This is a genomic window from Streptomyces sp. NPDC086549, from assembly GCF_044746205.1.
Lineage (GTDB): Bacteria > Actinomycetota > Actinomycetes > Streptomycetales > Streptomycetaceae > Streptomyces.
In genome coordinates this window covers 112,011-342,696 of record NZ_JBIVBS010000010.1, presented here as the reverse complement: position 1 = coordinate 342,696, position 230,686 = coordinate 112,011, and the positions used below count along the sequence as shown (strand labels likewise).

176 protein-coding genes and 16 pseudogenes (2 of these 192 only partly in view) are annotated in these 230,686 nt (G+C 70.4%); 85 read left to right on the top strand and 107 right to left on the bottom strand.

The annotated features are described in order from the left end of the window. The 14 genes from ACIPSA_RS29740 to ACIPSA_RS29675 form a co-directional block, all read right to left on the bottom strand. Positions 1-80, bottom strand: the beginning of a protein-coding gene (locus ACIPSA_RS29740; RefSeq protein WP_402639804.1) for an MBL fold metallo-hydrolase. 484 nt of this gene lie to the left of the window's left edge; the window shows 80 of its 564 coding nt (coding positions 1-80); it begins with the start codon at positions 78-80; its stop codon lies off the left edge, out of view. A 274-nt stretch (positions 81-354) separates the two neighbouring features. After that, complete coding sequence (locus tag ACIPSA_RS29735) at positions 355-1,245, bottom strand: amidohydrolase family protein (protein WP_402639802.1); 891 nt, start codon at positions 1,243-1,245, stop codon at positions 355-357. Between the two features lie 193 nt (positions 1,246-1,438). Continuing rightward, positions 1,439-1,666 carry a fumarylacetoacetate hydrolase family protein gene (locus ACIPSA_RS29730; RefSeq protein ID WP_402639891.1) on the bottom strand — a complete coding sequence of 76 codons (228 nt, stop codon included), beginning with the start codon at positions 1,664-1,666 and terminating at the stop codon, positions 1,439-1,441. A gap of 194 nt (positions 1,667-1,860) precedes the next feature. Continuing rightward, a complete protein-coding gene (locus ACIPSA_RS29725; protein WP_402639801.1) occupies positions 1,861-2,580 on the bottom strand; it encodes a FadR/GntR family transcriptional regulator in 720 nt (239 codons plus the stop codon). Then, positions 2,571-3,584: an aldo/keto reductase gene (locus ACIPSA_RS29720; RefSeq protein WP_402639799.1), complete on the bottom strand. Its 1,014-nt coding sequence runs from the start codon at positions 3,582-3,584 to the stop codon at positions 2,571-2,573. The genes ACIPSA_RS29725 and ACIPSA_RS29720 overlap by 10 nt, the downstream gene beginning before the upstream one ends. A gap of 35 nt (positions 3,585-3,619) precedes the next feature. Further along, a complete protein-coding gene (locus ACIPSA_RS29715; RefSeq protein WP_402639797.1) occupies positions 3,620-4,657 on the bottom strand; it encodes a PfkB family carbohydrate kinase in 1,038 nt (345 codons plus the stop codon). Next, complete coding sequence (locus ACIPSA_RS29710) at positions 4,654-5,286, bottom strand: bifunctional 4-hydroxy-2-oxoglutarate aldolase/2-dehydro-3-deoxy-phosphogluconate aldolase (RefSeq protein ID WP_402639794.1); 633 nt, start codon at positions 5,284-5,286, stop codon at positions 4,654-4,656. Before ACIPSA_RS29710 ends, ACIPSA_RS29715 begins: the two co-directional genes overlap by 4 nt. After that, complete coding sequence (locus tag ACIPSA_RS29705; RefSeq protein WP_402639792.1) at positions 5,283-6,044, bottom strand: SDR family NAD(P)-dependent oxidoreductase; 762 nt, start codon at positions 6,042-6,044, stop codon at positions 5,283-5,285. Before ACIPSA_RS29705 ends, ACIPSA_RS29710 begins: the two co-directional genes overlap by 4 nt. Beyond that, positions 6,041-7,093, bottom strand: a complete 1,053-nt coding sequence (locus tag ACIPSA_RS29700) for a zinc-binding dehydrogenase (protein ID WP_402639790.1) — start codon at positions 7,091-7,093, stop codon at positions 6,041-6,043. Before ACIPSA_RS29700 ends, ACIPSA_RS29705 begins: the two co-directional genes overlap by 4 nt. Continuing rightward, positions 7,090-7,527, bottom strand: coding sequence for an RbsD/FucU domain-containing protein (locus ACIPSA_RS29695; RefSeq protein ID WP_402639788.1), 438 nt, complete (start codon positions 7,525-7,527; stop codon positions 7,090-7,092). The genes ACIPSA_RS29700 and ACIPSA_RS29695 overlap by 4 nt, the downstream gene beginning before the upstream one ends. Positions 7,528-7,564: 37 nt before the next feature. After that, a complete protein-coding gene (locus ACIPSA_RS29690; protein ID WP_402639786.1) occupies positions 7,565-8,899 on the bottom strand; it encodes an L-fuconate dehydratase in 1,335 nt (444 codons plus the stop codon). A 97-nt stretch (positions 8,900-8,996) separates the two neighbouring features. After that, positions 8,997-10,040, bottom strand: coding sequence for an ABC transporter permease (locus ACIPSA_RS29685; protein ID WP_402639889.1), 1,044 nt, complete (start codon positions 10,038-10,040; stop codon positions 8,997-8,999). A 4-nt stretch (positions 10,041-10,044) separates the two neighbouring features. Then, the gene (locus ACIPSA_RS29680; RefSeq protein ID WP_402639784.1) at positions 10,045-11,607 is read right to left on the bottom strand and encodes a sugar ABC transporter ATP-binding protein; all 1,563 of its coding nucleotides are present in this window, start codon (positions 11,605-11,607) and stop codon (positions 10,045-10,047) included. A gap of 45 nt (positions 11,608-11,652) precedes the next feature. Next, on the bottom strand, positions 11,653-12,717 hold the full coding sequence (locus ACIPSA_RS29675) for a sugar ABC transporter substrate-binding protein (protein ID WP_402639782.1): 1,065 nt from the start codon (positions 12,715-12,717) through the stop codon (positions 11,653-11,655). A 462-nt stretch (positions 12,718-13,179) separates the two neighbouring features. Between ACIPSA_RS29675 and ACIPSA_RS29670 the strand changes: the two genes are divergently transcribed. From ACIPSA_RS29670 to ACIPSA_RS29640, 7 genes and pseudogenes are all read left to right on the top strand, one after another. Next, complete coding sequence (locus tag ACIPSA_RS29670) at positions 13,180-15,411, top strand: alpha-L-fucosidase (protein WP_402639779.1); 2,232 nt, start codon at positions 13,180-13,182, stop codon at positions 15,409-15,411. A gap of 431 nt (positions 15,412-15,842) precedes the next feature. Next, on the top strand, positions 15,843-17,261 hold the full coding sequence (locus ACIPSA_RS29665; protein WP_402639888.1) for an RICIN domain-containing protein: 1,419 nt from the start codon (positions 15,843-15,845) through the stop codon (positions 17,259-17,261). A gap of 251 nt (positions 17,262-17,512) precedes the next feature. Then, positions 17,513-18,406: pseudogene (locus tag ACIPSA_RS29660) on the top strand (GDSL-type esterase/lipase family protein); the annotation flags it as partial. 1,242 nt (positions 18,407-19,648) lie between these two features. Next, a complete protein-coding gene (locus ACIPSA_RS29655) occupies positions 19,649-20,050 on the top strand; it encodes a beta-galactosidase (RefSeq protein ID WP_402639776.1) in 402 nt (133 codons plus the stop codon). 16 nt (positions 20,051-20,066) lie between these two features. Next, entirely contained in the window at positions 20,067-22,202 is a 2,136-nt protein-coding gene (locus ACIPSA_RS29650; protein ID WP_402639775.1) for an alpha-galactosidase, read from the top strand. A 44-nt stretch (positions 22,203-22,246) separates the two neighbouring features. Continuing rightward, positions 22,247-23,758: a glycoside hydrolase family 43 protein gene (locus ACIPSA_RS29645; RefSeq protein WP_402639773.1), complete on the top strand. Its 1,512-nt coding sequence runs from the start codon at positions 22,247-22,249 to the stop codon at positions 23,756-23,758. Between the two features lie 232 nt (positions 23,759-23,990). Beyond that, positions 23,991-25,760: a cellulase family glycosylhydrolase gene (locus ACIPSA_RS29640; RefSeq protein ID WP_402639771.1), complete on the top strand. Its 1,770-nt coding sequence runs from the start codon at positions 23,991-23,993 to the stop codon at positions 25,758-25,760. A 71-nt stretch (positions 25,761-25,831) separates the two neighbouring features. Here ACIPSA_RS29640 and ACIPSA_RS29635 read toward each other — a convergent pair whose 3' ends face one another. The 4 genes from ACIPSA_RS29635 to ACIPSA_RS29620 form a co-directional block, all read right to left on the bottom strand. Beyond that, a complete protein-coding gene (locus ACIPSA_RS29635) occupies positions 25,832-26,020 on the bottom strand; it encodes a substrate-binding domain-containing protein (protein WP_402639886.1) in 189 nt (62 codons plus the stop codon). A gap of 63 nt (positions 26,021-26,083) precedes the next feature. After that, positions 26,084-26,284 carry a hypothetical protein gene (locus tag ACIPSA_RS29630; protein WP_402639769.1) on the bottom strand — a complete coding sequence of 67 codons (201 nt, stop codon included), beginning with the start codon at positions 26,282-26,284 and terminating at the stop codon, positions 26,084-26,086. Positions 26,285-26,356: 72 nt separating this feature from the next. Continuing rightward, on the bottom strand, positions 26,357-27,646 hold the full coding sequence (locus ACIPSA_RS29625; protein ID WP_402639767.1) for a cellulose binding domain-containing protein: 1,290 nt from the start codon (positions 27,644-27,646) through the stop codon (positions 26,357-26,359). Positions 27,647-27,891: 245 nt separating this feature from the next. Further along, the gene (locus ACIPSA_RS29620; RefSeq protein ID WP_402639765.1) at positions 27,892-29,538 is read right to left on the bottom strand and encodes a glycoside hydrolase family 27 protein; all 1,647 of its coding nucleotides are present in this window, start codon (positions 29,536-29,538) and stop codon (positions 27,892-27,894) included. A 492-nt stretch (positions 29,539-30,030) separates the two neighbouring features. Between ACIPSA_RS29620 and ACIPSA_RS29615 the strand changes: the two genes are divergently transcribed. Genes ACIPSA_RS29615 through ACIPSA_RS29605 form a run of 3 tightly spaced genes read left to right on the top strand, consistent with a single transcriptional unit; the run spans position 30,031 to position 34,019 of the window. Beyond that, on the top strand, positions 30,031-31,674 hold the full coding sequence (locus tag ACIPSA_RS29615; protein ID WP_402639884.1) for a glycoside hydrolase 43 family protein: 1,644 nt from the start codon (positions 30,031-30,033) through the stop codon (positions 31,672-31,674). 53 nt (positions 31,675-31,727) lie between these two features. Next, the gene (locus tag ACIPSA_RS29610) at positions 31,728-33,749 is read left to right on the top strand and encodes a non-reducing end alpha-L-arabinofuranosidase family hydrolase (protein WP_402639763.1); all 2,022 of its coding nucleotides are present in this window, start codon (positions 31,728-31,730) and stop codon (positions 33,747-33,749) included. 36 nt (positions 33,750-33,785) lie between these two features. Continuing rightward, positions 33,786-34,019 (top strand): hypothetical protein, encoded by a 234-nt coding sequence (locus ACIPSA_RS29605; protein WP_402639761.1) that lies wholly within the window; start codon positions 33,786-33,788, stop codon positions 34,017-34,019. 146 nt (positions 34,020-34,165) lie between these two features. On the opposite strand, the gene ACIPSA_RS29600 is transcribed toward ACIPSA_RS29605, so the two are convergent. Next, complete coding sequence (locus tag ACIPSA_RS29600) at positions 34,166-34,843, bottom strand: hypothetical protein (protein WP_402639759.1); 678 nt, start codon at positions 34,841-34,843, stop codon at positions 34,166-34,168. A gap of 126 nt (positions 34,844-34,969) precedes the next feature. Here ACIPSA_RS29600 and ACIPSA_RS29595 point away from each other — a divergent pair, with 126 nt between their 5' ends. The 4 genes from ACIPSA_RS29595 to ACIPSA_RS29580 all read left to right on the top strand — a co-directional run bounded on the left by ACIPSA_RS29595 (position 34,970) and on the right by ACIPSA_RS29580 (position 39,131). Continuing rightward, the gene (locus ACIPSA_RS29595; RefSeq protein ID WP_402639757.1) at positions 34,970-35,293 is read left to right on the top strand and encodes a hypothetical protein; all 324 of its coding nucleotides are present in this window, start codon (positions 34,970-34,972) and stop codon (positions 35,291-35,293) included. A gap of 88 nt (positions 35,294-35,381) precedes the next feature. Beyond that, positions 35,382-36,221: an FtsX-like permease family protein gene (locus tag ACIPSA_RS29590; RefSeq protein WP_402639756.1), complete on the top strand. Its 840-nt coding sequence runs from the start codon at positions 35,382-35,384 to the stop codon at positions 36,219-36,221. Positions 36,222-37,326: 1,105 nt separating this feature from the next. Then, positions 37,327-37,812, top strand: coding sequence for a MarR family winged helix-turn-helix transcriptional regulator (locus ACIPSA_RS29585; RefSeq protein ID WP_402639754.1), 486 nt, complete (start codon positions 37,327-37,329; stop codon positions 37,810-37,812). Between the two features lie 650 nt (positions 37,813-38,462). Next, positions 38,463-39,131, top strand: coding sequence for a nitroreductase (locus tag ACIPSA_RS29580; RefSeq protein WP_402639752.1), 669 nt, complete (start codon positions 38,463-38,465; stop codon positions 39,129-39,131). Positions 39,132-39,324: 193 nt separating this feature from the next. Here the strand turns inward: ACIPSA_RS29580 and ACIPSA_RS29575 are convergent, their stop codons facing one another. After that, entirely contained in the window at positions 39,325-39,468 is a 144-nt protein-coding gene (locus ACIPSA_RS29575) for a hypothetical protein (protein WP_402639750.1), read from the bottom strand. Between the two features lie 100 nt (positions 39,469-39,568). Here ACIPSA_RS29575 and ACIPSA_RS29570 point away from each other — a divergent pair, with 100 nt between their 5' ends. After that, the gene (locus tag ACIPSA_RS29570) at positions 39,569-40,297 is read left to right on the top strand and encodes an SDR family oxidoreductase (protein WP_402639748.1); all 729 of its coding nucleotides are present in this window, start codon (positions 39,569-39,571) and stop codon (positions 40,295-40,297) included. 643 nt (positions 40,298-40,940) lie between these two features. On the opposite strand, the gene ACIPSA_RS29565 is transcribed toward ACIPSA_RS29570, so the two are convergent. From ACIPSA_RS29565 to ACIPSA_RS29545, 5 genes and pseudogenes are all read right to left on the bottom strand, one after another. Continuing rightward, positions 40,941-41,564: a DUF5134 domain-containing protein gene (locus ACIPSA_RS29565; protein WP_402639746.1), complete on the bottom strand. Its 624-nt coding sequence runs from the start codon at positions 41,562-41,564 to the stop codon at positions 40,941-40,943. A 68-nt stretch (positions 41,565-41,632) separates the two neighbouring features. Next, positions 41,633-42,052 (bottom strand): cupin domain-containing protein, encoded by a 420-nt coding sequence (locus tag ACIPSA_RS29560; RefSeq protein WP_402639745.1) that lies wholly within the window; start codon positions 42,050-42,052, stop codon positions 41,633-41,635. Between the two features lie 458 nt (positions 42,053-42,510). Further along, positions 42,511-42,984: a carboxymuconolactone decarboxylase family protein gene (locus ACIPSA_RS29555; protein ID WP_402639743.1), complete on the bottom strand. Its 474-nt coding sequence runs from the start codon at positions 42,982-42,984 to the stop codon at positions 42,511-42,513. A 651-nt stretch (positions 42,985-43,635) separates the two neighbouring features. Next, positions 43,636-43,839, bottom strand: a pseudogene (locus ACIPSA_RS29550) (cupin domain-containing protein); the annotation flags it as partial. 201 nt (positions 43,840-44,040) lie between these two features. Next, positions 44,041-44,832 (bottom strand): annotated as a pseudogene (locus tag ACIPSA_RS29545) (PP2C family protein-serine/threonine phosphatase); the annotation flags it as partial. Between the two features lie 329 nt (positions 44,833-45,161). Here ACIPSA_RS29545 and ACIPSA_RS29540 point away from each other — a divergent pair. Continuing rightward, a pseudogene (locus ACIPSA_RS29540) lies at positions 45,162-45,917 on the top strand (sigma-70 family RNA polymerase sigma factor); the annotation flags it as partial. A 279-nt stretch (positions 45,918-46,196) separates the two neighbouring features. Here the strand turns inward: ACIPSA_RS29540 and ACIPSA_RS29535 are convergent. From ACIPSA_RS29535 to ACIPSA_RS29525, 3 genes are all read right to left on the bottom strand, one after another. Continuing rightward, entirely contained in the window at positions 46,197-46,598 is a 402-nt protein-coding gene (locus ACIPSA_RS29535; RefSeq protein ID WP_402639741.1) for a winged helix-turn-helix transcriptional regulator, read from the bottom strand. Positions 46,599-46,757: 159 nt separating this feature from the next. After that, the gene (locus ACIPSA_RS29530) at positions 46,758-46,907 is read right to left on the bottom strand and encodes a hypothetical protein (RefSeq protein WP_402639740.1); all 150 of its coding nucleotides are present in this window, start codon (positions 46,905-46,907) and stop codon (positions 46,758-46,760) included. A 54-nt stretch (positions 46,908-46,961) separates the two neighbouring features. Then, positions 46,962-48,218: an ABC transporter permease gene (locus ACIPSA_RS29525; RefSeq protein WP_402639738.1), complete on the bottom strand. Its 1,257-nt coding sequence runs from the start codon at positions 48,216-48,218 to the stop codon at positions 46,962-46,964. Positions 48,219-48,327: 109 nt separating this feature from the next. Here ACIPSA_RS29525 and ACIPSA_RS29520 point away from each other — a divergent pair, with 109 nt between their 5' ends. Further along, positions 48,328-48,933, top strand: a complete 606-nt coding sequence (locus ACIPSA_RS29520) for a TetR/AcrR family transcriptional regulator (RefSeq protein WP_402639736.1) — start codon at positions 48,328-48,330, stop codon at positions 48,931-48,933. 990 nt (positions 48,934-49,923) lie between these two features. Then, positions 49,924-50,421 (top strand): Ohr family peroxiredoxin, encoded by a 498-nt coding sequence (locus ACIPSA_RS29515; RefSeq protein ID WP_402639734.1) that lies wholly within the window; start codon positions 49,924-49,926, stop codon positions 50,419-50,421. 280 nt (positions 50,422-50,701) lie between these two features. On the opposite strand, the gene ACIPSA_RS29510 is transcribed toward ACIPSA_RS29515, so the two are convergent. Then, positions 50,702-51,232: a DUF1003 domain-containing protein gene (locus tag ACIPSA_RS29510; protein ID WP_402639732.1), complete on the bottom strand. Its 531-nt coding sequence runs from the start codon at positions 51,230-51,232 to the stop codon at positions 50,702-50,704. Between the two features lie 243 nt (positions 51,233-51,475). Here ACIPSA_RS29510 and ACIPSA_RS29505 point away from each other — a divergent pair, with 243 nt between their 5' ends. The 5 genes and pseudogenes from ACIPSA_RS29505 to ACIPSA_RS29485 all read left to right on the top strand — a co-directional run. Further along, a complete protein-coding gene (locus tag ACIPSA_RS29505; protein ID WP_402639882.1) occupies positions 51,476-53,176 on the top strand; it encodes an L-aspartate oxidase in 1,701 nt (566 codons plus the stop codon). 294 nt (positions 53,177-53,470) lie between these two features. Then, on the top strand, positions 53,471-54,217 hold the full coding sequence (locus ACIPSA_RS29500) for an SDR family oxidoreductase (protein ID WP_402639730.1): 747 nt from the start codon (positions 53,471-53,473) through the stop codon (positions 54,215-54,217). 9 nt (positions 54,218-54,226) lie between these two features. Next, positions 54,227-54,478 carry a hypothetical protein gene (locus tag ACIPSA_RS29495; RefSeq protein ID WP_402639728.1) on the top strand — a complete coding sequence of 84 codons (252 nt, stop codon included), beginning with the start codon at positions 54,227-54,229 and terminating at the stop codon, positions 54,476-54,478. Further along, positions 54,475-54,645 (top strand): hypothetical protein, encoded by a 171-nt coding sequence (locus ACIPSA_RS29490; RefSeq protein WP_402639726.1) that lies wholly within the window; start codon positions 54,475-54,477, stop codon positions 54,643-54,645. Before ACIPSA_RS29495 ends, ACIPSA_RS29490 begins: the two co-directional genes overlap by 4 nt. Positions 54,646-54,992: 347 nt before the next feature. Continuing rightward, positions 54,993-55,179: pseudogene (locus ACIPSA_RS29485) on the top strand (IS5/IS1182 family transposase); the annotation flags it as partial. Here ACIPSA_RS29485 and ACIPSA_RS29480 read toward each other — a convergent pair. From ACIPSA_RS29480 to ACIPSA_RS29470, 3 genes and pseudogenes are all read right to left on the bottom strand, one after another. Beyond that, positions 55,169-55,709 (bottom strand): annotated as a pseudogene (locus ACIPSA_RS29480) (transposase family protein). The pseudogenes ACIPSA_RS29485 and ACIPSA_RS29480 overlap by 11 nt on opposite strands. An 84-nt stretch (positions 55,710-55,793) precedes the next feature. Further along, positions 55,794-56,030, bottom strand: a complete 237-nt coding sequence (locus ACIPSA_RS29475) for a VOC family protein (protein WP_402639880.1) — start codon at positions 56,028-56,030, stop codon at positions 55,794-55,796. Between the two features lie 439 nt (positions 56,031-56,469). Further along, entirely contained in the window at positions 56,470-58,089 is a 1,620-nt protein-coding gene (locus ACIPSA_RS29470; RefSeq protein WP_402639724.1) for a cytochrome bc complex cytochrome b subunit, read from the bottom strand. Positions 58,090-58,549: 460 nt separating this feature from the next. Here ACIPSA_RS29470 and ACIPSA_RS29465 point away from each other — a divergent pair. Next, positions 58,550-59,630, top strand: a pseudogene (locus ACIPSA_RS29465) (low temperature requirement protein A). 143 nt (positions 59,631-59,773) lie between these two features. On the opposite strand, the gene ACIPSA_RS29460 reads toward ACIPSA_RS29465, so the two are convergent. Next, positions 59,774-60,037 carry a WhiB family transcriptional regulator gene (locus tag ACIPSA_RS29460; RefSeq protein WP_402639723.1) on the bottom strand — a complete coding sequence of 88 codons (264 nt, stop codon included), beginning with the start codon at positions 60,035-60,037 and terminating at the stop codon, positions 59,774-59,776. A gap of 795 nt (positions 60,038-60,832) precedes the next feature. On the opposite strand from ACIPSA_RS29460, the gene ACIPSA_RS29455 reads away from it, so the two are divergent. Then, positions 60,833-61,756, top strand: coding sequence for an RNA polymerase subunit sigma (locus tag ACIPSA_RS29455; RefSeq protein WP_402639721.1), 924 nt, complete (start codon positions 60,833-60,835; stop codon positions 61,754-61,756). A gap of 463 nt (positions 61,757-62,219) precedes the next feature. On the opposite strand, the gene ACIPSA_RS29450 is transcribed toward ACIPSA_RS29455, so the two are convergent. Together ACIPSA_RS29450 and ACIPSA_RS29445 are read right to left on the bottom strand one after the other, a co-directional pair. Then, entirely contained in the window at positions 62,220-63,164 is a 945-nt protein-coding gene (locus tag ACIPSA_RS29450) for an RNA polymerase sigma-70 factor (RefSeq protein WP_402639719.1), read from the bottom strand. Positions 63,165-63,668: 504 nt separating this feature from the next. Continuing rightward, positions 63,669-64,319 (bottom strand): FMN-dependent NADH-azoreductase, encoded by a 651-nt coding sequence (locus ACIPSA_RS29445; protein WP_402639717.1) that lies wholly within the window; start codon positions 64,317-64,319, stop codon positions 63,669-63,671. Between the two features lie 862 nt (positions 64,320-65,181). Here ACIPSA_RS29445 and istA point away from each other — a divergent pair. Then, on the top strand, positions 65,182-66,447 hold the full coding sequence (istA, locus tag ACIPSA_RS29440) for an IS21 family transposase (RefSeq protein ID WP_402639715.1): 1,266 nt from the start codon (positions 65,182-65,184) through the stop codon (positions 66,445-66,447). 60 nt (positions 66,448-66,507) lie between these two features. Continuing rightward, positions 66,508-67,662: a LuxR C-terminal-related transcriptional regulator gene (locus ACIPSA_RS29435; RefSeq protein WP_402639713.1), complete on the top strand. Its 1,155-nt coding sequence runs from the start codon at positions 66,508-66,510 to the stop codon at positions 67,660-67,662. A gap of 168 nt (positions 67,663-67,830) precedes the next feature. Here ACIPSA_RS29435 and ACIPSA_RS29430 read toward each other — a convergent pair whose 3' ends face one another. Continuing rightward, the gene (locus tag ACIPSA_RS29430) at positions 67,831-68,091 is read right to left on the bottom strand and encodes a DUF5133 domain-containing protein (protein WP_402639711.1); all 261 of its coding nucleotides are present in this window, start codon (positions 68,089-68,091) and stop codon (positions 67,831-67,833) included. 222 nt (positions 68,092-68,313) lie between these two features. Between ACIPSA_RS29430 and ACIPSA_RS29425 the strand changes: the two genes are divergently transcribed. Both ACIPSA_RS29425 and ACIPSA_RS29420 read left to right on the top strand, forming a co-directional pair. After that, entirely contained in the window at positions 68,314-69,669 is a 1,356-nt protein-coding gene (locus ACIPSA_RS29425; RefSeq protein ID WP_402639709.1) for an NAD(P)/FAD-dependent oxidoreductase, read from the top strand. A 485-nt stretch (positions 69,670-70,154) separates the two neighbouring features. Then, positions 70,155-70,493: a hypothetical protein gene (locus ACIPSA_RS29420; RefSeq protein ID WP_402639707.1), complete on the top strand. Its 339-nt coding sequence runs from the start codon at positions 70,155-70,157 to the stop codon at positions 70,491-70,493. A 497-nt stretch (positions 70,494-70,990) separates the two neighbouring features. On the opposite strand, the gene ACIPSA_RS29415 is transcribed toward ACIPSA_RS29420, so the two are convergent. Next, entirely contained in the window at positions 70,991-71,581 is a 591-nt protein-coding gene (locus ACIPSA_RS29415; protein ID WP_402639705.1) for a hypothetical protein, read from the bottom strand. A 549-nt stretch (positions 71,582-72,130) separates the two neighbouring features. Beyond that, positions 72,131-72,610, bottom strand: coding sequence for a MarR family winged helix-turn-helix transcriptional regulator (locus tag ACIPSA_RS29410; protein ID WP_402639703.1), 480 nt, complete (start codon positions 72,608-72,610; stop codon positions 72,131-72,133). A gap of 218 nt (positions 72,611-72,828) precedes the next feature. Between ACIPSA_RS29410 and ACIPSA_RS29405 the strand changes: the two genes are divergently transcribed. After that, a complete protein-coding gene (locus ACIPSA_RS29405; protein WP_402639701.1) occupies positions 72,829-73,842 on the top strand; it encodes a PAS domain-containing protein in 1,014 nt (337 codons plus the stop codon). Between the two features lie 5 nt (positions 73,843-73,847). On the opposite strand, the gene ACIPSA_RS29400 is transcribed toward ACIPSA_RS29405, so the two are convergent. Next, on the bottom strand, positions 73,848-74,216 hold the full coding sequence (locus ACIPSA_RS29400; RefSeq protein WP_402639878.1) for a hypothetical protein: 369 nt from the start codon (positions 74,214-74,216) through the stop codon (positions 73,848-73,850). Between the two features lie 206 nt (positions 74,217-74,422). Here ACIPSA_RS29400 and ACIPSA_RS29395 point away from each other — a divergent pair. The 4 genes and pseudogenes from ACIPSA_RS29395 (at position 74,423) to ACIPSA_RS29380 (ending at position 77,359) form a co-directional block, all read left to right on the top strand. Continuing rightward, positions 74,423-75,159, top strand: a pseudogene (locus ACIPSA_RS29395) (ferritin-like domain-containing protein). Between the two features lie 16 nt (positions 75,160-75,175). Then, a pseudogene (locus ACIPSA_RS29390) lies at positions 75,176-75,262 on the top strand (alpha-ketoglutarate-dependent dioxygenase AlkB); the annotation flags it as partial. 84 nt (positions 75,263-75,346) lie between these two features. Continuing rightward, on the top strand, positions 75,347-76,093 hold the full coding sequence (locus ACIPSA_RS29385; protein WP_402639700.1) for an MBL fold metallo-hydrolase: 747 nt from the start codon (positions 75,347-75,349) through the stop codon (positions 76,091-76,093). Positions 76,094-76,123: 30 nt separating this feature from the next. After that, complete coding sequence (locus tag ACIPSA_RS29380; protein WP_402639698.1) at positions 76,124-77,359, top strand: DUF4032 domain-containing protein; 1,236 nt, start codon at positions 76,124-76,126, stop codon at positions 77,357-77,359. Position 77,360: 1 nt separating this feature from the next. On the opposite strand, the gene ACIPSA_RS29375 is transcribed toward ACIPSA_RS29380, so the two are convergent. Continuing rightward, the gene (locus ACIPSA_RS29375) at positions 77,361-78,233 is read right to left on the bottom strand and encodes a universal stress protein (RefSeq protein ID WP_402639696.1); all 873 of its coding nucleotides are present in this window, start codon (positions 78,231-78,233) and stop codon (positions 77,361-77,363) included. A gap of 57 nt (positions 78,234-78,290) precedes the next feature. On the opposite strand from ACIPSA_RS29375, the gene ACIPSA_RS29370 reads away from it, so the two are divergent. The 4 genes from ACIPSA_RS29370 to ACIPSA_RS29355 all read left to right on the top strand — a co-directional run bounded on the left by ACIPSA_RS29370 (position 78,291) and on the right by ACIPSA_RS29355 (position 82,252). Next, on the top strand, positions 78,291-78,644 hold the full coding sequence (locus ACIPSA_RS29370; RefSeq protein WP_402639694.1) for a VOC family protein: 354 nt from the start codon (positions 78,291-78,293) through the stop codon (positions 78,642-78,644). A gap of 130 nt (positions 78,645-78,774) precedes the next feature. Then, positions 78,775-80,451, top strand: a complete 1,677-nt coding sequence (locus tag ACIPSA_RS29365; protein WP_402639692.1) for an FAD-dependent oxidoreductase — start codon at positions 78,775-78,777, stop codon at positions 80,449-80,451. After that, positions 80,448-81,905, top strand: coding sequence for an ATP-binding protein (locus ACIPSA_RS29360; RefSeq protein WP_402639690.1), 1,458 nt, complete (start codon positions 80,448-80,450; stop codon positions 81,903-81,905). Before ACIPSA_RS29365 ends, ACIPSA_RS29360 begins: the two co-directional genes overlap by 4 nt. Beyond that, a complete protein-coding gene (locus ACIPSA_RS29355) occupies positions 81,902-82,252 on the top strand; it encodes a UBP-type zinc finger domain-containing protein (RefSeq protein ID WP_402639688.1) in 351 nt (116 codons plus the stop codon). Before ACIPSA_RS29360 ends, ACIPSA_RS29355 begins: the two co-directional genes overlap by 4 nt. 4 nt (positions 82,253-82,256) lie before the next feature. On the opposite strand, the gene ACIPSA_RS29350 is transcribed toward ACIPSA_RS29355, so the two are convergent. From ACIPSA_RS29350 to ACIPSA_RS29335, 4 genes and pseudogenes are all read right to left on the bottom strand, one after another. Next, complete coding sequence (locus ACIPSA_RS29350; RefSeq protein WP_402639686.1) at positions 82,257-83,492, bottom strand: SGNH/GDSL hydrolase family protein; 1,236 nt, start codon at positions 83,490-83,492, stop codon at positions 82,257-82,259. Continuing rightward, positions 83,489-83,692: pseudogene (locus ACIPSA_RS29345) on the bottom strand (glycoside hydrolase family 95-like protein); the annotation flags it as partial. The pseudogene ACIPSA_RS29345 and the gene ACIPSA_RS29350, both read right to left, overlap by 4 nt. Positions 83,693-83,904: 212 nt before the next feature. Then, positions 83,905-84,627 (bottom strand): transposase family protein, encoded by a 723-nt coding sequence (locus ACIPSA_RS29340; protein ID WP_402639876.1) that lies wholly within the window; start codon positions 84,625-84,627, stop codon positions 83,905-83,907. A 154-nt stretch (positions 84,628-84,781) separates the two neighbouring features. Beyond that, positions 84,782-85,363 (bottom strand): annotated as a pseudogene (locus ACIPSA_RS29335) (transposase); the annotation flags it as partial. A 113-nt stretch (positions 85,364-85,476) separates the two neighbouring features. Between ACIPSA_RS29335 and ACIPSA_RS29330 the strand changes: the two are divergent. Then, a complete protein-coding gene (locus tag ACIPSA_RS29330) occupies positions 85,477-86,982 on the top strand; it encodes an ISL3 family transposase (protein ID WP_402639874.1) in 1,506 nt (501 codons plus the stop codon). Positions 86,983-87,338: 356 nt separating this feature from the next. Then, positions 87,339-87,980, top strand: a complete 642-nt coding sequence (locus tag ACIPSA_RS29325; protein WP_402639684.1) for a TniQ family protein — start codon at positions 87,339-87,341, stop codon at positions 87,978-87,980. A 705-nt stretch (positions 87,981-88,685) separates the two neighbouring features. Here ACIPSA_RS29325 and ACIPSA_RS29320 read toward each other — a convergent pair. Then, positions 88,686-89,168: a hypothetical protein gene (locus tag ACIPSA_RS29320; protein ID WP_402639682.1), complete on the bottom strand. Its 483-nt coding sequence runs from the start codon at positions 89,166-89,168 to the stop codon at positions 88,686-88,688. A 4-nt stretch (positions 89,169-89,172) separates the two neighbouring features. Continuing rightward, positions 89,173-92,982, bottom strand: coding sequence for a polymorphic toxin-type HINT domain-containing protein (locus tag ACIPSA_RS29315; RefSeq protein ID WP_402639681.1), 3,810 nt, complete (start codon positions 92,980-92,982; stop codon positions 89,173-89,175). Positions 92,983-93,410: 428 nt separating this feature from the next. Here ACIPSA_RS29315 and ACIPSA_RS29310 point away from each other — a divergent pair. Next, a pseudogene (locus ACIPSA_RS29310) lies at positions 93,411-94,135 on the top strand (class I SAM-dependent methyltransferase). A gap of 250 nt (positions 94,136-94,385) precedes the next feature. Here ACIPSA_RS29310 and ACIPSA_RS29305 read toward each other — a convergent pair. After that, positions 94,386-95,957: an FG-GAP-like repeat-containing protein gene (locus ACIPSA_RS29305; protein WP_402639679.1), complete on the bottom strand. Its 1,572-nt coding sequence runs from the start codon at positions 95,955-95,957 to the stop codon at positions 94,386-94,388. Between the two features lie 91 nt (positions 95,958-96,048). Next, on the bottom strand, positions 96,049-96,516 hold the full coding sequence (locus tag ACIPSA_RS29300) for a hypothetical protein (RefSeq protein ID WP_402639677.1): 468 nt from the start codon (positions 96,514-96,516) through the stop codon (positions 96,049-96,051). 426 nt (positions 96,517-96,942) lie between these two features. Between ACIPSA_RS29300 and ACIPSA_RS29295 the strand changes: the two genes are divergently transcribed. Then, positions 96,943-97,275, top strand: coding sequence for a hypothetical protein (locus ACIPSA_RS29295; RefSeq protein ID WP_402639675.1), 333 nt, complete (start codon positions 96,943-96,945; stop codon positions 97,273-97,275). A 13-nt stretch (positions 97,276-97,288) separates the two neighbouring features. After that, positions 97,289-97,537, top strand: a pseudogene (locus ACIPSA_RS29290) (transposase domain-containing protein); the annotation flags it as partial. A 263-nt stretch (positions 97,538-97,800) separates the two neighbouring features. Here ACIPSA_RS29290 and ACIPSA_RS29285 read toward each other — a convergent pair. Together ACIPSA_RS29285 and ACIPSA_RS29280 are read right to left on the bottom strand one after the other, a co-directional pair. Next, complete coding sequence (locus ACIPSA_RS29285; protein ID WP_402639673.1) at positions 97,801-98,991, bottom strand: ROK family protein; 1,191 nt, start codon at positions 98,989-98,991, stop codon at positions 97,801-97,803. A 138-nt stretch (positions 98,992-99,129) separates the two neighbouring features. After that, a complete protein-coding gene (locus ACIPSA_RS29280) occupies positions 99,130-100,923 on the bottom strand; it encodes a M4 family metallopeptidase (RefSeq protein WP_402639672.1) in 1,794 nt (597 codons plus the stop codon). A 333-nt stretch (positions 100,924-101,256) separates the two neighbouring features. Between ACIPSA_RS29280 and ACIPSA_RS29275 the strand changes: the two genes are divergently transcribed. The 8 genes from ACIPSA_RS29275 (at position 101,257) to ACIPSA_RS29240 (ending at position 110,157) form a co-directional block, all read left to right on the top strand. Beyond that, a complete protein-coding gene (locus ACIPSA_RS29275; protein ID WP_402639670.1) occupies positions 101,257-102,501 on the top strand; it encodes a serine hydrolase domain-containing protein in 1,245 nt (414 codons plus the stop codon). 45 nt (positions 102,502-102,546) lie between these two features. Next, positions 102,547-103,827: a CAP domain-containing protein gene (locus ACIPSA_RS29270; protein ID WP_402639668.1), complete on the top strand. Its 1,281-nt coding sequence runs from the start codon at positions 102,547-102,549 to the stop codon at positions 103,825-103,827. Between the two features lie 55 nt (positions 103,828-103,882). Continuing rightward, positions 103,883-104,560, top strand: coding sequence for an AIM24 family protein (locus ACIPSA_RS29265; protein WP_402639666.1), 678 nt, complete (start codon positions 103,883-103,885; stop codon positions 104,558-104,560). A gap of 204 nt (positions 104,561-104,764) precedes the next feature. Continuing rightward, positions 104,765-105,808, top strand: coding sequence for a tetratricopeptide repeat protein (locus ACIPSA_RS29260; RefSeq protein ID WP_402639664.1), 1,044 nt, complete (start codon positions 104,765-104,767; stop codon positions 105,806-105,808). Next, a complete protein-coding gene (locus ACIPSA_RS29255) occupies positions 105,805-106,833 on the top strand; it encodes a polyprenyl synthetase family protein (protein ID WP_402639663.1) in 1,029 nt (342 codons plus the stop codon). Before ACIPSA_RS29260 ends, ACIPSA_RS29255 begins: the two co-directional genes overlap by 4 nt. A 205-nt stretch (positions 106,834-107,038) precedes the next feature. Further along, positions 107,039-108,670, top strand: coding sequence for a serine/threonine protein kinase (locus ACIPSA_RS29250; RefSeq protein ID WP_402639661.1), 1,632 nt, complete (start codon positions 107,039-107,041; stop codon positions 108,668-108,670). Positions 108,671-109,007: 337 nt separating this feature from the next. Next, on the top strand, positions 109,008-109,433 hold the full coding sequence (locus tag ACIPSA_RS29245; protein ID WP_402639660.1) for an SsgA family sporulation/cell division regulator: 426 nt from the start codon (positions 109,008-109,010) through the stop codon (positions 109,431-109,433). Between the two features lie 67 nt (positions 109,434-109,500). Continuing rightward, entirely contained in the window at positions 109,501-110,157 is a 657-nt protein-coding gene (locus ACIPSA_RS29240) for a DUF2238 domain-containing protein (protein WP_402639658.1), read from the top strand. On the opposite strand, the gene ACIPSA_RS29235 is transcribed toward ACIPSA_RS29240, so the two are convergent. From ACIPSA_RS29235 to ACIPSA_RS29220, 4 genes are all read right to left on the bottom strand, one after another. Continuing rightward, positions 110,142-110,627: a DUF6328 family protein gene (locus ACIPSA_RS29235; protein ID WP_402639656.1), complete on the bottom strand. Its 486-nt coding sequence runs from the start codon at positions 110,625-110,627 to the stop codon at positions 110,142-110,144. The genes ACIPSA_RS29240 and ACIPSA_RS29235 overlap by 16 nt on opposite strands. A gap of 85 nt (positions 110,628-110,712) precedes the next feature. Beyond that, complete coding sequence (locus ACIPSA_RS29230; protein WP_402639654.1) at positions 110,713-111,696, bottom strand: aldo/keto reductase; 984 nt, start codon at positions 111,694-111,696, stop codon at positions 110,713-110,715. An 87-nt stretch (positions 111,697-111,783) separates the two neighbouring features. After that, entirely contained in the window at positions 111,784-112,374 is a 591-nt protein-coding gene (locus ACIPSA_RS29225; protein ID WP_402639652.1) for a TetR family transcriptional regulator, read from the bottom strand. Further along, the gene (locus tag ACIPSA_RS29220) at positions 112,371-113,840 is read right to left on the bottom strand and encodes an MFS transporter (protein ID WP_402639650.1); all 1,470 of its coding nucleotides are present in this window, start codon (positions 113,838-113,840) and stop codon (positions 112,371-112,373) included. Before ACIPSA_RS29220 ends, ACIPSA_RS29225 begins: the two co-directional genes overlap by 4 nt. A 415-nt stretch (positions 113,841-114,255) precedes the next feature. Here ACIPSA_RS29220 and ACIPSA_RS29215 point away from each other — a divergent pair, with 415 nt between their 5' ends. Both ACIPSA_RS29215 and ACIPSA_RS29210 read left to right on the top strand, forming a co-directional pair. After that, a complete protein-coding gene (locus ACIPSA_RS29215) occupies positions 114,256-114,636 on the top strand; it encodes a tyrosinase cofactor (protein WP_402639648.1) in 381 nt (126 codons plus the stop codon). Between the two features lie 34 nt (positions 114,637-114,670). After that, entirely contained in the window at positions 114,671-115,492 is an 822-nt protein-coding gene (locus ACIPSA_RS29210; RefSeq protein WP_402639646.1) for a tyrosinase family protein, read from the top strand. A gap of 39 nt (positions 115,493-115,531) precedes the next feature. On the opposite strand, the gene ACIPSA_RS29205 is transcribed toward ACIPSA_RS29210, so the two are convergent. Together ACIPSA_RS29205 and ACIPSA_RS29200 are read right to left on the bottom strand one after the other, a co-directional pair. Then, positions 115,532-116,227, bottom strand: coding sequence for a ribonuclease H (locus ACIPSA_RS29205; protein WP_402639644.1), 696 nt, complete (start codon positions 116,225-116,227; stop codon positions 115,532-115,534). A 36-nt stretch (positions 116,228-116,263) separates the two neighbouring features. Then, positions 116,264-117,058 (bottom strand): VOC family protein, encoded by a 795-nt coding sequence (locus ACIPSA_RS29200; RefSeq protein ID WP_402639642.1) that lies wholly within the window; start codon positions 117,056-117,058, stop codon positions 116,264-116,266. A 174-nt stretch (positions 117,059-117,232) separates the two neighbouring features. Here ACIPSA_RS29200 and ACIPSA_RS29195 point away from each other — a divergent pair, with 174 nt between their 5' ends. From ACIPSA_RS29195 to ACIPSA_RS29175, 5 genes and pseudogenes are all read left to right on the top strand, one after another. Then, positions 117,233-118,240, top strand: a complete 1,008-nt coding sequence (locus ACIPSA_RS29195; protein ID WP_402639872.1) for a zinc-binding alcohol dehydrogenase family protein — start codon at positions 117,233-117,235, stop codon at positions 118,238-118,240. A 237-nt stretch (positions 118,241-118,477) separates the two neighbouring features. Continuing rightward, entirely contained in the window at positions 118,478-119,920 is a 1,443-nt protein-coding gene (locus tag ACIPSA_RS29190) for a family 2B encapsulin nanocompartment shell protein (RefSeq protein WP_402639640.1), read from the top strand. A gap of 4 nt (positions 119,921-119,924) precedes the next feature. Beyond that, positions 119,925-120,989, top strand: a complete 1,065-nt coding sequence (locus tag ACIPSA_RS29185; protein WP_402639870.1) for a family 2 encapsulin nanocompartment cargo protein terpene cyclase — start codon at positions 119,925-119,927, stop codon at positions 120,987-120,989. A 58-nt stretch (positions 120,990-121,047) separates the two neighbouring features. Beyond that, on the top strand, positions 121,048-121,926 hold the full coding sequence (locus ACIPSA_RS29180) for a geranyl diphosphate 2-C-methyltransferase (protein ID WP_402639638.1): 879 nt from the start codon (positions 121,048-121,050) through the stop codon (positions 121,924-121,926). A gap of 72 nt (positions 121,927-121,998) precedes the next feature. After that, positions 121,999-122,334, top strand: a pseudogene (locus ACIPSA_RS29175) (phosphotransferase); the annotation flags it as partial. Between the two features lie 50 nt (positions 122,335-122,384). Here ACIPSA_RS29175 and ACIPSA_RS29170 read toward each other — a convergent pair. Further along, positions 122,385-122,867 carry a VOC family protein gene (locus tag ACIPSA_RS29170; RefSeq protein WP_402639636.1) on the bottom strand — a complete coding sequence of 161 codons (483 nt, stop codon included), beginning with the start codon at positions 122,865-122,867 and terminating at the stop codon, positions 122,385-122,387. Positions 122,868-123,044: 177 nt separating this feature from the next. Here ACIPSA_RS29170 and ACIPSA_RS29165 point away from each other — a divergent pair, with 177 nt between their 5' ends. Further along, on the top strand, positions 123,045-123,602 hold the full coding sequence (locus ACIPSA_RS29165) for a GNAT family N-acetyltransferase (protein ID WP_402639634.1): 558 nt from the start codon (positions 123,045-123,047) through the stop codon (positions 123,600-123,602). Positions 123,603-123,622: 20 nt separating this feature from the next. On the opposite strand, the gene ACIPSA_RS29160 is transcribed toward ACIPSA_RS29165, so the two are convergent. Beyond that, a complete protein-coding gene (locus ACIPSA_RS29160) occupies positions 123,623-124,924 on the bottom strand; it encodes a cytochrome P450 (protein ID WP_402639632.1) in 1,302 nt (433 codons plus the stop codon). 354 nt (positions 124,925-125,278) lie between these two features. Here ACIPSA_RS29160 and ACIPSA_RS29155 point away from each other — a divergent pair, with 354 nt between their 5' ends. Then, the gene (locus ACIPSA_RS29155; RefSeq protein ID WP_402639630.1) at positions 125,279-126,484 is read left to right on the top strand and encodes an epoxide hydrolase family protein; all 1,206 of its coding nucleotides are present in this window, start codon (positions 125,279-125,281) and stop codon (positions 126,482-126,484) included. Positions 126,485-126,503: 19 nt separating this feature from the next. On the opposite strand, the gene ACIPSA_RS29150 is transcribed toward ACIPSA_RS29155, so the two are convergent. Further along, positions 126,504-126,896: a helix-turn-helix domain-containing protein gene (locus ACIPSA_RS29150; RefSeq protein WP_402639628.1), complete on the bottom strand. Its 393-nt coding sequence runs from the start codon at positions 126,894-126,896 to the stop codon at positions 126,504-126,506. A gap of 219 nt (positions 126,897-127,115) precedes the next feature. On the opposite strand from ACIPSA_RS29150, the gene ACIPSA_RS29145 reads away from it, so the two are divergent. After that, positions 127,116-128,003, top strand: a complete 888-nt coding sequence (locus ACIPSA_RS29145; protein WP_402639626.1) for an RNA polymerase sigma factor SigF — start codon at positions 127,116-127,118, stop codon at positions 128,001-128,003. A gap of 40 nt (positions 128,004-128,043) precedes the next feature. Here ACIPSA_RS29145 and ACIPSA_RS29140 read toward each other — a convergent pair whose 3' ends face one another. Both ACIPSA_RS29140 and ACIPSA_RS29135 read right to left on the bottom strand, forming a co-directional pair. Beyond that, positions 128,044-128,496 carry an ATP-binding protein gene (locus ACIPSA_RS29140; RefSeq protein WP_402639624.1) on the bottom strand — a complete coding sequence of 151 codons (453 nt, stop codon included), beginning with the start codon at positions 128,494-128,496 and terminating at the stop codon, positions 128,044-128,046. 383 nt (positions 128,497-128,879) lie between these two features. Beyond that, positions 128,880-130,076 (bottom strand): annotated as a pseudogene (locus ACIPSA_RS29135) (DUF6777 domain-containing protein); the annotation flags it as partial. 167 nt (positions 130,077-130,243) lie between these two features. On the opposite strand from ACIPSA_RS29135, the gene ACIPSA_RS29130 reads away from it, so the two are divergent. Beyond that, positions 130,244-131,518 (top strand): streptophobe family protein, encoded by a 1,275-nt coding sequence (locus tag ACIPSA_RS29130; RefSeq protein WP_402639622.1) that lies wholly within the window; start codon positions 130,244-130,246, stop codon positions 131,516-131,518. 82 nt (positions 131,519-131,600) lie between these two features. On the opposite strand, the gene ACIPSA_RS29125 is transcribed toward ACIPSA_RS29130, so the two are convergent. From ACIPSA_RS29125 to ACIPSA_RS29110, 4 genes are all read right to left on the bottom strand, one after another. Further along, positions 131,601-132,593: a serine/threonine-protein kinase gene (locus tag ACIPSA_RS29125; RefSeq protein ID WP_402639620.1), complete on the bottom strand. Its 993-nt coding sequence runs from the start codon at positions 132,591-132,593 to the stop codon at positions 131,601-131,603. Further along, complete coding sequence (locus ACIPSA_RS29120) at positions 132,593-133,141, bottom strand: hypothetical protein (RefSeq protein WP_402639618.1); 549 nt, start codon at positions 133,139-133,141, stop codon at positions 132,593-132,595. The genes ACIPSA_RS29125 and ACIPSA_RS29120 overlap by 1 nt, the downstream gene beginning before the upstream one ends. Before the next feature lie 8 nt (positions 133,142-133,149). Beyond that, positions 133,150-135,489 (bottom strand): FHA domain-containing protein, encoded by a 2,340-nt coding sequence (locus tag ACIPSA_RS29115; protein ID WP_402639616.1) that lies wholly within the window; start codon positions 135,487-135,489, stop codon positions 133,150-133,152. 80 nt (positions 135,490-135,569) lie between these two features. Continuing rightward, positions 135,570-135,980: a hypothetical protein gene (locus tag ACIPSA_RS29110; protein ID WP_402639614.1), complete on the bottom strand. Its 411-nt coding sequence runs from the start codon at positions 135,978-135,980 to the stop codon at positions 135,570-135,572. A gap of 312 nt (positions 135,981-136,292) precedes the next feature. On the opposite strand from ACIPSA_RS29110, the gene ACIPSA_RS29105 reads away from it, so the two are divergent. Together ACIPSA_RS29105 and ACIPSA_RS29100 are read left to right on the top strand one after the other, a co-directional pair. Then, positions 136,293-136,676, top strand: a complete 384-nt coding sequence (locus ACIPSA_RS29105) for a nuclear transport factor 2 family protein (protein WP_402639612.1) — start codon at positions 136,293-136,295, stop codon at positions 136,674-136,676. A gap of 86 nt (positions 136,677-136,762) precedes the next feature. Continuing rightward, a pseudogene (locus ACIPSA_RS29100) lies at positions 136,763-137,049 on the top strand (DUF1905 domain-containing protein). On the opposite strand, the gene ACIPSA_RS29095 reads toward ACIPSA_RS29100, so the two are convergent. Further along, positions 137,039-137,956, bottom strand: coding sequence for an AraC family transcriptional regulator (locus tag ACIPSA_RS29095; protein ID WP_402639610.1), 918 nt, complete (start codon positions 137,954-137,956; stop codon positions 137,039-137,041). The pseudogene ACIPSA_RS29100 and the gene ACIPSA_RS29095 sit on opposite strands and share 11 nt — an antisense overlap. 100 nt (positions 137,957-138,056) lie before the next feature. Between ACIPSA_RS29095 and ACIPSA_RS29090 the strand changes: the two genes are divergently transcribed. Continuing rightward, positions 138,057-139,040, top strand: coding sequence for an oxidoreductase (locus ACIPSA_RS29090; protein WP_402639609.1), 984 nt, complete (start codon positions 138,057-138,059; stop codon positions 139,038-139,040). A 43-nt stretch (positions 139,041-139,083) separates the two neighbouring features. Here the strand turns inward: ACIPSA_RS29090 and mgrA are convergent, their stop codons facing one another. Further along, on the bottom strand, positions 139,084-140,076 hold the full coding sequence (mgrA, locus tag ACIPSA_RS29085; RefSeq protein ID WP_402639607.1) for an L-glyceraldehyde 3-phosphate reductase: 993 nt from the start codon (positions 140,074-140,076) through the stop codon (positions 139,084-139,086). 111 nt (positions 140,077-140,187) lie between these two features. Here mgrA and ACIPSA_RS29080 point away from each other — a divergent pair, with 111 nt between their 5' ends. Together ACIPSA_RS29080 and ACIPSA_RS29075 are read left to right on the top strand one after the other, a co-directional pair. Beyond that, positions 140,188-141,102: a LysR family transcriptional regulator gene (locus tag ACIPSA_RS29080; RefSeq protein WP_402639604.1), complete on the top strand. Its 915-nt coding sequence runs from the start codon at positions 140,188-140,190 to the stop codon at positions 141,100-141,102. A gap of 45 nt (positions 141,103-141,147) precedes the next feature. Beyond that, on the top strand, positions 141,148-141,663 hold the full coding sequence (locus ACIPSA_RS29075) for a DUF664 domain-containing protein (RefSeq protein ID WP_402639602.1): 516 nt from the start codon (positions 141,148-141,150) through the stop codon (positions 141,661-141,663). On the opposite strand, the gene ACIPSA_RS29070 is transcribed toward ACIPSA_RS29075, so the two are convergent. The 4 genes from ACIPSA_RS29070 to ACIPSA_RS29055 form a co-directional block, all read right to left on the bottom strand. After that, the gene (locus tag ACIPSA_RS29070) at positions 141,645-142,715 is read right to left on the bottom strand and encodes an adenosine deaminase (protein ID WP_402639600.1); all 1,071 of its coding nucleotides are present in this window, start codon (positions 142,713-142,715) and stop codon (positions 141,645-141,647) included. The genes ACIPSA_RS29075 and ACIPSA_RS29070 overlap by 19 nt on opposite strands. 78 nt (positions 142,716-142,793) lie before the next feature. Beyond that, positions 142,794-143,189: a VOC family protein gene (locus ACIPSA_RS29065; protein WP_402639599.1), complete on the bottom strand. Its 396-nt coding sequence runs from the start codon at positions 143,187-143,189 to the stop codon at positions 142,794-142,796. Positions 143,190-143,316: 127 nt separating this feature from the next. Continuing rightward, the gene (locus ACIPSA_RS29060; protein ID WP_402639597.1) at positions 143,317-144,246 is read right to left on the bottom strand and encodes a M56 family metallopeptidase; all 930 of its coding nucleotides are present in this window, start codon (positions 144,244-144,246) and stop codon (positions 143,317-143,319) included. After that, positions 144,243-144,614, bottom strand: coding sequence for a BlaI/MecI/CopY family transcriptional regulator (locus ACIPSA_RS29055; protein ID WP_402639595.1), 372 nt, complete (start codon positions 144,612-144,614; stop codon positions 144,243-144,245). The genes ACIPSA_RS29060 and ACIPSA_RS29055 overlap by 4 nt, the downstream gene beginning before the upstream one ends. 243 nt (positions 144,615-144,857) lie before the next feature. Between ACIPSA_RS29055 and ACIPSA_RS29050 the strand changes: the two genes are divergently transcribed. Further along, complete coding sequence (locus tag ACIPSA_RS29050) at positions 144,858-145,316, top strand: pyridoxamine 5'-phosphate oxidase family protein (protein WP_402639594.1); 459 nt, start codon at positions 144,858-144,860, stop codon at positions 145,314-145,316. A 10-nt stretch (positions 145,317-145,326) separates the two neighbouring features. On the opposite strand, the gene ACIPSA_RS29045 is transcribed toward ACIPSA_RS29050, so the two are convergent. The 5 genes from ACIPSA_RS29045 to ACIPSA_RS29025 all read right to left on the bottom strand — a co-directional run bounded on the left by ACIPSA_RS29045 (position 145,327) and on the right by ACIPSA_RS29025 (position 150,791). Further along, entirely contained in the window at positions 145,327-146,235 is a 909-nt protein-coding gene (locus tag ACIPSA_RS29045) for an aldo/keto reductase (protein ID WP_402639592.1), read from the bottom strand. Positions 146,236-146,275: 40 nt separating this feature from the next. Next, positions 146,276-147,640, bottom strand: coding sequence for an RICIN domain-containing protein (locus ACIPSA_RS29040; protein ID WP_402639590.1), 1,365 nt, complete (start codon positions 147,638-147,640; stop codon positions 146,276-146,278). Positions 147,641-147,758: 118 nt separating this feature from the next. Further along, positions 147,759-149,168: an aldehyde dehydrogenase family protein gene (locus tag ACIPSA_RS29035; protein ID WP_402639588.1), complete on the bottom strand. Its 1,410-nt coding sequence runs from the start codon at positions 149,166-149,168 to the stop codon at positions 147,759-147,761. Between the two features lie 53 nt (positions 149,169-149,221). Beyond that, a complete protein-coding gene (locus ACIPSA_RS29030) occupies positions 149,222-150,424 on the bottom strand; it encodes an RNA polymerase sigma factor (RefSeq protein ID WP_402639586.1) in 1,203 nt (400 codons plus the stop codon). Between the two features lie 16 nt (positions 150,425-150,440). Further along, entirely contained in the window at positions 150,441-150,791 is a 351-nt protein-coding gene (locus tag ACIPSA_RS29025; RefSeq protein ID WP_402639584.1) for a YciI family protein, read from the bottom strand. Between the two features lie 99 nt (positions 150,792-150,890). Here ACIPSA_RS29025 and ACIPSA_RS29020 point away from each other — a divergent pair, with 99 nt between their 5' ends. After that, entirely contained in the window at positions 150,891-151,946 is a 1,056-nt protein-coding gene (locus tag ACIPSA_RS29020; protein ID WP_402639582.1) for an acyl-CoA dehydrogenase family protein, read from the top strand. Between the two features lie 130 nt (positions 151,947-152,076). Further along, on the top strand, positions 152,077-153,450 hold the full coding sequence (locus ACIPSA_RS29015; protein WP_402639580.1) for a cryptochrome/photolyase family protein: 1,374 nt from the start codon (positions 152,077-152,079) through the stop codon (positions 153,448-153,450). A gap of 35 nt (positions 153,451-153,485) precedes the next feature. Here ACIPSA_RS29015 and ACIPSA_RS29010 read toward each other — a convergent pair whose 3' ends face one another. Further along, the gene (locus ACIPSA_RS29010; protein WP_402639578.1) at positions 153,486-154,529 is read right to left on the bottom strand and encodes a MerR family transcriptional regulator; all 1,044 of its coding nucleotides are present in this window, start codon (positions 154,527-154,529) and stop codon (positions 153,486-153,488) included. Between the two features lie 94 nt (positions 154,530-154,623). Between ACIPSA_RS29010 and ACIPSA_RS29005 the strand changes: the two genes are divergently transcribed. After that, positions 154,624-155,202: a sigma-70 family RNA polymerase sigma factor gene (locus ACIPSA_RS29005; protein WP_402639576.1), complete on the top strand. Its 579-nt coding sequence runs from the start codon at positions 154,624-154,626 to the stop codon at positions 155,200-155,202. Positions 155,203-155,388: 186 nt separating this feature from the next. Continuing rightward, positions 155,389-155,826 carry an SPW repeat protein gene (locus ACIPSA_RS29000; protein WP_402639574.1) on the top strand — a complete coding sequence of 146 codons (438 nt, stop codon included), beginning with the start codon at positions 155,389-155,391 and terminating at the stop codon, positions 155,824-155,826. Between the two features lie 72 nt (positions 155,827-155,898). Here the strand turns inward: ACIPSA_RS29000 and ACIPSA_RS28995 are convergent, their stop codons facing one another. The 6 genes from ACIPSA_RS28995 to ACIPSA_RS28970 all read right to left on the bottom strand — a co-directional run bounded on the left by ACIPSA_RS28995 (position 155,899) and on the right by ACIPSA_RS28970 (position 167,660). Next, positions 155,899-156,666, bottom strand: coding sequence for an ArsR/SmtB family transcription factor (locus ACIPSA_RS28995; RefSeq protein WP_402639868.1), 768 nt, complete (start codon positions 156,664-156,666; stop codon positions 155,899-155,901). A gap of 88 nt (positions 156,667-156,754) precedes the next feature. Further along, on the bottom strand, positions 156,755-162,004 hold the full coding sequence (locus tag ACIPSA_RS28990) for an SAV_2336 N-terminal domain-related protein (protein ID WP_402639572.1): 5,250 nt from the start codon (positions 162,002-162,004) through the stop codon (positions 156,755-156,757). Beyond that, positions 161,997-162,953 carry an AAA family ATPase gene (locus ACIPSA_RS28985; RefSeq protein WP_402639570.1) on the bottom strand — a complete coding sequence of 319 codons (957 nt, stop codon included), beginning with the start codon at positions 162,951-162,953 and terminating at the stop codon, positions 161,997-161,999. Before ACIPSA_RS28985 ends, ACIPSA_RS28990 begins: the two co-directional genes overlap by 8 nt. After that, positions 162,950-165,013: a hypothetical protein gene (locus ACIPSA_RS28980; protein ID WP_402639568.1), complete on the bottom strand. Its 2,064-nt coding sequence runs from the start codon at positions 165,011-165,013 to the stop codon at positions 162,950-162,952. The genes ACIPSA_RS28985 and ACIPSA_RS28980 overlap by 4 nt, the downstream gene beginning before the upstream one ends. Then, positions 165,010-165,963, bottom strand: a complete 954-nt coding sequence (locus tag ACIPSA_RS28975) for an alpha/beta hydrolase (RefSeq protein ID WP_402639566.1) — start codon at positions 165,961-165,963, stop codon at positions 165,010-165,012. The genes ACIPSA_RS28980 and ACIPSA_RS28975 overlap by 4 nt, the downstream gene beginning before the upstream one ends. Positions 165,964-166,205: 242 nt before the next feature. Beyond that, positions 166,206-167,660 carry an APC family permease gene (locus ACIPSA_RS28970; RefSeq protein ID WP_402639564.1) on the bottom strand — a complete coding sequence of 485 codons (1,455 nt, stop codon included), beginning with the start codon at positions 167,658-167,660 and terminating at the stop codon, positions 166,206-166,208. A 138-nt stretch (positions 167,661-167,798) separates the two neighbouring features. On the opposite strand from ACIPSA_RS28970, the gene ACIPSA_RS28965 reads away from it, so the two are divergent. Then, a complete protein-coding gene (locus tag ACIPSA_RS28965) occupies positions 167,799-168,980 on the top strand; it encodes an ROK family protein (RefSeq protein ID WP_402639866.1) in 1,182 nt (393 codons plus the stop codon). Positions 168,981-169,107: 127 nt separating this feature from the next. Next, complete coding sequence (locus ACIPSA_RS28960; protein ID WP_402639562.1) at positions 169,108-171,837, top strand: glycosyl hydrolase 2 galactose-binding domain-containing protein; 2,730 nt, start codon at positions 169,108-169,110, stop codon at positions 171,835-171,837. 43 nt (positions 171,838-171,880) lie between these two features. On the opposite strand, the gene ACIPSA_RS28955 is transcribed toward ACIPSA_RS28960, so the two are convergent. Continuing rightward, the gene (locus ACIPSA_RS28955) at positions 171,881-173,332 is read right to left on the bottom strand and encodes a hydrolase (RefSeq protein WP_402639560.1); all 1,452 of its coding nucleotides are present in this window, start codon (positions 173,330-173,332) and stop codon (positions 171,881-171,883) included. Between the two features lie 227 nt (positions 173,333-173,559). Here ACIPSA_RS28955 and ACIPSA_RS28950 point away from each other — a divergent pair, with 227 nt between their 5' ends. After that, positions 173,560-173,823, top strand: coding sequence for a GlsB/YeaQ/YmgE family stress response membrane protein (locus ACIPSA_RS28950; protein ID WP_402639558.1), 264 nt, complete (start codon positions 173,560-173,562; stop codon positions 173,821-173,823). 141 nt (positions 173,824-173,964) lie between these two features. Continuing rightward, positions 173,965-174,411, top strand: a complete 447-nt coding sequence (locus ACIPSA_RS28945) for a hypothetical protein (RefSeq protein ID WP_402639556.1) — start codon at positions 173,965-173,967, stop codon at positions 174,409-174,411. A gap of 18 nt (positions 174,412-174,429) precedes the next feature. Here the strand turns inward: ACIPSA_RS28945 and ACIPSA_RS28940 are convergent, their stop codons facing one another. From ACIPSA_RS28940 to ACIPSA_RS28930, 3 genes are all read right to left on the bottom strand, one after another. After that, on the bottom strand, positions 174,430-175,230 hold the full coding sequence (locus tag ACIPSA_RS28940) for a GNAT family N-acetyltransferase (RefSeq protein ID WP_402639554.1): 801 nt from the start codon (positions 175,228-175,230) through the stop codon (positions 174,430-174,432). A gap of 112 nt (positions 175,231-175,342) precedes the next feature. Beyond that, positions 175,343-176,197: a GNAT family N-acetyltransferase gene (locus ACIPSA_RS28935; protein WP_402639552.1), complete on the bottom strand. Its 855-nt coding sequence runs from the start codon at positions 176,195-176,197 to the stop codon at positions 175,343-175,345. Positions 176,198-176,354: 157 nt separating this feature from the next. Then, positions 176,355-177,110 (bottom strand): chaplin, encoded by a 756-nt coding sequence (locus tag ACIPSA_RS28930; protein WP_402639550.1) that lies wholly within the window; start codon positions 177,108-177,110, stop codon positions 176,355-176,357. Positions 177,111-177,381: 271 nt separating this feature from the next. On the opposite strand from ACIPSA_RS28930, the gene ACIPSA_RS28925 reads away from it, so the two are divergent. Beyond that, positions 177,382-178,989: an alpha/beta hydrolase gene (locus ACIPSA_RS28925; RefSeq protein ID WP_402639548.1), complete on the top strand. Its 1,608-nt coding sequence runs from the start codon at positions 177,382-177,384 to the stop codon at positions 178,987-178,989. A 38-nt stretch (positions 178,990-179,027) separates the two neighbouring features. Here ACIPSA_RS28925 and asnB read toward each other — a convergent pair whose 3' ends face one another. The 7 genes from asnB to ACIPSA_RS28890 form a co-directional block, all read right to left on the bottom strand. After that, on the bottom strand, positions 179,028-180,869 hold the full coding sequence (asnB, locus tag ACIPSA_RS28920) for an asparagine synthase (glutamine-hydrolyzing) (RefSeq protein ID WP_402639547.1): 1,842 nt from the start codon (positions 180,867-180,869) through the stop codon (positions 179,028-179,030). A gap of 279 nt (positions 180,870-181,148) precedes the next feature. Continuing rightward, positions 181,149-181,928 carry an alpha/beta fold hydrolase gene (locus ACIPSA_RS28915; protein WP_402639545.1) on the bottom strand — a complete coding sequence of 260 codons (780 nt, stop codon included), beginning with the start codon at positions 181,926-181,928 and terminating at the stop codon, positions 181,149-181,151. Positions 181,929-181,990: 62 nt separating this feature from the next. After that, positions 181,991-183,127, bottom strand: coding sequence for an alpha/beta hydrolase (locus tag ACIPSA_RS28910; RefSeq protein ID WP_402639543.1), 1,137 nt, complete (start codon positions 183,125-183,127; stop codon positions 181,991-181,993). Further along, positions 183,124-185,631, bottom strand: coding sequence for a thioester reductase domain-containing protein (locus ACIPSA_RS28905; RefSeq protein WP_402639542.1), 2,508 nt, complete (start codon positions 185,629-185,631; stop codon positions 183,124-183,126). The genes ACIPSA_RS28910 and ACIPSA_RS28905 overlap by 4 nt, the downstream gene beginning before the upstream one ends. A gap of 62 nt (positions 185,632-185,693) precedes the next feature. Beyond that, positions 185,694-199,793 carry an SDR family NAD(P)-dependent oxidoreductase gene (locus tag ACIPSA_RS28900; RefSeq protein ID WP_402639540.1) on the bottom strand — a complete coding sequence of 4,700 codons (14,100 nt, stop codon included), beginning with the start codon at positions 199,791-199,793 and terminating at the stop codon, positions 185,694-185,696. 210 nt (positions 199,794-200,003) lie between these two features. Beyond that, entirely contained in the window at positions 200,004-201,728 is a 1,725-nt protein-coding gene (locus tag ACIPSA_RS28895) for a fatty acyl-AMP ligase (RefSeq protein WP_402639538.1), read from the bottom strand. A 308-nt stretch (positions 201,729-202,036) separates the two neighbouring features. Further along, positions 202,037-202,402 (bottom strand): hypothetical protein, encoded by a 366-nt coding sequence (locus ACIPSA_RS28890; protein ID WP_402639536.1) that lies wholly within the window; start codon positions 202,400-202,402, stop codon positions 202,037-202,039. Positions 202,403-202,497: 95 nt separating this feature from the next. Here ACIPSA_RS28890 and ACIPSA_RS28885 point away from each other — a divergent pair, with 95 nt between their 5' ends. After that, entirely contained in the window at positions 202,498-203,592 is a 1,095-nt protein-coding gene (locus tag ACIPSA_RS28885) for a chemotaxis protein (RefSeq protein ID WP_402639535.1), read from the top strand. Positions 203,593-203,680: 88 nt separating this feature from the next. Next, positions 203,681-204,706 carry a Gfo/Idh/MocA family protein gene (locus tag ACIPSA_RS28880; protein WP_402639533.1) on the top strand — a complete coding sequence of 342 codons (1,026 nt, stop codon included), beginning with the start codon at positions 203,681-203,683 and terminating at the stop codon, positions 204,704-204,706. On the opposite strand, the gene ACIPSA_RS28875 is transcribed toward ACIPSA_RS28880, so the two are convergent. Both ACIPSA_RS28875 and ACIPSA_RS28870 read right to left on the bottom strand, forming a co-directional pair. Continuing rightward, positions 204,696-206,771 (bottom strand): phosphocholine-specific phospholipase C, encoded by a 2,076-nt coding sequence (locus ACIPSA_RS28875; RefSeq protein ID WP_402639531.1) that lies wholly within the window; start codon positions 206,769-206,771, stop codon positions 204,696-204,698. The two genes, ACIPSA_RS28880 and ACIPSA_RS28875, sit on opposite strands and share 11 nt — an antisense overlap. Positions 206,772-206,912: 141 nt before the next feature. Further along, entirely contained in the window at positions 206,913-207,326 is a 414-nt protein-coding gene (locus ACIPSA_RS28870) for an SsgA family sporulation/cell division regulator (RefSeq protein ID WP_402639529.1), read from the bottom strand. 360 nt (positions 207,327-207,686) lie between these two features. Between ACIPSA_RS28870 and ACIPSA_RS28865 the strand changes: the two genes are divergently transcribed. Beyond that, the gene (locus ACIPSA_RS28865; RefSeq protein WP_402639527.1) at positions 207,687-209,102 is read left to right on the top strand and encodes a PP2C family protein-serine/threonine phosphatase; all 1,416 of its coding nucleotides are present in this window, start codon (positions 207,687-207,689) and stop codon (positions 209,100-209,102) included. A gap of 70 nt (positions 209,103-209,172) precedes the next feature. Here ACIPSA_RS28865 and ACIPSA_RS28860 read toward each other — a convergent pair whose 3' ends face one another. Beyond that, positions 209,173-210,666: a hypothetical protein gene (locus ACIPSA_RS28860; protein ID WP_402639525.1), complete on the bottom strand. Its 1,494-nt coding sequence runs from the start codon at positions 210,664-210,666 to the stop codon at positions 209,173-209,175. A gap of 258 nt (positions 210,667-210,924) precedes the next feature. Here ACIPSA_RS28860 and ACIPSA_RS28855 point away from each other — a divergent pair, with 258 nt between their 5' ends. After that, complete coding sequence (locus ACIPSA_RS28855) at positions 210,925-212,067, top strand: aminoglycoside phosphotransferase family protein (RefSeq protein ID WP_402639523.1); 1,143 nt, start codon at positions 210,925-210,927, stop codon at positions 212,065-212,067. Between the two features lie 319 nt (positions 212,068-212,386). Then, the gene (locus ACIPSA_RS28850; RefSeq protein WP_402639521.1) at positions 212,387-214,360 is read left to right on the top strand and encodes an N-acetylmuramoyl-L-alanine amidase; all 1,974 of its coding nucleotides are present in this window, start codon (positions 212,387-212,389) and stop codon (positions 214,358-214,360) included. A gap of 9 nt (positions 214,361-214,369) precedes the next feature. On the opposite strand, the gene ACIPSA_RS28845 is transcribed toward ACIPSA_RS28850, so the two are convergent. The 7 genes from ACIPSA_RS28845 to ACIPSA_RS28815 all read right to left on the bottom strand — a co-directional run bounded on the left by ACIPSA_RS28845 (position 214,370) and on the right by ACIPSA_RS28815 (position 222,474). Beyond that, positions 214,370-214,867, bottom strand: a complete 498-nt coding sequence (locus ACIPSA_RS28845; RefSeq protein ID WP_402639519.1) for a hypothetical protein — start codon at positions 214,865-214,867, stop codon at positions 214,370-214,372. Positions 214,868-214,916: 49 nt separating this feature from the next. Beyond that, positions 214,917-217,823, bottom strand: a complete 2,907-nt coding sequence (locus tag ACIPSA_RS28840) for an ATP-binding protein (RefSeq protein ID WP_402639517.1) — start codon at positions 217,821-217,823, stop codon at positions 214,917-214,919. Between the two features lie 333 nt (positions 217,824-218,156). Further along, on the bottom strand, positions 218,157-218,399 hold the full coding sequence (locus tag ACIPSA_RS28835) for a DUF397 domain-containing protein (RefSeq protein ID WP_402639516.1): 243 nt from the start codon (positions 218,397-218,399) through the stop codon (positions 218,157-218,159). A gap of 82 nt (positions 218,400-218,481) precedes the next feature. Then, positions 218,482-219,648, bottom strand: a complete 1,167-nt coding sequence (locus tag ACIPSA_RS28830; protein ID WP_402639514.1) for a thiolase domain-containing protein — start codon at positions 219,646-219,648, stop codon at positions 218,482-218,484. Further along, positions 219,645-220,715 (bottom strand): thiolase domain-containing protein, encoded by a 1,071-nt coding sequence (locus ACIPSA_RS28825; protein WP_402639512.1) that lies wholly within the window; start codon positions 220,713-220,715, stop codon positions 219,645-219,647. Before ACIPSA_RS28825 ends, ACIPSA_RS28830 begins: the two co-directional genes overlap by 4 nt. Beyond that, positions 220,712-221,653, bottom strand: coding sequence for a Zn-ribbon domain-containing OB-fold protein (locus ACIPSA_RS28820; protein WP_402639510.1), 942 nt, complete (start codon positions 221,651-221,653; stop codon positions 220,712-220,714). The genes ACIPSA_RS28825 and ACIPSA_RS28820 overlap by 4 nt, the downstream gene beginning before the upstream one ends. A 20-nt stretch (positions 221,654-221,673) precedes the next feature. Then, positions 221,674-222,474, bottom strand: a complete 801-nt coding sequence (locus tag ACIPSA_RS28815) for a crotonase/enoyl-CoA hydratase family protein (RefSeq protein WP_402639508.1) — start codon at positions 222,472-222,474, stop codon at positions 221,674-221,676. Positions 222,475-222,652: 178 nt separating this feature from the next. Between ACIPSA_RS28815 and ACIPSA_RS28810 the strand changes: the two genes are divergently transcribed. Beyond that, positions 222,653-224,272, top strand: coding sequence for an acyl-CoA synthetase (locus ACIPSA_RS28810; protein ID WP_402639506.1), 1,620 nt, complete (start codon positions 222,653-222,655; stop codon positions 224,270-224,272). Between the two features lie 155 nt (positions 224,273-224,427). Further along, a complete protein-coding gene (locus tag ACIPSA_RS28805; RefSeq protein ID WP_402639504.1) occupies positions 224,428-226,458 on the top strand; it encodes a sulfatase in 2,031 nt (676 codons plus the stop codon). Between the two features lie 6 nt (positions 226,459-226,464). Here ACIPSA_RS28805 and ACIPSA_RS28800 read toward each other — a convergent pair whose 3' ends face one another. Continuing rightward, the gene (locus ACIPSA_RS28800) at positions 226,465-227,301 is read right to left on the bottom strand and encodes an alpha/beta fold hydrolase (protein ID WP_402639502.1); all 837 of its coding nucleotides are present in this window, start codon (positions 227,299-227,301) and stop codon (positions 226,465-226,467) included. Between the two features lie 210 nt (positions 227,302-227,511). Here ACIPSA_RS28800 and paaK point away from each other — a divergent pair, with 210 nt between their 5' ends. Continuing rightward, positions 227,512-228,807, top strand: coding sequence for a phenylacetate--CoA ligase PaaK (gene paaK / locus ACIPSA_RS28795; RefSeq protein ID WP_402639500.1), 1,296 nt, complete (start codon positions 227,512-227,514; stop codon positions 228,805-228,807). An 11-nt stretch (positions 228,808-228,818) separates the two neighbouring features. On the opposite strand, the gene ACIPSA_RS28790 is transcribed toward paaK, so the two are convergent. Both ACIPSA_RS28790 and ACIPSA_RS28785 read right to left on the bottom strand, forming a co-directional pair. Continuing rightward, a complete protein-coding gene (locus ACIPSA_RS28790) occupies positions 228,819-229,157 on the bottom strand; it encodes a hypothetical protein (protein ID WP_402639498.1) in 339 nt (112 codons plus the stop codon). A gap of 313 nt (positions 229,158-229,470) precedes the next feature. Further along, positions 229,471-230,686, bottom strand: partial view of an acyl-CoA synthetase gene (locus ACIPSA_RS28785; RefSeq protein WP_402639496.1) — the 3' portion only. 287 nt of this gene lie beyond the right edge of the window; 1,216 of the gene's 1,503 nt are visible here — the last part of the coding sequence; the start codon falls outside the window, past its right edge; it ends in the stop codon at positions 229,471-229,473.

Genomic DNA, 230,686 nt, shown 5'->3' with positions numbered 1-230,686 from the left:
CCATCGACGAGCAGGGTGACGGTGCCGGCCACCCGCGTATCGGCGTAACCGGTGGTCAGGACGTGGAAGGCGGCGGTCATCAGGGACTCCTCGGGTGAAGGGTGTGTGGGGTGTGCGAACCGGTCACCGGGGAAGGAGCGCCGGGAAGCCGGTGAGCAGGGCACGAAGACCGGTCCTTCTGTCCGGATCGTACGCGTTCGCGCAGCGGTGGACCGGCGACGGGTGCGCGCGGCGCCGAGCGCAGTACGGCGTTGTGGTCGGGGGCGGCTTCGTGGTGAACGGGAAGGACGACTGTCGTCGCGCGCGGGTCCACGTCGATGTCGAGCCCTGACTGCCCGTAGGCCAAACGGACTCTCACAGGTCCTTCCTCAGTCGGTAGGCACGGGCCGCCGTACCGCCGAAGACCTCGGAGCGCTCGGCTTCGGTGAGGCCCGCGGTCAGGTCTTCGGCTACGGCGACGACCTCCTCGTACGGGGCGGCCAGCAGGCACACCGGCCAGTCCGAGCCGAACATCATCCGCTCCGGGCCGAAGGCATCCAGCGCCACGTCGGCGTACGGGCGCAGGGCGGCCATGCTCACGTGGTCCCGCTCGGCCTCGGTGACCATGCCTGACAGCTTGCAGAACACGTTGGGCTGCGCCGCCAGTTGGCGGATCAGTGATGCCCACGGCTGGAGTTCGCCCCGGGCGATGGGGGGTTTGGACAGGTGATCGAGGACGAATGTCAGCTCGGGTAGCGCTCTTACGGTGGCGATGGCGGCGGGCAGTTGGTGCGGGAGGGTGAGCAGGTCGTAGGCGAGGCCCGCGGCGGCGACCGTGTGCAGGCCCCGGTGTACGTCGGGCCGGTTCAGCCAGTCGGGGTCCGGCTCGCTCTGCACCAAGTGACGTATGCTCACCAGGAGTTCACCACCGGGCGCTGACCGTAGGGCGGCCAGGGTGTCGGAGAGGCTGTTCGAGGTGAGGTCGGCCCAGCCGACGACGCCTGCCACCAGGTCGGTCCGCACGGCCAGGGCCAGGAACTCCGCGGTCTCGTCCGTCTCGGGCAGGACCTGGACCAGGATCGTGCGGTCGATGCCCGCCGCCGCGGTCTCCCGTGCCAAGTCCGCCAGGGTGAAGTCCCGCCGCACGGAAGCCATTTCCGGCGCGTCGAGCCAGCTGTGTGCGCGGCGGCGGGGGCCGGAGCCCGTCGTCGGGTGGGGGGCGGACATCGGCCGCCAGATGTGATGGTGTGCGTCGATCCTGGTCATGGTCTTTCCGGTCCGAGGGGGTGCGGTAGAAGGTCGTGCGGTGTGAGGAACTCCTGTTCTGCCCCCAGCGATCGGCGCTGGTCGGCGAGGCAGCGTTCCAGGATCTCGATCATCGAGCGGTAGACGCCGTCGGCGCCGTCGTGCGGAGCGGTGTCGACGTACGGGATGCTCCGGCCGGGGTGCCGGCATTGATCTAATCGCCGGCATCCAGCTCTGCGATCTGTCTCAGGTACCGGACGATGTGGCGCACCGGGCAGATCATGTTCCCGGTGTGGCCGTCCTGGCGGAGTTCTCCGTCGCCCCACAGCCGTATGCCCAGATCCTGCGGGTCGCCGATGTCATCGGGTGTGACCAGCCAGGCGCCGAGCGGGTGGACATCTCGCAGGACGCGCCCTTGTCCGACTGCCCGCCCTCGGTCGATGTCGGTGGTCGGAGGGATCAGGTCATGGGCCGTGCCGTCGGGGTCACGCCAAATTCACTGTAGCCGCAGATGACGCGATTCAGATCCGCCTCTACGACCCAAACGCGAACCACGCCTCCGTCGACGCCCCGCACATCCATCCCATGCATGGTCGGTGTCAGCCCAAGAGAACGTAAGCGGGCTTCGCTCGCCCGTCACCCCGTCGTCGTACCGAACGGGAGGGCCTCGCCCGAGCGCAGGTGCTCCCTCAGCCACTGCTCGGTGTTGCTCACGTGCAGCAGCGCGGCGGCCTGGCTGAGGGCGGCATCACGGGTGGACAGGGCATTGAAGATCGCCTCGTGCTCGGCGAGGGTGCGGCCCGCGGCCTTGTCGTCGACCAGACCACGCCAGATGCGGGCGCGCAGTGTGCGGCCGGAGATGCCTTCCAGGAGCGTGAGGAGGGTCTCGTTGCCCGTGGCCGAGATGACGGCGCGGTGGAAGGCCGCGTCGTGGGCGTTCAGCTCTTCCACCTCGTCGCGGGCGTCGCGCATGGCATCCAAGTGTCGCTTCACTTCGGCCAGTTGGTCGTCGGAGATCCGAGTGGCGGCAAGGGCCGTGGCGACCGGTTCGAGGAGCCGCCGTACCTCCATGAGGTCCTGCAGAGCGACCGAGTCGCCCTGCAGCAGCTCCACCGCACCGCCGACCCCCGCCAGGAGCAGGCTCGGCTGCAGGCTGGTCACGTACGTGCCGTCACCCCGCCGGACCTCCAGGACCCGCGCGACGGCCAACGCCTTGACCGCTTCACGGGCGAGGTTGCGGGAGAGCCCCAGCTGGGCGGCCAGGTCCGGCTCCGGTGGGAGCTTCGAGCCCGGGGGCAGGACGCCCGTCCGAATCAGCTCACGGATCTGCTCGATGGCTTTGTCCGTCAGAAGCAACGCGACTCCCTCCCCCGGCCGTGCTCCGCGGGCACGTCCGACCTGATCAGCCCCTGAGCGCGGAGATCGGCCCAGAGCCCGTCGGGGATGTGCTGACGATGGAGTTCCACGTTTTGTACGACCTGTTCCGGATTCCGCATGCCGAGGGTGACGTTGATGATACTGGGATGCGTGTGCGGGAAGGCGATCGCGGCCGCGGGCAGCGTGGTCCCGTGTGCCTCGCAGACCGCGGCGATCGCCCGAGCACGGGCGACGAGAGCCGGTGGGGCGTCCCGGTAGTCGTACTTCATGCCCTCGGTGGGCCGGTCTCGGGACAGCAGTCCTGAGTTGAAGACACCCACCGCCACCACACTCTTGCCCAGTACCTGCGCGGCGGGCAGCACGTCGTCCAGCGCCGACTGGTCCACGAGGGTGTAGCGCCCGGCCAGCATCACCACGTCGGCGGCGGTCTCGCGCAGGAAGCGTGCGAGCATCGCCGACTGGTTCATGCCGGCGCCGATCGCGCCGATCATGCCCTGGTCGCGCAACTCCGCGAGCGTGGGCATGGCCTCCTCGGCCGCCTGCCTCCAGTGGTCGTCCGGATCGTGCAGGTAGACGATGTCCAGCCGGTCCAGGCCGGTGCGCTCCAGGGTGTCCTCGACGGACCGGAGCACGCCGTCCCGGCTGAAGTCCCACCGGCGGCGCAGGTCGTCCCGTACGACGAAGCCCTCGGTGTCGACGCCGCGTGGCTCCCCATTGGGCACCAGCAGCCTGCCCACCTTGGAGGAGATGACGTATTCGTCACGCGGGCGCCCTCGCAGGGCAGCGCCCAGACGGCGCTCGGAGAGGCCGAGGCCGTAGTGCGGCGCCGTGTCGAAATACCGCAGGCCGGCCTCCCAGGCCGCGTCGACGGCGGCTGTGGCGTCGTCGGCCGGGGTGACCTGGTAGAGGTTGCCGATCACGGACGCCCCGAAGCCGAGTTCGGTGAGTGAGACGGACGTGTTCTGGATCTTCCGCTGGTGCAAGTGGTGCTCCTGGGATACGGATCATGGGGTGCCGGTCAGCGTCTGACGTGGGCCGACCCGCCCGTGATGAGCGCCTCGACCTCGGCGAGCGAGGCCATGGAGACGTCTCCGGGCGTGGTCATGGTGAGCGCGCCGTGGGCGGTGCCGTAGGCCAAGGCGTGCTCCAGGCCGGTGTCGCCGAGCAGTCCGTGGATCAGGCCGGCGGCGAAGGCGTCGCCGGAGCCGATGCGGTCCAGGACGTGCAGTCCGGCCATCCGGGGGCCGGTGACGAAGCCGGTGTCGGCGGACCAGGCGGCCGAGGACCAGTCGTTGACCCCGGCCGAGGGCACGTCGCGCAGGGTCGTGGCCAGTACTTTCGCCCCGGGCAGCAGGCCGGCCACCTCGGCGAGCGCGTCCGCCACCTCGTCGGCCCTGATGCGCGCCTGTCCCGGGTAGGTCCCGGCCAGGCCCAGGGCGCCCACCACGACGTCGGCGTGCCGGGCGAGCCGCAGGTCGACCTCGTGGGCCCGGTCTGCGCCGCCGCGGCCGGCCCAGAGGCTGGGACGGTAGTTGGGGTCGTAGGAGACGGTGACGCCGTGGCGGCGGGCCGCGGCCATGGCCTCGTCCGCGACGTCCACCGTGGTGTCGGACAGGCCGGCGAAGATGCCGCCTGTGTGGAACCAGCGCACCCCCGCCGAGAACACGGCGTCCCAGTCGACGTCCCCTTTGCACAGCTGGGAGACGGCGGTGTGCGCGCGGTCGCTGACGCCCAGGGCGCCGCGGATGCCGAAGCCGCGTTCGACGAAGTTGAGGCCGTTGCGGGCGGTGCGGCCGATGCCGTCGTCGGGCACCCAGCGGATCAGTGAGGTGTCGACACCGCCCTGGAGGATCAGGTCCTCCACGAGCCTGCCCACCGCGTTGTCGACGAGAGCGGTCACGACGGAAGTCCGCAGCCCGAAGCAGCGCCGCAGTCCGCGCACGACGTTGTACTCGCCGCCGCCCTCCCAGACCTGGAAGGAGCGGGCGGTATGGATCCGCCCCTCGCCCGGGTCGAAACGCAGCATCACCTCGCCGAGGGCCACCACGTCGATCACGTCATGCTCCTCTCCACCGCCTCCGCGGTCAGCCGGCGGATGTCCTCGTAGTCGCCCTTCTCCAGATGGACGGCGGTAGCCATCCAGCTGCCGCCGACGGCGAGGACCGCTGGGTGGGCGAGGTAGGCGGCCAGGCGGGAGGCGTCGATCCCGCCGGTCGGTACGAAGCGCACCTGGGGGAAGGGAGCCGCGAGCGCCCGCAGCATCCGCAGGCCGCCGAGGGGCTCGGCGGGGAAGAACTTGACGGTTTCGAGGCCCGCCTTCAGGGCGCGCATCAGCTCGGTGGCGGTGGCAATGCCGGGCACCACGGGCACGCCCAGCTCGCGGCACGTGGCGACGACCTCCTCGTCGAAGGCGGGCGAGACCACGAAGCGGGCCCCGGCCGCCACGGCCCGCTCCGCCTGCTCGGGCGTGAGGATCGTACCGGCGCCGACGGCCAGGCCGCCGTGGGCGGCCATCTCCTCGAGTACCAGCTCGGCGTCCGGTGTGCGGAAGGTGACCTCGGCGCACCGGGCACCACCCGCCGCGAGCGCGTCGGCCAGCGGGCCGGCGGTCGAGACGCGCCCCACCGTCAGTACCGGCATCACGCGGGCACCGGCCAGCACGGAGGCGAGGTCGGTGCCGCTCATCGGCCGAGCCATCCGCCGTCGACGGGCAGGACTACGCCGTGCACGTAGGCGGCGGCATCCGAGGCGAGAAACACCGTGGCGCCCACCAGGTCGTCGGCGTCCCCCCAGCGGGCGGCCGGGATGCGGTCCAGAATCGCTTTGCTGCGCACCGGGTCGTCCCGCAGAGCCTGGGTGTTGTCGGTGGCGATGTAGCCGGGCGCGATGGCGTTGACGTTGACGCCGTGTGGTGCCCACTCGTTGGCCAGCGCCTTGGTCAGCCCCGCGATGCCGTGTTTGGCGGCGGTGTAGCCAGGCACGGTGATGCCGCCCTGGAAGCTGAGCAGCGACGCCGTGAAGATGACCTTCCCCCGGCCGCGAGCCACCATCGACGCGCCCACCGCACGGCTCAGGGCGAACTGCGCGTTGAGGTTGACCTGGAGCACCAACTCCCAGTCGGCGTCGGCATGTTCCGCGGCCGGGGAGCGGCGGATCGTGCCCGCGTTGTTGACCAGGATGTCCACCGGCCGCGCACGTCCGGCGAGGTTCGCGCCCAGGGCCCGTACGGCTTCGGGATCGGCGAAGTCGGTGCGGATCGCCTCGAACGTACGGCCCGCGGCGAGGACGTCCTTCTCCACCCCGCTGCCGGACTCCTCCAGCGAGGCGCTGACGCCGATGACGTCCGAGCCGGCCTCGGCGAGCGCTCGCGCCATGGCCCGGCCGATGCCGCGCCGGGCTCCGGTGACAACAGCGAGCTTCCCGGTGAGGTCGAAGGCGGTCATACGGCGTCTCCCTGGGCGTCGTCGGTTTCGTCGGTGCAGTCGACGAGGATCTTCATCACGTCGCCACCCGCCTCCAGCGCCTCGAACGCGGCGGGCGCCTGCGTGAGCGGCACGACCTTGCTGATCAACCGGTCGGCCGGGATCGTGCCGTCCGCCACCAGCGCGACCGCCTTCTCGAAGTCGGAGCGGTCGTACAACCGGGCGCCAACCAAGGTCAGTTCGCGCCAGAAGAAGCGGTGGAGGTTCACCTCGCGGGGCCGGGGGTGGATGGCGACGAGGCACAACCGCCCGCGCACACCGAGGACTTCGACCGCCGTGTCCACGCCGCCCGCCGCGCCGGACACCTCGAAGGCGACGTCCGCGCCCGCATCCCCGGTCCACTGCCGCACCAGCGCCGGCACGTCGTCGTCACCCGGGCTCCACGCCGTCAGCCCCAACTCCTCGGCCAGCAGACGGCGGTGGGCGCTCAGCTCCACGACCCGGACGTCAGCGCCCGCGGCTCGCGCGACCAGCGCGATGAGGATGCCGACCGGGCCGCCGCCGACCACGACGACCTTCTCGCTCTGGGCGACCTGGGCCCGGCCGACGTCGTGCACGGCGACCGCCGTCGGCTCGACGAGCGCGGCGAGGTCCAGGGGAAGGGAGTCGGGCAGCCGGATGAGCGTCGAGGCGGGCACGGTCCAGCGCTGCTGCATCGCGCCCGGGGAGTCGATGCCGATGAAGTCCAGGTGCTGGCAGACGTGTTGATGCCCGGAGCGGCAGGCTGGGCAGGTGTCGTCCCAGCGCAGCGGCATCACGGTCACCGCGTCGCCGGGCTGCCAGCCCTCGACGCCCGGCCCGACGCGTACGATTCGCCCGGACATCTCGTGTCCCAGGACAGCCGGTGTGGACACCCGGGCGTCCATGTCGCCGTGGAAGATGTGCAGATCGGTGCCGCAGATGCCGACGTAGGCGGGGGCCAGCTCCACCTCGCCGGGTCCGGGCGGCGTACTGGGTGCGGGAGCCGTGTCCAGGGTGCGGGCGGCCGTGTAACGGACGGCGAGTGTCATCGTGTCGTCAGGGTCCTTTCAGCGCGGACGCCGATGGTCAGCAGCAGGTTGGCGTAGGTACGGGTGTCAGCGGTGACGATCGCCAGCGCCAGGTCGGGCGAGCGGGCGGCGTCGTAGAACTCGAAGCGCGCGAGCGTGTCGACCGGGAGGGGCGCCAGCATCGAGCGGTACTCGGCGATGGCCGGCGGCTCCGGTTCACCCTCGGGCGGGATCATCACGTGGGCCGACTCGACGGGCAGGGCGCGCAGCAGGACGTCGAGCACGGTGGTGACGTCCAGCAGGCCGGGGGCCAGGTTCAGGTGCACGGTTCTGGCACGCGCGCCGGTGGCGGTGCTGGCCGGGTAGTGGCCGTCGGCGAGCAGTACGCGGGCGCCGTGACCGGATCCGGCCAGGGATTCGAGGATGCCGGGATGCAGTAGTTCGGTCAGGAGCACGGGAGTGTCATCTCCTTCTTGTCAGGAAGCCGGCACGTCAGACACGGGAGGCCCAGACGGGACCGTCGGGGTAGGCGTACTCCTTGAGGGACTCGGCGTGCATCTGCGCGCTCAGTCCCGGCAGCGTCGGCGCCAGGTAGTGGCCGTCGACGATGCGCACCGGGTCGACGAAGTGCTCGTGCAGGTGGTCGACGTACTCGATGACGCGGTCCTCGGTCGTGCCGGAGACGGCGACGTAGTCGAACATGGACAGGTGCTGGACCATCTCGCACAGGCCGACGCCGCCCGCGTGCGGGCAGACGGGCACGCCGAACTTCGCGGCGAGCAGCAGGATCGCGATGTTCTCGTTGACGCCGCCGACCCGCGCGGAGTCGATCTGCACGATGTCGACCGCGCCGGCCTGGAGGAGTTGCTTGAAGACGACCCGGTTGGCGACGTGTTCGCCGGTGGCGACCTTGATGGGGCTGACGGCCTTGCGGACGGCGGCGTGGCCGAGGATGTCGTCGGGCGAGGTTGGCTCCTCGATCCAGTACGGCTGGTAGGGCGCCAGGGCGTGCATCCAGTCGATCGCGGCCTGGACGTCCCATCTCTGGTTGGCGTCGACGGCGATGCGGATGCCGTCGCCGACGGTCTCGCGGGCTGTGCGCATGCGCCGTACGTCGTCCTCCAGGGACGCGCCGACCTTCAGCTTGATCTGGGTGAAGCCGTCCGCGACGGCCTCGCGGGCGAGGCGGGCCAGCTTCTCGTCGGTGTAGCCGAGCCAGCCGGGAGTGGTGGTGTAGGCGGGGTATCCCTGGTCGAGCAGGCGGCCGATGCGCTGCTCGCGGCCGGGCTCGGCGCGGCGCAGGATCTCTAGGGCCTCCTCGGGAGTGAGGGCGTCGCTGAGCCAGCGGAAGTCGACCTGGGCGACCAGGTCCTCCGGAGACATCTCGCCGAGGAAGCGCCACACGGGCTTGCCGGCCCGCTTGGCGGCCAGGTCCCAGGCGGCGTTGACGACCGCGCCGGTGGCCATGTGGATGGCGCCCTTCTCCGGGCCGAGCCAGCGCAGTTGGGGGTCGTGGACGAGAGAGCGGGAGAACGCGCCGAGGTCGCCGCAGACCTCCTCGACCGAGAGGCCCACCACGTGCGGGGCGAGGGCCGCGATGGCGGCGGCCTGCACGTCGTTGCCGCGGCCGGTGGTGAAGGCCAGGGCGTGCCCTTCGAGTCCGTCGCCCGCGTCGGTGCGCAGGACGACGTAAGCGGCGGAGTAGTCGGGTTCCGGGTTCATCGCGTCCGACCCGTCCAGGTGCTCGGACGTCGGGAAACGCACGTCCAGCACGTCCAAGGCGGTGATGCGGGCAGAGGCCGGAGAAGCGGACGGGGCGGATGACATGGCGGCAACTCCTGTGAGAGCAGGGGCAGTACGGCCCCTGGCGATGAGACGTGGGCGGCGGAAGGGAGGCGGGCTGCCTGGACGGCGTCCGCCCGGTTCACTCCTGGACCTTGCCGCCCGTAATGCGCGAGATGGTCAGCGCGACCAGGATGATCAGGCCGTTGAGGGCGCCGATCCACTGCGCGGGGACGCCGGCGAGGGTGAGCACGTTCTGGATCATGAAGAGCAGCAGAATGCCGCTGAAGGCGCCGAACATGGTGCCCTTGCCGCCGTTGAGGCTGATCCCGCCGATGACGGCGGCGGCGAAGACGGTGAAGATGTAGCCGTTGCCCTGCGCCGAGGCGACGGAGGCCAGGCGTCCGGAGAGCATCAGTCCGGCGAGCGCAGCGAGCAGGCTGCCGGTGACGATGACGATCCACAGCACCCGGTCGGTGCGGATGCCGGCCGCCTTCGCGGCGTCGACGTTGCCGCCGATGGCGTAGAGCGAGCGGCCGAAGCTGGTCCAGCCGAGGACGACAATGGCAATCGCGAACAGCAGCAGGCAGATCCAGATGGACGCGGGCATCCCGAACCATTCGGCGGTGCCCAGGTAGAGCATCGACTGCGGAAGCTGGAAGAAGGTCTGACCGCCCGATATGCCGGTGAGGACACCGCGCACGACGATCAGCATGCCGAGGGTGACGATGAAGCCGTTGAGGCCGAAGCGGATGATCAGCAGGGCGTTGATCACTCCGACGAGGGCGCCCACGGCGAGCGTGGCCGGGACCGCCCAGGCTCCGGGCAGAAGCCCGAGGCCGTGTCCCGCGCCGGTCGGCACCACCAGCCAGGCCGCCACACCGGGCGCGAGGCCCATGGTGGACTCCAAGGAGAGATCCATCTTCTTGACGATCAGGATCATCGTCTGGGCGAGAACCAGCAGGGCCATCTCGGACATGGTCTGCAGGACGTTGATGAGGTTGTCCGGCTGCAGGAAGACGGGGTTGACGATCTGTCCGACGATCGCGATGACCACGATTGCCGGTACGAGTGCCAGATCGCGCAGTCGCGCCAGAGGTATCCGGCCGCCGAGCAAGGCCGCCCGCTTGGCCCGCGGCTCGGCAGTCTTGGCCGCGGCGGTGTCCGCGAGGACGGTTTCAGGCATTGCTTCAGGCATGCAGGTCCACTCCTTCCATCGCGGCAACGAGGTCGTGGTCGTGCCAGCCGCGGGCGATCTCTGAGGTCACACGGCCCTGGAACATCACCAGGACCCGGTCGCACATGCGCAGGTCATCGAGTTCGTCGGAGGCGATCAGCACTCCGGTGCCGGTTTCCGCGGTCTCCTCGACCTTGCCGAGGAGGAACTCCTTGGAGCGCACGTCCACGCCCGCGGTCGGGTTGATCAGCACCAGCAGGCGCGGGTCGTCCGCCAGGGCGCGGGCCATGACGACCTTCTGCTGGTTGCCTCCGGACAGGGCGGAGACGGGCAGTTCGGGCCCGGGAGTCTTGATCGCGAGGTTCTCGATCATGCCCTCGGCGAGCCGGTCCCGGCGGCTGCGGCTCAGGAATCCGTTGGGGCCAAGCCGTTTCGGTACGGACAGCGTGGCGTTGTCCGCGATGGACATGTCGGGAACGAAGCCCTGGTGGTGCCGGTCCTCGGGGACGAACCCGGCACCGGCGGCGAGCGCCGCCGGCACGCTGCCCGGCCGGGGCCGGCTTCCGGCGATCTCCACCTCGCCCGCTGCTGCCGCCCGCAGCCCTACGACGGTCTCGGCGACCTCGGTGCGCCCGCTGCCGGCGGCACCCGCGAGTCCGACGATCTCCCCGGCACCCACCTGGAAGCTGACGTCGTCATACGCGTCGCCGCGCAAAGCGCGGACGCTCAGTGCTGCCGTTGCGCCGGGGTCGAGGTTGCCGGCCCGTTCCTCGCGCCGGTCGGCGGCCGCCTCGCCGGTCATGGCGGCGACGAGGTCGGCGCGGGGCAGTTCCGCGACCGGCGCAGTCACGATGTGCCGGGCGTCGCGGAAGACCGTCACCATGTCGCAGATCTCGTAGATCTCCTGGAGATGGTGGCTGATGAACAGGAACGTCACGCCCTGGCGTTGCAGGTCGCGGATGCGGCCGAAGAGACGGTTGATGGCGGCGCCGTCGAGTTGGGCGGTCGGCTCGTCGAGGATGATGAACCGCGCCCCGAAGGACAGCGCGCGGGCGATCTCGACGAACTGCCTTTGCTCCACGCTCAGATCGCCGGCCGGGGTCTGCGGGTCGACGTCCACCGACCACGTCGACAGCACATCCTGTGCGCGGCGGCGGGTGGCCTCCCAGCTGATGAGGCGGCTGCGTCCGTGGTCGTGCCGGTTCAGGAAGAGGTTCTCGGCGACGGTCAGCGTGGGAATGATCGTCGACTTCTGGTAGACGCAGGCCACGCGCTTCCGCCAGGCGTCGCGGTCGCTGGGCCGCGGGGCGGGCTCGCCGCCGAAAGTCACCGTTCCCTCGTCGGGGGAGTGGAGGCCGGTGAGGACCGACACCAGGGTCGACTTGCCGGCGCCGTTGCGGCCGACGAGCGCGTGGGTCTCGCCGGGTCGGATGGTGATCCGGGCGCCGTTCAGGGCCACCGTCGGACCGAATCGTTTGACTATGCCCGTCGCCTCGACGACGGGCGGGTCCGCCGGGGCCCGTCCGTCGTCCGCCGGGGCGGGCGCGGGGGTGGCTGCTCGATCCCCGTCGCTCATCTCAACCGCCTTGTTCTCGTGAGCCGTTGGACATCGGGAGAGGGATCAGCCGAGGTTGTTGCCCCACAGGGACTTGTCGTCGCTCTTGACGCTGGGTGCGCCGCCGTAGGAGGCGCCGTCCGCGGTGACGAGCGGGGCGGAGAGCTGGTCCTCGAGCAGGCCGTCGCGGACCTGGATGATGGTGCTGTCGTGGTCGGTCTTGCCGGGCTTGAACGTCTTTCCGTCGATCGCGGCCTTGAGGTAGTACAGGGCGTACTTGGCGTAGAGGTCGGCCGGTTGGGAGACGGTGGCGTCGATCTTGCCCGCGGCGATGGACTTGAGCTCCTCGGGAATGCCGTCGTTGGAGACGACGAAGACGTGCTTCGTGTCCTTGGGGCCGACCAACAGGCCCTTCTGCTTGAGGACTTGGAGAGTGCCGGACAGGGCGAAGCTGGACTGCATGTAGACGCCCTTGATGTCCGGGTTCGCGGTCAGATCGGTCTGCAGCTTCTGGGCGGCGACCGCCCCGTCCCAGTTGGTGGCCTCACCGAAGACCTTGATGCCGGGGTAATTCTTCTTCATGCAGTCGTTGAACGCCTCTGTGCGATCACGGCCGTTGATGGAGGAGAGGTCGCCCTGAAGCATGACGACCTTGCCCTTGCCGCCGAGCTTGGTGCCGAGGAACTGGCAGGCCTTCTCGCCGTAGGCGCGGTTGTCGGCCCGTACGACCATGTAGACCTTGCCGGTGTCGGGGCGGGTGTCGACGGTGACGACCGGGATCTTCTTCGCCTCCATCTGCGCCAGGGTGGGCGCGATGGCCGCCGTGTCCTGCGGGGCCATCGCGACGCCCTTGACGCCCTGGCTGATGAACGTCTGGGCGTTGGCGGTGAGCTTGGCGACGTCGTTCTGCGAGTTGGTGGTCTTCAGCTCCAGGCCCAGCTCCTTGGCTGACTGGGGTGTGTACTTGATGTACGAGTTCCAGAAGTCGGTGTCGGAGCGCGGGTAGTCGACGCCGACCAGCGGCTTGCCACTCGACGACGCCGAGGTGGTGGAGCCGCTGCCGCACGCACTGAGCAGCGCCAGTGCGGACAGGGCGGAGACGGCGGAACAGAGGGCGGTTCTGAGTCTCATCGGTGCTTCCTCGCGCCGGTCCCGTAGCGGGAGATGTTTCGCCTCGACGACATCTGCGTATCGCCGTGGACTAGAGATGGGATGTTTATAGAGGCGCAATCGGCCCCTGTCCAGACCTCCGCACAGAATCGCGACGAACCCCCAGTTCAGGCGTGTCCACCTGTAGAGAAGCGACAACCGAGAGGGTCATCCATCCCATCAATCACCCCCACTCCATGACTCGAACTGGCCACGAAGCCCTGCTAGACATGCGATGTTTGCATGGTCGAAATACGCAACCAAGCGAAGCAAAATAGGTCAACTCGCCTGACTGTACTGCCACTTTCATCCCTGCACACCAGTTGACATCCCAGGGAGACATGGCGGACCTTCATGCGTAACAAGCGGCGCCTCATTCACAGCAGCCACGCCGACTCGTGTTGCCCTGTGTCCCCCTGCCCCCTTCGCACCAGGGATGTCTCCATGTCGAGTTCGATCAACAGACGCCACTTCCTGGCCGGTGCCACCTGCGTGGCCGCAGCGACCGTTGCCGGAGGTGTGTTCGGCGCCGACGTCGCCCAGGCGGCGCCCAGCACGTACACGCCCGACTGGAACTCGGTCGACCAGCACCCGCCGGCCCCGGAGTGGTTCCAGGACGCGAAGTTCGGGATCTACTTCCACTGGGGCGTCTTCAGCGTCCCCGCCTTCGACAACGAGTGGTACCCGCGCAGCATGTACCAGGCCGGAAGCAACGCGAACCAGCATCACATCGCGACCTACGGCCAGCCGTCGGCATGGCCCTACCACAACTTCATCAACGGGGCACAGGACCTCGCGGGCAACTTCGTGAAGTTCGCGCCGAAGCTGAAGTCGGCGGGCGGGAAGTTCGACCCCGACGAGTGGGTGCAGCTGTTCGTCGACGCCGGCGCCAGGTTCGCCGGCCCGGTCGCCGAGCATCATGACGGCTTCTCCATGTGGGACAGCCAGGTCAACGAGTGGAACTCGGTGAACAAGGGCCCGGGGCTTGACCTGCTGAGGCTGTTCTCCACGGCCATCCGCGCCAAGGGCCTGAAGCTGCTGGTGGCGATGCACCACGCGTACCACTTCAACGGCTTCTACGAATTCGTCCCCGCGCAGACGGATCCCAGCCTCAAGAAGCTCTACGGGCAGACGGGTTCGACCGCGGAGAACCAGCGCTGGTTCGACAAGCTCAAGGAGGTCATCGACCGCGCTCAGCCCGACATCCTGTGGCAGGACTGGAAGCTGGACGCCGTCGACGAGACCCAGCGCCTGAACTTCCTGGCGTACTACTACAACCAGGCCAACAGCTGGGGCCGCGAGGTCGTCGCCACCTACAAGGACGGCATGAACGGCAAGGGCGAGGTCTTCGACTACGAGCGCGGCGGCCCGGCCGACCTCACCACCCCGTACTGGCTGACCGACGACAGCATCTCCAGCAGCAGCTGGTGCTACACGCAGGGCATCGGCTACTACAGCATCCAGCAGATGCTGCACTCGTTCATCGACCGGGTCAGCAAGAATGGCAACGTGCTGCTGAACATCGCGCCGATGGCCGACGGCACCATCCCCCAGGCGCAGAAGGACATCCTGCTCGGTATCGGCGACCACCTGAAGCGCTTCGGCGAGTCGGTGTACGCGACCCGCGCCTGGACGGCGTACGGCGAGGGCCCGACGAAGATGGGCGGCGGCGCGTTCACCACCCCGCATGCCGGCACCCCGCAGGACATCCGCTTCACCCGGAACAAGGCCGACAACGTCCTGTACGCCACCGTCCTGGGCTGGCCCGGCAGCCCCCTGACGATCAAGACCCTCAGCTCGGACCGGATCAACCTCTCGTCGCTGACCTCGGTGAAGCTCCTCGGCACCACCGCCGGCACCTACATCGACCTGCCGACGCCGACCCAGAGCGCCTCCGGTCTCACGGTCACCGTGCCGTCCTCGGCGCCGTACAACGCGGGCGCCTACGTGCTGAAGCTCACCTTCTCCGGCACGATCCCCGCCCTGAAGCCGCTCGCCGGCGCCGTCGTCTTCACGGACGTCGACTACACCGGCAAGGCCGCCGTGCTCACCCTCGGCGACCACACCGCGGCCGACCTGAGGACGGCCGGTCCGGGACCGGGCACCGTCTCCTCCGTCCGGCCGGCACCCGGCTACCAGGTGATCGGCTACTCCGGAGACAACTTCACCGGCACCTCCTGGACCTTCACCGCCGACAACCCCGACCTCAGAGTCACCGGCAACAACGACCAGATCACCTCACTGAAGGTCCAGTTCAACCCGGCGACGTACTTCCGGATCACCAACGCCACCGACGGTCTCGCCCTGGACAGCGGCGGCGGCGTGGCCTCCGGCGCCAACCTCAAGCAGTGGACCTGGGACGGCAGTTCGAACCTGCAGTGGCAGGCGGAGGCGGTCGGCGGCGGCTACTACAAGCTGGTCAACCGCACCAACGGCATGGTCGCCGACGGCTGGGGCGCCACCGCCGACGGCTCCGCCGCGAGGCAAGCCCCCTGGAACGGTGGCACCAACCAGCAGTGGACGATCACCCACCGGGGCGGCGACCGCTACTCGATCGCCAACCGCACCACCGGCCTGGTCCTCGACGGCGGCGGAAACGTCGACTCGGGCTCCGTCACCAAGCAATGGACCTACGGCAGCAGCACCAACCTGCTGTGGACCTTCACCGCGCTGTAGCCGGCGGAGCCCGCTGCCGCTGACGTGGCGGCGCGATCCGCTCCGGGCGAACTGGACCTGCGTCGGTTGCACGACGTTCGGCTCCAGTGCATGCCTGTGAGGGGCAGCCGTTCTCCATGGATGCCCCTGATACGGATCGTGCCGCCGCAGCCGCAGCCGTCGGCGGAGGTGAAGGAGCCGCAGTCAGTGCCGCGGCGCGGCTATCGCTGGCCGCAAGCGGTGCGAACCTCCATACGCGCGACAGGATTGCGGCGGCCGAGGACGCATGGTCGGCCGCGGCCGCTGATGACGCACCCCTCTCGCCGGGGACCTGCAACAGCGACACCGGCCAACAGTTCGAAATTCGACGCTGCTGGGCCCTGACTCGGGGCACGTGTCCCGGGGACGGGCGACCTCACTCGGTGAAGGGGACACGCATGCAGACAGTGCATATGCCATTAAGGGCGTGGGGGTGGGGACGCGGGAGGCGTACGGGGGTGATCGCCGCGGTGACCGCTCTGCTGGCGGTGCTTCTGGCCGGGTTGGGCACGGCCGGGACGGCGCAGGCGGCCACCGTGGAGACGAACGCGTGGTACGTGCTGGTCAACCGGGGCAGTGGCAAGGCGCTCGACGTGTCGGGCGCGAGTACCGCCGACGGGGCGGCCGTCCAGCAGTGGACCCGCCATGGCGGTGCCAATCAGCGGTTCCAGTTCGTCGACTCGGGCGGCGGTTATTACCGGCTGAAGGCACAGCATTCCGGCAAGGTGCTGGACGTCTTGAACTACTCCGGCGCCGACCACGCGGACATCGTGCAGTGGAGCGATGCGGGTGGCACCAACCAGCAGTTCCGGCTGGCAGACTCGCCGGACGGTTACGTCCGTCTGATCAGCCGCAACAGCGGCAAGGCCGTCGAGGTGGAGAACGCCTCCACCGCGGACGGCGCCAAGGTCGTGCAGTTCACCGACTGGGGCGGGGCCAACCAGCAGTGGCAACTGGTCCGCGCGACGGGAGTGCTGGCACAGGTGCACACCGCGGGGCGGGTCAAGGACGCCGGAAACACGGTGCAGTACAGCTGGCCCGGCGTGTACTTCGCGGGCCGCGTGGGCGGCACCGGCGTCGGCATCGTGCTCAACGACTCGGCCGCCGACTACGACGTCCAGGTCGACGGAACCACCGTCGCCACACTCGTCAGGCCCGGCAACACCACGCACTGGATCAACGGCCTGCAGAACCGTGAGCACACCGTCCGGCTCGTCAAGCGCAACGACACCCCGGGGGACATCAGCACGTTCGGAGGCTTCGTGGCCGCGCCCGGCGGGGCCGTGCTGAGCAAACCGACGGCCCGCAACCGTCAGATGGAGTTCATCGGGGACTCCCTCACGGTGGGCTACGGAAACCTCTCGACCTCCCGCGACTGCACCTCGGACCAGCTCAAGCGGACAACCGACGCCGACGTGAGCTACGGCGCCCTCACCGCCCGGCAACGCCGCCCCGTTGAGCGCACGCACGATCGGGGCGTCAGCCATGACCGTATCGAATTCCCGTTCGGTGGACGTGCCGCCGTTGTGGTCGAGCGGGGCGCGGAGGCGCCGGCGCCGCCCACTCCGGCACCCGGCGTTCCGGAACGCACCGGCCAGGGCGCCGTGGAACGACTACCGACAACTTCACTCAACCGCGGGCAGCGCGATCGAATAGGGTCGAACACCAGCAGTGAAACATGGGATGTTAATGAGGTCGGCGCTGAGAGGGAGAAGGAGGCAAGCGGGCCGTCGGAGCAGCGACGACGGGACAAAATGGCACAGAACTCGCTCCTGTGGCGCCGATCCCCAAAATCTGGCATCCATGGGACGTCCAGCCGGGGATCTGCGTGATATCTGTACGAGTGCGCTAAGGGGCCGTCAGGGCCGAACCCGCTCGGTACAGGAGGGCCGGGGCAGAGGGGACACCGGAGAGGCTCGGTGTCGTCAACGCTCACAGCGCAAGAGGCTCCCCCACCCACGCCGTTCTGCCAGTACGTCAGGCGGCCGCCGACACCCACGGGACGGCACGGCGGCCGAGCTGCTGACGCGAACGGCGATCAGCCCCGTTGCTTCAGCACCCACTCGTAGTAGAGGACGCCTGCATGAGAAGATCTCGGCTTCTCCCCCTGATCACGCTTGTCGCTGCCGTGCCCGGGGTGACGGCGGCAGGTGTGACCCCTGCCGCCGCCTCCAACACGCCCTTGCGGGTCCTGCCGTTGGGCGACTCGATAACCTGGGGCGTGGGAAGCAGCACGGGCAACGGCTACCGGGGTCCGTTGTGGGACAAGCTCGCCGCGGACGGCCATCCGCTGGACTTCGTCGGCACGTTGCGGGGCGGTTCGATGTCCGACCCTGACAACGAAGGCCACTGCGGATACAAAATCCACCAGATCGCCGCACTCGCCGACGCTTCGCTGACCCGCTACCGGCCCAACGTCGTGACGCTGGAGATCGGCACCAACGATCTCAACGAGAGCTACCAGGTCTCCACAGCCAGCGACCGGCTGAAGTCGCTGGTCAACCAGATCACCGCCGCCGTCCCCGACGCAACCGTCCTCGTGGCCTCCCTGGTCGTGTCCACCAGCGGCTCGGAGGAACAGTACAGGGCCGCATACAACCGCGCCGTCCCCCAAATCGTGAGCGACGCACAGGCGGCGGGCAAGAAGGTCGCATACGTGGACATGCGCAGCCTGACCACGGCCGACCTGGCCGACGCCCTGCATCCCAACGATTCGGGCTACCAGAAGATGGCCGACGCCTTCCACCGCGGCATCCGGGCCGCGGACAGCGCCGGGTGGCTGAGGAACCCCGCCCCCGCCGCCGCACGCGCGGAGTCCGGCACCGCCGGCAAGTGCCTGGATGTCAACGGTGCCAGCACCGCCGACGGGACCGCCGTCCAGATCTGGGGCTGCAGCGACACCGCCAACCAGCTCTGATCCGCCTACACCGACGGCCCCCTGCGCTCCATGGGCAAGTGCCTCGACGCCGCCGGCGGCACCGAAGGCCATGCCCGCTGACCACTTCTGCCTCAACGAGATGCAGTTCGACGCGCCGGCCCACGCGTCAGGTGGGGGCATAGGGACGGTGATCGGGTGAGAGTGACGGCTTGTCATGTCGTCGCTGCTGTAGGGGGCGTGGGCGCCGTCTGTGGTCGGCCTGCGGGAACAGCGCGAACTGGGTGCTCGCCCGACTGGATGAGCTGCAGGAGGAGGCTGACCGCATCCAGGCAGAGCCGGCCGTGCCGGAGCGGGAATGGCACGAGTGGGCCATCATCCGCTCGGCCGCAGGCGGCGAAGCCGAAGTCGCAGGTGCCGATGTGGCGCGAGAGACTGGCCGGGTGGGTGCTGCCGGTGGACTACCAGCGCATCCGTGAGGCGGCAGCCGTCCGGGCCCGGCTCGGCGGGGGCTGCGACCTGCCAGGAGTTGGCGGTCGATTCCGGCATGGACGGGGTGTCGGAGGGTGGAGGGGCGCCTGCCCGCGGTGCGGCCGGACCGGGCAGCGGGCCAAGCGGCGGTCCACGACCGACCATGGCCATCGACCAGTAGACCGTCGCCTCGGCGCCGGTCGTGCGGCGCTCGCCGTCACGGGCCAGGCGACGAGTGTGGGAGACCACGGTGTCTCCCAGGCGCGGCGACGGCCGGATCGTACTGGTGCGACATCGCGAACCGCTCGTCGCGCGTGAGCCGTTCGAGCCGCTCGGCGGCGCTCTGTGCCCCTCCGATCCGGGATCGCAGAAGGAAAGGCGGTCGTGCCGGAAAAGGACGCCGAGCCCGCGGCGCGCCCCCTCGGAAGGCCAGTGCGGAGCCAACTCGAAGCTAGGCGTCGAAGCGCTTCGACAGTGCCAGTCTCGCTGCCGGGCTGTCAATGCCCCAACATCGGAAAGTTTCCTACGGGAGGGGCCCTTGTTTCACACGAAACCTGTCCGTTAACTTTTCGCCTGTGGTGAAGCGCTTCGACAACTCTGCCGCAAGAAGACCGCAGCCATGAGTCATGAGTTGAACCGCAAAGCGCGGCGGGGGCGCTGACCCTGTGCCCGGAGCAGCTCGCCGGGCCACGCGCCCGCGCTCACAGCCGTGTCCGGCCCGACGCGGGAACTGGGCCGGGTGGCGGTCGACCGGGTGATCGCCGACTTGCCGCCGCGCTGCGGGGCGAGCGCCCGGGACGAACAAGTACTGCTAACACCAACCTTGACGGTCCGCCACAGCACAACCCGCCTTTCCGTATCCGAGGAACCGTAATGACGGCACGCAGCATCATCGCCCGCCTGGGCGGCCTCGCCTTCGGCGGCGACCACAACCCCGAGCAGTGGGACGAGCCGGTCCGGAAGGAGGACGACGAGCTCATGCGCCGGGCCAGGGTCGACCTGGCCACCGTGGGAGCATTCTCGTGGCCCCTGCTCGAACCGTATGAGGGACGCTACGACTTCGCCTGGCTCGACGCCCACATCGACGAGCTGCCGGGTCTGCCGGCCGGTGCCGAAGCCGTCACCCGGCACGCACCCGACGGCCGCCACCGGCACTTCCTGATCAACCAGGGCACCGCTGCCGTGCCCTTGCCGAAACCCGTCCACGACCTGCTCACCGGCGCAGTCATGCACGAAGTCCCGCCCGGTGGCTGCGCCGTCCTGCGCGGGCACTGACCTCGAAGGGGCCGCCATGACCAAGGAACAAGGGACCTTCCACTGGGGGCACGAGGCCCTCCGGCTCGAGATCGTCCTCGATGACGACGGCAGCCCGCGCCTGACGCACCTCGGGCTGCCCGGCGAAACACAGAGCATCCCCGGTGCGTCCCTGCCCCTGGTGGAAGTGACGGCCGCGGGGCACGGCCGCGGCTGGTCGGGCAACCGCCTCGTCGGCACCGCTCTCGGCGAACGTCTGCGCCACCGGACCCACCGCGCGACCTGCGACGGCGACTGGCACACGCTGACCCTCCACCTCCACGATCCGGAAACCGGGCTGGTCGCTGAGGTGACCTACCGGTCACCGAACGGCATCCCCGTGCTCCGCAGCGAGGTGACCGTGCGCAACGAGGGGCAGAGCACGCTGCATCTGGAGTCGGTCAGCTCGCTCGCGGTGGGCTGCCTCACCCCTCAGGTCCCGGCAGCCGTCGACGCCGCGGACCTGCTGTGGGCGGAGAACGACTGGCTCGCCGAATGCCGCTGGCGGCGACAGCCGATGCGTCTGACCACACCGGCCCACGGCGGACGCGTGAGCCACGCGAACGGCAGAGCCGGCTTCGCCCTGAACGGGCAGGGCACCTGGTCCAGCTGCGGACACCTCCCCATGGGCGGCCTGACGGACCGGCGCACCGGCCGCACCTGGGTGTGGCAGGTCGAGCACAACGGCGGCGGCTGGCGCTGGGAGTGCGGCGAGCACGACCGAGCGGCCTACGCGGCACTGTTCGGACCCACCGACACCCACCACGGCTGGCGGCACTCCCTTGAACCGGGCGCCGCTTTCAGCACCGTGCCCGCCGCCCTGTCCTTCACGGCCGACGGCGGCCCCGACGCTGCGTTCGCCGCGCTGACCCGCTACCGCCGCGCCCAACGCCGCCCGCACGCCGACCACCAGCGCCTGCCCGTCATCTTCAACGACTACATGAACTGCCTGATGGGCGACCCCACGGCCGAGAAGCTGCTGCCTCACATCGGCGCGGCCGCCGACGCAGGCGCGGAATACTTCGTGATCGACGCCGGCTGGTACGACGGCGACAACGGCGGCTGGTGGGACACCGTCGGCGCCTGGGAGCCCGCCACCTCCCGGTTCCCCGGGGAGCGCGGGATCCACGAGGTGCTGGACCGCATCCGGGAGCGCGGCATGGTTCCCGGCCTCTGGCTGGAGCCGGAGGTGATCGGCGTACGCAGCCCCCTGGCCAAGTCCCTGCCCGACGAGGCGTTCTTCCGCCGCGACGGCGTCCGCGTCACGGAGGCCGGCCGGCACCACCTGGACCTGCGCCACCCGGCCGCCCGTGTCCACCTGGACCAGGTCGTGGACCGCCTGGTCGGCGAGTGGGGCGTCGGCTACCTCAAACTCGACCACAACGTCGACCCCGGCTCCGGCACCAGCGCCCACCCCGGCGAGACCCCGGGCGCCGGCCTGCTCGGCCACAACCGGGGGCACCTCGACTGGCTCGACGGCATCCTCGACCGGTACCCACACCTGGTGGTGGAGAACTGCTCCTCCGGCGGCATGCGCTGGGACCACGCCCTGCTGTCCCGGATGCAGCTGCAGTCCACGAGCGATCAGCAGAACCTCCACCTCTACGCGCCCATCGCGGCTTCCGCACCCACCGCCGTCACCCCCGAACAGGGTGCCGTCTGGGCGTACCCCCAGCCGGAGGACTCCCTCGACGAGGTGGCCTTCACCATGGCCAACGCGCTCCTCGGCCGGATCCATCTCTCCGGCCGCATTCCCGAACTCGAGCCGGAGGCCCGCGCCCTGGTCCACGAGGCGGTAGCGGCGTACAAGGCCATCCGCGCCGACCTTCCGCAAGCCGTGCCCTCCTGGCCACTCGGCCTTCCTGCCTGGGACGACCCCTGGATCGCCCTGGCCCTGCGCACTCCCGCCACCACCTACCTCACCGCCTGGCGCCGCCCCGGAACCGACTCCACGGCGACGCTTCACCTGCCCCACCTGCGGGACACCGCCGCCCGCGTCGACCTGCTCTACCCCTCGGCCAGTCGGGCCGTTCCCGCCTGGATGCCCGACACGGCCGAGCTGAGCCTGACCCTGCCCACCGCGCCGTCCGCCGTCCTGCTCCGCATCACCTCCACGGACCCCGGCGCTCCCTGAACCACCCCACGCCCGCTTCACTACTCGACGAGAGGACCCATCGGGTGCCCCCTCTGCTCCAGCCGGACGGACGCTACGCCAACCCCGTCATCCCCGGCTTCCACCCCGACCCGAGCATCTGCCGCGTCGGCGACGACTACTACCTGGCCTGCTCCAGCTTCGAGTACTTCCCCGGTGTGCCCCTCTTCCACAGCCGCGACCTGGTGCACTGGACGCAGATCGGCAACGCCCTGGACCGGCCGGAGCAGCTGCGGCTGTCGGACTCGTGGTCCTCCGGCGGGATCTACGCCCCCACCCTGCGCCATCACGACGGCCGCTTCTGGCTGATCGTCACCAACTGCAGCGAGGGCGGCGGCAACCTGATCGTCACGGCCACCGACCCCGCCGGACCCTGGTCGGACCCCAGCTGGGCGCCGGGTGTCCCCGGCATCGATCCCGACCTGGTCTGGGACGAGGACGGCACCTGCTGGTGCACGGTCGCCGGGGTCTCGCAGGTCCGTATCGACCCGTCCACCGGGCAGACGTACGGGACACCGCACAGGCTCTGGTCCGGCGGACCCGGAGCCAAGGCCCCGGAGGCGCCGCACCTGTACCGGATCGGCGACTACTGGTACCTGCTCATCGCCGAGGGCGGCACCGAGCGCGGCCACGCTGTCTCGATCGCCCGCGGCCGTACGCCCGCCGGCCCTTTCGAGCCGTGCCCGGCCAACCCGATCCTCACCCATCGCGGCACCGACCACCCCGTGCAGAACACCGGGCACGCCGACCTGGTCCAGGGCCCCGACGGCTCCTGGTGGATGGTGCTGCTCGGCGTCCGGCCGGGCGGCGGCACGCCGGGCTGGCACGTGCTCGGCCGGGAGACCTTCCTGGCGCCCGTGACCTGGGTGGACGGCTGGCCGGTCGTCGGCGAGGTCGCCCTGGACCTGCCCGAGCTCCCGTGGCCGCTCTCCCCCGGCCCCGTCGAGGAGCACCGGGACGACTTCGAGCTCGCCGAACTGCGACCGTCCTGGATCTCCCCGCGCGACCGGCCCGCCGAGCACTGCACCACCAAGGAGCGCCCCGGCTGGCTGACGCTCCGCGCGCGGGGCAGTTCCCTGGACGAGCCCGACGTGGTGTTCACCGGCCGGCGCCAGCAGCATCTGTCGTGCCGGGCGCGCGCCCTGGTCGATGCTGCGGCGGGAAGCGGTGGCCTCGCCGTCCGGCTCGACGAGCGACACCACTACGCGATCGAGGTGTCCGGCACGCGGGTGCGGGTGGTCGCGCGCGTCGGCTCCCTGCGCACGGTCGTGGCCGCGCGGTCCGTGCCCGCCGGGTCGGTGGTCCTCGCCGTCACGATCACGGAACCGCCGTCTCCACAAGGGCCGTGCACCGGACCCGACGTGATCTCCCTCGGCGTCGAGCAGCCCGACGGCACGTTCACCGAGCTCGCGACCCTCGACGGCCGCTACTTGTCGACCGAGGTCGCCGGCGGCTTCACGGGTCGGGTCATCGGCATGTACGCCGCGGCAGGCACCGTCTACTTCGACTGGTTCGACTACGAGCCCCTCGACGGCTGAACCAGGCCCTCTCCCTCTGCTGACGGGGACACAGGACGCTCCGCCATGTGGCGACGAGGGCCGGCTGACACGTCCTCACCGACCGGCTCGACGGTCCGACCCTGACCCCCGAGGACGGCACGACACACACCACCCAATGGACCTGCAACGGCAGGCGTGGCCGGCGGCGGCACCTGACCGCTGCCCGACCACGGACCGGATCACCCGTACGACCGACCGAAAGGCATGACACGTGAAGGACATGCGGCAACCCGCGCACCACCGCAGCCGCGGCCCCGGACGCCTGGCCGGCCTGCTGATGGCGCTGCTCGTCATCCTGGGACTGTCCGGCAGCACCGCGCTCGCCGCGCCCGGCGGCACGGCACAGCAGACACGCTCGACGGTCAGAGTTCCGGCCCGCGCCATGGACGCCGTAGCCGCGATGCGGCCCAGCTGGAACCTGGGCAACACTCTGGACGCGATTCCGGACGAGACGTCCTGGGGCAACCCCAAGGCCACCAGAGAGCTGTTCGAAACCATCCGGGCGCAGGGCTTCCGCAGCGTCCGCATCCCGGTGACCTGGAGCGCACACCAGTCCGCCACCGCGCCCTACACCGTCGACGCCGCGTACCTGAAGCGTGTCCAGGAGGTGGTCGACTGGGCGCTCGCCGAGAACCTCTACGTCGTGCTCAATGTCCACCACGACTCATGGCAGTGGATCTCGAAGATCTCCACCGCCCACGACAACGTGCTCGCCCGCTACAACGCCCTGTGGACCCAGATCTCCGCGACGTTCCAGAACGAGCCGCGCACCCTGCTCTTCGAAAGCGTCAATGAACCGGGCTTCGACAACGCCACGGCCGCGCAGAAGACCGAGTTCATGAACGAGCTCAACACCTCGTTCCACAAGATCGTCCGCGCTTCGGGCGGCGGAAACAAGAGCCGCCTGCTCGTCCTGACCACCCAAGGCGGCACCCCCTCCCAGGACCTCATGGACGACCTGTACACCACGATCAGCGGGCTGCACGACAGCAACCTGGTCGCCACCGTGCACTACTACGGCTGGTACCCGTTCAGCGTGAACGTCGCCGGCGGCACCCGGTACGACGAGGTCGCCCGCAACGACCTGGACGACGCCTTCGCCCGCATGCACAACACCTTCGTCGCCAGGGGCATCCCCGTCTACGTCGGCGAGTACGGCCTGCTCGGATATCCCGACGACAACCACCCCTCCCGCATCGAGCGGGGCGAGGCACTGAAGTACTACGAGCACGTCGGACACGCGGCACGCGTCGCCGGTGTCACCACCGCCCTGTGGGACCCGGGAACCTACGCCTACCTGAACCGGGAGACCCTGAAGTGGCGGGACCCCGCCCTGTTCGCCTGGATCAAGTCGAGCTGGACCACCCGCTCGGGAACCGCCTCCTTCGACAAGGTCTTCGTGGCGAAGTCGAGCCGGATCACCGCCCAGTCGCTCACGCTGAACCGGAACGGCACCGAGTTCCGGGGTCTGTGGCACGGCGACACCAAGCTTGCCGAGGGCCGGGACTACACCGTCTTCGGGGATCGGCTCACCCTCACGGCACCGGCCCTGACCCGGCTGACCGGCGATCGCGACTACGGGGTCAACGCGACGCTCCAGGCCCGGTTCTCCCGCGGACTCCCCTGGCAGATCGACGTGGTCACCTACGACACTCCGGTGCTGTCGAACGCCACAGGCACAGCCGCGAAGTTCACCATTCCCACGAAGTACCAGGGTGACCAGCTGGCGACCATGGAGGCCACGTATGCCGACGGCACCAACGCCGGCCCGACCAGCTGGACTCCGTTCCAGGAGTTCAACAGCGCCTTCTCGCCGGACTACCCGAACGGCACGATCATCCTGACCACCGACATGCTGAAGTCACTGCGTGACGGCGAACAGGCGACGCTGACCTTCCACTTCCACAGCGGCGCCAAACTGAAGTACAAGGTCATGAAGTCCGGAGACTCGGTCACCGGTACGGCCGTCAAGGACTCCTGACCGACCGGCCGCCCCCGCCCTGGTTGCCCACGTCCCGAGCAACCAGGGCACCGGCGGCTCTCCGCGCCGCCTCACTCCGCCTTTGGCGGGGCCGTGCTCTCCCGGACGGTCAGAGTGGTGGCCAACGGCTGATGGACGGTGGTCAAGGGCGGATCCATCCCGCTCACGGCCGGTATGTCGTCGAAGCCCACCAAGCTGAGATCGTGCGGGATGCGCAACCCCAACTCCCGTGCGGCTTGGTAGACACCGAGCGCCTGTATCTCGTTCGCGGTGAAGACGGCGGTGGGGCGATCGGTGCGGGACAGCAGCTCCCGCGCCGCGGCTTACCCGTGCTCGCGCGTGAGCTGGGTCTTCACCAGCAGGTCGGATTCCATGAGCAGGCCGGCTTCCACGAGCGCCGACGAGTAACCGGACAGCCGGGCGAGGCAGAAGGGGTGATCCGGGCCGCTGATCATAGCGATGCGCCGGTACCCCAGTCCGAGCAGATGCCGGGTCGCCGCCTGACCGTCTCCAGCGCCTCGCACGTACCCGCGGCTGTGTCGGACCGTGCTCCGGGGCGGAGCCGATCGGTATCCGGCCCCGGAGCCCCTTGCCGGTCAGGTCACGGCGCAAGGGGTGCCGTTGAGGGTGAAGGCGATGGGCGTGGCGGTATCGCCGGTGTGGGCGGCCTGGAATCCGATGTCGACGGACGCGCCGGGTGCGATGGTGGCGTTGTGGGACACGTTCCTGGCCGTCACCCTGCCGGAGGCGGGCGAGTAGTCCGCGTTCCAGCCGGCGGTGACGGTCTGGCCGTCGGGCAGGGTGAAGACCAGGGACCAGCCGTCGATCGTCGTGGTGCCGGTGTTGGTGAGGGTGATGTTCGAGGTCAGGCCGGTGCTCCAGGCGCGGACGGTGTCGGTCACCCGGCAGGTCGCTGTCCCCGGCGGCGGGCTGGAGGTCTGGAACTGCGTGAAGAACTTCCACACCTCTCCCGGCAGCCACGTCCTGGAGCCGCTGTCACCTGCGGCCCCGTCCTGGGGAGCGGCGATGTGTCCTTCGTCGAACGCGGCCCAGGCGACCGGATGTCCGGCCGAGCAGCCCGAGTAGGTGGTGACCCGGTGTGTCAGGCTGCCCTGCGCCGGCTCCGGCGGGTTCTGGGGGGTGCAGCCGTTGTTCCTGACGAACCTGTCCCGCAACGCCCGTCCCCCGGAGATGCCGAGGACACTGTCCCTCAGGCCGTGCACCCCGAGGTAGGCGATGGGCTGGGTGCCGCCGCTGCATCCGCTGAGCTGCCCGCCGCTCTGGACCGCGACCGCGCGGAAGACTGTCGCCCGGGAACACGCGAGCGCGTATGACATGGCGGCGCCGTAGCTGAAGCCGAGGGCGAAGCGCTGGGTCGTGTCGACGCACAGGTCCGACTCGATCCGCCTGATCATGTCGTCGACGAAGGTGACGTCTTCCCCGCCGGAGTTGGCCCAGCCGTTGTCGAGGCCTTGGGGCGCCACGAAGATGGCGCTGTTGTTCGCGAGCCGCTGGAGCCCGTAGTAGGCCCAGGTGCCCGTTTCCACGGTGCGGCCTGTGGCGACGTCGGTGGAGGTGCCGCCCCACCAGTGGAACCCGAAGACCAGCCGATAGGCGCGGTTGCGGTCGTAACCGTCCGGAATCCGCAGGATGAAGCTCCGGTTCTTGCCGTTGCTCTGGATCGTGTGCGTACCGCTCGTCAGTGTGGGGACCTTGCCGCATCCGGGGCTCGCGGCAGCGGTGCTGACGGTCGCGGCGGCCGGGCCGGAGGCCGCTCCTGGCGTGTTCTCGCCATGGCCGGCTCCCAGTGCCGTGCCGCCCATGCTCAGGACGATCAGCACAGCGACCACGGCGGGCCATAAGAGGGATCTTGTCCTGGTCATCATGCAACTCCCTTCTGTGGGCTGCGAGATGTGCCTCGCCGCCGGGCTGTCGCGGTGGGTTGTCTCCCCGGGCCGCGGTGGGCTGCACCGCGGCGGGAACGACGGCGAACGCCGGCAGGAGGCCCATCACCCAGGCGGCTGCCCGGGTGAGCCTCGTGCCGGTGGTGGGTCACGGTCGCGCTGTGATCATCGGGGTCTCCCGTGGATGCCGGCCGGCGGCTGAGCTGTCGGCCGGTGCGCGACGTCCCTCACGCGCGGGTCCACTTCTGGCCGGCCTGGCCGTTGCAGGTCCACAGGACCAGCGGGGTGCCGCCCGCGGTGCCGGACCGGTCGACGTCGAGGCACAGCCCGGCGTGGACGTTGCGGATCGTCCCGTCGGAGCCGACGGTCCACTTCTGGTTGTTCTGGCCGTTGCAGGGCCAGGTGATGACCCGCGTGCCGTTGGCGGTTCCCTGGTTGTAGGCGTCCAGGCATTTGTCGCCGAAGACCCGGATCTCGCCGCCGGCCCATGTGGTCCACAGCTGGTTGGCGGCCGTGTGGCAGTCCCAGATCAGTGCCGTGGCCCCGGCCGTGGTGGAGGCGTTGTCCACGTCCATGCAGCGTCCGGATGCGTTGCCGCGCAGGCGGGAGGTGGTGGCGGGCACCGGGCTGCCACCGGTCACCCGGAACACGGCGACGCCGTGCGGGGGGACGCTCGCCGAGATCTGCCCGGACGTGCCGGACGTACCGCCGGTCCACAGGTCCGTCAGGGAGAACGGCCCACCGGACAGGCCGACTTGGGCGGTGGTGGTGGTGACTGTCGCGGTGCCGCCTCCCCGGTTGAACAGGCCCACGGCGACCGAGCCGTCGGAGAGGGGCTTGGCGAACACCTCGGTGTCGCCGTCGTCGCGCACCCTGCGCCCGCCCGCGCCCAGCGGGTCCTGGTTCACCGCCAGCAGACGCGGGTTGCGCAGGGTCGCGCTCACGTCGGCGGACATGGTGCGGATGTCGTTGCCGGCCATGAGCGGGGCGCCCAGCAGCGCCCACAGGGCGAAGTGCGAGCGGGACTCAGTCAGTGACAGGCCGGGACGCCCGACGACCAGCATGTCGGGGTCGTTCCAGTGTCCCGGGCCCGACTGCGCCGCCAGCGGCGCCGTGACGTCCAGGACGTTGCCGACGCCCATCGGGTAGCTGTTGGTGTTGCCGTTCTGCCAGATGTCGAGCAGGTCCTCGGTCGTCCGCCACAGGTCGGCGACCTCGCCCCAGTTGTATGTGGCGCCTGTGATGGCGTGGAAGCTGTTGGGATTGATGCTGTAGACGATCGGCCGCCCGGTGGCGCGCAGGGCGTCGCGCATGAGGGTGAAGCGCGCAACCTGTTCGTCACGGGTACCGCTGGAGGAACACCAGTCGTACTTGAGGTAGTCGACGCCCCATGAGGCGAACGTGGCGGCGTCCTGGGCCTCGTGCCCCCTGCTGCCCGTCGACCCCGTATAGGCTCCGCTGGTCTGCGCGCAGGTGCGGTCGCCCGGCACCTGGTAGATGCCGAACTTCAGCCCCTTGCCGTGGAGGTAGTCCCCGAGCGCCTTCATCCCGCTCGGGAACTTGGCCGGATTGGCCCGCAGGTTGCCCGCCGCGTCGCGCTGCGGGTCGAACCAGCAGTCGTCGACCACGACGTACCGGTAGCCGGCAGCCCGCATGCCCGAGGACACCATGGCGTCGGCGGCCTGGCGGACCTGCGCCTCGGTGATGCCGCACCCGAAGCTGTTCCAGCTGTTCCAGCCCAGGGGCGGGGTGAGTGCGGGGCTGCCGGGGGCGGCCGAAGCGGTGGAGTGGGCTGAAGCCGTGAAGGACGCGGTGACCGCCAGTGCGGTGGCCGCGAAGCTACGGAGCAGTCGTCTGCCTGATGGTCGGGGCACGTGGGCTCCTTTCAGGGGGAGGGCGCCGTGGACCGGCCGCCGAAGGCGCCCGCGAGCGGCTCGGCGAATGATGCGATCGTCGGCAGGCCGATGGGCAGACAGCGGATGACGGTTGCACAGGGCTGGCCAATGTCACGTATACGACACTTACCGACAGTTCGAAATTTCGATCCACTTTCGGATCGCGGCCTGTCACGGATGGTAGAGAGAGTCCCGTACATGTCAACACCACGTGGCCAGTGGCTGCCTGCCGCGACACCCTCGCCGACCGTCAAGGAGGAACCGTCAGACATGCATCTCGACAACCTCGGAGCCACCCGAATCATCGAAATATTTCGACGTCGGCAGCGAATCCTGCGAGAGCCATTGACGGGATGTGTCAGCCTCCTATCATCCTGGATGCTCGACACGTCAGTCCGCGTTCGCACTCCCGGACGAGCGGGATCGACCCGCCCCCGCAGCGCTCCCTCGCAGAGAGAACGACACATGGATATGTCATGCTCTCGCCAATACATAGATCGCCGCCGGGCACTGACCGCCGCCGACGGCCTGGTCACCGGTGCCTTCCTGTCTCTGGCGGGGCCCTCCCACACCGCCGCTTCGGCTCCCGCCCGGGGGCCGGTCTTCACGGCCGCCACGGAGTACACCAACCCGGTGATCTGGCAGGACTTCGCGGATATCGACGTCATCCGCGTCGGCGCCACCTACTACGCCTCGGCCTCGACGATGCACTACTCACCGGGCGCACCCGTCCTGCGTTCATACGACCTGGTGAACTGGGAGATCGCCGGTCACTCGGTGCCCGTCCTGGACTTCGGCCCCAAGTACGACCTCAACGGCGCCCGTGGCTACGTCCGGGGAATCTGGGCCTCGTCACTGGCCTACCGCCCGAGCAACAGGACGTTCTACTGGCTCGGCCAGATCGACTTCGCCCGGACGTACGTCTACACCGCCACCGCCGTAGAGGGGCCGTGGACCAGGCTGACGACGATCAGCACTCCCTACTACGACGCGGGGCTGCTCGTCGACAGTGACGACACCCTGTACGTGGCGTACGGGAACACCACCATCAGCGTGGCCCAGCTCTCACCCGACGGCCGCAACCAGGTCCGCACGCAGCAGGTGTTCACCGCGCCGTCGAGCGTCGGCACCCTCGAGGGCTCCCGCTTCTACAAGATCAACGGGCAGTACTACATCTTCCTGACCCGCCCCGCGAACGGCCAGTACATCCTGAAGTCGTCGAACGGTCCCTTCGGTCCGTACACGATGCGACAAGTCCTCCTCGACCTGCGCGGGCCGATCCCCGGCGGTGGAGTCCCACACCAGGGCGGGCTGGTGCAGACGCAGAGCGGTGCCTGGTACTACATGGCCTTCGTGGACGCCTACCCCGGTGGCCGGGTGCCCGTCCTCGCGCCGGTCACCGGGACCTCGGACGGCTGGCCCGTCGTGCAACTCGTCAACGGCGCATGGGGCGCCTCGTATCCCAGCCCGGCCGTGCCCACTCCACCCCGCCTGGTCACCCCCATGATCGGCGTCGACACCTTCGACGGCACGACCCTCAAGCCGAGGTGGGAGTGGAACCACACTCCGGACAACACCAAGTGGTCCGTCGGCAACGGCCTGACCCTGCGGACCGCGACCGTCACCAACGACCTGTACTGGGCCCGCAACACGCTCACTCACCGCATCCAGGGTCCCACCTCCACCGCCACGGTCCAGCTCGACTTCTCGGCGATGCGGGACGGCGACCGGGCCGGGCTCGCGCTGCTGCGCGACTCGTCCGCCTGGATCGGTGTCAAGCGCGACGGCGGGGTGACGCGGGTGGCGACGGTCGGCGGGCTGACCATGGACGGCAACTGGAACACCACCGGCACCGGCACCGAGCTCGCGAGCGCGACCGTCTCGGGAGGCGGCGTCTGGCTGCGCGCCGCCGCGGACATCCGCCCCGGCGCGGCACGCCCCGGAACCTTCTCCTACAGCACCTACGGCACCATCTTCACCCGCCTCGAGCCCGCCTTCTCCATGGGCAACGACTGGCGGTTCTTCATGGGCTACCGATTTGCCCTCTTCAACCACGCCACGCAGGCACTCGGCGGCGCGGTCCGCGTCACGCGGTTCGAGCTGTCGACGCCCTGAACGATCGGAGGATCGTACAGCCCAACCCCCCACCCAACCGTACGAGGAGAACCATGAACCCGCTGAAGTGGCTCGGCCTTCGCCGAGCCTCGGTGTTATCCCTCCTGGCCGCCGGCGCCCTGGTGACTCCCGGCGCCGCGACCGCCGTACCCGACGCCGTCCGGGCCTCCACTCTCGGCGCCCAGGCGGCCCAGTCCGGACGGTACTTCGGGACCGCTGTGGCCGCCGGAAGGCTCGGCGACGGCACGTACTCGACGATCCTGGACCGGGAGTTCAACTCGGTCACACCCGAGAACGAGATGAAGTGGGACACGACCGAAGGGTCTCGCGGCTCGTTCAACTTCGGTCCCGCCGATCAGATCGTCAACCGGGCGAGGGCGCGCGGGCAGCGCGTACGCGGACACACTCTGGTGTGGCACTCCCAACTGCCCGGCTGGGTCAGCTCGATCAGGGACGCCAACACGCTGCGCAGCGTGATGAACAACCACATCACCACGGTGATGAACCACTACAAGGGCAAGGTCTTCGCCTGGGATGTGGTCAACGAGGCCTTCGCCGACGGCGGCAGTGGCCAGCACCGTTCCTCCGTCTTCCAGAACCTGCTGGGCGACGGCTTCATCGAGCAGGCCTTCCGCACGGCGCGGGCCGCCGATGCGGGCGCCAAGCTCTGCTACAACGACTACAACATCGAGAACTGGAGTGACGCCAAGACCCAGGGCGTCTACCGCATGGTGCGCGACTTCAAGGCGCGCGGCGTGCCCATCGACTGCGTCGGCTTCCAGTCCCACTTCGGCACCGGCGGCCCGCCGTCGAGCTTCCAGACGACGCTGTCGAACTTCGCCGCTCTCGGCGTGGACGTCCAGATCACCGAGCTCGACATCGCGCAGGCGCCGACGGGCGCGTACGCGAACACGGTGAGGGCCTGCATGAACGTCGCGCGCTGCACCGGCATCACCGTCTGGGGCATCCGCGACAGCGACTCCTGGCGCAGCGGTGAGAACCCGCTGCTGTTCGACCGGGGCGGCAACAAGAAACCCGCCTACCAGTCAGCGCTCGGCGCGTTGGGGGGCGGCAGGGCCGCGGCGCAGCGGACGGACGCCCGTTCGTCCCGGGCCGCCGCACTCCCCTCCTCCTTCCGCTGGAGTTCGAGCGGAGCACTGATCTCCCCCAAGCCGGATGCGACCCACAACATCGCCGGGATCAAGGACCCGTCGGTCGTCTACTACAACGGCAAGTACCACGTGTTCGCGAGCGTCGCCAGCTCCTCCGGCTACAACCTCGTGTACCTGAGCTTCAGCGACTGGTCGCAGGCCGGGTCGGCCACCCACTACTACCTCGACCGCACCGCCATCGGTGCCGGGTACCGGGCCGCGCCGCAGGTCTTCTACTACGCGCCGCAGCGCCTGTGGTACCTCGTCTACCAGACCGGCAACGCGTCATACTCCACCAACCCCGACATCAGCAACCCCAACGGGTGGAGCGCCCCGCGCAACTTCTACTCGTCGATGCCCGACGTCATCCGCCAGAACATCGGCAACGGCTACTGGGTCGACATGTGGGTGATCTGCGACAGCGCCAACTGCTACCTCTTCTCGTCCGACGACAACGGCCACCTCTACCGCTCGCAGACGTCCGTGGGCCAATTCCCGAACGGCTTCACCAACACCGTCATCGCGGCCCAGGACTCTAACAAGTACGCCCTGTTCGAAGCGAGCAACGTCTACAAGGTGCAGGGCAGCAACCAGTACCTGCTCCTCGTCGAGGCCATCGGCTCTGACGGCCGGCGCTACTTCCGCTCCTGGACCACGAGCAGCCTCGCCGGCTCGTGGTCACCGCTGGCCGCGTCCGAAGGCAACCCGTTCGCCAGGTCGAGCAACGTGACGTTCCCTGCCGGTAGTTGGACCCGGGACATCAGTCACGGCGAGATGATCCGCGCAGGCTACGACCAGACGCTCACGATCCCGGCCTGCAAGCTCCAGTACCTGTACCAGGGCAAGGACCCGAACGCGGGCGGTGACTACAACACTCTGCCGTGGCGGCTGGGTCTGCTCACCCAGACCAACTCGACCTGCTGACCATATGGGCCCCGCCCTGCCCCACGTGCGGGGCCCATGCCCACTCCCTCTCCGCCATCCCGTCGGCAACACACCGAGCCGGACGCAGCCCGCCTGGAAGCAGATCTTGAGCTTGACGCCGCTGACGACTACTTCATCTCCGCCGACGGCAGCGGGTGCGGCAGCACGATCAGACTCACCGACATCTACGGCGAACGGCTGACCATCAACGGAATCGCGGTGCGGCCGAACGTCGTGCAACCCACCCAGGTCCAGTTCGCCCGACACTGATCCCGCCGCCGGGAGGGTGATCGGACGGGGGTCTTCCGGCCACCCGCCCCGCGTGTTCGGCCGCCTTCATGGACTGCAACGCGCTGCGGGCCGAGGTCGACCGCGCCTGACGGCGGGCACGGACCGGCCCCGGCCCCGGTGTCGGGTCAGCCGCCGCTGACGGTCAGGTTGTTGGTGTTGAAGTTGAGTCCGCCGGCCGACGAGGTGATCTCATAGCCGAACTGGACGTCGCCGATGGTCTCGCTGCCGGGCATCCAGCCCTTGGCGTAGGCGATCCAGTTGAGGATCGGCTTGATGTCCACGGTGCCGGAGGTGGAGTCGGACGTCCGCAGGAACGAGAACACCTGGTTGGACCCGTTGGTGCCCTTGTAGACGTTCCAGTTGTGGCCGCCGACCGTGACGTTGTCCTGGTAGGAGCCGATCGGGCCGACGGCCCGGTTGTAGTTGACCCAGAGCATGATCTCGAACTGGTGGTCGTTGTCCCAGATGTCGTACGACGTGTTGTACGCGCCGGACGACGGGACGCTGACGTTGTAGTTGCTGGTGAGCCAGCCGAGGGAGTCGATCGTCTTGTTGATCGTTTTGGTCGAGTTGGCGTAGGACTTGATACCGCCGGTGTTGGGGTGATCGGCCCAGACGCCCCAGCCGGTCCCGGAGTTGGCCCAGGTGCACTGGCTGCCCGCGCCGGAGCCCCAGACGTTGTTGTAGAGCGTGTAGCCGTCCAGGCTGGTGCTGCCCCACCGGTCGCAGGAGTTCCAGACTGCTGCCGAATCGCTGCGGTGCTTGTGCTGTCCCTCGGCGTGACCAGGCTGGCGCTGAACCAAGTGGCCATCGACCCCCTCGGGGTGGTTCGCAAGTCTGGTGGAACCACGCGACGTCTGTGGTGGCGCATCGCTGTGCCCGTACTCGGCCTGCTCCTGCTGCGGACGTCTGTGCGAGACGGATCTGACATGCCCGACACCCCCGGGCTCATCTTGGTGGTTGTCGGCATGCTGGCGTTGCTCGTCGGCGTCACCGCTGTTTTGCCCTGGGCGCTGGAACGGCTCACCAGGGTGTCCGCCGGATGCGGCCCTCTTTCCTGGCAGTTGGCCGTACGCAGGCTGCAATTGAGCAGCGAGGCCTCCACCCGTTCGGTCAACGGGATCGTGATCGCCGTGGCCGGTTATAGCACTGCAGACCCTCTTCAGTGGTATCGCACAGGGTCAGGCCGGCAGCCACCGGGCGGCGAGCAACAGCTCCTCATCCGGCACCCGCGTCGGCGTCGCCCATCTTGAGAACGGCAAGGGGAACGGAGACCGATACGCGTCGGCGTTCGCCACGACGCCCGGCGTTGAACAGGCTGTCGGCTTCGCAGAGTTGGCAGTGAGCGAACCTCATGGCGGTCTCCCGCAGACGGTCCGCATCGCCGACTGCGCCCAGTTGCGGCTGCTGGCCTCGCTGCCCACCTGCTCCGACGGGGACGCGTTCCTCGTCACCCCTCGCGGTGCTGACGGCACTGACGACATGACCACGTGGAAGAGGGGGACGAAGATGCGCATCGGCGTGGACGGCCCGCTGTGGGCGGTTCCTCATGTCACCGCCACCATCCGGGCCAAGGCCGGCAATCCGCAAGGTGAGTTCCCCGAGAAGATACTGCTTGCCACTCCCAAGGCCGCCGGCGCGACAGCGATCACACACTCTGTCAGCTCCGTCAGCCTCACTTACGTCACATCCACGAAAGACATTCAAGACCGGCTTCGCACCACTGCCGCCCAGTTGAACCCCGGCTTCGCCATCGACTTCCCCGAACAGCCCAAGGGTGACCTCGCCCTCAACGCGATCAAGCGGGCTCTGCTGGCCGGTGTGGCAGCCGTCCTGCTGCTGATCGCCGCAAGCATGGTGCTCGGCGCGGTGGAACAACTCCGTGACCGCAAGCGCGTCCTGACCGTGCTCGTCGCCTTCGGTACCCGGCGGCGCACCCTCGGCAGCTCCATACTGTGGCAGACCGTACTGCCGGTGATGATCGGACTGCTCGTCGCAGGACTCGTCGGAACCACCCTCGGCAGCGCACTGCTCGGCCTCGTCGGCAGGACAGCGGTCTTCGACTGGGGCAGCATGCTTGCGATAGCCGGCATCGGTGTAGCCGCCGCCGTCATGGTGACCTTGCTGACGCTGCCGACCCTGTGGCGGTCCACGCGCCCGGAAGGCCTTCGCTATGAGTGAGCGGTCCGCCCCGTGCTTCGGCGCCCGCCTGGCCCACCAGCCCTTCCGCGACGGGCTGTCCAGGGGGCGAGGATGTACACGCAGCTCGCTGCCACGCGCGGTGGGCCGGGAGCACTGGTTGCACCCGTGGCACTTCGGGTGCAAAGCACCGCTGAGGCGGATGATTTCGGCTCCGGGGTCAGCTGGTGACGTCCGACGGGGCGCGGCATCCGCACAGTCATCCCGGTCCCGGCCGGCGGCAGCGCCCTGGCAGCTGAACCTGGCCGGAAGAGACTACAGATTTACGCCGGGCTGCACCTCAGCCTGAGCCTGTCGCTGCCGGTGCTGGTCTGGGGCACCAGCGTCAGCGGTCTGGTCAGCACCGCCGACCACTGAGTCCAGTTCCTGCCGTGACCCGCCCGTCACGCCACCCGACGACTCACCGGGCTGGCCGACGCGTAGCTCCCCGTCCTGCCGCCGAGGTGAGTGGCACCAGCGCACCCCACGGGCCTCGGTCCAAGCCGAAGCCCGGACGGCTCGGGCGTATCAAGAGCTCACCGTGCGGTGGGCTCGCACCACTAACACCAACGAGTGATCACGCCAGGCAACCTTAAGACATTACGGTCTGCATTGGAACGACGCCGCAAGACTCACAGCGCCTCGCGGCACCATCAGCAAGGAATCAGGTTCACCGGCATGCCGGGGGCCTTCATTCCTGGCGGCCTCGTCGCCTGCTGCCGCACGTGGATGGTGTCTCTGTGACTTCAGATGCAGCCCGTTCGAGATGGTGGTCCGCGCTTCGAGGTTTCGCTCTCCTCTTCGTGGCCGGTGGGCTCGACTCCTTCCTCTGCCCGAACTGGTGCTGGCCCGACCCCCTATCTGCCGCAGCCTTCTGCCCCGCCGAGGCCCGCAGGGACGACCACAACCCTGCGAACCGCCCCGGTCACAGCACCAGACACCGGAAGAGGGCGCCTGACCGGGGCAGATGCTGGGCAGGCGCCATTGTCCCGGTGCAACTGGCCGCAAGCCGAAGTCCGACGTGTCAGAGCAGGGCGGCAGCAGACACAGTCGCATTTAGTTTCAAATGAAACCGTATCGAATGCACATATGGCTGTAATGTGACCTCGTGACCACCGACGTTCCTCACAGAATCACCACCTCGCGTGCGACCGACCGCCCCGGGGACACCTCGCCTTTCGCACTCGCCATGCTGCTGCGCCGCGCGCACTGGCGTGCGGCCGCGGTGATGACGGAGGCACTCCGCCCGCTCGGCATCGAGTTGCGGCATTTCGCGGTGCTGCTCGTACTGGTCGACCGCGGGCCCACGGTGCAGCGGGACCTGGCGCCGGCGACGGGGTCGGACAAGGCGGGCATCATGCGGGTCGTGGACGACCTGGAGCGCATGGGGCTGGCCGTACGCAAAACCGTTCCGGGAGACCGCCGGGTGCGGGCGGTGGAGATCACGCCTCAGGGCGTCGAGCTTTTCGACGCGGCCCATGTGGCGGCGCAGCCGCTGGCCGAGCGGCTGATCGCCGAACTCGGGCCCGGCCAGCCCGAGCGGCTGACGGATCTGCTGACCCGGTTCGCCCATCCCACAGAGGGTGAGGCGTAAACACGCCCGCTCAACGGTTGCCCGAGGCGCGGGCGCGCTCCGTGTCATGCCTGTTTCACGGCGAGCCCGGCCTTGAGAGCTGCGGCGGCCATCGCCACATGGCGCCCCGGCTGCGGGCGGTGGCCAGGACTTCGTCGACCGGGACCGAATCACGCTCGCCGATCCGGTAACCACGCAGCATGCCTTGACGGGGCCGACCACTGCCCTGGAGCCGACAGGGCCAGGCTCCCCCGAAGCGGAGGACCGAGCTGCACAGCGCCAACGGCGCCGACCTGTCCGCCGCGACGTGAAGCAGGCGAAGTGAATGCGGCTGTAGACCTTGCCGGTGGAAGCTTCCCGCGTCAGGGACTGGACAAGGCGTCGACCAACGCCTCGGACTGGGCCCCAACATTGCCGAACGAGCCAAGTGCACCCAGGATGGCACGTCGACTCGCAGCAGGTATGCGGCGGCGCCTGCGCGTATCCCGGCGCCAGGTTGAAAGATCGCCCCCGGGGCCGATCAGCAAGCGACGGCGCCGTTCGCGGTCGACCCCTGTACGAGTCCCCTGCCTCACATGTGCGGGACCTACATGGTCACTGACAGTATTAAGTGATACTATCTCGAATGTAACGATTGCAAACGCGATGGACAGAGAAGGATGCAGGCGATCATGGACGTCTATGAGGCGGTCACGGGCCGGCGAGCCGTGCGCGGATTCACCGACCAGCAGGTCCCGCGGGAGGTGCTGGCGCGCGTGCTGTCCGCCGCGGCCTGGGCACCGTCCGCATCGAACCTCCAGCCGTGGCACGCCTACGTGCTGACCGGCCGGCCGCTGGCCGAGCTCAAAAAGCGCGCCGGCGAGCGCATAGCCGCAGGTGACCCCTGGGACGCGCCGGAGTACGAGCAGTACCCGCCCGCGCTGAAGGGCCCGTACCATGAGCGCCGGTCCGCCTTCGGCGAGCAACGCTACGGCGCACTCGGCATTCCCCGTGAGGACCTGGAGGCGCGCCAGAGGGCCGCTGCGGCGAACTGGGACTGTTTCGGCGCGCCCGCCGCCCTGTTCTGCTACATCGACCGCGACCTGGGCCGGCCCCAGTGGTCCGACGTGGGCATGTATCTGCAAACCGTCATGCTGCTGCTCCGCGCCGAAGGGCTGCACAGTTGCACGCAGATGGCGTGGGCGAAGTATCACAAGACCGTCGCGGAGGTCCTGTCCCCACCGGACGAGCTCCTCCTCTTCTGTGGCATGTCGATCGGGTACGAGGACGTCACGGCAAGCCAACCCCGTACGGGCCGGGCACCACTCGACGAGACAGTCACGTTCGTCGACGGTTGCTGACGCCTCCGACGTCTGGAAGCGGCGAGCGGATACTCTCGCCCGTCCGGGCCCTCGGGCTCGCAGCGTGGTCTGCCACGCGCTGATGCGGCCCATCACGAAGACCCCGAGCTGGAGGCGACATCCTGTAGCGAGATCGGCGATCGAGACGGCGCGGAGCGCTTCTCGTCAGACCGCGTCCGCCCCGGCCATCGCGTCAGGCGCTCGCGCAAGGTGCGGTGCGCGACTCGGCCAGGGTGGCCAAGGGGCCGCGCCGGCCGGTCTCCGTGCAGGTGAACACCTGGCCGGGGCCGTCGGCCGCTTCGAGCACCATGATCGACGCGGGTCTCCGGGTGAGCACCTGCAGATGTTTGGCCAGGTAGCTCGAGTTAGGTGCATGCCACGTCCATACGGTGACCCATATGTCATATTACGGACATACCCCCGACGAAGGGCATGACATGAAGTTCGCAGTCATCGGCGGGACCGGGCTGATCGGGTCGCAGGTCGTCAAGAAGCTGAACGCCGCCGGACACGAGGCGGTGCCGCACTCGAAGTCCACCGGCGTCGACGTCATCAGCGGCCAAGGGCTGGCGGAGGCGGTGGCGGGGGCCGACGTCGTCGTCAACCTGACGAACTCACCGACCTTCGACGAGGCCTCCCCAGCCTTCTTCCAGGCCTCGATGGACAACCTGCTGGCCGCGGCCCGCGAGGGCGGCGTCGGTCACTTCGTCATCCTCTCGATCGTCGGCACGGACCAGGTGCCGGAGCTGGACTACTACCGGGCCAAGGCGCTCCAGGAGGACATCCTCAAGGCCGGGCCGATCCCCTACTCGATCGTCCGGGCAACGCAGTTCATGGAGTTCATGGACGCCGTCCTGTCCTGGACGGCCGACGGCGACACCGTCCGGCTGCCCGCCACACCGATCCAGCCGATCGCCGCCAAGGACGTGGCCGACGCGGTCGCGGAGGTCGCCGCCGGCGCCCCGCTGAACGGCATCCGCAACATCGCCGGCCCCGAGATCTTCCCCCTGGACGAACTGGGCCGGATCACCCTGTCCCGCAAGGGCGACGACCGAACCGTCGTGACCGATCCCACCGCCGGCATGTTCGCCGTCGTCAAGGGCGACGTCCTCACCGACAAGGACGCCCGCCTCGCCCCCACCCGCTACACCGACTGGCTCGCCTGACTCGCTCGCGCCCATGCCCTGGCCCGCTGTGGGTGACGGCGGGAACTCGGCACGGCCGCCAGGAGTGGTCTGCACCGCCGAGTGGCACAGCGTGCTGCCCGACGCAGTTTCAGCAGTCCGAGCGAGGTCGCATATTTCGTCTGCTGCGGACTGGTCGCCTCCGACGACGCAGCCGGGCCTTCAAAGCCCGCCGCCTCCACTACAAGCGTCAAGGCTGCCGCCACAGCCGTGTACCTCGGACAGGTTCTCGCCGGCCTGCCGATGTCGAACACCGGCCAGAACCGAGTTCCGGTCGTCCCGGCAGGAAGGGCCTTGCACAACACCACGCGAGCAAGAGGCTGACCAGCCACCGTCGAGTCGTTCCCGGTGACCTTCGCGCCCAGCGAAGCGGCGAGCCGTGCGGCGAAGGAGCCGACGCTGCTCGCGCCGCCAGGTGGGCGGTCGACCAGCCCCTGCCACGCGGTGAGCGCTGCCCAAGGAGCAGTAGCCGCGCTCCGCGGTCGGGGGCACCCCTCAGTCAGGGTCGCCCATTCGTGATCTGAACTCGCCAAGGCCCTCGACGGCGGACCCCGTACACGGGACTCGCTGTGGAGCAGGCCGTCCGCTCTCAGCACATGCCTTTGACCGGCCGAGCTGTTGGCGGTCAGTGGTGGACAAGCAGCATGATGACCGTTCCCAGGGTCATCGATCCGTCCCAGAAGTGGCCGTAAAGATCCCTGAAACTGGTGGACAGGGCAACGGTGTCCGGAACTCTGCATAGCGTGGGCATGTCACGAGTCAGCGACCGAAGAGCGCACACAAGGAGGTACAGCGCCAGCACTCCGGTGACCACGTCGCCGGCCTTGGATCCCCCTGCGGAGTGACCGAGATGCGCGGCTTGGTGCGCCGCCGGGAACCCTTCAGCCAGGGTCTCGTGCGACGGGACTGCCATGGAGTGCGCCATCCAGGCCATCGCGGCCATACCGACCGCGTACGGCAGCCGCCGCGCGGTCGCGGTCAGTCTCGACTCCTGCCGACGGCTGACAGCCGTCAGCGGGAACCACAATGCGGCGGCTGCGAAGAAGGCCGTCAGTGGCACCGCCGGCAGTATGCGCACCCCGTTCCACGGCATCACCGCCATGGCCAGGGCCATGGCGGCGTGCAGCGAAAGGTCGACTCGACCGCGCCATGCCAATCTCCGTGACACGATGGCATGCCGCAGCACGCGGACGGCCGCCGCCGCGAACAGTGCCGTCAGCATGCAGTACACGACATCAGCGGCGCTCATGCCTCATCACGCCCTCCACAGAGCGGACGGGCCCCGTTCGGAACCGGCCCGTGCGAGCAGGCTGCCGGTCAGTCGGTGGGCCGCGGGGCGCGCAGGTGGGCCCGCTTCTCCAGTTCCTCCTCGTCGACCAGCGTGAGCATCGGCTGTCCCGGCGCGCACAGCATGGTCACGACGAACTTGCTCGGCGCGTCCGACAGGGCGTTGCCGTTCTGGTAGTGGATCACGTCACCGCCCGGCTCATACAACGTCTCACCGGCCTTGATCACGCGCTCCGGCTCACCCTCGAGTTCGAAACGGATGGCGCCCTCGATCACGTAGCCGAAACACGGCCCCGAGTGGCGGTGCGGAGGCGTCCCCTGGTCACCGGGAGGCCACTCGACGAGGACGGTCATCCCCGAAGCACCCTCGGGGATGAAAGGCGGCTTGACGTCCGCCAGCATCTTGGGTCCGAACCCGTCCACTGAGTCCATCCCGTGCATCTCATGCATCTCGTGCACTGTGCTACACCTCCATAGTCCTGCCCGGAACGGACGATCTCGCGTCGGCGATTCCGGGCTCATACAACTTCCTTCACAGTGAAGACAAAGCACGGCCCGCGTCTGTGACACACTGCGCGCCTTCTGCCTCACACAGAGAGTCCCTGGACCGGCCCGCTTCCTGTCGGCGGCCAGCCGGGGTGAGGGCGTCACCGGCCAGGGAGGGCCTGCACTCACTATTGACGGCAGGCTCCGGCAAGAACCCGGTCGATCCCTGCGAGGAACCGTCCTTCAGACCTTTCAGGGCTGCGGTCCCGAAGGATGAAGCGCGGTACCGGGCCGCGAAGAAGCAGGCGCAGCCGACCGCATGGTTCGTGCAATCGGCCGGCGCCCGAAGGCCGTCTCCCCGCCGGAGGCTGGGGTGGCGCGAAGCAGGACCATACGCGTCCGGCTGTGCCAGACGTCCTGGCTCAGCCGAACATGCCGACCTTGTAGCTGCCGGCGGGCTGCTGGGTGATGATGTTGATGCGGTTGTAGGCGTTGATGATGGCGATGAGGGACACCAGCGCGGCGAGCTGGTCCTCATCGAAGTGCTTGGCGGCGTTCGCCCAAGCCTCGTCGGTGACCCCACCGGCCGAGTCCGCGACGCGGGTGCCCTGCTCGGTCAGCTCCAGTACGGCGCGCTCGGCCTCGGTGAAGACCGTCGCCTCCCGCCAGGCGGCGATCAGGTTGAGCCGCACCGAGGTCTCCCCGGCGTGGGTGGCCTCCTTGGTGTGCATGTCGGTGCAGAAGCCGCAGCCGTTGATCTGGCTGGCGCGGATCTCCACCAGATGCTGAATGGTGGCCGGCAGCGTCGAGTCCGACAACACCTTGCTGGCCGAGACGAGGTGCTGCAGCACCTTACCGGCGACGGCGTTGCCGTAGTAGTTGAGACGCGCGTCCATGGGTCCTCCTAGCAGATTTGCCGTTACGCACAACTGACCGGACAGCCCCGCAAGGTGTGACACCACAGGCTGTGTGATGTGGGTCTCCCGGAGCATGTCATCGCCGTACCGCCGCGATTGGAGCCCGCGTCCCATCACAGTGAGAGTCCGGACAAGAGCGGCCACCGGCTGCTCTCCGAGATGGCCGAAGGCACGAGGGAGGTAGCACGATGACCGCACCTGACAGTGTGCCCCCGATGCCCTCGCCGAGGACAAATGGCCGCGGCGAGTCCCGATTCACGGCGCGTGATGGTCAAGTACCTTCACCGACGCGTTCATGTCCGTCAGGCCGACACTCTGTGCGGCGTCGAACCCACCCCTGGACCAGGGCGCCTTACACCTCCGCCCGCGTGGGTGGTGCAGGTCGACTCGCCTTCCTGCGCTCGCTGCGCGTCCGTGGCCTGTCCAGCGTCCAACTGCCAGTCCTTGACCCCCGGTTGCAGGGCATCGCCACCATGGCCAAAGCCATGGCGGCGTGCAGGAAATGGTCGACTCTGCCGTGCCGACTGTCAGCATGCGGTACACGACATCAGCTGGCACCCATGCCTCACCAGGCCCTCCACGGAGCGGACACGTTCTGTTCGGAGCCGGCCTGTGCGAGCAGGCCGCAGGTCAGTCGGTGGGCCGCGGGGCGCGCAGGTGAGCCCGCTTCCCCAGCTCCTCCTCGTCGACCAGCTCGAGCATGGGCCTGCCCGGCGCGCAGATCATGGTCACGACGAATCGGGTCCGTGCATCCGCCAGCGCGTTGCCGTCCTGGTAGTGGATCACGTCACCACCCGGCTCCCAGAATGTCCCGCCGGCCTCGACCACGTGCTGTCGGGAGCGCCGTCTCGGTGTGCTGGATGTCGGCGCTGGAACCGGACGGGCACGCTGACGGGCTCATGCGGGTCTCTACCGGACCGGAGCGTCGGTCAGCATGAGTACGTTCTGGAATGGTGGTGCAGCGCCGGTACAACGGTAGGGATTCCTCGGCCAGTTCGGCCGGGATGAGCGCAGAGAGCTGTGGCACCCGAGCGGTCAGCTCTCTGCGTTCCAGCCCAGATGAAGAACAGCGACGTCGTCCGCCAGGCCTCCGAAGGGTGCCGCCCTGGACGCAGCACCGTGGACCAGGGCGTCGATGAACTCCTGCCCCGGCAGGTGTGCGTGCTGCATCGCCAGCCGCAGCAGGCCCTCCTCGCCGAGTCGAGTGGAGGGGGCAGTCCTTCCTTCGAACAGTCCATCGGTGAAGAGAACCACATTGTCGCGCGGGGAAAGCGGGATATCCGTCGGTGTCCAGTCCTCGCACCCCGGAAACAGGCCCAGGGCGATTCCGGCCTGCGGCTCGACCCAGCGGATTTTCCCATGGCTTCGCAGCAGAAGTCCTGGGTGCCCTGCGCTCACCACATTCACAGACAAGCCTCCCGGAGGGAACACCAGTGACACAACCGTGGTGTAGGTGTCGTCGTCCGCCCTCTCGTCGACCAGGATCTTCTCGAGGATGCGCAACTGCTCGAACTGGGTTTTGCCGCAGAGAACAGCAGTCCGCCAAGCCACGCGCAAGTAAACCGCCAGAGCGGCCTCAGCCGCTCCATGTCCGGAGACGTCTCCCAAGATCACGTGCACGGTCGAGTCTTCGGTTTGCACAATGTCGTAGAAGTCACCGCACAACAGAGCGTGAGTCCGCCCTGGAACGTAACGCGAAGCGGCCAGGAAGTTGTCTTCACGCAGTGCCGGCGTAGGAAGGAGACCTCGTTCAAGGGATGCATTTTCCTGGGCGATCAGTGCGTTGACATCTATCACAGCCACAGCTCTGGCCGTCTCCTCGCGCTCTTGCCGTACGGTATTCCTGAACCCAACAGTTGGAACTGCATAAGCCATAGGAGTGGTACCCCACCCTCGATTCACGTGTTGCCACATCCGGTTCCCAACAACAGACAGGAAAGGAACCGGAACTGTGACATGAGAGGGCCCAGGACTGCTTCGGAAAAGCGATCCAGTGGTACGCAGCGGGCGCGGGGGACCCGTAGATCGTAGGGCCCCCTACACAATCAGATACTCCTGGTCCCTGGTCGGTCACTCCGGCAGACCGACGGGCTCATGGCGGCGCGCGTACTGCTTTGTCTGCTTATAGCATGGTGAACCGCAGCTGGAGGGCATCTATGCGCGCCGAGAATGACACAGACTCCCTTGACGAGGCGACGAGGGATTTCATCGCCGCGCGTCCCCAACTCTTTGGCATCGCGTACCGCATACTCGGCAGTGCTGTCGAAGCCGAGGACATCGCCCAGGAGGCGTGGCTGCGGTGGCAGAACACCAACCGCGCCGACGTCCATGAGCCGACAGCGTTCCTGGCCACGGTCACCGCCCACCTGGCGATCAACTTCGCCCAGTCCGCCAGGATGCGGCGGGAATCGTACATCGGTCCCTGGCTTCCGGAGCCAGTCGGCACAAGCGTGGATCCGCAGTTGGGTGCAGAACGGGCAGAGGCACTTGACCTGGCGGTTCTCTTCCTTCTCGAAAAGCTGAACCCCACAGAGCGTGCGGCCTACGTTCTGAGGGAAGCCTTCGACTACCCGTACAAGCAGATCGCGGACATCCTGGAGATGAGCGAAGCCAATACGCGCCAGTTGTAGTCGCGCTCGGAAGCACCTGTCAGAGGAACACAGGGAGCAGGTCAGCTCAACCCCTCGCCGGCGCCTGCTGGCGGTGTTCCTCGCCGCGGCAGAGACCGGCGACCTGTCGGCGCTTGAGGACGTCCTCACCGAGGACGCGGTCAGCTACTCCGACGGTGGCGGGGTGCGCGGGGCATCCAAGTTTCCGGTCGTGGGGCGGCCACGCGTCGCCAGGTATCTTGCCGCCTTCGCCCCGCTTTCCCGGACTCAGGCAAACGTTCGCGGGTCGAGGCCCACGGCAGGGCGCGGCCATCAGGCGACGGTCACGGACCCTCGCACATGACAATAGGACCAGGGGCTTGGCCTCGGCCTCAACCGTGGAGCGGCTCACGGGGAATCAAACTCGCGCTCTCAGCCTGGAAAGCGACGACGCTCACCGAGTCGAATACTCCCTGACCTGGGCGTATGCCCTTTGGCATGGCACCCGAGGGTGCGGGCATCGCACCGCTGTTGACCGTGGTTGACCGGTCTTGAGGGCACGCCATGGGCACGCCGTCGGCGCGGAGGGCGCGGAAAGGGAGGTCAGCGGTCTGGCGTGGGCGGTTGATCCGACGTTGGCAAGCCGCCTGCTGGAAGGTGGTCCTCCGCCCACACGAGCAAGGCGGCCAGGGGGATGAGGAAGGCGTTGCCGTGCGGAGAGAGTGCGTAATGGGTTCGCGACGACGGCCCGTGCTGGGCGTCTTGGGTAACGAGGTCGATCGCGGTCAGTTCCTGGAGGCGCTGGGCGAGCATGCGGTCGCTGATGCCGGGGATGCGCTCGCGAATCTGTGCAAGGTCGGCCGGGCCTTTGGCCAGAGCCGTGAGGATCAGGCCGATCCAGCGTCTGCTCAGCAGGGCAAAAGCCCGGATGACGGCCGGAGGTGTCCCGGTCGACCGTGGCGGTTCGTACCGGCGCACCGGCTGAGAGTGTTGTGGGGTGGTCATGGTGTATGTCCGCTCCGGTACGGCGCGAGGCATCGCGGTTCAACGCCTCGCGCCATACGTCATGGTCGTGGTCATGTCGGGAGTCGGCCGGTATGTCTGCCGGGCCGCGCCCTGGGGTGGCGGTGCGGGCCGCGTGGAACGGGTCGCACCTTCGTGATGTCAGCTCATGTGGACGGCCGTACCCTCGGTGTGCCGCTTGCGCGCATTGACGGCCAGGACCTCGATCCATGTCCCGGCCAGAAGCATGGCGCCCGAGGCGACGACGGCCAGGGTGCAGCCGTGCGTCAGCGCCTCATACGCCTTCGACACCAGGCCGAAGTCCTTGGGAGCCGGACCCTGGTTGCGCGCATGCAGCGCCCGACATCAGCCGTCACCGTCATTACGACGTGCGTGGGCGTGGGCGTGCGCGTGACGCCGAGTCGGCGAAGCGGCGTCGGACCCTGACAAGGCCGGGAGCAACTCTCCGGAAGCCGTCGCACCGGTCTTCGGGCCGCGGGCTTCCCCGGTGACCCAGTGACCGATCATGACTGCTGTGAGCCCGCAGACGCTCCACAGGGCGAGGACGGCAAGGTGGCCGGCGCCGCCGTTGCCGTCGAAGTACGTGGTGTCGCGGAGCAGGCTGGCTCCGGCGCCGGGGGGCAGCCACTGGCCGATGTGGTCCACGCCCTTGGGAAGCATCTCCGGAGCGGAGGTGGCGCCGGAGAAGGGGTTTCCGACGAAGACCATGAGCGCGGCGCTGAGCCCGAGGCCCGCCGGCCCGACGAGTCGGATCAGACCGGCAGCGGTGGCACTGATGGAGATCAGGACGAGTGACAGGACCGCCCATGTGGCAACGTGGTCGTGGGGCAGCGCCCCGAGGAAACCCTGCGCCACGGCATAGACACCGAAGCCCGCGGCGGCGCATGCGATGAGAAGTGTCAGCACTCGGTGCCACGGGCGTCGCAGGCCGCGAGCCATCGTGACAAACGCTCCGATCAGGATGGCGCAGATCGTGAGCGGGAAGACCGCCGAGCTGAACACCACGCCCCTCGGGTCCTCTGCGGCGACCGGCACCACGTCGAGTGCCTTCACGTTGACCTTCTGGACCTTCTGGGCCTTCTGGGCCTTCTGGGCCTTCTGGGCCTTCTGGGCCTTCTGGGTCTTCTGGGTCTTCGTCAAAGAGTGAGGGCCGGTGGCCCCCTGCTGGGTGGCCTGCTGGGTGGCCTGCTGGACGGCTTGCTGGGTGGCCTGCTGGGTGGCCCGATCGGCCAACTGCTGTCCGACCTGACCCAGAAGCTGGGCCACGGAGGTGCTGGCAGCAGAGGCCTGCAGCACGGTGATGCTGTGTCCTGAGATGACGAACGCGCCGTAGACATCCCGGTTCTTGATCGCCGATCGCGCGGTCTGCTGGTCTGGATAGAGGTGGAAGTCGAAGGCGCCGGGCTTCTCGTGGACCAGCCCCTCCACCGCGTGCTGGCTGGCCGTCCCTGTGCCCACGATCCCGACCGGCACGTCGCGCGGCGCAAGCCGCCCCGCCGGCCAGGCGAACACCATCACCGCCAGAGTGATCACTAGGGGCAGCGCCACGGCGGCGACGGCCACTTCCCGCCATGCCGGGTGTCCTGACAACGGGCTCCTCACGGGTCCATCCTCCTACAAAAAGAAATGATCGTTTTCTTAAACCTCAGTTTTCCCTGTTCCACGTGCCGGCGTCAACACGAATGTTCGTTTTCCTTGTTAGGCTGACTCCATGCCCAAGGTCACCCAGCAGTACATGGACGCCCGCCGTGAGCAGATCCTGGACGCGGCGCGCCGATGTTTCCTCCGTGACGGATTCCACTCCACGTCCATGCAGGACCTGTTCACGGAGGCGCGACTGTCCGCGGGGGCGGTGTACCGGCACTTCACCAGCAAGGACGAGATGATCCTCGCGATCGCCGAGGAGAACATGCGCGATGTCCTCGACATCACACTCGCCGTCGCCACGGACCGGCAAGGCCAATCCATGGGGGCAGTCATGGCGGAACTCCTCGACGTCGTTCGGGCCAAGTCCGCCGAGGAAGACCTGGCCGGGCTCGCGGTTCTGGTCTGGGGAGAGGCCATGCGCAACCGCTCACTGGCGCGCAAGCTCGACCAGCTCATGGGCCGCATACGCGCCAATCTGGTCATCTTGGTCCGCGAGCACCAGGAGCACGGTGATCTGCCTACGAACGTGACTGCCGGGGCGATCGCTTCGACGATGCTCTCCGTCCTCCCGGGCTACATCCTCCAAGTGGCTCTGCTTGATCCGGCTGTTGTGGCCGAGGTGCCTGGCGCAGTGCGGGCGTTGTGGCCGCAGCCGGCCGGTGAGCACTGAGTAAGGTTCATGCCATTCAGTTCGGCACCGTCCATCGCACTGAGCGGCGGCGTCGGTCACCGTCCACGAGCGATTCGTACAACGGAACGCCGGCCTCAGCCGAGACCGCTTGTGCCTCGGCGTTCGACCAGGCGGAGGACAGCACGAGGCGGCAATCCTGCTTCTCGATGACATGGCCTTCGGGGAGGCCTCATGCGGGATGCTGGCCGCGTGGCTCGTCATGCGTGGCACTACAGCGCGGTCGGCGCTCCAGGCGGTGATGCGGGTGATCAGGCTGCGGGTCAGGGTGGCGGCTGCGTCGGGCCCGTAGCCGGCTGAGCCGAGCCGCTCGGCGTTCGGGGTCTGCGTTGTCGCCTCCGGCGATCAGATGTGAGGGTCTTGCCGGCAACGAGTGCAGGGCTGCGGCCGGGGAGGGGCGGCCGCCGCACGCCAGCTTCGAGTGCCTCTTTGGTGACTTCGATTCCGGCAGACGGTGTCGTCGGATGCGGTGGCGCGCACCGTCGGCGGCACAGGTCGTGAGGGCGTCCCCCCGCGTGGCCATGCCCCGATTCGCATGTCCCGTTGGCAAGGCAGCATCCGGCTGGCCGCTCGGGCTGTCCGAGGTCCACCACTGTGGGGTGACGAGTCGATCCGAACTGGCTCATTACGCGGCCTCAACGGATAGTTGAGGCAACTTTTCCGCAGGCCTTGCGTCCGAGTGCCCAGAGGCGTCCTGGCGCAGGACAGGATCCTCACGGGCTGCCTGCCGACGACTGTCACAACGAGGGTGGCTTGGCGGTCAACTAGCTGTCCGAACCTGGGACTACGCTCTCGACGCGAAGGTGCATAACATATGGCATTCAACATTGTTAGTCCGGTGGGCCCTGCCCGTGGCCCGGCGTCGCGCACCGCATGGCCGCGTGACATACAGAGGACGAGGGGGGTCAGCCTTCCCGCGTCGATGCCTGCTCCGCGCCAGGCCGTGTACTGCAACGGGGACGGAGTCATGGCGTGACCGAGCAGATCCGGTTGCCCAATCTGCCCACCGACAAAGACTTCGACGGAGAGTCCTTCGCCCCCATCTACACCACGACGGTGACGGTGAGCGGGGGAATAGCGAGTCACGGGCGAGCCTCGGGGATAGCACGCTCGGCCGACGGAGTCCTGGATCTCAACCTGAGCATGCCTACCGAACTGGGAGGAGACGGCCAGGGGACGAATCCCGAGCAGTTGTTCGCCGCCGGCTTTGCCGCCTGCTTCCATGGGGCGCTGAGTCTGGTGGCACGGCAGGCCGCCCTCGACCCCGCGATGATCTCCGTGGCGGCGACCGTGGCATTTGGGCGGGACCCGGAAGACGGCGGCTACTTGTTGCACATCGACCTCGTGGTCAAGTGGCCGGACATCGACCCTGCCGTCGCTGCCCCGCTCATGGAGAAGGCCGATTCGCTGTGTCCTTACACGAAGATGGCCTGGCAGGGAACGCCGGCAACCATCACGCTGGCTTCATAGCCGGCGACATCGGCCGCCTGTCCCGGCCGTATGCCGTTTGGAGGCGTGTCTGCAGCCGTCGTGTGCCGGATGGGCACACGACGGCTCTTCGCAGGACAGCCCAGTCGCCGACCGGCACTCCTCGACCGTGCCTGTCGGCGGCGGTGCCGCTGGGACGATGCCGCCGGACGTCTGTTGCACCGCGACATGTACCGAGCCCGGGCGGGCAGGCGGCACCGGGCACGGCAGCGCTCTGGGTGTCCACTGGTGGGTGGTCGAGCGGGTCTCTTCCTGACTGCGTTCACAGGGTCTCTGGGTCCACCGGCTGAACCCCGGACCCCGGTTCCATCGCGCTTTTGCTCTGCTGGATGATCTCCTGGACGTGACGCTCGATCTCCTCCGGATTCAGGCCGAGCGCCTTGCCTATGTGCACCGCCCAGACTTCGGCGCGAAGATTCGTCTCGAAATCCAGATCGGCCCGTACGTTCTCCCGGGCGGCTTGCCGATTCTGGCTCACCATCACGAACGTGGACAGGAAGATGGCTTCCAGGCTCACGATCATGGTGAGCAGACCGAACGGGTAAGGATCGAAGACCGCTCCCGAGCCGAACAGCCCCAGATTGAGGGCGATCCACACCGCGAACCAGACGGCATGGACGTAGACGAAGCCCATCGTGCCCGCGAAGGCGGTGATCGCGTCTGCGATCCGGTCCTGCGACGTGCGCATCTTGGCGAACACCAGCTGCTCGTGGCGCAAGCGGAGGTCGAGGCGATGAGTACCACCGGGAGCGGAGCTCGACCGGAAGGCTCGGCCTCCGGAGTGAACGGTCATTCCCACATGCTGCCTCATACCGTCGCCGCAGACGCCACCGCCCCCAGCCACCGCCGGCTCCGCAGAACGCATCCTTGTCGCCGCACGTGTGCTTCGTCATGCGGATGACGGGAGCGGTCTCGACAACGTTCTGAGGGTCAGCAACGCAAGGTGTCACAGATCCGGGGACGGTCTGGTCGTAATGAATGACACCCCCAACGATCGGAGTGGACCGTGGCTGTCACCGAACAACGTATTTCCACCATGGTGCTGGTGATCGGCACCGGAGGTGCCGGGCTGCGAGCAGCTATCGAACTGGCCGAGGCCGGCGTGGACGTCCTCGCGGTTGGCAAGCGCCCCAAAGAAGACGCCCATACGGCACTGGCTGCCGGAGGAATCAATGCCGCCCTGGGCACCATGGATCCCGGGGACAGCTGGCAGCAGCACGCCGCCGACACTCTCAAGGAGAGCTACCTCCTCGCGGATCCCCGCACCGTCCAGATCGTCACCCAGGGCGCCGCCCGCGGCATCGAAGACCTGGAACGCTACGGCATGGCCTTCGCTCGGGAAGAGGACGGCCGGATATCGCAGCGCTTCTTCGGCGCGCACAAGTTCCGGCGGACCGCCTTCGCCGGCGACTACACCGGTCTGGAGATCCAGCGCACGCTCATCCGGCGCGCGGACCAGCTCAACATCCCGGTGCTCGACGGCGTCTACATCACCCGGCTCCTGGTCCACGACGGCGCCGTCTTCGGTGCTTACGGCTTCGACCTCACGAACGGCAAGCGCTACTTGATCCATGCCGACGCCGTCATCCTCGCGGCGGGCGGCCACACCCGCATCTGGCGGCGCACGTCCTCACGACGCGACGAGAACACAGGCGACTCCTTCCGACTGGCCGTGGAAGCCGGAGCCCGCCTGCGCGACCCCGAGCTGGTCCAGTTCCACCCTTCCGGGATCATCGAACCGGAGAACGCGGCCGGCACCCTGGTCAGCGAGGCCGCCCGGGGTGAAGGCGGCATCCTGCGCAACGCACTCGGGGAACGGTTCATGAACCGCTACGACCCCGCGCGCATGGAGCTGTCCACCCGCGACCGCGTGGCCCTGGCCTCCTACACGGAGATCAAGGAAGGACGCGGGACCCCCAAGGGCGGAGTATGGCTCGACGTCTCCCACCTGCCACGGCAGACGATCATGACGCGGCTCCCCCGCGTCTACCAGACCATGCTCGATCTACAGATGCTGGACATCACCCGCGAACCGATCGAGATCGCGCCCACCGCGCACTACTCGATGGGCGGCGTATGGGTACGTCCCGAGGACCACAGCACCGACGTCCGCGGCCTGTACGCCATCGGTGAGGCCTCCAGCGGGCTGCACGGCGCCAATCGCCTCGGCGGGAACAGTCTCATCGAACTGCTGGTCTTCGGCCGCATCACCGGCCAGGCGGCCGCCGCCTACTCGCAGTCCCTGACCGCCCAGCCGCGGTCGGCGTCAGCCATCTCACAGGCCCGCGCGGAGATCGACGATCTTCTCGCGGCCGACGGCCCTGAGAACGTCCGCGCCCTGCAGCGCGCCATCCGCAACACCATGACAGAGCACGCCGGAGTCGTACGCGACGAAGAAGGCCTGCGCGCCGGGCTGGCGGAGCTCGCGTTGATCGAGAAGCGAATGGAGGACATCGGCGTGCACCCGGACATCGCCGGCTTCCAGGATCTCGCGCACACCTTTGATCTCAAGTCGGCCGCCCTCTCAGCCAGGGCCACCCTCGAGGCGGCACTGGAGCGTCGCGAGACCCGCGGCTGCCACAACCGCAGCGACTATCCCGACCCGGACCCCGCTATGCAGGTCAATCTCGTGTGGTCGCCCACGAGTGGTATCACCCGCGAGCGAATTCCGGCCATCCCCGACGAGATTTCCTCTCTGATGGAAGAGGTCTCGACCGAAGGAAAGCTTGCCGAATAATCTCGTACAAATCTGCCAGGCACGCAATGGCGGTATGCCCGTCTGCTCTCCTTCGAGCACAACCGGTGACCGCCTGCGGAGCCGTGACGCGAGCGAATGAACAGCCGCACCCGTCTCGCGCAGACCGGCCTCTGAGGGCCGAATCCGGGAAAGTTTCCCGGTTCTTGTGAACCCCTGTCACATGTAGAGCTGCTGCCCTGTCTCTTCTAGTGCAGACCGAAATTCTTTCGGTGACGGCGGGGAACTCATCGCAGGAGCGCGCCGCACCATGACAACCTATGAGAGGACTCCGCCATGAAGGTCGTAGTGATCGGTGGAACCGGGCTGATCGGCTCAAAGCTGGTCGTCAAGCTCAACGAGCACGGGCACGAGGCGGTCGCGGCCTCGCCCAACACCGGGGTCAACACGCTGACGGGCGAGGGCCTGGCCGAGGCACTGCAGGGTGCGCACGTTGTGGTCGACGTGTCGAATTCCCCCTCGTGGGCGGACGATGACGTCATGAACTTCTTCCGTACCTCGACCACCAACCTCCTGAAGGCCGAGGCGGACGCCGGCGTGACGCACCACGTGGCTCTGTCCGTGGTCGGCACCGACCGGCTACAGGAGAGCGGTTACTTCCGTGCCAAGCAGGCGCAGGAAGAGCTGATCAAGGCGTCCGGGACCCCATACTCCATCGTCCACGCCACGCAGTTCTTCGAGTTCGTGACGGGGATCGCGGACATCTCGACCGAGGGCGACATCGTGCGTCTGGCCCCCGTCAAGTTCCAGCCCATCCACTCCGACGACGTGGCCGCCGCTGTCGGCAGCACTGCGGTCGGCGCCCCGGTCAACGGTGTGGTGGAGGTCGCCGGCCCCGACGTGTTCCAGCTCGACGAGCTCATCCGTAAGGTACTCGCCGACAAGAACGACACCCGCACGGTCGTCACGGACCCGAGCGCCCCGTACTCCGGTGCCCGGCTGAAGGAGACCACACTCGTGCCGGGTCCCGGCGCGCACATTGTCGAGACCCGGTACACCGACTGGCTCGCGAGGCAGCAGTAAGCCCGGCGGGTGGCCCCGGTCCAGGTGGGGCCACCCCGGCACGGCCACCGTGTCGTCTTCGAGGGCACGGCCACCGTGCACCGCTCCGACTGGGGACTTGACGGGACCCCGGCCCTGGCAACGGCCGGGGTCCTGGTCAGCGACAAGCCCAAGCCGATCCTCGACATCTCTGCTGTGCAACTGGACCAGGCAGGAGGCGCCTGGACCGAGAGGTGTCTGCCACCGCGCTTCCGGTCTCTGCAGCAGAAGGACACACGATGACCCAAGCCACTGAGAAACGCATCGACATCGCGGCCACAGTCGTGTCGCTGGCCGCTGAAGCCACCGAACTGCAGACCCGTATCAAGGAGCTTTGCCAAGAACTCGTGAACCTGGACGAGCGGATGACAGCAATCTCCGCCGCTCTGCAGCAGCTCTCTTCCAGTTGAGCGGCCGCAGACATGCTGGTTCCTCCCGCGACCACCAGTCGCTGAGCGGTCGAGGAGCTGCCGTCACTGGGGACACCGCAGCCGGGCATCAACGCCGATGCCCGGCTCGTTGGTGTGAGCTGAGCGACGGCGTTCCCACCGCGCCCTGCTGGGAGATCCAACGTGTCGCGGCATCTGGCTGCACGGCCGGGTGTTGCAGCGGGTAGGCGGGCCGGAGCCCCCACGCCTCAAGCCGCTGCTCATGCTCGCGTCTCTGCGGCACCGCCGGCCGAAGCTGTCGAGAGGGACACATGACGGGCGGCGGCCGCCGACAGACGTCGACCAGCCGCCCCGCAGTGTCGCAAAACGGCCGGTACTTCAAGCCCCAGCGCCTGCACGCCGACAATGCCTACGACCGAACGGACCATCTCCTGGCCGGCCGGCTACCGCCGACTCAGCCCTCGCTATGAACGTCATCCCCGCAGCTACCTGGCATTTCTCGGTCTCGCCGCGGCTGTCTGCTGCTACAAGCGCATCGTCCGCCTCACCACGTAGGACGATTGTGCAGGCGGGCGATGTCGAGCATGGCGCGGTGGACGCCGACGACCTTGAGGCGGCAGGCGCGCAGGATCTTCCAGCGTTTCACTCGGGCGAAGGTGTGCTCGATGCGGGCCCGGATCTGCTTGTGCGAGCGGTTGTGTTCGTCCATCCGGGCCGGGAGTTCGGTCTGGCCCCCGCTCACGGCGGTGTGGCATGACCAGCCCCGTGCCGAGGTATCCGCCGTCGGCGATAGTGGCGGTGTTGTCGGCGGCGGCCATGGCTCCGGATTCTTCCCACGCCTTGCAGTCGTTGCGAATCGAAGACCCCGAACGGAGAGGTAAACTGACGCAGCGTCAAGTTTGCTCGCCGGTAAGTGGCTACGAGCACTACCCGGTCCTCGAGCATCGGGCTCCATGGCCGGCCTCGGCGTGCTTCGCCGGCGCCCTCGCGACGCAGTGCGGTCACCAACCTGCCGAAGCAGGGTGGGCTCAGCCGGTGAACGGGACTGTCCAGGACGGCCCCGACGCCGTGATCACACCAGCCACCGCGGGATCATCTCATTCGGCGCTGGGCGCCTATGTGCCCGGACGGAGATCGGGCCGGCCGCACGCCTTACGGCTTCCCATCGTTCAATGAACGCAGAACTCGTTGCCCTCTGGGGCGTGCATCACGGCGAAGAAGGAACCCGAGCCCTCCGAGTCCTCGATGCGCAACCGGGACGCGCCCGCGGCCTCCAGCCGCGCCACCTCGGCAAGCACTCGCTCCTTGCGAGTGGCGAACGGGACGCTACGCCCTCCGCTCACGCCCAGATCAAGGTGTAGCCGGTTCTTGACGACCCTCGGTTCGGGTGCCTGCTGGAACCAGATCCGCGGGCCGATGCCCTCCGGATCGAGGACGGCGTCACTGCAGTGGCCTGCGCCCAGTTCCTCCTCCGACAGGCCCTGGTCCAGCCAGTACGCGCGCCAGGCAGCGAACGGTGCGGGCGGCTCGACTTTGTGCCCCAGAGCGCAGCGGCTCAGAATGCCGCGAGCCGCTCGGGCTCAGCGCAGTCGAGGGTCAGTTGGAGTTTGCGATCAGTGATCACCGGCCAACGGTACTGGCCATGTGAGCGCCGACTCTGCACCTTGGCCCAACGGCCGGCGGGTACCGCTGAACACCAAGACGCGGCTTCAGCTGTCGCTCAGGGCGGCACAACAGCCAATGGCAGTACCGCCCTGCGAGCCCGGGGGCAAGCCGTTCCGCTCCCCCGGCGCTCGTGGCGGTTGCTCCTCCTGCCTGTCCGTCAGGTGTGCAGAGGGATCGGCGTCAGTGTTTGCCGATGATCTCCTTGTACTCCTGTACGGTCGGCTTGGTGATCTGCGTGCCTTCGCCGTAGAAGTTCCGACTGAGTATGACACGCAGGCGCTGGAAAAGGCGGGATCCGGCATCCAGGTCTCCCGCGTTACCCGCAGGGCCGGGGCCGATCGGCTTGTACTGCGCGTGCTGTGTAAGGACGTGGAGTTGTCCTTGACTGAGCGGCTCGTGCACCTCGATGAATTCACCGTTCGGCAAACGCTTGATGATGCCGGTCTCCCGGCCGTGCAGCACGTTGTCGCGGTCTCTGCGCTGGAGGCCGAGTGCGCACCGCTTCGTCACGGCATAGGCCGTGAAAGGCACGATGAAGAGGCCGATGCGGACTGCCCACGTCACTGATTCAACCGAGACATGGAAGCGGATGGCGATAATATCGTTCGCCGCGCCGATCAGAGCCACTAGATAGAAGCTTATCCATGCGACACCAAGTGCCGTTCGCACGGGGCGGTTGCGCGGTCTGTCGAGGAGATGCTGCTCACGGTCGTCGCCGGTCACCCAGGCCTCGATGAAAGGGTATACGCCCAGGGCGAGCAAGAAACCAACGCCCGCCACCAGCGGGATCAGGTTGTCCAGAGCCAGAGTGTGGCCCCAGAAGTTGATTTCCCAGCCGGGCATGACCCGTAGCAACCCGTCTGCTATTCCCATGTACCAGTCGGGCTGCGATCCGGCCGAAACCTGGTCGGCGCGGTAGGGGCCGTACGCCCAGATGGGGTTGATCTGCGCCAGCGAAGCGACGACGAAGATGACACCGGAAACCAGGAAGAAGAATCCGGCAGACTTTACGGCACGTACCTTGAGCGGCAGACCCACTACGTACTTGTTGCTGCGTCCCGGACCTGGATACTGCGTGTGCTTGTGATAGAGAACCAGGAGCAGATGGGCGGCCAGCAGTCCCACCATGAGGGCAGGGATCAGCAGGACGTGGATCGTGTTGAAGCGCGCCACCAGATCACCCCCCGGGAACTCGTCTCCAAAGAGGAACATCGAGAGGTAGGTTCCGACAATCGGAATGGAAAGGATCGTCCCATTCACGACTGCGAGCCCGGTCCCGGAGAGAAGGTCATCCGGAAGGTCGTATCCTGTCAGCCCTCCGAGCATTCCGAGGAGCAGCAGTAGAAATCCAAACACCCAGGTGAATTCACGAGGTTTGCGGAAGGCACCCGTGAAGAATACGCGCATCATGTGGACGAGCATGGCGGCGACAAAGACCAGGGCTGCCCAGTGGTGGGCCTGCCGGATCAGCAGACCGCCACGGACATCGAATGAGATGTGCATAGTCGAATTGAATGCTTCCGACACCATCCGGCCCCGCAGCGGCACATAGCTGCCTTTGTACTCCACTTCCTTCATCGAAGGATGGAAGTACAGCGTCAGATACACACCTGTAACGATGAGGATGATGAAGCTGTAGAGGGATGTCTCTCCCAACACGAACGACCAGTGGTCCGGGAACGCTCTTCGAGCCTTCGCTCTGACCAGGCTGTACACACCTAGGCGTCCGTCGGCCCATTCGGCAACCCTCCCCCCGTTACTTTCTTGCCGCACTCGGTTTTCCAGACTCCCGTCATCCATGCCCTTACCACCATTCATAAATCACCCAAAAGAGCTTGCGTTTGACTTTTCGGATTCCGCGTCTCCGACTTCACCGTGGGCTTCTCTTGGCGACGGACGGAGAATTCAGTGCGGCAGGTTTAGTGCCTATTGGCGGCAGATCTGAGGCATGCAGGGCATCAACTCTGTTTCCATCCGTTGCCGCCCGCCTCGTGATCCGCCCTGACGCAGTGCGGCTACGTCACGTCAGCAGGCTCATGGACTGCTTCCACCCATATGACCGGGCACGAGGCGGAGGTGTGACACGCACGGCCGTCTGCGCAGTCCTGCCGGGGGCGCACACGTCATCGGAGGTGAAACCCCGGACCGGGCCACGGAAATCCGGGCCGCACCGCTCCTCAGTACGGTGCTGCGATCGAACGCACCGCGCAGTGTGTGGTCGCAGGTGTAGCCTCTCTGGGGCCAGTTGCCGCGAAACCCGATGTTCGCCCGTCTTTCCGACGAGGAGCACCGTACCGCCACCGCATTGGAATTTTTCTTCGATCTCTGCTTCGTCACTGCCATCGCCCAGATCGCTTCCGCATTCACGCATGAGCTCTCCGAGGGCCGTAGGGCCGTATAGCCAACGCTGTCCTCGGCTATGCGCTCGTGTTCTTCGCGCTCTGGTGGGCATGGATGAACTTCATGTGGTTCGCCTCGGAGGCGGGCGCGGCGCGGAACAAGCTCTCGAGCACGACGATTTCACGGTGATCACCTGGGGCTATGTCGTCATGCGGCGGCCATGGCAAGTCAGTGGCTGCGTGCAGCGCATTCGGATCCCGAACGTCGGCGCTGCTCTTTGCGCTACGCCCCTGGGCATTCTCATGGTTCGGACGGGCTGGGTAGCCCGTCTCGCTCTGCCGGGCAACGGTGGCCTCGGCTCGTTCCTGGCTCTCGACGTGGCTGAACTCTCCATCCCGGTGTGGGCCGAGCGCGCTGCCCACACCACTTGACATCCCCATCACATTGCTGAGCGCTACGGCCTGTTCACGCTCATCGTGCTCGGTGAGTCAGTCACCGCTGCCGCCGACGCAGCGCGAACCGCATGGGACAGCCACAGGGATACCGGCGCGGTTGCCCTCCTCGCGCTGGACGGTCTGCTCACGGTCCTCTCCCCGTGGTGGCTGTATTTCGACCAAAACGCACGGCGGCGACTCGGCACTTTCACCACCGCGATGCTATGGGGCTACGGTCACTACGCCGTCTTCGCCTCCGCGGCTGCCACTGGTGCCGGGCCGGCCCTCGACGTCGCGCGTGCCGGTGGCCACGAAGTCCTCACCGACCAGCAGGCCCCGGCCACGTACACGGTCCCTGTGGCCGTTTTCATCGCGCTCGTCCGGCTCCTGCACCGGCATCCCTCACAGACAGCCGCGTTGGCCGACATCGCCCATCCGGTCGCGATCCTCGCCATCCTGGCCGCCACCTACACGGCCGTGCCCGTGCTCAGCACCGGAATCATCGCAGCGCTCCTGATCGCCGCAACCCTCGGAATGGCCGGGCGCAGCGTTGCCAGACCGTCCTGACGCCGGCCCGCTCCTCCCGCGCTGGGCAAGGTGACCGGGTACACGGCACGGAGCGCGGCAGCCGCGGTTCCCGGCGCAGTTGCACAGGCCGGTTCGGAGAGTCCGGCGCGAAGCTCACACTTCTGGTGGTGACTTGGGAGCCGTCACGCCACCGTGGTGACCATCCCATTGCCTCGACGGGCCTCACGCCGCCTCATCGCACGGCGTTCGCTCTCCGTCATGCCGCCCCAGATGCCTTCCACGTGCCCCACCTCCACGGCCCATCCGAGGCACTGCTCCACGACAGGGCAACGGCCGCAGACGGCCTTGGCTTCGTCGATCTGTGCAAGCGCCGGGCCGCTGTTTCCTATGGGGAAGAAAAGATCAGGGTCTACGCGTAGACAAGCTGCCCGTTCGCGCCAACGCATGGCGTAGTCCCCTATTCGTTCAGCAGCCACGGAACTGCAGACCTCCAAGGTTCGTCATTCGGCTGAAGGCCCCGGCATCCGACAATGGTCTTCCTCGTCTCTGCGAAGAGGTACCGGGGGCTGCCACTGAGACCGGCCACCCGGCCCATTTGTGACACACAGCCGAGTTCCGCGTGGTTTCGAAATGGATGATGCGCAGTGGATCACGTGGCCGAGGCAGTCGCTGTTCGCCGAGTTGGTCACGCTGATGCGACACCACGACGATGACATCCAGCAGTCGTTCCCTGGCAGCTGCTCCTGACCGGTCAAGTACGGATCATGGTCGTCTGCGAGCCGGCGGCCCGCCTGAGCCCGCGCCTGCCTGCGAGCCAGAGTGATCGCGCGGGCTGGACGTCCCGCCGCAGGCGGCGTGCGCCGGGCCTGCCGGACCTCGCTCGGCTGAGCGGCCTGCTGGAGCCGGAGGCCTGTCCGCGCCTGATGGGACAGCCTGCGTCGGCGCAGCGCCCGGTGAGGGCCTCGGGTGGAGGATGCTGCCCGAGCCTTCGGCATCACGATGGGAAGTCGATGTCACAAGATTCGTGCATGCCCGGTCAAACGATTGAGCCGAAAAATGAAAGAGGTGTGTCGTGCACGAGGACTCAGCCATCCGCCGCTGGAGCCCCTTTGCCGAGCACAGGGGCTGCATGGTGGCTCCCTGTCATCAAGACGCCGAAAACACCGAAGCTCTCCTACAGGCCGACGGGATCATTGTGTGCGCCCGCGTTGTGTGGTGCCGTGCAAGGGGGAGGATGCCGTATGGACCATGCTGACGCGGTGCCGATCGCTGAGCTGCTTGAGGAGCGTCGGCATCTGCTGGATGTCGCCTACTGGATGCTGGGCAGCTCCCGTCAGGCAGAGAGTGTCGTCGATGAGACCTACCGCCGGTGGTACCGGCTGTCCGACGCGGAGCGCCGGCAGGTCACAGCTCCCCGGTCCTGGCTCGCCAAGACCGCGGGCAGGATCTGTCTGAGCCGGCTCGCCCATCCCGACCGGAGTGCGACCGGCCAGAGGGAGGGGCACCGCGCAGAGACGGGAGACGCCGAGGGAGCACAGGCAAGGCTGGCGGAGGAGGTGAGCCGGGTTCTGCTGAACGCGCTGGACTCTTTGTCGCCGGCCGAGCGGGCGGCGTTCGTACTCAATGACGTCTTCGGGATGGCCCCCGATGCGGTCGCCGACATCGTGGGGCGTACAGAGCCGGAATGCGTCGAACTCGCCGACCAGGCCCGCCGCAGTCTTCGGATGCAGCGCTCACGCCGCACCCCGCCGGAAGAGCACGATGCCCTCGCCCGCGCTGTGCGTCGGGCCTGCTTGAACGAGGACGCCGAACTGCTCACGTCGCTGCTGTGCCCGGACGCCACGGCGTTCTTCGACGGCGGCGGCAAGGTCCGGGCACTGACCAGGCCCGTACACGGCAGCCGGCAGGTCGCCCACAGCCTGCTGACGCTCCTGGCCCGCCGCCCCCGCACCACCCTGACCACCCACTCCGTCAACGAGCGCACCGGCCTCATCGCCCGCTACGACCACCAGGTCGCCGCCGTCATCAGCCTCGACGTCGCCGACCACCACGTCGCACAGGTCTGGGTCATCCTCAACCCCGATAAACTACGCTCCTGGAACCAGCCCCCCGGCCACCCCGGCTCGGACCGGAGCCCGTCACAGCAGGGTGATGGCTGGTCCTGATCGCTTCTGGGCGCTGCCATGCGGACCTTGCAGGGGAGGTGCCGATCGCCGCTCGTGCTGTCGCTCTGTGTCGCGTGTGGTGCTCCTCAAGAGCACCACACGCGGCTGTTCCCCCACACTGGGAACGGCCCCTGTGTCCCTGGGCAAGGGCGCAGTGGTCGCGGGTTCTGGGCGGCTCTGCCTGTCGGCACCCCACGCCGACGCGGAAAGGCTCGTTTCGGCGTCTTCGGCCGGTCTCCGCGCAACATGATGTGCTTACTCACCGCATGGGGTCCGCGCAGAAGGGCCCCGGGGCCGGTGAGCTTCCGCTTCCCCCGTCGCCGACAGCCGTCCGCGCCCCGTCGGGAAGGCCGACTCCATCAGGGCCCATGCGTGATCTCGCATGGGCCCTGACTCACCAGCCTGCCAGTGACCGGGGCGGACACTGCCGGGCGCCCGCGTTGATCGTGCGATGAGCGCCTTGTCACACCTGCCGAGATGACACACCCGGCGCGCGACCAAGTGCAGTTGCGCAGCGGGAACGCGAATCGAGGAACGCGGCTATCTTGCTCGGGGCGAACACCCACATCACCTTGTGAATGCCTTTCTTCGAGGCGGCCATCGTCATGAACGCCATGGGTCGGCCATCCCGGTAGAACGTCACGCCCGTAAAGCCGTTGGCCTCGACCAATCTGGGCTCCGCTTCCTGCCACAACCGCCTGTAAGTCGACATTTTGGCGATACGTGCACGGCCCAGCACGGGCATGCGAGCGCAGGCACGGAGTCCGTTGCCGTCGGACAGACTGACGGCATCGGGGGTGAGAAGGGCCTCCAGTGAAGCCACATCCCCCGTTTGAGCCGCTGAGACGAAGGCGCTCAGAAGACGTCGGTGCTCCGCCGTGTCCACGCTCTCCCGCTGCTCGTCCGACAGATGCTTGCGAGCACGGCTGACGATCTTCCGCACGTTGACGAGGCTGAGGTGAAGTATCTCCGCGATCTCGGGATAGCCGTAGTCGAATGCCTCGCGCAGTACGTACGCGGCGCGTTCAGTCGGGTTCAGCTTCTCCAGCACCAGCAGCAGCGCCAGTTCGAGAGCCTCCGCGCGCTGCGCGCCCACCTCCGGATCCGAGCTGGTGTCGACGGGCTCGGGCAGCCACGGCCCGATGTACGTCTCCCGACGCACACGCGCCGATTGCGCGACGTTGATGGCCAAACGGGTCGTGGCGCTCGAGAGGAATGCCACCGGGCTGATCACCGCGGAGCGGTCTGTCTTCTGCCAGCGCAGCCACACCTCCTGGACCACGTCCTCGGCCTCGACCACGCTGCCGAGCAAACGGTAGGCGATTCCGAACAGACGTGCCCGATGCTGCACAAAGACCGAGACGGCCTCTTCAAGGTCCCCTCTCGGGGGGGCCGGTTCGAGATCCATGATCTTGCGGTCTCCGTTCCTCCGGTTACGGCTGTCCAGTAGCGGGACCAGCGGCTACCGCGTGGTCGCGGGCGGCGCCGTCCCGGGGCCCAGGACACTCTGCTCACGGCTCTCGCGCTGCGGAGCATGAGGCACTGCATGGCTTGTTCGGGTGGTGCAGGAACTGTGTTCCCTGAAAGTCACGGCCGCTGCAATCGCATCCGTTCCATAGACCGGGACGGGCCCGTTGCTGTGACAGGAGCGGGGCAGAAGGGCCGTGCTTGGTCCAAGCGGATGTCGGTCATCCACTGCCGGTGAGAGACCACGGCGGCCATGGTTGCGGTCGCGCCTCGGGGGCGTTTTCGACGAGCAGTGGAACGGCTGTGACGCTCGCTGCTGCCGGCACACCAGACACGGTCAAAAACGCCGTCTGCGGTCACGGCTTGCGGGGAGGGGGCACCCGGCGCAGACACCGTGTGTCGTCCTGTACCGAGGTGTCACACGGTGTCTGTTGCCGGGCGGCAGCTACGCGGCGAGGCGCTCCGCGAATTCCTTGGCCTTGGTGGTCGCGTCTTCCAAGGCGCGCTTGCGGGAGGACTCGTAGAGGGGGACCAGTTCGGACATGGCCGGGTTGCGGGGGGCCATGGTGAGTTCCGGGACGATGAAGTGGAGGTCCAGACCGAGGGTGTCCTTGAGGACGGCCTGAAGGTAGTTCTGTACGAACTCGTAGTCCTCGCGCGGGGTGCCAGGCGCGTAGGAGCCGCCGCGGCTGGCGACGACGACGACCGGGGTGCCCTGGGCGGAGGGGGTCTCGCCGGCGGTGCGGCCGAGCAGAAGCACGCTGTCCAGCCACGCCTTGAGGGTCGAGGGGATCGAGAAGTTGTACATGGGGGCGCCGATCAGGACGGCGTCCGCCTGCTCCAGCTCCTCGATGAGCTTCTCGCGCGCGGCGAACGCGGCGGACTGCTCCGGGGTGCGCTCGGTGGGGACGGCGTATCCGGCGGACCAGGCGTCGGCGGTGATGTGCGGGACGGGGTCGGCGGCGAGGTCACGGTAGATCACCGTGCCCTCCGGGTGCTGCTCCTCCCAGGCGTTGCGGAAGGCGGCCGTGACCGAACGGGACGAGGACGCCTCGCCGGGGAAAACGGACGAGTCGATGTGCAGCAGCGTGGCCATGGGCTTTCTCCCAAGAGAGGATTCGTACGACGATAGTCAAACACAATACCGTATTGAATGAGACTATCACGAGTGCAACGGGTGGGGTGGAGAGGTAGGCGGTCAACAGGCCGACGGGCGGGGCGGGGATTCACCGACCGGAAGGTCTCGGTGGGCGCTGTTGGAGCGCGTGCTGTCCGCTGCGGCTTCGCCGCCGTCTCGATCGAGCCTCCGGCCGTGGCACGCCTACATGCTGAGCGGTCGGCGATCCGGTTCGAGGACGTCCGGTATCGACGGTCAGGAGATTTTCCAAACCGGTCGGATTTCCCGAGTGCGCTGCTACGACGCCGAGAGACGAACGCTTTAAGTCGCTGGTGTTCTGCCGTGCTTACTGGTTCACGTCGTTCGGTGAGCAGGCGCTTGCGGGCTCGGCTGACGGTCTGGCGGGTCTTGATTCAACTGAGCTGGAGATTGTCGGCGATCTGAATGCAGGGGGCAGTCGAACGCTACGCGGAGAAGGCAGCCCGCTCGTTCCTTGTGTTCAGCTTCTCTCGGAGCAGGCGTAGGGCCAGTCCGACTGCTTCTGCTTGCTCAGCTCTGCTGAACGGGCCGGGGCTGGTGTCGATCGTTGCGGCCATTCTCGGGTCGACGCCGGTCTCCTGTCGTGAACAGGCGGACAGGGCTCCCTAATATGCGGTACGCAATATTAGGGAGCCGTGGACGGAGCGCGATGAAGGTGCCGCATCCTCCAGTGCTTTGGTGCAAGATATGTGTGCTCTCGGCAACGGGTGAAACGAGGGCCACGTACGGCGGATGAAAAGTGAGCCACTCCGCGATCTCTTGATCATCCTGACTTCACTGTCTGGGGTCAGGAGGAAGCGAGGTGATCGACGTGGAGGACTGGGCTGAGATCCGCCGGATGCACCGGGTTGAGGGGCTGTCGGCACGGGCGGTGGCCCGGCAGTTGGGGATCTCCAGGAACACCGTGTTGCGTGCTTTGGCCTCGGACCGGCCGCCGCAGTACCGGCGGGCGCCGAAAGGCTCGGCGGTGGACGCGGTCGAGCCGGCCGTGCGGGAGCTTTTGAAGCGGACACCGACGATGCCCGTGACGGTGATCGCGGAGCGGATCGGCTGGGAACGCGGGCTGACGATCCTGCGTGAGCGGGTGCGCGAGCTGCGGCCGGCCTACCTTCCGGTGGACCCGGTCTCGCGCACGGTCTATGAGCCGGGCGAGATCGCGCAGTGCGACCTGTGGTTCCCACCGGTCGATATCCCGCTCGGTTATGGTCAGACCGGGCGCCCGCCGGTGCTGGTCATCGTTTCCGGCTATTCCAGGGTGATCACCGCCCGGATGCTTCCCTCACGGCAGACCGGCGACCTGATCGACGGGCACTGGCACCTGCTGACCGGCTGGCAGGCCGTGCCGAAGACGCTGGTCTGGGATAACGAGCCCGGCGTCGGCAAAGGCCGGTTGACCAGCGAGTTCGCCGCGTTCGCGGGCCTGCTCGCCATCCGGGTCCACCTCTGCCGGCCCCGGGATCCGGAGGCGAAGGGGCTGGTCGAGCGCGCCAACGGCTATCTGGAGACCAGCTTCCTGCCCGGGCGTGTCTTCACCGGTCCGGACGACTTCAACGCCCAGCTTGCTGCGTGGCTGCAGGTTGCCAACCGGCGTCATCACCGCGGCATCGACGCCCGGCCACAGGATCGCTGGGAGGCGGACCGCGCGGCGATGCTCACCGTTCCACCGGTCGATCCGCCCAACTGGTGGCCGCTGCGCACCCGCCTGGGACGCGACCACTACATCCGCCTCGACACCAACGACTACTCCGTCCACCCGCGCGCGATCGGTCACCTCGTCACCGTCCGCAGCGACACCGAGGAGATCACCGTGACCTGCGGCGACGACCTGGTGGCCCGCCATGCCCGCTGCTGGGCCAGACACCAGTCGATCACCGACCCCGAGCATGCAGGTGCGGTCCGGCAACTACGCGAGGAGGTCTGGCAGCAGCAGGCCGCTCGCGCACACGTCGCCCGAGCCGCACTCCTGGCCCCGGACAGCCTCGGCATCGAGGTCGAACAGCGAGAGCTGGGCAGCTACGACCGCATGTTCACCCTCATCGAGGGCGGAGGCGGAAAGGAGGACACCTGATGGCCCGCACCACCACCCCTACCAGCCAGAACACCACCACGGCCACCCGCCCGCGCCGAGGTGATCGCGCGGCAGGATGACCTCAAGCCGAACCGCGAGGACGGCCGGATCCTGCATTTCCTGGGCAGCGGCGCGATGGTCATCGGCGATCTCAGCCGCGCGACGCGGTACCTGGCGCTGGCGGCCGCGGCGTGGCGGTCGCAGGGCAGGCTAGGGCTGCTCGCCCGCTCGCTGGCCGGCGCCTGGCCGCGGGTGTACCTCGGTCAGCTCGACCGGGCGCGCGAGGAGTCCGCCGAGGGGCTTGTCCTGGCCGAGGAGATCGGGGAGTGGATCGTCTGGTTGGGCCTGAAAGCGATGGCCGGCCTGGTGGCAACGCTGCGCGGTGAGACCGAGGCCGCGGCGCGGGCGGTCCGCGAACTGCGATCCCACAGCCTGTTCCCCGGCATGCCGTTCGCCACCGTGATGGCGCAACAGAGCGACGGTCTCCTGGCTCTTTTCGACGGCCGGGCAACCGAGGCGTACGAGGTCCTCGCGCGTGCCTTCGATCAGACCGACCCGCACTACCACTCGGTGAGCCGCTGGCTGATCGCGCCGGACCTGGCGGACGCCGCGGTGGCCGCCGGAGCCGTGGAGCAGGCCCGGGAACTACTGGCCGACCTTCCGGAGCTGGCCGGACAGCTGCCCTCGGAGATGATGGTGGTGGCGCACGCATACACCGACGCGGTGCTGGCTCGGGACGACGCAGCGGAGGAGCGCTACGCCGCGGCGCTCGCCGCGCTGCCGGCCGGCTGGATGCTGTCGCGTGCCCGGCTGCACCTGCACCACGGCCGCTGGCTACGCCGGCAACGCCGCAACGTGGACGCCCGGAACCCGCTTCGACTCGCCCGCGACGAGTTCGACCGGGTCGGCGCGCACCCCTGGGCCGAGATGGCCCGCGAACAGCTGCGTGCCGCCGGCGAGTCGAGCGGTCGGCGGCACGCGCACACCAGCGAGCAGCTGTCGGCCCAGGAATTGCAGATAGCCGTGCTGGCGTCACAGGGCCTGAGCAACCGGGAGATCGGCCAACGCCTGTTCATCTCTCACCGTACTGTCGGTGCTCACCTGTACCGGATCTATCCGCGCCTGGGCATCACCAGCCGAGGCAAGCTCGCCGCCGCGCTCGCCGCCCTCCACGAAGAACAGTCCGAGGCCGATTTCTCCGGCGGCCCGGAGTGACGTGCCGGTCCGGCATCAGCCGAATGTTCTCCATGGCTGCCCTCCCACCAAGCGGGGTTCCTTCGGTCCAGCCGATGTGCCGAGTCAGTCCACGGGCGCGGAGCGGGCAGGTGGGCCCGCTGGGTCAGTTCCTCCTCGTCGACCAGGCGTTGCCGTCCTGGTAAGGCCTCAGACGGGCACCGGCAAACCGTCCTTGCCATCCGGCTCCCGGACGACGCTCCCCCGCCCGGCCCGGGCCACGAGCAGCGCGTCCGCGGCGGCTACGGCCTCGTACACGTTCCGGGTTCCCATCGTGATGCACAGCGTGTAACTCACGTCCTCAAGCTCGCAAGCCCCTTCCAGCCCCTCGCTTTCGGCGAGCGCGATCTGCAGGGACGCGAACTGGGTCAGCAGCCTTCTGACGACCTTCGGATCCGGAACGAGCAGCACAGCCAGGCCCTCTCTCGACGTTCGAGTCACACAGGCACCTCATGCCGACATCTCACGCTCGGCAACGACAGCATTCGTTGCCTTCGTGGCTCACACCGCTGTCTTGGGTGAAGACCGGTTGCACCCAACTTCTGTGACGAATGTGGCTCCACCGCCGCGTCCGTGTCACACCGTCCTGGCCCGTCCTGTCTATCTGGTGTCGAACAACAAAAAGAGGGACCAATGCGTGAGATTCTGATCGTCGGTGGTGGCTACGCGGGCTTCTACACCGCATGGGGCCTTGAGAAGAAGCTTCGTACGGGCGAGGCACGGGTCACGGTGGTCGACCCGCGTCCTTACATGACCTACCAACCCTTCCTGCCGGAGGTGACGGCTGGATCGGTCGAGGCACGTCACGCTGCCGTGTCGTTGCGGCGGCACCTGCGCAGCACCCGGCTGATCGCCGGGAGCGTGACCGGGATCCGCCACGCAGACCGGACGGTGGCCGTCCGCTCTGCGGGCGGAGCAGACTACGAACTTCATTACGACACCCTCGTGGTCACTGCGGGTGCCGTGACCCGCACCTTCCCCATACCCGGGCTGGCGGAGCAGGCGATAGGCCTGAAGCACGTGGAGGAGGCGGTGGCCATTCGCGACCGGCTGATGACGGCGTTCGACCAGGCGGCGTCACTGCCGCCTGGTGCCGAGCGACGAAAGCTGCTCACCGTCACGTTCGTGGGCGGCGGGTTCTCGGGCGTCGAGGGCTTCGGTGAACTGCTGTCGCTGGCGACTGCGATGGTCAAGTTCTACCCGGAACTGAGCTTCGAGGATCTGTCGTTCCACCTTGTCGAGGCCCGAGGCCGAATCCTGCCCGAGGTGGGGGACAAGCCTGGTGGCTGGGTCGTGCGCTCTTTGGAGCACCGTGGCGCGCACGTCCACCTGAACACGCAGCTGCTCTCTGCCGAAGCCGGCCACGTTGTGCTGTCCAACGGAGCGGAATTCGATTCCGCGCTGATCGTCTGGACCGCTGGGAACGCTTCGAACCCGGTCGTGCACAACCACACGGACCTGCCCGTCGACGAGCGGGGCCTGCTCGTAGTACGGCCTGATCTGCGTGTGGGCACCGACAGCGAACCCGTGCCGGATACGTGGGCGGCGGGAGACGATGCGGCCATTCCGGACCTGGCTTCTCCCGTACCGGGAGCGCGTACGGTGCCGAACGCCCAGCACGCCGTGCGGCAGGGCAAGCGCCTTGCAAAGAACATCGCAGCAAGCCTGCACGGGGGCAGAATCCGAAACTATCGCCACAGCAGTCTGGGAGTCGTGGCGACGCTGGGTCTCGGACGAGGCATCTTCCAGTACAAGAGCATCGTCATCAAGGGACTTCCCGCCTGGCTGATGCACCGGGGCTATCACGTCCTGGCTGTGCCCAGCTGGGAGCGCAAGATCCGCGTTCTCACCGTCTGGCTCACCGCCGCGCTGTGGGGCAGGGATCTCGTCTCCCTTGCCTCCGTTCAGCATCCACGGGACGCGTTCGTCACGAGCGGCAATCCGCACCGCCCCAGTGAGAGCCGGGCGAGCGACCACCCGGCCGCATGAGCATGCCGGAAAGGCCCAGCAGGACGGCCTGGAGCGTGAGCCGGCGCGTGTCACAGACAGGCGGACTGCCCCGTCCATTTGATCTGAAGGCCCACGGTTGCCGATGCTGCCACAGAAGACCGGATCATCCGGGTGGCGCCCGCCCAGATCCGGCCGGTGTCCTGCGCGGAAGTTGCCACACTTGTCGCGCACACTGCTTCTTTCAGGCCTCTCCTCGGCGTACGCGAGATCGCCGGCCCCGACCAGTTCCGACTCGAGACGTTCGTGCGTGCCGCCCCCACCGACATCGGGGAGCACCGCCGCGTGTTCCCCGACTCCCGCAGTCCTTACTTCGTCGCCGGGCTCCGGTGTGGTGACCTCCTTCCCGGCGTTGATGCTTCTTACATCGCGCCTACTCACCACGGCGACTGACTTGACGGGCCGACTCACTCCCGCCTCCCGGAATCACCGCAACTGGGCTTCCCGCTTTCCCTCTGAAGGACACTATGGACGCGAGTAAGGAGGTCGCACGCGGCCTCACCGATATCGAGACGTATCTCTACCGGGAGGCTCATCTGCAAGCGGCACGTCGGCGCGTGGCAGCCTTCACCGCGCGGGCGCCAGGGCTGACCCAGGAGCAGAGGACGGATATCGAGCGGTGGTATCTCGACGAGCAGAAGTACGTCGCCCGCATGGTCACGGAGCACGTCGCAGACCGCATCAGCGTGGTGGAGGAGCAGCACCACGTCCGCTTCGGGCGCTGGCTGCGCGGAACGGCGATTGCGATGGCTCTGATCACCGCAGCGATGCTGTGTGTCGCTGTGATCCTGGGGACGTTGAACTGAGCCATCGGCGTTCGCTCCGCTCACCTCTGATCCGCCCCGGACTGCCGACGACGGGCGGCCAGATCACATGTTCTGACTCTACGAGTCACACTGTCTTCGCCGTCGATGTCTGCTTGGCCCGCAGGAAAGCAAATGTTTGATAGAATGATCACAGCGTTCCGGGCGCCGTGGACACATCCCCCGTGATCGGTGTCCGGAACGCCACACTTGCGACTGGACCTGTGTGGTGTCCCGATCAATCTTGCGCCGATTCGCATCCGCCTGGAAGGCGGAGCCGGGAGGACCACGATCGTGACGCGCGGGCAACTCACCGAAGGGTCCTGGCCCGCCGCAGCATCAGCGATCCGACCGCCATTGCCCACTGCGTTCGTCACGGGCCCGCCTCTGGTGCTCTCCATGGCCGCCCTTGCCTACCTGACCGCCATCCGTGCCCCGGAAGCCGCAAAAGGGGCACCCTGCAAACGCCGAGGCCACACACCCCAGGTGCGGCTGCGGTATTAGAAACCCTTGGCGTGGTAGAGGCCGCGGCCGGTCCGCTGGATTCGGGACGTGCCGACAAGGCGATCGAGTGTGCTGCGGACCCCGTTGATGCTTCCGCTGTCGGAGTCACGCCCCAGAGCCGCGGCAACATCACGGGCCCGCACGTCCGCATCGCCGACTGTGGCGAAGTACTCCATGATCTGCTCGGTGAGCATGCCGTACTTCTTCTGTCCGTCCGTGTCGGCGTCGGCCGTAAGAGGACGTTCCGCGTCCTTGCCGCTCTCCGGTTCCTGAGCCCGAGGCGTGGACGTCGTGGTGGCGTCCGCGGACCCGGAGGGGGGGAAGTGCGTCTGCGGGGCGGCAGGCTGCGCAGCCTGCCGCCCCGCAACTGCGGTACCGGCCGTGCCCGTCGAAGCCGCCGTACCAGCCGGACCACGCATCAGAGTCTCCAGGGCGCTCAGGGCCCGCTGCACCGAGCCGAGATGCGCCACGACCGCAGCAAGTTCCCTTTCCAGCGCCTGCTTCTGGATCTGCAGGCGGACCAAATCCTCTTGAAGACTCTCAGCAGTGACCTCGACGTCATGCACTGTGTGGTCTGTTCCTCTCATCCTCAACCCTTCTGCCGCGCCTCGGCCCACCTGCGGTGCCGCCCGGCCTGAACGCGGGAATGAGCCCCCCACATCATATGCAGCGACCCAAGGGAATGCGGATGCATCGGAGGGGCCCACGGTTTCCCCGGAGGCTTATGGAACGGTCAGGAAAACGCGTCAGCAATCCTACGGTCTTCCACCCGCAGTCCCGGCTGCGCGGACCGGGTCATGGCAACGAGCCGACCCGACCGCCGGCATCCTTTCAGCGGATGATCCGCGGCGTTCCTCACTGTCTGGAGCTTCGGCCGGCCGGAAGACGCGCGGCGCAGCCGGCACAACGTGCCTGAGACTGCCCTGATGCGGCTGTCGACGGTGTCGATCGCCTCTTGAAGCATGCGCAGGTGGCCCCCGAGCAGGGCGGCCTCGGCTGTCAGAGACTCGCTGGTGGCGGCAAGGTCGCGAACAGTGCGACGTGTTGGCATGGCAATATCAACGCAGCCCGTGGCTCACATCATGTGCAGTCCCACGTTGGCATCCAGCGACCGGGCAACCGTCACGCGGGCGTGCTTACGCCTGTGCGGGATGGGCGAACCGGGTCAGCAGGTCCGTCAGCCGCTCGGGCTCGCCGGGCCCGAGTTCGGCGACCAGCCGCTCGGCCAGCGGCTGCGCCGCCACATGGGCCGCGTCGAAAAGCTCGACGCCCTGAGGCGTGATCTCCACCGCCCGCACCCGGCGGTCCCCCGGAACGGTCTTGCGTACGGCCAGCCCCATGCGCTCCAGGTCGTCCACGACCCGCATGATGCCCGCCTTGTCCGACCCCGTCGCCGCCGCCAGGTCCCGCTGCACCGTGGGCCCCCGGTCGACCAGCACGAGCAGCACCGCGAAATGCCGCAACTCGATGCCGAGCGGGCGGAGCGCCTCCGTCATCACCGCGGCCGCACGCCAGTGCGCCCGGCGCAGCAGCAGGCCGAGAGCGAAAGGCGAGGTGTCCCCGGGGCGGTCGGTCGCACGCGAGGCGGCGGTCGGGTGAGGAAAGTCGGTCGTCACACTCCCAGATTACCAGCTATCAATTCATTCAATACGGTATCGTTTGAAATCAAATGCGCTGAGTCTGCCTCCCCTGCGCCTCGCGACGCCGGTGCGGGATCGGATCGGGGTGCTGGGCGCTCGCCTTGACGGCGGTCAGCCGTGGAACGATCGTGGATAGAGCCGATGGGCATGGGTAATCCGGCGGTCATCCGGCACGGCGCACCGGGTAGGGCACCATGACGCATTCCCACGCATGGTCCGGTCCGCTGCCTGCAGGATCGGCACGGGTCCGCATTGACACGGCCGCGGCCATCGCCGTCTTGGACCCCTCTGGCCGGATAATCCTCTGGAGCAGCGCTGCGCAGGCGCTGTGGGGTTACGCTCCCGAAGAAGTCGTCGGCAAGTCCCTCACCTGTCTCTTCACTACCGACGGGGCGGCGCTGTTGCATCGTGACGGCCGCTCTGTCGAGGCGCAGGTGAGCGTGTCTCCATTGGTGGCCGGTGAACGGCCGGGCGGGTTTCTGCTGACCGCGGAGCCTCGGGTGGCAGAGGCTCGGTCGAGTGCGCAGGAACCCGGAGACGAGGCATTGATGCGATGGATGTTCGAGCAGCATCCAGCTCATCTCGGGATATTCGACTGCGAAGCCCGGAACCTGAAGCAGAACCAGACGATGGCCCGGGCTACCGGTTTGCGCGAGGACGAACTCCGCGATCAGCGCATCAGCGAACTGATCCCCGATGCCCCGCTGATCGAGAACGACCGATGGATCCGGCGGGTGGCCGCGACGGGTGACCCGGCGCAGAGGGAGGCTTTCCTCAAGGTCCCCGGCGAACCGAAGGCACACGCCTGGACCGTGGATTACTTCCCGCTCAAGGATCCGGCCGGCCTGGTGCGCGCGGTGGCAATGACGGCGTACGACTATTCCCAGCAGTACGAGTCCCGGGAACGGCTGGCCCTGCTCGGCGAGGCCCGCACCCGCATTGGCGCCGGCCTGGAAGTGGAGGGGACGGCTGACGAGCTCGCTGAGCTCCTCGTGCCCCGTTTCGCGGACGTTGTCAGCGTCGACCTGTTCGAGGCGGTCTTCGGCGGTGAGCTGCCCGCGCCCGTTCCCTCGGGTCCCGTTCTGCTGCGCCGAGCCGGACAGCGGCCGGAGTTCTTCGCGGCAGGGGCGCGTCCCACCGCGGGCGAGACGCAGTGGCACCCGGCTTCCTCACCGGTCAGTGGCCAGTACTCCAGTGCGACTTCGTGATCCAGCTAGGCGTCGAGGTAGTGGTAGTCCCCATCCGGGAGGCCGATCACTAGGCGGCCGTTGTGGACCCTCCACTCGCTCATGCCGTCGACGTCGTGGCTGACCAGAAACAGCCCCCGGGGCCTCTCGTCGTACTCGTCATCCTGATAGGAGGCCGGGATCCGGGCGATCCGACGCAACCTCTCCTCGAACCAGTCGAGGGACACCGCGCGGATGTCGCCCCCGTAGAAGGCCCACCTGACGGCGTTGTACTGCCGAGCGGGGAAGGCCCAGCCCCCGCTGTAGGTGCGCTGCGGATCGTCTGCTTCCACGATCTCCTTGATCTGGGCCAGCTGTCCGTCGTCACACTGCAGCCAGCCCCTGACCGAGACCATGGTTCCCACGGCGGTTGCTCCTCATTCGTGTGGCGCGCTGCCCTGGCGCACGGTTCCTATGCGCTTGCACGCTAGAGGTGACCTGCTCGGTCACGCAAAGGGATTGACCGGTGGATCAGCCGCCTCGAGCGAGAGCGCCGATCTGGGCCATCGAGGACCAGGACGGCGGTGGATGCGAAGCGATACGGCGCATCGTCTTCGACGAGATGTCTCACCTGGGCCGTGCCGGAAATCTCCTCACCACCATCGGCGGCGCTCCCCGTCTCGCCGACGGGAGAACGGTGCCGACCTACCCCGGCCCGCTGCCCGGCGGGGTTCCCCCCGGGCTGATCGTCTCCCTCAGCGGGCTGACGAAGGAGTCCGTGGAACTGTTTTCCGGATCGAGGAGCCGGAGGAACCGATCGCCAGGGCCGGGGCCGACACCTCAATCGGTGCGTTCTACACCGCGATCCTTGACGTGTTCCGCGACAACACCGACCTGATCCGCGGTAACCGGCAGCTGACCCGCGACACGTCCGACCAAGGCGCCGGCAACAGCCTCGTGGCGATCACCTCCTTCTCGGACGTCGAAGCGGCCATCGACGTGATCAAGGAGCAGGGCGAGGGAACAGCAGCGTCACCGGAGAATCCATTCCCCGGTGAGAGCGGCGAACTCGCCCACTTCTATGTCTTCCAGGAGATCCACCACGGCCGCAAACTGATCAGGACCTCCGAAGACCCGGTGCGGTGGGATTTCGCCGGGGACGAGATACCCATGCCTCCTGCCTTCCCCATGGGCACGGTGCCGCCCGGCGGCTGGGGAGCGTCGGGCACTGCGCCCGACGTCGTGACCCAGGGGCTCATCGACGCCGGGCGCCCGAGGGCGGATACCGGCGGTGCTGTTGCTGCCTTGACGCTTACTTTGGTGATGGGCCGTCAGGTGACTCGGAGCGGTGGCAAGTGAGACTGCGGGACTGCTGCGGACCTGGGAACACTGCGTACCCAAGACCGCACGCGCGACGGGTCCGCGCATCAGCGTGCAGTACCGCCCGCACGGAGTGCAGTGAGCCTCCGGCACCCCGCCTGACGTGGGCCCCGGCATCTGGTTGGCTGTATCCCGTCAGGCAGGGTGCTCAGGACACGGGAAGATCATGCGGGCAGACATTCACCAGGTCGCCGACGGCACCTACCTGGTGCACGGCAGCAACACCAACTGGGTGATCCTCACCGACGGGGGCGCCGCGACGCTGGTGGACACCGGCTACCCCGGGGACCGGCAGCGACTCCTCGACTCCCTCACGGCGGTGGGCAGTTCGCCGGAGGCCGTCGCGGCCGTGCTGATCACCCACGCGCACAACGACCACCTCGGCTCGGCCGAGTACCTGCGCCACACGTACGGCACGCCGGTCCACCTCCACGAGGCCGAGGTCCCGCACGCCCGCCGGGACTTCCTCCAGCAGGTGAGCGTGGGCCAGGTGGTGCGCAACGCCTGGCGGCCCGGCGTCGTGCCGTGGCTGGTGCACGTGCTGCGCGTCCGCGGCGCCGAGCAGCACCCCGTCACCGCTCCCGAGGCGTTCCCCCGCGCGGGAGCCCTCGACCTGCCGGGCCGGCCCGTCCCGGTGCACACCCCCGGCCACACCGACGGGCACTGTGTCTTCCACCTGCCGGACGCCGGGATCGTGATCTCCGGCGACGCCCTCGTCACCGGCCATGCCACCTCACGCGTCAAGGGCCCACAACTGCTGCCCGGCATGTTCCACCACGAGCGAGCCCGCGCGGTGTCCTCGCTGGACCTGATCGAGGCGCTGGACGGCGGCACCCTGCTGCCCGGCCACGGCCCGGTCCACCACGGCCCCGTGCCCGAGGCGGCACAGCGGGCTCGCGAACGGGCGTTCTGAAGTCCTGTACAGGGCCTTAGGGTTCGTCCCATGGCACTGCAGATCAGCGCGACCAACCCGGAGCACCCCGCGCTCCTGCTCGAACTCCCCTGGGACGTGCCCCTGGAGGAGTGGCCCGAGGAGTACCTCGTGCCACTGCCCCGCGGCATCTCCCGGCACGTCGTGCGCTACGCCCGGGCCGGTGACGAGGTGATCGCCGCCAAGGAGCTCGCGGAGCGGCCCGCGCTGCGCGAGTACGAGCTGCTGCGCGACCTGGACCGGCTGGGCATCCCCGCGGTGGACCCGCTGGCCGTGATCACCGGACGCACCGATGACGGCGGCGCCGCGCTGGAGTCGGTGCTGGTCACCCGGCACCTGGGCGGCTCGATGCCGTACCGCTCGATGTTCGAGACGACCATGCGTCCGGCGACCATGCACCGCCTGATGGACGCCCTCGCCGTGCTGCTGGTACGGCTGCACCTGGCCGGGTTCGCCTGGGGCGACTGCTCGCTGTCCAACACGCTGTTCCGGCGGGACGCGGGCGCGTACGCCGCCTACCTGGTGGACGCGGAGACCGGCGATCTGCACCCGCGGCTCAGCCCGGGGCAGCGGGAGTACGACCTCGACCTCGCGCGCGTGAACATCAGCGGCGAGCTGCTGGACCTGGAGGCGTCCGGGGCGCTGCACCCGTCCGTCGACCCGATCGAGTTCGGCACGGAGATCTGCGCCCGCTACCGGAGCCTGTGGCAGGAGCTGACCCGCACGTCCGTGTACCCGGTGGGCAAGTACCACTACATAGAGCGCCGGATACGGCGGCTCAACGACCTCGGCTTCGACGTGGCCGAGATGCAGATCGAGCACTCCCCGGCCGGCAACACGGTCACCTTCGTGCCGAAGGTCGTCGACGCCGGCCACCACCAGCGCCAGCTGCTGCGCCTGACCGGTCTGGACACCGAGGAGAACCAGGCCAGGCGGCTGCTGAACGACCTGGAGAGCTGGATGGCCACCCAGGACGACTACGGGCCCGGCGATCCCCTCGCCGCGCGCCCCGAAGTGCTGGCCCACCGCTGGGTGCGGGACGTCTTCCGGCCCACCGTGCGCGCCGTACCGCTCGACCTGCGCGGCTCCATGGACCCGGCCGAGATCTACCACGAGCTGCTCGAACACCGCTGGTACCTGTCCGAGCGGGCGCAGCACGACATAGGCCTGGACACGGCGGTGCAGGACTACATCGAGAACGTCCTCCCCAAGGCCCGCGAGACGCTGGAGCCGACGACGCCGGAGTAGGTCAGTCGTGCGGGACCACGGCCACCGGGCAGTCGGCGTGGTGCAGCACCCCGTGCGCAACCGAGCCGATGCGGGCGCCGACGGCCGTGCGGTGCGCGCGGCGCCCGACGACCATCAGCTGGGCCTGCCCGGCCACGGACAGCAGCACCTGGCCCGCGCTGCCCATCTCGACCTGCTCGGCCACGGGGACGGCGGGAAAGCGCTCCCGCCACGGCTCCAGGGCCTCGGCCAGCGCCTTCTTCTCGTACGGCTCAAGGCCGTCGGCGTCGTCGAGGAGCTTGACCGAAGCCGGGCTGTAGGCGAAGACAGGTGGCAGCGTCCAGGCCCGTACGGCCCGGACGGTGGCCCCGCGGGCCGCCGCCGTCTCGAACGCGAAGCGCAGGGCGGCCGCGCTGTCCTCGGGGCCGCCCTGCTGGCCCACGACGACCTCCCGCCCGGCCGCCTCCGCCGCGGGCCGGTCCCCGGCGCGCACCAGGACCACGGGCCGCTCGGCCTCGGCGATCAGCTGCTGTCCCACCGAGCCGATCAGGAACCCCACGACGGCCCCGTGACCGCGCGAGCCGAGCACCAGCATCTCCGCCTCGGCGGCGGCCCCGGCCAGCACCTCGGCGGCGTGCCCCTCGACGACGTCGACGGTCACCGGCAGCTCCGGATGGCGCTCGGTGACGGCGCGCACGGCCTCCGCGACGCCCTCCGACACCCATCGCCGCTGTGCCTCCCGGTCCCCGGTGCCGTCCGCCTCGTGCGGATGGAACCGCCACGCGTGCACCACGCGCAGCGGAAGCTCCCGGCGTACAGCCTCCCGCCCCGCCCAGGCCAGCGCGGCGAGACTCTCCTCCGTACCGTCGACCCCTGCCGTGATCGGGCGCTTCATGTCCAGGCCTCCTGATAATCCGGGTGCTCCGGGGCCAGTCTTCACTACGCTGCGACCATGGCGATGCAGTGGGAGCAGCTGAACGTCGACGCGGCCGACCCGGTCGCGCTGGGGCGCTGGTGGGCCACGGCGCTGGGCTGGGTGGTGGTCAACGACGACCCCGACGAGTACGAGATCCGGCCGGAGCCGGACCGGCTGCCGGGGCTGCTGTTCGCTCCGGTGCCGGAGGCGAAGACCGTCAAGAACCGCCTCCACCTCGACTTCCGTCCCGACGACCAGGAGTCCGAGGTGGCCCGGCTGCTGTCCCTCGGTGCCAGGCACGCGGACGTCGGGCAGGGCGAGCAGCCCTGGACCGTGCTCGTGGACCCGGAGGGCAACGAGTTCTGCGTGCTGAGTTCACGGCGCCGCTGACGGCGGTCCCCGGCCGCTCGCTCTCGCTTACCAGAGCGAATCGGGGCGATCGAACATACGATGGGCGGGAACCGGTGCGGTGGCGACGGCGACACCGTCCCGTGAAACGACCTCTCGGGGTGGGAGACGTATGGCACAGGCCGCCGAAACAGCGCGGACCGTCATCATGACCGTGGACGACGACCCGGGAGTGTCCCGAGCCGTCGCCCGGGACCTGCGACGGCGTTACGGCGAGTCGTACCGGATCGTGCGCGCGGAGTCCGGCGACTCCGCGCTGGAGGCGCTGCGCGAGCTGAAGCTGCGCGGCGACCTGGTGGCCGTGATCCTGGCCGACTACCGGATGCCGCAGATGAACGGCATCGAGTTCCTGGAACAGGCCCTGGACGTGTATCCGGGCGCGCGGCGGGTGCTGCTGACCGCGTACGCGGACACGAACGCGGCGATCGACGCGATCAACGTCGTGGACCTGGACCACTACCTCCTCAAGCCGTGGGACCCGCCGGAGGAGAAGCTCTATCCGGTGCTGGACGACCTGCTGGAGGCGTGGCGGCACAGCGACTACCGGCCCGTGCCCGCCACCAAGGTCGTCGGGCACCGCTGGTCGGCGCGTTCGTCGGAGGTGCGGGAGTTCCTGGCCCGCAACCAGGTGCCGTACCGCTGGTACTCCGTCGAGGAGCCGGAGGGACAGCGGCTGCTGGCCGCGGCCGGGCAGGACGGGCAGCGGCTGCCGCTGGTGATCACTCCGGACGGCACGCCCCTGGTCGAGCCCGAGGCACCCGAGCTGGCCGCCCGGGTGGGCCTGGCGACCACGCCGACGGCCGACTTCTACGACCTGGTGGTCATCGGCGGCGGCCCGGCCGGGCTGGGCGCGGCGGTGTACGGCGCGTCGGAGGGGCTGCGGACCGTCCTGGTGGAGCGGTCGGCGACCGGCGGGCAGGCCGGGCAGAGTTCCCGGATCGAGAACTACCTCGGCTTCCCCGACGGCGTCTCCGGTGCCCAGCTCACCGACCGGGCGCGGCGGCAGGCGACCAAGTTCGGCGCCGAGATCCTCGCCGCGCGCGAGGTGACGGGGCTGGAGGTCAACGGGGCCGCCCGCGTCGTGCGGTTCGCGGACGGGTCGGCCGTCGCGGCGCACAGCGTGATCCTGGCGACGGGCGTGCAGTACCGGCAGCTGGAGGCCGAGGGCTGTATCGATCTGACCGGCTGCGGCGTGTTCTACGGCTCGGCACTGACCGAGGCGGCGTCCTGCCAGGGGCACGACGTGTACATCGTCGGCGGCGCCAACTCGGCGGGCCAGGCGGCGATGTACCTGTCCAGGTTCGCCAAGTCGGTGACGCTGCTGGTGCGCGGCGCCGACCTGTCCGCGTCGATGTCGTACTACCTGATCCAGCAGATCAACGAGGCCCCGAACATATCGGTGCGCAGCCAGACGGTGGTCGCCGCCGCGCACGGCGCCGAGCGCCTGGAGCGACTGACGCTGCGTCACGTGGCGAGCGGTGAGCGCGAACAGGTCGACGCCCAGTGGATGTTCGTGTTCATCGGCGCGGCCCCGCTGACCGACTGGCTCGGCGATACGGTGCTGCGCGACAAGCGTGGGTTCATCCTCGCCGGACCCGACCTGACCGCCGACGGGCGGCCGCCGACGAGCTGGGAACTGGACCGGCCGCCGTACCATCTGGAGACCAGCATTCCCGGCGTGTTCGTGGCCGGCGACGCGCGCGCCGAGTCCGCCAAGCGTGTCGCGTCCGCCGTCGGAGAGGGAGCCATGGCCGTGATGCTCGTCCACCGGTATCTGGAGCAGTCATGAGCGGGCAGTTGATGCCGTGCAGCGCGCAGGAGATCGGCTCCCTGTTCCTGTTCGAGAAGCTGTCACCGGAGCAGCTCGGACGGTTGTGCTGCGAGGGGCGCGTGGAGCTGTTCCAGCCCGGCCCGGTCTACACCGAAGGTGACCAGGCGACCTGCTTCTTCGTGATGGTCGAGGGCACGGTGGTGCTCTCCCGGCGGGTCGGCGACGACGACGTGGAGGTCACCCGGACCTCGCAGCCCGGGGTTTACGCGGGCGCCATGCAGGCGTACATCGGGGACCGGGTGCGGCAGGTGTACAACAACTCGATGCGGGTGACGGAGCCGACGAGGTTCTTCGTGCTGCCTGCGGACACCTTCGCGGACGTCATGCGCGAGTGGTTCCCGATGGCCGTGCACCTGCTGGAGGGTCTGTTCTTCGGTTCGAAGAGCATGCAGGCCACCATCGGGCAGCGGGAACGGCTGCTGGCGCTCGGCTCGCTGTCGGCCGGGCTCACGCACGAGCTGAACAACCCCGCGGCCGCGGCGGTGCGGGCCACCTCGACGCTGCGGGAGCGGATCGCGAAGATGCGGCACAAGCTCGCTCTGATCGCCGAAGGACCCTTCTCCCGCGACGCGTTGGCGAACCTGATCGAGATCCAGGAGCGCACCGCGGAGCGGGTCGCCAAGGCCCCCGCGCTCAGCCCGCTGGAGGCGTCGGACCGGGAGGACGCGCTCACCGACTGGCTGGAGGACCGCGGCATCGACTACGGCTGGCAGATCGCGCCGACCTTCGTACAGGCCGGGCTCGACATCGACTGGCTGGAGCAGGTCGCCGCGGCCGTGGACGAGGAGATCCTGCCCGGGGCCGTCGCGTGGCTCAACTACACCGTCGAGACCGAGCTGTTGATGAACGAGATCGAGGACTCCACCACCCGCATCTCGCACCTCGTCGACGCGGCCAAGCAGTACTCGCAGCTGGACCGGGCGCCCTACCGGGTGGCGGACGTGCACGAACTCCTCGACAGCACGCTCCTGATGCTGTCGGGCAAGATCGGGCCGCGGATCGAGGTCGTCAAGGAGTACGACCGTACGCTCCCGTCGATCCCGGCGTACCCGGCGGAGCTCAACCAGGTGTGGACCAACCTCATCGACAACGCGGTCTGCGCCATGAGCGAAAACGGCGGAGAAGGCACGCTGACCGTACGGACCGCCCTCGACCACGAACGGTTCCTGGTGGAGTTCCGGGACACCGGGCCGGGGATCGACCCGGAGATCAAGGGCCGGATCTTCGACCCGTTCTTCACCACGAAGCCCGTGGGTCAGGGCACCGGACTGGGCCTGGACATCTCCTGGCGGATCATCGTCAACAAGCACCACGGCAGCATCCAGGTCCAGTCGGCGCCCGGCGACACCCGGTTCCAGGTCCTCCTTCCCCTGACCGCCGAAACGCCCGAAACGCCCGAGGAGGCAGTATGAGCAGCGACGCCGGCATCGACCCCAGCGTTCCGCCGAGCGGAACCGGGTGCGTCGAGTGCGACGCGGTCGGCGGCTGGTGGTTCCATCTGCGGCGCTGTACGCAGTGCGGGCACATCGGCTGCTGCGACGACTCGCCCGCCAAGCACGCCACCGCGCACTACCAGGCCACCGGACACCCCGTGATCCGCAGCTTCGAGCCGGGCGAGGGATGGTTCTGGAACTACGACTCCAGCGAGTTGTACGACGCGGGCCCCGAGCTGGCCCCGCCGGCCAGCCATCCGGCGGACCAGCCCGTGCCGGGGCCCGCGGGGCGGGTCCCGGCCAACTGGGCGGAGACGCTGCGCTGAGTCCCTAAGGGCCGGCGCAGTCGAGGGTGTCCAGCTCGACGGCGTCGGCCATCGCCTGCATGCCCTTGTCGTCGGGATGCAGGTGGTCGCCGCCGTCGAGGAACGGCAGCATGCGCTCGGGGTCGAACGGGCTGCGCAGGATCCGGTCGAAGTCGGTGACCGCGTCGAACTCCCCGCTGCTCCTGATGAACCGGTTCACCTCCTGGCGTACGGCCTCGGCGGCCGGATCCCATTCCGACCAGCCCTTGAAGGGGCCGACGGTCGCGCCGACGACGCACTTCCCGGCCGCGTGGGCCCGCTCGGCGATGCGGCGGTACCCGGCGATCAGGTCGGCCGCGGTGACCCCGGTGTGGGCCTTGATGTCATTGACCCCCTCGAAGAGGAAGACGGTACGGACGCCGGGCTGGCTCAGGACGTCCCGGTCCAGGCGGTTGAGGGCGGCCTGCCCGGCGCCGTTCGCGAGGACCTTGTTGCCGGAGATCCCCTCGTTGGCCACGCCCTTGACCTCGGCGTCCGCCTTCTGGAGCCGGCGGGCGAGGTAGTCGGGCCAGCGGCGGTTCTGGTCGGTGGTGGACGCCCAGCCGTCGGTGATGGAGTCGCCGAGCGCCACCACGGCCCCGGTGGCCGGGTCGGACGGCCGTACGGAGACGGCGTCCAGGTACCACCAGGAGCCAGTGGTCTGCGTCCAGTTGGCGGCGCTCTCCTCAGCGGTGTGGTCGCCCTGGTCCACATAGGAGGTCTGCATGGCCATCCAGTGGCCGGTGGCCGGGCCCGCCGCGTCCGGGCTGTGCAGGCTGACGACCAGGTTGCTGCCGGCGGGCAGGCTGCCGGGCAGCGGGTCGCTCCACACGGCGGCGCCCGCCGGCACGGTGACCGTGCGGGCGCCGTCGAAGGTCAGCCGTTTGTTGCTGCCCGGCTTGAGGGCGGCACCCTGGCTCTGCAGGCCGGCGTAGACGCTGTCGAGGGTCAGCGGCCGGTCGCCGAAGGCGTTGGACAGGCGTACCCGCAGGCCGCTGCCGGCGGCGCTGGTGTGCACGACCAGCCGGTAGCCGCGGTCGGCGGTGCCCTCTCCCGTCCGGTCGGCGCCGGCCCCCCAGGTGACCACGTCGTGCCGGGCGGGAGCGGGGGCCTGGGAGGAGGGCTCCCGCATGAGGGCCGCCTGGGCGGGCCCGGTCTGGCAGGCGACCGCCGTCAGCAACACGGTCGCGGGGCTCAGAACCCGCGCGAACCGGCCGGTCACCGCGCGAAGTCCTTCAGCGTGACGGACTCGCCGGGCTTCAGCGTGACCGTCCGGGACCTACCGCCGTACGCGACCGTCGTCGTACGGCCGCCGACACTGTGGATCCGGGCCTCGGTGGGCTTGCCTTCCCGCCAGCGCAGGTCGACGACGAAGCCGCCGCGCGCCCCCGCCCCGGTGACCGAGCCGGAGACGGCCCAGGCAAGGCGTTTCTGACGCCTTCGTTCCAGCGGCGGTGCAGGTAGCCGACGTACGGGTCGACGATGTGCGCCCACTGAAGGCTCTTGGTGACGACATCGTCGGCCGAGCGGGCGCCCACCAGCTTACGGACGGTGGCCTGGTGCAACCCGAGTTCCGGCCGATCGCCGCCTTCGACATCCCCTGTTCCCACAGCTCGTGGACGGCGGCATGCTGCTCACGCAGCCGAGTCACGATCTTCAGCTCTCGTGGTGGCTGGACCACCTGCGGCTCTGCCTCCGGCTGGTCGGGTGTGTCGGCAGGTCCAGGAGGCGGTTCGGCCAGGCGGGCGCGATGGGCGTTCACCGTCTTCTCGACCGCCTGGCCGAGGTTGGCCCACAGGTGATAGCGATCGGCGACCTGCTCGGCCTGTGGCGCCCCGAGCCGTGCGCCCTCTCCGTAACCACCCGAGCGATCCCGGGCCATCGAAGAGGTGAAGCGGACGGTGGGTGGCCATGTCGATCAGGACCGTGCCGTAATGGCGGCCCTTGCGGAAAGCGAAGTCGTCGGCGCCCAGCACTTCCACGTGGCCGACGTCGGGCTCGGGCAAGGCCCTGACCAGCCGCAGCAGCGTATCCCTGCCCACGGAGATGCCGACCGCGGCCGCCAGGCGGGCTCCTGCCCGGCCGGCCAGGGCCAGCCCGCTCTGCGTCAACACCGCACGTAGCAGCGGAGTGTGTCGGCTGTGCGGGGTGGTCAGTCCCGCGATCTGCTCAGCGAACGTCACGGCCGGGCAGGCAGGATTCTCACAGCGCAAGCGGCGTTTGCATAACTCGATCACGACGCCCAGCCCGCCCACGGCGACATCACGCAGCTGGCGCACATACCGGCCGTGCACCCGTGCCGAGCCCTGACCGCACCGGCAGGCCGCGGTCGTCGCTCGCGCCCGCGTCCTCAGCACCACCTTGTCCGGCCGCCGTTGGACCTCCTCGATCAGCAACGCGGACGGATGCGGAAACAGCTCCAAGAGCACATCACGAGAGCACGCGATACATGATCGCGAACAGCTGACGCGACCCGCTCAAGGGTCCGGATCACAAGATCGTCGACAGAACCCGAATCTTCACATTGATGGCGTCCACGAAGACGACCGGGTAGACGCGATCCAGCGGACGTGACTGCCATTCGGCCATGCCTTCCATCACCTTGTCCGTGATGGTGGTGATGGTCTGCTTGGACACGTCTGCCCCGTACACCTCGGCCAGATGAGCCGATATCTCCCCATGGGTCAGGCCCTTCGCGGACAGCGACAGCACCATTTCGTCGACTCCGGTCAGGCGGCGCTGCCGCTTCTTGACGATCCGCGGCTCGAAGGTGCCGGCCACAGCCCTCGGCACCTTCACCTCGACGTCGGTCAGCACTGTCTTGGTGCGGGTGCCGTTGCGGCTGTTGCCGCTGATCTGGCCCGCCGCGTCGTGCTTGCCATAGCCGACATGGTCGGTGATCTCGCCCTCCAAGGCGGACTCCAGCACCCGCTTCGTCAGCTGCTGCAGCCCGCCCTCCCCGGTCAGCTGCAGCCCGTCATTGCGGGCGCGGTCGACCAGCATCGCGATCAACTGCTCGTTCGACACCGCCTCCGCGGCCGACTCGACGACCGGCTCTTCCACGGCCTCGTGCTCGATGATGGCCTCGCTCATCAGGCGTCTCCTTGATTATCCCCGTTGGGCCCTGTCTCACTTTCGGTGGTGACGAAGCGTCGTGATGGGTCGTTGGCATTCGCGTGAAGGATGTCAACAAGCTCGTGCAGACGGTGTTCTCGGGCCTGTCCCCGCTGGTCATCGAGGATGTGGGCGACGAAGGTGAGCGGATCCTGGTGCGAGCACGGACTCCGCGGGACACTGCGGTCTGCCCGGTGTGCGGGGCCTCGTCGAAACGCGTGCACGGCTATCACTGGCGGACAGTCGCGGACGTGCCGGTCGGTGAACGACGGGTGGTGGTCCGTGTGCGGGTGCGGCGTCTGGTGTGTCCCACGCGCGGCTGCCGCCACACCTTCCGCGAACAGGTGCCCGGCGTCCTGGACCGGTACCAGCGGCGTACGACCCGCCTGAGCAGGCAAGTCAAGGCCGTGGTCAAGGAGTTAGCGGGACGGGCTGGGGCACGTCTGCTGGCGATATTGGCGGTGAGCCTGTCGCGTCACACGGCCCTGCGCGCCCTGCTGCGGATCCCGTTGCCCACCGGGCGGGTGCCCCGTGTGATCGGCGTCGACGACTTCGCACTGCGCCGGCGGCACCGCTATGCCACCGTGATCATCGATGCCGAGACTCATGAGCGGATCGACGTGCTGCCCGGCCGCACGGCCGACACCCTGCAGGCGTGGCTGCGCGAGCATCCGGGCATCGAGATCGTGTGCCGTGACGGCTCGGCGACCTATGCTGAGGCGATCCGGCGTGCCCTGCCCGATGCGGTGCAGGTCACGGACCGGTGGCATGTGTGGCACAACCTGTGCGAAGCCGCTCTGAGCGAGGTCAAGGCGCACAGCGCCTGTTGGGCCACCGTGCTGGACGCACCCATCTACGACGGGCCACGTGCCCAGACCACCCTGGAACGCTGGCACCAGGTCCACGGCCTGCTCGACCAGGGCGTCGGCTTGCTCGAATGCGCCCGCCGTCTCCAGCTGGCCCTGAACACCGTCAAACGCTACGCCCGCGCCGATCGGCCCGAGCGCATGCTCCGCGTCCCCAAGTACCGCGCCGGCCTCGTCGACCCCTACCGCGAGCATCTACGCAAACGCCGCGCAGAGGACCCCGGCGTCCCCGTCCTGTACCGCTTCGAAGAGATCAAAGCACTCGGCTTCACGGGCTGCCTGAACCTCCTGCACAAGTACATCAAACAGGGCCGTGCGGACGCCGACCGCAGCCACATCTCCCCGCGCCGGCTCGCCCGGATGCTGCTGACCAGGCCCGACAACCTCAAGACCGAGCAACACGAGCTCCTGGCCAAGCTCACTGCCGCCTGCCCCGAGATGACCCAACTGGCCACCGGTGTCACGAACTTCGCCCCGCTCCTTACGCCACACACCGACAACGCCAACGCGCTCACGCGCTGGATCGCCCAGGTCCGAGCAGCCGACTTGCCTCATCTACATGCCTTCACCCGAGGCCTGGACCGTGACCTCGACGCCGTGATCGCCGGGCTCACGCTTCCGTACAGCAATGGCCCCACCGAGGGTGTCAACACCAAGACCAAACGAATCGCACGCCAGATGCACGGACGAGCAGGCTTCACCCTGCTTCGGCACCGCATCCTCCTCGGATAGCAGCACGCTCCGTCACCACCGGAAGTGAGACAGGGCCTAGAGGCGGCCACTCCCCCCGTTGGCGTGTTCCGGGAGGTTCTCACCTGGTTAGGGGGTCTGTCGGTCTGCGCATTGTGCAGGTACGCCGGTCGGCTCTTCACTGGCCGCCGTGAGCAGCACGAGCGGTGCGGAACGGTCCGGGTGTACCGGATGCGTGTGAGGGATGTCGATGTGCGGTTCATCGGCTCGTCTGCTGGTGCAGCGGCTCTGGCTGGCGATGGCCGCGGAAATACCGCCGGCGGATGAGGGGCTCGGGGGCCGCCCGTGCGGTGCGCCCGGGGCACGCGCTGGGCAGGAGACAAGCGCCAGGGGGAGCCGTGGCAGCGCGGGCGTTGCGGACCGTGCCGTTGGCCGGGGAGACCACCGCGTCGCTGATCCACCGCATCGCGGCCCGCTACGGGCTGACGCTCAGGGACGTGCTGCACCTGTGGACGTGCCGTAACTCCCCTGCCCGGCACGACGACGGCGGCGGGGTGCGGGCCGATGCGGAGCTCGTGCTCAACCCGGCCGGACGGCAGGTGCTGGCCGAGCTGTGCCGCGTCGCGCCGGAGGTGCTGGCGGCGCGCTTTGCCGGCCTTCTCGGTGGACGACGCCGAGATCACTACTGGCAAGGAGGCCGGGGTGGCGCAGGCGCGGTGGTGGGGCCGGCCTCGTTCGGCTGCCGTCTGTGCACGGCCCGGCGCACCGGAGAGGCGGTGCGCGTGGTGCGGTACGCGCCGCGCTGGCAGCGGGTCTGTGTCCGGCACGGGTGCTGGCTGCTGGACGCGGACGCCGACCAGCCGCTGGAACACCTCGATGTGCGCGGTGTCCCGAAGGTGGCAGCGGCGCAGCGGCAGTGTGCATCGGACGGAAGCGAACGCATCACCAAGGCCGCACTCGACGCGATCCGGCTCGACCACCTCGCCGAAGAGCACTACCGCGCCCGCACACCCACCCGCCGCACCCGGCGCAGCACGTGACCGTGCCCGCTCCCAGCCCGCACCCAACAGCCTGTCCAGACGCCGTCCTCACAGCCGCCAACCCCCACACCCGCCACAGCCCGGCCTCCCCCACCTGACCTGCCGCAGCCTGATCACCTACCCCGAAACCCTCACCCTCGCCCAAGCCGGGCTACCGACGAAAGGCGGCTCGTGAGGTGAGGGAATGCTGGTCCCGGGGCAACCGCGCTCTAACCGTCGCGGCGCCGCTGCCCCGATAGAAGACGCACGCCCCGACCACCACAGGAAGCCGTTGAGGCAGGCGCGGCCGAGTACGACGTCTCGTGGGCGCTGGGACGGCGAGGCCGTCCACGGCGTCGCCGCCGTGTACCACCCGGACAGCGGCGAACGCGGCGATCTCGTGGTGACCGTCATGTACGGCCGGTTCCGGCGAGCCGACGCTGCCGATCACCCGGCCCGCTCCTTTGAGCCGGGCAATCTGACCGGCCCCAATTCAACGTCGGCGTCCTGCGTCCGTGGCCAGTCCCGCCACGCGCATCACACACCGTGACGAACAGTCAGCGCGCCTGACGAGATGCACCGCTCAAGTTCGAAGACCCAACAAACCCCCACAATCAACCGTCTCTCAAAACCACTGCCCCGAAACCAAGAGATCGCAGTTCGGAACGCGGGCCCCGCCGGCATGGAATCCAGCGAGACCCTTCAAGAGCTTCTTACCGGCGTTCGTCAGATCCTGGAAAGATCCAGAGATACTTCTTGCGCCAGCTTGCGGACGTGCGTGTTTTCGGCGAGCGTTCGATATTCGGACGTGATTCTACTCAATTCGCTCCGGATGAAATTCGAGCCTGCGAGAATGAAGTCGTCGACGGTGACGACGAGTTCCGCGTCAAAGTATGTCGGGGTAACGCGCAGCAAATCTCCCTCCAGGGAAAATTCGATGACCTCGTCATTCTCGGTGAAGTCGATCCGGCCCCTGGCGTCACCGCCCCTGGCGAAGATCATCACCTGCTGCATGTTGTACATCACGTCGAACAGCGGCACCCATCCCCATGGAGGCCCCACCTCGACCCCGGAGTGCGAAATTTCGACGGTGCCCAGGAAGTAGTACCAGCGCAGATCGGCTTTCGATACCGCGGCCAGACTCTTGCCGTCCACCCGTTCCCGGCCATGAGGACCGTAGTCTTCACTTGGCGTGAATGTGATTTGCACTGCGTCACCTCACAGGGAAGGCGTTACGGACGTAGTTGAGATCAGGATCGTAGTAGACGCGCATTGTGTGAAGTGGCTTCCTGCTTCTTGAGCGATCGAATCCGATGGGTTCCTCGTATGTGAACTCCATGACGATGCCATCGCGATTTTGAGTATCCGTTACCTTCTTCCCTCGCGTCAGGACGTCCTTGATGATTGCCGCGCGTGAAGCCGGCGTTGTCTCCGGGAGCCATTCCGTCTTAGACGTGTCGCTGGAGAACATTCCCTCGGGCGTGTGGCCGTTAACGATATGGGCGTCGTTGATGGTCAGGTTGTCTAGGTCGAAACATCCGGCATTGTGCACCAGGACCGGAGTGTTTCCTGCCAGAACGTAGTACGTGTGAAGGTTTTCGACGGTGAGATTGTAGGTACGCATGTGCTGGTCGAAGGCACGGTTTGCCTGGACCCGCACCGTACTGCCGTCGGCGCTCAGGAGTGTGGAGCCAGGTGTGAGGTCGTGGGCCTTGACCCACTGGTGCGCGGAGGGGCTCCAGAAAGGGTGCTCGTAAGTGGCGGTCAGTTTCCGTAGCCCGCCGGGCGTGGCGATGCTGAGTTCGTCGAAGTGTTTGTCGCCGTCGGTGATGATGAGGCGGCTGACCCTGCTGGGTGCCGTTCGGCCGGTGCGCGGGTCCGTTGCCTGGACAACGTCGCCCCGGTGGACCGACTCGATGTTCTTCGTACCGGCATTGCCCATCAGGACCTTGGTGCCTGCCGGGAAGCAATGCGTGCAGTTCGACATATTCCGCCAGCGGCGTAGGTCCTGGAGCGCCTCCATCCCTCGTTCGAGGTACTTGAACTTGGACTTGAGCAGGAGGTCTTCGCCGAGTTCAAGGCAGGCGATGGCGTCGCCGTGCTGGCAGTTCTCGAGCTGTCCGAGGCCGAGGAGGTCCTTCTCGATCGCCCAGAGCTGCTCGGCGGCGACTTCGGCGCCGGGGCCCATGGAAAGGAGATCGCACAGGACCTCGTTGTGCTGGCAGTAGCGCGGTGTGTTGTGGATGGCCTGGCAGCCGAGCATGCCGCACCGGTAAAGCTCCTCGGCCTGATGCCCCGCGGAGTCCTCGGCGGCCTTGCGTTCTGCTTCCTTCTTCTGCAGAGCATCCTGGAAGGCGTCGGTGAAGGCCTGCTGGGCTGCCTTGGAGTCCTTTCCGGCGGCGAGTGCGGAGGCGCGGGCCTGGTCGGCGGCGGTGTAGGCGGCGGTGGCGGATGTCTGCGCCCACTGCGCGGAGCCGGCGGCGTCCAGAGCGGATTTGGCCGCGTCATTGGCGGACTGGTTGGCGGAGGCGGCGGCCTTTGCGGCGGTGCGGGCGGAGGCGGCTGCCTGGTCGGCGGATGCCTGTGCGTCCTTGGCGGACTTGTCTGCCTGGTCGGCGTAGTTCTTGGCCTGCTTCGCCGACGCATCGGCCTGCTTGGCCCAGTCCGCGGCCCTATCCTTGGCCTTGGCCGCGAGGGCGGCGGCCTTGTGGGCTTCGTTGGCGTTCTTCTGGGCGGTGGCCGCAACACTGGCGGCGTCGGCGATCATCTGGGCGATCTGGGCGTTGTGGGTGGCACTGAGGTAGTCCTGGCGCTGAGCCTTGTACTGGCCGACCTGGATGAACTGGTGCAGCAGGTCATCGGGGCCTTCCAGCGCGATGCGGGCTGCTGATTTGACCTGCGGGCTTCCGCTGGCGATCAGCTGGGCTGCGCTGACACGCTCGTCCTGGGTCTGTGCCTCGTACTGTCCGATGGTGAGGAACTGCCGGAACTTTTGCGGGTCGTTGGAGTTCAGAGCCTTGGTGCCGGATTCCTTCACCACCGGTCCGCCGGTGGAAATGATCTGGGCGATGGCCACTCGGAAGTCCTGTGCCCCGGCGTCGTACTGGCCGGTGGTCCAGAACGCCGCGACGTGCTCGTCGGTGCCCTTGAGGGCTTCCTCGGCGGCGCTGCGTACGGAGGCCAGGGAGCTTTCCTGTGCGAGGGTCTGCACTTGGTAGCGGTCGTCCTGCCAGGCGGCCTCGGTGCGGCGGGTGCGCAGGTAGTCGATGACGTCGGTGTCCGTGCCCGCCAGGGCGAGCTCGGCGGCGGCCGCGCTCCACGGGCCCGCGGTCTGCATGGTGGCGAGGGCGACCTTGCGGCCGGCCGGGACCAGGGTCTTGAGGTCGGCGTCGGGCTGTGCCGCCTGTGCGGCCAGGCTGCGGGCCTTGTCGTCGGTGTCCTTGACCTGCTGGTCGGCTGCGGCGTCTTCGGCTGCGTGCTGGTCCTGCTGGGCCTTGAGGTCCTTGGCCTGGGCGATGCCGGCGTTGGTGCGCTCGGTCAGCTCCTCCGTTTCGATCTTGGCGGCGATGTCGTGGGTCTTCTTGGCCTTGGTGACGGCGTCGGTGGCGGCGTCGGCCGCGTCCTGGGCAGACTTTGCGTGCTTGGCCGACTGAGTTGCGGCCGTGGCCGCCTCTCCGGCGTGCTTGGCCGCCTCATCGGCGTCCTTGGCGGCGTTCTCCGCGTGGGTGGCCGCATCGTTGGCCGCATCCCGCGCCTCGTTGGCCGCGCCGGCCGCCTCGTCGGCCAGGGCAGCTGCCGCGTTGGCGGCACGGTTGGCCTCGGCTGCGTGCCGGCGGGCTGCCGCCGCCTGGGCCGCGGCCTCGCTTGAATGCACGCCGGCCTGGGTGGCGTAGTCGTTCGACTGGTCGGCTGCGTCAGCGGCGGCGTCGGCGTTGCTGCCGGCATCGGCTGCGGCCCTTGCTGCCTTGCCGGCTTCCACTGCCGCGGTGCCGGCCTGCTTGGCGGCGTCTGCCGCCAGCCGCGCTCCCTTGGCCACGGCGCGGGCGTCCTCAGCTGCCTTGCGTGCCGCAGACGCCTTACCCGCGTCCGACGCCGCGTCCGCGGCGGCGCTCTGGGCCCGGGACGCGGCCTGTGCCGCACCCACGGCAGCCGCAGCAGCCTGTTGCGCCGCATTGGCCGCCAGCCGTGCACAGTTGTTGGCTGCGGCTGCTGCGTCGATTGCTTCCTGCGCTGCTTGCGCGGCCTGCTTGGCCGCAGACGCGGCCCGGTATGCCGCCCCGGCGGCGCGCAGGGAGTCGTTCTTTGCTTCCTTGGTTTCCGCGGCGGCCTTCTGCGCGGCCTCCTTGGCAAGCTTCGCCGCCGTCACGGCGTGCGCAGACGCCTTCTTGGCCGCGGCAGTCTGCGCAGCCGCGCGTTCGCCGGCCTTCTTGGCCTGCGCAGCGAGCTGCGCGACCGTGGCGTGCTCCTGGTCTCGGGCGCGCGCCACGTACTGGCCGACCTCCAGGAACTCATGAATGTCGGCAGCCGAACCGTTCAAGGCGATACGGCCGGCCGCCGCCACGTTCGAGCCGCCAGCGCCGATGATCTGCGCGACCTCGACCCGTTCGTCCTGCTCCCGCCGCTCAGACTGCCCGGTCGACAAGAACGCCTTGATGTCATCAGGTGTCCCGTCCAGTGCCGCACGGCCCGCTTTCTGGACCTCCGGACCCCCCACGCTGATGATCTGCGCGACCCGCACCCGCTGATCCTGGAGGTACGGATCCTGCCAACCGTCGTCCAGGAAGTCTTCTACGTCGCCCTGGGTGCCGTCCAGAGCCTTGCGGGCAGCCTCCTGCAGGCTGCTCCCGCCCACGCTGGCCAACTGCGCGACCTGTACGCGCTCGTCCTGGAACCTGAGGCCGTTTGCCATACCCAGGAAGTGGTGTACGTCGCCGTCGTCGCCGGTCAGCGCGACCTCTGCGGCGGCTCGTACCTCCGGTCCTCCCGTTGACCACAGATCGACGACCCGGGCACGGTCGGACACCTCAGTGGTGCCACCACCGTCTGCCGGAGCGTTGTCGGCCAGGGCCCGGGCGGGTGCCCCAGGCAGCCCGGCAGCAAGGGCAAGGGGCAATAGACAAAGACAGAGCACGCGTATCGCATGCCAAGCCGTTCTCGCCGCGCTACTCGCGGCACTCTCTCTACGCAACTGTCTCTCCGCATCGTTCTTGCAGGTGCAGTCAGGCGCCACGACAGGCGACCGCTGATGAGGTAGAAGAAGCCACGCAGGCGAAGGCACCCGCGTGACAGCTCTGGGTCTGCCGGGAACCGGCAGACCCAGAGCCACTGACAGTGCAGGCTTCGGATCTATCGGGCGTTGTAGCCGAAGCGGCTGCCACTGGCGGGGAGTCCGCCGGGTCCAGCGAAACCCGGTAGCTCGTCGGGGCCGCGGCTCTGCATACGTTCGGCCGCATGGCTGACGACTGCTTCGGGCATCCACGACTCGCCGCGATCTACGATCCGCTCGACCCGGACCGCAGCGATCTCGATGCCTAGCTCCGGATCGTGGAAGAGTTCGGGGCACGCCAAGTTCTGGACATCGGCTGCGGCACAGGGGTGTTCGCACTTCTCCTGACCGACCGCGGGATCGGCGTCGTCGGCATCGATCCCGCCCAGGCATCCGTCGACGTCGCCCGGGCCGAACCGGGCAGTGAGCGAGTGCGCTGGATCTACGGTGACGCCACAGCCCTCCCGCCACTGAAGGTCGGCCTCGCGACGATGACAGCCAATGTCGCCCAGGCCATCGTTGATCCGGACACCTGGCAGAAGACGCTGCGGGATGCCTACGAGGCACTGGGGCCCGGCGGCCACCTGGTCTTCGAGACCCGTGATCCGGCCAGACGCGCCTGGGTAGAGTGGACCCGCGAGAACTCCTACCGCGTGACGGAGATCCCGGGCGTAGACGCCGTCGAGAGCTGGGTCCAGCTGATCGAGGTGAGCTGGCCTCTGGTGACCTTCCGCTGGACCTACGTCTTCGCAGCGGACGGACAGGTGCTGACGTCGGATTCGACACTGCGCTTCCGAGAGCGCGAGGAGGTCGAGACGGACCTGGTCGCCCACGGCTACATGGTGGAAACGTTCGCGATGCGCCTGACCGGCCAGGCAAAGAGTTCGTCTTCCTCGCACGACAACCCTGATCCTCAGTGAGCTATGCCACTCGAACTTCGATGGCACACGCTCAAGGTGGTTCGATCACAGGACACCACCGCACGGGCGTCTCCATGGTGGGGGTCTCTCCAAGACCTTGAAGCACCGTGCAGCCGGCTCGGTGGGCGCTGACGAAGCTGGCATTGCGCCAAGCAGTGACAGGGTGCCCTGTACGGCGGCGGGTGGCGGTGGCGGCGGCCGCCCTGGAGGTTCTGAGAGGCGACTGCCGGTTCCCGGTATTCAGATCGAGGGCCACATGGTCCGGCCGGCCGCGAGCCCGCCCTTGCCGTCACCGGCGTACAGGCGCAGGTCACCGCTGGAGGACAGGGCAGCGAGGTCGGCCTTGCCGTCGCCGTTGAAGTCGCCGCCGAGCACTTGGCGCACGGAGCCCCAGGACTTATCGGGCCACATCGAGCGTGGCTTGTCGAAGGTGCCGTCGGCCTTGCCCGGGTAGAGGCTCAGGCCGCCGTCCGCTGCAACGGCGGCGATGTCGTCACGTCCGTCGCCGTTGAAGTCGCCCGTGGTGAGGTGCTTCTTCTTCCAGGTCTTGTCCGGCCACATCGACTTCTTCTGGTTCACGAGATTGCCGTCGGCGTCCCTCTTGTACGTGTAGAGGGAGCCGTCGGGCCACTGGAACAGCGGAGTGTCGTGTCCCGGGGTCGCGCTGTGCAGGGTGGCGACGGGCAGGCCATCCTTCCAGGCGGGGTCGCTCCACAGCTTGGCTCGCGTCCACATCGTCGGGACGATGGAGTGCTTCGAGGCCAGGTAGAGATCCCCGCCGTCCTCCACGGTGATCACCTCGAGTCCGGTTCCGGCCTCGAAGTCGCCCGCGATGAGCTGCTTCTGGCTGGTGCGGCCCAGCGAGTTCAGGTAACTGCCGTACTCCAGCGTGCCGTCGGAGCGGCCGGTGAAGACGTCCACGGTGCCATTGATGAGACGGGCCGCGATGTCGTCACGTCCGTCGCCGTTGAAGTCAGCTGCCGTGACGGCGTCGCTGACGTGGTCCTGGCGGGTCTTCAGGCGTACCTGCTGGACCCAGTCGGCGATGTCGTCGACCCGGGTGGCGACGGCCCCCGTGCGGGTCTCCTCGGAGCCGAAGCACCCACCGCTCCAGGAGCGGGCGACCACCGCCACCAGCCTGCCCCGGCCGTCGAGCACTGGGCCGCCGGCGTCTCCGGGGCACAGCGCGCCGCCATCGGAGCCGGGGGAGATCGCCAGGGTCGAGGCGTCCACACTGTTCACGTCGAAGGACGCGGTGTGCGCCTGTCCGGGAACCCACTCGTCCTTGGTCCGCCCGTACCCGACGGCCCTGAGCTGTGCCCCCGGGACGGGAGCGGCGCTGCCGACCGTGGGCGTGGCGATGCCGGGAAACGGCCCGTCCAGGGGGTTGTCAAAGGTGGCCGGGTTGTCGATCCGTGCCATGACCAGGTCGCGGTCGGGGTGCGGGACGAGTTCCAGGACCTTTTGCTTGACCGTCTCCGTCGCGTCGGGGCTGTTGCCGTCGACGGTCACCACAGTGGTGTGTGCGGGAGCGCCGACGGGGACTTGGCCGCCCTGCTGGGGATCGGTGGCGAAGCAGCTCGCGGCGGTGAGCACCCACTGGGTGTCGACCAGGGCGCCGGAGCAGCTTCGTTCGTCGTCCCTTCCGACGTTGATGTGCACCTTGAGCGCATACTGGTCGGCGCTGTCCACGACCTGGTCGCCGACGACGGACTGGGCCGGGGGCGCGAGCATCAGTCCGGTCGTGAGGCCTGCTGTCAGGACCCCGGCCGTCCACACCGTGCGCTTCGCGCGCGAACGGGGCTGTGTCACGTCTTCCTCGAATCACAAGGCCTGTTCTGCGGATGCAGCAGGCGTGTCGGATCCGTGCACGCATCGCGCACGGAGGATGGGCGGTGGCTGGTCAGCCGGTGACGCGCAGTTCGACGAGCACCGACTTGGCACCGCCGACGGTGCCTTCACCGACGGACTCGTATTCGCCCTTGGGTACGTCGACCGTCGTGGTCCTGCCATTGGCGGTGAGGTCGGCGCTCACCGGGTGGTCTGCCGCCTCCACACCGAAGACGCGCGGAAGTTCGAGTGTCAGGCGGCCGGTCTTGGCCGTGGCCTTGAAGCAGTAGGTGTCCCGGCGGCCCACGGAGTCGTCCTTGACCGTGAGCACGCGGATCTGCTGGGCAGCCTGGTCGCAGTCGGCGAGCATGATGTGACCGTCGCCCTTCTTCAGCTTGATCCCCTTCTCCGCGAGGATGCGGTCGGCCTGGGGATAGCCGTAGTCCTCGACCAGGACGGGCGGAGCCGAGGCGGGCGGGGGTGCAGGCGGGTCGTCGGCGGCGGCGACAGTCACTCCCGCCAGCATGGCGAAGCCAGCCACGACCGCCGGGACAATGAGTTTCCGGGCACGGAAAGACACGCAGAAGCCCTTTCAGGAACGGGTTCTCGGGCAGAGCGGATCCCGCCCGGGAATGCGATGAACGAAAAGCCTGGTAACGCGCCGAAGAAATCAGACGAGTGCCGGACCACGGTAGGCAGGCCCACGCTGTTGAGGACGCCTCAGAACAACCCCCCGTAATGGCGTCAAGAATGCACGGCACCTACGTCTGCACAGACAGGAAGGCGCGTCACGAAATCCCCTGGATGCGTGCCACCGTTGGTCAAGCGGCGGCATGGCAAGCACAAGATAGCCACAGCTTGACCCTTCGTCAAAGTCGTATAGCCCCAAGGGAATCGGACCAGATCTGATGCAAATGCGGGCCCGAAGGTTGTGTGCGAAGGACCATGAGATGACTCACATTGTCATGTGCTGCTTGAGCTGTGGTCGGCCGACTACCGTGTGCGGCAAGTAATTCTTGCCGCGAACAGCTTTCTGCGGTCGGTTCTTCCCGACGACAAGAGGGCTGGCAAGGGGTGCAGCGCGCCGTGCGGTGTCGCACGGCCGACCGTTCATGGCCCGTCGGTCCGCTCACTGACCGGAGCGAACCGAGCGGTGCCGGCATTCGTCGAAGTCACGCAGTACCCCTGCGGCACTTGCACCGAGGGGGAAAAGGACGCGGATGAAGAGGCTAACCTCAATACCGGTAACTTAGGGGCAATCCGGTCGTTGTTGTTGATGTGCCGAGAGCGGGTCAACTGAAGTCATCTGGTGAGTGATTGCCGGACCGGGTCGCGGTCGGGGTGCTGACGCAGGCGTTTCCTCCGTCGCTTGTGGACGAGGTGCTGTTGAGACGGGTCGGGTGCAGCAGCGGAACCGGCTGTTGCCGGCGCGGCTGGTGGTCTATTTCGTCTTGGCGATGTGCCTGTTCTCGGGGCAGAGCTATGAGGAGGTCGCCCGACTGCTGACCGCGGGTTTGCAGGGTGCGCGGCGTTGGCGTGTGTCGTGGAAGGTGCCGAGTACGGCGGCGATCTGCAAAGCCAGGTCTCGGTTGGGCGTGACGCCGCTGCGGCAGCTGTTCGCGCGGGTGTGCCGTCCGGTTGCCACGCCGGGCACTCAGGGTGCCTTCTACCGCGACTGGCAGCTGACCGCGCCTGCGCGGCGGGCGCGGCGGACGCGAGGGCGGCCGTCAGTGCCAGCACGAGGACGGCTCTCGGCCCGCGTGCGCGCAGGACGGAGTACGAAGGTGACCGCATGGGCCCTCCTGGGTTCGGGGTCTTGGGCGGCTCAGCCCTTGCCCGTTGGGGTGGGAGATGAGGTGATGAAGGACTGGATCGCGGTGGCCGCGGCCCCGCGTGCCCACTCCTCGAAGGGGAGCGGGCGGGTCCGTACGTCGCACTGCGCGGCCGAGCCGAAGGCGGCCGCGGCGAACGAGTCACGGATCTGATCGGCGAACAGGTCGTAGGCGGCCAGGCCCTCGCCGGAGATGATCACGCGTGCGGGTCCGAGCAGGTTGGCCACGGTCGCGATGCCACGGCCGATGGCCTCCCCCGCCCTCGCGTAGACCTCACGGGCCCCGGGGACCCCCTGGTGGGCGAGAGCGACGGCCTCGGCGGCATCGGCCACCTGTCGGCCCGTCACTTCGCTCATCCCGGCGAGGATCGCGGCGTCCCCCGCGATCGCCTCCACACAACCACGGTTGCCGCAGTGGCACAGCGGCCCGGTGGGGTCGATGGCCACATGGCCGATCTCGCCCGCCACGCCGTGCGCGCCCGCGACCACCCGGCCGTGCACCACGAGGCCGCATCCGATGCCCGCGCCGACGGTGACGACGGCGAAGTCGGACAGCCCCACACCGGCGCCGAACCACTGCTCGGCGACCGTCAGGGCGCGGACGTCGTTGTCGACAGTGACCGGCAACCCGGTGGTGGTGGCGGCGAGTTCGGCGAGCGGTACGTCCCGCCACTCCAGGAAGGGCGAGTAGCGCACGACGCCCTCGGCACGGTCGACGTCACCGGAGACGGCGAGGCCGAGGCCGAACACCGGCGCGCCGAAGTCGTCCGCCTCCAGGCGCAGTTCCCGCACCAGCTCCGTCACGGAGGTGAGCACCGCCCCGGTCGCGCGGTCGGTCAGCGGGACGCGCCGGGCGAGGCGGATCCGGCAGCAGAGGTCGGTCAGCACGCCGATGATCTCGTCGCCGGTCACCTTGACGCCGAGGAACAGCGCCCGTCCGCCGTCGACACGCACCAGGTTCGCGGGCCGCCCGAGGGCGGCGCGGGGTTCGTCGTCGGCGTCCTCGACCAGGTATCCGGCCTCGATGAGCGGGCGGACCGCCTTGGTGACGGCGGCCGGTGACAGTCCGGCCAGCCGGGCCGCCTCCAGCCGGGCGAGGGGGCCGTGGGACAGGAGCGTGGTGAAGACCTGCGAGGCGGCCGGCGTGTGCGCCGGGAACGTCTCGGTGCGGGAGGTCGAGCGCATGGCCGGGAACCTAGGGCCATTATTTTCCGCTGTCAATAAAAGAAACAGCGGTGACGGGAAAGGAAGTTGTACCGGGGGGTGACATGCGGGTGCCCCGCGCATGGCGGGGCACCCTGGTCTGCCGTGGTCCGTCTGCCGTCAGTGGCGGGCGGCCGGCGTGTTGGCGGCGGTGACGTTGACCTCGGCCCACGCCTTGTCCACCGTCTGGTACTCGACGCTGGACGCGCCGTAGAGGTCCTTGGCCGCCTTCAGCGTCGCGACGCGCGCGTCGTGGAAGTCGGTCGAGGAGACCATGTAGCGGGTCAGGGCGCGGTAGAAGATCGCCGAGGCCTTGGTGCGGCCGATGCCCTGGACCGTCCCGCCGTCGTACGTGGGCGAGTCGTACTTGACGCCGTTGATCGTCTTCTGGCCGCTGCCCTCCGCGAGGAGGTAGTACGCGTGCGAGGAGACGCCGGAACCCGCATGCACCTCGGTGAAGTACACGGCGGGCGACCAGTAGTCGATCGTGCCCTCGAGCCGGTCCAGCGAGGGGTGGTCGAGGCGGCGCAGGAACTTCTGGGCCAGGCCCAGCTTCTCGCCGATCAGGTAGTCCGGCGTGTCCTTCGGGTTATTGGCGGAGAACTCGACGTTGGAGCCGAAGATGTCGGCCAGCGACTCGTTCAGCGAACCCGGCTCACCGTACTGGTTGCCCCGCGTGTCCTCGAAGGTCGGCTCGAGCTTCGCGGTCGCGTCCACCACCCCGTGGGTGAGCTCGTGGCCGGTGACGTCGAGGACGACGAGCGGCTTCTTGATCTGGCGCCCGTCACCGTCGCCGTACAGCATGCAGCCGCACGTCGGGTCCCAGAAGGCGTTGGCGACCTTGCTGCCCCAGTGGACCATGGCCTTGGCGGGCTTGCTGTTGTTCGCGATGCCCTTGCGGTTGAAGGTCTTCTTGTAGAAGTCCAGCGTCTTGGTGATGCCGAACTGGGCGTCCACGGCGGCGCTGGCGCGGCTGGAGGTCGCGCCGTTGCCGAAGGTGCTGGTCCGGCTGGTGATCTTCTTGCCGGCGCCGAAGCTCTCGGTCTCCGAGCCCCGGGCGTCACGGGTCTCGGTGCCGTAGCGGTTCGGGTCCTTCAGCAGGAAGGTCGTGCGAGCCGTCTGCTGAACGGTCAGCCCGACCGTGCCGACGAAGAGCGACTTGCCGGTGCCCTTCACCGTCTTCGGGTAGGCGGTGGCGCCGGACACCGACGAGGCCGACGACGACAGGGACGACGCGCCGAGGCCGGCGGCCTCGGTACCGAGACCGGTGGCCGGGTCGATCGACTCGCCCCGCTTGCGCAGGGTGTCGAGCAGCTTCGGCGACAGGAACTCGTCGCTGACGGGCGCGTTGCTGCGCACCTTGCCGGTGACGGCGTCGACGACGACCGTCCGGGTGCCGCTGCCCTCGGTGGTGCTGCTGTCGGTCACCGTCACCTGGTAGGCGAGGGCCGAGGCGCCCTCACGGGCGTCCACCACGAGCTGGGCGCTGCCCGCGTCACCCTTGGCGGCCGCGGCGGCCTTCTGCTCCGCCTGGTCGGCGGTCAGCTTGGCCTGCGCGGTGGCGGGCTTGACGGTGTGTTCGGCGGCGCGGGTGACACCCGCGTACGCCAGCTGCCGGGAGAGGTGGACGACGAGGTCGCCGCCGAGCACCGGCATTCCATTGTGGGTCCGGACGAACCGGACGTGCCGGGCACCCTCCGGGTCGATCATCACGTCCTGGGCGTGAAGCTGGTCGCCCTGGGAGACGCCGGTCGCCGACGCGTGGGCGAAGGCGGCGGAACGCGCCGCCGACACCACCGACGCGGTCGTCGTGGTCGCCGACGTAACGCCGTGCTCCACCCCCGTGGAGGGACCCGCGAATGCCGTACCGGCCAGGCCCGTGGCGGCCGTCGTCACGGCGACGGCAACCGCCACGCTGCGTATGTGCGGTCTACGCACTGATCAGGGTTCCTTCGTTCGAAGGCAGCCGGGATCACCAACCGCCTTACGGCATGGCGCCGTTGGGCACCATGGGGGCTGGTCGGGCCCCAGGGTGGAACCCTTGCGCAAAAGTCATGACCACGTAAAGCCGGAATGATCGCTTTCACTGCCTTCTATGGCAATCTTTTACGAATGCCTGCCGCAGAGTGATCACCGGACGACCAACTGTGTGTCAGCTGTGGAGATGTGACCGGGTGCGAGTAGGTTGCACCGTCGGGATGTGACCAATCTCGCACCAGAAACAGCGGAGATGGGAGACGGAGCCGGATGGTCTCAGCAACGGTGGGCAGGAGTGCGGTGCTCGTGGCGGTCGTGCTGTCACTCGTCGCGGTACCGGCACAGGCGGCGACCGGGGAGACGCACGCGCGGACGGCCTCCGGACTGCCGGCACCCGACACGGCGGGCCTGCGAAGCGTGCTGCGCTCGGCGGTCGCCCAGGGCGCGCCCGGCGCGATGGCGCGCATCGACGACCACGGCGCCTTCCACACGGAGGCACAGGGCTACGCGGACCGGAGCACCCGGCGGGCCATCGGCACCGGCGACCGCTTCCGCGTCGGCAGCGTCACCAAGACCTTCTCGGCGGTCGTCCTGCTGCAACTGGCCGACGAGCACCGGCTCACCCTGGACGCCCCGGTCAACCGCTATCTGCCGGGCCTGCTGCCCGACGACCGGATCACGGTGCGGCACGTCCTGAGCCACCGCAGCGGCCTGTACGACTACACGAACGACATGTTCGCCCAGTCCGTCTCCGGCTTCGAGGCGGTGCGCAACAAGGTCTTCACCTACCGCCAGTTGGTGAACCTGTCCCTCGGGAAGCCGCTCACCAACGCGCCCGGCGCCGCCTACTCGTACTCCAACACCAACTTCGTCGTCGCCGGGATGCTCATCGAGAAGATCACCGGCCACGCCGTGCGGACCGAGTACGAGAACCGCATCTTCAAGCCGCTGAACCTGCGCGACACCTTCTACGTCCACCCCGACAGGAAGATCCCCGGCCGGTACGCCCGCGGCTACCTCACTCCCGACACGGCGGGCGCGGCCCTGGTCGACGCGACCGAGCAGACGGCCTCGTGGGCGCAGAGCGCGGGCGCCATCATCTCCAGCACACGGGATCTGAACACCTTCTTCTCCGCCCTGCTCGGCGGCCGTCTGACCTCGTCCGCGCGCCTGGCGGAGATGGAGCGCTGGACGCGGGTCAACAGCACGACGGCGTACGGCCTCGGGCTGCGGCGCCGCGACCTGTCGTGCGGGATCTCGGTGTACGGCCACACGGGCGCCGTCCAGGGCTACTACACCTACGCCTTCACCACCAAGGACGGCGGGCGCAGCCTCACCGCGCTCGCCAACACCTCCAACAACGGCACCGTGCTCGACACCATGGCGGGCACGCTGGAGTCGGCGTTCTGCGGCAAGCCGGCGAAATCGCCGCGCGGCTCGGCGGTGGGCGAGCGGCGCGGCTCGGCAGTGGGCGAGCAGCGCGAGGACATCGAGCCCTCGACGACACGCGACTGAGACGGCCCGGGGAACCGGCTTGCCCCGCCCGGACGTTGCAGGGAGGTGACTCCCGAGCTGGTTCCCGGGGGCAATCTGCCCCTGCCGGGCGGCACGCTGACCCTGCGGGTGCCCGGCCCCTTCGACGTGTCCGCGCTCATCACGGGTGAGGACGGCAGGGTCGGGGGCGACGCCGACTTCGTGTTCTACAACCAGCCGGCCGCCCCCGGCGTCCGGCTGCGCGGTGACACGCTCACCGTCGAACCGGCACGGCTGCGCCCGGGTGCCGTACGCGTCACCGTGGCCGTCAGCGCCGCCGAGCCCGGCACACCCCTGGGCCGGCTGCCCGCGTCCACGCTGCATGTCACCGATGGGCGGGGCCGCGCGGTCGCCCGCTTCGCCCCGCCACGCCCGCAGCGCAAGACCGTGCTGCTGCTCGCCGAGATGTACCGCCGGGGCACCGGCTGGAAGCTGCGCGCGATCGGGCAGGGGTACGCCGACGGGCTGGCGGGGCTGGCCCGGGACTTCGGGGTGGACGTCACCGAGGACTCGCCGAAGTCACCGGCGCCCGACCCGGAGGGCGTCCTGGGCCTCGTCAACTCGGCCCGAGCGCAGGCCGGTTCCCCGCCCGTCCTGTTCGACGCCCGCCTGGTCGCCGCCGCGCGGGGCCACGCCCGCGCGATGGCCGCCGCCGGAGGCCTGGCCCCCGAGAGCCAGGACGGCACCTCGGTCCACCAACGCATCACGGCCACCGGATACGCCTACGCCACCGTCGGCGAGCACCTGGTCTCCGGCCCGCGCACCCCCGCCGAGTTCGTGGCGTACTGCCTGCGCACCGACCAGGCTCGGCGCACCCTTCAGGATCCGGCCTTCACCCATGCCGGTCTGGCGCATGTCATCGGTGACCGCACGGGCGACACGTACTGGACCGCCCTGTGGGCCAGGCCCCTCGCCGCGGGCGATCTGGCGCGGGCCTGCGCCGAGGTCGTCGGGCTCACCAACGCGGAGCGCCGCGGGGCCGGGCTGCCCCCGCTGACCGCCGATCCGCTGCTCACCGCCGCCGCCCAGGCACACAGCGCGGACATGGTGGCGCGCGACTTCTACTCCCACACCTCGCCCGAGGGTTCCCGGCCCTGGGACCGGGCCGCCGCCGCGGGCTCGGCCCGGCGCACGATCGGCGAGAACATCGCCTGCGGCCAGCGCACCCCGGCCGAGGTGGTGGACGACTGGATGAACAGCCCCGGCCACCGCGCCAACATCCTGAAACCCGCCTTCACCCACATCGGTGTCGGCTTCGGCGGCGGTGGCCGGGCCGGCACCTACTGGACCCAGCTCTTCGGCGGCTGAGGAACCACTGTCCGTGATCTTGGCGGAACGACACCCTCCGGGACACCATGCCCGCATGAAGGGTGATCTCTTTTCCAGTGAGCACATGGTGCAGCCGGCCGTGGCGCCGGGCATGTCCGTCGAGAACGCGAAGTGCCTCAAGTACACCGTGAACGGTGAGATGTTCGCCCGCCAGGGTGCGATGGTCGCCTATCGCGGCAGCCTCAAGTTCGAACGCAAGGGGCAGGGCGTGGGCGGCATGCTCAAGCGTGCGGTCACCGGCGAGGGGCTGCCCCTCATGGCGGTGCGCGGGCAGGGCGAGGCGTGGTTCGCGCACGAGGCGCAGAACTGTTTCGTCGTCGAGGTGGAACCCGGTGACGAGTTCACCGTCAACGGCCGCAACGTCCTGTGTTTCGACGCCTCGTTGTCGTACGAGATCAAGACGGTCAAGGGCTCGGGCATCGCCGGGGGCGGCCTGTTCAACAGCGTCTTCACGGGGCACGGCAGCCTCGGCCTGGTCTGCGAGGGCAACCCGCTGGTCATACCGGTCTCGCCGCAGCAGCCGGTGTACGTCGACACGGACGCGGTGGTGGGCTGGACCGCGCACCTGCAGACCTCGCTGCACCGCTCGCAGTCCATCGGGTCGATGCTGCGCGGCGGGTCCGGGGAGGCCGTCCAGCTGATGCTGCAGGGCGAAGGGTACGTCGTGGTCCGGCCGAGCGAGGAGACGCCGCAGAAGGCGCAGCAGCACTGACGTACTGCGGAGTGACCTGCGGAGTGATCTGCGTCTCGGAAGCAACCCCTCCGCTCGCACCGGCGTCTTGATCCTCAACAAGGCGATGCCCCGGCCCTTGGGGCCGGGGCATCTTTCCGACGGACTATACACACCATGTATACGCAGAGTGCATACGTGCCATGTATACACCCCGCGTATAGATCCGCGTACAGAAAGGCATCCATGTTCGGCAAGGCTTTCGCCCCGGAGTACCAGGGCACCCTGACCACTCTGTCCGTGAACTCCTCCCTGGTCGACGTGCTGGCCGCGGGCACCGAGCAGTTGCGGGAGGCCGAGCGGGCCGGGCGGCGCGACGAGGCGGCGCGCTGCGGGCTCGCCGTCGCCGAGGCGCACCGGCGGCTCGGCCAGGTGCGGGACGCCGACCGGGCGTGGAAGGCGAGTTACCGCGCCGCACGCGAGGCCGGGGACACGGCGGCGATGGCGTGGGCGCTGTGGAGCGGCGGCACGCTGGCCCGGCAGCGAGGCGCGTTCCCGCTGGCCTGGCGGCTGCTCGGACTCGCGGCCGAACTCGGCGAGCGCGGCGGCGACATCGTCGTACGGGGTTACTCGCTCGCCGGCCTCGCGGAGACCGGCCGCATCCAGGGCGACTACGAGGCCGTCGGCCGCCTGCACGAGCAGTTGCTGGCCGAGGCCCGCAAGCGGGGCGAGGCACGGCACACGGTGTGGGCGCTGGAGGGCATCGCGCAGATGCACCGCAACACCGGTTCCCACGACACGGCGTACGCGATGTTCGAGGAGGCGGCGGAGATAGCCGCGCGGGCCGACGACCGGCGCGGCCACGCCTGGGCGCTGCGCGGACTCGCCGACATCGTCTCGGTGCGCGACAAGAACACCGGCAGGGCACTGGAGCTGCTGTCGGAGGCGGAGGCGACCTGCCGCGCGATGAACCTCACCAGCGCGCTGGCCTACAACCACAAGATGCGCGGCAACGTCTTCTACCGGGCCGGTCGTTACGCCGAGGCCCGGGAACTGTACGAGCAGGCGCTCGACGAGTTCCGCACGATGGGCGAGCCGCGCGGCGAGGCACTGGCCCGGCTCGGCCTTGCCAAGTCGCGGGCCCGCCTCGGCCGCGACAGCGTCGAGACGGCCGCCGAACTGGCAGACCTGGCACGGACGTTGGAGGGCAGCGGACTACGGCACGCGCGGCAGATGGTGGCCCGGGCCCAGGAGGAGCTCGGCCTCGTCGAGACGGAGGCCGCACGATGACGGCGCTCCCCTCGACGGTACAGGCGCCCCCGTCCGCGCCCCGGATCCTCGGCCGCTGCCGGGAGTTGGTACGGCCCGCGCTGACGGAAGCCGTGGAGCGGCTGCACCCCTGGGTGGGTGAGATGGCGGCCTACTCCTTCGGCTGGTGCGAGGTCGGCGGCGCGCCCGCCGTGGCACCGGGCGGCAAGGGCGTACGGCAGGCCTTCGCCGTGCTCGGGGCAGAGGCGGCGGGCGCGCCCGGACGGACCGGCGTCACCGCGGCGGTCGCGGTGGAACTGGTGCACGCCTTCTCGCTGCTGCACGACGACATCATGGACGGCGACACGGACCGGCGCCGCCGCCCGACCGTGTGGAAGGCGTACGGCACGGGACCGGCGGTGCTGGCCGGGGACGCCCTGTTCGCGCTGGCCGTCGAGACCCTCGCCACCGCTCCCGGCGGGGCGGCGGGCGTACGGCTGCTGTCCACGGCCCTGGCCGACCTGGTGCGGGGGCAGGCGGACGACCTGCTGTTCAGCACACGGCCCTGGACCGGGCCGGAGCGGGTGCGGCCGGAGGAGTACCGGGCCATGGCGGAGCACAAGACGGGTGCGCTGCTGGGCTGCGCGGCCGCGCTGGGTGCCGCGCTCGGCGGCGCTCCCGAGTCCACCGTCGCCGCGCTGGACCGGGCCGGGCGGCATCTGGGGATCGCCTTCCAGGCGGTCGACGACGTCCTGGGAGTGTGGGGCGACCCGGCCGTCACCGGCAAGCCCGTGCACGGTGATCTGCGCGAGCGGAAGAAGACGTACCCGGTGCTCGCCGCGCTCTCCTCCCCCGCCGCCCGGCACCTCCCCGCGCTGCTGGACGCCGGCGAGACCGACGCGGCGGCCGCCCTGATCGAGGAGTGCGGCGGTCGCGCCGCGGCGCTGGCCGAGGCCCGCCGCCACACGGCAGCCGCGGAGTCCGCGCTCGCCGGGGTGCCGCTGGCCGCCGGGGCCGCGGGCGAACTGCGGTGTCTGCTGGACTTCCTGGTGCGCCGCGACCTGTGAGGCCGTGACATCACCGGCACTCGGATGTTTACCCTCGGTTACCTGCAGGTCGAGGCGAGGAAATACGCCGTTTTCCAGAAGTCGGCGGTGCCCGGGGCCGGTTGAATAAAAGGAAAGAAGCGCACCGGAGTTGCAGATCCATTGAACACTCCCCCGCGCGCCCTGCGTACCTCTGGGAAAGACGAGGCAGGGGTTTCTGCGAGGGATGACCATGGTCAAGGCGCACGTCTCCGGAGAAGAATTGGTCGCCGGGAGGTATCGGCTCCTGGAGGTCGTCCACCGTGAGGCGAACCGGGTCTGCTGGTACGCCGAGGATCTGGAGGTGGAGCGGCCCCGTCTGGTGTCGCAGGTCGCGCTGCCGGACGGCCCGGCGGAGGAGACCGTGCGCCGGACCACCGCCCGCATCCTGCGCACCTCCGAGCTCATGGCGGTCGTCCGGCCGGGGCAGGTGGCCATGGTGATCGACGCGATCGAGGAGTCCGGCACGCTGTGGACCGTCACCGAGTGGATCGACGGTACGCCGCTGGGTGAACTCCTCACACAGCAGGGCAGGTTCGACCATGCGCGCGCGGCCCGGATCGGCCTGGAGCTGCTCGACGTGCTGGAGGCCGCGCACCGCGAGGGCTTCACGCACGGCGAACTCAGTCCCGGCCAGGTGTTCGTGCGCGACCAGGGCCCGGTCGTGGTCACCGGCTTCGGACTGGCGGGCGCGACCCTGGCGCCACGGGTCACGGCACCGTCGTACGCCGCTCCGGAGCAGGCCCGCGACGAACCCGTCGGACCGGCCGCGGACCTGTGGGCGCTGGGCGCGATCCTCTACGCGATGGTCGAGGGACGGCCGCCGTTCCGCGACCGGGGCCGGCCCGACGCCACCCTCAAGGGAGTGGACCGGCTGCCCCTGCGCACCCCACTGCGCGCCGGACCGCTGGCCCAGGTCGTGCAGGGACTGCTGCGCAAGGACGCCCAGGAGCGGCTGCCCCGGCCCGCGGTCCGCGAGGCCCTCAGCCGCGTCCTCGCCGACGACACCGACACGGACCTGGAGCCCGCCCCCGTGCCCCGGTTGCGCGGCGCCTACCTCACCGCCCTGCGCACCGGCCGGGGATGGAGCCGGCGGACCATGGTCGCCGGAACCACGCTGGCCGTCGTGACCGTGTCCGCCGCCGTACTCGCCGCGACCCACGGGCTCCCCGGCACCGACAGCGCCGACACGGCGGGAGCGGCACCGCAGCCGTCCGCCACGGCCACCCCCACCGGCAACCGCACCGACGACAACGCCTCTCCCTCTCCCTCTCCCTCTCCCACGCCCAGCGCGACCACGGCCACCCCCACCGCCACGGCCTCGCCCTCCCCCTCGGCCACCACGGCCGCCCTGCCGGCCGGCTACCGCCGCTACACCGCCCCGGAGGGCTTCTCGGTAGCCCTCCCCACGGGCTGGAAGCGGCTGAACACCGCCCGCGCGGACGCCGCCTACCGCGTGACGTTCGGTCCGGGCGGCGACGACCCGCGCACGCTGGCGGTCACCTACAGCGAGGACGCCGGCCCGGACCCGGTCGCCGTCTGGCGGGACGACGTCCAGCCCAACCTGGCGCGCCAGGACGGCTTCCAGCGGATCGGCGCCATCAAGGCGACGACGTACCAGGGCTACAAGGGCGCGGACATGGAATGGTTCTCGGGATCCGGCAGCGCCCGGCTGCGCACCTTCGGCCGCGGCTTCCTGATCGGCGGCCACCACAGCTTCTCGCTGCGCTTCACGACCCCGGCCGACGCGTGGGACACCGCCGCCGACCGGCTGGCCCTGAAGACCTTCCTGCAGACGTTCCGGGTACCGAAGAGCTGAGTCCGCTCCCCGAGCGCCGGCGGACCGCTTTCGATCCGGCGGCCCGCAGACCCGGACCGTATGGTGCAGTCAAGCGCGCCCACGGGCAGTTCCGCCGGTTCGGCGGCGGCCGGAAGGTCAACGCGGAGCTGCCCCACCCGGTCGGCGAAGAGGCTGCTGCCCGCGCTGCGCGACGCCTTCGGCCGAGCGCCGGACCGCTCCGGGAGGGAGGTCCCGGGAGGACGGCGAGGAGAGCCGTGCCGCGCGGCGCACGAGGAAATCGGCCCGACGAGTGAGCAACTTGCGCCCGGGACGGGTACTAGAGGGCCCTACGTCGATTGTTCTCGGAGGCCCCCGCGTGAACCCCTTCGTGCACAAGACCCTGGCCGTGCAGCTCCAGGCGGGCGGCACGGACCGCTTCTCCGTGCTCGCCCATCTGACGTACGACGCCGACGACCCGTTCGCCGTCACTGCGGTGTTCGCCCACGACGGCCATGTGCTGGCCCGGTGGCGGCTGGACCGGGAGATGCTCGCCGACGGCCTGCGCGGACCGGTCGGAGTCGGGGACGTGCGGTTCCGTCCGGTGGCCACCGGCATGTGGCAGGAGCTGCGCATGGAGTTCCTCGGCGACGTCCGGCCCGACGGCAGCCGCCACCGCGCGGTGGCCTTCGCCTGGGCTCCCGCGGTCGCCTCCTTCCTGAGGGAGACCCGGGAGGTCGTGGCGCCGGGGCAGGAGCACGTCCGGGTCGACGACGTCCTCGCGGAGATACTGGCCACGGGCTGAGTAGCCGTACTCATGTCCCGCAGATCCGCCGGCACCACGATGGGCCTCCGACGACAAGGAGCCCGCCATGACCGCAGTGCACCCCGCCCCGCGCCGCGCCGCCCGCCCGACCCTGCCCGTCCTGCTCGCCGGGGTGGTGGTCGTGGGGATGGCCCTGTCGGCATGGGGCGCGCGCGACCGCACGACCTGGTTCCTGGAGACGGTGTGGGTGCTGATCGGGCTGCCGCTGGTGGTCCTGACCTGGCGGCGTTTCCCGCTCACCGGACTGCTGTGCGGCCTGCTGGCCGCGCACGCGCTGGTGCTCGCGGTGGGCGGCCACTACACCTACGCCCAGGTGCCGGCGGGCGACTGGGTGCGCGACGCCTTCGGCCTGGCCCGCAATCCGTACGACCGGTTCGGCCACCTCATGCAGGGCTTCGTCCCGGCCGTCCTGGTCCGTGAGCTGCTCAGCCGCACCTCGCCGCTGAGCGGCCGCTGGCTGGCCCCGCTGACCGTGTGCGCCTGCCTGGCCTTCAGCGCGTGCTTCGAGCTGCTGGAGTGGGCGGCGGCCGAGATCGGCGGGCACGGTGCGGACGCCTTCCTCGCCACCCAGGGCGACGTGTGGGACACGCAGTGGGACATGTTCTGCGCCCTGATCGGGGCCACGCTCTCGCTCGTCCTGCTCAGCCGGGTGCACGACCGGCAGCTGGCGGCGCTGCGGGACACTCCTCAGCGGCTCGTGTGACAGCGCCGCACCCACAGCGGCAGCCCGTACCAGCACGTCAGGTACCAGGCCACCACGGCCGCGACCAGCCAGGGCACGAAGCCGTCATGGGTGGCCACCCGGAGGATCAGCAGCAGTGAGGCGGTCATGGTGGCCAGCAGCAGGACGAGCCCGGCGAAGGTGAGCCGGGACGCCAGCCGCACCGCCCGGGGCTTCACCCGCCGCCCGGCCACCAGCCGGTGCAGGGACACCGGCCCGATGAGGGCGCCGGTGGCGCAGGAGCCCAGTACGACGGTCACGATGTAGATGATCTGGTCGGCGTGGGACAGGTCGTCGTACTTCGGGGTGAAGACGACGGTGAGCAGGAAGCCGAACAGGATCTGCACGCCCGTCTGGGCCACGCGGACCTCCTGGATGAGGTCGGTCCACATCCGGTCGGCGCGCTCCGCCTCGGTCTCGTCGCGGCCCGTCCGTCTCGCTTCCACGCTCATGCCGTGCGGGTAACCGCGGCGCCGATCGCTCAAACGAGAGGGGCCGCCGGGAGCGGCGGGGCGGCTGCTCCCGGCGGTACGCGGACTACCAGCGGTTCTCGACCTGGTCCTTGATGCGGCGGTCGTAGAGCTCCCGGATCGCCGTGACCGTCTCCTCGGGCAGCGCCGGCAGTCTGGCGGCGGCCGCGTTGGCGCGGGCCTGTTCCGGCGAGCGGGCGCCCGGGATCACGGTGGTCACGCCGGGCTGCTCGACGATCCAGCGCAGGGCCAGCTGGGCCGGGGTGCACCCCTCGGGGGCGAGGGCGGCGAACTCGGCGGCCGCCTCCACGCCGGTCCCGAAGTCGACGCCGGAGAACGTCTCCCCCTGGTCGAAGGCCTCGCCGTGCCGGTTGTACGTGCGGTGGTCGTCGGCGGCGAAGACCGTGTCCTTGGTGTACTTGCCCGACAGCAGGCCGGAGGCCAGCGGCACCCGGGCGATGATGCCGACGCCCGCCTCCCGGGCGGCCGGGAGCACCTCGAGCAGGGGCTTCATCCGGAACGGGTTCAGGATGATCTGCACGCTCGCCACGCCCGGCCGGGCGATCGCGGTCAGCGCCTCCTGGCAGGTCTCCACGCTGACGCCGTACGCCGCGATGCGTTCCTCCTCGACCAAAGTGTCCAGGGCGTCGAACACCTCGTCCGAGGAGTAGACGGGCGTCGGCGGGCAGTGCAGCTGCACCAGGTCGATGCGGTCGACGCCGAGGTTGCGGCGTGAGCGGTCGTTCCAGGCGCGGAAGTTGTCGAGGACGTAGTTCTCCGGGATCTGGTCCACCCGGCGGCCCATCTTCGTGGCCACCAGCACGTGCAGGTCCGGCCTGCCGCCGAGGAAGGCGGCGATGGTCTGCTCGCTGCGCCCGTCGCCGTACACATCGGCCGTGTCGAAGAAGGTCACCCCCGACTCGGCCGCCGTCTCCAGCACGGCCAGGGCCTCCTTGTCGTCCACCTCGCCCCAGTCGGCGCCCAGCTGCCATGTGCCGAGGCCGACGACCGATGCCCGCTGTCCCGACCTGCCGATTACACGTTCGTCCATGCCGTCAGTCTGTCATCCACCACGGCCGGACACGGAACGGACCGCTCCGGTCCCTCCCCGCTGTCCTGCGTGCCGGTCCGCGCCCGGTCAGGGCGTCAGCTGTGCCTGCACGAGAGGGCCGTAGCGGTCGGCGATGTCGTCGGTGGGGGTCTCGCGCAGGTGGGGGCCGCGTGCGACGCCGTACATCGCGCCCAGGCCGATGAGAGCGGCGACGGCGAGTTCGGCGCGCAGGCCCGGGTCGGGGCCGGTGAGGCGGTCGGCGAGGCGTTCGGTCACCTGGGCGCGGAAGTTGGCGCGGACCTCGTCGCCGTGGTCGCCGTGCAGGGGTGCGAAGGCGATGCGCAGCAGGGGGTCGGTGCCCAGCTCGCGCTGGCTGTGCACGACGTGCCGGACCATGTGCCGGCCGAGTTCCTCCAGGGGCGCGTCCAGCAGGGCGTCCGCGTCGGCCTCGAACGACATGACGCGGGCGAAGAGGGCGTCCTTGTTGCCGAAGTACTTCAGGATCAACGGCGGGCTGACACCGGCGCGTTCGGCGACGGCCTTGAGAGTGATGTCGGCGCGGGCGTTTCGGGCGAGGAGGTGGCGGGCCGCCTTGAGGATGGCCGCCTTGGTCGTCTCGGCGTCCCGGCGGCCGGGGGAGACGGCGGGTGCGCCGGATGGAGTGCTCACGGCACTCATGCTCCCTCCATCGCCCCGTCGCGCGCGCCCCGGGTGCGGCCGCGGGCCCGTCGCGTGTCGTCGGGCCCGGAGTCGCCCGGGATGGACAGCGCCGCAGCGCTCGCGGCCAGGGCGACCGCGCCCGCCATGGCGAATGCCAGCAGATAGCCGTGCAGGGTGGGCACCGGGGCCCCGCCGACGACGCTGGTGTGGTGCACGAGTACGGCGGCGACGGCGGCACTGGACGTGGCCTGGCCGATGGTGCGCATCAGGACGTTGACGCCGTTGGCGGACGCGGTCTGCCCGGCCGGGACCGCGCGCAGGATCAGGGTGGGCAGTGCGGAGTAGGCGAGCGTGGTGCCGGTCGCCACCACCGTGGCGCCGAGGATGATCATCCATAGATCGCGGCTGTCGGCGATGCGCACCGCGTAGCCGCAGGCGATGACGGCGGCGCCCAGGGCGAGGGTGATCCGTGGCCCGCGGGCCGCCGAGATACGGGCGGAGACGGGCGAGAAGAGCAGCATGGTGACGCCGCCGGGCAGCAGGCACAGGCCGGTGGCGACGATCGACAGTCCGAGTCCGTACCCGGTGGCCTCGGGCGCCTGCACGAGCTGGGCCGTGACCAGGGAGTTGGCGTAGAAGGCGAAGCCCGTCAGCAGGGCCGCCACATGGGACAGCCCCACCCGGGGGCGGGACACCAGCCGCAGGTCGACCAGGGGCTGAGCGGTGCGCAACTGCTGCCACCACCACAGGGCCAGGACGACGACCGCGCCGAGGAGGAGACCGAGCACACGGGGGCTGCCCCAGCCCCACTGCCCGCCCTGGGACACCCCGAGCAGCAGACACGTCAGCCCGGCGGCCAGCCCGAGCGCGCCCAGGACGTCGAACCGGCCCGGTTCCCTCACGGGAGACTCCTCGACCGCCCACCACACGGCCGTCACGCCCACCGCGCCGAGCGCGCCGGTCAGCCAGAACATGGTGTGCCAGTCGGCGTACTGGACGACCAGCGCGGCCAGCGGCAGGCCGAGTGCTGCGCCGACGCCGACGGTGGAGCTCATCAGCGCGACCGCCGAACCGCGCCGCTCGGGCGGCAGTTCGTCCCGCAGGATGCTGATCGACAGCGGGACGACGGAGGCGGCGGCGCCCTGCAGGGCGCGGGCGAGGATGAGCACCCCGATGTCGGAGGAGAGCGCGCACATGACGGAGCCGGCGGTCATCAGGCCGAGGGCCGCCATCAGCACGCGCCGTTTGCCGTACATGTCGCCGGCCCGGCCGAGCACCGGGGTGAGGACGGCACCGGACAGCAGGGTCGCCGTCACCATCCAGGAGACGGTGCCCGCGGAGGCGCCGGTCAGCCGGGGCAGGTCCGGCAGCAGGGGGACGACGACCGTCTGCATGACGGCCATGAGGATGCCGCCGAACGCCAGGACCGGAACCGTGGGCCGGCGGCGGGTCGGGGCGTCGGGTATCGGGGCGGGCTGGTCCATCGGCACTCCGGCGGGGGACGCGAAAAAGTGGTGAATGGCAATTCACCTTAGCCGGTGAATTGCCATTCACCCAAGCCCCGCCGCCCGAGCCCCGGCTTGATCGCGGCCACGGCGGCGCGGCACTCGAACCGGCACGGCGCATCGAGCGAATCGCGCCAGTTTGGCGGGGTGAGCCGCGCCACTCGGACGGGCGCCGTTCGCGAAAGATCACCCGGAACGCCCTCGCGACGACAAGGAATTGCCCCTTCCGGGGACGAGGGGACCCACCTCACAGCAAGATCATCTCTATTTAATCTTGTATGACATGTGACCGATTGTCCGGATCCGAGCCAACCGACTCGGGGCGATTTCTCCCGCTCTCGGACGGACCGATAGGCATGCCGGGTCATCACCCGAACGCACCAGGAGGTCCCGCATGCCGGAACTCAGCCGTCGCCGCGCGCTCACCGCCGCGGCCGCCCTCGCCGCGGTCGCAGGAACCCAGTCGCTCACCGCGCCGATTGCCTCGGCCTCGGCCGCCGAGCACCACCACGGCTCCCCCGACTCCTTCGACGAGGTCTACAAGGGCCGCCGAATACAGGGCCGTCCGGCGGGTATGGGCGGTCACCACCACGAGCACGGCGGCGGGTACTCCGTGTTCGTCGACGGGGTGGAGCTGCACGTGATGCAGAACGCCGACGGCAGCTGGATCAGCGTCGTCAGCCACTACGACCCGGTGCCCACGCCCCGCGCCGCCGCCCGTGCCGCGGTCGACGAGCTGCAGGGCGCCAAGCTCCTCCCGTTCCCCGCCAACTGACCGCCCCCGCAAGGACATCCGGAGTACCCCGCACATGACCGTACGCAAGAACCAGGCCAGTCTGACCGCCGACGAGAAGCGGCGGTTCGTCGCCGCCGTCATCGAGCTCAAGCGCAACGGCCGCTACGACGAGTTCGTCAGGACGCACAACGCCTTCATCATGTCCGACACCGACAACTCCGAGCGGACCGGCCACCGTTCCCCCTCCTTCCTGCCCTGGCACCGCAGATTCCTGCTCGACTTCGAGCAGGCACTGCAGTCGGTGGACGCGTCGGTGGCGCTCCCGTACTGGGACTGGAGCACCGACCGCACGGTGCGTGCCTCGCTCTGGGCACCCGACTTCCTCGGTGGCACGGGACGCAGCTCGGACGGCCGGGTGATGGACGGGCCGTTCGCCGCGTCCACCGGGAACTGGCCGGTCAACGTGCGTGTGGACGGCCGTACTTACCTGCGCAGGTCGCTGGGGACCGGCGTCCGGGAGCTGCCGACCCGCGCCGAGGTCGAATCCGTGCTGGCCATGACGACGTACGACATGGCGCCCTGGAACAGCGCCTCGGACGGCTTCCGCAACCACCTCGAAGGGTGGCGCGGGGTCAACCTGCACAACCGCGTCCACGTCTGGGTCGGCGGACAGATGGGCACCGGGGTCTCCCCCAACGACCCGGTCTTCTGGCTGCACCACGCCTACATCGACAAGCTGTGGGCCGAGTGGCAGCGCCGGCACCCGGAGGCGGGCTACGCGCCGACCGGCGGGACCCCGGACGTGGTCGACCTCGACGAGACGATGAAGCCGTGGAACAACGTGCGGCCGGCGGATCTGCTGGACCACACGAAGTTCTACACGTTCGACGTCTGATCGGGCCCAGGGCTTCCGATCAGTCCCAGGTCCTCCGGATCAGGCCTCGGCCGTACGGCACTCCGGGTGGCCCCAGCCCTGCGCGTTCTTGGCGATGGACTCCCCGGCCGCATAGGAGCGGCCGCACATACAGCGCCCCGGGAACTTCGCCTTGATCGTGCGGGACGACGAACCGCCGCCCTGCCTGCGGGGCGCCGCCTTGCGGCGCGGGGCGGCGGACGCCGCAGCGGCGGCCGAGGGCGGCGGCTCGGGCGAGCCGAGCGCGCTGCCCGCGGACTCCTGGACCGAGGCCGCCTGGCTGGCCGCGCGGTCGGCGAAGTCGTTCAGCGGGTCGCCGTCGACCTGGTGGGCGGCGACGTAGCGGAACTCGACGGAGCGGCCGTCGAGCAGTTCGTCGATGCGGACCACCAGGTCCTGGTTGGCGACCGGCTTGCCCGCGGACGTCTTCCAGCCGTTGCGCTTCCAGCCCGGCAGCCAGGTGGTGACGGCCTTCATGGCGTACTGCGAGTCCATCCGGATCTCGAGCGGCACGCCGGGGTCGGTGGCGGCCAGCAGCCGCTCCAGCGCCGTCAGCTCGGCGACGTTGTTCGTCGCCCTGCCGAGCGGCCCCGCCTCCCAGCGGTCGGGGGTCTCCGAGTCGTCGGACACCACCCAGGCCCAGCCCGCCGGTCCGGGGTTTCCCTTCGAAGCCCCGTCGCACGCGGCCACAACACGTTCACGCATGGGCTCGATCATGCCACGGCCGGGAGGGCCGCCCGGCCGGGCCGCCGTTCAGACGTCCGTGGTCTTCGGCATCTCCCCCTCGGTGGTCGTGATGTCGATCACCGAGAAGTTCGCGCCCTGCGGATCGCTGAGGGCCGCGAACCGGCCGAACGGACTGCTCATCGGTCCGAACCGGAGGACGGCGCCGAGCTTGGTGGCCTTGGCCACGGCCTCGTCGCAGTCGGCGACGGTGAAGTACACATTGATGTACGACGGCACTTCGGGCGGGAAGTCGTCGGTCATCTTCATCCGGCCCAGGACCGTGTTCTCTCCGATGTCGAACATCCGGAAGTCCACCGAGGCGTCGTCGATCTGCTTGGCGGTGTACGGGAACACCGCGGAGAAGAACGTGTCCGCCTGCTCGGGCTCGCGGGTGAAGACCTCGCCCCAGCAGTAGGCGCCGGGCACCGCCGTGGCCTCGAAGCCCTCATGGGTACCCGCCTGCCACACGCCGAACACGGCACCGCTGGGCTCGCGGGCCAGACACATGGTGCCGAACTCGCCGACCCGCATCGGCTCCATCAGCACGTCGCCTCCGTTGTCACGGATCGAGTCGGCGGTGGCGGCGGCGTCCGGCGAGGCGAAGTACAGGCACCACTGCGACTGCCCCTCCTGACCGGGCATGGGCGGGACGACCGCGGCCACCGCCTTGCCGTCCGCGTAGGCCTGCGTGTAGTGGCCGTACTCCGACGACGACTCGCCGAAGGTCCAGCCGAGGACCTCGCCGTAGAAGCTCTTGGCCGCCTCGACGTCGCTGAACATCGCGTCGGCCCAACAGGGGGTTCCCTCAGGTTGTACGGCCATGGTGCGGGACCTCTCCGGATAGACGGATCGCCTGAACCCTCACGGTCCTCACGCTAACCATCCGCCGGTCGGCCCGCGCGCCGAACCCACCGGGCTGCCGGACACTGGGAGACGGACACGGCGGCCTTCGGCAGGACGGGGCGCGGCATGACGGACGCGGTGGTCGCGGGGACGATGCGGGCGTGGTCGGTGGCTCGGACCGGGCCGGTCGAGGAGAACCCCCTCCGGTTGGTCGAACGGCCGGTGCCCGTGCCCGGGGACGACGAGCTCCTCGTCCGGGTGCGCGCCTGCGGGGTCTGCCGCACCGACCTGCACGTCACCGAGGGGGACCTGCCGGTGCGCAGGCCCGGGGTGACACCCGGGCACGAGGTGGTCGGCGTGGTGGCCGGGGCCGGGGCGGCCGTGGCGAACTTCACGGTGGGCGACCGGGTGGGCGTGGCCTGGCTGCGGTGGACCGACGGCGAGTGCGCGTACTGTCTGCGGGGCTCCGAGAACCTGTGCCCCCGGTCGCGGTACACCGGCTGGGACGCCGACGGCGGTTACGCCGAGTACACGACCGTGCCGGCCGACTTCGCCTACCGGCTGCCGGGCGAACTGGACGACGTGGCCCTGGCGCCGCTGCTGTGCGCCGGCATCATCGGCTACCGCGCGCTGCTGCGCACCTCGCTGCCGCCGGGCGGACGGCTCGGGCTGTACGGGTTCGGGGGCAGCGCCCATCTCTGTGCCCAGGTGGCGCTCGCCGAGGGTGCCACCGTGCACGTCCTGACGCGCGGCGCGGACGCCCGGCGCCTCGCCCTCGGCCTGGGCGCCGCCTCGGCCCGTGACGCGTACGACCTGCCGCCGGAGCCCCTGGACGGCGCGATCCTGTTCGCCCCGGCCGGCGACCTGGTCCCGGTCGCACTGCGGGCCCTGGACCGGGGCGGGATCCTCGCGGTCGCCGGCATCCACCTGAGCGACGTGCCGCCGCTGCGCTACGAGACCGACCTGTTCTACGAGAAGGAACTGCGCAGCGTCACCTCCAACACCCGTGCGGACGGCCGCGAGTTCCTCGCGAGGGCCGCGCTGCACGGGGTCCGTGCCACGACGCACGCCTATCCGCTGTCCGAGGCCCCGCAGGCGCTGAAGGACCTCAAGGCCGGCCGCTTCGACGGGGCTGCGGTGCTGGTGAACGATCTTTCCTGAGCACAAACGCCGAGTGATCCCGTGCGCCCGGGTGCGGGAGTCAGGGCCGGGCGCGTGATCATCCGCGCTCGTGCCGTACGCACCGAACGACAGGTTTGCACCACCAAGGAATGAAACCGCCCCTTTCGCGCCGTACCGGGAGATCACCAAGGCTGTTTGGCTTGTCCGAGCGCACCACCAACTTGCTCACCACCGACCGATCCGGTCACCCCTGTTCACCTGTCTGCTGGAGGGAATGTGTCCACACCGGACAGCGCCACCGGTTCCGCCGTCGACGAACCCGCCCCCGGTCCCTCGGCCGACGGGCAGCTCACGAGCCTCAGCACCCGGGCGGCACGCCAGCTCGCCACGACCACCAAGTCCGAACCGCAGATGCAGGCCATCACCTCGCGATGGCTGCTGAAGACGCTGCCGTGGGTGGACGTGAAGGGCGGCGCCTACCGGGTCAACCGGCGCCTCCAGCTGAGCACGGGACGCGGCCGGGTGCACTTCGAGCAGAACGGTGCCGACGACATCCGGGTCATCCCCGAGACGCTGACCGAGCTGCCGGTCCTGCGCGGCTATTCCGACACGGACGTGCTGCGCGAGCTCGGCACCCGGTTCCAGGTCCGTGAAGTGCGCGCCGGACAGGTCCTGTTCGAGGCCGGGCAGCCCGTGACGGAGACGTACCTCGTCGTCCACGGCCGGTTCACCCGGTACAGCGCCGGCAAGTACGGCGGCGAGGAGGTCATCGGGGTCGTCACCGACGGCGACCAGATGGGCGACGAGGCGGTCGGTCAGTCCGACCCGCTGTGGCTGAGCTCGGTGAGGGCCGAGACCGCGGGCGTGGTGCTGGCGCTGCCCTGGACGGTCGTCGAGGAGTTCACCCGGCGGGCGCCGTCCCTCGCCGCGCACCTGCAAGCGTATGTCGAGCGGCAGCTCAGGCCCATGAACCGCAAGGGCGAGGCGGAGGTCCCGGTCCAGGCCGGCCACGTGGGCGAGCCGACGCTGCCCGGTGGCTTCGTCGACTACGAACTCGCGCCGCGCGAGTACGAGTTGTCCCTCACCCAGACCGTGCTGCGGGTGCACACCAGGGTCGCCGACCTCTACAACAACCCGATGAACCAGACCGAGCAGCAGATCCGGCTGACCGTGGAGGAGATCCGCGAGCGCCAGGAGTGGGAGCTGGTCAACAACCGGGAGTTCGGGCTGCTGCACAACGTCGACTACGGGCAGCGCATCAGCACGTTCACGGGCCCGCCGACCCCGGACGACATGGACGAGCTGCTCTCGATGCGCCGCAAGACGAAGGTGTTCCTCGCGCATCCGAAGGCGATCGCGGCGTTCTTCCGGCAGTGCAACCGGCGCGGCCTGGTGCCCGGCACCGCGCACGTGGACGGCCACGAGATCCCCGCCTGGCGCGGTGTCCCGATCTACCCGTGCAGCAAGATCCCGATCACCGACGACCACACGAGCAGCATCATCGCGCTGCGCACCGGCGAGGCCGACCAGGGTGTCATCGGCCTGTACCAGACCGGCATCCCCGAGGAGTTCCAGCCCGGCCTGAACGTCCGCTTCATGGGCATCGACACCGCGGCGATCATCAGCTACCTCGTCACCGCCTACTACTCACTGGCCATCCTCGTCCCCGACGCGGCGGGGATCCTCGAGAACGTCCAGCTCGGCCGGACCGCCGACTGACGGCCTGGAGCACACCATGAGCGCACCCACCCACTCCTACACGCTGCCCGGGCCGCCGAACATCGCCCAGGGCATGCGCAGGACCCGGCGCACGGGGGTGATCCCCGGACTGCACCACCGGCCGGCCGCTCCGGCCGACCCGGAGAAGGCCGCCGAGATCGACCGTCGGCTCGAGACCTGGGCCCGTGACCTGGAACTGTTCCCCGAGGCCTGGAAGGGGGACTTCTCGGACTTCCAGTTCGGCCGGGCCGTCGTACTCCAGCATCCGGGCGCCCTCGACCTGGACCGCCTCACCGCCGCCGGCAAGCTGCTGCTCGCCGAGAACATCGTGGACTCCTGCTACTGCGAGGAGGACGAGGGCCGGGGCGGATCGCGGCGGGGCCTCGGCGGCCCGCTGATCATCGCCCAGTCCGCCCTCGACCCCTTCCACGGCATCCCGGAGCTGGAGGAGGAATGGCGCGAGGGCCTGCGGGCCGATGGACCGCTGCGCTCGTACCAGTTCGCCCTCGCGGACTACGCCGCCTTCGCCACACCCAGCCAGACGGACCGGTTCGTGCACGACATGGCCCGGCTGCACATGGGTTATCTGGGCGAGGCCGCCTGGATGGAGACCCGGTACGTGCCGCGGGTGTGGGAGTACCTGGTGATGCGGCAGTTCAACAACTTCCGCCCCTGTCTGTCGCTCGTCGACGCGGTGGACGGTTACGAACTGCCCGAGCAGGTCTACGCCCGCCCGGAGATCCAGCGGATCACCGCCCTCGCGTGCAACGCCACCACCGTCATGAACGACCTCTACTCCTTCACCAAGGAACTGGCGAGCGACCCGACGCACCTCAACCTGCCGCAGGTCGTCGCCGCCAACGACCGGTGCGGGCTGAAGGCGGCCTACCTGAAGTCCGTCGAGATCCACAACCGGATCATGGAGGCCTTCGAGGAGGAGTCCGCCCTCCTGTCCGCCGGTTCGCCCGTCGTGGACCGCTACGTCCAGGGGCTCGCCTCCTGGGTGTCCGGCAACCACGAGTGGCACGCCACCAACACCCACCGCTACCACCTGCCCGACTACTGGTGAAAGCACCGGCAGTCGCGGCCTTCCGAAACACCGTCAGACGCGTCACGAGGAGTCACTGTTGACCACCGCCCCCGTCGCCCGGACCACGACAGCACCGGTGCCGGCCCAGTCCACGTACCAGACCCGCGTGGCGGACTACTGGAACGCCGAGGAAAACCCGGTCAACCTCGAACTCGGAAAGATCGACGACCTGTACCACCACCACTACGGCGTCGGCAACGTCGACTGGACCGTGCTCGACGAGCCCGACCCCGACCTGCGCCGGGAGCGGGTCACCGCCGAACTGCACCGTGTTGAGCACGCCCAGGCCGAACTCCTCGCCTCCCACCTCGGCCCGCTCTCCCCCGCCGACCGCGTCTTCGACGCAGGCTGCGGGCGCGGCGGCGGCAGCGTGGTGGCGAACCTGCGGTACGGCTGCCATGCCGACGGCGTCACCATCTCCGCCAAGCAGGCGGAGTTCGCGAACGAGATGGCCCGCAAGCGGGACATCGACGACAAGGTCCACTACCACCACCGCAACATGCTCGACACCGGCTTCGAGTCCGGCGCCTACGCGGCCTCGTGGAACAACGAGTCCACCATGTACGTCGAACTCGACCTGCTGTTCTCCGAGCACGCCCGGCTGCTGCGGCGCGGCGGACGCTATGTGGTGATCACCGGCTGCTACAACGACACGTACGGCCGGGCCTCGCGCGAGGTGTCCCTCATCAACGCGCACTACATCTGCGACATCCATCCCAGGTCGGAGTACTTCCGGGCCATGGCCCGCAACCGCCTGGTGCCGGTCCACGTGGAGGACCTGACCGAGGCCACGATGCCCTACTGGGAACTGCGCCAGCAGGCCGACCACCTGGTGACGGGCATCGAGGACACGTTCCTGTCCGCGTACCGCAACGGCAGCTTCCAGTACCTGCTGATCGCGGCCGACCGCATCTGAGCCCGGCCCGGTCGACGGGGGCGGTGTCGCGGGACGCCGCCCCCGTCTCGCGCTCTCGAATTCGTTCAGCTGCTCGCCGAGGACCTCGCGTCGTTCGTCGGCGCCCTTCGCCGGATCGACGCACACGGCAGGCCTCCCGGCCACCGGGGAGTCCCCCTGGCGACCCGGGACACGGCCACGCGCGAGGCCATCGCCGGATTGGACGGCAGGGTCGACACCGCGGCGGTCACCGCCCGGTGGGAGGAGGCCCTTCAGGTCCCGGCGCACGCTGGCCCGCCCGTCTGGGCGCACGGCGACCTGTCCCCCGGGAACATGCTGGTCGCGGACGGCCGGCTCAGTGCCGTGATCGACTTCGGCTCCGCGGGGGTGGGCGATCCGGCCGTCGATCCGGTCGTGGCCTGGAACCTGCCGAATCCGCGTAGGGGCGCGGGCGGGCAGGCCCGCGCCCCGGCGGATCCTCACTCACCCGCGTATGCCTTCTCCAGGGCGGCGATGTCGAGCTTGTGCATCGACAGCATCGCCTGGGTGGCCCGGGCCGCCTTCGCCGGGTCCGGGTCGCTGATCATGTCGTCGAGCCGGTCCGGGATGATCTGCCAGGAGACCCCGTACCTGTCCTTGAGCCAGCCGCACGGGCCCGGCTCGCCGCCGTTCTCGATGAGCTTGGTCCAGTAGTAGTCGATCTCCTCCTGGTTCTCGCAGAAGATCTGGAAGGAGATCGCCTCGTTGAACCTGAACTGCGGACCCCCGTTCAGTGCCACGAACTTGTGGCCGTTGGCCGTGAACTCGACGGTCAGCACGGTGCCGGCGGGACGCGGGGCTCCCTCGGGGTAGCGGGCGACCCGGCCGACGGTCGAGTTCTTGAAGATCGAGACGTAGTAGTGGGCGGCCTCCTCGGCCTCGTCGTCGAACCACAGGCACGTGGTGAATCCGTCGGTCGCCATGAGCTGCCTCCTGGGGCGTGGGAACGCGGTCATCTGTGTCGACCGATCGTCGCCGTGAAACTCATCGGTCGGGCGGCCGATCGATGTGCGATCAGCGGCGGGACAGAGCACGACGGGCAACAGTTGCCTCGGCGCGGCTCTCGGCCTCGCGCGCACCGCAGCGTGATCAAATGGGGCATGGCATCGTCCTGGACCGGTGAACGGGTACGCCTACGCGCCATCGAGCCCGATGACTGGACAGCGTTCACGCGCTTCGCCGACGACGACGGGCGGCGAGGGAGCCGGCTGGAACTGCCGCGGTCCGCCGAGAGCTACCGTGCCTGGGCGAAGGAGCAAGCCGTTGCCGAGTGCGATGACGACCGCTTCCGGTTGGCAGTCGAAACGACGGCCAGGGGAGAGCTGGTCGGCACGGTCGGCTCACATCGCACCGGCCGTCGTTCAGGCTGGTTCGAGCTCGATGTCACGATCGGCGCCGACCACCGCCGCAAGGGCTACGCGGCAGAAGCCGTAGTGCTGCTGCTGCGCTTCATGTTCGCCGAGTGGCGCTATCACAAATGCCTGGCAGCGATCTTCGCCCACAACGAGGCGTCGCTGGCGCTTTTTCGTCGGCTCGGCTTCACCGAGGAGGGGCGCTTGCGGGAACACGTGTTCTTCGCCGGCCGGCACCACGACCTCGTCATGATGGGCATGCTCGCCGACGAGTTCGGCCAGCGGCATACGTTGAGCGAGCCATGAGCCGGCCATCAGGACCGCCCTCAGCTGCGGGAGGTGGCACGCAGGCGCAAGCCGACGGTGGCGAGACCTTCGAGGGTGGTGACCTGGTAGCCGGGTTCCGGTCCGGACGGCTCGCTCAACTGGTAGCGGCGGGCGGTCTGCGCCGTCAGGAGCGTCAGCATCGCCATGGCCAGAGCGGCTCCCTCGCAGCCGTGCGGCCCGGTACCGAAGGAGAGGAAGACCCCGGGTTTGGCCGGCGAGCCCGGATCGTCGAGCCAGCGCTCGGGCAGGAACCGGTCCGGCTCGAAGTGTTCCCGTGCATCGCGGTGGGCGGTGTAGGGGCAGACGAGAACGGTGGACCCGGCGTCGATGGTGTAGCCGGCGAGCTGAGTCTGTCGCGCGGCGCGCCGGGTCAGCAGCCAGCTCGGGGGGTACAGCCGGAGCACCTCGCGTACCAGTGCCTGGGTGTACCGCAGGCTGTCGAGGTGGGTGCTGGTCGTCGCGGCCGGGTCCGCGGGCAGCAAGGCGGCTTCGGCCGCGACGCGGTCCGCTGCCTGGGGGTGCCGGGCCAGGTGGAGCAGGATCCATCCGGCTGCCCGGGAAGGTGTCTCGAAGGTGGCGACGGTGATTCCGGGGAGGGTGTCGAGGACGGCCTCCTCCGGCAGCAGGCCGTAGCGGGAGGAGGGCCGGAGCATCTGTCCCAGCACGTCGTCACCGAGCAGGCCCGATGAACGGCGCCGGCGGACGATGGGCCGCAGAGCGTTGATGAAGGCGACTTGCTGCCGTGTGCGGAACCGCCGTGCCGGTGTGGGGATCCAGGCCGGCCAGACCCAGCGCGAGGGGCGTACGAGCACCTCGCGGGCCATGAAGAGCTGTGAGGCGAAGGGCAGCAGGGTCGGAGCGTCTTCGGAGAAGAGGTAGTGCACGCCGATCTCTGCCAGGGCATGCCGTACCGGGGGCAGAATCTCGACGTCCTGGTCCGTGGGCCACTGGTCGGCGAATCGAGCGGCCCTGGGCGCGATCTCACCGATCCGGGCTGCAACCGCCTGCGGGCGTAGTCCGCGCATGCGAGCGGCGTGAGCGTGCACACGCTCCTCAGGCGTCGGTGCTCCGCTCGACCGCTTCATCGGCGGGAAGAGAGGCGAGGAAGCCTTGGGGAAGTCCTGCGCGCGGCACAGGACTGCTTCACACGGCCCGGCCGTGGCGGCTACGTAGACACCTGGCTCCAACTGCCAGACGTCCCCGCACTCGTCGGCGCCACGGCGCGCCATGGCCAGCCGGTCGCGGCTCCAGGCCGCGAAGCTGCCTTCGGGCAACCGCGGCGGCTCATTCGTTCGGCCCATGAGATCGTCCCCGACTCCCGTACCTGTCCAGGCCGATGTCGTCGGCAGCGTAGCTGGGAACCGGCGGGCGCCCCTGGGGCGCCCGCCGGCACTGCGGTCAGCCCCAGTCGCCGGCGTACGCATCCCATTCGTGGGCCCCGTACGCACCGTAGTGGCGGGTGAAGGACAGCTTGCCGAGCAGCTTGGCGATCATGATTAACTCCTCTCGCCTGTCTTCAGCACCAAATGCCACACGTGCCATATTGCCACATATGAGATATTCGGCACATTGGTCGCACGCATGGATATGGTAAGGAGGGTGCCGGGTGTCGCCGGGCAGGCGGGCCCTTCGCGACAGGCCCTAGCATCCGGATCATGACGTCTTCGCCCGCAGAGAGCATCCGGCCCTTCCGCCTCGCGATCCCCCAGAGCGACCTGGACGACCTGCACGAACGACTCGACCGCACCCGATGGCCCGACGAACTGCCGGAGGTGGGTTGGGCGTACGGCGTGCCGAACGGCTATCTGCGCGAGCTCGTTCGGTACTGGCGGCACGAGTACGACTGGCGGGCGGCCGAGGAACGGCTGAACGAGTGGCCGCAGTTCACGACCGCGATCGACGGGGCGAACATCCACTTCGCACACGTCCGCTCCCCGGAACCGGACGCCACGGCGCTGATCATCACCCACGGCTGGCCGGGCTCGGTCGTCGAGTTCCTCGACGCCGTCGGACCGCTCGCCGATCCCGCCGCGCACGGCGGTGATCCGGCCGACGCCTTCCACGTCGTGGTGCCGAGCGTCCCGGGCTTCGGCCTGTCGGGGCCCACCACGGAACCGGGCTGGGAGGCGGGCCGGGTCGCCGACGCCTGGGCCGAGCTGATGCGACGGCTCGGCTACGACCGGTTCGGCGCGCAGGGCGGCGACTGGGGCGCCGCGATCTCCCGGGAGCTGGGCCGCGCCCATCCCGACCGTGTCATCGGCGTCCACCTCAATCTGCTGCCCGGCGCGCAGGCGGCCACCGAGCCCACGGCCGAGGAGCTGGCGGAACTCGGCCCAAAGGAGCGGGAGCGCACGCTCGCCTCGTGGCGCAGGTGGGCCGCATGGTCCCGCGAGGGAACGGGGTACGCCGTCCAGCAGTCGACCCGGCCGCAGACCCTGGCATACGGGCTGACGGACTCGCCCGTCGGCCAACTCGCCTGGATCGTGGAGAAGTTCCGCGAGTGGACCGACTCCGAGGAGCTTCCGGAAGAGGCCGTCGACCGGGACCGGCTGCTCACGAACGTGATGCTCTACTGGCTGACCGGGACCGCCGGTTCGTCCGCCCGGATCTACTACGAGCGGGCGCATGCCACTGACCGCGCCACCGCGCCCGCACTGCCCTCCATGGCCCCGACCGCGCTCGCCCTCTTCCCGGCCGAGGTCCAGATTCCGCTGCGGCACCATGCGGACCGCACCGAGAACATCGTGCGCTGGACGGAGTTCGACCGGGGCGGTCACTTCGCGGCCATGGAGGAGCCGGACCTGCTGGTCGGCGATGTGCGGGCCTTTTTCCGGCAGTTGCGCGAGCAGGGCATCGACTGACACCCCGGCGGGCGCTCCGTCAGGCGGCCAGGCACAGTCCCCTGTACGGCGCGGCGGACGTTCCACGGCTCCGGCCGGTCTGCCGGGTCAGCTCGCCCTGGGCGCGGGACAGCAGATCGCCGAGGCCCAGTCCGAGGGCGTGGGCGGCGGCCGCGAGGACCTCCGAGGAGGCCTCCTTGCGGCCGCGCTCGATCTCCGAGAGGTACGGCATCGAGATCCGGGCCGCGTCGGCCACATCCTTGAGCGTGCGCTCCTGTGCCCGGCGCTCACGGCGCAGGACGTCGCCCACGAGGTCGCGCCAGAGGGGCTCCTTCGGCGCGGGGGCCGGTGTTTGCGGGCGGGCGGTCCCCGGGGGCAGGGGAATCACGCGGGCTCGGTCCGGCTGCGTCCGCGGCTGTGTGAGGTCGGCCATACGACCGAGCATCGGTGGTGGCCGACCACGGCCGCCACCCAATTTCTGCCACGCCGGTCCACGCCACGCATGCGCCGGGTGACTCCGGGTACCCGCACGGTGAGGCACGCATGGGACCCCCGGTTCCGGGTACCCGGCCCCCGCGCGACATGGGCAGGCAGCCGGCACACGGAGGCCCTGGAGGCAGACGCCGAACCGTGACTTTCGTGGGGAGAGGAAATGAACACCGCCGGGATCCGGTCGGAAGCAGTGGTCGTCGAGAACACCGTCGAGGGCAGGACGGGGGACGGATCGCTGCCGGGAATCGAGGACCCGAGGACGGTCGCGCCACATGACGCGCGGGAGCTTTCCCGCCGGTTCTTCCAGCGCCTGTCCGAGCTGGAGGAGGGCACGCACACGTACCAGTACGCACGCAACACGCTGATCGAGATGAACATCTCGCTGGTGCGGTTCGCGGCCGGACGGTTCCGCAACCGCGGCGACGACATGGAGGACATCGTCCAGACCGGCATGATCGGGCTGATCAAGGCCATCGACCGGTTCGAACTGTCGCGCGAGGTCGAGTTCACCTCGTTCGCGCTGCCGTACATCGTCGGTGAGATCAAGCGGTTCTTCCGCGACACCACTTGGGCCGTGCACGTACCGCGGCGGCTCCAGGAGCTGCGCGTGGAGCTCGCGAAGGCGCGCGAGGAGCTGTCCAGCCGGCTGGACCGCGAGCCGACGGTCGCGGAGCTGGCCACGCTGATGAACATCGCCGAGAACGAGGTGGTCGAGGCTCAGCTCGCCTCCAACGGGTACAACTCCGCCTCGCTGGACGCCGCGCTGACCGGGGACGGTCCCGAGGACGGCGAGGCCGTGCTCGCCGATTTCATCGGTGTGGAGGAGGACGGGCTGCGGCTCGTCGAGGACTTCCAGTCCCTCGCCCCGCTCATGGCCGAACTCAGCGACCGGGACCGGGAGATCATCCATCTGCGGTTCGTGGAGGAGGCCACCCAGGCGGAGATAGGCGAGCGGCTCGGCTGCTCGCAGATGCATGTCTCGCGCCTGATCAAGCGCATCATCATGCGGCTGCGCCAGGGCATGCTGGGCGAGCTCGGCTGCGCCTGACGGCACGGCTCGGCTCAGTGGGCGAGGCCCCGCCGGCGCGTCAGTGGGCCAGGCTCACCAGCGCCCGCACACGCTTGCCGACCGGTACGCGTTCGGCGGTCACCTCCGAGGCCAGGGCGTGCACGATCTCCAGACCGTGCCGTCCGACCCGCTGGGGGTCCTTCGGGAAATGCCGGGGCAGCGCGGCGCTGCTGTCGTAGACGCACACCGTGATCGCGGTGTCCGTGCCCTCCAGTTCCAGGATGTACGGGCCATTGCTGTGCCGGTCCGCGTTGGTGACCAACTCGCTGACGACCAGCAGCAGTTCGCCGTCGGCCCGGTCGTCGATGGTGGCGCACCACTCTTTCCTGAGCTGTTCGAGGAAGAGTGCGGCGAAGGTCCGTGCCGCGGCGATGCATCCCGGTTCGCCGGTGTAGTGCGCCGCCCGCCGGAGCGGTTCCACGGGCACGTCGAAACCAGTGGGTATCACTGCGCCGTCCAGGTGCTCGGTCATGCGTTTCTCTCTCGGAAGCCGGTCCGGCCGGTCTCTGCTGCACCAGTGCTCGTACCCCGCGCGGGGCGTCACAGTCCCGGACGGTGTTCGCCGACCGCGCACATCGGACATCATGGCAGCGGTCCGGGCCCGCGATCGCCTCGCTAGCTCTGCTGCCCGCCCATGTCGTTCTGCTCCGGGGCGTTCCCGGTGTCGTTCTGCTCGGGCGGCGCGTTGCCCGTGTCGTTCTGCTCCGGCGCGTTCCCCGTGTCGGTCTGCTCGGGGGCGTTCGAGGTCGCCTCGGGCTGCTGCTGTTCCGTGTCGGAACCGCCCGGGGACCCCGGGGCCGATGACTCCGTGACCGTCTGCCCTTCCGTCGTCGGCTCGGAGGTGGGCCCGGAGGTGGTCTCCGGCTCGGACGACGGGGCCTCCGAGGACGGCGACTCCGAGGAAGGGGATTCCCCGGAGGGGGACTCCGACGACGGGGACTCGGACGACGGCGACTCGGACGAAGGGGACTCCGAGGACGGGGACTCCGACGACGGCGACGTCGAGCCGGGGGAAGTCGGCGAGGACGGGCCGGTCGAGGTCGGCGACGTGGGCGACGACGGTCCGGTCGACGTCGGCGAGGTCGGACCGGTCGAGGTCGGCGGCGGGGGCATTACGTACGGCGTGGCCCAGGGGTTCACCAGCTGCTTCGGCGGACTGGTCCACTGGTCCCTCTGGCCGCTCTGGTCGCCCCGGTGACGGTGGAACCACTTGTCGTTGTGACTGTCGAAGACGACGAAAACCACGATGATCTTCGCCGCGGGCCGCACCACGACCACGTTCGAGGGCCGGTACGACGCCCAGTGGTCCCCCGTCGTCTTCGGCGTGGTCCGCTGCGCGACCGGAGGGGTCAGCGGATTGCCGGAGACGCACCGCACCCGGGGCACCCCGCGCCCGTCCACCAGGACGGCCGTGCCCGACTGCAGGACGGCCTGGTAATCGGTGGCGGCGCCGCCGCGGTAGCCGTGATCGGTGACCCGGGTGTCCACACGGAGCTGTACCGGGGTGAGCGAGCGCAGATACGCGGGAACGGCCGACGGCCGGATGCCGACGACCGAGGCGAACGCACTGTTCTTGGCCGGGCTCGCCTGCAGATCCCTGATCTGTTTACCGACATCGCAGCTGGAGTTGTTCCGAGTGCCTGCGTAGAGACCGGGGTCCCCGCCCTTCACGCTGTGCAGCTGGTTGGGGGGAGCCGTAGCCACGGCCGCGGCCGCGGAGGGCGTGATCGGCGCTACGGAGCCGCTCTTCGCCGTCGACTCGGTGAAGGGGTCCTGGCCGGCCGCGTTCGCGGACTGCAGGAAGACCTTGCTCACCTTCGCCGAACCGCCGCCGCCCGAGCTGGAGAGGACGACGGCGACGATCACGGCGACCACCACGGCGGTGGTGAGCAGAGCGATGCGCGGTGCGGATCTCCACCACGGCTCGTGCGGCTCCGGCGCGCCGCGACCGCCGCCTGTCGGTGGCTGCGACGGTGGCCCGGAGGGCGGTTGGGACAGCGGGCCGGAGGGCGGTCCCGTGGGACGGCCGGACGACGGAGGTTCGACGCTCACGAGGTCTCCTCCCCAACGCGAGTGGTGGCTTTCGATGGCTTTTTCCACCCGATTGCCATCTTTGCCACAACTACCCCATTGTGTGCTCCAGTCCCGTACGGCCCGCAAGCCGACGCGGACGGCTCACCCGGCGGGCGTCCCGCTCCGGGGGTGCTTAGCGTGGCAGCGTGATCCACCGAACCGCCTCCGGCCGGGCCGTCGCCCGCCACGGCTGGGTGCAGGCCGTGGCCGTGGTACTGGCCGGGCTGGCCGCGATGCTCGTGGTGGCCGCCCTGGGGCTGTGGGCGGCGGGTGCGACGGACCTGCCGGACGACGCGTACCCCCGGGTGGTGGTGGCGGCCGTCGTGACGGCCGTGGGAGGCTCCGTGGAGCTGTCGGGGAACGCCGGAGCGCTCGCCAGGACGCAAGCGGGGCTCACGGTGATTCCGCTGTCCGTCACGCTGACCGGCGCCCTCGTGATCGCCGCGGGATTCCTGCGGCCGCTGCGGCACCGGGCGGTCGCCGGAGCCGGGGAGCTGGCCGGATGGGCCGCCCGGATCGCTGTGCTGTGGCTGCTCGCGCTGACCGGCCTGGCCCTGACAGCCCGTCAGACCTTCAGCGTGGACCTCGGCAGGGGCGTCCTGGCCGAGATCGGCGAACTGTTCGAGGCGGCGCCGACGGTCGGGTTCACCACGGACGTGCCGCCGACCGTGCTGTTCGGACTCCTGTGGCTGGCGGGCGTACTCGCGCTGGCGCTCCTGGTGTCGCGCGGGGCACCCCTGCCGGGGCGGCTGCTGCGGTTCCAGGAGTCGGTGCGTCCGGCGGCGTACGCCGTGGTCGCGCTGCTGCTCGCGTGCGTCGCCCTGGCCGCCGTCGTCGCGCTGGTCGTGGCGGCCACCCGCGGGCACCCCGCACAGACGTTCGCGGTGATCCTGCTCGGCCTGCCGAACCTGGCCTGGCTCGCCCTCACAGTCGGTCTGGGCGCCACCTGGCACGGCCGGGTGGACGGCCCCTTCGGACTGCCCGTGCCGCGCGTCCTGAACGAAGTGCTGCGCACCCCGGACGTCTCCACGCTGAACCTGCGGACGCTCGCCGAGCACGACGGCAGGGTGTGGTGGCTCGTGTGGGTGGCCGCGGTGCTCGTCCTGGCCGCCGGGTTCCTGATGGCGGCGCGTTCACCGGCCCGTGCGAGGCTCTGGCAGCACGCCCTGCACATGGCCGTCGCCCTCGCCCTCGCGGTGCTCATGATCTGCCTGCTCGGCCGCGTCTCCGCGCACTACGGCCTCTCCCTGCTCGGCATCAGCGACCTGGGCGGCGGTCTTTCCGGGGAGCTGTATCTGCGCCCCGACGTGTGGTCGGCGGTCGGCCTGGCGGCACTGTGGGGGCTGGTGGCCGGTTTCCTGGGCGGACTGCTGGCGCGGCCGGTGCGCCGCCGGGGTGAGGTGGGGACCCGTCAGGGCTGAATCCGTCAAGGCTGAATCCGTCAAGGCTGAATCCGTCAAGGCTGAACGGGCCGGTGCCGGGCCGACGCCCGCGGAGGCCCGGTCAGGGCCGACGGCCCCGGAACACCGGCTCCGCCCACGGTGGGGGCCCTGGGGCCGTCTCCGGTCCCGTGGGGACCCGGAGCTCCGCCTCGACCGGCGGGTGGCCGGTCTCCGGTCCGCCCGTGATGGTCGCGCGCAGGGCGGCGACGAAGGCGAGGCACGAGTCGTAGCGGTCGTCGGGACTCTTGGCCAGGGCCTTGGCAAAGACGCCGTCGACGGCCGCGGGCAGGTCGGGACGGGCCTCGGTCGGCGGTGGCGGCTCGTCGTACTGGTGGGCCCACAACAGGGCCATGTCGTCGTCGCGCTGGAAGGGCGGGTGACCGGACAGGGCCTCGTGGACGACGCAGGCGAGGCCGTAGACGTCGCAGCGGCCGTCCACCGGGCGGCCCGATATCTGTTCCGGGGCCACGTAGTCCAGCGTGCCGACGAACTGGCCGACGGTCGTGAAGCCGGTCAGGGACAAGGACTTCTTCGTCAGGCCGAAGTCGGTGAGGTAGACGTGCTCGGGGTGGTCGCTGTCGGTTCCCCGGCCCACCAGGATGTTGCCCGGCTTGACGTCCCGGTGGACCAGGCCGTGCTCATGGGCGGCGTCGAGCGCCGACGCCACCTGCGCGGCGATCCGCACCGCGTCCGACAGGGGCAACGGGCCTTGCTGGTCCAGGAGATGGCGCAGGTCGCTGCCGGAGACGAACCGCATCGCGATGTACAGGACGCCGTCCGTCTCGCCCGCCTCGAAGACCGGCACGATGTTCGGGTGGTCGATCGCGGCGGCCACCCGGGACTCATGGGTGAAGCGCTGCCGGAAGGTGTCGTTGCGGGCGAGTTCCGGGGCGAGCAGTTTGAGCGCGACCGTGCGGTCCAGGCGCAGGTCGCGGGCCCGGTAGACGACGGCCATGCCGCCGCGGCCGATCTCGCTCTCGATGCGGTAGTCCGCGATCTGCCGCCCGACCAGCTCGGAGGGCCGGCCGGAGAACACGCTCGTCTCGTGCGGCATCACCGCTCGCTCTCATGGGTCACGATCCGGGTCGGGGGATGGCCCGCGGTCCCGGCGCCGGGCGTCACGCGGTCCGTGGCGTAGGTGCTCAGCCGCCGGCCGTCGCCGTACATCCACCGTTCTTCCTCGGGGTCGTACAGCCACACGGCCTCCCCGTCGACCACCACCCCGATCCGCAGCCCCTGCGTACGGCCGCGGAAGGACTCCCCGTCGAGTTCACCGCCGGCCAGTGCCTCCACCGCGGCCCGGTAGCCGGCCAGGCTCTCCTGGGCGCGGGCCAGGAGCGGGCGCGGGTCGGTGGTGGCGTCGGTGGGCGGCTCACCGGTGGCGGGCGGGTCATCGGGTACGGCGACCAGATAGCGGCCGTCGACCCAGGCGGACCAGCCGTTGGCACACCGGATGTTTCCCCAGTCGCCGCGTCGCTCCACGAGCTGCACCGGCAGCAGCGGGTCGAGGGGCACGGTGGGCCGCGTGGGGTCCGGTGCCTCCCAGGCGGGCATCCCGTTCGGGGGGACGACATGCGTGGGGCGGAAGCCGAGGGTCGTCATCGCGCCGCCTACTTCCGCATCACCACGGGCTCGTACCGGCGCAGCAGCCAGGAGACCACGAGGCCGAAGACCACCGCCAGCACCACCAGCATGGTCATGTTCGTCAGCCACACGCCGGTCGAGTGCCGGAACATCGGGTCGGCGGTCAGCCGGGTCGGCACGATCCGGGACACCTCGACGGTGCCCGCCATCGCGCCCAGCCCCCATCGCGCGGGCACCAGCCAGGCCAGCTGCTCCAGACCGGGCACCCCGTGCAGCTTCAGCAGGGCGCCGCAGAAGACGACCTGGACGATGGAGATCAGCACCAGCAGTGGCATCGTCACCTCCTCCTTGCGCACCGACGCCGAGACCACCAGGCCGAGCATCATCGACGTGAAGGCCAGCAGGGCGACCGTGACGGTGATTTCGAGCAGCGGTGGCATCACCACGCCCTTGCCGCCCGGCGCGTTGAGATCGACCCCGAGCAGCGCAACCAGGGTGAGCACCACGGCCTGGAGCACGGTGATCGTGCCCAGCACCACGATCTTGGAGGCCAGGTACGCGGATCTGGACAGTCCGACGGCCCGCTCGCGCTGGTAGATCACGCGTTCCTTGACGAGTTCGCGCACCGCGTTGGCCGCGCCGGTGAACACGGCGCCGACGCACAGGATGAGCAGCGCGTTCATCGCGGTCTCCACGGTCAGTTTCGGGCCCGCCAGCGCCCGGGCCATCACGCCCATCACGAACGGCAGCGCGATCATCGTGACGACGAAGATCCGGTCGGCGAGGAGCGCGGCCGTGTAGCGGCGGATCAGCGTGCTGAGCTGGGCGCCCCAGCTGCGCTGCCGGGGCGGCGGGGCCATGGTGACCGGGCCCGTGTCGGGCCGGCGGGGCTGCGCGGTCTGCTCGGCGATGTAGTGCCGGTGGAAGGGCGAGTCCCGGTACTCCCCCGCCCAGTCCCGGTCCTGGTCGCGTTCGAAGGCCTCGAAGGCCTCCGGCCACTGCTCGAAGCCGAAGAAGGCGAGAGCGTCCTCGGGCTGTCCGTAGTACGCCACCTTGCCGCCCGGCGCGAGCACCAGGAGCCGGTCGCAGACGTCGAGACTCAGGACGCTGTGCGTGACGACGATGACGGTACGGCCGTCGTCGGCGAGGCCGCGCAGCATGTGCATCACCGAGCGGTCCATGCCGGGGTCGAGCCCGGAGGTCGGCTCGTCGAGGAAGAGCAGAGACGGCTTGGTCAGCAGCTCCAGGGCCACGCTGACCCGTTTGCGCTGGCCGCCCGAGAGACTGTGCACGGGCTGCCCGGCGCGCTGCTCCAGGCCCAGTTCCCGGATCACCTCGTCGACCCGGGCGCGGCGCTCCTCCGGGGCGGTGTCCTGCGGGAAGCGCAGCTCGGCGGAGTAGTTCAGGGCGGCGTGCACGGTCAGCTGGGCGTGCAGGATGTCGTCCTGCGGGACGAGGCCGATGCGCTGTCGCAGCTCGGCGTAGTCGCGGTAGAGGTCGCGGCCGTCGTACAGGACGGCGCCGTGGTCGGCGGGCCGTTGTCCGGTGAGGGCGTTGAGCAGCGTGGACTTGCCGGCACCGCTGGGTCCGACGACCGCGAGCAGGCACTTCTCGCCCACCGGGAAGGAGACGTGGTCGAGGAGGACCTTGCGTCCGCGGTCGACGGTGACCGTGAGGTCCTGGACGTCGAGGGAGACCTCACCGGTGTCGACGTACTCCTGCAGGGTGTCGCCGACGAGGCAGAACGCGGAGTGGCCGATGCCTACGATGTCACCGGGCCGGATGGCGGCGCGGGTGACGGGCTGGCCGTTGAGGTACGTGCCATTGTGGCTGCCGAGGTCGACGATCTCGTACGTGCCGTCGGTGAGGGTGCGCAGCTCGGCGTGGTGGCGGGAGACGACCAGGTCGTCGACGACCTGGTCGTTGTCGGGGGCCCGGCCGATGCGGACAGTACGTGTGGTGAGCGGCCGTACGGTGGTGGGCTGCCGGAAGGTGCCCGTCAGGGCGGGCATCGAGACGGCGGAGGGGCCGTCCGGGCTGGGCCCGGGGCGGCCGACCAGGACCGCGCGCGGTCCGTCGGAGGGGCTGCCGAAGCGGATGACGCTGCCGGGCCCGACGGCCGACTCGTGGACGCGGCGGCCGTCGGCGAAGGTGCCGTTGGTGCTGTGCTCGTCCTCGAGCGTCCAGTGGTCGTCCTCGGGCCGCAGCACCGCGTGGTGCCATGAGACCCGGGCGTCGTCGATGACGATGTCGCACAACGGGTCACGTCCCATGTGGTAGTCGCGCCCCGGGTTCATCACTGTGGAACCCGAGTCGGTCTCCAGGACGAGCTCGGGCGCAGTCGGGGCGACCGGCTGCTCCGCCATGGGCATGATTCTACCGATCTGCCCAAATATGCGCCCGCCCGCGGGCCGATGCCGGACGCCCGAAGGGCCCTTGGCACGTGTCAGGCGACGGGAACGACGAGCGCCGGGACGGTGCGCTGCATACGCAGGGCGTCGATGGACTCGGCGAGCAGCTCGTACTCGGTGGTGTCGTCGCTGATGGCGATCCGCACCAGCCGCCCTCCCGCCAACTCGTCGGCCACCAACTCCTGTTGGACCACATCGGCACACCAGGCGCGCAGCACGCCGGGCACGTCGGACACGGTCTCCGCCACCGGTACGAGCGCGCCGGCGGGAAAGTGCGGGTTCTCGGGAACCGGATCCAGCCGTTCGGCGATCCAGGAGGCCCGGTCCCGCAGCCACCACAGCGCCAGCGCCAGCGTGGGCGCGCGATAGGTGCCGAGCGGTACGCCGATACGCCGCCCGTCGCACGTTCCGTACGCGGTGACATGGCACAGGAATTCGTCGTGCACGATCACTCCCCCGTCGCGTTCCTCGTATGCCGGTCCGGCCTCGCTTTCCGTGCGGCTCCTGTGCGGTGAAGTGCCCCTGGCGTTCGAGTATCTTCACTCCCGAAACAGTGTCACCATGACTTTCCGGCCAGTCTCTTGGCATATTCACCGCGCTCTTTGGCCGGAATGCGGCGCCCACCCCGTCCCACCGTCATTACCCGGGGAGTAATCGACCCGTCCGGCGGACCCGGGCATGGTGGTCACACCGGATGGACGAACCCGGAGATCCGGTTCCTGACCAGCAAGAACGACCTCGATGGAGGCTGATTCCCCATGTCCGTGAACACCGACCGTTTCGAGAGCGCCGCCACCCGCTACTTCGAGGCCTGGAACGCCACCGAGCCGGAGGCCCTGGCGAAGGCGGTCGCCGCGGCCTGGACGGCGGACGGCGGCTACACCGACCCGCTCACCGAGGTCAGCGGTCATGACCGGATCGCGGCCGTGATCGCGGCGGCGCACGAGCAGTTCCCCGGTTTCGCCTTCCGCCCCCTCGGCGCCGTGGACGGACACCACGACACGGCGCGCTTCTCCTGGGAGCTGGTGAACCAGGTGGACGGCTCCGCCCCGGTGGCCGGTTTCGACGTCGTCACGCTGGACGACGACGGCCGGATCAAGCAGGTGCTCGGCTTCCTGGACCGGGTACCGACGGGGGTGTGACGCACGACGTCGACGATGAGTTTCCCCGCTCGCGGCGGTCTGAAGTTCCGCAGGGGAAGAGAAGACCACCGCGAGCGGAGGACACCATGCCCACGACCGGAAAAGTCGCCGCGGAATTCAGCGCCGTACTGCTCAAGAGCCCCGAGAAACGCGGCTGGACGTATGTCGTGTGGCCGAATTCCGTCGAATTCTTCGGCACCCGCGGACTCGTCAAGATCCGCGGAACGATCGACGGACACCCGTTCCGGAGTTCGTTCATGGCCATGGGCGACGGCACGCACAAGCTGCCGTGAAGGCCGAGGTACGCAAGGCCGTCGGAAAGGCGGAGGGCGACACGGTCACCGTGCGGCTGGAGGAGCGGCTCAATTCCTGACCGCCTCGCGGTACTGCCTCGGCGCGACCCCGACCGTGCGTTTGAAGGCGTTGCTGAAGGCACTCTCGGAGGTGTAGCCGACCGAGCGTGCGAGCGCGGCGACGGGGGTCGCGTCCTGTCTGAGGGCACGGGCGGCCAGGGTCATGCGCCAGTTCAGCAGGTAGGTCAGGGGCGGCGCCCCGGCCACCTCCCTGAAGCGCACGGCGAAGGTGGTGCGGGACATCGCCGCCGCGCGCGCCAGCTCCTCCAGCGTCCAGGGGTGGGCGGGGTCGGCGTGCATCAGGCGCAGGGCCGGGGCGAGCCGTTCGTCGGCGAGGGCGCGCAGCCAGCCGGGCGGCAGCCCGTCGGCCTCCGCGAGGCAGATCCGCAGCACCTGGACGAAGATCAGCTGGGCCAGCTGGTCCGTCGCGAACAGGGCACCGGCGCGGCCCGCCGCCATCTCACCCGCCAGCTGCCCGATCAGCCAGCGCAGCACGGGCGCCTCGGCCGCGTCGGCGCGCACGCGGACCAGCTCCGGCAGCGCTCGGCGAAGCAGGTCTCCACTGTCCCGGCTCAGGTCGATGTGCCCGGAGACGCAGACGACGTCCTCGCCCTCGCCGATCCGGGCCATCCCGGTACCGGGGTCCACGGCGACCTCCCGCGTCTCCAGGGGCTCGACGTCGGGGGCGCTGCACAGCACGTACGGCCGTCTGCCGTCGGAGACCACGAGGTCCCCCTCCACCAGCTCCACGGGGTCCCCGCCGGTCTCCGGGACCAGCAGACAGCGGCCCCGCACCACGGCGTTCACCTTCAGTTTGTCGCGCCCGCGCAGCCGCAGGGCCCAGTCCCCGCCGGCTGTGAAACCGCCGGAGAACACGCTGCGGGCGTCGGCGACCGTGAGGGCGTCGGACAGGGGATCCACGGACATGTCCGAACTATCACGCAAGTAATGCGGACTATCAAGCATTCATCGTACGGATGCACGGACCTACGGTGGCGGGGAAGGCTCACACCGAGGAGACAGCCGCATGACCACCGCACAGCAGCCCCTCCCCTCCGGGTTCGGCCCCGCGTCCACCGCCGACGACGTGATCAAGGGCATCGACCTCACCGGCAAGGTCGCCGTCGTCACCGGCGGCTACTCGGGCATCGGTCTGGAGACGGCCCGCGTCCTGCGGGCCGCGGGTGCCGAGGTCGTCGTCCCGGCCCGGGACGTGGCCCGGGCGCGGGCCGCGCTACGGGAGGTGGACGGGGCCGAGGTCGAGCCGATGGACCTGATCGACCCGGCGTCCGTCGACGCCTTCGCCGGGAGGTTCCTGGCCTCCGGCCGCCCGCTGCACATCCTCGTCAACAGCGCGGGGATCATGGCCACCCCGCTGACCCGGGACGCGCGCGGGTACGAGTCGCAGTTCGCGACGAACCACCTGGGGCACTTCCGGCTCGTCGCCCGGCTGTGGCCCGCCCTGGTCGCGGCCGGCGGGGCACGGGTGGTCCCGGTGTCCTCGCGGGGCATCCGCTTCTCGCCCGTGGTCTTCGACGACCTCCACTTCGAGCACCGGCCCTACGAGCCGTTCCTCGCGTACGGCCAGTCGAAGACGGCCAACGCGCTGTTCGCCGTGGAGCTGGACCGGCGGGGCCGGGCGGAGGGCGTGCGGGCCTTCTCCGTGCACCCCGGCATGATCATCGACACCGGTCTGGCCAAGCACCTCTCCGAGGAGGCGCTCCGGGCGGCCGGTGCCCTCGACGACCGGGGCCGTCCCGTACGCGACCCCGCCCGGCAGTTCAAGACCGTCCCGCAGGGAGCGGCCACCGGCGTCTGGTGCGCGACCAGCCCGCAGCTCGACGGGCTGGGCGGGGTCTACTGCGAGAACGTCGACATCAGCCCACTGGTGACCGCCGATGAGGAGGCCGAGTGGCGCTCCGGCTCGGCGCTGCCCGGCGTTCTGCCGTACGCGGTCGACCCGGAGGCGGCGGCCCGCCTCTGGGAGGTGAGCAAGCGCCTCACGGCCTGACGACCGCCTACGGCCTGACGATCGGCTACGGCTTGACGACCGGCTACGGCTTGACGATCGCGTCGATCCGCGCCAGTTCCTCGGCGTCGAAGTCCAGGTTGCGGGTGGCCGCCACGCTGTCCTCGATCTGCCGCGGGCTGCTCGCGCCGACCAGCGCGGAGGTCACCCGGCCGCCGCGCAGCACCCAGGCCAGGGCCAGCTGGGCCAGCGTCTGGCCGCGGGACTTGGCGACTTCGTCGAGGGCGCGCAGCCTGCCGACGAGTTCCTCGGTGACTGCGTCGGAGTTCAGGAACGGGCTGTCGCTCGCCGCCCGCGAGTCCTCCGGGATGCCGTCCAGGTAGCGGGCGGTCAGCAGGCCCTGCTCCAGCGGCGAGTAGGCGATGGAACCGGCCTGGAGCTCGTCGAGGGCGTCCAGCAGGCCCTCGTCCTCGGGGCGGCGGTCGAGCATCGAGTAGCGCGGCTGGTGGATGAGGAGCGGGGTGCCCAGCTCGCCGAGGATGCGGGCGGCCTCGCGGGTCTGCTCCGCCGAGTAGTTGGAGACGCCGACGTAGAGCGCCTTGCCCTGCTGGACCGCGGAGTGCAGGGCGCCCATCGTCTCCTCCAGGGGAGTCTCCGGGTCGGGGCGGTGCGAGTAGAAGATGTCGACGTACTCCAGGCCCATCCGCTTCAGGCTCTGGTCGAGCGAGGACAGCAGGTACTTGCGGGAGCCCCATTCGCCGTACGGGCCGGGCCACATCAGGTAGCCGGCCTTGGTGGAGATGACCAGCTCGTCGCGGTACGGCGCGAAGTCCGCGGCCAGCGCCTCGCCGAGGGCGGACTCGGCGGCGCCGGGCGGCGGGCCGTAGTTGTTGGCCAGGTCGAAGTGGGTGACGCCGAGGTCGAAGGCGCGGCGCAGGATGGCGCGCTGGGTCTCGACGGGGCGGTCGGGGCCGAAGTTGTGCCACAGGCCGAGCGACAGAGCGGGGAGTTTCAGGCCACTGCGTCCGGTGCGCCGGTAGGGCATGTCGGCGTAGCGGTCGGGGTGTGCGGTGTACAACGCGACTCCAGATTGGGTTGGCACACGATCTACCGGTTCCACTCTTCCCGAGCCGGGTACAGCGGTCCAACAGAAGAATCCGATGGAATTCAGCGGATAGGCTTCTCAATCATGGAACTGCGCCACCTCCAGCACTTCGTCGCGGTCGCCGAGGACCAGCACTTCACCCGGGCCGCCGAACGGCTGATGGTCTCCCAGTCCGGCTTGTCGGCGTCGATCCGGGCCCTGGAACGGGAGCTGAGGGCCCCGCTGTTCGTGCGCACCACCCGCCGGGTGACGCTGACCGAGGCGGGGCGTGCGCTCCTCGCCGAGGCGGAGCGGATCCTGGCACAGGTCAGGGCAGCGCACGAGGCGGTGGCCGCGGTGCAGGGCGTGCTGCGCGGAACGCTGGCGCTGGGTACCGAGCAGTGCATCGCGGGCGTGCATGTGGCGCGGCTGCTGGCCGCCTTCCGCCGGCGGCACCCGGACGTGGAGATCCGGCTGCGGCAGGCGGGCTCGGGCGCGCTGGCCGAGGAGGTCGCGGCCGGACGGCTCGACCTGGCCTTCGTCTACCGGACGCAGGACGACACGGACCAACTGCGCGCGGAGCCGCTGACGAGCGAGCCGATGACCGTGCTGTGCCACCCGCACCACCGCCTCGCCGCGGCGGGAGCGGCGCTCACACCGGCCGACCTCGGCGGCGAGGTCTTCGTCGACTTCCACCCCGACTGGGGCCCGCGCCGCACCACCGACGACGCCTTCGCCGCGGCCGGGGTCCGCCGTACGGTCGCGCTGGAGGTGAACGACGTGCACAGCCTCCTGGACCTGGTCGACGAGAACCTCGGGGTCGCCGTCGTACCACGGCACTTCCGGCACAAGCGGCCCTCGCTCATGGCCCTGCCCCTGAAGGGCACGGGCGAGGCGGAGTACAGGACGGTCGCGCTGCTGCCGCCCGAGACCGCCACCAGCCCGGCGGCCCGCGCGCTGATCACCCTGCTCGGAACAGAGGGCCTGGCGACATCCCCGGACGGGCCCCACCCCGGTTGACGCGACCGAAGGACGCGGCGGCGTGCGATGCGCGATGGTGGACGCATGCATGCAAGGGACATCCTCATCGACGGCTACGGCCGCATCCAGGAAGAAGTCCACGCCACCCTCGACGGCCTCGGACCGGACGACCTGCACGCGCGCCCGGCTCCCGGGGCCAACTCCATCGCCTGGCTGGTCTGGCACCTGACCCGGGTCCAGGACGACCATGTCGCCGACGCCTTCGACCTCGGCCAGGTGTGGCAGTCACAGGGCTGGGAGAAGCGCTTCGGACTCGACCTGCCACGCCATGACACGGGGTACGGGCACAGCGCCGCGAAGGTCGCCAAGGTGCGGGTCGAGTCCGCCGGCCTGCTGACCGGGTACTACGACGCCGTGCACGAGCAGACCCTGGGAGTGCTGCGCGAGCTGCCCGCCAAGGATCTGGAACGCGTCGTGGACGACCGCTGGGATCCGCCGGTCACCCTGGGCGTACGGCTGGTCAGCGTCCTGTCCGACGACCTTCAGCACATCGGACAGGCCGCCTACCTGCGGGGGCTGCTTCAGAGCGCGGCCGCGTAGCCCGGCAGGACCACGTCCTGGATGAGGGCGTTGCGCTCGTCGAACGGGATGAAGGCGCTCTTGAGGGCGTTCACCGTGACCGTGCGCAGGTCCTCCACCGTCCAGCCCGCCTCGTCGACCAGCAGGGACATCTCCCGGGTCATCGTCGTGCCGGAGACCAGACGGTTGTCGGTGTTGAGGGTGACCCGGAAGCCCAGGTCCTTCAGGGCCGTGATCGGGTGCTCGGCGATCGAGGTGGCGCAGCCCGTCTGGAGGTTGGAGGTCGGGCACATCTCCAGGGCGATGCGGCGATCGCGCACCCACCCGGCGAGGCGGCCCAGCTTGCCGTCGACGATGTCCTCGGTGATGCGCACGCCGTGCCCGATGCGCTGGGCGCCGCACACCTGGATCGCCTGGTGGATGCTGGGCAGGCCGAACGCCTCACCGGCGTGGATCGTGAACGGCACGCTCTCGCGGCGCAGGTGCTCGAAGGCGTCCAGGTAGTTGACGGCCGGGAAACCGTCCTCGGCGCCGGCGATGTCGAAGCCGACGACACCGGCGTCACGGTAGGCGACGGCCAGGTCGGCGGCCTCGCGGACGCGGTCGAACATGCGCATGCCGCAGAGCAGGGTGCCGACCCGGACGGGGGTGCCGGCGGCGGCCGCCTTGGCCATACCGGCGGCCAGGCCCTCCTGGACGGTCTCCACGACCTCGCTCAGCGACAGCCCGCCCTTGGTGTTCAGCTCGGGGGCGTAGCGCACCTCGGCGTAGACGACGCCGTCGGCGGCGAGGTCCAGGACGTACTCCTCGGCGACGCGCAGCAGGCCCTCACGGTTCTGCATGACGGCGAGGGTGTGCTCGAAGGTGGCGATGTAGCGGACCAGGTCGCCGGAGTTCGCGGCCTCGAAGTACCAGGCGGCGAGCTCGTCGGGGTCGGTGGTGGGCAGGGTGTGGCCGACCGCGGCCGCGAGTTCGACGACGGTGGCGGGGCGCAGGCCGCCGTCGAGGTGGTCGTGCAGGACGGCCTTGGGCAGGTGGCGGATCACTTCGGCATCTACGCGCGTAGCAGTCATGGCGGGTCTTTCCTTGAGCGGGCGGTTCGAAGCGGTGGTGGGAGCGTGCGGCGGGAGGAACGTGCGGCGGAACGAAGCTCAGCCGGCGGCGGGCTGGAGCAGGTCCCAGCGGTTGCCGTACAGGTCCTGGAAGACGGCGACGCTGCCGTACGGCTCGTGGCGCGGCTCCTCCAGGAAGGTCACGCCGGCGGCGGTCATCCGGGCGTGGTCGCGGGCGAAGTCGTCGGTGTGCAGGAAGAACCCGACGCGCCCGCCGGTCTGGTCACCGACCCGGGCCCGCTGGCCCTCGTCCTTGGCGCGGGCGAGCAGCAGTCCGGTACCGGCCGCCTCCGTGCCCGGTTCGACGACGATCCAGCGGGAGCCGTCGGGGCGCGGCGTGTCCTCGACGAGCCGGAATCCGAGGGCCTCGGTGTAGAAGCGGATCGCCTCGTCGTAGTCGTCGACGACGAGGGTGACCAGGGCGACGCGTCTCATCTGAGCCTTCCGGTGGAGGTGGTTAGCGGGTGAGGTTATACGTAAAACTTCGCTGACGCCAGTCGCTCCGAACGGCTCGTCGGACAGGTGCTTCCGCCTCCGGACAGCCGCCGGGCGGAGGCTCCGCTCAGGGGCTCGCCTCGCCCTGGGCGACCTCCACCCGGTGATGGAAGTCGATCATCCCGGTCGCCGAGGCGGCACAGGAGACGGTGGCGCAGGCGACCAGCAGGACGGCGATCCAGGAAGCGGTGCGGCGCGGGGCGGGCGGGGCGGACAGGAGGGCCTGGACGCGCTGCGGGACGGGGCCGGTGGTGGCCGCCGGGGCGAAGTCGGGGCGCCCGGAGCGGGCGGCCCGGCCCGCGAGTGCCGCGCGGGCGATGGCGCGGGCGGTCAGGCGCCGGTCGCCCACGGCGGTGGCGGCGGTCTCGTCGGCGGCGCGCTCGGCGGCGAGCCGGATGGTCTCGCGGACCGGTCGCAGCGCGGGATGGCAGTGGGCGGCGAATTCCGCGGCCACGAGGAAGTAGTGGTGGCCGCCCTCGTTGTGTGCCCGCTCGTGCGCGAACAGCGCCTCCCGCTCGGCGGGGTCCAGGCTGCGCAGCATCGCGGTGGTGACGACGATGCGGTGCGGGCGCCCGGGCAGCGCGTAGGCGTCGGGACGCGGCGAGTCGACGACACACAGATCACCCGCCGCCGGTCCGCTCCCGGCCTCCGAGCGGGCCGCGCGGAAGGCACGGGTCTGGCGCAGCATCGAGCGGACGAGGGTCCAGGCACACACGGCCAGGGCTCCCACGGAGGTCGCCGCCGCCGGGAGGACGAAGGCGTCGGAGGCGGCGCTCAGCGGATGGACGAGCTCACCGAGCGCGGCGAACAACGGCAGCCTGAGCAGCCCGATGAGGACGAACGCGCCGAGCGCGGCCAGGGAGCAGCCCGCGAACACCACGGCCGAGACGGTGATCACCCACAGCGCGGCGGCGGGCGCCAGCCGACCCAGCGCCCGCCGGGCCAGTACCGGCATCGCGAACGGCAGCAGCAGGGGCAGGAGCAGCAGCGCCGTCATCGCTCACCGGGTTCGAGCAGGTCGCGCAGGACGCGCTCGTCGTCGGCGCTGAGCTGGGCGACGAAACGGGCGAGCGCCGTCTCGCGGTCGCTGTCCCGGTCGAGTTCGGTGTGCATGCGGCGGGCGGTGAGGCCCTGGGCGTCCTGGACCGGGAAGTAGGCGTAGCCGCGGCCCTGCCGCCGCCGGTCGACGACACCCTTTTCGTGCAGGCGGGACAGGATCGTCGTCACCGTGGTGCGCGCCAGGCCCGTGCCGAGGCTCAGCTGCACCTGGCCGGGCGTCTGGGCGGCACCGGCGGCCCAGAGGGCGGCCATGACGCTCGCTTCGAGCTCGCCGGACGGCCGGCGTTCATCCTTCGAGTCCGCCATGGGAAAGTTCCTCACCCCGTCCTCGTCCACGGTCCACGGTCCGGTGAACCGTCTACGCGATTGTAGTCAGCCGGGTGGCCGTCGTACGACCGTGCCCGTGCGCCCATTATGAAAAGGGGCGCCGGACAGCGACCGCAGGGCTCGACACGCTCGGGCCACGACCGCGTCGGGGCGGGACCAGGACGGGAGACCTAGGTCATGGGCCGGAAGCGCCCGGCGCACCCGGTCGGTAGCGTCCGGGACATGAAGATCACCGAGCCGCCACGCGGCCCCGAGCAGCGCAAGCGCGACGTACTGGCCCGCCTGGAGCGGGAGTCGGACGTCTGGGTGGCCACGGCCGCCACGGACGGATCGCCGTGCCTCGTCGCACTGTGGTTCACCTGGGACGGGGAGTTCGTCTGGCTGTCCACCCGGGTCTCCAACCCGACCGGCCGCAATCTGCGCGACGGCGCCCGTACCCGGCTGGCCTTCGGGGACACACGGGACGTCGTGCTCGTCGACGGGGACGTGGAGATGTTCACCGCGCGGGACGTACCGGCCGCGGCCGCCGACGCGTTCCGGACGAAGACGGGATGGGATCCACGCGAGGACAGCCCGTCGTACGCCTACTTCCGGGTGCGGCCCGAAGCGGTGCAGGCCTGGCGCGAGGTGCACGAACTGCGGGGGCGGCATCTGATGCGGGACGGGGCGTGGGTCGTCTGAGCCCCGTCGGTCAGCCCGGCTCCGTACGGCCCCCGTTCAACCGTGCCAGTTCGTCCTCGGTGAACCGCAGCGCGCCCGCGGCGACGTTCTCGACGAGGTGGTCGGGGTTGCCGGTGCCGGGAATGGCGAGCACGTGCGGGCCTTGGTGCAGCGTCCAGGCGAGGCGGACCTGAGCGGGGCTCGCACCGTGCTCCCGGGCGACGGCGAGCACCGCGTCGTCGTGGTCCTCCGTGGCACCGCGCGGTCCGCCGGCTCCGGCGACCGCGAAGAACGGCACGAACGCGATGCCGCGTTCACCGCAGAGGCGCAGCATCTCGTCGTCGACGGGGTCGGGCCTGTCGATCGCGTACCGGTTCTGGACACACACCACCGGGGCGATCGCCAGGGCCTCGGCGAGATGGGCGGGCCCGACGGCGGAGATGCCGAGGTGCCGGATCAGGCCCGCCTCCCGCAGTTCGGCGAGGGCGCCGAAGTGCTCGGTGATGGAGTCCTGGCCGGCCGTCCGGCGGAGGTTGACGACGTCGAGGTGGTCGCGGCCCAGCTGGCGCAGGTTCTCCTCGACCTGGCCGCGCAGCTGGTCGGGCCGGGCCGGGGTGCTCCACTCCCCTTGACAGTCGCGGTACGGGCCGACCTTGGTGACGATCACCAGGTCGTCGGAGTACGGGGCCAGCGCGCTGTTGATGAGTTCGTTGGCGGAGCGCAGGGACGAGAAGTAGAAGGCGGCCGTGTCGATGTGGTTCACGCCGAGCTGGGCGGCCTTGCGCAGCACGGCGATCGACCGTTCGCGGTCGCTCGGCGTGCCCAGGTGGAAGGCCGCGCTGCCCGTCAGCCGCATCGCGCCGAAGCCGACGCGGTTGACGGGCAGGTCACCGAGGTTCCAGGTCCCCGCGATCTCCGCGGTGATCGTTTCGGAGGTCATCGGCGGAGTCTCGCACGCCCCTGACGCGGACGCGAGCGGGTTACGGATAGGTGTACGTGTTCAGGTCGGAGACGGCCGACGCCGGGTTGCCGAGGTCATAGCGGTCCACGGCGAGGAAGTTGGGCTTCTTGCGGGCCGCCGGCTGGCAGAAGCGCCGGGCGCGGTCGGCGAGTTTGGTGTTGTCCGTCTGCGCGGTGCCGGCGATGGCGGCGTCACGGAAGTGGTTCATGACGAACAGGGGCCGGAAACCGGTCTCGGTGCGGGTCAGGGGGATGTTGGTGCCCGCGTCGTACCAGCGGCTGTAGCAGGACCAGTCGGAGGAGCCCGCGCCCGATCCCATGGACCAGTAGTTCTCGACGGTCCACTCCCGCTGGTACATCACGCCGAAGCTGTCCCGGGTCAGCCCCGCGGACTCGTCGGCGGAGCGGCTGTGGTCGGTGAAGATCAGCAGCCGTTGGTTCGCGGCGACCAGGTCGGCGAGCCTGGGCCAGCCGTTCTGGCGCACACCCGTCCGGTCGGGGCGGTAGAGCACGTCCGACAGACCGCTGACGCGGGCGAGTTCGGAGCGCAGGACACCCGGATCGACATAGTCCTCCAGGAAGACGGTGACGAACTGGTCGGGGTGGGCCTTGAGGAAGTCGACCATCCGCTGCAGGTCCACCCACAGCGCGACCGGCTTGCTGACCAGCGTGCAGCTGTTGTGGCACAGGATCGCGCCGTCCGGGGTCTGATGTATGTCCAGCATGAAGCCGCGGACTCCGTCGGCGAGTTGCTGGTTGATCCCGCGGGCCTGGTTGGGGAACAGGTTCACGAAGGGCGGGGCGAAGCCGCCGTCGACGCCGTTGGCGTAGGCGTTGTGCGCGGTGAGGAACGTGACCTGGTCGAGCGTGCGCCGGTCCTGCGACGGCATGGGACCGGTGGCCGGGCTGACCGGGGTGAGGTACCAGGCGGCGAGGCTGCCCGAGGCACCGACGGCCAGTTGGGCGGGGTAGTTGGCGCCGGAGGGCTGGGCCGCCACGGTCAGGTAGCGGTCGGTGCCCGGGGCCTTGAGCGTGTACCGGTCGTCACCGGCCGGTGCGATCTCCCAGGCGGCGTCGGCGCTCGCGCAGGCCACGGTCCGGGCCTGGTCGCCGGAGCGGCCGAGGCAGCTGCCGGACGTGTCGGTGCTCTCCAGGACGTACGACGATCCGCTCGCCCTCAGGGTCCATTGCTGGTGGTCCTCGTTGCCCTTGGGTCTGTGCTGTTCCACCGCTCCGCCGTTGTCCGCCGCGTCGAGGCCGGTCACGGCGCTCTGGACGTAATAGGCGCCGGCGGCCGGGACCGCGGTGGCGGCGTGGGAGGGGGGTGCCACGACCGCGGCGACGAGCGCCGTGGCCGTGGCGAGCAGGGCGTGGGGGGTGCGCATGCGGGTGCCTTTCTCTGGGAGGCAATCAGGTGCATGACACCATGCCGTGAAAACGGGCCCCACGAGTGGCTTTTGGGCCCGGCCGCACCGGCGGCCGGGCCCGAAGGCTCCGCGGAGGTCAGCTCAGCGGCTTCTCCAGCACCGCCTTGCGGTGGCTGAACGTCTCGATCGAGTAGCGGCCGTGATAGCTTCCCGTCCCGCTCTCCCCGACACCGCCGAACGGCAGGTCGGAGACGGTGAGATGGGCGAGCGGCAGGCCGTAGCCGAGGCCGCCGGAAGAGGTCTCGGCGGCGATCCGCGCCCGGGTGCCGGCGGACTCCGTGAAGACGTACAGCGCGAGGGGCTTGTCGCGGTCGTTGATGAACCCGATCGCCTCGTCGAGGCCGTCCACGGTGACGATCGGCAGGATCGGACCGAAGATCTCCTCCTGCATCACGGGCGACTTGGGGTCGACGTCGGCCAGCACGGTCGGCGCGATGTACTTGTTCGTACGGTCGCTGCCGCCGCCGACCAGCACGCGACCCGAGCCGAGCAGGGCGCCGAGCCGGTCGAAATGGCGTTCGTTGACGATCCGGCCGTACTCGGCGCAGGCGGCCGGGTCCGCGCCGTACAGACCCTCCACGGCCCGGACGAGCGCGGACCCCAGGGCGGCGGCGGTCTCCGGATCGGTCAGCACATAGTCGGGGGCCACACAGGTCTGCCCGGCGTTGAGGAACTTGCCGCGCGCCAACCGGTCCGCGACCACCTCGATGTCGGTGCCGCGGTCGACGAACACCGGGGACTTGCCGCCCAGTTCGAGGGTGACCGGAGTGAGGTGCTCGGCGGCGGCGCGCATGACGACGCGCCCGACCGTGCCGTTGCCGGTGTAGAAGATGTGGTCGAAGCGCTCGGCGAGCAGGGCCGTGGTCTCCGGGACACCGCCCTCGACGACGGCGACCGCCTCGGTGTCGAGGTACGCCGGAACGATCCGGGCCAGCGCGGCCGAGGTGGCCGGGGCCAGCTCGCTCGGCTTCGCGACGACCGCGTTTCCGGCGGCCAGCGCGCCGACCATCGGGGCGAGCAGGAGCTGGGCCGGGTAGTTCCACGGGGCGATCACGAGGACGACGCCGAGGGGGTCGTACTGCGTCCAGGCCGTCGCGTCGCCGCCGAGGTGCGCCGGGACGGGCGCGGACTCGGGACGCAGCCACTCCACGAGGTGGTCCAGGGTGTGGTCGATCTCCCGGACGGTGAAGTCGATCTCGGTGTGATAGGCCTCGGTGGAGCTCTTGCCCAGGTCCGCGTGGAGCGCGGCGGCCAGTTCGGGGCCGTTCTCGGTGAGCATCTCGCGCAGGCGGCGCAGCTGACCCGTGCGCCACTCGACGGGCTTGGTGCGGCCGGTGCGGAAGGTGGCGCGCAGCCGGGCCACGACGTCGGCGGGCTGCTCGGGGGCGGAGTGGTTCACGGTGCCTCGCTGGTGTGCATGAGCCCTGGGGCCCAGAGTGCCGAGAGTACGGCCTCGAAGAGTCAGATGTAAACGCCAACCTTTCATACACGAAAATAAATTCAAAGGCCATGGAAATTACACTCGGTACACAAAAGAGCTCAGCGTGTGAGGTCCCGGCTGCGCTGTTCGAGGTGGGCGCGTTCCGCCGGGCTCTCGGTGAGCTCGGCGGCGGCCTCGTACTCCCGTACCGCCTCGGTGGGGCGGCCGAGGCGGCGCAGCAGGTCGGCGCGGACCGCGTGCAGGACGTGGTACGTGCCGAGGTCCAGGGCGTCCACCAGGTCGAGGGCCTTCCCTGGGCCCTCGACCTCGGCCACCGCCACCGCCCGGTTCAGGGCCACGACGGGGCTCGGGGCGACCGCCATGAGCTGGTCGTACAGGCACAGGATCTGCCCCCAGTCGGTGGCTCCGGCCGTCGGCGCGTCGCTGTGCACGGCGTTGATCGCGGCCTGGATCTGATACGGCCCCGGCCGGTTCCGGCGCAGACAGCGGCGTACCAGGTCCTGGCCCTCAAAGATCAGGTCACGGTCCCACAGCCCGCGGTCCTGCTCGGGCAGCGGCACCAGCGCGCCGTCCTCGTCCTGCCGGGCGGGGCGGCGCGCCTCGACGAGCAGCATCAGCCCGAGCAGACCGGTGACCTCGGGCTCGTCCGGCATGAGCTCGGCGAGCAGCCGGCCGAGGCGTACTGCTTCGGCGCACAGGGCGGGATCGCCGGTGTAGCCCTCGTTGAAGATCAGGTAGACGACGGCCAGGACGCCGTTCAGCCGGTCGGGGAGATCGGCGTCGCGGGGTACGCGGTACGGGATGCCCGCGTGGCGGATCTTGGCCTTGGCCCGGACGAGCCGCTGGGCCAGGGTGGGCTCCGGCACCAGGAAGGCGCGGGCGATCTGCGCGGTGCCGAGCCCGCCGAGCAGGCGCAGGGTGAGCGCGACCTGGGCCTGGAGGGCGAGCGCGGGATGGCAGCAGGTGAAGATCAGGCGGAGCCGGTCGTCGCGCACGGGGCCCTCCTCGGCCGGTGCGTCGGGCGCGTACAGCCGGGCGGCCTCGGCGTGCCGGGCGTCCCGGGAGGACTCGCGGCGCAACCGGTCGATCGCGCGGTTGCGTGCGGTGGTGATGATCCAGCCGGCCGGGCTGGGCGGTACCCCGGCCTCGGGCCACTTCCCCAGGGCGGTGATGAAGGCGTCCTGGACCGCTTCCTCGGCGAGGTCGATGTCACCGAGGAAGCGGACGAGGACGGAGACCGCGCGCCCGTACTCGGCACGGAAGACGGCCTCGACGGCGGAGGCGTCGGAGGCGTCGGGCATCAGGAGGCGTCCGGCATCAGTGCGTGTCCACGAAGGGGCGCACCTCGATGGGGAGGGTGGTGGCCAGCGCGGCCTTCCTGCCCCATTCCAGGGCCTCGTCAAGGTCCGTGGCCCTGATCAGGCACAGGCCGCCCAGGTACTCCTTGCCCTCGGCGTAGGGCCCGTCGGTGATCAGGACGTCGCCGTCCTTGGGGCGCAGCACGGTGGCCGTCTCCGGGCCGTGCAGTCCGCCCGCGAACACCCAGGCTCCGGCGTCGCGCAGCTCCTGGTTGAAGGCCTCGACGTCGTGCATGATTCCGGCCAGTTCGTCCGGAGCGGGCGGCTGTCCGCCGGCCGGCTGGACCACGCTGAGCAGGTAGTGCTTCATGACGTCCTCCATGGCGTCGTGGGGTGTCTGTCACCTACTGCACGAACGGCGGGCCCCCGGATCGACGGCTCGCCCCGCACGATCGGGAGAATCTCTTCCATGACCATCGCAGCACACCCGCTCGTCGCCGCCGCCCGCCGGCTCGCCGACGACCTGCTCGCCCCGCGGGCGGAACACGTGGACCAGGAGGGCGTACCGGCGAGCCACATCGAGGCGATCAGGAGTTCCGGGCTGCTCGGGGTGAGCGCGCCGCGGGAGTACGGCGGGGCGGGCGCCCCCGACGCGGTTGCCCGGGAGATCATGGAGATCCTGGTCGGCGCGTGCGGCTCCACCTGGTTCGTGCAGACCCAGCACCACACTCCGGTGAAGCTGCTCGCGAAGTCCGAACTCCCCGTGCGGGAGCGGCTGCTGCGTTCGCTCGCGACCGGCGAACAGCTGGCCGGGATCGCCTACGCCCATGTCCGCGCCTTCCCCCGGGTTCCCGTGCGTGCCACCGCCGAGCGGGGCGGCTGGCGCTTCGACGGCACCGTGCCGTGGTACACGGGCTGGGGTCTGAACGACGTCATGCTCCTCGCGGGTGTCTCCGAGCGGGACGACGTGGTGTTCGCGTTCGCGGACGCGCGCGAGCAGCCGGGGCTGCGCCCCTCGCCGCCGATGCGGCTCGCGGCGCTCACCGCCGCCCGGACGGTGTCCCTGGAGCTGGACGGCCTGTGGCTGCCCGAGGAGTCCGTCGTGCTACGCACCCCGCGGAAGAGATTCGCCCTGATCGACATCCCGCGCAGCACCAACACCTCCCCGGCGGTCTTCGGGGTGGCATACGCCGCGCTCCGCGTGCTGGAGGGCTCCCCGGACGGTCCGGAGACGGCACGTCCGCTGCGCGCCCGCCTCGACGAGGTGCGGCGGCGGGCGTACGCGCTGGCCGACCACCCCGTCCCGCACGAGCGCGTCGAGGAGCGTCTGGCGCTCAGGACCCAGGCGTACGACCTCATGCGCGCGGCCACCACCGCGGCGGTCGTGGGGGCCGGCGGGCGTGCCATGGATCTGCGCAGCCCGGCCCAGCGGCTGGCCCGCGAGGGGATGTTCCTGCTGGTGCAGGGGCAGACGGCGGAGGTACGACGGGCTCACCTGAGGGCGCTGTCAGGCCACGGCTCCTAGGGGCGCGGCGGAACGATCCCCTTCGCGACGGGGGCGCCGTCCGGGCGCCGGGGTGTGCGGGCGTGCATCCGCTGGGCCCGCCCGGCCGGAAACAGTTCACTGTCCGCACCGTCCCACCCGGAGCCGCGCCATGAACGTCTCGGTCGTCCTGTTCACCTCCGACCTGCGCCTGCACGACCACCCGCCGCTGCGGGCCGCCCTGGACGGTCCGCGCCACGCCGTGCCGCTCTTCGTCCGCGACAAGGCGGTGGAGAACGCCGGGTTCACGGCCCCGAACCGGCTGGCGTTCCTCGCCGACTGCCTGCGCGACCTGGACACGGGGCTGCGCGAGCGCGGCGGGCGGCTCGTCCTCCGGTCCGGTGACGTGGTGGACGAGGTGTGCAAGGTGGCCGCCGAGGCGGACGCCGACGAGGTGCACATGGCGGCCGACGTCAGCGGCTACGCACACCGCCGGGAGGAGCGGCTGCGGCGCGCCCTGGAGGCTGAAGGGCGCCGGCTGCTCGTCCACGAAACGGTGACCACGGTGGTCGCGCCCGGAGCACTGACCCCGGCCTCCTCCGACCACTTCGCGGTGTTCACGCCGTACTTCCGCCAGTGGTCACGGCAGCCGCTGCGGGAGCCGCTCGGCGCGCCCCGCACGGTACGGGTGCCGGACGGCGTCGGCTCCGAGGAGCTCCCCGCGCGGGCGTCGCTCCGGGGAGTGTCCGAGGGGCTGGCCCCCGGCGGCGAGGCGGCGGGCCGCAGGCGGCTCACCGCCTGGCTGCGCGGCGGCGTCGGCGCTTACGAGGACCGCCACGACGACCTGGCAGGCGACGCGACCTCCAGGCTCTCGCCGCACCTTCACTTCGGGACGCTCTCCCCGGTCGAACTCGTCCACCGGGCGCGGCGAGCGGGCGGTCCGGGCGCCGAGGCGTTCGTACGGCAGCTCGCCTGGCGCGACTTCCACCGCCAGGTCCTGGCGGCACGGCCGGGCGCGGCCACCGCCGACTACCGTACGAAGCACGACCGCTGGCGCACGGAACGCACCGCCCATGACGACATCGAGGCGTGGCGCGAGGGCCGTACCGGCTACCCGGTCGTCGACGCCGCCATGCGTCAGCTCCGCCACGAGGGCTGGATGCACAACCGCGGCCGCCTGCTGACCGCGAGCTTCCTGGCCAAGACGCTCTACGTGGACTGGCGCGTGGGCGCCCGGCACTTCCTGGAGCTGCTGGTGGACGGGGACGTCGCCGACAACCAGCTCAACTGGCAGTGGATGGCCGGCACCGGCACGGACACCCGTCCCAACCGGGTCCTCAACCCCGTCACCCAGGGCAGGCGCCACGACCCCGACGGCGCATACGTCCGGCGGTGGGTACCCGAGCTGGCGGGCGTCGCGGGCCCGGCGGCGCACGAGCCGTGGAAGCTCCCGGGCCCGGTCCGGGTCGCGCTCGACTACCCCGACCCGATCGTGGACCTGGCCGACGGTCTGGCCCGCTTCAGGCGGGCCCGCGGACACGGCTGAGCGAACCGGAAATCGTCCGCGTTGTCCCCGCCAAGTCAACGGGGCTCGTCCCGCGGCACGGCACGGTGTGCTCCGGCCAGGGTGTCGAGCGCGTCGCGCAGCGCCGTCGGACGCAGCATGCCGCGCGCCGGACGGCCGGCCCAGCCCGGACCGCCGAGCAGCACGAGCGGCTGCCGGCGCGCGCCCTTCACACCCCACTCCGTGACGGCGACGTGCTGGGCCAGCGGCAGGCTCGCCGTCGAGCGGGCCTGCGCCCACAGGACCACCGCGACCGGTCCGAGACGCCGTACCGCCGCCGCGAGCGCCTCGACGGGCACGGCGGCGCCGAACATCCGGGTGGGCAGCCCGAGTTGGCTCAGACCGGCGTTGAGCGCCTCCAGCGGCAGGGTGTGCTGTTCGCCGGGCACGCAGGCCAGGATCACCGGCCCGGGGGCCATGGCGTCGGCCGTCGGCACGGGCCGCCGGGTGTGCCGGCGCAGCACGGTGGAGACGTGCCAGGACAGCAGGTGCTCCACCTCGACGTAACGGTCCCCCGACGACGCCCACTTGCGTCCCACGGCGTGCAGGGTCGGCACCATCACCTCCTGCCAGGCCACGGTGAGGCCGTGTTCGGCGACCGCGGAGACCAGCTGGTCCTCGACGGCCGCGGCGTCCAGGCGCACCGCGGCGCGGGCCAGGCCCCGGCACTCCCGGCGCACGTCACCGGGGGACAGCGGGCGGGCCGCCGGGACGGGACGGGGGACATCTGCGGCGGCGTACGTCCGTCCGGTGGCCGCCGTCTCCTTCGCCGCGCGAGCCGCCTCGGCGGGCGGTACTCCCGCGGACGTCAGCCGGCACATCGTCTCCAGCATCGCCACGTCCCGGGGAGTCCAGCGCCGGTGCCGGCCGTCGGCGCGCCGGGCGGGGCCCAAGCCGTAGCGGCGGTCCCAGGACCGCAAGGTGGTGGGCGAGACGCCGAGCCTGCGGGCCAGGGCACCCGTGGTCAGTGCGGCGTCCCGGGTTGGGGAGAGCGGGCCGGGCGCGGCCGTGTCCGGCTCGTCCTCGGCCGAGCTCTCACCCATGGCTGAGTACTCACCCATGGCGCGACTATACGACGCACAATCGATGCGCGTTGATGCCTCGGTCGACGGGCTCACACGATGGCGACACCGTCACACGTGAGGAGCCGTGGTCATGCCCCCGTTTCCGGTGTATCCGGCCGACGAGTCGTTCGCCGACGAGGAGCTCGCCCGGGGCCTGGCCGCGGGCGAGGACGCCTGCCTGGCCGCGGCCTACCACCGCTGGTCCGCACTGGTCCACACCCTCGCCCGGCGTTCGCTGGGCGACAACGGCGAGGCGGAGGACGTCACCCAGCAGGTGTTCCTCGGCGTGTGGCGCGGACGGCACGGCTACCGGCCGGAGCGCGGCCCGCTCGCCGCCTGGATCGTCGGCATCACCCGGCGCAGGATCGCCGACGCGCTGGCCGCCCGGAGCCGGCGCGGCGAACTGGTCACCGCGGCCGCGTCGGCCCTCGTCCCCGACGGCACCCGGGCCGGCCGGCCCGAGGCCGTTCTCGACCGCGTGCTGGTGGGGCACGAGCTGGCCAGGCTCCCGGCGCCGCAGCGGAGGGTGCTGCGCATGGCCTTCTACGAGGATCTGACGCAGACCCAGATCGCGGCACGCACGGGGTGGCCGCTGGGCACGGTCAAGAGCCACGCGCGACGCGGGCTGCACCAGTTGCGGCGGCGTCTCGAACAGCAGGCAGGCCCGTGAGGAACTCGCATGCGCGTTCGCATTCACATTCTCATTCGATGCAGAAACGGTGCGTGTGCACCTGATCGAACACGGGAACCGTCCCACCTCTACAGATAAAGGAGAAATAAGCGCAGAATGTATGTACGCGGCGCTCACCGCACCGCACCAGACGCGGTCAGGCCTGCAAGTCAAAGGAGACGAGTCATGGCCAACGTCTCGCACAGAGGTGACATAACAAGCCACCCCGATGTCTCCGAAATGCGGGCCCGGTACGCCCGCATGCTCGGCGGGCGCGATGTCGCGCTCGTGGACGGACCGGTGTTCCTTCTCGGTCTGTACTGCGCGGCTTCCCCGTGGATCCTCCACTACACAGTGAGTCAGCCCGCACTCGCCACGCACAACCTGATCGTGGGCATCGCGATAGGCCTGCTGGCCCTGGGATTCACCACGGCCCCGGCGCGCATGTACGGCCTGAGCTGGGCCATGTGCGCGATGGGCGTATGGATGATCATCGCGCCCTGGATCGTCGGCAGCAGCCCGGACACCGGCGTCGTGCTGAACAACATCATCATCGGCGCCCTGGCCGTGATCCTGGGGCTGATGTGCGCCGGTACGGCGGCGAAGAGCGCCCCCATGCCATAAGGAGAACGCAGAGGAAAGGAAGAAAGAACACGGAGGCCGGTCCGCTCAGGCGGACCGGCCTCCCGTGTCCGCTCAGCGCGCCGGCACCGCCCACGGCTCCTGCGGCATCGGACCGCCCGTCTCCAGGAGGGACTTGAGGTTGGACAGTACCGCCGGCCAGCCGGACGACACGTCGGCGCGCTCGCCCTCGTCGTCGAGGTTTTCGTGGGTGACGGTCAGGCGGACGATGTCCTCGTGCCGCCGGATGTCGTACGTCACCCGGGAGTACTTGTCCTCCTGCCCCTCGGTCTCGGGCGAGGTCCAGGTCGTGACCAGCCGGGCCGGGGGCTCGCTCTCGACGACGGTGCCGACCACGTCGGCGATGCCCGAGCCATCGGCACGGACGTGCTCCCAACGCGAGCCGGGCTTCCAGTCCGAGACGTTCCGGTGTCCCCAGTAGGCGGCGGTGAGGTCGGCGTCGGTGAGCGCCTCCCAGACCTTCTCGGGAGTGCCGGCGATATACGTGACGTACACGAAACTCGGCTTGTCGGTCATGGCTTCCTCGGCTCGCCGCTTCACTTCGCCGAGCGCGCGCAGGCGCGGGCGCTCGAACTTGTCGATCCACCGCTCCTGGATGTCATGGAGCGGCACGGGGTTGAGGTAGTGCAGCTTCTCCCGCCCCCGCCGCACGGTGCTGATCAGGTTCGCGTCCTCCAGGACGGCCAGGTGCTGTGTCACCGACTGCCGTGTCATGGCGATGCGCCCGCACAGCTCACCCAGCGTCTGCCCGTTGTGCTCGTGCAGGCGGTCGAGCAACCGTCTGCGCGTCTCGTCGGCCAGCGCCTTGAAGACCTTGTCCATCCCGGAGTCGTCGTCTGATCGCACACTCAACGTTATGCAGTCAATTTCTTGCATGTCAAGGCGGGTGATACCCGCCCTCCCCCGGCCCTCACTCGGCCGCGTCGTCCTCGGGGTGCCGCTCCCACTCCGCGATCCCGGGCGGCTGCGCGTATCCGGGCACGCAGATCCAGGCGCGCAGCGTCTCCCCCTTCGTGCTGATCTCCACCGGACGGAACGGGCCTGTCTCCTCCCAAAGCGTGAGGCCGCCGTAGCTGACCATGTCATCGGAGATCACCACAGCGAGCGGTGAGCGGACTCCCGAGCGCAGAGCGGAGCGGAGAGCCGGGGCATCCGCCAGCCGGGTCGCCGTCACCACGGCCCGCCCGACCGGTCCGTGCTGATCCATAACGACGTCGCCGCAGTGCAGGGCGATTCGCAGACGCGGTGGCCGGTCCCAGAAGGGGTCGTCGAGTTCCCTGCGCAGACGACGCAGCAGGTCCACAGCACGGGGAACGAACATCCCCGGAAGGAAGACGATCGTGCCGTCACCGCTGTCCCAGTTCTGCCACTGCGGAGCCACGTCGCGAAGCACGCGGGCGAGGATGTCGTGCAGACGGCGGTGTGCCTGTCCCAGTTCGAACGAGGACGTGTCGTCGTCGGGCAGTCGCTCGATGTCCGCGACCAGGATGACGCCCCAGCGCGGTTCTGCGGGGCCGGCGCCTCCGCCGAGTCGGCTTCCCGCCGCCTGCATCCCCTCCAACTGGGCCGTCACGTCTGCGCTCAGGTCGGTGCGCAGCCTCAACGGGCGCTGAACGTACCAGGCAGACTCGTCGGCACCGTGCGTGCGAAGCCACTCCAGAGCCCGGTCCGCGGCCTCACGCGCCTCCTCCGCGGTCAGATCGTCGCGATACAGCACGGCGTTCAGAACGAATTGGGCATCGAGGCTGCCGCCGTGCGTTCGCAGCCAGTCGAGAGCCGCCTCCCTGGCCGGCCCTGCCTCTTCGGAAGTGAGGTCGGAGCGCTGGAGCAGGGGGCGGAGCACGAACTTGGCAGGTTCGGAGTTGCCGACGTCACGGATCCAGCCCATGGCGGCCTCCACCAACCCGGTGCGGGGCTCGGGAGCGAGGTCGTCCCTGCGCAGCGCGGCACTCAGCACGAACTGGCTGGTGGCGGCGTTGCCGTGGAGACTGAGCCACTTCAGCGCCGCCTGAGCGGCGAGATGCGCCTGCCGATTCGTCAGATCTCCGCGCAGGAGTACGGGGCGCAGAACGTACTGAGCCCACTGCGTGTCTCCCAGGACACGCAGCCAGTCCAGGGCGAGCACCACTGCCTGGTTCGCATCGAGCTCACCGAGGTCGGTCCTCGCCAGCAGACGCCCGAGCACGAACTGCGCGGCCGGGGTGTCTCCGTGCACCGCCAGCCAGTCCAGCGCGCTCCGTACCGCCTCGGACACCTCTTCGGCCGACAGATCGTCACGCATGAGCAGCCCGTTGAGAACGAACTGCGCGTTCTCGGTGCGGCCGCCGGCCCGTAGCCAGTCCAGGGCCTGCTCAACGGCGGCACGAGCCTCGGCCTGGGGAAGGTCGGTGCGCTGGAGGAGGCTTCGCAGGGCACGCGCGCCGCTCTCGGTCAGGTCGGCGTCGGCTCCCACACTGTCACCGGCTCGTCGGGCGAGCCCGCGGAAGCGCGCGGCGCGGCGGTGGTCTCCCTGCGCTTCCGCGGTCCGGGCGACGGCCTCCAGGTCCGGGCCCGACGCGTGCGCCGCCAGCGCCTCCCAGAGGTCGTCGGGAGGTGCGTGACGAGCACGGGTCGCGCGTCCGAATCGCTCGATGTGGTCGGAGAGCCGGTAACACGGCGATGCGGAAGCCCCCTCACCCGGCCGCGTGTGGTCGCGGGACAGCAGTCCGGCCACGCCGAGCGGGCTGCGCGTGAAGGGCGTGAGGTATTCGACGGCGGAGTGGATCCAGCCGTCGTCGAGGCCGTCCCGTTGCTCGTCCGTGAGATAACCGGGAACCGCCGCTTCCAGAAGCGCCAGCGGCAGCCTCGGTCCGTGCCCGCAGCGGAGGGCGTCGACCGCGGCCAACACGAGAGCGTGGGCTGCGGGCGGCGCGGAAGCCAACCGCTCGATCTGGGCGTCACCGCTCGCGAGATAGGGGATCACCTTGCCGTCCTGAGCCCGTGTCACCGCGTCGTCCAGGCGAGGGTCGATCCCGGTACTGGCGCTGAAGCGGGCCCGCTCGGCGGGGCTGAGCTGGGAGTGGACAGAGATGTGCGTGCAGTGGGCGAGCAGCTCCCGGGCGTGCCGATGGGGATCCGCCGCGACGGCTGGGGGCACCAAAGGCACCGACCCGACAACGTTCCAGTACTCGTCGCGCAATGATCCCAGGATCAATACCGGGCCGCCCCGCGGACGACGCAGAAGCTCCAGCAGCGCCTCCGCGACACGTTCGCCCCGGCCGCCCGTCACGTCCAGGAGGTGACGCTGGGCGTCGTCCAGCCAGATCACGGTGCGCGGCCCGATCGAGGTCGGGGCGCTCAGCACCTCCTCCAGGTCGGCACTCGAGCGGGGCTGCCACACCCGCCAGGTGGGCGGGAGGATGTGCAGTGCTTCCCAGCACAACCGGCTCTTGCCCGAGCCCGCGGCGCCGACCACCATGACCAGTCGGCTGCCTCGTTCGGCGCAGTCCTGCAGAACGGCGTGCAGCAGCTGATCGATTTCACGTGCAATGTAGGGCGGCCAGGCCGGCGTCGAAGCTTCCTCGTCCCCGAAACCGGACGGCATCACCACTGGGTGGACGCCCAGCACGGTGGGGTCGGCCAGTTCGCCGACCGGAACTCCGAGCGGCGTCGGCAGGGAGGACGTCGCGGGCGGGCCGGAGGCTTCGCGGCGCGCCTCCTCCCGCGCGCGGTCCAGCAACCTGGCCAACGCCGCGGGTGACAGAGCTCCGCCGCCCTCCTGACCCGAACGCTGTGTCAGGAAGCCCGTCAGCCAGGTGAAGTCGCGCTCGCCGGCCGGAACGGCCCGCCCGGCGAACCAGCGAGCCAGTGAGCCGCCGCTGAGCTGCACCGGAGGTGACTCCCGCGCCGCCTCCCGGACGATCTCTGCGTACGACGGGGATCCGGCGCGTGCCAGCAGGACCCGCAGGGCAGTGGCCAATGCCGCTCGGGCGGCGTTCGAACCGCTGCCGTGACGAGTCTGGAGGCGCAGGACGACCGCCGCCCGATCCCCTCGCCCGGGCTCCGGCTCGATCATCGCCACGCAGTCGCTCAGATGGTGCAGCCCCTCGGGTTTGTCGGACGTGTCGAGAATCATGAAGAAGTCGACCGGAGAGGAAGGCCGCGTGCCATCGGCGAACTCGCGATGGACGTCTGCCGTCACGCCCGCCCAGGAGAACGCGGCGCTCGTCCTGACCTTGACGTGCACGGGCCCGCCGGCGGCATGCCACACCAGGTCGTGTCCGGGCTTGTGCCCAGGCAGCGCGAGCCTCTGCAGCACGACGTCCGCCGAACCGGGATACAGGCGGAGGTCGCCGACCACGTCACGGAGCCTGATCTCTCCCCCGTCCGCACGCAGTTCGTCGAAATAGGTGCTCTCTCGCGGCCAGTCGCCCAGCGGAACCGGAAGTCTGGAATGCACGTAGTCGATCAAGTGTCGTAGCAGGGACTCGGCGTCGGGGCGGGCATGGCCTTCGACGGTCTGATCGAAGTACGTCCGCATACGCTGCCGCACCCGCGAGTAGACGGCGTACACCTCACTGTCCGGACCGGCGACCGGCTCCTCGGTCCCCATGTCGCCCGGGACCCGCACCGGCTCAAGGATGCGGCGCACCGCCGTCACGGCCTTCGCGAAGGGGCGTACCTCCGCGGGGAGTTCGCCGGCCACCGCCGGATCGTGCAGCACGGTGGCGATGCCGTGGGGAGCGTACGGATGGGCGGCGACGTGGCGGCTGAAGGCGCGCTCGACCTGCCATGCGTCATGCGTCGTCAGGAAGGTGCGCAGATACTCCTGGGCGGCGGCGTGGAACACGAGCACCGGATCGCCGTCGGGCTCGCGCCGCACCATGAACAGTCCGCTGGTGAGCATTTCGGCGAGATCCGCGTACCGGGCCTCGGGGACCGCCTGGTCGCGCAGCACATGCAGCAGGGGAAGGGGCAGTTCGGGCAGGCTGGAGCCGAGCACGGCGAGACGGACCGCGGGTGCCGGCGCGGTGTGCACGAAGGCCTCGGCGAGCCGCTCGGGGTCGGCCTGCCGTGCGGGGGCCGTGCCGGTGCGCGTCTGGGGAAGACGGCCGGTGGCGGGGATGAGCACGGCGTCGCAGCCCCGTGGGTCGGCTCGCATGAGGGTGCTCGCCCAGGCTCCGAGCGAGTGCGGAGTGCACGACACGACGGGGAGGGCGGACCAGGTGCCGAGGGCGTCTTCACCGGCCACGCCCGGCCGCAGCCGGGGCGGCAGCCGGAAGCGGAGCCCGCCGTTGTGGTCGCCGCACTGAGCGCCGCTGACCCGTACGGCGGGGAGGTTCAGTGCGGAGCGGCGCCACAGCCGCGGGGGCAGCGGGTCGAGCAGCGCCACCGGGATCTGACCGCCCCAGTCGCGAAGGAGCAGCCAGGGGGCAGGGGTGTGCCAGCCGCGGGCGGCGCAGTCGGAGACCAGCAGGACGAGCCGTCTGCCCTGGGGGCCACTGCCGTGGTGGGGCACTCGGTCGCCGGGTACCGCGCTGCCGTGGTGGTCCTGGACCAGTGGCTCGCCGTTGTGCCAGTCCAGGCGCCAGGTGTGGACGGCGCGGAAACCTCCGAGGTTGCGCAGCAGCCCGGTCACCGCACGTGTGGTCTCCTCCCACACGGTCATGGACAGCGAGGAGTCCACCAGAACGACCGCTTCGAACCAGGGTTCCGGGGCGGGCCGGAACATCGGCACGAGAGGGCCCCCGCGGGCGTAGTGCTCCACGGTGGCGTCGATGTCCAGCCGCGTGCGCCCGCCGTGGCGCCAGGGCAGACGGAACGGCTGGACGGCGCGGCCGACGGCCAGGGCGTCCGGAAGCGGACTGCCGCGTCCCAGTGTCAGGGGAACGCCGCGGACCCTGGACACCGCCCCCGGCCTGCGGACGGACAGCTCCCGGCCCTCCGCGCCGTGGAGGACGCGGCGGGCCCCCTGCGGCGCATGCCCGGCGGGCTGTGCCGCCGGACCGGCCTCCGGGACGGGAGCCGCCTCGTCCGTGGGCACGGCGTGCGTCGACGGCGCACCGTGGCCCTCGGAGCCGGACGCGGCCAGCCACAGGGCGTCGACCAGGGTGCGGGCGTCCGCACCGGGAGGCAGCGCCCCGCCGAGAACCCGCAGGAGGCGTGTCAGGGCGTCAGACACGGGACAGCTCACGCACCAGCAGCGCGTGGAGTTCCTCGTACTGCTCGTGCTCCGGTGCCTGGTCGCCGGTGAGCAGTGCCACGGCGTTCAGCAGCTGGTCGACGGCGAGGTGCTCGCCCGCCGCGATGCGCTCGGCGAACTGGGTGACAAGGTCCTCGCCGGTTGGCGGCACTTCGTCGAAGTGGGCCAGGACGATGTCGCGCAGCAGCTCCGCGGTCAGCGGGGGCATGGTGTACCGGATGCAGCGCCGCAGGAAGGCCGGTGCGAAGTCCCGTTCTCCGTTGCTGGTCAGGAGGATGAAGGGAAATTGGGTGCAGTGCACCCGTCCGCGTTCGACGAGATGCTCGTCATGGCTGTCCCACTGGCGGACGCCGACGCGGGGCCGCCGGTACCGCACGAGTTCGGGAATCTCGAACTCGCCGCGCTCCAGAACCTCCAACAGGTCGCCGGGCAGGTCCAGGTCGCTCTTGTCGATCTCGTCGACGAGCAGGGCACGGGGCCGGTCGGCGGGGAGCAAGGCGGTGCCCAGGGGCCCGAGTTGCAGGAAGGGAGCGATGTCGTCGCGGCTGCGGCCACGGCCCGCCCGGCCCGCCGCTCCGTGCGTCATCGCCGAACGCAGGCTCTGCGCGTGGATCCGGCCCAGGGCGTCGTAGCGGTAGAGGGCCTCGGCCAGTGAGCTGCGGGAGGTGATGTGCCAGCGCAGCACTTGCCCCAGGCCCAGTTCGTGGGCCACCTGCTCGATGACCGTGGACTTGCCCGATCCCGCGGGACCGGTGACGAGCAGCGGGCGGCGCAGGTGCAGGGACGCGTTGACGGCGTCGATGAGACCGGGTGGTGGCTGGTACTGCCGGTGTTGCGGCTCGCGGGGGAACGTCCGCCACGGGGGCGGAGGATCCAGCGGGGTGTCCCGCTGCTCGCCGTCACCACGGTAGTAGGGCTTCCAGGTCACAACTCCTCCTCAAGGCCGACCACGACGCGATTCTCGAACGGTCGGCAGAACTCCAGCCACGGCTCGTCGTGCCAGACCGCGCGCACGTCACCGAGGCACGTCCCGCATCCTTCGTGCTCCGGGTACCACCGCTGCTTGTAGGCGGGGGTGAAGCCGGCGGGGAGACTGTGCCAGTGCTGCTGCACCAACGTGCGCAGCGCGCCGTCGCCCGGTCGTGCTTCCGGGCGCGGCCACAGGATGATCGGCGCGTAGGGCAACAGGTCTTCGAGGACGTCCTGCAACGTCTCGGGATGGTGGTCGATCCCGACCGCCGTGTCGTAGCGGCCGGTCATGAGACTCTGCTCAAGTCCGTGCCGGTCGCCCAGGACGGTCGCGTCGATCCACTCCACCGGGACGACTCCGCGGGCTTCCATCACGCGCAGGGCCTTGCGGGCCGCGTCGTTCATCTCCGCGTTCTCCTCGGCCGGGTCCATCCGGCCGCTCCAGCGGACGACCACGGTGTTGTGGGCGCCGAGGAGGTGGCGGCCGACCTTCGCCTCCTCGGGCCGCCACCGTGCCAGCAGGTGGGCGGGGGCGGCCACGTCCACGTTGACCAGCTCCTCCGGGTCGGGGAGCCGCCCGCGTGCCCACGTCAGGGCCGTTCCCATCGCCGCGGCCACGCCCAGGCGGTCGGCCGATCCGCATCGGAACCGTTGGTGCACCGGGAGCTTCTCGCCGCTGCCGACCAGCCAGGCGTCGATCTCCTCCGGCCAGTCGGTGAGGGCGCCTGCCAGGCTGAGGACGAGGCGCAGGCTTCCCTGCCGGCTCCGCCTGGAGAACTCGGTCAGGGCGTCGTTGAACGTGGTGACCACGCCGCGTTCCTGCGCCCATGCCCGTAACCGCTGGGTCACGCCTTCCGCTTCGGACAGGTGGGCCAGGGCGGCCAGGAGACGCGCGGGTGCCTTCCACTGGGGCGCGTTCAGGCTCCTGGCCCGCAGCGCCGCGAACTCGACCAGGTCGCGCAGGAGTTCCGGTCCCTCCGCCTCGTGCGGGAGGCCGGACAGCCGCCGCGCCTCCCGCAGCAGGTCGCTGGTGACGACTTCGGCCAGCACCGTGTTGAGGATGGTGACCGTCCGGGCGCACTCCACGAGCGTGCCCACCACGTCGATCACGCGCTCGTGCCACCCGGAATCGGTCGTGTCCTCGATGCGGCCCTGTTGCGCGAACACATGCAGTTCGTCGAGTTCGTCACGCGTCAGGCGTACGGGCAGGCGCATGTTCGCACGCCACATCGACACGGCTTCTTCAAGGTCCTGTCGCCCCACGGGCCCCACCACACCTCCGACGCCGGGTGCGGAAAGCACGTTGCGGGCCAACCACAGGCCGTCCAGGGCGAAGGGGTCGTTGTCGTACTCGAATCTCCCGACGACCTGTCCGACGATACGGCCGCGCAGTTCCTCGGTCAGCCTCGTGTCGGCGTACACCGCGGTGCCCGCGCCGTTCAGCCCTTCACGCAGGACGTCGATCAGGGCGAAGGTCAGACGCATGCCGCGGGCCGCCTGGTCGGACGCGGACGCGGTGAGGACGGACAGCCTGGTGCGGCCGGCCCGCACCCCGCCGGCCAGGACGCCGGCATCCGGTGCGGCGCCGGCCGCGTGGCAGGTGTCGATCAGGGCGATCACCCCTTCGACACCCGGCTCGTCGACGGCATCGGCGAGCAACTGGCGGACGTTCAACGCCGACTTGATGCTCGTGGTCGTGGACCCGGCGACCATGAAGTACAGGTCGGTCTGCTGCGGTGGCGTGAAGCCGTGGCCGAGCAGGGCCACCACCAGTACGGCGCCGTCGGCCTTCGCCCGGTGGACCGCCTCGTGCACGGCCTTGCGTACGTCGTCGGGTTCCAGTGTTGCGCTCACCAGGAGGGACCCGTTGTCGCCGAGGCGGGCGGCGCACCCGCCGCGCACGGGATCGGTGAGCACCGCGTGCAGGCGCTCGGCCGCCTCTTCCAGGCGTGCCAGGGTTCCCATGGCCGTGCACTGCGCGCCCACCACCAGCAGGTGCCGCCGGGGCTGGTCGGTCACTTCCGCAGCGCCTCGACAACGGGGCCGGCGACGGCTGCCTGGCGCAGGTACTTCGTGCCGGTGTGGACCCACGGGCCGTCCGAGTCCACCCGGTCGGTGACCGGGAGGACGCCCAGGGTGTTGGGCAGCATCCAGTTCTTGATACGCGGACGCCCCACCACGACGTCGTCGCGGTCCCAGAAATTCAGCCACCGCTCCACGCGCTCCGGGGTGCGGGGCGGCTGGGGAACCACCCGTGGCAGCACCACCGCTGCGGTGGCCAGTGGAGAACCCAGTGTCACCAGTAGCTTGACCTGCCCTGGATAGTCGCGCAGCGCCTCGAACGCGACCACGCTCCCCAGGGAATGGCTCACCACGACGAGCGGACGCTCCGGGTCCGTGCCCCGCAGAACCCGCTCGCGGATGCGGGCGCCCAGGGGCCGCTCGCTCCCGTCGGCCGCACGGCGGTCCAGGTAGCGGCCGACCTGGCTCAGGTGCCACAGCAACGGCAGGCCGCTCGCCCACTGGGCGCCCTGGCGCAGTCCCGGCAGTTGCAGCAGGGTCGTCAGCGCCCTCCCCAGGGCGCGAAACGGTGCCAGAGCGCCCTGTGCCTGGTCGTCGAAGCGCGGCAGTTGTGCCCTGGCGTCCTCGATCACCGCGGACGCGCGCCGGTCACCCTGCTGCGCCGCCTGCTCACCCAGTTCGTCGAGCAGCGTCTCGACGAACTCCTCCAGGAACGGTGCCTGCTCGTCGTCGAGTTCCGCGAGTTCCGCCGTGTCCGAGCCCTGGGCCTCGGCATCGGTGAACAGGTCGCTGTAGTTCGCGAAGCGTGTCTGGGCCAGCCAGCCCTGCGTCAGCCCGGAGACGGCGTCGGAGTGCCCGGCCTTGCGGGCTCCTTCGGCCAGGGCATCGAGCCACTCACGGCGCTCACCGGCCGTGTCCCGGAGTCCCCCGATTCCGTGTACGAACACAAGCTGTGGAGTAACCGAACCGCTCACCCACGCCCCCCGAAGTACCGCTGGTGCGACACACGGCTCCGCTGGATCGACCGGTTGCCGCGCCGGACACCGCCTGGGCGATGCCCACGGTGAACCTTAGCCACATCGCACAGGGCGGGGCGGGAAACGGCGAATGTGGCACCGTCAGGGGGACGTCACCGCTCGGCCGAGGAGCGGTGCGCCGGTGACTCCGGCGCACCGCATGGCTGTTGGGCTCAGGTACCGGCGGGCTCCGCGTCCGGCGCCGGTGCCGTGGCGTACTCCTCGGCGATCTCCTTCTCCCCGAACGGCCACACCCTCTCCAGCCGCGCCCAGATCAGGAAGGCGACGCAGCCGAGGGCGAGCCAGGCCAGGGACCACTCGATGGGGTGACGGCCCGGGGAGTTCCTGTCGGCGTAGCCGTAGATCACGCACCAGCCGGCGAAGGCGACGATGCTCGGCAGCGGATAGAGCCACATGCGGTAGGGGCGGCGCAGCGTCGGCCGGCGTCTGCGCAGCACGGACAGGGCCACGATCTGGGCCAGCGCCTGGACGATCACCATCACGGTGGTGAGGAGCTGGATCAGGGTCGCCAGATCGGTGTGGCGGCCGATCAGGAAGCCGATCGCGGTGATCACGCCCATCGTCGCCAGGCCGAGCATCGGGAAGCGGTGCTCGGGGTGCAGCTTCCCGTACGGCCGGAAGAAGACACGGTCGCGTGCGGCGTCGTAGGGCACCCGCGAGCCGCCGAGCAGGCCGGTGAACACCGAGGCGAACGCCGTGATCAGGATCAGGACGGTCACGGTGTCCGCGGCGCCCTTGCCCCAGGTCTTTTCGAGGACCGCCGAGGCGACGGAGGTCGAGGCGATGTCGTCCGGGTTCGTCATCCGGTTCCAGTCGATGACGCCCAGCGTGCCGATCTGGAGGAGCAGGTAGATCGCCATGATGCCGAGGATCGAGAAGATGATGGACCGCGGCAGCGTCCGGCCCGGGTCCTTGATCTCGGCGCCCATGTAGGCGGTCGTGTTGTAGCCGAGGTAGTCGTAGATGCCGATGGTCAGGCCCGCGGCGAAGCCGGGCCAGAAGTGGTTCGAGGTGAGGTCGAAGGCGTGGGCCGGATAGGTGAAGGCCAGGTGCGGGCTGAAGTCGGTGGCCGCGGCGACGATCACCAGGAGCACCGAGGCGATCATCACGGCCCACATCACGGCGGTGATGCGGGCGATGTGCTCGATGCCGCGCCATAGCAGGATCACGACCAGGGCGATGATGCCGAGGCCGATCAGATCGCCCGAGGTCCTGCCGAGGTCGGGGGCGAGGTAGCCCAGGTACTGGACGAAGCCGACCACGCCGGTGGACATGATCAGCGGGATGAAGAGCATCGCCGTCCAGACGAACAGGAACGGCATCAGCCGGCCCGTGCGGTACTGGAAGGCCTGGCGCAGATAGACGTAGCTGCCGCCGGAGCCGGGCATCGCCGCGCCCAGCTCGGCCCAGACGAGCCCGTCGCAGAGCGCGAGCACCGCGCCCGCCAGGAACCCGATGACCGCCTGGGGGCCGCCGAACGCGGCGACCATCAGCGGGATGGTCACGAACGGACCGATCCCGCACATCTGGCTCATGTTGATGGCGGTGGCCTGGAAGAGACCGACGCGACGGACGAATCCACTCGTGGGTGGCGGGCTACCGGACATGGGGACTCCTGACGCGATGGACGGAGAGGCTCGCCCGGCGGGCCTGCACGGCCGATCCGGCTAAGCTGATGGCCGATAAAGTTAAGGAGACTTACTAGATGCGTCAAGTATGCGTGAGGAATGCGTGAGAATGGTGCGATGGCCGCCGGCGACGTCGTAGAGCAGCACGAACAGCCCTGGAGCCGTCGACGGCTGCGCAGCGCGAACGAGCGGCTGCTCCTCGACCGGCTGCGCGCCCTCGGCGCGGCGTCGCGTGCCCAGCTGGCCCGCGAGACCGGTCTGTCGAAGCCGACGGTGTCCAGCGCACTGGCCTCGCTGGAGGCGGCCGGGCTCGTCCACGAGGTCGGCACGCACGCCCCCGAGCGCGGCCGGATCGCGGTCCTGTACGCCCCCGACCCGGCCGCCGGTTACGCGCTCGGCGTGGACATAGGCCGCGGCTGGCTGCGGGTCGCGGTGGCCGACCTGGACGGCACGGTGGTCGCCCGGTCCGACGTACGCAACCGCGCCCGCGGCTCCGGCGCCCTGGCCGACCTGGTCGTCGACACCACCCGCCAGGCCGTGGCCAACTCCGGAACGGACCCGGCCGAGGTGGTGCACGGGGTGGTGGGCACGCCCGGCGTGTACGACGAGAAGCAGCGGCGGGTGCGGTACGCGATGCATCTGCCGGGGTGGGGCCGCGCCGGACTGCTCGACCGGCTGCGCGAGGAGCTGGGCGTACCGCTGGAGGTGCACAACGACGCCAACCTCGCCGCGCTGGGCGAGTACACGTACGGGGTCGGCGCGGGCAGCCGGCTGTTCGCGTACATCCTGATCGGCACCGGCCTGGGCATGGGGGTCGTCAGCGAGGGGCGGCTGTTCACGGGGGCGCACGGGCTGGCCGGGGAGATCGGGTTCCTGCCCTGGCCGGGACAGCAGAAGCCGGAGCGGCTGGAGGACGCGGTGTCGGGGCCGGCCGTCGTCGAGGCGGCGCGCCGGTTCGGGATGAGCGGGCAGCTCACCGCCAAGGCCGTGTTCGACGCGGCCCGGCAGGGAAACACGGCGGCGGTCAAGGCGGTTCACCTGGAGGGCGAGCGGATCGCGCACACCGTGGCGGCCGCGACGGCCGTGCTGGATCCGGATCTCGTGGTGCTGGGGGGCGGGGTGGGTCACAGCGTGGACCTGCTGCTGCAGCCGGTCCGGGAGCATCTGCGGACGCTCACCCCGCTCCGCCCGAAGATCGCGCCGAGCCGACTGGGTGAGGACGCGGTGCTCCTCGGCGCGGTGGCGACGGCTCTGGGCACGGCCCGGGAGAAGGTGTTCGAGCGCAGGTCGGCCGGGTGACGACCGGCTCCCGCACACGTCTCAGTGCAATTCCCGCAGGGGCCACGGTGATTGACATGGTCGTCTCGGCGCCCTAGCTTGAGGCGGGTTAGTAAAGTTTCCTAACTTTACAAACCAGGAGCTCTGCGTGTTCCCTCACTCCGCCCCCCGACGACGACTCGCCACGGCCACCGTGGCCCTGGCACTGCTCGGCTCGCTGTCCACCAGTGCCTGGGCCGGGCCCCGGCATCCGGTCCGGGCGTACGGGCACACCCCGGTCACCCGCGTGCCGTCCGCCGCCGGGACCGGCACACCGCTCTCCGGCTTCGCGATCCAGTCGACGGCGAAGGTGGACGACTCCGCGTCGGCCGTCTCCTCCCCCGGCTATCCGGCGACCGGCTGGTACTCGGCGGGTCCCCGCTCCACCGTCCTCGCCGCGCTGCTCGCCCACCACGTCTACGCCGACCCGTTCTACTCCACCAACCAGCAGCAGATCCCGAAGGCCGACTTCCAGATCCCGTGGTGGTACCGCTCCGACTTCCAGGTCGCCGACACCTCCGAGCGCACCCACCTCGACTTCAGCGGGGTGATCTCGGCAGCCGACGTCTACGTCAACGGCCGCCAGGTCGCCAAGGCCGCGGACGTCACCGGCTCCTACACACGCCACGAACTCGACATCACCTCGCTGGTGCGGTCCGGTACCAACACGGTGGCCTTCCGGATCCGGCCGAACGTGCCCAACAAGAACCTGACCATGGGCTGGATCGACTGGCTGCAGCCCCCGCCCGACGAGAACATGGGCATCGTCCGTGACGTGGTGGTCCGCCGGGGCGGCCCGGTCGCGCTGCGGGACGCGCACGTGGTGACCAGGCTGGACGTACCGTCGCTGGCCTCGGCGGACCTGACGGTCAAGGCGCGGGCCCGCAACGACTCCGACGCGCCCGTCACGGCCGAGGTCTCCGGCAGCGTCGGCGGGACCTCGTTCTCCCGGTCGGTCCCGCTCGCCGCCCACGAGACGAAGACGGTCACCTTCACCTCCGCCGACGTCCCCGGCCTGCATCTCACCTCGCCGAAGGTGTGGTGGCCTGCGGGCATGGGCAAACAGCCCCGGTACGACCTGGACCTCACCGCGTCCGTCTCCGGTGCGCCGTCGGACACCGCGCACGAGACCTTCGGCATCCGCGACATCCAGGCGCCGCTGAACTCCGACGGCGCCCGGCAGTACCGGATCAACGGCCGCAGGCTGCTCATCAAGGGCGGTGGCTGGTCACCCGACGAGTTCCTGCGCTGGGACCGCACCTACGTCGCGGACCGGCTGAAGTACGCCCTGGACCTGGGCCTGAACACCATCCGCCTGGAAGGCCACATCGAGCCCGACGAGTTCTTCGACCTCGCCGACCGCTACGGCGTCCTCACCCTGCCGGGCTGGGAGTGCTGCGACAAGTGGGAGGGCCAGGTCAACGGGACCGGCGAGTCCGGCGACCCGTGGACGGCCGCCGACTACCCGGTCGCCAAGGCGTCGATGGCCGCCGAGGCCGCCCGGCTGCGCGACCACCCGAGCGTCATCTCCTTCCTGATCGGAAGCGACTTCGCACCCGACGCGAAGATCGAGAAGAACTATCTGGACGCCCTGAAGGCGGCCGACTGGCCGACCCCGGTGGTCGCCGCCGCCTCCGACAAGTCCTCGCCCCAGCTGGGCAGTTCCGGAATGAAGATGACCGGACCCTACGACTGGATCCCGCCGAACTACTGGTACGCCAAGCGCGAGGGCGGGGCCACCGGCTTCAACTCCGAGACGAGTGCGGGCCCCGACATCCCCACCCTCGACACCCTGCGCCGGATGATGACCCCCGCCGAGCTGGACACGCTCTGGAAGAACCCGGGCATCAGGCAGTACCACCGCTCCCCGTCCCCGGTCTTCGGCACCCTGAAGATCTACGACGCCGCTCTCGCCGGCCGGTACGGCTCCCCCACCGGCCTCACCGACTACGTGCGCAAGGCGCAGCTCGCGCAGTACGAGAACGTCCGTGCCCAGTACGAGGCGTACGGGCGCAACGCGAAGGACTCCTCGAAGCCCTCCACCGGGGTGATCTACTGGATGTTCAACAGCGGCTGGACGTCGCTGCACTGGCAGCTGATGGACCGTTACCTCGACCAGGGCGGCGCCTACTTCGGAGCGAAGAAGGCCAACGAACCGCTGCACATCCAGTACTCGTACGACAACCGCTCCGTCGTGGTGGTCGACAACCGGCACGCCTCCGCCGCCGGACTCACCGCCCGGGCCACCCTGTTCAACCCCGACGGAAAGCAGAAGTACGACAGGACCGTCACCGATGTGGCGGTGAAGGGCGACGGCGCACACACCACCGTCCTCACGCTGCCCGCGCCCGCGTCGGTGAGCGGACTCTCGACGACGTATCTGGTACGGCTCACCCTGACCGACTCCACCGGCAAGGAGGTGAGCCGGAACGTGTACTGGCTCTCCACCGAGGCGGACACGCTCGACTGGGCCAGGACCGACTGGTACTACACGCCGACGACGAGCTACGCCGACCTGAAGGGGCTGGGTTCGATGGCGCGGGTGCCGGTCTCGGCCACGGCGTCGACGGAGTCGGCGGACAGAACGTCGACCACGACGGTGACCGTGCGCAACACGGGGAGCGGGAAGACCCCGTCACTGCTGACGGACGTCCATCTCGTCGACGCGAAGGGGAAGCCGGTACTGCCGGTGCGGTGGTCGGACAACGAGGTCAGCCTGTGGCCCGGCGAATCGGTGACGCTGACCGCCACCTACCGGACGGCGGATCTGCACGGATCCGTGCCGCGGGTGCGGGTCTCCGGCTGGAACACGGCGGAGCGGACGGTCCCGGCGGAATGACCCAGTGGGGCCCGGCGGACTCGTACCGCCGGGCCCCGGGGCGTCAGCTGACGTTGAGAGCCGTGTCGTCGATGACGAAGGACGTCTGCAGGGTCGAGCCCTCGGTCCCGGTGAACTTGAGCGTGACGGTCTGGCCGGCGTAGCTCGCCAGACTGAAGCTGCGCTGGGTGTAGCCGCTGGCGGCGTTCAGGTTCGAATAGGTCGCCAGGGTGCTCAGGACGGTCCCGGAGCTGTTCAGGACCTGGACCTTGAGCGTGTCGTACGCCGTGCTCGTCGAGGTCTCCGCCGTGTCGATGTGCAGATAGAAGCTCAGGGCGGCGGTGGTGCAGCCGGACGGGATGGTCACCGACTGGGAGAGGGTGTCGGTAGTGGCGCTGCCGTAGCCGTCCAGCCAGGCGTAGTACGAACCCGTACGCGCCGACTCGCTGCTGGAGTTGGTGATGACACCGCTGCTGGCGCTCCACGTGGTGTTGCCCGACTCGAAGCCGTTGTTGCCCAGCAGCTGGGCGGCGGTGCAGGTGCCGGACCCGCCGCCGCCCCCGCCGCTGGTGCCGTCACCGGCGAGCCACGCGGTGGCGTTGAGGGCGAGGGCCGCGTTGGTGGCGCCGGAGTCGTTCCAGCCGTCGTACAGGGTGTTGCCGGACTGGCCCGTGCCGTCGTCGATGGGCGAGCTGTCGCCCCAGAAGGCGACGCGGCCGCTGCCGAAGGTGCTGGTGAGGAAGAAGGCGCCGGTGTTGCCGGAGTAGCCGGTGCGGTAGAGCAGGCCCTTGACGGCGGAGTTGTCGGACGGCTTGAGCGTGGCGGTGGTGCCGCTGGCGATCAGGCTCTTGGTGACGGTGCCGAAGGAGCCGTGCAGCACGGGGTCGCTGCTGTCGCTGATCGCCGACGGGTAGTCGGAGCTGATGCTCAGCGAGTCGATCGAGAAGCCGAACGGGTCGGTCGAGTCGACGCTGTTGTTCGTCATCAGGTCGTTGAGGATCTCGACCGCGTCCTCGCCGTCGTTGTTGCGGTCGGCGCCGGTGTGGTCGGAGATCATGAACAGACCGCCGCCGTTCTTCACGAAGTTCATGATCGCCGTCTTCTCGGCGGTCGTGAACAGCGTGTTCGGCTCGGGCAGGACCAGCGTGTCGAAGTTCGACAGGTCGGTCGTCGAGGAGCCGCCGTAGCTGAGGCTGGAGCCCGAGGGCAGCGTCTTGAGGCTGTAGCTGCCGGTCTTCTGGAGGGCGACGCCCCAGGAGGACAGGGCGCCGGTCCAGTCCGTCTCTGAGGACGGGGAGGAGTCCTCACTGAGCGGGTCGGGCTGGCTGGTGGAGATGATCCAGTCGGCGTTGCCGGCCGTCTCGGCGTGGGCGTTGTCGAACAGGATGCGGTGCGTGGTGGCCGCGTGGGCGGGAGTGGCACTGGTGCTGACCTGGAGTGCGGCTCCCGTGACGAGCAGCCCGAATCCGGCCAGGGCGGTGGTGAGTCTGCGGCGGGATCTTCTGGATCCAAGCATCCGGCGAACCTCCGTGAGCGGTGGGGTAGAGGCGGTGCGGGCGTCAAGTCTGCGCGCGTAGAACCGAGTTGAGGGTTCTACACGCGTCGATTGATTGAAAGGTACATGGCATGTCCGGGGGGTGAACAGAAAGTCCCGGCAATAACCGCACCGGACTGTCCGGGCATTGCGCGGGCAGATTGAACATCAGTGGGCATCAGTGGTGAGCTCGACGAAGAGGGGCGGAGATGGAGATATCAGGCATCATCAGTGCCATCGTCATCGGCATCGTCATCGGCGTCCTGGGGCGCCTGGTCGTCCCCGGACGGCAGCGCATCGGTTTCCTGTGGACGATCGTCGTCGGCATCGTCGCAGCACTGCTGGGCTCGGCGATCGCCGCGGGGTTCGGGGTGGCCGACACCAAGGGGCCCGACTGGATCGAGTGGTTCATCCAGATCGGCCTCGCGGCGGTGGGCGTGGCGGCTCTGGACCGGGCGAAGCAAGGCCGCTGACACGGCGTTCGGACTGCGGCGGGGCCGCCCTCGGAAGGGCGCTCACGGGCGGACGGCGGGCTTTCGGCGGGCCTGCCGAAAGCCCTCGGACGGGAGTACTCACAGCTGAATGCGAGGCGGGAGCCCGTGGAGGCCTGGCCGATGTGCACCATGTGGAGCAGTCGGATCCTGAACGCCGCCGATCGGATCCCCGGAAACCGCGAGGTCCGTCACAGGCGGTACGCGAACTGGTCGATGCACCCGGATTCGGCCGACGCGCTGCTGCCGGTCCTGCTGGCGCTGAGCATCCATTCCTTGGTGCTGGACGCCGTCCGGCAGGGGCGGCCCTCCGCAGTCGGCATGATCGGCCGGATCCGGCTCGCCGATGTCGTGCGTGCCGCGACCGAGCGGCCGTCCCACGAGCTGTTCGCCGGACTGCCCGCACTCGACGAGGACGACCGGGTCCTGGTCGACGCGGTCAAGATCCTCGTCTACGACGCCGCAAGCGTGCTGCACCTGGCACGGCTGGGCCAGACGATCCGCAGCACTCTCGGGAAGCTGACGGCCGGCCTGTCCGCCTCGGACCCCGTCTGCTCCGACGTGGTCTGAGGAACCCGTTTCGCGTCGCTATCGGACAACCTGCCGGACTTCGTACACGTACGGCGTCGTCGTGCTCAGTGGCTGGAAGCCGAGGCGTTCCAGGATGGGGCGGCTGCGGGCCACCGCGTCGACCTGGAGGTACCGGTAGCCGAGGGCCGCGGCGGCGCGGGCGCGATGGGCCACCAGGGCGCGGTAGATGCCCCGGCCGCGCCAGTCCTCGACCGTGCCGCCGCCCCACAGCCCGGCGAACCGCGTGCCGGGCACCAGCTCCATGCGGGCCGCGCCGACCGGTTCGTCGCCGGCGAGTGCCACCACGGCGACGATCGTGTCCGGGTCTGCGGCGAGCCGGGCCAGCAGCCGGTGACGGAGCCGTGTCCCGTCCGTGCCGAAGGCCTTCTCGTGCACGTCCACCACGAGGTCGACTCCGGCGGGGCCGGTGGCGGGCACGATACGGATGCCGGCGGGCAGCTGCGTTTCGACGACCAGGCCGGCGATCTCGGCGGCCTCGGCGACCATCAGCGTCTCCTCGGGCTCCGGCGTGAACCCGGCCGCGGTCAGCCGTGAGGCGAGGTCGAGCGGGAGGTCGTGGCCGTACTGCTTCCACTCGAAGTCGCGGCCGAGGCCGGTGAAGTACGCGATCTGGCCGGCGATGGCCCGGTCCGCGCTCGACTCGTCCAGGTCTGACCAGACGACACCGTTCCAGCCGTGGGCGTCCGCGACATGGCGCACCAGGTTCGGGGTGCGCTCGATCCGGGCTCCGGGGCCGTCGGGCCGTGCGCCCTCGCGCATGTCACGGTCGTACAGGGCGAGCATCGAGGAGTGATCCATGGGCTCACTCCAGCATCCGGGGCGGGCCGGGGCAACGGGATTATCCCCTGGTCGGCTCCACGCACCGGCGCGGTTACGGCAGTTCGCCGCCCTTCGCCACCGGCCCGGCCGGTCAGCCGAGTTCGAGTGTGGTGACGCCGAACACGCTGTCCTGGGCGTAGTCGCGCACCGGGCCCGTGTACATGCGGGCGGTCTCGAAGGAGGGGGTGAATCCGGCCGCCTCCGCCAGGGCGATACCCGCGGTGTTCGTCTCGGGGACGTCGAGGGCGACCTCGCTGCCGGTGACGTCGGCGGTCAGGGCGGCGAACAGGGACCGGGCGTCGTCGGGGCCGTCGGCGAACAGCGGGCCGATGCGCAGGCTGTCGCGGCCGGGGCGGATCACGCCGTAGCCGGTGAGGCGTCCGCCGTCGTGGCGGACGACGGTCCGGTGGTCGGTGCCCGTCAGCCACTCGGCCAGGAAGCGGGGCCGGTCGGCCGGGTAACAGGCGCTGTCGTACGCGGTGATGGCCGCCAGGTCGGCGGGGCGGGCGGGACGGACGTCCGTGGCGGGCTCGGCCTCGCGGGCGGTTCCGGTGAACCGGATGGTGCGGTAGGCGAGTTCGAAGCCGGACTGGCGGTAGTTGTCCTGCTGGGCCACGACTCCGTCCAGGCCGACGCTGCGGTTTCCGGCGTGCGCCAGTGCCGTCTTCCAGGTGGTGATGCCGTGGCCGCGGCCGCGCAGGTCCGGGCGGACCAGATAGCAGCCGAGGAAGGCGTAGTCGGTGCCGTAGTTGACGACGGAGATGGCCGACACCGGCTCGCCGTCGATACGGCCGAGGAAGAACCCCTGCGGGTCCTGGGCGAAGAAGGCGGCGCCGTCGGACAGCCCGGGGTTCCAGCCCTCGTCCGCCGCCCACCCGCTGATCACCGGCCAGTCCTGGAGGGTGGCCCGCGTGACGACGAGGTCCTGGGAAGCCGGAGAGGTCATGCGTGCGCTCCATTCCGTAGCTGCGGGCGCGGTGGTCGACCGCGCCCGCAGCATCCTTCCGGATCACCCCGGGATGCGCCACGACGGGATCGAGCCGTCGAAGGCGTCGACAGGACGTCTCGGCAAGGCGGTTCACAACGCGACAGGTCTGCCGGTGTCAGCGCTCCGGCCTCGGGCGGAACCGCCGGTACAGGACAGCGCCGGTGACCAGGAGTACGGCGCTTGCGGCGCCGGCGGGCGCGGTCAGGTCCGCCCCCGTATGGGCGAGGGCGACCGTGGGCGGCGACTGAGGGCGGTGCACCGGTGGGGTGGGGTGGGCCGCCCTGGGCGGGGCGGGCCGCTCCGGGGCGGGGTGGTCGGCCGGGGTGTTCACGGACGTGTTGCCCGTTGCCGGGTTGCCCACGCCGACCACGTTCACGGCATTGCCGCTGACGTTCACCGGCACGTCGAGCGGGAGCTGGAGCACGTTGCCGGAGAGCAGGCCCGGCGAATCCTTTCCGCCGCCGTGCGCGGTCGCACCACCGAAGGACGTCGCCCCCGACACACTGGAGGACGTGGCCCCCGATCCAACGGAGGACGTGGCCCCCGACGCACCGGAGGACCTCGCCCCCGACAGACCGGAGGACCTCGCCCCCGATCCACCGGAGGTCGTGGCCCCCGACGCGGTCCCGCCGCCCTCGTTGACGCAGTTGTTGCCCGCGGCGGGGTTGAGGAGTCCCACCACGTTCACGGTGTTCCCGCACACGTTCACCGGGACGTGCACCGGGAGCTGGACGGTGTTGCCGGAGATCAGTCCGGGCGAGTCGGCCGTCGAGCCGTCCGCGGCCGAGTCGGCGTACGCCGGCACCACCACGGCCATCGCGCCGGAGGCGGCCGCGACGGCGATCACACCGTTTCGGGTAACCCGTCTCATAGGTTCCCTGCCTTCCAGACATGGTCGCGGGCACTCACCCGCACCGGATTAAACGCAGGCGAACCATCCGAGTTATGGCTTATCAGCCTTTCACCCCATCGAGTGGCACAGTTATCGAACCGGTCGCAAAACCGTCGAATGGCCACCGAACGTGCGGAGGGTACAACACCGCGTGCCCGCCCGCTTGCCCGGAGGCGGGCCCTCCGGTGCCCGCATATCGTGATCGAGGGCGCTGTCCCCGGTCCGCAGCATGACGTCCCTGGAGGCATCGATGCCGGCCAAACTGTCCACGCGGCCCGCCCTGCGCCGCTGCGCGGGAGCCGGGGCGGTCACCCTGGCCCTGCTCGGGGCGGGGCTGCCCGTGGCAGCGTCCGGCACCCCGCCCCAGCCCGGCCTGTCCCGCTTCTACGACCAGAAGATCAAGTGGTCGCGCTGCGAGGGCGAGCGGATACCCAAGGACCTGGAGTGCGGAAGGGTCACGGTCCCGGTCGACTACGCGAAGCCCGGCGCGGGCACGCTCGACGTGGCGCTGGCCCGCTACCGGGCGAGCGGGAGGTCGCGGGGCTCCGTACTGCTGAACTTCGGCGGTCCCGGCGCCGCCGGTGTCAGTGAACTCGCTTCGAGCGGCAAGGACTTCATGGATCTGACCAACGGCTACGACGTGGTCACCTTCGATCCGCGCGGCGTCGGCCGGTCCTCGCCCGTCAGCTGCGGCGAGAGCTACAGCACGGCCGCGCAGAAGGAGCAGAAGGCGGACCTCACCGACCCGCCGGCGATGCTCGCCCGGCTGCGACAGGTGGCCGCCGAGTGCACCGAGTACTCCGGCCCCGTGCTGGCCCACATGGGCACCGTGGACACGTCCCGGGACATGGACGTCATACGCCAGGCCCTCGGCGACAAGAAGCTCAACTACCTCGGCTTCTCGTACGGCAGCAGGCTCGGCGCGGTGTACGCGGCCCAGTTCCCCGGCAAGGTGGGCCGGATGGCGCTGGACGGCGTGGACACGCTGACGGAATCGCAGGCCGAGCAGGGGATCGTGGGCGCCGAGGGGCAGCAGACGGCCCTGGACGACTTCCTCGACTGGTGCGTGACGGACATCGGCTGCCCGTTCGGGCAGGACCGCCGGCAGGCCGGGGGCCAGGTCGTGCGGCTGGTGCGCTCGATGGACGAGCACCCGGTGCTCACGGGCTCCGGCGGGAGGTTCGCCGGTCAGGACCTGGTGGGTGCCATCGGGCAGGCCCTCTACAGCAGGGAGCAGTGGCCCTCGCTGGAGCGGGCCCTGGTCTCCCTGGTCGACGACGGGGACACGCGGGGGGTCGAGAACTTGAGGTACGGCGTCGTGAGACTCCCGCACGCGCCGGGCACCGACGGCGGGCTCGTCGGCACCGACGGCGGGCTCGTCGGCACCGACGACATCCCGACGGACAACCTGCCGGCCGCGCTGGTGGCGGTGAGCTGCGCCGACGACCCGGACCGCCCCACGGCCGCGCAGATCGCCAAGGATCTCGAGCGGCTCCGGGCCGAGTACGAGCAGGCGTCTGCGGTCTTCGGCGCGTACCGGCTCACCGAGGTGCTGATGTGCTACGGCCGTCCCAGGGGCACCGACTTCATCCGCGACGAGGTGAAGGACCTCGACACGCCGAAGATGCTCCTGGTGGGAACGCGCGGCGACCCGGCCACGCCGTACCGCTGGACCGTGGAGACCGCCGCGCGGCTCGGCCCGTCGGCCGTGGTGCTGGACAACAGGGGCGAGGGGCACACCGGGTACTCCTCCTCGACGTGCGTGCACCGCAAGGTCGACGACTTCCTGCTCTACGGCTCCCTGCCGCCCAGCGGAAGCTCCTGCGGGCCGGACGCGGCCGCTCGGCCGGCAGCGTAAAGCCGTCCGGGAGGGGGCTCCATGCCCCGGCCCGGTGGTCAGCCGAGGGTCAGCTCGGGTGAGTAGAGGTCCAGCCACATGGCCAGGTCGAGGGTGCGCTCCAGGCCGTGCCGTGCCGCCTGGGTGCTCGCGAGGGCGTCGCGGTGGGCGGCCCGGTGGACCTTCTCACGGTCCACGAGGCCGAAGACCGGGTGGGTGGTGCGGGCGAGGAGGTCCTTGGCCTGCTCCTGGAGGGCGAGGCCGTAGCGGGGGTCCTGGGTGGACGGGTAGGGGCTCTTGACCCGGTCGTACACGGACCGCGGGATGACATCAGCCGTCGCCTCCCGGAGCAGGCTCTTCTCCCGGCCGTCGAAGGACTTCAGGGACCAGGGCGTGTTGTAGACGTACTCGACGAGCCGGTGGTCGCAGTACGGCACGCGGACCTCCAGGCCGACGGCCATGCTCATCCGGTCCTTGCGGTCCAGCAGGAGGCGGACGAAGCGGGTCAGGTGGAGGTGGCAGATCCGCCTCATCCGGTACTCGAAGTCGCTCTCCCCGTCGAGGCGGCGGATGCCGGAGACGGCGGTTCGGTAGCCGTCGGCGATGTACGAGTCCAGGTCCAGGGTCTTGGCGAGGTCGGGCCGCAGGACGTCGCTGTCGTCCCCGAAGTTCCGGCCGGCGATCGCCAGCCAGGGGAAGGTGTCGGCGTTCCGTGCCTCCTCGTCGAAGAACTGCAGGTAGCCGCCGAAGACCTCGTCGGCGGACTCTCCGGACAGGGCGACCGTGGACTGGTCGCGGATGGCCCGGAAGAGCAGCAGGAGCGAGGTGTCCATGTCACCGAAGCCCACGGGCAGGTCCCGGGCCCGGATCACCTTCGCCCGTGCTCCGGGGTCGGCCAGGGTCCGCGCGTCGAGGACGATGTCCTGGTGGTCGGTACGGGCGAGGCGTGCCACGTCGTGCACGAAGGGGGTGTCCGGGGTGCCGCGCAGTTCGTCGGCGACGAAGTGGTCGGTCTGGCCGACGAAGTCGACGGCGAAGCTGCGGACCTTCTCGCCGTGCTCGGCGAGCTGCCCGGCGGCGATCGCGGTGAGGGCGGAGGAGTCGAGGCCGCCGGAGAGCAGGGTGCAGCGCGGGACGTCGGCCACCAGCTGGCGGCGGACGATGTCGTCGAGGAGCGTGCGGACGGTGGCGACGGTGGTGTCGCGGTCGTCGGGGTGCGGCCTGGTGTCGAGGCGCCAGTAGGAGCGGACGCGCATTCCCGTGCGGTCGACGGTGGCCACGGTGCCGGGTTCGACCTCGCGCATACCCTCCCAGACCGCGTGCCCGGGGGTCTTCACCATGGTGAACAGCTCACGCAGTCCGTCGAGGCCGACCCGGGCCGGAGCCAGCGGGTTGGCGAGGATCGCCTTGGGTTCGGAGCCGAACAGGACGCCGTCGGGGGTGGGGAAGCAGTAGAAGGGCTTGATGCCCATGCGGTCGCGGATCATCACGAGCTTGCCGTGGCGGCCGTCCCAGACGGCGAAGGCATACATGCCGTTGAGGCGCTCGGCGACGGTGTCGCCCCATTCGAGGTATCCGCGCAGGACGGCCTCGGTGTCGGAGTCGGTGGTGAAATGGTGACCGCGGTCGGTGAGTTCGCGGCGGAGTTCGGTGAAGTTGTAGGTCTCTCCCGAGTAGACCAGCGCGACGGTTCCGTCCGGCGTCTTCGCGGTCATGGGCTGCCGGCCGCCGGGCAGGTCGATGATCGCGAGTCTGCGGTGGCCCAGGCCTGCGGGCCCCTCGGCCCAGGTGCCGCGGTCGTCGGGCCCACGGCAGGCCATGGTCTCGGTCATCGCGTCCAATGCGGCGGCCTCGTTGCGCAGGTCGCGGTCGAAGGAGACCCAGCCGGTGATGCCGCACATGCCCTACCTCCAGCCTCCGGCCCGGCGGCAGCGCCTCGCTCACCTGTGGATTCACGGGTGGGAACGGATGCCCGCCGAACCAGTTGCACCCAGCACCTATATGACGAGCGTGTGCCAGACACCGAGGGCCGGTCAACGCGGCCGTAACCTGAACGGCCTAGGACTCTGACCCTTTCGGCCGCATTTTGCCCGCGCGAGGAGGACGGATCGCCGCCGTGCCGGGCCGGGCCCGCCCGGAACCGGCCGCGGGTAAAGACTTCCCCAAAGGGCCGGCCCGGGTCAGGCGCGGGCGGTCAGGAACCGGTCCAGCGTCGAGGTCAGCTCGGCCGGCTTCTCCACCGGCAGTTCATGGCCCGCGTCGATGATCCGGACCTCTGCGTCCGGGTAGGCCTTGGCCATCCGGAGCATCTGCTGCAGCGGCAGCTGGATGTCGTGGTAGCCGTGGATCACCAGGGTGGGCGTGTGGATCTCGCCGACCCGGTCGAGGACGTCGAAGGCCCGCATGGCGCCGTACAGCGTCATGACGACCTCGCGCGGGGTGTCCGCCGAGGCGCGGATGTACTCCCGGATCTCCTCGCGCGGATAGCCCGGGGCGAAGGCCCGCTGGATGTTGGCAGCGACGAACAGCTTGAACGGCACGAGGGTCGACGCACCCATGAGCAGGCCCCGGCCCCGGCTGTAGGTCATCCGGCTGATCGAGTTGACCAGGACCATCCGCTCGACGCGCTCGGGGTGGGAGAGGGCGATGGTCTGGGAGATCATCCCGCCCATGGAGTGCCCGATCAGCACGAAGCGCTCGACCTTCAGGTGGTCGAGGAGGGCGAGGACGTCCTTCGCCAGCTCCTCGATCGTGCGTACCCCCGCCCCGCTGCTCTCGCCGTGCCCGCGCAGGTCCAGCCGGATCACCCGCCGCTTCTCGGCGAAGTGCGCCACCTGGTGGTCCCAGCGGTGCCGGTTGGCGGTCCAGCCGTGGACGAACACCAGGGGCACCCCGTCGCCGTCGCGGGGGCCCTCGTCGTCGTACGTCAACGCGGCGCCGTCGACTTCGAGCTGCGGCATGGGGCCCTCCTGGGTGCGGTCCGGTTACTGCCCGGTACGGTAACCGGCCGCCCCCTCCCCCGTCACCGTCGTTCGCCGAGGAATTCGAGGATGTGCCCGAACACGTCGAGGGCGGCGCCCCGGCCGAGGAACGTGTCGAGATGGCCGTATCCGGGGATCTCGGTGTACGACACGTCCAGCTGCGGCTGCCGGTGGCTCAGCACCTCGTGGCAGAGCCGCTGCGAGTCCAGCCAGAGCCCGTTCTCGCTGCCCGCGAGGAGCAGCACCGGGGTGTCGATGCGGCCGGCCGCGTCGAGCGCGTTGGGCGGCAGCGACCGGTAGCGGTGGTCGGTGTCGTGCCAGCGGACGACGCTGCGGGCCAGTTCGATGCGACGCAGGTGCGGCAGGATCCACAGCGGTGCGGGGCCGAGGAGCTCGGCGAGCCGGTCGTGGGTGGCCTCGGCGAGGTTCTCGTGCACGAACAGCGAGGCGCCCGTGCCCCAGGCCGAGTTGTGCAGGATCTGGCAGGTGGGGTCGGGGCAGGTCGCCCTGCGGGAGGCCAGGGCGAACAGGGGCGTGTACCTGGACCACAGGCCCACCTTGCGGAAGTCGACGGGTATGTGGTCGATCCGGGTCTTGAGCAGTTCCCCCGCCACCGACATGCGCAGGGAGGTGCGGCCCGCGAGCTTCGGGGTCAGGAACACGCCCTGGGAGACGACTCCCGCGAGCCCCGGCACCAGGCCCGCCGTCATGCTCAGCGACAGGGTGAGGGAGCCGATGCAGTGGGCCACCACGAACAGCGGCCGGTCGCCGATGCGTTCGCGGATGTGCGAGACGGCCTCGGGGATGTCGTACAGGGCCACGTCGTCGTAGGTGTACCTGCCGCCGGTCTCGTTGTACGGCAGTCGGCGGCTGCCCCGCCAGTCGAGCAGCCAGGGCTCGTATCCGTCGTCGAGCAGGACGTCGACCAGGTTGCGGGTCTCGGGCAGCAGGAACATGTCCGCGGACGCCGTGTGCCCGTGCAGGAGCAGTACGGCGGGCCTGCCGGTGTCACCGGTGTCGACGCGGGTGAGGCCGAGGCGGACGCCGTCGCCGGCGCGGAACGGGATCTCCTCGACGCGGGCGGGGTCGAGGCGGTGGCGCAGCGGGCGGAGGGCCGCGGTGGTCCGGACCTTGCGGAGCGCCGGCCGGGTGCGGGGGGTCGTGGCCTTGAACATCATCGGTTGGGCTCCGTGAGGGTCGGGGTACGGCGCAGGTCGAGGAGGTCCGCGGCGGCCCGGGCGAACGGGCCGAGCAGTCCGCGGCCCATCTCCAGGCCGAACCAGGCGAGCCAGGTCAGCTTGGCGGCCCGCTTCTCCTGGCTGGTCAGGCGCGGGTCGACCCTGATGCCGTCGATCTGGTCGCGGACGTAGGAGCCGGCGGGTACGACGACCTCGCCGAGCAGGCTCGCCGCCTCGCCCTCGCGGCCGATCTCGACGGTCAGGGCGCGGGTCTGCCGCCACAGGTCCCGGCGGGCGCGGGCGTACTTGCGGCCCTCCAGCCACCACCGGCCGCCGTCGGCGTCGCTCAACCACAGCCGGTAACGCAGGAGTTGGTGCCTGAGGCCGTGCTGCTGCGGGATACCCTCCTCGGGGCGGATCCAGACGTCGCCGTGCTCGACGGTCAGCGGCTCGGGGTGGATCGCGGCGCACGTCACCTCGCCGGTGACGTCGACCCGGCGCTCGTTCACCAGCTGGTACATGCTCGCGATGGACAGGGTGAGCGCCATCGAGCAGGGCGTCTCGGCATTCGCGCCGACCGGGCCGACGGTGCCCTCGGTCGTCTCGGCGAACCACAGGTAGGGCTGATCGTCCTTCCGGGGCAGCCGGGCCAGGCCGTCGTCGGCGAGCTTCTCGAACGTCCGCTGCTGCGCGCGGGCGTCGTAGCGGGCCGCGGGCGGCAGGCCGAGGGCCTCGACGAGTGCGTCGGTGCGCTCACCGCCGGCCGCGGGGCCCTGCAGCGTGGCCTCGACCAGCTTGAGGGCGGTGGAGCTCTGCAACACCCGGCTCAGGAAGGCCAGTTCGGGTATCGGTTCGGCTTCGAGCCGGGCCAAGGCGTCGGTGCGCCACTCGTCCCAGTCCTGGACGCGCACATGCATGCCGCCGAGCGCCATGTCCGCCACGACGTCGTCGAGGGTGTTGGGGGCGCCGGTCAGGTTGTAGTCGAAGCCCCAGGCGTCGGGCTCGCAGATCGCGGCGACCGCGACCCGGCTCACCCAGTCGACCGGGGCGGCGTTGAGGTAACGGAACGCCGGCACGGTGCGGAAGCGGCCGAAGGCCGAGATCAGGCCGCTGCTGAGGTCGAGCGGGTTGTAGGCACCGGTCTTCGTGTGGCCGCCGATGCCGCCGGGCCGCAGCGCGGTGACCACCAGGCCGTGGTCGCGGGCCCGGCGCAGCGCGACCTCGGCGGCCCACTTGGACTGGTCGTAGCCGGAGATGAGCCGGTCGATGTGCGCGAGGGGGTCGTCCTCGCCCATCGACGTGATGCCGACCTCGTTGAACACCGCGATGGAGGAGATGTGGTGCAGCGGCTTGGGGCGGCCGGTCGCCGCGAGCTCGGCCAGGGTGAGCGTGCCGAGGACGTTGCTGCCGCGCAGCGACTGGTAGCCGCGCAGGAAGTCCACGGCCGCCGCCACGCCGACGACGCTGTCGAGTTCGTGGGCGAGGGTGTGCCACAGCTCATCGGACAGCCCGAGGCGCGGACGGCGGATGTCGCCGGGCAGCACGGTCACCCGGCGCCGCACCTCCGACGACCAGGGCAGCCGGTAGCTGCGCAGCTGCTCCCCGAGCCGGGCGGTGGCCGCCTCCTGATCGGCCGCGCGGACCAGGCAGTACACCTGGGCGTCGCTGTGCCGCAGCAGGTCGAGCAGCATGTGGCTGCCGAGGAAGCCGGTCGCTCCGGTGAGCAGGATCCGGCGCGGCGGCAGCGGCTCGGGCACGTCGGTGAAGGGGAGCCGGTCGGCGAGGGCGAGGTCGGCGAGGATCTGGTCGAGGTCCTCCTGGCGGGCCCGGGAGTGGGTGGAGGCGGTGGACCGGGGGGTGCCCGGTACGGCCGGTGGGGTACGGGGGGCAGGCACCGGGAGGGTCGCCGGGGCGAGGGGAAGGGTCGGACCAGGGGCCGCTCCCGGGGCCGGTGCGGCCGCTCCCGGGGCCGGTGCGGCGGCAGCCGTGGTCGGTACGGCCGGTCCCAGGGCCGGTGCGGTGGCAGCCGTAGCCGGTGCGGCCGCTCCCGGGGCCGGTGCGGTGGCAGCCGTGGTCGGCGATGCGCCGAAGACGCCCGCTGCGGCCGGCGCCGGGGCCGGCGACACGGCCCGGCCTCCGATGACCGGCAGCCAGCGCCGGGCCAGGCTGACCGGCCGGGCGTCGGCGAAGACGTCGTCCAGGTCGACCTCGATGCCCAGCTCACCCTCCAGCTCCGCGACGAGTTCCACCGCGTGGACGGACGTACCGCCCGCGTCGAAGAAGTCGGCGTCCGGAGCCAGCCGGCCGGAGGGCAGATAGCGGCCCGCCGCGGCGGCGATGGTGGCCGCCAGACCTTCCACGTCCTGGACCGGAGCGGTCGGCGTCGCCGCGCCCGCCGCCGTCTGCAGCCCGGCCAGCAGGTCGGTCACGCTGAGCCCGCCGCCGCCCCGCTCGATGGACTCGGCGGTCGCCTGCCGGCCGCCGTCGTCGTTCAGATCACGCATGAGAACCCTTCGCGTCGTGCACTGTCCTGTCGCTCACTGATGTCCCTCGCTCCATGGGTCCGTCACTGCTGCTCCCACGACCGGAACGCCCGCAGACGGTCCGGTGTGACCACGACGTCCAGCCGCTCGTCGTCCTGGTCGCCACCGCCGAGCGCGGCCAGCAGCCGCCGGGCGGGTACGTTGCGCGGGGTACGCTCCGCCGACAGCAGGACCTCGGCGCAGCCCAGGGCGTCGGCACGGTCGGCCAGCCACCGCAACAGCCGTTCCTCGACACCCCGGCCGAGCGCGCGGCAGCTCATCATCCAGGCGAGTACGTCGAGTCGGCCGCCGTCGGCACGGACGGCGAGCAGGGCGATCTGGCCGTAGTCCCCGAACCGGTCCCGGGCCGCCGCCGTCCACACCTCGCCGCGCTCCCGCCACCGGGCGAGATCAGCGCCGTCGGACGAGCGGGCGCGCAGGGTGAACTGGTTGGTGCGGCGCACGAGTTGATCGGCCCGCGGGACGTCGTCCTCGCCCAGGGCCCGGATGTCGACCGCCAGCTCCAGCTGGGCGAGGAACTCCTCGAACCCGCCCTGTTCGCGCACCGCGTCCCGCTCCCGCTCCTGATCGTAGAACCGCGCCCGCAGCGTGTCCTCGGCCGTCGCCGCCACCGGGACCAGCGGCCACAACCGGCCCAGGAAGTCGTCGAGTCCGTCCGCCGGCGGGCAGGTCACCGACAGCACCTGCGGCAGCGCGGACCGCATCTTCGCGATCTCGGCCGGGTTGTCGTCGAGGAACAGGAAGCTGTCCACGCCGAGGTTGAGGGTGCGCGCCGCCTCCGCGAGACGCGTCGGCTTCGGGCCCCAGGCGGCGGAGAGCACGCTGAAGTGCTCGGCCTTGAGCAGGCTGTCGGGGCGGTCCAGGACGGCCCGGACCGTGGCCTCGTCGTTGTTGCTGACCAGTGCCAGCAGGGCGCCCGCCGCCCGCCACTGCAGCAGCCTGCGCGCGAGCCGGGCACGCGGTCCGGTGAGATCCACCGCCTCCGGGCCGCTCTCCCCGGCCACGCCGCCCCACAGGGTCTCGTCGCCGTCCACGACGATCACCTTGGGCGCGGGGCGCCGCACGGCCCGCACGACCTCGGCGAGGCGCAGGGCCACGGCCGCCTGGAACTGCGGGGTGAAGGGCAGGTGGGCCAGCCGTTCGGTCCGCTCGTCGAAGCGGTCGTCGACCGGGCGGTGGCGGGTCCAGTCGTCGGGGCCGAGGACCGCGATGCCGGGCAGGCCGGCCAGTTCGGCGGCGATCTCGCGCTCCCACCGGGTGAGCCGGTCCTCCTCGCGGGCGGCCGGCAGGAAGCCGACGACGATCGGCTTGCGGGTCCGTTCGGACAGGGCCCTCAGCGCGGCCGGGTAGGCGGTGCGCAGTTCCGCGAGGAGCGCGTCGTCCACCGGGCCGAACCGTTCCAGGTCCGAGGCCCGCAGCAGCACCGCGCCCACCGCCGTCGCCGGGTCGGCGAAGACGCCGGACGGGTCCTGGAGGCTCGCGAGGACCTGGTGGTACGGCGCCTCCGTGACGCTCACGCCGTCCGCCGCGTCCTGGTTCAGCGCCGCCCCGCACATCAGCGGGAGGTTGCCCAGAGCGAAGGTGGCGGCGAGGGCGAGGGAGGACGGCCGTACCTCGACGGGCGCTGCCGCCGCCGCGACCTCGACGGGCGCTGCCGCCGCCGCGGTTCGACCGGCCTCCCGGACGACCGCCGTCGCGTCCTCGGCCGTCGCCCCGAGCAGCCGCAGGAACTCCTCGCCCAGATCGGTGGCGGTCTCGGCGTCCAGGATGTCGAGGTTGTGGTCGAGCCGGACCGTGCCCGCGTCCGGGGTCATGGTGATCATCAGGTCGAGGTCGGTGTAGCCGATCCCGGCGGGCAGTACCTCCAGCCGGTTCAGGCCGCCGGAGAAGCGGACGAAGTTGAAGTACACCTCGACGAGCGGGGCGTTCGCCCGGTGCAGCCCCTGCTTGGCCAGCGTGGCCAGGACGTCCGTGAACATGGCGCCCTTGGCCAGGACCTTCTCCAGCCGCCCGTCGGTCCGGCGCAGCACCTCCTCGACCGTCTCGCCCGCGGCGGCCTGCGCCGGGAACGGCACGGGCACGCCGTAGAAGCCCACCGCGCCGAAGGCGTCGGCGTGGATGCGGGTGTCCACGGGCACCGCGAGCACGAACCGCTCGCGCTCCCGCTTCCTGGCCAGCAGCACGGTCAGCGTGCCGAGGCAGAAGGCGGCGGGGGTGACGGCGAGGCGGCTCGCGGCCGCCGAGACCCGCTCCATGAGCCCGTCGGGGAGGGTGACGGTCACGCTGCCGGCCCGGTACGAACGGGCCTCGGGCCGGTCATGGGTGAGCGTCAGGTCCAGCCGCTCACTGCCGTGGAAGGCCTCGCGCCACTCGGCGCCGGCCCCCTCGCCGCCTTCCTGCGCCTTGATGAGCAGGTCGAGGTCCCGGTTGGTGACGGTGTCGCCGAGCAGGGTGCCGGACAGTTCGGCGTCGATCTCCCCGGCCACGAGCAGCAGGGACTGCAGGTCGCTGACCGCGTGGTGCGCGCCGAAGACCAGGATCTGACCCTGCGCGCCGCCGTCGAGCAGCTCGAACCGCCACAGTGACGGGTTCGCCGGCTCGAACGGCGGCTCCAGCAGGCGGCGCAGCCGGTCGGCCGGATCCGGGTCCTGGTCGGTGGTCCAGCGCAGCACCGGCTCCGTCAGTTCCCGGTCCACGCGCAGCTGTCGTACGCCGTCGGGCCCAGTGACGATCGCGGTGCGCAGGGCCGCGTGGCGTGCGGCGAGCCGGTCCAGGATGCCCGTGAGGGTCTCGCGGGTGGTCGGCTCGGTGAGGCGTACGGCGAGGCCGACGCCGTGCGCCGCGTCGGGCATGTCCGGCCGGGCGCTGCGCAGCAGACGGACGACGTCCCGGGTGGCGGGCCGCAGCTCGGTCTCGGGCACCTCCGCCGTCCGGTCCGTCCGGTCCGCCTGCTCTTCCCGCGACGCGGTCCGCCGCTCGGGCAGGGCCGCGCCCAGGGCGCGGGCGAGGCCGCGGATGTCGGCGGCGGAGAACATGTCGGCGGCGGGGAGTTCTACGCCCAGTTCGCGGGCGAAGGCGTTGCGCAGCCGGACCAGCATCAGTGAGTCCAGGCCCAGTTCCTTCAGGGCCGTGGTCGCGAACACGTCCACGGCGCCTCCGGACACCTCGCCGACCCTGGCGCGTACGTACGCCTCCAGCCACTCGGCGCGGTCCTGCTCCGTGGTCGCGGCGAACACCTTGTCGACGAGGTCGTCGGTGCCGGCGCCGCCGGTCGGGACGGTGACCAGGCCGGCCAGGATCGGGCGGCTGCGCACCGCGTCCGGGTCCAGGCCCAGCAGTTCCCAGTCGAGGACGATGGGCGCGAGCTGGCGGCGGGCGGTGTTCAGCACCCGTTCGAACAGCTCGCCGCCGTCCTGCGGGGAGAAGGCGACCAGTCCGGAACGGCTGGTCTCGGCGGCCCGGGTGCCGGACCCGGCGACCATGCCGACGCCGGCCCAGGCGCCCCAGTCCAGGCTGAGCGCCCGCCGGTCGGTGCGGGAGAGGTGGTGTGCCCAGGCGTCGAGGAAGGCGTTGGCCGCCGAGTAGGGGCTCTGTCCGGCCGAGCCGAGCAGGCCGGCCGCCGAGGCGAACAGCACCCGGTTCCGGGCCTCCGGGATCAGCTCGGTGAGCAGGGCGGTGCCGAGGACCTTGGGGGCGAGGACGCGCAGCACGCGCTCGTCCGTCAGGTTCGCCACGGTGGCGTCGTCGAGCACACCGGCCGCATGCACGACCGTGGTGATGGGTCCGGCAACGCGTCGTACGGCGTCCAGGGCGGCCGTGAGTCCGGCGCGGTCGGCGACGTCGGCGCGGGCGAGGTGCACGGTGACACCGCGCTCCTCCAGGCCCCGGATCCAGGCGGCGGTGTCCGCGTCGGGCGTGCCGCGGCTCATCAGGGCGAGCGCTCGGGCACCGCGGCGGACCAGCCGCTCGGCGACGACCCGGCCGAGGCCGCCCAGACCACCGGTGATCAGGTGCACTCCGTCGATCCCCGAGTCGGCGGCGTCGTCGGGGCGGGTGCGGGCGAGCCGAGGGACCAGGCGGCCGGACTCGCGCAGCGCGACGAGCCGTTCGTCGTCGGCGTGCCACAGCTGCGTGAACAGTTCCCCGGCGCCGCCCGTCGGCGGCAGGTCGACGAGCGTGGTCGCCAGTTCGGGGTACTCCTGCGCCACGGCGAGTGCGAAGCCCCAGGCCAGCGCCTGCTGGGGGTGCGTCACCCGGGTGCTGTCGCCGGCAGCCTGGCTGCCGCGTACGACCACGAACAGGCGTGGCGTGCGGCCCCCCGGCCGGTCGGCGAGGGTCCGCACCAGGTGCAGGGTGCTCAGGCAGCACAGCCGCGCCGCCTCCTCGGCGGTACGGGCGTCACCGATCGCCGGGGCGTCGAGCGCGGAGAGCTGGACCACCCGCTCGGGCAGCCCGTCCCCGTAGGCCTCATCCAGCAGGCGGGCCAGCTGGGCCGGGTCGGCCGGGTCGAGGACGTACCGTCCGGGTCCTTCGACGGAGAACGTCTCTCCCCTGCGGGCGATCACGTGCGGTGCCAGGCCGCCCAGCCGGTCGGCGAGTTCGCCGGCCACTCCGGTCTCGTCGGCGAGGATCAGCCAGCCGCCCCCGGTGGGCGGCTCCTGTGCCTCGGGGCGCGGCTGCCAGCGGGTCTCGAAGAGCGCGCCGTCCAGCGGTGAGAGCGCGGCGAGCCTGAAGCCCTCTGCTTCCAGGACGAGTTGCTCGTCCTCGTCCCACAGCCTCAGGTCGAGGGTCGCGGTGTCCCCCTCGACGCCGCGCAGGGCGCAGGTCGCCCAGGCCGGTGCGGTGCGCAGTCCGGTGAACCGGAGCCGTCCGACCCCCGCGGGCACGAACGCGCGTCCCTCGGGGGCGTTCGCGGGCAGCGCGGCCGAGTGGAAGGCGGCGTCGAGGACGGCGGGGTGCAGCAGATGGCCGGCCGCGGGCCTGGCGGCGAGCCGGCCGAGCGCGGCGGCATCGGTGCGGTGGCCCTCCTCCAGGCCTCGGAAGAGGGGGCCGTAGTCGATGCCGAGGGCGGCGAGTCCCGCGTACACGGACGGCATGTCGACCCGCTCGGCGCACCGCTCGCGCAGCGCGGCCACGCTCTCACCGTCATAGGTCTCCGGCCCGGGGGCGACGGCGACCCGGCCGGTGACGTGCCGCTCCCATCGCTCGCCCGTGGCGGCGGAGGCGATGGTGAAGTCCCGGAACCCGTCCTCGGCGGGCCGCAGCACGAGTTGCAGACGTACGGGGCGTTCCTCGGCCAGGCGCAGCGGCTGGACGAACGCGACGTCGGCCAGGCGTACTTCGCCGCCCTCCGTCACCGCGGCCGCGGCCTCGATCGCCATGTCGAGGAAGGCCGCGCCGGGCAGCCACACCTCACCGGTCACCTGATGGTCGGTCAGATAGGTGAACCGGCTGTCGCGCAGGTCGATCTCGCTCTGGAAGATGTCCTTATCCGGCTCGTCGCTGGCCTCGACATGGGTACCGAGGAGCGGGGAACCGCCGGTCGCACCGCCCGCCTGGACGGGGGCGAGCCAGTGCCGTTCGCGGGCGAAGGCGTACGTGGGCAGGTCGAGGCGGCGGCCCCGCGGGCACAGAGCCTGCCAGTCGGGTGTGTGCCCGGCCGCGTACAACTCGCCCAGCCTGCCGAGCAGTACGTCCTGTCCGTCCCGCTGCCGGCGCAGCGAGCCGACGCCCACCGCGTCGATCCCGGCCTCGGCCGCCACCGCCTCGACCGACGAGGTGAGCGACGGGTGCGGGCTGAGCTCCACGAAGTAGCGGTAGCCGTCGTCCAGCATCCGGCGGACGGTGTCCGCGAAGCGCACGGGCTGCCTGAGGTTGGCGAACCAGTACTCCGCGTCCAGCCGGTCCCCGGGCACGGGTTCTGCCAGCACCGACGAGTAGAACGGCGTCGGCGTGCGCGTGCCGCGGATGTCCGCGAAGTGGCCGAGCAGCTCGTCGCGGAGCGGTTCCATCAGCGGGGTGTGCGAGGCGAACGGCGTCGACAGGACGCGGGCGGGGATCTCCCGCTCGTCCAGGCCCTGCCGCAGCTCGGCCAGCGCGTCGAAGTCGCCGGAGACGGCCGTGGCATGGGCGCTGTTGACGGCCGCGACGAACAGCCGCTCCGCGTACGGTTCGAGCAGCTTCTCGACGTCGGAGCACGGGAGTTCCACCGCCAGCATCGCGCCGTGCCCGACCACGGGTACGACCGCCCGAGCACGTCCGGTCACCACGGTCACCGCCTCGTCCAGCGTCAGGGCGCCCGCGGCGTAGGCGGCGGCGATCTCGCCCAGGCTGTGCCCGAGGACCGCGTCCGGCGTGACGCCGAGCTCCCGCCAGGCGGCGGCCAGGGCCGCGTTGACCGCGAACAGCACCGGCTGGAGGTACTCCGTGCGGTCGAGCGGGGAGAACTCCTCGGGGGCGCGCAGCACATTCAGCACGGACCAGCCGACTTGCCGCTGGACGGCTTCGTCGATACGGGCCAGCTCGTCGTGGAACGCCTCCGAGTGGGACATCAGCTCGACGCCCATCCCGGTCCACTGGCCGCCGTGCCCGGCGAACACGAAGGCCACCTTGCCGGTCTGCTCCTCGCGCGGCGGAGTCAGGGGCCTGCGCCCGTTCGCCAACGTCTTGAGGCTGGAGAGCAGTTCGTCCCGGTCGCCCGCGACTACCCCGGTGCGCCACTCGAAGTGGCTGCGGTGGCGGGCCAGGGAGTGGGCGACGTCGGGCAGCGGGGTGTCGGCGGTGACGTACTGGGCCAGCCGCGCGGCCTGTCCGCGCAGTGCGGTCTCGCTGCGTCCGGAGAGCACGAACAGCCGCTTTCGCACCGGTGGTTCGGGCGCGGCCACCGCTTCTGCGGCCGGGGCCTCCTCGACGATCACATGGGCGTTGGTGCCGCTGATCCCGAAGGCGCTGATCCCGGCGCGCCTGACCCGCTCCCCCGTCGACGGCCAGTCCACGGTGTCCTGGAGCAGGTGCAGCCCGCTGCCGTCCCACTCGACGTGCCGGCTGGGCGTGCCGGCGTGCAGGGTGCGCGGCAGGGTCCGGTGGCGCAGCGACTGCACCACCTTGATCAGCCCGGCCACACCCGAAGCCGCCTGCACATGCCCGATGTTGGACTTGAGGGAGCCCAGGTACAGCGGGCGGTCAGCGGGGCGCGAGTCGGCGAAGACCTCGGCGAGGGCGTTCGCCTCGATCGGGTCGCCCAGCGTCGTGCCGGTGCCGTGGGCCTCCACGTAGTCGATGTCGGACGGTTCCAGTCCGGACAGTTCCAGCGCGCGCCGGATCACCTGTTCCTGCGCCGGTCCGTTGGGCGCGGACAGGCCCTGGCTGCGGCCGTCCTGGTTGACGGCGGTGCCGCGCAGCACGGCCAGCACCTCGTCGCCGTCGCGCCGGGCGTCGCTCAGCCGCTTCAGTACGAGCATGCCGGCGCCCTCGGCCCAGATCGCGCCGTCGGCGTCGTCGGAGAAGGAGCGGCAGCGGCCGGTCGGGGAGAGTCCGCGCAGACGGCTGAACTCCACGAAGGTCTGGGGTGTGACCATCAGCGTGACACCGCCGGCCAGCGCGAGATCGCACTCGCCGGTCCGCAGCGCCTGCGCCGCGAGGTGGGTGGCCACCAGGGAGGAGGAGCAGGCGGTGTCGACGGTCATCGCCGGGCCGTGCAGGCCGAGGGCGTACGCGAGCCGGCCCGAGGCCACGCTCAGCGCCGAGCCGGTGCCGACGTATCCGTCCAGCTGGTCGAGCCGGGAGCCGGACAGGTAGTCGCTGCCGAACATGCCGACGTACACGCCTGTGGTGCTGCCCGCAAGCCGGGCGGGCACGATCCCGGCGCGCTCCAGCGCCTCCCAGGACGTCTCCAGGAGCAGCCGCTGCTGCGGATCCATGGCCGCGGCCTCCTTCGGGGTGATGCCGAAGAAGCCCGGGTCGAAGGACTCGATGTCGTCCAGGAAGCCGCCCTCGCGGGCGTACGTCTTGCCCAGGGCGTCCGGATCGGGGTCGTACAGCGACTCCACGTCCCAGCGTCCCGCCGGGAACGGGCCCACCGCGTCACGCCCCTCCGCGACCAATCGCCACAGGCCGTCCGGGTCGTTCGCCCCGCCCGGCAGACGGCAGGCCATGGACACGACGGCGATCGGCTCGTCGGTGGCGGGTGTGCCGGCGCGTGCCGGGGCCGGCGCGGTCCGCCGGGCGGTACGGCCGCCGTCCGTGGCGAGGACGTTGGTCAGCAGATGATGTGCCAGGCGGTCCGCGGTCGGGTGGTCGAACAGCAGGGTGGCGGGGAGCCTGGCGCCGACGCGGGTGGAGATGCGGTTGCGGAGTTCGACGGCGGTCACCGAGTCCATGCCGAGGTCGCGCAGCGGCTGGTCGGGGCGGACGGACTCCGCCGAACGCAGGCCGAGGGCGCGGGAGATCTCGTCGCGGACCAGGGCCAGGACGCGTTCGGCGCGTTCCGCCTCCGGCAGCCGGGCCAGGCGGTCGGCCAGGCCGTCGCCGGTGTCCCGGGCGGTGCGGGGCGCGGGCAGCAGCGAGCGCCACAGCGCGGCATCGGCGGTGTGCTCGCGCAGGCGGGGCAGGTCCAGGGCCCAGGCGACCAGGTGCGGTGCGCCGCGCCGCAGGGACAGCTCGACCAGGTCACGGCCCTGGTCGGGGGTGAGGGCGCGGTGGCCGAGGCGGGCCATCCGGTCCAGGTCGGCGTGTACGGCGGCGAGGCCCTCGCCCGCCCACGCGCCGAAGGACACGGAGGTGCCGGGCAGGCCCAGGGAGCGCCGGTGGTGGGCCAGTTGGTCCAGGAAGACGTTGGCTGCCGCGTAGTTGCCCTGGCCGGCGTTGCCGACGACACCGGCGGCCGAGGAGACCAGCAGGAACAGGTCCAGGGGGGTGTCCGCGGTGAGCCGGTGCAGATGGGCGGCGCCGTCGGTCTTGGGGCCCAGCACCCGCGCTAGCCGCTCGTGCGTCAGCTCGGCGACCACCCCGTCGTCCAGGACACCCGCACAGTGCACGACGCCCCGTAGCGGCGCCTCCTCGCCGATCCCGGCGAGTACGCCGGCCAGGGCCGTCGCGTCGGCGACGTCACACCCGGCCACCTCGACCTCGGCGCCGAGCGCGGCCAGTTCGGCGGTGACCTGGGCCATGCGGGGGTCGTCGGCCCCCTGACGGGAGGTCAGGAGCAGCCGGGGGACGCCCTGTTCGGCGAGCAGGCGGGCAATGTGCCGGCCGACGGCGCCCAGGCCGCCGGTGATCAGGACGGTGCCGTCGGTGGGGACCAGGGCGGGGGTGCCGGCCAGGTCGAGGACCACGGGGCCCTCGGACGCGGCCTTGCGGCGCATCGCCTCCCGAACGGCCGTGACATGCAGGACGCGGGGGCGGTCGGCAGCGGCGGCCGCGGCGGTGAACGGCACCTCGTCCGCGAGCACCGTGACCCGCGACGCGTCCACCACCGCCTCGGAACCGGGAGCGGTACCGGCCGGGGCGCTCACCCGCAGGCCGGGAACGAGCCCCGGGACCTCGGCGGCGACTTCGGTCAGCACACCGGCGCACGCGGTGGGTGTCGCGTCGGGACCCGGGAGCGCGAGGGCGTGGACCTGGATCCGGACCTGCCCGGGGCCCAGCGGCCGGGGCTCCGCCGCACGCAGGACCGGCTCGTCCGCGAGGATCAGCTCGTACCGGTCTCCGGCCGGGACCCGGACCGTGTCCGCGGGCCGGGCGCGCACCAGCCTGGGGGCGAGCAGCGCTCCTGCGCGGAGGGCGAGTTCGGGCTCGTCGGGTCGGCCCAGGGTGGCGCGCAGAGCGCCGGCCGGGTCCGAGTCGTCGAGGTCGAGCAGGGTGAGCCCGAGCTCCGGGTGCTCGGCCCGGGCGCTGCGCGCGAGGCCCCACAGCACCGACCGGGCGAAGCCGTCCACCGTGTCGCCGTCGGCGGCGGCGACCGCGCCGCGGGTCACCCAGACGGTCCGGGCGGGCGCCTCGTCCGCGGGCAGTGCGAGCAGTGCGTGCAGCTCGTCCAGTGCCGTGGCCGCCGACTCCTGTGCCACGAGGTGCGGCGCGGCGTCCGCCGCCGGACGCGGCCAGAACCGTACGACGACGTCGGCCCCCGTCTCGCGCACCTCGGCCCCCGTCGCGCCGAGGCCGCGCAGCGCGGCCGCGACCTGCGGGTCGGACCGGTCGCCGACGACCGCCCACACGGTGCCGGGCGCGACGGCCTCGTCCGCGGGTACGGCCGTCCACGCGACCTCGTACAGGTGCCGCCCGTTCGCGGAGCCGCCACCCAGGTCGGCCGGGTCGGCAGCCCGCAGCCGCACGCCCTCCAGGCGGCCCGCCGGAAGGCCGTCGGCGTCCCAGAGGGTCACGTCGAGCGTGAGGTCAGTGGCGGACCCGCCGGTGCGCCGTACGGCCGCGGTCAGATCGGTGGCGCCGCCGGGCGGCAGGACGCAGCGGCCCACCGCGACCGGGAGGAGTACCCGGCCGTCGTTCGTCCCGAAGGCGGCGGCCGCCTGCAGGGCGGCGTCCAGCAGTGCCGGGTGGACCGGGTACGGGTCGGCCACGTCACGGGCGGCGGACGGCAGCGAGAGGCGCGCGAGCAGGGTGCCGTCGCCGGCCGGGGCCACCGAGCGCACGCCCTGGAACGCGGGGCCGTAGCCGAGGCCGAGCCCGCCGAGACGGTCGTAGGTCCCGGGCGTCCAGGCCTCTTCGGCCGTGTCCGGCCACACCGGCGGCCGCCCCGCCGCCTCGGACGCGGGCTCGGCCGCCGACGCGGTGGCGTGCAGGGTCCAGCCGATGGCGTCGCCGCCGCGGGGGCGGCTGTGCACGGTGACCTCCGGTACGGGACCGGCGGTGACCACCTCGACGGAGACCTCGACCGTGTGGGAGGCGGGCAGCACGAGGGGGCTGAGCAGGAGCAGGCCGGTGACGTCGGCCGGGGCGTCCGGGCGGGCCACGGCGAGGGCCGCGCGGCACAGCTCCATGAGGGTCGTGCCGGAGACCACGGTCCGGCCGAACACGGCGTGGTCGGGCAGCCAGTCCGCGGTGGCCGGGGACCACTCGTCGCGGAAGGTCCAGCGGGTCTCGTCGGCCGACTGGAGCTGGACGCCGAGCAACGGATGCGCGGCACGGTCGAAGAGACCGGGCCCGCCCGTCCCCGTCTCGGGCTCGGTCCAGTGGCGCTGCGGGTCCCACGCGTACGTCGGCAGGTCGGCCGGTGCGGTGTCGGCGATCAGGCGGCGCCAGTCGATACCGCGTCCGTGGACGTGGAGTTCGGCGGCGGCGCGGTCCAGGCAGTCGGGGCCGTCCTCGTCGCGGCGCAGTGAGCCGACGGCGAGCAGTTCGTGGCCGGACTCCTCGCCGGCCGTGCGCAGGGCGGTGAGCAGGGAGGGGTGGGGGCTGAGCTCGACGAAGTGGCGGTAGCCGTCGGCCACCATGCGCTGCACGGTGGGCGCGAAGCGCACGGGTTCGCGGAGGTTGGTGTACCAGTAGTCGGCCGACAGTTCCTCGGTGACGGGTTCGCCGGTGACGGTGGAGTACCAGGCGACGGACGTCGGGCAGGTGACGACTCCGTCGAGTTCGTCGAGGACCGTCGCGCGGACCGGTTCGACCCGGTCGCTGTGGGAGGCGTAGTCGACGTCGAGGCGGCGGACGAAGACCTGCCGGGCTTCGAGGTCGGCGAGCAGGGCTTCCAGGGGCGCCACGGCACCGGCTACGACCGTGGAGCGGCCGCTGTTCACCGCCGCGACGGCGACTCCCTCGGGGAGGTGTTCCTCGACCTCGGTGTGGGGCAGGGCGACGACGGCCATGGTGCCGGTGCCGGACAGCTCGGTCAGGGCCTGGCTGCGCAGCGCGACCACGGCCGCCGCGTCGTTGAGGCTGAGCGCCCCGGCGACACAGGCGGCGGCGACCTCGCCCTGGCTGTGCCCGATCACGGCGTCGGGCCTTACGCCCCGGGCCCGCCACACGGCGGCCAGCGACACCATCACGGCGAACAGCACCGGCTGGACGACGTCCACCCGGTCCAGGGACGGGGCGCCCGCGTCGCCGCGCAGCACCGATGCCACGGACCACTCGGTGAACGGGCGCAGGGCGGCGTCGCAGCGGTCGAGTTCGTCGGCGAACACCGGGTCCCGGTCGAGCAGGTCACGGGCCATACCGGTCCACTGGGCACCCTGGCCGGGGAGGACGAATGCCAGCTTGCCCGCCGGGAGCGTCCGGTGAGGGCCCACGGTCGGACCGGGGTCGGGTTCGCCCTCGGCGAGTCGGCGCAGGGCGGCCAGCAGGTCGTCGCGGGTGTCCGCCTGGACGACGGCCCGGTGGTCGAAGTGGGTGCGATGGTGGACGAGGGTGGCGGCGACGGCGGCCGACGACAACTCGGGCCTTGCTTCGAGGAGTTCACGCAGGCGGTCGGCCTGCCCCCGGAGGGCGGGGAGGCTGCGGGCGGAGAGCGGGAAGAGGCCGGCGTCAGCCGTGGTGTCCGCTCGCGCCGGCTCCCCCGGCGCCTCCTCCAGCACCACGTGTGCGTTCGTCCCGCTGATCCCGAACGCGCTCACGCCGGCCCGCCGCACCCGGCCCGGTTCCCGCGGCCACGACTCGGCGGCGCCGCGCACGCGCAGGCCGCTGTCCGTCCAGTCGATGTGCTCGGTGAGGGTCTCGGCGTGCAGCGAGGCCGGTATCCGCTCGTGGCCGAGGGACAGCACCGTCTTGATGACGCCGCCGATGCCCGCCGCGGCCTGCGTGTGACCGATGTTGGACTTCAGGGAGCCGATGCCGAGCGGCCGGTCGGCGGGGCGGCCCGGCCCGAACACGTTGGCCAGTGCGCGGCCCTCGATCGGGTCGCCGAGCCGGGTCCCCGTGCCGTGCGTCTCGACGTAGTCCAGGTCGTGCGGTTCCAGCCCGGCGGCGTCCAGGGCGGCGCGCAGCACCCGTTCCTGGGCGGGGCCGTTGGGGGCGCTGAGGCCCTGGCTGCGGCCGTCCTGGTTGATCGCCGAGCCCTTGACGACGGCCAGGATCCGGTCGCCGTCCCGGCGCGCGTCCGCGAGACGCTTGAGCAGGACCAGCCCGCATCCCTCGGCCCACACCACACCGTCGGCGTCGGCCGAGAAGGGGCTGCACCGCCCGGACGGCGACAGCCCGCGCAGCCTGCTGAACTCGACGTGCCCGCGGGGCGTGACGAGGAGCGTCGCGCCTCCCGCAAGAGCCAGGTCGCACTCGCCGCTCGCCAGCGCCCGCGCCGCCAGGTGCAGCGCGACCAGCGAGGAGGAGCAGGCGGTGTCGACGGTCACAGCGGGCCCCTGGAGGCCGAGGGCGTAGGCGATGCGCCCGGAGGCCACGCTGGCCGCCGCCCCGGTGCCGACGTGCCCGTCGAGCTGGCCGAGCGAGGCCGCGGCCAGGTATCCGCTGTCGTACAGGCCGATGTAGACGCCCGTGGAGGTGCCGTTCAGCGTGTCCGGGACGATCCCGGCGCGCTCCAGCGTCTCCCAGGCGGTCTGCAGCAGCAGCCTCTGCTGCGGGTCCATGGCGGCGGCCTCGCGTGGGGAGATCCCGAAGAACGGCGCGTCGAAGCGGTCGATGCCGTCCAGGAAGCCGCCGCGGAGGGTGTACGCCTTGCCGGTGGCCTCCGGGTCGGGGTCGAGGAGCCCGCGCGTGTCCCAACGGCCCGCCGGGACCTCGCGGATGGCGTCCTCACCCGCGGTCAGCAGCCGCCACAGCGCCTCGGGGTCGTCGGCGCCGCCGGGGAAGCGGCAGGCCATGGAGATGATGGCCACGTCGTCGTCCGGACGTGCGGGGGCCCGCTCCGCCGCGCGGTTCGTCGCTGCCGTGGCGGCGAAGGGCGGTTCGAGGACCGCTTCGGCGATGGCCGTGATCGTGGGGTGGTTGAAGACCAGGGACGGTTCCAGGGTCCGGCCGGTCCACTCGGAGAGCTCGGCGGCCAGTGTCACCAACTGGCGTGATCCGATGCCGAATTCGGCGATCGGCCGGTCCGGGTCGACGGTCGGCGGGGCGATCCCGGCCGCCTCGGCGACGGCCGACGCCAGCCAGGCCCGTACGCCCTCGGAGGTCGTCGGGGACGGCTCGGGGGACTGCTTCGGGGACTCGTTCGCAGGCATCTGGGCAGGTGTCCTCGTGAACTGGGGCTCAGGCGGATTCCGTACGGCCGCTCGCGCTGGGGCGACAGGGCGCGGCCGACGACATGCGGGCAGGGCTGACCGCCGTACGGCGGACATGCCTCGGGGAGTACGACGGCGGGCAGGCCTCGACGGCCGGCCACGCGCCGCCGGCGCGAACGGGCACGCCGGCGGCGACAGGGCCTGGCGGTGTCAGACCGCGGCGGGCTCGCCGACGGCGGCGAGGCTGCCGTCGAGGTAGGCCGCGCGGGTGGCGCGGCGCTGGATCTTCCCGCTGGACGTCTTGGGGATGGTGCCGGGGTGGACCAGCACGACGTCACGCACCGACAGGCCGTGGGCCTCGCCGATCGCGCTGCGGATCAGGTCGGTGACCTTCTCGGACTCACCGGCCGCCTCCGGGGACAACTCGGCCACGAGGACCGTCTGTTCGCCCTCCGCTGCCAGGTCCACGGAGAACGCGGCGGTGCAGCCGGGCCGCAGCGCCGGGTGGGACAGCTCGGCGGACAGCTCCAGGTCCTGCGGGTAGTGGTTGCGGCCGTCGATGACGATGAGGTCCTTGCGGCGGCCGGTGACGAACAGCTCGCCGTCGCGCAGGAATCCGAGGTCGCCGGTGCGCAGGAAGCGGCCCTCGTGACCGGGCAGCGTGGCGCGGAACGTCTCGCGGGTGGCGAGGGCGTTGCGCCAGTAGCCCTTGGCGACGCTCGCGCCGCCGACCCAGATCTCGCCGACCTCCCCCTCGGGCAGTTCCTGCTGCCGTTCGGGGTCGGCGACGGCCACGGTCACACCGGGACCGGGGCGGCCACAGCCCACGGCCGCCGCGTCCGCCTCGCCGGCGTGCGGCCCCGTCCCGTCGGGTTCCAGCAGCGTGGGCGGGGTGTCCACCGCGCCGCCGGTGACCATGAGCGTGGCCTCGGCCAGGCCGTAACAGGGGTAGAAGGCCTCGCGGCGGAAGCCCGCCTCGCCGAAGGTCTCGGCGAACCGTCGCAGGGTGGCCGCGCGCACCGGTTCGGCGCCGTTGAACGCGACCCGCCACGAGCTGAGGTCGAGGCTGTCGAGCAGGTCGGGGCCGGCGTGCTTCAGGCACAGCTCGTAGGCGAAGTTCGGGCCGCCGCTGGTGTGCGGGCGGTAGCGGCTGACGGCCTTCAGCCAGCGCGCGGGCTGCTGCAGGAAGTGCAGCGGCGAGAAGAGGGTGGCGGTGGCGCCGAGGTACATCGTGTTCAGGACCGGGCCCATCAGGCCCATGTCGTGGTAGACGGGCAGCCAGCTGACGATCAGTTCGTGGCCGTACTCCGCGATGGTGTCCGGGGTGTGGCCCATCCGCTCGGTGATGACCCGCTCGTTGTCCAGCAGGTTCCCGTGGGTCACGACCACGCCGCGCGGGGCGGAGGTGGAGCCGGAGGTGTACTGGAGGAACGCGACGGAGTCGGCGGTGAGTTCGGGTTCGCGCCAGGCCGCGGCCAACTCGTCGGGGATGTCCTCCGTGGCGACGCGGGCGATGCCGTCCAGCTCGGGCAGGTGTTCCGCCATGGCGTCCAGAGCGGCGATCACCTCGCGGCCGCCGAGGATGACCTTGGCGTCCGCGTCGGCCACAAGGCGCTTCATGCGGGTCAGGGCGCGGTGGTTCTGGGCCCGGCCCTGTGGGGGCACACCCGGTACGGCGGCCACACCGGCCGAGAGGCAGCCCAGGTATCCGCAGATGAACTCCAGGCCGGGCGGGTACAGCAGCATCGCGCGGGAGCCGGCCAGTCCGCGCTCCTGCAGCCAGGCGGCGACGGCCCGGGAACGGGTGGCGAGGCGCTCGTAGGTGAGCTCCTCGGTCTCTCCTTCGTCGTCGCCCGTGACGAGGTAGCGGTAGGCGGTCCTGTCAGGTCGGGTCGAGGCGTGCGTGGTCACTAAATCGACCAGAGAACGTGCCATATGACGAGTCTCACCTGTCTGAATAGGCGCGCAGGGAACTGGCATTCGAGGGACGCGTCATGCGTACACGCACAAGCCGTGGCCGACCCGGCCCCCTTGCCAGGTCGTTCGGCTCGGCACCCCCACCGCCGGAGTCGCGAGTCAGGCGACTTCCGGTCATCCCCGCTTCGGTTTGCTACCGGCAAGTAGCACCATAGCAAGTTCCGTTGATCGAAATGCCGAACGCATGTAAACGCTTCGTGTCCAGGGGACTTGGGCGGGCCGGCAACCGGTGACGGCCAGATGAACGTGGCCGCTGAACGGCAGGTTCACGCCGCCCGCCGGATGGCCCGCACGACACCCTCCGCGTCGGCCTCGGACACGGCGAGGCGGGCGAACGGCGCCGACGGTCTCAGGTCGACGATCACGACGGGACCGCGCTCACGCACGGCGAGGAAGTCCTGGCCCTCGGAGTGCCGCCACACGCCCAGACAGAAGCTGCCTGGAAGCCACCGGCCGGAGCGGGGCAGTCCGCGCAGCCCGCGCCACCAGTCCGGCTCGACGGCCGCCTCGCGGACGGCCGCGAGCGGCATGCGGACCTCACGGCGCCGGACCAGGAGCCGCTCCCGCAGGGCGAGCCGGAGGACCATGTCCTCCCCGTCGATGACGAGCCGGGCCACCGCGATCACCTCCACCGCCCATCCGTGCCCACAGTGGTTCACAGATACGTCCGGACATGCAGATAATTACCCCAAATGCCCGATCGGCGAATCGGCCCTATCGTGCTGTTATGGAGCACGCACTCAGTCCCGTGACCCTCGCAGAGCTGCGGCGTCCGCGCCCGTATCCCGCGGTGTCCGTGCTGACGCCGACGCATCGCCGCGAGCCCGACAACGCACAGGATCCGGTCCGGCTGCGCAACGTCGTGGCCGAGGCCAAGAAGCAGCTGGAATCCGATCCATCCGTCACCCGGGAGCGGCGCACCGACGTCGTCGAACAGCTCGACCGGGCCTTGGCCGAGGTGGACCTGGCCCACGTCGAGGACGGCCTGGTGATCTTCGCCGCTCCGGGTGAGCACCAGGTGTGGTCGCTGGGCCGCACCGTGCCCGAGCGGGTCGTCCTCTCGGACACCTTCCTGACCCGCAACCTCGTCTCCGCCCAGGCCGCCGAGCGGCCCTTCTGGGTGCTCTCGGTCTCCCCCGACCGCGTCACTCTGTGGAACGGCGGACCCGAACGGGTCAGCGAGGACCGCACCGGCGGCTTCCCGCTCACCAGGAGGCGCGAGAACTTCGACGCCGAGCGCCGGGAACAGATCGGCGACACCCCGAGCACCTACCGCGACGAGGACACCCGCCACTTCCTGCGCGAGACCGACACGGCCCTGGCGGCGGTCCTGCGCGACGACCCGAGGCCGCTGTACGTCACCGGCGAGCAGGCCGCGCTGTCCGCGCTGGACGAGGTCGGCAGCGTCATCAGGGACGCCGTGCACATCCCGCACGGCGGTCTGGCGAGCGGCACCCCCGAGGCGGTGTGGCAGGCCATACGGCCGGTGGTCGCCGCGGAGGCCCGCCGGAACACCGACGTCGTGGCCCGGGAGCTGGACACGGCCCGGGGGCGCAAGGCGTTCGCCGCCGGCGTCGACGAGGTCTGGCAGAGCGCCCGGGAGGGCCGCGTCCGGCTGCTCGCGGTCGAGGAGAACTACCGCATCACCGTCCGTGACGACGGGGACCATCTGATCCCGGCAAAGAGCGGCGACCTCGACGCCCGCGAGGACATCGTGGACGAGATCGTCGAGCAGTGCCTGGAGACCGGCGCCGACGTCCGCTTCGTACCGGACGGCACCCTGGACGACGAGAACGGGATCGCGGGAGTACTGCGCTTCTGAGGCCTCGGAGACCGCAGAGGCCCGCGGAGGACCTCGCCTCCCGGCGGCGTACGCTACGGCGTGATCGTCGGGTAGAGGGAGTACGCACGTGGGTGACCTGCTGGGCGTGGCCGTACTGGGTGCCGGACACATGGGGGCCGATCACATACGGCGCCTCGATCGTGTGGTGAGCGGAGCCAGGGTCGCCGCGGTCGCCGACCCCGACGCCACGCGTGCCCGGGAGGCGGTCGCCGGTCTGGACGGGGTCTCCGTGCACGCGGACCCCGTGTCGGCGCTCGACGCGCCCGGCGTCCAGGCCGTCCTGATCGCCTCCCCCGGCCCCGCGCACGAGGAGGCGCTGCTCGCGGCCTTCACCCGGGGCCTGCCGGTGCTGTGCGAGAAGCCCATGGTGCCGGACTCCACCGGAGCGCTCAGAGTGCTGGAGGCGGAGGCACGGCTCGGGCGGCGGCTGGCGCAGATCGGGTTCATGCGCCGCTACGACAGCGAGTACCGGCGCCTCAAGGCCCTGCTGGACGGCGGCACCCTCGGGCGCCCGCTGATGCTGCACTGCATCCACCGCAACGTCTCCTCCCCGCCCGACTTCACCAGCGCCATGCTGGTCGACAGCTCGGTGTCGCACGAGATCGACGCGGCCCGCTGGCTGCTCGGCCAGGAGCTGACCGCGGTGACCGTGCTGCGTCCGGCGTCCTCGGCCGGCGCCCCGGAGGGCCTGGTCGACCCGCAGTTCGTGCTCTTCGAGACCGAGCGGGGCGCCCTGGTGGACGTCGAGGTCTTCGTCAACTGCGGCTTCGGCTACCAGGTGCGCTGCGAGGCCGTGTGCGAGGCGGGCAGCGCCCGCATCGGCGACGAGCGCACCATGGTCGTGACCGCGCGGGGCAGTGCGCGCGAGGAGGTGGCACAGGACTATCTCGTCCGGTTCGCCGACGCCTACGACCGCGAGGTGCAGGACTGGGTCGACGCCACCCGGCAGGGACGCGTCACGGGGCCGAGCGCCTGGGACGGCTACGCGGCCTCCGTGATCGCCGAGGCGGGGGTCCGGGCGCTGGAGAGCGGCCGCCGGACGGCCGTCGAGCTCGCCCCGCGCCCGGACCTGTACGCCCGGCTCAGCCGCTGACGCTCGGCGCGCCCGTCTCGAGGTGCCCGGTGAACCGGCGCGACCAGGTCGCGTCGGAGTCGACGGTCACCGTGAAGTCGTACCAGCCGTTCTGGTACGCGACGGCGTTGAATCGGTCCTCGGTCGACGCGCCCGCGGCGACCGTGTAGGTCCAGGGGCCGTCGGTGCGGTACTGGTTCGAGGTGATCGTGAACTTCACCGCCGACGTGCCCGAGTTGGTCATCCTGAAGTAGATCGCCAGCTTACCGGTGCCGGGCTCGACGGCGTACCGCGCGCGCACCTCGGCCGACTTGCCCGTCTTCGTCGCGTCACCCTGGAAGCGACGCAGGAAGCGGTTGGGGCCGGTCATGGTGAGGTCGTACTTGCCGCTGCCGTAGCCGAGACCGATGTCGAAGGAGTCGGAGGCGGCGCCGCCCGGGTCGACCGTGTACTGCGAGGGCGTGGTGTCGCGGTAGGCGTTCGGATGGATGGAGAAGTGGGCCGCCCTCGTCGCCGGGGCGCCCTGGTTGGTCATGGTGAACCAGGCGAGGACCTGGCCGGTGGACCCGAACTCCAGGTGGTCCAGGTATCCGTTCGGCTGGTACGGCAGAGCGCGGGCCGGCCGGGTTCCGGGCTCCTGGGCGGGCAGCGCGTTGGTGGTCGGCACGGGGTTGGGCAGCGGCCCGCAGGTGCCGGCGCCGATGACGCTCGTCGCGGGCAGGGACACCGCGCCGGACACCGGGTCGGCGAAGTCGAAGACCCCGGTCAGGTCACCGCTCACCTTGCGCCGCCAGGCACTGATGTTGGGGCAGTTCGCGGGCTTGCCGAGGGCCGCGGTCCACGTCTCCAGGAAGCGCAGCACCGAGGTGTGCTCGAAGACCTCGGAGGAGACCCAGCCACCGCGCGTCCAGGGCGAGACGACGATCATCGGGACACGGAAGCCGAGGCCGTACGGCACGCCGCTGCGGAACTCCCCGGCCGTTCCCGCGGGCGGGACCGGCGGCGGGACGTGGTCGAAGCAGCCGTCGTTCTCGTCGTAGTTGAGGAACAGGACCGTCGAGTCGAAGACGTCCGCGTCCGCGGCGAGGGCCTGGTGGACGAGACTGACGAAGTGGGCGCCGTCGCCGGGCGGGGCGTACGGGTGCTCGGAGAAGGCCTGGTTGGGGACCACCCAGGAGACCTGCGGCAGCGTGCCCGCGAGGACGTCGGCCTTGATGGCGGCGGCGATGTCGTCGGGCGTCGAACCGGTCGCCTTCGGCACGGAGGACATGCCGCGGTCGTGGAGCGGGTCGCCGGGCTTGGCGTCGGCGAAGTTCTTGAAGTAGGCGCAGCCGTTGTCCCCGTAGTTGTCCTGGGCGTTCTGGTAGACCTTCCAGGTCACTCCGGCGGCCTGCAGGGCCTCGGCGTAGTTCTGCCAGGTCAGGCCCGACTCGTCGGCGCCGTCGTAGCTGGAGGGGTCGACCTTGCCGCTCCACAGATAGGTGCGGTTGGGGCCGGTGGCGCTCAGGGTGGAGCAGAAGTAGGCGTCGCAGATGGTGTAGTTGTCGGCCAGGGCGTAGTGGAACGGGATGTCGGAGCGGTCCAGGTAACCGAGGGAGCGGACGTTGCCGACGCCCTTGACCCAGTTGTCGAGGCGGCCCTGGTTCCAGGCGGAGTGCTGGGAGGACCATGAGTGCGCGAGGTCGCCGTTGCACTGCGCGAGGGTCTCGCCGTCCTTGCCGCCCGTGGGCGGGGTCGCACTGAGCTTCCAGGGGTACTGGCGGCCCGACCAGGTCGGCTGGTCGAACACCGAGTGGCCGCCGCTCAGCGTGATGCCGCTGCGGTCGTCGAAACCGCGGACGCCCCTGAGGCGCCCGAAGTAGTGGTCGAAGCTGCGGTTCTCCTGCATGAGGATCACCACGTGCCGCACGTCCTTGATCGTGCCGGTCGCCGCACTCCGGTCCGGCGCCGCGGCCGCGGCCGCCATGGGGGAACCCCCTGCTCGAGCGGGATCGAGAGCTTGGGGGCCGGTGCCGGCGCCCACCGCCATGCCCGCCGCCATGGAAGTGCCGAGCCCAACGAAGCCTCTTCGGCTGATCGGTGTCATTCGCCCCGTCCTCGTCGCAGGCGTGCCCCGGTGGCCCACCGCGCGCAAGGGTGCAAGGGATGACCGTCAAGGACCATGCCCGTGCGGTGAGATGGAGGTGAAGAGAAGTCGAAGCCGCCGCCGGGGGGGCGGCGAGAGGCGTCAGACGCCGCCGAACAGGGCACTCAACCCGCGTTCGACGACCGCGCCGACGTCCTCCTGCCCGGCCGGCACCGCGGCATAGGCGCGCAGCAGGAAGCAGCGCAGCGCCGAGGTGTCGAACTGGAGCAGGGCGATCCCGTACGGCGAGTGGAACTCCAGGACCGTACGCGTCCGGCCGCACGGCCAGATGTGCACGTCCCCGCGTCCGGCCGGGGCGCTCAGCCCCTCGTCGAGAAGGGAGCGCGCGAAGGTCCAGGTGACGCTGGCGCCGTCCAGAGTCGACTCGGGCGGGAAGTCGATGAAGACGGCCAGCGGATCCTCGGAGGTGTACCGGAGCGTGGCGGGCACGGGGACCTCTCGGTCCTCGGGGGTGACCAGGCTTGCGCGAGTGAGTTGTTCGAAGCTGGTGTCCATGCCTTTACGAGTCCGCAGGGGCGGCTCGCATGGCGCGAAAACCAGACAGAGTTGGTACGGCTCGCGCCATGCCTCGCCGGTGCCGCGACATCAGGGAACACATGCACGTCGAACATGCGCCTGAGCGCTACACCCAGGCCCCTTCGGTCGATCAAATCACGTACTCGGCCTACGACTTGGCACACCCAGCCGCGTACGTCATTCCTACCGGTCAGTCGCATCTTGAAGACTCTGGCACATGCCAGAAGCACCACCGGATCGGGTGTCGCCAAATCCCTTACAGGGCGTCGCGGGCTGTGCAACAGTCGTAACGGTCCTTCCGTCCCCCTTGGCCGAACCGTCCCCGCATCGGAGTGCGTCATGCCGTCCCACCTCTCCGCGGACCGACCAGCCGCCCAGCCGCCCGGGCCCGGCTCGGTCGACGCGTTGATATCACAGACGCGGCGGCTGAAGGGCGACGTGGACGCCGTGCGGCGGGACTCACGGAGCGACGGTACGGACCCGCAGGAACGGTGGCAGCGCGCACTGTACGACCTGGCGCTGCACCAACTCAACGATCTGGACGAGCACTTGGCACAGCTGCGGGACGGCCCGCGGCCGGCCTCGCCGGACGCTGCCCCCACGGCGCCCGGCGAGGCGGCGCGCGGTCCGCTGCTCAGCCGGGTCGGCAGTGCGGAGTGGAACCTGCTGACGGACGGGGCCAGTTGGTCCGGAGAGCTCTACGAGATCCTCGGCCGCGACCCGGCCGCGACCCCGCTAACCCTCGACGAACTGCCGTCCCTGGTCCTGGACGAGGACCGGCCGAAGCTGACGTCGATGGTGACGGACTGCCTGGTCGACGCCAAACCGATCGACGGTGAGTTCCGCGTCGTACGGCCCGACGGAAACGTCCGGACCGTACACATGATGGGCGAGCCCGTGCTCGACGCCGACGGCAGCACCACCTCGATGTGGGCCGTGCTGCGGGACGTCAGTGAACTGCGGTGCAGCCAAAGGACGGTGCGCGAGACCCGTGACTCGTTGCAGCGCCACCGGCAACAGGCACAGACCGAGCACCGGCTCGCGGTCGAGCTGCAGGAAGCCGTACTGCCGCCGTGGCGCGGCTCCCTGCGGCTCCCGCGCCGGGGGCCGCAGACCCTCGACCTGGCGGCCCACTACCTGCCGTCCGCGACGAGCGCGCTGATCGGTGGCGACTGGTACGACGCGCTCGAACTGTCGGACGGCGACACGCTGCTCAGCGTCGGCGACCTCACCGGGCACGGCGTGACCGTCACGTCCGGCATGGCGATGCTGCTGGGTGCCCTGCGCGGCATGGCGATGGCGGGCACCGAGCCCGGTCAGCTGATGGCCTGGCTCAACCAGTTACTCGACGCCACCGTGCAACCGGCCCTGGGCAGCGCCGTCTGCTGCCGCTACCGGCCGGCTTCCCGCACCCTGGTGTGGGCGCAGGCAGGACACCCCGCCCCGCTGCTGTTCCGCAACGGGACGGGGCGCATGCTGAAAGCACCGGACGGCGTCCTGCTCGGCGCGACCTCCGGAGCCACCTACGGGCAGGCCGAACTGACCCTCGAACCGGGCGACCTGCTCCTGCTGCACACCGACGGGCTGGTGCCCGGGCAGGGCGGGACGGCGGCCGTGGACCGCCTCCTCGGCCTGGCTGTGCGCTTCGGTACGGCCCGTACCGCACAGGACTGCGTGCGGGCGGTCGTGGAGGAGTTCGGCGGGACCGAGCGGCAGGACGACGCCTGCGTGCTCATCGCCAAGGTGACGTCATAGGACGACGCCTGACCTCGGGGTGAAGTTGTAGGAACCGTGATGTCGTGGAAACCGAAGCGGCACAGAGCCCCTATGCCTGTGCGCTGTCGAACCCCCTGCCCTTCGGCTTCGGCAGGGCGAGCCTGATCTCCTCCCGCAGTTCGCTGATCTTCGGATAGCCGGCGTACTCGGCGGTCAGCCGGTACATCTGGCGCAGCCGGTCCCAGGTGCGGTGGGAGGAGTTCGATCCCATCGACATCAGGGCCAGCCGGGCGTACCGGTCCGCCTGTTCGGGGTCGTCCGCGATGAAGCAGGCGGAGGCCATGGACAGGAAGTCGAAGATCTTCGACCGCTGCCGGCCGTCGATCCGCAGGGCGAGGGCCTTCTCCGCGTAGTGCTGGGCATGCACGGCCGCGCGCGGATCGTGCTCCGCCAGGGTGCGGTAGGCCAGGGCCTGCATGCCGTAGAGATCCTCCTCCTTGAACATCTGCATCCAGCTCGGCGGCGGCACGTCGCCCTTGTCGGAGACGAAGAGGTCCTCCGCCTGTCCGAGGGTGCGGCGCATCGCCTGGCCCTTGCCCATCGACGCCTGTGCCCAGGCCTCGATGGTGTGGAGCATCGCCCGGGTGCGCGGCAGCACCTCGTCGCCCGAGCCGGACTTGGCGAGCTTCATCAGGTCGAGTGCGTCGTCCGGCCGGCCGAGGTGCACCATCTGGCGAGCCGCTCGGGAGAGCGCCTCCCCGGCGCGGGGCCGGTCACCGCCCTCACGGGCCGCGTGGGCGGCGATGACGAAGTACTTCTGGGCCGTGGGTTCCAGGCCGACGTCGTGCGACATCCAGCCCGCGAGGACGGCGAGGTTGGCAGCGACGCCCCACAGGCGCCGCTGGAGATGGTCGGGGTGGCGGTAGGCGAGCATGCCGCCCACCTCGTTGAGCTGGCCCACCACCGCTTTGCGCTGCAGCCCGCCGCCGCGGGCCGCGTCCCACGCCCGGAACACCTCGACCGAGCGCTCCAGTTCCTCGATCTCCTGCGATCCGATGGGGGCGGCCTCGTAACGGTCGAACCCAGCGGGGTCGGCGTGCAGGGGGTCGTCGAGAACAGGGGCGTCGGCCTTGAGTGTCGGGTCGGTGTGCAGCCATTCGTACATGGCGCTGCTGAGTGCGGATCCCGTGGCGAGCGCGGCACCCGCGCCCACCAAGCCGCGTCGGTTGAGCATGAGGTCCATTCCCGTGAATTCGGTGAGGACCGCGGCAGTCCGTTCGGGCGCCCACGGCATGCCGTCGGGATGTTCCGCACTCCCGCCGCCCGGCCGTTTCCCCGTACGCCCGTGCCGCACCAGACCGAGGTCCTCGATGGTCACGACACGGCCGAGACGCTCGGTGAACAGAGCCGCCAGCACCCGCGGCACCGGATCGCGGGGGATCTCTCCCATGTCGATCCACCGCCGCACCCGGGAGGTGTCGGTCGACAGCTGGGGGTGGCCCATGGCCGCCGCCTGCTTGTTGACCAGCCTCGCGAGTTCGCCCTTGGACCAGCCGGCCAGGCCGAACAGGTCCGCGAGCCGGGTGTTGGGTTGTCCGCTCACGTCAAGCCCCCAGGTTCTCGGCTGAGTTGACAGTAGCCCCGGGAGAGTTGCCGGGCGACTATTCGCCATGGTTCGCCAGGGTGCGCCAGATGGTGTGCCACCGGGCATCGGGTGTCGAGTAGGAACGCGCCACCCCGACCCGGTCACCACCTGACAGGACGGGCACATTCCCCAGGATGTGGCCGTCCGGGCGACCGGGCCGGGTGGGCGCGAGCTGAAGGCAGGCACTGCAGGCACACGAAGGGATCTGTTTCGCCCATGTACGCAGCATCGTCCTCCGTGTCCGCCCCGCCCCGGCCGCTGCGCCCCCGTCCGGCGGGCAGCGGCCCCTATCTCGACCCCCCCGCGCGCCCGGGGACTCCCGTGCCGGTGGCGGGCCGACCACGGCGCGCCGCGGGGCTCGGCACCCAACCGCTCAGCGGGAGACTCGACTTGTCCGGCCCCCAGGGCGCCCAGCTGCGCACGGCGATCGCCTCGGTGCACCGCATCTGTCCGGAGTTCGCTCCGGTGCAGGTGCTGCGTCGCAGCGGCCGGTCCGTGCTCCTCGTCGGGACGACGGGGCGCAGCACGGTTGTCGCCAAGTGTCTACTGGACCACTCCCCCGCGTGGGCCGAGCGGTACCGGCACGAGATAGCTGCATACCGCTCGTTCGTCCGGCACCGCCCGCCGGTCCGGGCGCCGAGATTGATCGCGGCCGACCCGGACAACTGCACCCTGGTGATCGAGCGCATGCCGGGCCGGGTGGCGGCGTTCCAACGGCACCCGGCGGAGGCCCCACCGCGCGCGGACATCCGGGCGGCGCTCGGCGCGATCTGCCGACTGAACGCCTGGCGGCCCCCGGCCGGCACGTTCGACGCGCCCCTGGACTACGCGGCCCGTATCTCCCGCTACCACGAGCTGGGGCTGCTCACCGACCGGGACATGGGCGACCTGCAGAAGCTGCTGCACGGCATCGCGCACGCGGCCGGACGCCAGGGGATGGGCCAGTTCTGCCACGGCGACGCGCTGCTCTCGAACATCCTGCTCTCACCGGCCGGTCCAGTGCTGGTGGACTGGGAGCACGCGGGCTGGTACCTGCCGGGCTACGACCTGGCGACGCTGTGGTCGGTCCTGGGCGACGCGCCGGTGGCCCGGCGGCAGATCAGCCAGATCGCCCAGACGGCGGGGCCCGCGTCGCGCGACGCCTTCCTGGTGAACCTGATGCTGGTCCTCACCCGGGAGATCCGTACCTACGAGACGGCCGTGCAGCGCTCGATGCTCGACGCGCCCCCGGCGGCACCGGGCGCGGCCCACCCGGGTGCTGCGCCGACCGGCGAGGAACAGCGGCTGCTGCTGAGGCGGCTGCACGACGACTGCCAGCTGGCCCGCAGGGCGGTGCGCGCGGCGGTCGGCACTCGCTGACGGGGACACCGGTCCGCGGTGCGCCACAGGCAGCGGCGCACCGCGGATCTTCGTGTGCACACGGTTCTTCGCCTGTGCGCGTGTCTTCGCCGGTACGCGGATCTTCGTCTGTACGGAGCCGGTCGGCAGACGCGCATTGGTGTACGCCACTGACGCCCCGCAGGCCCGCGCGCCTCCGCCACGAAACTCACCGGACCTCACCTTGACATGGGAAGTCTCCCTGCTCCGGGCATCATTGACGGATCGTCGGCAAGCCGGTACCACTGACCCAGCTCGGCGCCGCACGCCCCGCCACGCCCGCCCGTCACAGGAGGCCGCATTGCGAGGATCCGCCACCGACCCCACCTCGACGCCCGGCAGCAGACGCACCCGGAGAACGGCCGGCGCGGTGGCCTCCGCGGCCCTGCTGCTCCCCCTGCTGGGCGCGGCCCCCGCCCAGAGCTCCGCCGGGCCCGCCCCCGGCGGGCTGCAGCGTGCCTTCGCCGCCGCGGCCGCCCGCTACCACGTGCCGCAGAGCGTCCTGCTGGCCGTCTCCTACCTCCAGTCCCGGTGGGACACACATGCCGGGGCGCCCAGTGTGACCGGCGGCTACGGCCCGATGCACCTGACCGACGCACGTACCGCGCTCGCGGCCACCGAGCACTTCGCCGACGGCACCGAGGACCCCCGCGGCGACGACGCCCGCACGGCCCTGCATCCCCACGCGGACGTACCGGCGGACTCCGCGCTCCCGGCCCGGCTGACGACGCTGCCCAAGGCGGCGGAGCTGACCGGGATCCCGGCCGCGAAGCTGCGGACCGACCCCGTGGCCAACGTGGCGGGCGGTGCCGCCCTGCTCGCCGCGGCCCAGAAGGAGCTGGGCGAGCCGCTCGGCTCCGACCCGGCCGGCTGGTACGGCGCGGTGGCCCGCTTCTCCGGCGCGGACGACAGGGCGACCGCGGCGGCGTACGCGAACGACGTGTACGACGTGCTGCGCACCGGCGAGCAGCGCACCACGGACGACGGCCAACGGGTGGTGCTGGCCGCCCGGCCGCACCTGAGCGCGAACACCGCGCAGCTGCGGCGCGCGGGTCTGCGCACGGTGTCCGACGACGGGACGGAGTGCCCGGCGTCGGTGTCCTGCGAGTGGATCCCGGCACCGTACGCGGAGTTCGGGGACAACGACTACGGCAACCACGACCTCGGCGACCGGCCGGCGTCGCAGAGCATCAAGTACATCGTCATCCACGACACCGAGGGCACCTGGGACGGAGTCCTGAACCTGGTCCAGGATCCCACCTATGTGTCGTGGAACTACACCATCCGGTCCACGGACGGTCTGATCGCCCAGCACGTCAAGGCGAAGGACGTGGCGTGGCACGCGGGCAACTGGTACATCAACGCCAAGTCGGTCGGCATCGAGCACGAGGGCTTCCTGGCGTCGCCGGACGCCTGGTACACGGAGGCGATGTACCGGTCGTCGGCACGCCTGGTGAAGTACCTCGCGAAGAAGTACGGCGTCCCGCTGGACCGGCAGCACATCCTCGGCCACGACAACGTTCCGGGCCCGACCACCTCGACGGTCCCCGGCATGCACACCGACCCCGGCCCGTACTGGGACTGGCGGCACTACTTCGAACTGCTGGGCCACCCCTTCAAGCGCACCGCGGGCAAGAAGGGCGGGCTGGTGACGATCCGGCCGGACTACGCGTCGAACCAGCCGGAGTACACGGGGTGCACGACCAGGGGCGAGCCCTGCGCGGCCCACGGTTCCGGCGAGGTTCGGCTGTACTCCGACCACGACGAGAACTCCGCCCTGATCAAGGACATCGGCCTGGGCACGACCCCGACCACCGGGGTGAACGACCTGTCGTCACGGGTCTCCACCGGCCAGCAGTACGCGGTCGCCGACCGCTGGTGCGACTGGACGGCCATCTGGTACCTGGGCCAGAAGGCCTGGTTCAGGAACCCGAAGGGCCGGCCGACGGCGGTGAACGCGTCCGGCCTCGTGATCACGCCGAAGGACGGCCTGACCAGCATTCCCGTGTACGGGCGCGCGTACCCCGAGAAGGCGGCCTACCCGGCGGGAGTCCCCGCCCAGACGGTGGCGCCGCTGCCGTACACCATCGCGGCGGGCCAGAAGTACGTGGTCGGTGACGAGGTGCCGGGCGAGTACTACTACGCGGTCACCTTCACCACCGACTCGCACAAGGTCGTCGTCGGTCAGGACCTGTACTACGAGATCCAGTACGGCCACCGGGTGGCGTTCGTCCGTGCGGCGGACGTCGGCGTCGAGCCGTCGGCGGCCGGCTAGCCGGCCGGGTCAGCCCTGCTGGAACAGTTCCGCCGGGAGCGGCTTCAGCAGGGCGTACAGGTCGTCGGTGATGGGGCGGTCCCAGGCGGCGATGGTGACCAGGACGCCGTCGCTGCGGTCGAACTGGACGCAGGAGATCCGGCCCTCGGAGAGCTTCAGGCGCCGCACGATCAGGAGGTTGTCGCCCTGGAGGACCGGCATGTCCTCCGTGTCGGTGACGGTCACCTCCTCGTCGTTCTCCAGCGCCAGCAGCAGCTGGGCGACCTCGAAGGGGACCTCTCCCTCGGCGACCTCGCGCGCCGGGGAACCCTCGGGCAGGTTGCCGATGATCATGGCGGGGCCACGGCCGCCGAACAGGTCGTAGCGCAGGAAGACGCCCTGGCAGCTGCCGTCGGGGGCGGGCAGCAGACCCGCGCCCAGATTGCCGGGCCAGTCGCCCGGATCCATGGCCAGTACGTCGAAGTCGGGCCCGGCGGGAGTGGCGCTGCGGCGGCGGAGGAACGACATGCGGCCATGGTACGTGCACGGACGCGATCGGTGACGTGTGGGAGCCGTCTCAACGGGTGCCGGAGGTCTCTCCGAGCGCCGCGCCGAGCCCCGAGGGATCGGTTCCCACCTTCCGGTACACCGCCGAGAGCAGGCGTACGACGGTCTGCTCGTCGGTGTGCAGTTCCGCGGCGATCTCCGCCTCGCTGCTGCCGCGGACGGCGAGGCCCGCGGCGGCGCGTTCGCGGGTGGTGAGGGTGTCGGTCTCGGCGTTGTGGAGGCGGCGGGGGCGCATGCCCGCGGCGGCGAGCTCGCTCCGGGCCGTGTCGACGAGGCCGTCGGCGCCGCACTGGACCGCCGTGTCGAGGCCCCGGTACAGGTGCTCGGTGGCCTCCCTGACGCGGCCGGCACGGCGCAGTTCAGTGCCCAGGGCGACCAGTGCGCAGGCGAGCTCGTACGCGGCCGGGGAGCGGTCCAGGTGGGTGACGGCCTCCTCCAGGTACTTGACACGGGTGGAGCCCGAGGACACCTCCGCGGCCGTACGCAGGGCCTGTCCGATGGCGGACGGGGCGCCGAACTGGCGGGCGCGGGCGACCGCTTCGAGTGCGGTGTCGAGGGCCCGTTCGGGGGTGTCGTGGCTTTCGGCGCGGGCGAGGTGGAGCTGCCAGGGGCACCAGGCCGGGTTGCGGATGCCGCGGGAGTCGAGGCGGCGCCCGACGGCGGCGAGCTCGGCCGCCGCATCCTTGTGGAGGCCGCGGGCCAGCAGCAGTTCGCCGTGCACTGTCTGGGCGTCGGGGAAGACGACGGCCGCCGGGAAGGGCTCCTCGAAACAGAAGTCGTCGGCGGTCTGTGCGGCCTCGGCGACACGGCCCCGGGCCAGCAGGATCTCGATGAGGATGCCGACGGCGTACCAGTGGGCGGGGGTGCCGGGCCCGACCCGTTCGGCGAGCCTGAGGCCCGCGCGGGCGAAGTCCTCGGCCTCGGGGAGCCGCCCGCGCCGGTAGCGGACGTAGGCGAGGAGGGAGTAGGCGAAGGAGAGGTGGCCGCCGCGCCAGCCCTGTTTCTCGTAGTCGGCGATCCCCTCGGCGAACAGTTCCTCCGTGCGGCCCGGACGGTCGGCGTACATGAAGGCGAGTGCCACGAGCACGGGCACCTCGAAGCCGCGGTCGGGCTCCGCCCAGCGGAGGCCTCCGGCGAGGGCGCGCTCGGCGTGCTGGAGGGCTGCCTGGGCGGGTTCGCCGCGCTGGATCGCGTCCCAGGTGCGCAGTCCGACGATGTACCGCTCGGTGAGGTCGCGGCCCTTGAGGCGGTCGGCGAGCCTGGCGAGGCGGCGGGAGCGCGAGGGGTGGTCGGGTTCGTCCGCGCGGAAGGCGTCCCACATGAACTGCTCGGCCACCATGCGCAGCCTGACGCGCGCGTCCCCGGTCAGTCGGATCTCGCGGGCAAGGGTGTCGGAGGCCTCGGCGAGGCGGTCGCTGTGGGCGAGGACCTGGGAGAGGCGATAGACGATGTTGTGCCGCAGTTCGGGGTCGGCGATGGGCTCCGCGAGGGCGGCGCGCAGGTGGTTGACGGTGGTCGCCGGTTCGGTGAGCAGGGAGGCGCTGCCCAGTTCGTACAGGATGGCGGCCCGGTCCTTGGGGGGCGGGGGTTCGCGCAGGGCGCGGGCGAGATAGCTGCGGGCGGCGTCGGGGGCGCCCGCCCTGAGGGTCTCGCCGGCGGCGGCGCGCAGTTGCTGCACGACCCAGGTGTCGCCCTCGGGGTGGGTCTCCAGGAGGTGGCGGGCGGCGGCGGAGGGCCCCTGCCCGTCGTCGATCAGGCACCAGGCGGCCTGTCCGTGCAGGGCGACGCGGACGCCGGGCGGGATGGCCCGGTAGACGGCGGTGGCGATCAGCGGGTGGACGAACTCCAGGGTGCCCGCGGTCGTCACGGTGCCGGTCAGGATGCGTGCGCCGCGCAGCGCGTCGGCGGCGTCGGCGGCCTCCTCGGGGCCGAGCCCGGCGACGGCGGCGGCGAGCCCGGGCTGGATCTCGGTGCCGAGGACGGCGCAGGCCCAGGCGAAGCGGACGGTGGAGGTGCCGAGGCGTTCGAGCCGGGCGATCAGGCCGCTGCCCTTGACGGCGGCGGCGAGGTCGCGCAGCAGGTGCGCCCCGTTCTCGGTGGGGGTGAGTCCGCGGTCGCGCACCTTGGCGGTCAGCTCGACGGTCTCGAAGGGGTTGCCCGCGGTGACGGCCCAGCACTCGCGGCAGAACGCGTCGTCGGCGTGCGCGCCCAGGGCCTCCCGCACCAGGCGGGCGACGGCGGCGGCGCTGAGCGGCTCCAGGCCGAGCGGGCGTCCGCCCGCGCGTCCGGGCATGCGGCGCAGCGACTCGGCGTGGTCGGGGAGTTCGTCGGGCCGGTAGGCGACGACGAGCAGCAGCGGGAGTTCCTCGGCGCGGGGCGCGAACGCGGCCAGCCAGCTCAGGGATTCGGCGTCGGCCCAGTGGGCGTCGTCGAGGACGAGGACCATCGGGGCGCGGCGTACGGCGAGGTGGGTGAGGACCCAGTCGAGGCCGTCACGCAGGCCCTGCTGGTCGGGCGGGGCACCCTCGGTGGGGGCGCACAGGCCGAGGGCGGGGCCGACGATGTCGTACCAACTGCCCAGCGACGCCCGCAGTTCGGCCTCGGGCACGCCCGCGAACTGCGGCTGGAGGAGCTGACGGGCGACGTGGAAGGCGACGCGCTGTTCCTGGTCTCCGCCTCGGGCGGACAGCACCGTGCAGCCCTGGGCGGTGGCGCGGCGGCGGACCTCGGCGAGCAGGGTGGTCTTGCCGATTCCGGCGCGGCCCGCGACGGCGAGCAGCGCGCCGCGCGGCGCTTCGGGCTGCTCGGCGCCCTCCGCGCGCAGGCCCGTGAGCTCGCCCAGCGCATCGTCGACGGCCGCGAGTTCGCCTTCCCGCTCGAAGAGTGTCCGCCTGCTCCGAACGATCCGATGCTCCATCACTACCCCCCGCCACCGTGTGCACTCGCGCGGGGAGCGGGCGCACAGCGTGGCTGTCAGGCTGCTCAGCGTACGCCTCGCCCGGCCCGCGCGAGTCCGCTGGGCACCTACTGCTCGAATCGGTCCCGTATCCGAGGGATGTTGGTACCACCGATCCCGCATGGGGCTGATGAGGAATGCGCTGCCGTCCGTCGACGCGGTCCGGCACCACTCCCCCCGGGGCCGCGGGCCGTCACCACCGCGCCGGGGCTCGCCGCCGCGCCCCGGAAGCCCAGCACCGACAGCTGTGCGGCGAAGCCGAGTTCGGCCGGCACGACGGCGGGCGTCCCGGACTCAGGTCAGGTCGAACTCCCCTTCCCGCGCCCCGGACACGAACGCGCCCCACTCCGCGGGTGTGAAGATCAGGGAAGGGCTCTCCGGACGGCCGCTGTTGCGCATCGCGATGAATCCCTCGACAAAGGCGATCTGGACATCCCCCCGGCCTCGGCTGCTGGACCTCCATTCGGCCCCGCTCAGGTCCAGCTCCGGCTTGTCCCAGCCCACGAGCGGCTGCTGCTGGATGGTGCTCTCGGCCACGTCCGTGCTCCTCCCGACTCGTCGTCCGCGGTCAGCCTAGCGACCGGTCCCGACGGCCGACAGGCCACGTGAGGAGGACCTTTCAGGAGTCGGGTGGTTCCGACCCTACGAGCCACATGGAGAAGAACTGGGAGCCGCCGCCGTAGGCGTGTCCCAGCACCTTCCGGGCCCGCCCCACCTGGTGCTCCCCCGCCTGCCCGCGCGCCTGGAGCGCCGCCTCCGCGAAGCGGATCATGCCCGAGGCGCCGATCGGGTTGGTGGACAGGACACCGCCGGACATGTTGACGGGCAGGTCCCCGTCGAGCTCCGTCACCCCGGACTCGGTGAGCTTCCAGCCCTCGCCCTCCTCGGCGAAGCCGAGGTTCTCCAGCCACATGGGCTCGTACCAGGAGAACGGCACGTACATCTCGACGGCGTCGATGTCCCGGCGCGGGTCGGCGATCTGGGCCTGCCGGTAGACGTCGGCGGCGCAGTCCTTGCCGGCCTGCGGCGAGACGAAGTCCTTCCCCGCGAAGAGGGTCGGCTCGCTGCGCATGGCGCCGCCCAGCATCCAGGCAGGGGGCCGGGGCGCGCGGGCGGCCCCCGCGCGGTCGGTGAGGACCATCGCGCAGGCGCCGTCCGAGGACGGGCAGGTCTCCGAGTAGCGGATCGGGTCCCACAGCATCGGGGAGGCCTGCACCTTCTCCAGCGTGATGTCGTGCTCGTGGAGGTGGGCGAAGGGGTTCTTCAGGGCGTTGCGCCGGTCCTTGTAGGCGACGAGGGAGCCGACCGTGTCGGGGGCTCCGCTGCGCCGCATGTACGCGCGCACGTGCGGCGCGAAGAATCCCCCCGCACCCGCGAGCAGCGGCTGCTGGAAGGGAATCGGCAGGGACAGGCCCCACATGGCGTTGGATTCGGACTGTTTTTCGAAGGCGAGGGTGAGCACGGTGCTGTGGACGCGGGCCGCGACGAGGTTCGCGGCGACGAGCGCGGTGGACCCGCCGACCGAGCCCGCCGTGTGCACCCGGAGCATGGGCTTGCCGACCGCACCGAGCGCGTCGGCGAGATACAGCTCCGGCATCATGACGCCCTCGAAGAAGTCGGGCGCCTTGCCGATGACGACGGCGTCGATGTCGGGCCAGGTCAACTCGGCGTCGGCGAGCGCCCGTTGCGCGGCCTCGCGGACGAGCCCGGCGATCGACACGTCCCGGCGGGCCGCCACGTGCTTGGTCTGGCCGATCCCTGTGACGGCCACGGGCTCCTTGCTCATCGTGGATCCCCTTCGAGTACGGCGACCAGGTTCTGCTGCAGGCAGGGGCCGGACGTGGCGTGGGCGAGCGCCCGGTCGGACTCGCCACGGTGGATACGGGCGGCGGCCTCGCCGATGCGGATGAGTCCCGCGGCCATGATCGGGTTGGCGGCGAGAGCGCCACCGGACGGATTGACGCACACGTTGCCGTCCAGCCGGAGCGCCTTGCGCAGGACGACCTCCTGGGAGGTGAAGGGTGCGTGCAACTCCGCCGTGTCGACGGGCCGTTCGAAGGCGCCGGCCTTCTCGGCGGCGAGACGGGCGGACGGGGAGTCGGTCAGGTCGCGCACGCCGAGTGCGTGCGCCTCGATGCGGTGGTCGATGCCCCGGATCCAGGCGGGCCGTGCGCACAGCTCCCTGGCCCGCTCACCGGCGGCGAGGATCACGGCGGCGGCGCCGTCGCCGACGGGCGGGCAGTCGCCGGTGCGGAGGGGTTGTACGAGGTAGTCGCCCTGCGGCACCGAACCACGCAGTTGCGCATGGGAGTTGGCGGCCGCAGCCGCGCGGCTGCGCGCCCCGACGGCGGCGAGCGCGGGCTCGTCGGTGTCCCCCGCGTCGATGAGTGCCTGTGCCTGGAGCGCGGCCAGGGCCACGGAGTCCGGCCACAGGGGGGCGACGTAGTACGGGTCGAGCTGCCGGGTGAGCACATCGCGGACCGAGCCGGGCGAGGACTTGCCGTACGCGTACACGAGCGCGGTGTCCGCGTCCCCGGTGAGCAGCTTGGTCCACGCCTCGTACAGCGCCCACGCGCCGTCCATCTCCACGTGCGACTCGGAGATGGGCGGCCAGGCGCCCACGCCGTCGAGGGCGAGGGTGAAGGAGAAGGCCCGGCCGGCCAGGTAGTCGCTGGAGCCGGAGCAGGTGAAGCCTATGTCGGCGGTCTTCAGGCCGGTCCGGCCGAGGACGTCGTGCAGCACCGGCATGAGCATCTCCACCTCGGAGAGCTCCTCGCTGGTGCGCCGGTGGTCGGTCTGTGCGAAGGCGACGACGGCGATCTCGCGGGGCGCTGGGGCTTCTTCGCGGGTCACAGGAGCTCCTTGTACGTCTCGTAGTCCGCGTCGGGTTCGCCGGTCGGCCGGTAGTGGTCGGGATGGCGGGCCCCGTCCGCCCACACCGGCTCGACGCGCAGGCCCATCCGCACCTGGTCGTAGGGGATGCCGCCGATCCGGCCGTGCAGGGCGAGGCCGGCGCCGTCGAGGGCGATGTGGGCGTAGACGTAGGGCACCTCTATGTCGAGGTTCTTCGCCTTGATGTTGACGATGCAGAAGGTGGTGACCGTGCCGCGGGGGCCCACTTCCACCTGTTCGGATGTGGCGACACCACATGTGGGGCACGCACCCCTCGGCGGGACGTACACCTTGCGGCAGGAGGGGCAGCGCTCGCCGACGGTCCGCCGGCCGGAGAGGGCTGCGATGTAGGCGGACTGGGCACGGCCGGGTGAGTAGGTGTAGTCGAGCCGGGCCTGGGCGACGATCCCGGTGACGGCGTCCCCGAACTGCCCGTCGTGGCCGCTCGTTCCGGCCTCCCCGCCCTCGTACGGCTCGAAGCAGGCGATGTCCGTGATGGCGCCGGAGCGCTCCCCGGCCCAGCGGACCCGCACCCGCATGCCGGCGCGCACGGCGTCGGGGCCGGGGGCGTCCAGGGCGTGCAGCAGCGCGGTGTCGGCGCCGTCGAGCCGGACCAGGACCCAGGCGAAGGGGGTGTCGAGGGGCTGGCCGCGGCGGGGTTCGTGGTTCCAGGCCCAGGTGGTGACGGTGCCGGTCGGGGCGACCTCGACGAGGTCGCGTATCTCCTCGGCGGTCACCGGGTCGTACTCGACGGGCGGCACGAGGACGCGGCCGTCGCCGGTCCTCACCCCGAGGACGACGCGCTCGCGCAGGCCGGTGAGGAAGGCGCGCTGGACCGGGCCGAGGGAACGGGTGAAGGGGAACTCCACGACCAGGGGGGCTTTGAGGACTTCGGGCATCGAAGGCTCTCCTTCGCGGGTCAGGCGCGCTTGTAGACGGGGGGTCGCTTCTCCGCGAAGGCGCGGGCGCCTTCCTTGGCGTCCGCGGTGTCGAAGACCGGCCAGCCGCGCCCCAGTTCGGCCGCGAGGCCGTCGGTCTCGGTCATCTCCGCGGTCTCGTACACCGACGCCTTGACGGCCTCGACGGCCAGCGGGCCGCAGGCGTTGATCTGCTCGGCGATCTCCAGGGCCCTGGCGAGCGCGGTGCCGTCGGGGACGACATGGCCGATCAGCCCGATGTCAGCGGCCTCGCGGGCGCTGTAGGGCCGTCCGGTGAGCAGCATCTCCAGGGCGTGCGTGCGCGGGATCTGGCGTTGCAGCCGGACGGTCGAGCCGCCGATCGGGAAGAGCCCGCGTCTGACCTCGAACAGGCCGAAGGTCGCGGACTCGCCCGCGACCCGGATGTCGGTGCCCTGCAGGATCTCCGTGCCGCCCGCGACGCAGTACCCCTCGACGGCGGCGATCACCGGTTTGCGGGGGCGATGGTGGCGCAGCATCGCCTTCCAGTGCAGGTCGGGGTCGGCCTTGAGCCGGTCGCGGTGGTGCTCGCCCTCCATGCCCCGGCCGGCCAGCGCCTTGAGGTCCATCCCGGCGCAGAAGGCGTCCCCGGCCCCGGTCAGTACGACCGAGCGCACCGTGTCGTCCTCGTCGGCCTCCAGCCAGCCGTCGTACAGGCCCACGAGCATGGGCAACGAGAGCGCGTTCTTGGCTTCGGGCCTGTTGAGCGTGAGCACCAGTGTGGCGCCTTCGCGCCGCACGGTGAGGTGTTCCGTCCCACCCATGGACCGTCTCCCCTCTGAAAGAACGAGAACAGGTTGCAGTAGGCGGGTGGGCACTTCAAGGGTTTTCTGACAGGTAGTCAGATTTCTTCGCGCGGACCCTTCACAGTTGCCGCGCCCTTTGCTCTGATGACCGGCGAACCGACACAGATGCCAGGCACGCCGGGGGTCAGGAGGAGCGGTGGAGTACAACCTTGCCGACCTGTTCGAGTCGGTCGTGGACGTGGTTCCGGAACGCGAGGCGCTCGTGTACATCGACCACCCCGGCACGGGTGCGGAGCGCCGTCTGACGTACGCGCAGCTGGACGCCGCCGCGAACCGCATCGCCCACCATCTGATCGACAGCGGGATACAACCCGGCGAGCACCTCGGCCTCCACCTCTACAACGGCGTCGAGTACCTGCAGACGGTACTGGGATGCCTGAAGGCGCGGATCGTTCCGGTCAATGTCAACTACCGCTACGTGGAAGAGGAGTTGGTGTACCTCTACCGGGACGCCGATCTGGTGGCCGTGGTCTTCGACGCGGAGTTCACCGACCGGGTGGCGGCGGCGCTGCCGCGAACCGGGAGGCTGCGGCATCTGGTGCGGGTGGGAAGCCCGGTGCCGGGGGCGCCCGAGGTCCCGGCCGTGGCGTTCACGGAGGCCGAGGCGGCGGGGTCGCCGGCCCGCGGATTCCACGCGCGCTCCGCGGACGACCAGTTCATCATCTACACCGGCGGCACGACCGGAATGCCCAAGGGCGTGATGTGGCGCCAGGAGGACCTGTTCTTCGCCGGGCTGGGCGGCGGGGCACCGACCGGTGAGCCGGTGAAGAAGCCGGAGGAGCTCGCCGAGCGGGTCGCGGCCGGCGGTTCGGGGATCACCTTCTTCCCCACCCCCCCGCTGATGCACGGCACCTCCACCCTCACCGCGTTCATCGGCTTCAACTTCGGGCAACGCATCGTGATCCACCGCAGGTTCGTGCCGGAGGAGGTGCTGCGGACCGTCGAGAAGGAGCGGGTCACCAGCATGTCACTGGTGGGCGACGCGATGCTGCGGCCGCTGATCGACGCGCTGAACGGTCCCATGAAGGGAACGGACTGCTCCTCCATGTTCAGTGTGTCCTCGTCGGGCGCGATCATGTCGGAGACGGTCCGCAGGCAGTTCCGGGAGCTGGTCCCGAACGCCATGCTGCTGAACAACTTCGGCTCCTCCGAGTCCGGCTTCAACGGCACGGCCACGGACGACTCCGGACCCGAGCGCGGCTTCCGCATCCGTGTCAACTTCCGTACACAGGTGGTGGATCCGGCCACGCACGAGCCGGTCGCCGTGGGCGAGATCGGCCGCGTCGCCCAGTGCGGCCACGTACCGCTCGGCTACTACAACGACCCCCGGAAGACCGCGGAGACCTTCTTCGAGAAGGACGGCCGGCGCTGGGTGCTGCTCGGCGACATGGCGACCGTCGACGCGGAGGGTGTCGTCACCGTGCTGGGGCGCGGCTCGCAGTGCATCAACACCGGGGGCGAGAAGGTGTACCCGGAGGAGGTCGAGCAGGCGCTCAAGTCCCATCCGGACGTGTACGACGCGCTGGTCGCGGGAGTGCCGGACGCCAGGTGGGGCAACCATGTGGCGGCGGTGGTGCAACTACGCAAGGGCGCGGACCGGCTGTCCCTGACGGACCTCCAGACCCACTGCCGCGCACATCTGGCCGGTTACAAGATCCCGCGCCAGCTCGTCATCACGGAGTCCATCCAGCGGTCGCCGAGCGGAAAGGCGGACTACCGCTGGGCGCGGGAGGTGGCGGTGGCGGCGGACCGGTAGGACGGCCGGCGGGGGCGTGAGCAGCGTACTCTGTGCGGGCGGTCGACTCGGCGTTGAACAAAGGGTGACGGTCGGCCGTACGGGTGATGACGGCCCCGGTCTCCTGAGCCTGGTCCACCGCACCAGCACCGGGCCACGCACGGAAGGACCTTCGGGTGTCGCACCTCACGCCTCCTCGTCAACTGCCGGACACCGAGACCGACTCGGACACGGTCACCGAGGCAAGCGACACACCGGACACAGGGAATACGGGGGACACAGGGGATACGGGGGACACAGGGGATACGGGGGACACAGGGGATACGGGGGACACGGCGAACGGCGACACTCCGGAGGCCGAGCGCACCCCGCAGGATTCCGCGTCGGCGCAGGCCGATCCCGCTGGTGCGCCCGAGCGGGCCGCGGAGCCGACCGACCCGAGCGCGAAGGCCTCGGAGGAGACCGCGCCTTCGACAACCCACCCCACAGCCGGCGCCGACGACGCTCCCGGCAGTGAGAACGCCACAGCGGCCCCGCAGGACGACGCCGTCTCCCCCGGTTGGTTCGCCTGGCGCCGCACGTACCCGCGGGTCGCGCGCGGCGTGCACATCGGGACCACCGTGCTGGCCGCCGCCCTGGTGCTCGGGGCGCTGCTGCTGCCGAACCAGCTCGACCGGCTCACGGTCACCGCGTTTCTGCGCATCCCCGCGGAGGGGATCCTGCTCGCGGGCCTGCTGCTCGCGCTGCCGCCGCGGCCGAGGCGGGTCACGGCGGTGGTCGCGGGCGCACTGCTGGGCCTGCTCACCATCCTGAAGTGCATCGACATGGGCTTCTACTCCGTGCTGGTCCGCCCCTTCGACCTGGTCCTCGACTGGATCCTGCTGGACGCCGCCGCGGAGTGGGTGCGGGAGTCCTTCGGCCGGACCGGCGAGATGTTCGCCATCGCCGCGGTGCTCGTGCTCGTCGTCGCCGTGCTCGTCCTCACGACGCTCGCGATGGTGCGCCTGTCGAACCTGATGGTCCGGCACCGCCCGGTGGCCGCGCGCACCACGCTGATCCTCGGCACCGCATGGATCACCTGTGTCACCGTCGGCGTGCAGTTCGGCGACACCCCGATCGCCGCCAAGATCGACGCAGAGCTGATCGACAACCGCGTCCAGCAGGTGCAGGCGGGCCTGCAGGACGCCCGTGTCTTCCAGCAGCAGGCCTCCGTCGACGCCTTCGCGAACACACCGTCCGACCAGCTGCTCACCGGGCTGCGCGGCAAGGACGTGCTGTTCACCTTCATCGAGAGCTACGGCCGCACCGCGATCGAGGACCCGGCGATGGCCGCGCAGACCGGCGCGGTCCTCAAGGAGGGCACCGCCGGACTCAAGGCGGCCGGGTTCGAGTCGCGCAGCGGCTGGCTCCGGTCACCGGTGACGGGAGCCGGCAGCTGGCTGGCCCACTCCACGTTCCTGTCCGGCCTGTGGATCAAGAACCAGCAGCGCTACCGGAACCTGACGTCCAGCGACCGCATGACCCTCACCCGCTACTTCCGAAAGACGGGAGCCTGGAACACGGTCGGCATCGTGCCCGGGGTGCGCCGGGCCTGGCCCGAGGGGAAGTTCTTCGGCCTCGACCACATCTACGACTCCGAGCACCTCGGCTACCACGGCCCGTACTTCAGCTGGACGCCCGTCCCCGACCAGTTCAGCCTGGAGGCCTTCCAGCGGCTGGAGTTCGGCAGGAAGGACCGGGGCCCGCTGATGGCGGAGATCATCCTGGCCTCCAGCCACAACCCCTGGGCGCCCGTCGCCCACATGATCGACTGGAACGACCTGGGCGACGGCTCGGTCTTCGAGCAGATCAAGAAGGAGGGCCAGGACCCCAAGGAGGTCTGGAAGAACGCGGAGAGCGTACGCGCCGCGTACCGGGGCGCCATCGAGTACTCGCTGCGCAGCCTGACCCAGTTCGTCGAGCGCTACGGCAACAAGAACACGGTCCTGGTCTTCCTCGGCGACCACCAGCCGGTCCCGACGGTGACCGCCGGCAGCACCAGCCGCGAGGTGCCGGTCACGATCGTCGCCCACGACCCGAAGGTCCTGGACCGGATCTCCGACTGGGGCTGGACGGAGGGCCTCAAGCCGGCGAAGGACGCTCCCATCTGGCCGATGAACAAGTTCCGCGACCGCTTCATGACGGCGTACGGCCCGAACGCCGGCTGATCTCCCTCACCGGTCCAGGAAGGCGACGACCCGGCGCACGAACCGCTCCGGGTCGTCCAGCCAGGGATAGTGCCCGGCGCCGGGCTGGACCTCGAACTCCGCGTTCGGGAAGGCGTCGGCGGCGCGGCGGGCGAGTTCGGGGCGAGGGCCGCCGTCGAGTTCGCCCGCCTGCACGAGGACGGGGGCGGTCAGGCCGGCGAGCGCGGCTCGGGTCGCGTCCGGGTCGAAGGCGCCGTCGGAGAAGTAGCGGCCCTCCGCCTCCTCGTTGGTCTGCTCCTCGGTGGCCGCGTCATGGGCCTCGGCCGTGGCGTCCCACCGGCCGAAGAAGAAGGGAGCACACGCCGGGTCGAAGTCGCTCTCCCCCGTCAGCCAGGCCTCCAGCGCCGGGAACGCCTTGTCGAACCACGGCTCGCGCGCCCGCAGCCGGGCCGCGGCCAGACGGTCCTCGGCCGTGTTCCGCAGACCGAGAGCCGACCCATTGGCGTGGACCAGCACGAGCCGCCGCACCCGCGCCGGATACCGTGCCGCGTACAGAATCGCCAGGCTCCCGCCCGCCGAGTGCGCGAGCAGATCCATATGCTCCAGCCCCATGTGGGCGCGCAATGCCTCCACGTCGTCGACCATGTGGTCACAGCGGTACGTCGCCGGATCCGTCGGCACCGCGGAGTCTCCGGTGCCGCGCAGGTCGAGCAGCACGAGCCGGCGGTGCGCGGTCAGCCCGCCCAGGTCTTCGAGGTAGACGGAGGCCCGCATCGGTCCTCCGGGCACCACGACGAGGGGCTCGCCCTCGCCGCGTACGTGGTAGGCAAGATGGGTCCCGTCGGGTGCGGTGAAGGTCGGCATGCCGCCGATCATCGCGGCGGATCGGCCGCCGTCGCAAGGGAGTTCCCGCGGAGCGCGACGGGCCGGTGCGCGAGCACGGCGTCGACGGGCCGCCGGGAAATGCGGGTGCCCCCTTGCCTGGACCGCGGTGGCCTGAATTACTGATCCCGAACGGGGCGACCGAATGATCGGTCGTCCGGACGGGCGCGGCTGGCGAGGGAGAGGACCCCCATGGCGGATGCGACGGAGCTGCTCGACTCGGGGGAACGGCTCGACGCGGAGGCGCTCGCGGCGCTTCAGCTGGAGCGGCTGCGGGCCTCGCTGCGGCACGCCTACGACCACGTGCCCTTCTACCGGGAGTCCTTCGACAAGGCCGGAGTCCGTCCCGAGGACTGCCGCACGCTCGCCGACCTGGCTCGCTTCCCCTTCACCACCAAGGCCGACCTGCGGGAGAACTACCCGTACGGGATGTTCGCCGTGCCCCGTGACCGCATCCGCCGGATCCACGCGTCGAGCGGCACCACCGGACACCCCACGGTCGTCGGCTACACGGAGACCGACCTTTCCATGTGGGCGGACATGATGGCGCGTTCGATCCGGGCGGCGGGCGGGCGGCCCGGCGACACGGTCCATGTGGCCTATGGGTACGGGCTGTTCACCGGAGGGTTGGGCGCTCACTACGGTGCCGAGCGACTGGGGTGCACGGTCGTCCCCGCGTCCGGTGGCATGACGGCCCGCCAGGTCCAGCTGATCCGGGACCTCCGGCCCGGAGTCATCATGGTCACCCCGTCGTACATGCTCACCCTGCTGGACGAGTTCGAACGGCAGGGCGTGGACCCGCGGAGCACCTCGCTGCGGGTCGGTGTGTTCGGCGCCGAGCCGTGGACGGAGGAGATGCGGCGCGAGATCGAGGAGCGGTTCGCGATCGACGCCGTCGACCTCTACGGCCTCTCCGAGGTGATCGGGCCGGGTGTCGCCCAGGAGTGCGTGGAGACCAAGGACGGGCTACACATCTGGGAGGACCACTTCTACCCGGAGGTCGTGGACCCGATCACCGGCGAGGTGCTCCCGCAGGGTGAGGAGGGCGAGCTGGTCTTCACCTCGCTCACCAAGGAGGCCATGCCGGTGATCCGTTACCGGACCCGCGACCTGACCCGGCTGCTGCCGGGGACGGCGCGGGTGTTCCGGCGCATGCAGAAGATCACCGGGCGCAGCGACGACATGGTGATCCTGCGCGGGGTCAACCTGTTCCCGACGCAGATCGAGGAGATCGTGCTGCGCACGCCGGGCGTCGCGCCCCACTTCCAGCTGCGGCTGACCCGGGAGGGCCGTCTCGACTCGCTCACCGTACGGGCGGAGGCACGGTCCGACGCGACCGCGGCGGTCCGGGAGACGGCCGCGCGGAGCATCGCCACCGCCGTGAAGGACGGCATCGGCGTGTCCGTCGCGGTCGAGATCGTCGAACCGGAATCGCTGGAGCGGTCCGTGGGCAAGATCCGGCGCATCGTGGATCTGCGGCCACGGTGAGGGCGGTGGGGTCAGGCGCGCAGGCCCGGTGTGCGCACCCGGAACGCGAACTGCCCGCAGAACGTGAGCTTGCGCAGGTTCACCAGGGCCGTCTTCCGCCGCCTTGCGCGCGCCCAGGCGTCGATCTCCGTGTTGAGCGGGGATTCCTGTCTCCAGTACCGGCCGTAGTGCTGTTTCCGCATGGCGTGACAGGTGCGCATGATCAGTGTCACGCCGTCGAGTGAGGGCCGGATCTCCTCCAGCGCGAGCCCGGCCTCCTCGACCAGCACACGGAATCCGCAGGGCGTGTAGTGCCACAGGCCGAAGGAGTGGTACGGCTCGAACTGGGACGTGCTTCCGGTGAACAGCACGTGGTGGTGTGCCGTCGGCCGGTCCGGCCCAGGTGATGACGGCGCGGTCCTCGGTCAGGGTGACCAGTTCCAGGTGGACGGCCGCGACGGCGTGGGGGGACGGGGAGGTGTCCTGTGTGCGGCGGCGGACCGAAGCGGGGCCGGGGCGAGCAGGAGACCGAAGCGGAGCACCTCGCAGGGACCGGGCACGGCCGCGAGGGCGGCGAGGGGAGCGGACAGCCAGCAGCGCATGCCTGGTATGTGCGCGTCCGCCGTGGACGGTGGACGCGGTGCCGGCGGCCGCGTCAGGTCGGGCACCGGACTTCCTGTCGCGTCACCGTGCGTGACCGAACCGGTCCCGCAGCTCCCGCTTCAGGATCTTGCCGCTCGCGTTACGGGGCAACTCGTCCACGAACAGCACCTGTTTGGGCGCCTTGAAGGACGCGAGCTTCTCGCGCGCGTGGGCGATCAGCTGGGCCTCGGTCACCTCGCCGCGCGGGACGACGACCGCCGTGACGGCCTCGATCCACCGCTCGTCGGGAAGACCGATCACGGCGGCCTCGGCGACGCTCTCGTGCGTGTACAGGGCGTCCTCGACCTGGCGTGAAGCGATCAGCACACCACCGGAGTTGATGACGTCCTTCACCCGGTCGACGATCGTGAAGTAGCCGTGCGCGTCCCGCACCGCCAGGTCGCCGGAGCGGAACCAGCCGTCGCGGAAGGCGGCGGCGCTCTCGTCGGGCCTGTCCCAGTAGCCGTCGCACAACTGCGGTGAACGGTAGACGATTTCGCCGGGCGTGCCGTCGGGCACGTCCTCGCCGTCCTCGTCGACCACACGTGCGTCCACGAAGAGCACGGTGCGTCCGCAGGAGTCCATCCGGCCCTTGTGCTCGTCGGGGCCGAGCACCATGGCCAGGGGACCGATCTCGCTCTGGCCGAAGCAGTTGTAGAGGGCGAGCTTCCCGAGCCGTTCGCGCAGCCGCTCCAGGACGGGCACCGGCATGATCGACGCCCCGTAGTACGCCTTGCGCAGACCGCTCAGGTCCCGGCTCGCGAAGTCGGGCCGGTTCGACAGAGCGATCCACACGGTGGGCGGCGCGAACAGGCTGTCCGCACGCCCGGCCTCGATCAGATCGAACAGGGTGTCCCCGTCCGGCGCGTCGACGATGACGTTGGTCGCGCCGACCGCGATGTACGGGAGCAGGAACACGTGCATCTGGGCCGAGTGGTAGAGCGGCAGCGCGTGCACGGGCCGGTCGCCGGCGCTCAGGTCGAGGGCGGTGATGGCGCTCAGGTACTCGTGCACCAACGACCTGTGGGTCATCATCGCGCCCTTGGGCAGCGCGGTGGTGCCGGAGGTGTACAGCAACTGCACCAGGTCCTCGGTGCGCGGTTCGGGCCCCTCGTACGGCACTGCCGTGGCGAGCCTCGCGAGGAGCGAGTCGTCGGCGTCCCGCAGCGGCAACACCCGTACGCCGTCGGGCAGTCGCCCGGCGAGTTCCGGGTCGGCCAGCACGAGCGCGCTGCCCGACTGGGCGACGATGTACGCC

What these genes read in the sequence shown, in the direction of transcription:
- ACIPSA_RS29735 (WP_402639802.1), bottom strand. Translation starts at nt 1,245, where the DNA reads ATGACCAGGATCGACGCACACCATCACATCTGGCGGCCGATGTCCGCC.
- ACIPSA_RS29710 (WP_402639794.1), bottom strand. Translation starts at nt 5,286, where the DNA reads ATGAGCGGCACCGACCTCGCCTCCGTGCTGGCCGGTGCCCGCGTGATG.
- ACIPSA_RS29705 (WP_402639792.1), bottom strand. Translation starts at nt 6,044, where the DNA reads ATGACCGCCTTCGACCTCACCGGGAAGCTCGCTGTTGTCACCGGAGCC.
- ACIPSA_RS29700 (WP_402639790.1), bottom strand. Translation starts at nt 7,093, where the DNA reads ATGACACTCGCCGTCCGTTACACGGCCGCCCGCACCCTGGACACGGCT.
- ACIPSA_RS29690 (WP_402639786.1), bottom strand. Translation starts at nt 8,899, where the DNA reads ATGTCATCCGCCCCGTCCGCTTCTCCGGCCTCTGCCCGCATCACCGCC.
- ACIPSA_RS29685 (WP_402639889.1), bottom strand. Translation starts at nt 10,040, where the DNA reads ATGCCTGAAACCGTCCTCGCGGACACCGCCGCGGCCAAGACTGCCGAG.
- ACIPSA_RS29680 (WP_402639784.1), bottom strand. Translation starts at nt 11,607, where the DNA reads ATGAGCGACGGGGATCGAGCAGCCACCCCCGCGCCCGCCCCGGCGGAC.
- ACIPSA_RS29675 (WP_402639782.1), bottom strand. Translation starts at nt 12,717, where the DNA reads ATGAGACTCAGAACCGCCCTCTGTTCCGCCGTCTCCGCCCTGTCCGCA.
- ACIPSA_RS29670 (WP_402639779.1), top strand. Translation starts at nt 13,180, where the DNA reads ATGTCGAGTTCGATCAACAGACGCCACTTCCTGGCCGGTGCCACCTGC.
- ACIPSA_RS29665 (WP_402639888.1), top strand. Translation starts at nt 15,843, where the DNA reads ATGCCATTAAGGGCGTGGGGGTGGGGACGCGGGAGGCGTACGGGGGTG.
- ACIPSA_RS29655 (WP_402639776.1), top strand. Translation starts at nt 19,649, where the DNA reads ATGACGGCACGCAGCATCATCGCCCGCCTGGGCGGCCTCGCCTTCGGC.
- ACIPSA_RS29650 (WP_402639775.1), top strand. Translation starts at nt 20,067, where the DNA reads ATGACCAAGGAACAAGGGACCTTCCACTGGGGGCACGAGGCCCTCCGG.
- ACIPSA_RS29625 (WP_402639767.1), bottom strand. Translation starts at nt 27,646, where the DNA reads ATGATGACCAGGACAAGATCCCTCTTATGGCCCGCCGTGGTCGCTGTG.
- ACIPSA_RS29615 (WP_402639884.1), top strand. Translation starts at nt 30,031, where the DNA reads ATGTCATGCTCTCGCCAATACATAGATCGCCGCCGGGCACTGACCGCC.
- ACIPSA_RS29610 (WP_402639763.1), top strand. Translation starts at nt 31,728, where the DNA reads ATGAACCCGCTGAAGTGGCTCGGCCTTCGCCGAGCCTCGGTGTTATCC.
- ACIPSA_RS29605 (WP_402639761.1), top strand. Translation starts at nt 33,786, where the DNA reads ATGCCCACTCCCTCTCCGCCATCCCGTCGGCAACACACCGAGCCGGAC.
- ACIPSA_RS29595 (WP_402639757.1), top strand. Translation starts at nt 34,970, where the DNA reads ATGCCCGACACCCCCGGGCTCATCTTGGTGGTTGTCGGCATGCTGGCG.
- ACIPSA_RS29580 (WP_402639752.1), top strand. Translation starts at nt 38,463, where the DNA reads ATGGACGTCTATGAGGCGGTCACGGGCCGGCGAGCCGTGCGCGGATTC.
- ACIPSA_RS29570 (WP_402639748.1), top strand. Translation starts at nt 39,569, where the DNA reads ATGAAGTTCGCAGTCATCGGCGGGACCGGGCTGATCGGGTCGCAGGTC.
- ACIPSA_RS29565 (WP_402639746.1), bottom strand. Translation starts at nt 41,564, where the DNA reads ATGAGCGCCGCTGATGTCGTGTACTGCATGCTGACGGCACTGTTCGCG.
- ACIPSA_RS29560 (WP_402639745.1), bottom strand. Translation starts at nt 42,052, where the DNA reads ATGCATGAGATGCACGGGATGGACTCAGTGGACGGGTTCGGACCCAAG.
- ACIPSA_RS29555 (WP_402639743.1), bottom strand. Translation starts at nt 42,984, where the DNA reads ATGGACGCGCGTCTCAACTACTACGGCAACGCCGTCGCCGGTAAGGTG.
- ACIPSA_RS29535 (WP_402639741.1), bottom strand. Translation starts at nt 46,598, where the DNA reads ATGACCACCCCACAACACTCTCAGCCGGTGCGCCGGTACGAACCGCCA.
- ACIPSA_RS29520 (WP_402639736.1), top strand. Translation starts at nt 48,328, where the DNA reads ATGCCCAAGGTCACCCAGCAGTACATGGACGCCCGCCGTGAGCAGATC.
- ACIPSA_RS29510 (WP_402639732.1), bottom strand. Translation starts at nt 51,232, where the DNA reads ATGACCGTTCACTCCGGAGGCCGAGCCTTCCGGTCGAGCTCCGCTCCC.
- ACIPSA_RS29505 (WP_402639882.1), top strand. Translation starts at nt 51,476, where the DNA reads ATGGTGCTGGTGATCGGCACCGGAGGTGCCGGGCTGCGAGCAGCTATC.
- ACIPSA_RS29500 (WP_402639730.1), top strand. Translation starts at nt 53,471, where the DNA reads ATGAAGGTCGTAGTGATCGGTGGAACCGGGCTGATCGGCTCAAAGCTG.
- ACIPSA_RS29490 (WP_402639726.1), top strand. Translation starts at nt 54,475, where the DNA reads ATGACCCAAGCCACTGAGAAACGCATCGACATCGCGGCCACAGTCGTG.
- ACIPSA_RS29470 (WP_402639724.1), bottom strand. Translation starts at nt 58,089, where the DNA reads ATGGATGACGGGAGTCTGGAAAACCGAGTGCGGCAAGAAAGTAACGGG.
- ACIPSA_RS29460 (WP_402639723.1), bottom strand. Translation starts at nt 60,037, where the DNA reads ATGCGTTGGCGCGAACGGGCAGCTTGTCTACGCGTAGACCCTGATCTT.
- ACIPSA_RS29455 (WP_402639721.1), top strand. Translation starts at nt 60,833, where the DNA reads ATGGACCATGCTGACGCGGTGCCGATCGCTGAGCTGCTTGAGGAGCGT.
- ACIPSA_RS29450 (WP_402639719.1), bottom strand. Translation starts at nt 63,164, where the DNA reads ATGGATCTCGAACCGGCCCCCCCGAGAGGGGACCTTGAAGAGGCCGTC.
- ACIPSA_RS29445 (WP_402639717.1), bottom strand. Translation starts at nt 64,319, where the DNA reads ATGGCCACGCTGCTGCACATCGACTCGTCCGTTTTCCCCGGCGAGGCG.
- ACIPSA_RS29425 (WP_402639709.1), top strand. Translation starts at nt 68,314, where the DNA reads ATGCGTGAGATTCTGATCGTCGGTGGTGGCTACGCGGGCTTCTACACC.
- ACIPSA_RS29420 (WP_402639707.1), top strand. Translation starts at nt 70,155, where the DNA reads ATGGACGCGAGTAAGGAGGTCGCACGCGGCCTCACCGATATCGAGACG.
- ACIPSA_RS29415 (WP_402639705.1), bottom strand. Translation starts at nt 71,581, where the DNA reads ATGAGAGGAACAGACCACACAGTGCATGACGTCGAGGTCACTGCTGAG.
- ACIPSA_RS29405 (WP_402639701.1), top strand. Translation starts at nt 72,829, where the DNA reads ATGACGCATTCCCACGCATGGTCCGGTCCGCTGCCTGCAGGATCGGCA.
- ACIPSA_RS29400 (WP_402639878.1), bottom strand. Translation starts at nt 74,216, where the DNA reads ATGGTCTCGGTCAGGGGCTGGCTGCAGTGTGACGACGGACAGCTGGCC.
- ACIPSA_RS29385 (WP_402639700.1), top strand. Translation starts at nt 75,347, where the DNA reads ATGCGGGCAGACATTCACCAGGTCGCCGACGGCACCTACCTGGTGCAC.
- ACIPSA_RS29380 (WP_402639698.1), top strand. Translation starts at nt 76,124, where the DNA reads ATGGCACTGCAGATCAGCGCGACCAACCCGGAGCACCCCGCGCTCCTG.
- ACIPSA_RS29375 (WP_402639696.1), bottom strand. Translation starts at nt 78,233, where the DNA reads ATGAAGCGCCCGATCACGGCAGGGGTCGACGGTACGGAGGAGAGTCTC.
- ACIPSA_RS29370 (WP_402639694.1), top strand. Translation starts at nt 78,291, where the DNA reads ATGGCGATGCAGTGGGAGCAGCTGAACGTCGACGCGGCCGACCCGGTC.
- ACIPSA_RS29365 (WP_402639692.1), top strand. Translation starts at nt 78,775, where the DNA reads ATGGCACAGGCCGCCGAAACAGCGCGGACCGTCATCATGACCGTGGAC.
- ACIPSA_RS29360 (WP_402639690.1), top strand. Translation starts at nt 80,448, where the DNA reads ATGAGCGGGCAGTTGATGCCGTGCAGCGCGCAGGAGATCGGCTCCCTG.
- ACIPSA_RS29355 (WP_402639688.1), top strand. Translation starts at nt 81,902, where the DNA reads ATGAGCAGCGACGCCGGCATCGACCCCAGCGTTCCGCCGAGCGGAACC.
- ACIPSA_RS29285 (WP_402639673.1), bottom strand. Translation starts at nt 98,991, where the DNA reads ATGCGCTCGACCTCCCGCACCGAGACGTTCCCGGCGCACACGCCGGCC.
- ACIPSA_RS29275 (WP_402639670.1), top strand. Translation starts at nt 101,257, where the DNA reads ATGGTCTCAGCAACGGTGGGCAGGAGTGCGGTGCTCGTGGCGGTCGTG.
- ACIPSA_RS29265 (WP_402639666.1), top strand. Translation starts at nt 103,883, where the DNA reads ATGAAGGGTGATCTCTTTTCCAGTGAGCACATGGTGCAGCCGGCCGTG.
- ACIPSA_RS29260 (WP_402639664.1), top strand. Translation starts at nt 104,765, where the DNA reads ATGTTCGGCAAGGCTTTCGCCCCGGAGTACCAGGGCACCCTGACCACT.
- ACIPSA_RS29255 (WP_402639663.1), top strand. Translation starts at nt 105,805, where the DNA reads ATGACGGCGCTCCCCTCGACGGTACAGGCGCCCCCGTCCGCGCCCCGG.
- ACIPSA_RS29250 (WP_402639661.1), top strand. Translation starts at nt 107,039, where the DNA reads ATGACCATGGTCAAGGCGCACGTCTCCGGAGAAGAATTGGTCGCCGGG.
- ACIPSA_RS29240 (WP_402639658.1), top strand. Translation starts at nt 109,501, where the DNA reads ATGACCGCAGTGCACCCCGCCCCGCGCCGCGCCGCCCGCCCGACCCTG.
- ACIPSA_RS29235 (WP_402639656.1), bottom strand. Translation starts at nt 110,627, where the DNA reads ATGAGCGTGGAAGCGAGACGGACGGGCCGCGACGAGACCGAGGCGGAG.
- ACIPSA_RS29230 (WP_402639654.1), bottom strand. Translation starts at nt 111,696, where the DNA reads ATGGACGAACGTGTAATCGGCAGGTCGGGACAGCGGGCATCGGTCGTC.
- ACIPSA_RS29225 (WP_402639652.1), bottom strand. Translation starts at nt 112,374, where the DNA reads ATGAGTGCCGTGAGCACTCCATCCGGCGCACCCGCCGTCTCCCCCGGC.
- ACIPSA_RS29220 (WP_402639650.1), bottom strand. Translation starts at nt 113,840, where the DNA reads ATGGACCAGCCCGCCCCGATACCCGACGCCCCGACCCGCCGCCGGCCC.
- ACIPSA_RS29215 (WP_402639648.1), top strand. Translation starts at nt 114,256, where the DNA reads ATGCCGGAACTCAGCCGTCGCCGCGCGCTCACCGCCGCGGCCGCCCTC.
- ACIPSA_RS29210 (WP_402639646.1), top strand. Translation starts at nt 114,671, where the DNA reads ATGACCGTACGCAAGAACCAGGCCAGTCTGACCGCCGACGAGAAGCGG.
- ACIPSA_RS29205 (WP_402639644.1), bottom strand. Translation starts at nt 116,227, where the DNA reads ATGATCGAGCCCATGCGTGAACGTGTTGTGGCCGCGTGCGACGGGGCT.
- ACIPSA_RS29200 (WP_402639642.1), bottom strand. Translation starts at nt 117,058, where the DNA reads ATGGCCGTACAACCTGAGGGAACCCCCTGTTGGGCCGACGCGATGTTC.
- ACIPSA_RS29195 (WP_402639872.1), top strand. Translation starts at nt 117,233, where the DNA reads ATGCGGGCGTGGTCGGTGGCTCGGACCGGGCCGGTCGAGGAGAACCCC.
- ACIPSA_RS29170 (WP_402639636.1), bottom strand. Translation starts at nt 122,867, where the DNA reads ATGGCGACCGACGGATTCACCACGTGCCTGTGGTTCGACGACGAGGCC.
- ACIPSA_RS29165 (WP_402639634.1), top strand. Translation starts at nt 123,045, where the DNA reads ATGGCATCGTCCTGGACCGGTGAACGGGTACGCCTACGCGCCATCGAG.
- ACIPSA_RS29160 (WP_402639632.1), bottom strand. Translation starts at nt 124,924, where the DNA reads ATGGGCCGAACGAATGAGCCGCCGCGGTTGCCCGAAGGCAGCTTCGCG.
- ACIPSA_RS29155 (WP_402639630.1), top strand. Translation starts at nt 125,279, where the DNA reads ATGACGTCTTCGCCCGCAGAGAGCATCCGGCCCTTCCGCCTCGCGATC.
- ACIPSA_RS29150 (WP_402639628.1), bottom strand. Translation starts at nt 126,896, where the DNA reads ATGGCCGACCTCACACAGCCGCGGACGCAGCCGGACCGAGCCCGCGTG.
- ACIPSA_RS29145 (WP_402639626.1), top strand. Translation starts at nt 127,116, where the DNA reads ATGAACACCGCCGGGATCCGGTCGGAAGCAGTGGTCGTCGAGAACACC.
- ACIPSA_RS29140 (WP_402639624.1), bottom strand. Translation starts at nt 128,496, where the DNA reads ATGACCGAGCACCTGGACGGCGCAGTGATACCCACTGGTTTCGACGTG.
- ACIPSA_RS29125 (WP_402639620.1), bottom strand. Translation starts at nt 132,593, where the DNA reads ATGCCGCACGAGACGAGCGTGTTCTCCGGCCGGCCCTCCGAGCTGGTC.
- ACIPSA_RS29120 (WP_402639618.1), bottom strand. Translation starts at nt 133,141, where the DNA reads ATGACGACCCTCGGCTTCCGCCCCACGCATGTCGTCCCCCCGAACGGG.
- ACIPSA_RS29115 (WP_402639616.1), bottom strand. Translation starts at nt 135,489, where the DNA reads ATGGCGGAGCAGCCGGTCGCCCCGACTGCGCCCGAGCTCGTCCTGGAG.
- ACIPSA_RS29105 (WP_402639612.1), top strand. Translation starts at nt 136,293, where the DNA reads ATGTCCGTGAACACCGACCGTTTCGAGAGCGCCGCCACCCGCTACTTC.
- ACIPSA_RS29095 (WP_402639610.1), bottom strand. Translation starts at nt 137,956, where the DNA reads ATGTCCGTGGATCCCCTGTCCGACGCCCTCACGGTCGCCGACGCCCGC.
- ACIPSA_RS29090 (WP_402639609.1), top strand. Translation starts at nt 138,057, where the DNA reads ATGACCACCGCACAGCAGCCCCTCCCCTCCGGGTTCGGCCCCGCGTCC.
- ACIPSA_RS29080 (WP_402639604.1), top strand. Translation starts at nt 140,188, where the DNA reads ATGGAACTGCGCCACCTCCAGCACTTCGTCGCGGTCGCCGAGGACCAG.
- ACIPSA_RS29075 (WP_402639602.1), top strand. Translation starts at nt 141,148, where the DNA reads ATGCATGCAAGGGACATCCTCATCGACGGCTACGGCCGCATCCAGGAA.
- ACIPSA_RS29070 (WP_402639600.1), bottom strand. Translation starts at nt 142,715, where the DNA reads ATGACTGCTACGCGCGTAGATGCCGAAGTGATCCGCCACCTGCCCAAG.
- ACIPSA_RS29065 (WP_402639599.1), bottom strand. Translation starts at nt 143,189, where the DNA reads ATGAGACGCGTCGCCCTGGTCACCCTCGTCGTCGACGACTACGACGAG.
- ACIPSA_RS29060 (WP_402639597.1), bottom strand. Translation starts at nt 144,246, where the DNA reads ATGACGGCGCTGCTGCTCCTGCCCCTGCTGCTGCCGTTCGCGATGCCG.
- ACIPSA_RS29055 (WP_402639595.1), bottom strand. Translation starts at nt 144,614, where the DNA reads ATGGCGGACTCGAAGGATGAACGCCGGCCGTCCGGCGAGCTCGAAGCG.
- ACIPSA_RS29050 (WP_402639594.1), top strand. Translation starts at nt 144,858, where the DNA reads ATGAAGATCACCGAGCCGCCACGCGGCCCCGAGCAGCGCAAGCGCGAC.
- ACIPSA_RS29045 (WP_402639592.1), bottom strand. Translation starts at nt 146,235, where the DNA reads ATGACCTCCGAAACGATCACCGCGGAGATCGCGGGGACCTGGAACCTC.
- ACIPSA_RS29040 (WP_402639590.1), bottom strand. Translation starts at nt 147,640, where the DNA reads ATGCGCACCCCCCACGCCCTGCTCGCCACGGCCACGGCGCTCGTCGCC.
- ACIPSA_RS29035 (WP_402639588.1), bottom strand. Translation starts at nt 149,168, where the DNA reads ATGAAAGGTTGGCGTTTACATCTGACTCTTCGAGGCCGTACTCTCGGC.
- ACIPSA_RS29030 (WP_402639586.1), bottom strand. Translation starts at nt 150,424, where the DNA reads ATGCCCGACGCCTCCGACGCCTCCGCCGTCGAGGCCGTCTTCCGTGCC.
- ACIPSA_RS29025 (WP_402639584.1), bottom strand. Translation starts at nt 150,791, where the DNA reads ATGAAGCACTACCTGCTCAGCGTGGTCCAGCCGGCCGGCGGACAGCCG.
- ACIPSA_RS29020 (WP_402639582.1), top strand. Translation starts at nt 150,891, where the DNA reads ATGACCATCGCAGCACACCCGCTCGTCGCCGCCGCCCGCCGGCTCGCC.
- ACIPSA_RS29015 (WP_402639580.1), top strand. Translation starts at nt 152,077, where the DNA reads ATGAACGTCTCGGTCGTCCTGTTCACCTCCGACCTGCGCCTGCACGAC.
- ACIPSA_RS29010 (WP_402639578.1), bottom strand. Translation starts at nt 154,529, where the DNA reads ATGGGTGAGTACTCAGCCATGGGTGAGAGCTCGGCCGAGGACGAGCCG.
- ACIPSA_RS29005 (WP_402639576.1), top strand. Translation starts at nt 154,624, where the DNA reads ATGCCCCCGTTTCCGGTGTATCCGGCCGACGAGTCGTTCGCCGACGAG.
- ACIPSA_RS29000 (WP_402639574.1), top strand. Translation starts at nt 155,389, where the DNA reads ATGGCCAACGTCTCGCACAGAGGTGACATAACAAGCCACCCCGATGTC.
- ACIPSA_RS28995 (WP_402639868.1), bottom strand. Translation starts at nt 156,666, where the DNA reads ATGGACAAGGTCTTCAAGGCGCTGGCCGACGAGACGCGCAGACGGTTG.
- ACIPSA_RS28970 (WP_402639564.1), bottom strand. Translation starts at nt 167,660, where the DNA reads ATGTCCGGTAGCCCGCCACCCACGAGTGGATTCGTCCGTCGCGTCGGT.
- ACIPSA_RS28965 (WP_402639866.1), top strand. Translation starts at nt 167,799, where the DNA reads ATGGCCGCCGGCGACGTCGTAGAGCAGCACGAACAGCCCTGGAGCCGT.
- ACIPSA_RS28955 (WP_402639560.1), bottom strand. Translation starts at nt 173,332, where the DNA reads ATGCTTGGATCCAGAAGATCCCGCCGCAGACTCACCACCGCCCTGGCC.
- ACIPSA_RS28950 (WP_402639558.1), top strand. Translation starts at nt 173,560, where the DNA reads ATGGAGATATCAGGCATCATCAGTGCCATCGTCATCGGCATCGTCATC.
- ACIPSA_RS28945 (WP_402639556.1), top strand. Translation starts at nt 173,965, where the DNA reads ATGTGCACCATGTGGAGCAGTCGGATCCTGAACGCCGCCGATCGGATC.
- ACIPSA_RS28940 (WP_402639554.1), bottom strand. Translation starts at nt 175,230, where the DNA reads ATGGATCACTCCTCGATGCTCGCCCTGTACGACCGTGACATGCGCGAG.
- ACIPSA_RS28935 (WP_402639552.1), bottom strand. Translation starts at nt 176,197, where the DNA reads ATGACCTCTCCGGCTTCCCAGGACCTCGTCGTCACGCGGGCCACCCTC.
- ACIPSA_RS28930 (WP_402639550.1), bottom strand. Translation starts at nt 177,110, where the DNA reads ATGAGACGGGTTACCCGAAACGGTGTGATCGCCGTCGCGGCCGCCTCC.
- ACIPSA_RS28925 (WP_402639548.1), top strand. Translation starts at nt 177,382, where the DNA reads ATGCCGGCCAAACTGTCCACGCGGCCCGCCCTGCGCCGCTGCGCGGGA.
- asnB (WP_402639547.1), bottom strand. Translation starts at nt 180,869, where the DNA reads ATGTGCGGCATCACCGGCTGGGTCTCCTTCGACCGCGACCTGCGCAAC.
- ACIPSA_RS28915 (WP_402639545.1), bottom strand. Translation starts at nt 181,928, where the DNA reads ATGCCGCAGCTCGAAGTCGACGGCGCCGCGTTGACGTACGACGACGAG.
- ACIPSA_RS28910 (WP_402639543.1), bottom strand. Translation starts at nt 183,127, where the DNA reads ATGATGTTCAAGGCCACGACCCCCCGCACCCGGCCGGCGCTCCGCAAG.
- ACIPSA_RS28905 (WP_402639542.1), bottom strand. Translation starts at nt 185,631, where the DNA reads ATGCGTGATCTGAACGACGACGGCGGCCGGCAGGCGACCGCCGAGTCC.
- ACIPSA_RS28900 (WP_402639540.1), bottom strand. Translation starts at nt 199,793, where the DNA reads ATGCCTGCGAACGAGTCCCCGAAGCAGTCCCCCGAGCCGTCCCCGACG.
- ACIPSA_RS28895 (WP_402639538.1), bottom strand. Translation starts at nt 201,728, where the DNA reads ATGGCACGTTCTCTGGTCGATTTAGTGACCACGCACGCCTCGACCCGA.
- ACIPSA_RS28885 (WP_402639535.1), top strand. Translation starts at nt 202,498, where the DNA reads ATGGAGCACGCACTCAGTCCCGTGACCCTCGCAGAGCTGCGGCGTCCG.
- ACIPSA_RS28875 (WP_402639531.1), bottom strand. Translation starts at nt 206,771, where the DNA reads ATGACACCGATCAGCCGAAGAGGCTTCGTTGGGCTCGGCACTTCCATG.
- ACIPSA_RS28870 (WP_402639529.1), bottom strand. Translation starts at nt 207,326, where the DNA reads ATGGACACCAGCTTCGAACAACTCACTCGCGCAAGCCTGGTCACCCCC.
- ACIPSA_RS28865 (WP_402639527.1), top strand. Translation starts at nt 207,687, where the DNA reads ATGCCGTCCCACCTCTCCGCGGACCGACCAGCCGCCCAGCCGCCCGGG.
- ACIPSA_RS28855 (WP_402639523.1), top strand. Translation starts at nt 210,925, where the DNA reads ATGTACGCAGCATCGTCCTCCGTGTCCGCCCCGCCCCGGCCGCTGCGC.
- ACIPSA_RS28845 (WP_402639519.1), bottom strand. Translation starts at nt 214,867, where the DNA reads ATGTCGTTCCTCCGCCGCCGCAGCGCCACTCCCGCCGGGCCCGACTTC.
- ACIPSA_RS28840 (WP_402639517.1), bottom strand. Translation starts at nt 217,823, where the DNA reads ATGGAGCATCGGATCGTTCGGAGCAGGCGGACACTCTTCGAGCGGGAA.
- ACIPSA_RS28830 (WP_402639514.1), bottom strand. Translation starts at nt 219,648, where the DNA reads ATGAGCAAGGAGCCCGTGGCCGTCACAGGGATCGGCCAGACCAAGCAC.
- ACIPSA_RS28820 (WP_402639510.1), bottom strand. Translation starts at nt 221,653, where the DNA reads ATGCCCGAAGTCCTCAAAGCCCCCCTGGTCGTGGAGTTCCCCTTCACC.
- ACIPSA_RS28815 (WP_402639508.1), bottom strand. Translation starts at nt 222,474, where the DNA reads ATGGGTGGGACGGAACACCTCACCGTGCGGCGCGAAGGCGCCACACTG.
- ACIPSA_RS28800 (WP_402639502.1), bottom strand. Translation starts at nt 227,301, where the DNA reads ATGCCGACCTTCACCGCACCCGACGGGACCCATCTTGCCTACCACGTA.
- paaK (WP_402639500.1), top strand. Translation starts at nt 227,512, where the DNA reads ATGGCGGATGCGACGGAGCTGCTCGACTCGGGGGAACGGCTCGACGCG.